Origin of the sequence: Candidatus Pantoea soli, assembly GCF_007833795.1 — a bacterium.
Classification (GTDB): Bacteria; Pseudomonadota; Gammaproteobacteria; order Enterobacterales; family Enterobacteriaceae; genus Pantoea; species Pantoea soli.
In genome coordinates this window covers 1497373-1727033 of record NZ_CP032702.1, presented here as the reverse complement: position 1 = coordinate 1727033, position 229661 = coordinate 1497373, and the positions used below count along the sequence as shown (strand labels likewise).

Genomic DNA, 229661 nt, shown 5'->3' with positions numbered 1-229661 from the left:
TGCCGGGCCGCGCGGATTCCCGTGCGCTGCTGATTGACGACAAGGCGATTCTGACCGATCAGGATCGTAAGTATGTGTATGTGCTTGACGCACAAGGCAAAGCCGAACGCCGCGACATTCAGCCGGGCGAGATGGCTGACGGGCTGCGCATTGTGCAGCAGGGTCTGAAGCCGGACGATAAAGTGATCGTTAACGGTTTGCAGAAAGTGTTTATGCCAGGCATGCCGGTGAAAGCTCAGCCGGTGGCGATGCGCGCCGCGCAATAATAATCGAGACTGCCCGTTATGGATTTTTCCCGCTTTTTTATCGACCGACCGATCTTCGCGGCGGTGCTGTCGATTCTGATTTTTACCACCGGCCTGATCGCCATTCCGCTGCTGCCGATCAGTGAATATCCCAACGTTGTGCCGCCCAGCGTACAGGTACGCGCCGAATATCCGGGTGCCAACCCGAAAGTGATTGCCGACTCCGTGGCGACGCCGCTGGAAGAAGCCATCAACGGCGTGGAAAACATGATGTACATGAAATCCGTGGCCGGTTCAGATGGCGTGCTGGTGACCACCGTGACCTTCCGTCCAGGAACCGATCCGGATCAGGCCCAGGTGCAGGTGCAAAACCGCGTAGCGCAGGCCGAAGCGCGCCTGCCTGAAGAGGTGCGCCAGCTGGGTCTGACCACGCAGAAACAGTCGCCAACGCTGACGCTGGTGGTGCATCTGTTCTCGCCGCACGGCAAATACGATTCGCTCTACCTGCGTAACTACGCCACGCTGAAAGTGAAAGATGAGCTGGCCCGCCTGCCGGGCGTCGGCCAGATTCAGATCTTCGGTGCCGGCGATTACGCCATGCGCGTCTGGCTTTACCCTGACAAAGTTGCCGCGCGCGGAATGACAGCCGCAGATGTGGTCAGCGCCATGCAGGAGCAGAACGTGCAGGTCTCTGCCGGCCAGCTGGGCGCGGAGCCGACGAAGAAAGCGAGTGATTTTCTGCTGTCGATTAACACCCAGGGACGGCTGGAGAGTGAAGAGCAGTTTGGCAATATCATCCTGAAAACCGCCGATGACGGCACGCTGGTGCGCCTGCGTGACGTAGCGCGTATTGAGATGGGGTCCGGCAACTATGCCCTGCGCTCGCAGCTGAACAACAAAGATGCGGTGGGGATCGGTATTTTCCAGTCTCCGGGCGCCAATGCGATCGACCTCTCGAACGCGGTGCGTGACAAGATGGCCGAGCTGGCAACCCGCTTCCCGGATGATGTGCAGTGGGCTGCGCCATACGACCCGACGGTGTTTGTCCGCGATTCGATTCGTGCCGTGGTGCAGACGCTGTTTGAAGCCATTGTGCTGGTTGTCCTGGTGGTAATCCTGTTCCTGCAGACCTGGCGTGCCTCCATTATTCCGCTGCTGGCAGTGCCGGTGTCGGTGGTGGGCACCTTCAGCGTGCTCTATCTGCTGGGCTTTTCGCTGAATACCCTGAGTCTGTTCGGGCTGGTGCTGGCAATCGGTATCGTGGTGGACGACGCCATCGTGGTGGTGGAGAACGTCGAACGCAATATCGAACAGGGGCTGACGCCAGTGGCGGCGGCGCATCAGGCGATGCGCGAGGTTTCCGGGCCGATTATCGCCATTGCGCTGGTGCTGTGCGCCGTGTTCGTACCGATGGCGTTTCTTTCCGGCGTGACCGGCCAGTTCTATAAGCAATTTGCCGTGACCATCGCGATTTCCACGGTGATCTCGGCAATTAACTCGCTGACGCTCTCCCCGGCGCTGGCGGCGAAGCTGCTGAAAGCGCACGGCGCACCGAAAGATATGCCGACGCGGCTGATTGATCGCCTGCTGGGCTGGCTGTTCCGTCCGTTCAACCGCTTTTTCCAGCGCAGTTCAGACGGCTATGAGACGCTGGTTGGAAAAACCCTGCGCCGTCGCGGTGCAGTGTTTGGGGTGTATGTGCTGCTTCTGGTGGGCGCCGGCTTTATGTTCCATACCGTGCCGGGCGGCTTCATTCCGACGCAGGACAAGCTCTACCTGATTGGTGGCGTCAAGATGCCGGAAGGTTCCTCGCTGGCGCGTACCGATGAAGTGATTCGCAAGATGAGCGAAATCGGCATGAACACCGAAGGCGTGGCCTACTCAGTCGCCTTCCCGGGTCTGAATGCGCTGCAGTTTACCAATACGCCCAACACCGGCACGGTATTCTTTGGCCTGAAACCCTTCAGCGAGCGCAGCCGCAGCGCGGCGGAAATTAACGCCGAGCTGAATGCCAAAATTGCCAAAATTCAGCAGGGCTTTGGCTTCTCAATTATGCCACCGCCGATTCTCGGTTTAGGTCAGGGCTCCGGCTATTCGCTGTATGTGCAGGATCGCGCCGGGCTGGGGTATGGCGCATTGCAGACCGCCATCAACGCGCTTTCCGGTGCGGTGATGCAAACGCCAGGCATGATGTTCCCGATCTCCTCCTATCAGGCCAACGTGCCGCAGCTGGATGTGCAGGTGGACCGTGATAAAGCCAAAGCGCAGGGCGTCTCGCTGACGGACCTGTTCAGTACGCTGCAGGTGTATCTGGGATCGTCCTACGTCAATGATTTCAACAAGTTTGGCCGCACCTGGCGCGTGATGGCGCAGGCCGATGGCGATTTCCGCGACAGCGTGCAGGATATCGCTAACCTGCGCACCCGCAATGACCGCGGCGAGATGGTGCCGATTGGCAGTATGGTGAACATCACCACCACCTATGGCCCGGATCCGGTGATTCGCTATAACGGCTATCCGGCCGCAGACCTGATTGGGGAAGCCGATCCGCGCGTGCTTTCGTCAGCACAGGCGATGGAAAAACTGGAGGCGCTCTCTGGTCAGGTGCTGCCAAACGGGATGAACATTCAGTGGACCGACCTGAGCTATCAGCAGGCGACCCAGGGCAATACGGCGTTTATTGTCTTCCCGGTGGCGGTGCTGCTGGCGTTCCTGGTGCTGGCGGCACTCTATGAGAGCTGGACGCTGCCGCTGGCGGTGATTCTGATTGTGCCCGTGACCATGCTGTCGGCTCTGGTGGGCGTCTGGCTCACCGGCGGCGATAACAACGTCTTCGTGCAGGTGGGTCTGGTGGTGCTAATGGGCCTGGCCTGTAAGAACGCCATCCTGATTGTTGAATTCGCCCGCGAGCTGGAGATGCAGGGGAAAGGCATTGTCGAGGCGGCGCTGGAAGCCTGTCGCCTGCGTCTGCGCCCGATCGTCATGACGTCGATCGCCTTTATCGCCGGGACGGTGCCGTTGATTCTGGGTGAAGGTGCCGGTGCGGAAGTGCGCGGCGTCACCGGCATCACGGTGTTCTCCGGTATGCTTGGCGTCACGCTGTTTGGCTTGTTCCTGACGCCGGTGTTTTATGTCACGCTGCGCAAGCTGGTAACGCGCAAGCCGCAGCCGGAAGCCGACGTGCAGACGGTGTCATAACGGCAGAAAAGTGAAAATCCGGGCCTGCGAGCCCGGATTTTTTTTGCCTGAAAAAGCGCAAACAAAAAGGCCGCCACAGTGTGACGGCCTGAAGGTGGAGCGTAAAGCGCCGCGCTTAACGCGCTTTATTACACAGCCCGACCGTTTCGGGATCCGGCAGCGGCTCGCAGTTGCTGGTATCACGCTTTTTCAGTTCGGCCAGCGCATCCGCGACGGTGCGGGTTTCCAGCACTTTAAGCGACGCTTCTTCGGCTTCTTCAGCAATCGATTTGAAGTACCAGCACAGGTTGGCGCTGACCAGACAACGTGGCGCCACATCCGGGCGCGACGCCCAGAGTTTTTTATCTTCGATCACGGAAGTGTAGATATCACGCAGCGTGATTTCCGCAGCCGGGCGACCCAGGTGAATCGAACCGGTGCGACCGAGCGTAGACACAATAATGCCATCGCGCGTCAGCGGAACCATAAGTTTCCGAATGAAACTGGGATTCGCTTCAAGACCGTAGGCCAGAATGGCGCTGGTTGAACGTTTACCCAGTTGCTCCGCCATCGCTACGCTCAAAACCATCTGCAAAGCTGTCGGGAAGCGGTAATCTAGCATTTCAATTTCCTGAGTTGCGGCCTATCTTCTTGTTTTTATACCGCTGCAGTGAGTAATCAATGAGCAATAAATATAACAAACACTGTTGCTTTTTAGAAGCAAGCAGCCGCGATCAAGGCACGGATTCATCATTTGCGCGCTCAGAAGCGCACAGGCTGCTTAGTTTACCCTCGGGTCGCCGGTGTGCGCCCTGCCCTGAGGCAGTTTGAGCTTCAGCGCAACCACCAGCAAGAGATTGATCGCCGCGAGCCCAAACAGCAGCCACAGCGTGGCGGCAGCCCCGGCGTGCTGGTAAACATAGCCGCCGGCCAGCGGAGTGAGCGCCTGTCCGATCAGCGCCGGCCGCGCCATACGCCCGGTGATCACGGCATAATCTTCTGGTTTGACCATCACCAGCGGTAAAGTTCCGCGGACGATGGCGCGCAGCCCGTTCCCGGCACCGTAAAACACCATACTGATCAGTGCCCACTGCGGATAGCAGGCCAGCAGCAGCAGGCCCAGCGCCACCAGCCCGGAGGAAAAAAACGCGGTCCAGACCGGATGACCGCGCCTGAACGCCACATCAACCAGCCGCGACCCGACCTGACAGGGGCCGGGAATGGCACTGATGGCCAGCGCGGCGGTCAGCGAGTAGCCGCTGGCCTGCAGCAGGCTAATCAGCTGAACGGAGACGGCCGTCATGATCACGGACGCCAGGGTGAAAATGCTGCACAGCAGCCAGAACAGTGTGGCGGGCAGCGCGGCAGCCGGCGCCGTTTTTTTCACGGCGGCCGCTGGTGCCGCGCCCTGCGGCGCAGGCAGCGCATAAAAATAGGCCGGCAGCACGGTCAGACACAGCAGTCCGGCGATAGCAAAACAGGCCTCGCGCCAGCCAAGCCAGTGAATCAGCGCGGCAATCCCCGGCCAGACCAGCGAGGTGCAGAAGCCGGAAATCAGGGTGATACCGGTAATGGCCGCGCGCGCCTGACCGCCATACAGCGTCCCCAGCGTGGCAAACAGCGCATCATACAACCCCATCGCCATGCCGACGCCAGTAATCAGCCAGGCAAACAGAAACAGGGGCAGATGATGACTGAGCCCCATAATGACCAGTCCGAGCGCCATCACCGCCCCGCTGCCGGCCAGCATCGCGCGACCGTGTGAAGCCGCAATCAACCGCCCGCTCAGCGGGGCCAGCAGGCCGGAGATTAAAATTCCCAGCGACAGCGCTCCGTAAACCCACTGCTGTGACCAGCCGGTTTCCGCTGCAATCGGCATCGCCATGACGGAAAGTAAATAGAAAGAACCGCCCCAGGCGAGAATCTGGACCAGACCGAGCGTTACGATGGCGGGAAGCGGAGGTTTGGCAACAATGGGCACGCGACACTATCCGATAACAGGTAAAGCGTTGTTATAGCATGGGCATCCCGCGCAAAGCACGCCTTGCGACCTGACTGACAAAAATCGTGCGCGGGAGTGACAAGCCGGCGTATATTTTATAAACTCATTAGTATGTTGTAACTAATAAGGGGATCATGATGCGATACGATCTGGTGGCGGATTTACATGCGTGCGTGAACGCGCTGGAGCACGCGCTGAGCGAACTGCGTCAGCAGGTGGAGCAGCAGCCGCTGCTGGTGGCGCGCGTGTTCAGCCTGCCCGATATTGAAAAAGGCCACGAACATGATGAAATTGCGCGCATTGCCGTTACCCAGCACCTTGGCAAACGGGCGCGTGAAATGGCCCTTGCCCACTACTGCCGTCTGTTTATGCAGCATCAGTCAGAGAAACTGAGCACCAAAGCGGCGGTGCGCCTGCCGGGCGCGCTCTGTATTGAAGCGGACGAAGCGGCCAGCGAAAACATCTCTGCGCGGGTCACCGGCATCAACGCCCTGAAACAGCGGCTGGAGCAGCTGATTACGGTTGAATCCGGTCTGCCGAGCGAGGCGCGATTTGAATTTGTGCACCAGCATCTGCGCGGGTTAATTACGCTTAACGCCTATCGCAGCGTGACGGTGGTGAACGCGCCCGATACCCTGCGCTTTGGCTGGGCAAACAAAAACATCATTAAAAACGTCACGCGTGAGGCGGTCATCGAACAACTTGAGCGCAGCCTGAAAGCCAACCGCGCTCAGGCACCCTGGACGCGCGAGCAGTGGGCAGAGAAAGTCCAGCAGGAGCTGGAATCCATTCACGCCCTGCCCGCCAGCGCCCGGCTGAAAATCAAGCGTCCGGTTAAAGTGCAGCCGATTGCCCGGCTGTGGCGCGCCAGTGAGAAAAAGCAGATCCAGATGGCCTGCCCCTCCCCGCTGCTGGTGCTGTGTCGCGATAAAACGCAGGTGCCCACGCTGGGCGAACTGCTGGATTATGATGCGGAAAATGTCGCGCATCGCTATAAACCGCAGGCACAACCGCTGCACCTGATTATTCCGCGTCTGCATCTGTGGAGCGATCGGCTGGCCTAAGCCGGCCCGCCGATCGCGGCGTGCATGCTTATGACTTCATGCTGCCCACCATCGCTTCCGGACGCACCCATTCGTCAAACTGCGCCTCGGTGAGATAGCCCAGCTTCAGCGCGGACGCTTTCAGCGTCAGCCCCTCTTTATGCGCCTGCTTGGCGATCTCCGCGGCTTTGTCATAGCCGATATGGGTGTTCAGCGCGGTGACCAGCATCAGGGACTCATTCAGCAGCTGACCAATGCGTTCACGGTTGGGCTCAATGCCCACCGCGCAGTGATGGTTAAAGCTGTCCATGCCGTCCGCCAGCAGGCGCACCGACTGCAGGAAGTTATGAATCACCATCGGGCGGAACACGTTGAGCTCAAAGTTACCGGATGCCCCGCCCATGTTGACCGCGACATCGTTGCCCATCACCTGGCAGCACAGCATGGTCAGTGCTTCACACTGGGTCGGGTTCACTTTCCCTGGCATGATCGAGCTGCCCGGTTCGTTTTCCGGAATGCTGATTTCACCGATGCCGCAACGCGGTCCGGACGCCAGCCAGCGCACGTCGTTGGCAATCTTCATCAGTGAGGCCGCCAGCCCCTTCAGCGCACCGTGCGCATGCACCAGCGCATCGCAGGTCGCCAGCGCTTCAAATTTATTCGGGGCCGTGACAAACGGCTGGGATGTCAGCTGCGCCAGCGCGCTGGCCACCCGCTCAGCATATTCCGGATGGGTATTCAGTCCGGTGCCGACGGCCGTTCCGCCCAGCGCCAGCTCCGCCAGGTGCGGAATGCTGTTTTCAATGTGCCGCAGGTTATGCTCCAGCATCGCCACCCAGCCGGAAATTTCCTGGCCGAGCGTCAGCGGCGTGGCGTCCTGCAGATGGGTACGGCCAATTTTAACGATGTCTTTAAAAGCGTCAGATTTTTCGCTCAGGGTCTGTTTCAGCACCTGCAGCTGCGGCAGCAACTGCTCCCGCACGGCAATGACCGCGGCCACGTGCATGGCGGTGGGGAACACATCATTGGAGCTCTGGCTTTTATTCACATCATCATTGGGATGCACCAGCCGCGCCATGCCGCGCTCGCCGCCAAGCAGTTCACTCGCCCGGTTCGCCAGCACTTCATTCATGTTCATGTTGGTTTGCGTGCCGGAGCCCGTCTGCCAGATGGCCAGCGGAAACGCGTCGCTGTGCCGATCGGCCAGCACTTCGTCAGCGGCCGTGATGATCGCGTCAGCGCGTTCGGCCGGCAACAGGCCCAGATCGCGATTCACCTGGGCCGCCGCGCGCTTGGTCAGTGCCAGCGCATGCACCAGTGCCACGGGCATTTTTTCAGTGGAAATGCGAAAATGCTCCAGCGATCGCTGGGTTTGTGCGCCCCACAGCTTATCGGCGGGTACTTCGATCGGTCCCATTGAGTCTTTTTCAATGCGATGGGCTGCCATGACTACGTCTCCTTAGCTCAGATAGTGAGGTTTTCGCCTCAGGCATCTTCCCGCGACGCCTTAAAGCGAGCAAGATTGTCACATACATGAAGATAGCAGTATGCGAGCCCATCGCGTTTCTTGCACATGCCGCTGTCGCTTCTGTGGCACTTTCTGCTTTAATACGCCTGATTACTTACCGTTATTAAGGGTAAACGATGCAAAAACTGAACAATTCGCTGCAAAATTACGCATGGGGCAGCAAAACAGCACTGACGGATCTCTATGGCATCGAAAACCCGCAGGGATTGCCGATGGCGGAACTGTGGATGGGGGCTCACCCGAAAAACCCGTCCACCGTACAGATAAACGGGGAAAGCCGTTCCCTGCGCGAAATGATTGCGGCGCATCCGCGCGCCATGCTGGGCGACGCGGTGGCCGCGCGCTTTGGTGAGCTGCCGTTTCTGTTTAAAGTCCTCTGCGCTGACCAGCCGCTGTCTATCCAGGTACATCCAGGCAAGGCGGCGGCAGAAGCCGGCTTTGCGCGCGAAAATGCCGCCGGCATTCCGCTCAGCGCGGCCGAACGTAACTATAAAGACGCCAACCATAAACCTGAGCTGGTGTATGCCCTGACGCCCTTCCAGGCAATGAACGGTTTCCGCGAACTGCACGACATTGTCTCGCTGCTGCAGCCGGTTTCCGGTGCGCATCCGGCGATTGCCCATTTCCTGGAGAACGCCACCGAAGAGACGCTGTCCACGCTGTTCGCAACCCTGCTTTCGCTGCAGGACGCGGAAAAAACGCGCGCGCTGGGCGTGCTGAAATCGGTGCTGGATACGCGCGATGGCGAACCCTGGGACACGGTGCGCGCGATTGCCCGCGACTATCCCCAGGACAGTGGCCTGTTCTCGCCGCTGCTGCTGAACGTGATTACGCTGCAGCCGGGTGAAGCGATGTTTCTGTTTGCCGAAACGCCGCATGCGTATCTGCACGGCGTGGCGCTGGAAGTGATGGCGAACTCTGATAACGTGCTGCGCGCCGGCCTGACGCCAAAATTCATTGATATCCCGGAGCTGCTGGCAAATCTGAAATTCCAGCCGAAACCGGCAAACACGCTGCTGACTACGCCACAGCAGCAGGGCGATAGCCAGATTTTCCCGATTCCGGTGGACGACTTTGCCTTTGCCATCCACGCGCTCTCCGCCACGCCGCAAGCGCTGGCGCAGCAGAGCGCCGCCCTGCTGTTTTGTATAGAAGGTCAGGCGGTGATTGAAAAAGCGGGCCAGCAACTGCTGCTGCAGCCGGGCGAATCCTGCTTTATCGCCGCCAGCGAATCCCCGGTCAGCGCGGCCGGCACCGGCCGACTGGCGCGCGTCTACAACGCGCTGCAGTGACGCTGCCAGCATTAACTGCTATTATTTCAGACTATTAATTAAAACGCCTGCGGGCGTTTTTCTTCACCCGTTACGCGGCCTGAGGGCGGGCGGACGCAAGGATAAGGACGACACAGCGATGAAAAAGACCAAGGTTGCCGTAGGTGTAATTGTGGCGCTCGGCGTAATCTGGACCGGTGCTGCGTGGTTTACCGGCAAACAGCTGGAAAGCCACAAAGATGAAATGCTGCAAAACGCCAATGCGCAAATCAACGCCTATGCGCCAAACAGCCGTCTGACGCTGAGCTATCAGGATTATCAGCGCGGCGTATTCAGCAGCAAGACCCGGCTGGTGATTCAGGCCAGTTCGCAAACGGTCGATAACCCGCTGCTGAAGCCGGGTCAGAGCATCGTCCTGAACGAAACCATCGACCACGGTCCTTTCCCGTTTGCCCAGCTGAAACGCGGCAATCTGATTCCCTCCATGGCCTCCGTGCACTCCGAGCTGGAAAATACCGATGCGGTGAAGAAGCTGTTTGAACTGACGCAGGGCAAATCGCTGGTGAATGCCGATACGCGCGTTGGCTATAGCGGCGCCACCGATACCGATCTTACGCTGCTGCCGGTGGATTACAGCAATGCACAGACGGGCGATCGCCTGGCGACCAACGGCGGCACGCTCAACCTCAGCGCGGACAGCAAAGGGGATAAAGTCAGCCTGCAGGGGGATTTCTCCAGCATTGCCGTCACCAGCAAAAATCAGCTGGCGCAGCCGGTGCTGTTTACCCTCAACGGCCTGAAGCTGGGCGGCGATACGCACCTCAGCCCGGAAGGCGTGCGCGTGGGCGATCAGACGCTGACGCTGGATAAGCTGGAAGCCAGCATCAATGGTCAGGAAGGCCTGAAGCTGGAAAATATGGATGGCAAATCCAGCTTTGATAACAAAGACGGCAAAATTGGCGGCCATATCGATTATAAAGTCGGCAATATGACCCTGCAGAAACAGCCCTTTGGCGAAGCGAAAGTGGCGATGAAGTTTGCGCAGTTTGACGCGCAGGCGGTGAAGACCTTCTCAGATAACTACAACGCACAGATGCAGGATTTACTCAGTCAGCCTGGCGTCGCGGAAGACCCGATTCGCTATCAGATGAGCGTGCAGACCATCCTGAAAAACAACCTGCCGGTGCTGCTGAAAGGTGCCCCAAGCATCAGCATCGCACCGCTGAGCTGGAAGAATGACAAAGGCGAAAGCACCTTTAACCTCAACGTCGGCTTTAACGATCCCGCCAGCGTAACCGGCGAGCCGCAAAGCCTGGGCGCGGCGGTGGATCGCGTGCTGAAAACCCTCGACGGCAAGCTGAACATCAATATGCCGATGGCCACGGAAGTGATGCGCCATGTTGGCCTGGCTGAAGGGTACCAGGGTGACGATGCGCAGAAACTGGCGGATCAGCAGGTCAAAGGTCTGGCCGCGATGGGACAGATGTTCCGTCTGACGCAGCAGCAGGATGACAACATCACCACCAGCCTGCAGTACAGCAACGGTCAGGTCATTATGAACGGTGACAAAATGACGCTGGAGCAGTTCCTGTCGCGTTATATGTTAGGCGCGCCCACCAGCGAAGGCATGCCTGAGTAAGCCATCCGGCAGCCCGCCCCGGGCTGCCCTTTTCTTTTCTGCCCGGCCAGTGAAAAAAAGTGCTGCGGCGTGCATCCGTTTTGCTTCCTGCTGCGTATATCCCTTTGAGCGCACCTGTTCTGCTCGTTCAATGAGGATATATGATGAAAAAGTTACTGCACTTTACTGTTCTGTCTGCTGCGCTGCTGTGCGCAAATGCCACTTACGCTGCCATGACCGATTCCGTGATGGTGGGCGGTGCGGCAATGTATCCGCAAAAAAACATCATTGAGAACGCCCTGAACTCCAAAGATCACACCACGCTGGTGGCTGCCGTCAAGGCAGCAGGTCTGGTTGACACATTACAGGGTAAAGGCCCCTTCACCGTATTCGCTCCCACCAACGCGGCCTTTGCCAGACTGCCTGCCGGTGCGGTGGATAATCTGCTGAAACCGGAAAACAAAGCCAGACTCACCAGCGTGCTCACCTATCATGTAGTTGCCGGCACCTATGATATGAAAGCGCTGGAGCAGAAGATTAAACAGGGTGGCGGTAAAGCTGAATTAAAAACGGTGAACGGTCAGCCGTTGTGGATTATGCGTAACGGCGCACACAATATTCAGCTGAAGGATGGTCAGGGTAATGTGGCCAATATCAGCACTTATGATGTCTATCAGAAAAACGGCGTCATTAACGTTATCGATACGGTTTTGATGCCGGAATAACTGTCTATACTCGGTACGGTTAACTCACCCGCCAGGACAAATATGGACGCGACGCAGGCTGAACACCATGTCACGTTAATCAGGGCGATCGCACGCGGCGATCGCCTTGCTTTTGAGCAATTGTATCGTCTGACTTCCCCGTATCTGCTGGCCGTGGCGCTGCGCATGGTGCGTCAGCGCGCCTGGGCAGAAGAGATTTTGCACGAATGCTATATCACGGTGTGGCACAACGCAGCGTCGTTTAACAGTGCGCTGAGTTCACCTCTGACATGGCTGACGCACATGGTGCGTAATCGCTGCATTGACGGGCTGCGCAGCGGCTACGCCCGGGCGTGGGATACCGACAGCGGCGACGTTGAGGAATACCTCAGCCTGCTGGCCGAACCCGATACGGATCAGCCCAGCGACAGTCAGGTGGCGCGCTTACACCGCTGCCTCAGGCATTTAAGCAGTGAGCAGCAGCAGAGCATCGCGCTGGCTTACTTTCAGGGCTTATCGCACGCGGATATTGCCGGCTGGCTACAGCAGCCGGTGGGATCGGTGAAGAGCTGGATTCGCCGTGGGCTGGAACATTTACGGGAGTGCGTGGGATGACAAGCGATAACGAGGCGCGTGACGAAGCGCTGGCTGCAGAGTACGCCCTCGGTACGCTGCAGGGCGGCGCCCGATTGCGCTTTCAGCGTCGCCTGCGCAGCGAGCCGGTGCTGCTGCAGCGCGTGGCGCGCTGGCAATCGCTGCTCGGCGGCCTGGATCATCCGCTCACGCCCGTTGCGCCTTCTGACACCCTGTGGAAGAAAATTGCGCTGTCGCTGCCGGCAGAACAACGTCCGCCAGCGTCGCGTCGCGCCCTGCCCTGGCTGGCTGCGGCCTGCGTCGCGCTGGGCCTGCTGGCCGCGGCTTACACGCTGCGCGAACCGGCGCTCACCCCGCTGGCGGTGCTTGCCGATGCGCAACACCACAGCCAGTGGGTGGTGAGCGTCAACCGCCAGCGTGATGTCATCAGCCTCGCTCCGCTGCAGCCGCGTGCGGTGCGGGACGATCAGAGCCTGCAGCTCTGGCTGATACCGCCGGGCCAGGCGCCGGTTTCGCTGGGGCTGGTTGATACGGAGACTTCCCGGCGTTATGCCCTGACCGCCTCCGCCACGCTGACAGAGGCCACGCTGGCCATCAGCCTGGAGCCGCGCGGCGGTTCGCCAACCGGCCAGCCAACCGGGCCGGTGTTATACAGCGCAAGTTTAACGGCGGCGCAGACGCGTGGCTGAATAATGGCATACGGGCGCGCCTGACTGGCGATTTATGGGGTGGCCGCCGGCAACTTAAGGCGCCGGGCAGCCATGCTGCGCGTCATAAAACAAAACGGCAGCAGTAATAACAGCAAGAGGAATAAACAATCGCCGCACCGCGCGGTGGAAAAACCCGGCTGCCGCGCCGCTCGGCGAGCCCGTCGGCAGCCGGATTAATTTAACCTGTCATTCTGAATAAAATATTTTGTCGTCAGGTTATTTCCTTTTTCAGAAAAGCCTGCCACGCTTAACGGGTAAAAAAATAGCGCGCTACATTATTGCGAGCAATCAAAATAACTCTCTGTCAGTTTTGAGCAATATCAACACCGGGGAATCTCATCATGCAATTTCTGAAAAACTTTACTATCCGCAGAGTGGTGCAGTGCATCCTGCTGGCCGCACTGCTGATTGTTGCTCTGGCTGGCAGCTATGGCAGCGCCCTGTTACGTGACATGCATCAGCGCGCGCAGCGCAACGATGAACTCACCCGCCAGCTGGCGTTTCTGAATCGCGCCAGTATTGCGATGCAGTCCGGTAACGCGGCGGCAAAAGCCACGGTGTCTGCCGATATCCCGGCAGATGACAGCTGGGCACCGCTGCGGGCAGCGCTTAACGGGCCACCGGCAGACTTTGCCGCGCCGGCGGAAGAGCGCCTGACCTCGCTGCAGCATCAGATAGCGGCAGACAGCAGCGCGCTGGCCGCCGATCGCCAGCGCCTGGAGCGGGCCTTTGTCACCGCTGCGCTGCTGATGCTCGGGCTGCTGATCTTCTGTGACCGCTTTCTGGTGGTGCATCTTGTCAGGCCGCTGGGCTGGCTGCGTGAACATTTCCGTGCCATTGCCGGTGGCGATCTGACGCGTGAACCGCGGGATTTTGGCCGCAACTGTGTGGGTCAGTTAATCCCGCTGGTGAAGCTGATGCAGGAGAGCCTGCTGACAACGGTGCGTGCCGTGCATGAGAACACCCATGTCCTGCGCAAGGAGTCTGCGGATATCGCCAGCGGCAACGTCGATCTTTCCGATCGCACTACGCGTCAGGCGGCTGCCCTGGAACAGACTTCCGCCAGTATGGAGCAGCTGAGCGCCACCGTAGAGCACAACGCGCACAGCGCCGGCGAAGCACGCGGACTGGCGCAGGAAGCGGCGCGCACCACGCGCGATGGCGAAGCGTTAGTGAAGAGCGTCGCGACAGTGATGGCAGACATTGCCAGCGAAGCCGATAAAATCCGCCAGTTTACCGATACCGTTAACAGCATCGCCTTCCAGACCAATATTCTGGCGCTGAACGCGGCGGTGGAAGCGGCGCGCGCGGGCGAACAGGGGCGCGGATTTGCCGTGGTCGCCGCCGAGGTGCGTACGCTGGCACAGCGCAGCGCCAGCGCTGCAAAAGAGATTGAAGGCCTGATCAACGGCACCGTGGTGCGGGTAGAACAGGGTGCACACACTGCCCGACGCGCCGGGGAGATCATGGGCAGCGCCACACAGAGCGTTTCGGCGGTGACTGATCTGATCAGTCAAATTGCGCTGGCCTCAGATGAACAGAGCAAGGGTATCGCCCAGGTCACGCTGGCAGTGGCCGATCTGGACCGCGTGACGCAGCAGAATGCGTCGCTGGTGAAAGAGATTGCCACCTCAGCCGGCAGTATGAATGGCCGCACGGAAACCCTTGCATCCGCGATCGACCATTTTACCTTTGCTCATCGTCAGGACAGCCGTCCTGGCGTGGCGCAACCCCAGGCCAGGGCGCACGCCCTGCTCAGCCAGTGAACCGGCATGATGCCCGGCGAATGCCGACACGGACAGGGACGGTTTTGATAAAAGAGAAAAAAGAATGAGCCACAAATCTTTTCAGCACATGGTGCCGGTGCGGACCGATGTGCGTGACTTACGCATGGCAACCGGTATGACACAGCTACACGCTGCAGAACGTTTTGATCTGAGTCTGCGCGTCTGGCAAATGAAAGAAGCCGCGGCGAAGCCCTCACCGCTGAGCCAGGGGGAGTATGAATTCCTGCTGTTACTGGCAGGCAAACACCCCTTTCTCAGCCTGACGGCGAAAAACCGTTAACCTGCCATGCAGGGCATGTTTGCCCTGCGTGACTGGCAGGCGCACTCTCCCGCCCGCGCGAGGCCCGGCCCCGCGCTGCGTTTAACTTATGCCGTCCTGAATACCGCGATGCGCTCTCTCAGCGAGGACGCCTGCTGCGCCAGGTCGCCAGCAGAGGCCGCGGATTCCTCAACCAGTGCCGCATTCTGCTGCGTTACCTGATCCATCTGGTTCACCGCAATATTGATCTGCGTGATACCGCCACTCTGCTCCTGCGAAGAAGAGGAAATATCGCGAATCAGCTGGGAGGTTTGCTCAATGGCCTCCACGCTCTGCTTCACTTTATCGCCTGCGTGCCGCGCCTGGATGATACCTTCCTGGGCATGCTCCACCGATTGCGCAATCAGCTCTTTGATCTCTTTGGCCGCCGAAGCTGAGCGCTGCGCCAGCGAACGCACTTCCGATGCCACGACCGCAAACCCTTTGCCCGACTCCCCGGCGCGTGCCGCTTCCACCGCTGCGTTCAGGGCCAGGATGTTGGTCTGGAAGGCGATGCTGTCAATCACGCTGGTGATATCCTCAATACGCGCTGAACTGCCGCGGATTTTGTCCATGGTTGTCAGTACCGCATCCATCGCTTCGCCGCTGAGCATGGAGGCGCTGGTAGCCGCTTCAGCCATGGTCGACGCGTGACGGGTATTATCGGCGTTCTGACTGATAATCGATGCCATCTGCTCCATGCTGGCCGCCGTCTGTGCCAGCGAAGCCGCCTGCTCTTCGGTCCGTGCCGACAGGTTATCGTTACCGCGGGCGATCTCTTCTGATGAGGTGGCGATGGTCAGCGCGTTATCCTTGATCCCGGAGACCAGCTGTAACAGCCGATCCTGCATCAGACCCAGCGATTTCAGCAGCATGGCCATCTCGTTGGAGCCTTCCACGCGGATCGCTGTGGTCAGGTCGCCCGCCGCCACACGTTCCGCCGCATGCACCGCTTCTTCAACCGGACGGGTCACCGAGCGTGAGATCAGCGTGGCAACGAAGATCGCCAGCAGCGCGACCGCCAGCAGTGCACCCAGCAGCAGGTACTGATCGTGACGGCGCGCCTGAATCTGCGCGTCAAGCATCCCGGTGAGCTTATCGGCGCTCTGATTGCCCAGTGCGGAATAGGCATTGATCGCCTGGGTGAAAATCCGCACGTAGTCGGTTGCGGTAATCGTCTCGGTTTTACTGCCGAACAGCCGTTCAGCCAGCGCCAGCGCATTCAGTGCCTGCTGATTGGCGTTTTCATCCGTGGCGGAAAAAATGGCTTTCAGTGAAGGCTCAATGGCAAACACTTTATCCATGTTGCTGCTGAACTGGTCGAGGGCGACTTTGCCATTTTCAATGCGGAACGCCATACGGCTGATGGCCGCTTCCGGCGCGCTCTGTCCTTCCGCAATCAGCGAGGTGCCGTGTGCGCGGATCTGCCCCAGCGTTTCCGTCAGCAGCGGCAGGCGGCTGAACACGCTGACGATCAGCTGATAGGTATTCAGATCGCTGTCCAGCGTCAGCCCATAAAAATCCAGCACATCCTGGTTTGCCATCAGCAGGTTTTGGATCAGCGCGGCGTGCCGGGTCAGGCTGTCATCCAGTGACAGTGAGCGATTATTCAGATCCGCCTGCAGGGATTCCCATTCGTGTGAGACCTTTTCCAGCCGCGCCAGCGGCTGCGCCTGGGGATCGGCCTGTGTCAGGTCATCATGAATCACGCCCTGCAGTTTATTGATGGTCTCAACCAGTTCCAGCCGCGGGGCGTTGTCCGGTTTGTTCAGCGCAATCGCGATCGCGCTTTCTGCACGGTGGCGCTGGATCTGATTCAGCAGCGTCAGCATCTTTTTCTCGACAGGGATGCCGGTCAGCTCCACTTCTTTGGCGTCAATCAGTTGATTACCGCTCTGAATGAAGAGAAAAGTTGGAAAAATAAACAATACCAGGGCAAATAAGCCCAGCAGAATAAACTTTGCAGGCAGGTTGATGGTGTGCAGTATTTTTTTCATGCTTAATTCCGGGTGTGTGAGAAATAAACGATTCGATAAATATTATTAGTATGAAGAGCGCAGTTTTTTGAAAGCAAAAAAAGTCGCCCTGCCACAACGCAAATAACTGCGCGGGCAAAACACGGTAACGAAATAACGTCGCTTCATATCAGCTGAACTGGATTATAGGTTGCTGCAAGTGATTTTGAAGGCAATGAACTGACGATATTTTCTTGTGTCAGAACTAAAGTCAAATAATAAAATAACCATATAATACAGCGACATGAATTTTATACCCCTGATGTTGTGCAGGCATAACAGAACGGTTTTTTTATTAAAATTGATGTGAGCAGGAAAAGATTAAAGTTTCGCATTTCTGCGCCGATAAGCGGCCAGAACCGATATTCTGCCGATAAATTGACCCGCAGTGTAAGCGTTATCACCCGAAAGCGTTACCGGCGGCAGAAGAAAAGCAAGGGTGCGAACGGCGATAAAACGAGCGCGCAGAAAAAACGGCATTCAGGCAACCCTGAATGCCGTTAAACGATTCTGCATCGGACAGACGCCTCACCCGAAAAACAGGCGCCTCAGCGGTTGCTGCGTTTAAGGGCCTCACCCACCGGTGCCGGCGTCGCGCGTGCCGCCAGCTGATAAAAGGCATCCAGACTGGCGCGGAAGCGCGCCGGATCGTGATCAGTTTTAATCCGCTGCAGTGCCATGGCCGAGCGTGAACGCACCGACTCAGGTTGGGCGAGAATGTCGGTAATCGTCTGTTTCAGCTGCGCCACCACCTGACGGCGAATGCGCTGTTTCTCCTCCGCTGAGCGCAGAGATATTTCAAACATCTCATCCAGCGGACAGTGCAGCAGCCAGCCCGCCTGAGACGGATTAATTTCCGGCAGCGCGCGCACATTGGTGGTAATTACCGGACAGCCGCACGCCTGCATTTCAAGTACCGAAAAACCATAGGTGTCCTGCCAGGTCGGTAATAATCCCACGTCGGTCTGGCGCAGCAGATCCATCAGCAGCGTATTCTGCATAAATGCGACGTGGCGGAAGATCGACTGCTGGTTGATTAAGGTTTCAATCTGCTGATAAAACGCGGCGTTATCCTGATACGCGCCGTGAGCAATATTGTAACGGTTGCTCAGATCGCCCACTAAATTCACCTCAACGCTGTCGCGATCGATAACGCCTTCCTGCAGAAGCTCGCTGAAGGCCAGCACCACTTCCGCCCCGCCTTTACGATAGAATTCGTTGCCCACAAAGCTGAAAACACGCTTCCCCGCTGCGGCGCTGCGCGGCCGATCGCTGATCACCGCCTGCGGCGGATGCAGCGTATGCAGCTTAGGCAGAATCGCCGCCGCCTCCCCGGGAAAGGCTTCCAGCAGTTTCATCTGAATGTTTTTCGTCGCTTCTGAAATGGCGATGATGGCTTTGCACTGTGGCGCAGCCACCTGGCGCAGCTGCTTCTTCAGTTCCGGATTACGCCATTTCGATATTCCCGGCACCGGCAACACGCGCGGCAGTTCCGTTTCAAAGGTTGAAATCCACGGCTTTTGCGTAGTCGCCACCTCATTAAACAGGTGAATCACCTGAGCGTCGCCCGGCACGGAGAACGGCAGTGGCGAAAAAACAAACAGCTTATTGGCTTTCATCAGCCGCTGGCGCACCGCATTGCGATAAAGCCAGATATTTTTATATTTCAGGTTAAGATACGAATGGGAATCACTGACGATAATATTTCTCTTTTCCGGATAACCCTTTCCATTGACGATTATTTTCATACGCACTCCGGCTCAGAAAAAATAAGCTACCGGGGAGTATATGGAGAGAACGTGATAAATCCATCGGACAAATATCCCAAATCGCAACTATGAGAATATTGCACCTTTTAACCGGCATTCTTTATCAGCTTTTCTTAATTACCTTTTGACATGCCGGTTAACACAATTAAACATTTCGTTTCGGCTCCCGGGATAAACTTCTGTAACTCACTGATTTAATAACGCTGCCTCGTTATTTTTTCGGCGTGGTCATACACATTTTCTCATCTTAATTCACCTGTTCATCTTTTATTCACATTAATCGATAAGCATTTTGCGCGTTAAATTAATGATGCAATTTTGTAAATAGCTTTAGCGCTGAGCGCAATTATGCCGATGCCCTGTAGCTGCCCGGTCGCTATTTCTGATTTAAACGTTTTCTTTCACGTCACCCGCCGGAATGCCCACGCAGGCGCAGGCGTGCGCCGCACCGGCCAACTGGTCACTGACACGCACACTGTTGCTTAATGCAGCATCTGTCATTCGGTTTGCGCAAATCACTGGCGCGGTTGCGCAAGATATTTTTATAATGGTCTGCACTTTACGTTCATTCAGCGAGTGCGACATGATTGATGCAAAACTGCCCCTCACCGATATCCACCGCCACCTTGATGGCAACATCCGCGCCCAAACCATCCTGGATTTAGGCCGCCAGTTTAACCTTGCTTTGCCAGCGGATTCGCTGGATGCGCTGCGCCCGCACGTTCAGGTTACCGCTAACGAACCCGATCTGGTCAGCTTCCTGCAGAAACTCGACTGGGGGGTGAAAGTGCTGGGCGATCTGGACGCCTGCCGCCGTATCGCGCTGGAGAACGTTGAAGACGCCGCACGTGCCGGTATTCATTATGCCGAGCTGCGTTTTTCTCCCGGCTATATGGCCATGACGCACCGCCTGCCGATTGCCGGCGTGGTTGAGGCGGTGATCGACGGCGTACGCGCTGGCGTGCAGCAGTATGGCGTCCAGGTGAAGCTGATCGGCATCATGAGCCGTACCTTTGGTGAAGAGGCCTGCCTGCGCGAGCTGGAAGGCCTGCTGGCGCACCGTGATGGCATCACCGCCGTGGATCTGGCTGGCGATGAGCTGGGCTTCCCTGGCAGTGAGTTCCTGAGTCACTTTAACCGTGCGCGCGATGCCGGTTTCCGCATTACCGTGCACGCCGGTGAAGCCGCCGGTCCGGAAAGCATCTGGCAGGCGATTCGCGAGCTGGGTGCAGAGCGCATCGGTCATGGGGTTAAAGCGATTGAGGATCGTGCCCTGATGGATTTCCTGGCGGAGCAGCGTATCGGGATTGAGTCCTGCCTGACGTCAAACATTCAGACCAGCACCGTTTCGTCGCTGCAGGCGCATCCGCTGAAGGCCTTCCTGCAGCATGGTATCCTGGCGACGTTGAACACTGACGACCCGGCCGTACAGGGCGTGGAGCTGGCGCATGAGTATACGCACGCGGCTCCGCAGGCCGGTCTGACGGCCGCTGAAATCCGTCAGGCGCAGGATAACGGCGTAACCATTGCGTTTCTCAGCGAGGCGGAGAAAGCCGACCTGCGTAAACGCGTGGCCGGTTAACCCGCGCCGGTGACAACCGGCCGGGCGTGGCAACACGGCAGGCCGGGCGCTTACGCGCCGCGCCAGAGCAAGCGCGGCGTGTGAGCATGCCACACCCGAGCGGCAGTTATTTCAGCGACAGCGTCTGGCGTTTTTCCGCCGACTGCAGGCCCAGCTCAATCAGCTCCATCACCTGAATCGCCTCTTCCGCGCTTACCGGGTTCGCCGCACTGCCGCGAATGGCATCGCGGATCGCGCTGTAATACGCGGGATAATTGCCCGGCAGCGTCAACAGCTCTTTTTCCACCATGACATCTCCCTCTGCCAGCGTCAGCGTGCCGTTGCGCATATCGTACCCCCAGGCTTCCTGCGGCGGACGCTCGCCCGCTTTCAGCCGATCTTCCTGCGGGTCGAGGCCATATTTCACGTAGCTGCCCCGGGTACCGTGCACCACAAAACGCGCAGACTCCGCCGCCACCAGCATGCTGGCGTGCAGCACCACGCGGCGGGTCGGATAGGTCAGCACCGCATGGAAATAGTCGGTGGTTTGCGCACCGGGACGCAGTTCGGCCAAATCCACGTTAATCGCCACCGGCGGGCCAAACAGCTGCAGCGCCTGATCCAGCACGTGCGGACCGAGATCAAACCAGATGCCGCTGCCCGGCCCTTTCATCTCGCGCCAGCGCTGGCGCACTTCGGGACGGAAGCGATCAAAATGCGATTCAAAGTAGCGGATCTCGCCGAGCGTGCCGTCGTTCAGCAGGCTTTTCAGCGTCAGGAAATCACTGTCCCAGCGGCGGTTGTGAAACACCGACAGCAGCAGCCCTTTGGCGGTGGCCAGCTGGTCCAGCTCGCGCGCCTGTGACAACGTCACGGTAAACGGCTTATCGACGACCACATGCTTGCCCGCATTCAGCGCCGCTTTGGCCAGTGGGAAATGGGTATCGTTTGGGGTGGGAATAACAATCAGGTCCAGGGTCGGGTCGTCAAGCAGCGCCTGCGGTTCAGCCACCACCTGCACCGACGGCCAGTCAGCGTGGACCTTGCTGGCATCGCTGCTGGAGATGGCTGCCAGCTCCACGTCCGGCGTGCCGGCGATCAAAGGTGCATGAAAGGTTTTGCTGGCAAAACCGTAGCCCATTAGGCCGACACGTAATTTATCGCTCATTATGACTCCTCTTGTTCGTTACCAGACTGATTTAAGACGAATCAGCCAGTAAGAACAAGGTGGAATCACCTGAAAAATCAGGACATCACGCTGCGCACCGGCTGCCAGCTCTCCTGCGCGACCAGCGCATCGTGCGCGTCCTGACTGCGGCGCCGGAAGTCGCTGGGGCTCACCCCCACGCGCTTGCGAAACACGCGGGAGAAATAGAGTTGATCGTCATAGCCCACTTCGCGTCCTACCGAGGCGATCGGCTCCTGCGTGGTCTGCAGCAGCAGTTTCGCCCGGATGACCCGCTGGTCTTCACGCCAGCGCAGCAGGTTTATGCCCATCTGTTCCCGGAACAGGTGCGCGAGGCGCGACGGTGAGAGGCAGACATGGCGCGCCACATCCTCGATTCTGACTTCGCTGGCCAGATGGTTAGTCACATACTGGCAGGCTTCAATAACGCGCGGATCGCGGATTTGCTGATGGCTGCGCGGATCCTCTTCCACTGCACGCAGCAGCAGGCGCTCCAGCAGATTCATCGCCAGCTCTTCGGCGAAGCGGCGACCGGAGTTATGCGTTTGTTCAATACTGGCAAACAGGCGATCAAACTCGGCGCGCAGCGCTTCCGGCAGGCGCAAACGCCCCACGCCCTGACTCTCATCCTGCCACTGCAGCCAGTCGGTCCAGTAGGCGCGCGGACGGAAATAGACCCAGCGATGGTGCCAGCACGGACTGTCCGGCGCGCGGCCGTAATAGTGCGGTGTCTTTGGCTGAAACAGCAGCAGATCGCCCGGCAGGCAGTCAAACGCCGATTCGCCGTCAAACACCCGGCCCTGACCTTTAATCGTCAGGTTGAGAATGTAGCCTTTCATGCCGTGGGGACGATCGATAAAGAAATCCAGCGGATCGTTCGCATTAATGGGCGTCAGCCCCGCCACCAGCCACGCATTAAACGGATAGCCGGGCAGCAAAGGGTTCTGCTGCTCAGCCGGGGGTTCACGGTGATACATAGTGCCCTCACTTTTCGCAGGATGACCGGGCGCAACCGCTGGCTGCGCCCTTGTTCTCAGGCGGCTTTGTGTTTCTGTTTATAGCGGTCGAAAATCACCGCAGCTAACAGTATCAGACCGCGCACCACATACTGTGAGAATGGCGAGATATTCAATAAATTCATCGCATTCTCAACGGTTCCCAGAATCAGTACCCCGGCAACCACATAGGAGATTTTGCCAATTCCCCCCTTGAGCGATACGCCACCCAGCACGCAGGCAGAGATAACGATCAACTCATAGCCCAGCGATGTCATCGGCTGACCGCTGGTCATGCGTGACGCCAGGATAATGCCCGCCGCCGCGGAGACCAGTCCCGACAGAATAAAGATGATAATGCGCGTGCGAACCACGGGTACACCCGCCAGCCGTGCGGCTTCTTCATTCCCGCCGATGGCCAGCGTGTTACGGCCAAAGGTGGTTTTGTTCAGCAGAAAGCCAAACACAATCATGGTGGCAATGGTCAGCCAGATCGGTGCCGGTACGCCCAGCCAGTTGGCGTAGCCGAGGGTGAAAAAGCGCTCATCTTCAATACCGACCGCTTTCCCATCGGAGAAGATATACGCCAGGCCGCGCACAATCTGCATGGTGGCCAGAGTGGTGATCAGCGCGTTGATCTTCAGGCGGGCAATGACAAAGCCGTTGATGAACCCGGTGGCCATCCCCAGCAGCAGCCCGGCGGCCACCCCGATCCACAGGCTTTCGGTCATATTGATCACCACGGCGGTCACCACCCCGGCACAGGCAATCACCGAAGCCACCGACAGGTCAAAATCGCCCGAAGCGAGGCAGAACAGCATGCCGCAGGCCACCATGCCGGACATCGACATCGCCAGCCCGAGGCCTTTCATGTTAATAAAGGTGCCAAAGTTCGGCACAAAGATGGCGCAGACGATAAACAGCAGCGCAAACACCACCAGCATGCCAAAGTTGTCCCAGATTCGCCCCAGCTGCAGCCCGCTGCGCTGCACCGGTGGCGTGTTGGACGTGGTAGATGAAGCCATTCTTTCTCTCCTTTACATCAGGCCACGGCGGCCGCTTGAGGGGTTTTCGGCATTGCCAGGCTCAGCGTCAGCTGCTCCGTGGCGGCGTCGTGCGGCAATTCACCGGCGATTTCACCTTCGCGCATCACGACGATGCGGTCGGCCAGGCCCATCACCTCAGGCAAATCACTGGAGGCGAACAGTACCGCGATGCCTTTGTTCGCCAGTTGATAAATCAGGTTGTAAATCTCATGCTTGGCGCCGACGTCAATGCCGCGCGTTGGCTCATCCAGCAGGATCACGTTCATCTCTTCGGAGAGCCAGCGTCCGAGGATCGCCTTCTGCTGGTTACCGCCGGAGAGGTTCATGATCAGCTGATGCGCGCCTGGCGTTTTGATATTCAGCGAACGGATGTGATGATCGGCGTTTTTCGCCTCCCAGGCGGGCTTAATCAGACAGCCAGCGCTCAGATTGTGACGACGTGCGCTGATGTTGATGTTTTCACGCACCGAGTGCACCGGGATGATGCCTTCAGCTTTGCGATCTTCCGGGCAGAGCATAATGCCCGCGCGAATGGCGTCGATGGGCTCGCGGATGTTGAGCTGTTTGCCATCCAGCGTGACCGTCCCGCCGCGCAGGCGCGTGGCACCAAATAATCCTTTCATCAGTTCACTGCGCCCGGCGCCGACCAGACCAAACAGCCCGACAATTTCGCCCGCACGCACCGTCAGCGATATCGGCATACGCACGCCTTTCGCTTCCACCTTGTCCAGCTGGAGACGCACGGGGCCCAGCTCGCGCGGCGCGTAACCATAGATATCCCCCAGATTGCGGCCCACCATCGCCTCGACCAGATCGTCATGATGGGTGTTTTTCATATCGGTAAACGTGCGCACATAGCGGCCATCTTTGAACACGGTGATCGCATCGCTGAGCGCAAAAATCTCCTCCATCCGGTGCGACACATACAGCACCGTGCGGCCTTCGGCGCGCAGCTGGCGGATAACGCGAAACAGGTGCTCAATCTCACGTGCAGAGAGCGAGCTGGTCGGTTCATCAAAGGCAATGATACGCGCATTGCGCGCCAGCGCTTTGGCGATCTCCACCATTTGCCACTGACCGAGTGAGAGATACTTCAGCGGCATGTCAGGATCGATCTCCATGCCGAGATTTTTCAGCTGCAGGCCCGCTTCATAGCGCAGCAGCTTGCGGTTAACCAGGCCGCGCTTGTGCGGCAGCTGGCCGAGGTAGATGTTCTCCGCCACGCTCATTTCCGGCACCAGGTGCAGCTCCTGATAAATGATCGCTACCCCGGCATCCAGCGCATCGACCGTCGTCGTGAAGCTTTTCGCCTCGCCTTTGATGCGGATTTCACCGGCGCTGGGCTGATAACTGCCGCTGAGAATCTTCAGCAGCGTCGATTTACCGGCGCCGTTCTCCCCCATCAGTGCATGCACTTCCCCGGCGCGGCACTGGAACGAGATATCCTGCAGCGCTTTCACGCCCGGAAAGGTTTTACTGATGCCATGAAATGACAGAAATGCGTGATCCGTGTTCATAGCGACTCCTTTAAGTCTCTCTGCTGCGCGCCGCAGCGGCGTGGGCTGCGCACCTGTGCCCCGGCCACTGACCGCAGTCGGTGCCGGGGAGGATGCCCTGTCGCCGGGCTGCGGCGCGAATAACGCAGGCTGTTATGGGTGAAAGCCGGCTGACACCGGCTTAACCGGATTACATCAGCCCTTTCTTCGCCAGCTCAGTTTTGAAGTTGTCGCGGGTAATCAGCACCACGTCAGTCACCTCGGTGAACTTCGGCGGCGCATCACCTTTGGTGACCCAGTTGTAGAGCATCTGGCTGCTCTTATAGCCGTGCACGTCCGGGCTCGGCAGCAGCGAACCGTAGAAGCCGGTTGGCGCACCTTTTGACAGTTCACTTACCGCATCCACGCCGTTGATGCCGATACCGATCACGTCCGGCGCTTTAAAGCCCTGACCTTCGGTGGCGCGCACGCCGCCCAGCACGGTGTTGTCATTCATGCCGACAATCAGCCAGTGTTTGACTTCCGGATGCTGCACCAGCAGCGAGTTGCCGGCGTCAAACGCACCGGGGATATCGTTGGATTTGGTCGGAACCTGATAAATCTGCTTCTCCGGGAAACCGGCGGCTTTGAGCGCCTCCATGGAGCCACCGGTGCGGCGACGCGCGGTGTCCAGCTCATTGGCGGTGATCGCCATCACGGCCGTGTCTTTCACGTCCCAGCCGCGTTTTTTCATCTCTTTATAGAGTTCCTGACCCTGACGCTCACCGATTTTGGTGGCCGCCATCATCACCAGCGGCACGGTATCCATCGGTTTGCCCTTCGCCGTTACAAACTGGTCATCAACCGCGATCACTTTAAGATCGTAACTGCGCGCTTTGGCCACAATGGCCGAACCCAGCTTCGGATCGGGGGTACAGATCACAAACCCTTTCGCGCCGCTGGCCGCCAGACTGTCGATGGCGTTCAGGGTTTTTTCGCCGTCAGGCACCGCGATTTTGATCACCTCAAAGCCCAGGTCCTTGCCGGCTTTATCAGCGAATTTCCATTCGGTCTGGAACCAGGGCTCCTCCGGTTGTTTGACAAGGAAACCGAGTTTCATGGTCTCGGCGATAGCGGATTGTGACATAACCGCGGCGAGGCCTACCGCCGCCAGCGCTTTAGTGAATTTATGCATGATGCTCTCCGGCACAATGGTGTTATTTCGCTGTTATTAACCGATTGGTGTAAACGCTACCAATCAGATTTCACGTTCGGGTACAGCGCAAAATCAGCGCGTTAGCTCAAAGGTTGTACAAAGGCTGTGCAAACGCTGGGCTAGTTGTATCGGGAAAAGCGCAGAAAAATGTAGAGCGGTATCACATCCTAAAACGATGACTAAATCGTCCATATATTCAGCCAGATTAACCGGTCATGAACTTTTGCTGTCGATCACACAACCCTGCCGATGACAGAAAAATGCATATTCTCAGCCGCTGATGACTAACCCCCGCAGCGACCGCATTCCAGGATAGAGCCAGCTAACTCACACAGGAGAATCCCAATGGGTGCGGGCACCATAACAATTGGGCTGGATTTTGGCAGTGACTCAGTGCGTGCACTGGCCGTGGACTGCCGCAGCGGTAAAGAGCTGGAAAAGGCCGTCGTGAACTATCCGCGCTGGGCGCGCGGCGAATTCTGCGATGCGCAGGTCAATCGCTTTCGCCATCATCCGCAGGATTATATTGATGCGCTTGAGCAGGCCATCATCAGCGTGGTGCAGGCGCTGACGCCGGAACAGCGCGCCGCCGTGGCCGGCATTGGTGTTGATTCTACCGGTTCCACGCCTGCGCCAGTCGATCGCGCCGGCAATGTGCTGGCCCTGCGGCCGGAATTTGCCACCAATCCCAACGCAATGTTCGTGCTGTGGAAGGACCACACCGCCATTGAAGAAGCGGAAGAGATCAACCGCCTGTGCCGCAGCGGCCAGTTTACCGATTACACCCGCTACATCGGCGGGGTTTATTCGTCAGAATGGTTCTGGGCCAAGATCCTGCACGTTTCGCGTGAAGATGCCGCCGTGCGCGAGGCCGCCGTTTCCTGGGTAGAGCTGTGCGACTGGGTGCCGGCCCTGCTCTGCGGCAATACGGCGCCGGCACAACTGCGGCGTGGACGCTGTGCCGCCGGGCATAAATCGCTGTGGCATCCGGACTGGCAGGGGTTACCACCCGCCAGTTTCTTCCGCGCGCTCGATCCGTTGCTGGTGGAAACGCTGGATTCACCGCTGTTCACCGACACCTTCACGGCCGATGTCCCGGTTGGCACGCTGAGCGCCGAATGGGCGCAGCGCCTCGGCTTATCCACGGACGTGGTGCTTTCCGGCGGTGCCTTTGACTGCCACATGGGCGCAGTCGGCGCCGGCGCGCAGCCTTACACGCTGGTGAAAGTGATCGGCACCTCCACCTGCGACATTCTGATTGCTGACAGCGAAACCGTTGGCGATCGCGCCATTAAAGGTATCTGTGGTCAGGTTGATGGCAGCGTCGTGCCTGGGGCGATCGGCTGTGAAGCCGGACAATCGGCCTTCGGGGATATCTACGCCTGGTTCAGTCGTCTGCTGGGCTGGCCGCTGCAGCAGGCGGCGCAGCGCCATCCGGAACTGCAGCCACAGCTGGCTGCGCTACAGCAGGATTTGATTCGCCAGCTGACCGAAGCCTGGGCGGCTAACCCGCAGCTCGATCACCTGCCGGTGGTGCTGGACTGGTTCAATGGTCGCCGCACGCCGGATGCCAACCAGCGCCTGAAAGGGGTTATTACCGATCTTAATCTCGGCACCGATGCGCCCGCGCTGTTTGGCGGACTCATCGCCGCCACGGCCTTTGGTGCTCGCGCCATTATGGAGTGCTTTGAACAGCAGCAGATTCCGGTGCAAAGCATTCTGACGCTGGGCGGTATCGCACGCAAATCCCCGGCCATCATGCAGGCGTGTTGCGACGTGATGAACCGTCCGCTGGATATCGTCGCGTCGGATGAATGCTGCGCGCTGGGCGCCGCCATCTTTGCCGCCGTTGCGGCCGGGATCTATGCCGATGTGCCCGCCGCGCAGCAGGTGATGGCCAGTCCGATTGCTGTCACCCTGCAGCCGGACAGCCAGCGCGTCGCCCGCTATCAACAACTTTATCAACGTTACCAACACTGGTGCCAGGCCGCTGAACCGCAGTACGCCGCGCGCACCCTTTCCGCTAAGTAAAGGAGTGGTTTTATGGAACAGCACAACACACAACAGGTGTGGTTTGTCATTGGTACGCAACACCTCTACGGGGCGGAAACCTTGCGCCAGGTGGAACAGCATGCCCGCCAGGTGATGGAAGGACTGAATCAGGCCGGCACGCTGCCGGTGCCGCTGGTGCTGAAGCCGCTGGTGAAATCCCCGGATGAAGCGCTGGCCCTGTGTCGTGAAGCGAATCACGACACCCGCTGTGCCGGTATCATTACCTGGCTGCACACCTTTTCTCCGGCCAAAATGTGGATTGGCGGGCTGAGCATTCTGCATAAACCGCTGCTGCAGTTTCATACCCAGTTCAATGCTGAAATCCCGTGGGACAGCATGGACATGGATTTTATGAACCTGAACCAGACTGCGCATGGCGGCCGTGAGTTTGGCTTTATCGGCGCACGCATGGGTCTGCAACACAGCGTGGTAACCGGGCACTGGCAGGATGGTGCCAGCCAGCAGCGCATCAGCCGCTGGATCAACGCAGCGCTGGCCCGCCAGGCCAGCCAGCAGCTGAAAGTGGCGCGCTTTGGCGACAACATGCGCGAAGTCGCGGTAACCGAAGGCGATAAAGTGGCGGCGCAGATCCAGTTTGGCTACGCGGTTAACGGCTGGGGTGTGGGCGATCTGGTGGAGGTGATTAACGGCGTCAGCGACGGCGACGTGAATGCCCTGATTGATGAATATGAAAGCCAGTACCTGTTCAGCGAGGCGGCGTCGGTCAACGGCGACAAGCGTCAGAATGTGCTGGATGCGGCCCGCATCGAACTGGGCCTGAAACGCTTCCTTGATGACGAGGGATGCAAAGCGTTTACCACTAACTTCCAGACGCTGCATGGCATGACGCAGCTGCCGGGACTGGCGGTGCAGCGCCTGATGGGCCAGGGCTATGGTTTTGCCGGTGAAGGTGACTGGAAAACCGCGGCGCTGCTGCACATTCTGAAAGTGCAGGCCGGTAACCGCGCCGGCGGCACGTCGTTTATGGAGGATTACACCTATCACTTCTCGCCGGGTAACGATTTAGTGCTGGGCTCGCATATGCTGGAAGTGTGTCCGTCGATTGCCAAAGAGGAAAAGCCGCTGATTGACGTGCAGTTCCTCGGCATTGGCGGCAAAGCCGATCCGGCGCGCCTGATTTTCTCTACCCCTGCCGGACGGGCCGTCAATGCCAGCGTGATTGACCTGGGCGATCGTTTCCGCCTGCTGGTTAATGTGGTCGACGCGATAGAACAGCCGCAGCCACTGCCGAAACTGCCGGTGGCGCGCGCGTTATGGCGGGCACAGCCGTCGCTGGCAACCGCTTCCGAGGCCTGGATTCTGGCCGGTGGTGCGCACCACACCGTGTTCAGCCAGGCACTGGATCTCGATGACCTCTATCTGTACGGCGAACTGAACGGCATTGAAGTGCTGGTGATTGATGAAGAGACACGCCTGCCGGCCTTCAAAGATGCGCTGCGCTGGAATGACGCCTACTACCGCATGATGCGTTAATTGCCTGAAAATTGAAGTAAGCCGCGAGTGTATCGCGGCTTTTTTTATGGCAAAACTGCGGTCCAGTCAACAAAGGCAGGCGTTACGTAAAGCCGGCGTGAATACCTCCCTGTAGCCTCGGCCGCCGCATCCCTGCGGCGTACGCTTTACTCCACTGCCTGCCTTTATTAACTTCATATCCGTATGTTGCGAGTGGTCAGATTTAAACGCCGCGCAGCGCATTAATGACAGCGATGAACAACTTTACTGTCCCATCAAGGCCCGCCCGAATAGCAAAGCGTCCGCGCCAGGGATGGCGCGGACGATCGGCATGGATGCGGGGTTTCTTTGCGATCGAGCTGGCCTTTGTGGGGCCAGGCACCCAATTAACAGCAACTCCACCGAACTTTCACGACTCTGAGCGCTAAAACGGCAAACCCCACCCAACATCCACGAATCTGAGCATAAAAAAAGGTGCGCCAGTTTGCGCACCTTTTAACACAAACATGCGATCACGACTAAGAGGTTAAACGCTTAACCGGCGCGTTCTGCTGGCGGTCCCACATCACTGTCAGCAGACGCTGCAGCGCAATGAAGGCAAACAGCAGAATACCGATGGCGATTTTGGTCCACCATGAACTCAGCGTACCGTCGAAATTAATCCACGTCTGAATCAGCCCCTGGATCAATACGCCAAACAGCGTGCCGAGCACGGTGCCGACGCCGCCCGACAGCAGCGTTCCGCCAATCACCACCGAAGCAATGGCATCCAGCTCAACGCCCAGTCCGGCCAGCGCATAACCGGCGGAGGTATAAATTGAAAATACAATCCCAGCCAGCGTCGCCAGCAGGGTCGACAGCATATAAATCTTAATGGTGGTGGCCCGCGTGGATACCCCCATCAGCCGCGCGGAGGTCAGGTTGCCGCCAATAGCGTACACCTGATTACCAAAGCGCGTGCGGTGCGCGAGGATAATGCCCCCGGCGACCACCACCAGCATAATCACCGCCAGCAGGCTCAGACGCCCGCCACCCGGCATTTTCCAGGCCAGACCGGACAGCGTGGTATAGAGCGGATGATCGATTGGAATGGAATTTTCCGACACCAGATAACTGCAGCCGCGCAGGAAGAACATGCCGGCGAGGGTAATGATAAACGCCGGAATTTTCAGCGCATCAATCAGCCAGCCCATCATGGCACCGAACAGCGCGCCCAGCGCCAGCGCCAGCGCAAACGCCAGCAGCGGGTCCACATGGTAATCACCGATGATGCGCGCCAGAAACACCCCGGTAAAGGCGATCACGGCCCCCACCGACAGATCGATACCGCCGGACAGAATGACAAAGGTCATGCCAACCGCGATAATGCCGAGAAACGCGTTATCGGTCAGGATATTACAAATTACCCGCGTGGAGGCAAAGCCGGGAAACTGACTCAGACAGAACAGGTAACCGGCGACGAACACCAGCAGCGTAATCATCAATGGCAAATGGCGCTTAATCATTGCAGACGTCTCCCTTTCAGCATGGCGATGAAACGCGGCGACTGCAGCAGCAGCACGCACATCACGACAATCGCTTTCACCACCTGATTCAGCTCCGGCGGAAAGCCGGACAGCAAAATCCCGGTATTCATCGACTGTATAATCAGAGCGCCAATCAGCGACAGCACCAGATTAAACCGGCCACCCATCAGGGAGGCACCGCCAATCACCACCGCCAGGATTGCGTCCAGCTCCAGCCAGAGCCCGGCGTTGTTGGCATCGGCACCGCGAATATCCGCCGCCACAATCAATCCGGCGACCGCGGCACACACGCCGCTGATGGCATAGGTCGACATCACCACCAGCCAGCCGGTTACCCCGGCGTTACGCGCGGCGCGCAGGTTGATGCCGACGGCTTCGATAAACAGCCCCAGCGCCGTCCTGCGCGTCAGCAGCCATACCGCCAGCGCCACCAGCAGCGTAATCCACACCGGCACCGGCAGCAGCCACAGCGAACCGCTGCCGAACCAAGAGAGGCTGTCGCTGTTGAATGTCACAATCTGCCCCTGGGTAATCAGCTGGGCGATACCGCGCCCCGCCACCATCAGAATCAGCGTGGCGACAAAGGGCTGAATCTTCAGCAGCGCAACCAGTACGCCATTCCATAATCCGCACGCCAGTCCGGTGGCCAGCGTGGCGAGGATAATAAAGCTCAGGCTGTGACCGGCTACCGTCAGCGTCGCCGCCGTGGCGCCGGCAATCGCCATCACGGCGCCGACCGACAGATCGATACCGCCGGTGGCGATCACCAGCGTCATGCCGACGGCCAGCAGCGCCACCGGCGCGGCGCGGTTCAGGATATCGATGGGGCTGCCAAACAGCCGGCCATCCTGCAGGTGAATGGCGAAAAAGTTGTTGGCCACCAGGCTATCCACCAGCAGCACCAGAATCAGTGCGGCAATCTGCGGCATGCCGGGCGGCAGCTTCGGCTTACGCCGTTCGGGTTTGTCATGAGTCATAGGCGATTCAAGCATGTTGTGCTCCTCCGTCGGCAATGGCGTTCACAATTGACGCCACCGACAGCTGATCCAGCGGGATTTCGGCGACCTGTTTCAGATCGCGCATGATCAACACGCGATCGGCATAGCCCACCAGTTCTTCCAGTTCAGAGGAGATAACCAGCAGCGCCAGTCCGTCGGCGCACAGGGATTCAATCAGACGAATAATCTCAGCGTGTGCGCCAACATCAATACCGCGCGTGGGCTCATCCAGAATCAGAAACTGCGGTTTGGTCACCAGCCAGCGCGACAGCAGCACCTTCTGCTGATTGCCGCCAGACAGCAGCTCCACCGCCTGTCCGGCATCCGGCGTCCGGATCCCCAGACGCTTAATGAAGCGATCGGCGATCTCCTGCTGTTCGCGACGTTTAATCGGTCGCAGCCAGCCGCGCTGCGCCTGCAGTGCCAGAATAATGTTCTCGCGCACCGAGGCCGCACCAATGATGCCGTCGGTTTTACGATCTTCCGGGCAGAAGCCCATGCCCAGCCGTGACGCCTGCGCCGGCGTGCGAATACGCTGCACTTTGCCTTTGATGGTGGCGGTGCCGCGATCGGCGCGGCGGATACCAAACAGCACCTCGGCGGTTTCGGTACGCCCGGAACCCAGCAGACCGGCCAGCCCCACCACTTCACCCGGACGCACCTGCAGGCTGAAAGGTTCAATGGTGCCTTTGCGGCCGTAATCCTCAAACGCCACCACCGGCTGATCGCTGCGCAACGTGCTGCCCTGACGCTGCAGCGCCGTCTCCAGCAGTTCACGACCGAGCATCAGCTTGATCAGATCAAGCTGTGGCAGCGTAGCGGTATCGCGCGTGGCAATAAACTGACCGTTGCGCAAGACGGTAATGCGATCGGTAATGCGGTACACCTGATCAAGAAAATGGGTGACAAAAATCAGGCTCATGCCCCTGGCTTTCAGCTGCGCCATCAGGGTAAACAGCAGTTCTACCTCGCTGGCATCAAGACTGGCGGTTGGCTCATCGAGGATCAGCACCTGCGCGGAGAGATCCACCGCGCGGCAGATGGCGATGATCTGCTGCATCGCCACGGAAAAATGCCCGAGCGGCCGGGTCACATCCAGCACAAAACCGTATTTACGCATCAGCGCATCGGCGTCACGCACCATGCGCCGGCGATCAATCATGCCAAAGCGGCGCGGTTCGCGGCCGATATACAGGTTATCCGCCACCGACATATTCGGCAGCAGGTTCACTTCCTGATACACCGTCCCGATGCCCATGCGCTGCGCGTCCGCCGTGCTGTGCGGCGAAATCTCCGCGCCATTCAGCGTAATGGTGCCGGCATCGCGGGTGTAGACGCCGGTCAGCACTTTAATCAGGGTCGATTTGCCGGCGCCGTTCTCGCCCAGCAGCGCCATGATTTCGCCTTTGCGGATGCTGAACGACACGTTATCCAGCGCTTTCACGCCGGGAAAGCCTTTGCTGATGCCGCTCAGGGTCAGCAGAGGGGTTTCATCAAAGCTGCTCATCAGGTTCTACCTCGCTACGTCATGAAAAACCGCCCCGGGGGGCGGTTGCGGGGATCAGTAACCCATGCCTTTTTTCTTATCCAGCTCCGCCTGCGCGTCAGCCGGTAAGAACAGTTTTGACTCGGTTTTGATAATTTTTGGCGGCTGCGTCCCGTCTTTCTTAAATTTCTCCAGCGCATCGAACGCCGGGCCGGCCATGTCTGGCGTCAGCTCCACGTTGGCGTTGGCCTCACCGGCCAGCATCGCTTTGTAGATATCCGGTACGCCGTCAATCGAGCCGGTGAGAATATCTTTGCCCGGCTTCAGGCCCGCTTCTTTGATCGCCTGTATCGCACCGATCGCCATGTCATCGTTATGCGCGTAAACCATGCAGATGTTTTTGCCGTTGTTCTCGGCTTTGATAAAGCTCTCCATCACCTCTTTCCCCTTACTGCGGGTAAAGTCACCGGACTGGGAGCGGATCACTTTGATGTTGTTGTGTCCGGCGATGGCTTCAGCGAAGCCCTTTTTACGGTCGATGGCGACGCTTGCGCCGACGGTGCCCTGCAGCTCCACGACGTTACACGGCATGTTGCCGACCGTTTTCACCAGCCAGTCACCAATCAGCTTGCCTTCCAGCACGTTATCCGCCGTGACCACCGACATATACAGCGACTTGTCTTTCACCACGATGGCGCGGTCCAGTAAAAACACCGGGATCTTCGCGTCTTTGGCTTCTTCAAGCACCGGTTCCCAGCCTGTCTGCACCACGGGCGCGATGAAAATTGCATCCACGCCCTGAGCAATAAACGAACGTACCGCTTTGATCTGGTTTTCCTGCTTTTGCTGGCCGTCGGCAATTTTCAGCGTGATGCCGCGCTTCTGCGCTTCACTTTTTGCCACGTTGGTTTCGGCAGAGCGCCAGCCCGATTCAGAGCCCACCTGCGAGAAGCCTACGGTCATATTTGCCGCCAGCGCCGGAACGCTCAGCGCGGAACTCACCATGGCAGTCAAGAGTAAACGTTTCCACATAATATTCATTCCTCTGAAGGGAGTGTGCTGTAGGGGTACAAACGCGGTTTAAGCCTGGCGTAAAAGCGTTAAAACTAGCGCGACATAGTTCACAAAATAGAATGATATAAAGGAGTTACGCGTATCAGCCTGCTATAAGGGCAGAGGAAGTTATGGACAATTCGCCTGACGTTGTTTGCAGCTGCGGTTAAATAACTGTAATAAAGAGAATTGGTTATGTGGCAGCTGACTGAAAACGATTACAGCCGGTGCGTAAAGAATGGTTATTCCCCGCTCAGCCAGGCAAAGATCGATTTTGTGACTGCCAGCACATTCACCGATCTTCTGTTTCATCATTTCTTTAAAAAATTGCGAGCTGTCCTGAAATAATTCACGACATCGTCACCGCTTCGGTCGGGTATGGCGCACAGAAAAGCAGGAAAAATAAGCAGGGTATGACGGCGGGTTGCGTGGCAGGTGCTGAACGGGCAGCAGCGTCACAGCGCGGATAACCGGGCCCTCGTGGTGAAAATAAGCGTACCGCAGAAAAGGGAAAACCGGTGAAAAGATGCATTTCAAGTACCAAACTGCGTACATTGTCTGAATTTTACTTTTTTTACATCTGATATATAGACTCTGGTCGCATGCTCCCTATACTTGGGCACTCCTCCGATTTTTTATATTAATGGCAATCATGACTGCGCTGGATTACCTGCTGAAGTTTCGCAAAGTGAATAATCTCGAGAGTCTCGAAAAACTCTACGATCACCTTAATTATTCGCTGACGGATGACAACGATCTGATCAATATGTACCGCGCGGCCGATCACCGGCGGGCGGAGCTGGCCTCCGGCGGGCGCCTCTATGACCTGGGCTGTGTGCCAAAATCCGTCTGGCATTACGTGGTTTAACGCACGCTTTCACGCTCACTGCTTTTCGCTGCGTCCCGATCGGGCGTGACCCGTCCGGACATGCTACGCTCTGCAGCGCCCTCATTTTGGTAACAGGATCTCCCTCATGTCCGATTCGGTAAACCCGCCGCGCATTGGCGGCTGGCTGCTGCTGCCGCTGGCGTGGCTGATTATGACCATGCTCACCAGCGCACTGGTGCTGGCGCTGTATCTGCGCCCGCTGTTTGATAGCGAGCTACGCACCACGCTGTTTTCCCATGCCGATGTGCTGCTGACGCAGTGGCTCATCTCACTGCTGACCGCAGCGGCCGTCTGGCTTTACAGCCTCTGGGTGTGCTGGATTTTCTGCCAGCGATCGCGCCGTCTGCCGCGGCATTACATTATCTGGCTGCTGATAACGGTGCTGCTGGCGCTGAAAACCTTTGCCTTTACGCCGGTGGCTGACGGCAGGGCGATTCAGACGCTGCTGCTGGCGCTGCTTTCCGCCGCGGTGTTTGTGCCCTACTTCAAGCGCTCGCAGCGGGTAAAACAGACCTTTATCCAGCCGTAATGAGCGGCAATTCGTCAGGAATTTAATTCTGAGTGCGGTTGCCTGCCGCACATTTTGCGCAAAGGTTGAGATGCATCTCTCATTTTCGGATAATAAACGCCTTTCGGCTTCCCAGGTTTAATCATGACCGATTACTTACTTCTCTTTATTGGCACGGTGCTGGTGAACAACTTTGTGTTGGTCAAATTCCTCGGCCTTTGTCCCTTTATGGGCGTGTCAAAAAAACTGGAAACCGCTATCGGCATGGGACTGGCCACCACTTTTGTCATCACGCTGGCGTCCATTTGCGCCTGGCTGGTGAATCACCTGATTCTGGTGCCGCTCGATCTGGTGTACCTGCGCACGATGGCGTATATCCTGGTGATTGCGGTCGTCGTGCAGTTCACCGAAATGGTGGTGCGCAAAACCAGCCCGTCACTCTATCGCCTGCTGGGCATTTTCCTGCCGCTGATTACCACCAACTGTGCCGTGCTGGGTGTGCCGCTGCTGAGTGTGAACCTGAACCACACCTTTCTGCAGGCGGCACTGTACGGATTCAGTGCTTCGCTTGGCTTCTCGCTGGTGATGGTGCTGTTTGCCGGCATGCGTGAACGTCTGGTGCTGGCCAATGTGCCCGCGCCGTTTAAAGGTAACTCGATTGCCCTGATCACCGCCGGCCTGATGGCGCTGGCGTTTATGGGCTTTACCGGTCTGGTGAAATTCTGATATGACCGCGATCTGGATTGCAATAGCCGTACTGACGGCGCTGAGCCTGGTGTTTGGTGCCCTGCTCGGCTACGCCTCGCGCCGCTTCGAGGTGGAAGAAGACCCGATAGTTGAGCAGATTGATGCGATTCTGCCGCAGAGCCAGTGTGGCCAGTGCGGCTATGCGGGCTGCCGCCCGTACGCTGACGCCGTCGGAAACAACGGCGAGGCGATTAACAAATGCGCGCCGGGCGGAGAGCAGACCATGCTGAAGCTGGCAGAGCTGCTTAACGTCGAGCCGCAGCCGCTGGACGGCGGCGCTGAGGTGCTGGCCCCGGTGCGTACCGTGGCCTGGATTGACGAAGCCAACTGCATTGGCTGCACCAAATGTATTCAGGCCTGCCCGGTGGATGCGATTGTGGGTGCCACGCGCGCCATGCACACCGTGCTCAGCGATGTCTGCACCGGCTGCGACCTGTGCGTTGCCCCCTGCCCGACCGACTGCATTGAGATGCGCCCGGTGGCCACAACCACGGCCAACTGGAAGTGGGATCTCGAAACTATTCCTGTGCGGGTGATCCCGGTAGAACGTCATGCTTAATCTGTTAAATCTGTTCCGCAAAGAGAAGCTGTGGGATTTTCAGGGCGGCATTCATCCGCCGGAAATGAAAACCCAGTCGAACGGCACGCCGCTCAGCCAGCTGCCGCTGCCTGAGCGCTTTATTATTCCGCTGAAACAGCACATTGGTCACGAAGGAGAGATTTGCGTCTCTCCTGGCGATCGCGTGCTGCGCGGCCAGCCGCTGACCTTTGGTTCCGGCCGGATGCTGCCGGTGCATGCGCCCACCTCCGGCACCGTTGAAGCCATCGCGCCACACATGACAGCGCACCCTTCCGGGCTCTCGGAGCTGTGTATTTTCCTGCGCGCGGACGGCGACGATCGCTGGGCCGAACTCGACCCGCAGCCTGACTACCGCACGCTGGCGCGCGACGAGGTGGTGAAACGTATTCACGCCGCCGGGATTGCCGGCCTGGGCGGCGCGGGCTTCCCGACCGCCACCAAGCTGCGCGGCGGCCTGCGCGGCGTTAACACGCTGATCATCAACGCCGCCGAATGTGAGCCCTATATCACCGCAGACGATCGCCTGATGCAGGATTGCGCGGCGGAAGTGCTGGAAGGCTGCCGCATTCTGGCCTGGGTTTTACAGGCCGAGCGCGTGCTGATTGGCATTGAGGACAACAAGCCGGAAGCCATTGCCGCCCTGAAACAGGCGCTGGGCGGCGACCGGGAACTGCAGATTCGCGTCATCCCCACCAAATACCCTTCGGGCGGGGCCAAACAGCTGACCAAAATTCTTACCGGCCGGGAAGTGCCGCACGGCGGTCGCTCGACCGATATCGGCGTGCTGATGCAGAACGTGGGCACTGCCTGGGCGGTGAAGCGTGCCATCATTAACGGCGAACCCATTACGGAACGCGTGGTCACGCTGACCGGCGAAGCGGTTACCCGCCCGCGCAACGTCTGGGCGCGTCTGGGTACGCCGATCAGCCATCTGCTGCACCAGGCCGGCTTTACGCCAGGCCCGCGCCAGATGGTGATTATGGGCGGCCCGCTGATGGGCTTTACCCTGCCCGCGCTGGACGTGCCGGTGGTAAAAATCACCAACTGTATTCTTGCGCCATCTGCCACTGAAATGGGCCAGACGCAGCCGGAGCAATCCTGTATTCGCTGCAGCGCCTGCGCCGACGCCTGCCCGGCGAAACTGCTGCCGCAGCAGCTGTTCTGGTACAGCCAGGGCGGCGATCATGAAAAAGCCCGCGCGCACAACATTGATGACTGCATTGAGTGCGGCGCCTGCGCTTATGTTTGTCCGAGCAACATCCCGCTGGTGCAGTACTACCGTCAGGAAAAAGCGGAGCTGCGCGCGATCGATCTGGAAGCGAAACGTACGGCTGAAGCCAAAGCGCGTTTTGAAGCCCGTCAGGCACGCCTTGAACGTGAAAAACTGGCACGTGAAGCGCGTCATGAACAGGCGAAACAGCGCGTGGCGCGCAGCGATCAGGGTGAGCGTGCCGCCGCCGTGGCGCGGGTGAAAGCGCAACAGGCAAAAACCGCTGAGCAGGAAGCGGCCGAGCGCGAGGCGCGCCATGCGCAGGCGCTGGCTCAGCAGGCGGAAACGCAGGCCGAAACCCAGGCGCTGAGCCGTCAGTCCGGCGATCCGCGTAAAGCGGCGGTCGAAGCCGCCATTGCCCGCGCCAAAGCGAAAAAAGCCGCGGCGCAGCAGACGGCAGAGGCCGTCGTGCAACCGGCGGCGGACGCAGACGCCGCGCCAGCAGCCAATGCCGATCCGCGTAAAGCGGCGGTCGAAGCGGCGATTGCGCGTGCCAAAGCGAAAAAAGCCACGGCGCAGCCGGCAACAGAGGCCGCCGTGCAACCGGCGGCGGTCGCAGACGCCGAGCCAGCAGCCAATGCCGATCCGCGCAAAGCGGCAGTCGAAGCCGCCATTGCCCGTGCCAAAGCGAAAAAAGCCGCGGCCCAGACGTCAGAGGCCGCCGTGCAACCGGCGACGGACGCAGACGCCGCGCCCGCAGCCAATGCCGATCTGCGCAAAGCGGCGGTCGAAGCGGCGATTGCGCGCGCTAAAGCGAAAAAAGCCGCGGCGCAGCAGACGGCAGAGACCCCTGCACAACCGGCGGCGGACGCAGACGCCGCGCCAGCAGCCAATGCCGATCCGCGTAAAGCGGCGGTCGAAGCCGCCATCGCCCGCGCCAAAGCGAAAAAAGCCGCGGCGCAGCCGGCGGCAGAGGCTGCCGTGCAACCGGCGGCTGACGCCGCGCCCGCAGCCAATGCCGATCCGCGCAAAGCGGCGGTCGAAGCCGCCATTGCCCGCGCCAAAGCGAAAAAGGCCGCGGCGCAGCAGACGGCAGAGGCCGTCGTGCAACCGGCGGCGGACGCAGACGCCGCGCCAGAAGCCAATGCCGATCCGCGCAAAGCGGCGGTCGAAGCGGCGATTGCCCGTGCTAAAGCGAAAAAGGCCGCGGCGCAGCAGACAGCAGAGGCCGCCGTGCAACCGGCGGCGGACGCCGCGCAGAGTGAGCCTGCATCCCCCGTTTCTGAGACAGAGGCCGCGGCCTCTGCTGACTCCGCCGACCCACGCAAAGCGGCCATCGCCGCTGCGGTCGCCCGTGCCAAAGCGCGCAAAGCGCAGCAGCAGCCTTCGACGACTGAGGAATAAATGGCTTTTCGCATTGCAAGTTCGCCCTATACCCATAACCGCCGCAGCACCGGCAATATCATGCTGCTGGTGGTGCTGGCCGCCCTGCCGGGCATGGCCGCGCAGTGGTATTTCTTTGGCATTGGCTTTCTGATTCAGGTGGCGCTGGCGGTCACGACGGCATGGCTGACAGAAGCGGCTATCCTGCGTCTGCGTCACGTGCCGGTGGTGCCGGTGCTGACCGATAACTCCGCCCTGCTGACGGCGCTGCTGCTTGGCATTAGTTTGCCCCCGCTGGCCCCCTGGTGGCTGGTGGTCATTGGCACCCTGTTTGCCATTGTGATTGCTAAACAGCTGTATGGTGGTCTCGGCCAGAACCCGTTCAACCCGGCAATGGTGGGATATGTGGTGCTGCTGATCTCCTTCCCGGTACAGATGACCAGCTGGCTGCCGCCCGACGCGCTGCAGGCGGTGAAACCGGGTCTGGCTGATTCATTCAGCATGATTTTCAGCGGACACATGCTGAGCGGTGAGACCATGCAGCAGCTGCAGATGGGGGCAGATGGAGTCAGCCAGGCGACGCCGCTGGATACCTTTAAAACCGGCCTGCGTGCCGGACACAGCGCCTCAGAGCTGTTAGCTCAGCCGATTTACAGCGGCGTGCTGGCAGGCCTGGGCTGGCAATGGGTCAACCTTGGCTATCTGCTGGGCGGCCTGCTGCTGCTGGCGAAAGGGGCGATTCGCTGGCACATTCCGGTCAGTTTCCTGGCCTCGCTGGGCTGCTGTGCCACGCTTGGCTGGCTGTTTGCGCCCGACACGCTCAATTCACCGCTGATTCACCTGTTTTCCGGCGCCACCATGCTGGGTGCGTTTTTTATCGCCACCGATCCGGTGACCGCCTCCACTACCAACCGCGGACGCCTGATTTATGGCGCACTGATTGGCCTGCTGGTATGGCTGATCCGCAGCTTCGGGGGCTATCCGGACGGCGTGGCCTTTGCCGTGCTGCTGGCCAACATCTGCGTGCCGCTGGTGGACTACTACACCCAGCCTCGCGTTTACGGCCATCGCCGGGAGTAACTGATGATTGACGCCATTCGTAAAAATGCGGTTACGCTGGGCCTGTTCGCGGTGATCACCACCGGCGTGACGGCGATTGTTAACGCTGTGACCAAACCGACCGTTGCGCATCAGACCGCGCTGCAGCAGAAAAACCTGCTGGATCAGGTCGTTCCGCCTGAACTGTACGATAATCATATCCAGCAGGAGTGCTATCTGGTCACGGATGCTGCCGCCCTGGGCAATGCGAAGCCGCACGCCCTGTATGTGGCGCGTAAAGGCAACCAGCCCGTGGCCGCTGCGCTGGAAACCACCGCACCGGACGGCTATTCCGGCGCCATTCAGATGCTGGTGGGCGCCGATTTTCACGGTAAGGTGCTGGGCGTGCGCGTTGTGGAGCATCACGAAACGCCGGGGCTGGGTGACAAAATTGAGCTGCGCATCTCCGACTGGATCAACAGTTTTAACGGTAAAGTGGTCCACGGTGCCGGGGATACGCATTTTGCGGTGAAGAAAGATGGCGGTGAATTTGACCAGTTCACCGGCGCGACCATTACGCCCCGCGCGGTGGTGAACGCCACCAAACGAACGGCACTCCTGATTGAAACGCTGCCAGCGAAGCTCTCTTCGCTGCCCGACTGTGGAGAGGCACCATGAGTGAAGCGAAAAACTTACTGACAGGCGGATTGTGGAGAAACAACTCCGCGCTGGTTCAGCTGCTGGGCCTGTGCCCGCTGCTGGCGGTGACGTCCACCGCCACCAATGCGCTGGGGCTTGGCCTGGCCACCACCCTGGTACTGACCATTACCAACAGCGCGATTTCCGCTTCGCGCCGCTGGGTGCCGGCGGAGATCCGCATTCCGATTTACGTGATGATCATCGCTTCGGTGGTGAGCTGCGTGCAGATGCTGATCAACGCGTATGCCTACGGCCTGTATCAATCGCTGGGCATTTTCATTCCGCTGATCGTGACCAACTGTATCGTGGTAGGCCGCGCTGAAGCCGTCGCCTCCAAAAGCAGCATTCCGCTCTCGGCGCTGGATGGCTTTGCCATCGGCATGGGCGCCACCTGCGCGATGGTGACGCTGGGATCCCTGCGCGAACTGATTGGCAGCGGCACGCTGTTTAACGGTGCTGACCAGCTGCTGGGCCCCTGGGCGAAAGCGCTGCGCATTGAGGTGGTGCACTTTGATTCACCCATGCTGCTGGCCATGCTACCGCCGGGCGCGTTTATCGGCCTGGGCATGCTGCTGGCGGGCAAATACCTGATTGATCAGAAAATGAAGCAGCGTGCTGCGCAGCGCGCCGCCGCGTCAGAAGTGGCTCCGCAAGGCGAAACCGGGAAGGCGGTGTGAATAAAGAGAAACGTTTGCAGATCCTGACACGGCTGCGGGATAACAACCCTCATCCCACCACTGAACTGCACTTTACCTCGCCGTTTGAGCTGCTGATTGCGGTGCTGCTCTCGGCGCAGGCCACCGATGTCAGCGTCAATAAGGCGACGGCAAAGCTCTATCCGGTGGCGAACACCCCCGCCGCCCTGCTGGCGCTGGGCGTGGAGGGGGTAAAAGAGCACATCAGAACCATTGGTCTGTTCAACAGCAAAGCGGAAAACATCATTAAAACCTGCCGTATCCTGCTGGAAAAACACGGCGGCGAGGTGCCGGAAGATCGCGCAGCGCTGGAAGCGCTGCCCGGCGTCGGGCGCAAAACCGCCAATGTGGTGCTGAATACCGCCTTTGGCTGGCCCACGATTGCCGTGGACACGCATATTTTCCGCGTCAGTAACCGCACGCGCTTTGCGCCCGGGAAAAACGTAGAAGAAGTGGAAGAGAAGCTGCTGAAAGTGGTGCCGCCTGCCTTTAAAGTCGATTGTCATCACTGGCTGATTCTGCACGGCCGCTACACCTGCGTGGCCCGCAAACCGCGCTGTGGCTCCTGCCTGATCGAAGACCTGTGCGAATTTGACGCCAAAACCGATCTCTGACACCACGCCGCCCTGAGGGCGGCTTTTTTATGCCCTTCCGGCTGCAGCCTGCTGCCACGTCACCGTAATCGCCTTCTTTACGCTTCCTGTGCTCACTGTGCGGCGGTTCAGCACGTCGTTCAGAGGATTGAGTGCATTTATGCCCGACAATGCGACGAAAAAAGCGGCAGATTCGCCGTACCGCGGCGCTTTGTTTTTTTGCATGCTGAATTAATCTATGAATTTGTGAGCAGGATCAATCTTTTAGCTTTCCGGAAACTTCTGGCTGCGCTTTGTGCTCAGCAATCAGTCAATTGGGCTCAATATATGACCATTCACGGAGTCATTTACGGCATAATGTATCATCATTAGCGTTATGTTCTGCAAATCACGCAGCAGGTGGTTTATTTCAGGAAAATGATCGCTCAGGTTTCCAGTCAACCGTATTATTCTGATATACTGCTGCCTTGCAGTATTTAACACTGATTTACAACTTCGCTTCATGGTTTTAACCCTGCCAGTAACCTGTATTTCAGCGTGCAGAAAATGCTTGCCCTGTGGGTCTGATTCAGCCAAATTAGGCCGCGTTTTTCCTTTCTAATAACAATGTTGCGCGGGATGACCCGACCCGACGCAGACTTAATTCCTGTCGTAAAACAGGCGATATATAAAACTGAGGTACACGTGTCAACTGCAAACAAACACACTGACGAGGCGGTAAGCCTCAACGCCTTCCGGCAGCCGAAAGCGTTTTATCTGATCTTCTCCATCGAGCTGTGGGAACGTTTCGGTTTCTATGGCCTGCAGGCCATCATGGCGGTCTACCTGGTGAAACAGCTGGGCATGTCCGAAGCTGATTCCATTACGCTGTTCACCTCGTTCAGCGCGCTGGTCTACGGACTGGTCGCCATCGGCGGCTGGCTGGGGGATAAAGTGCTGGGCACCAAGCGCGTCATCGTGCTGGGCGTGATGGTGCTGGCGCTGGGCTATGCGATGATCGCCTTCTCCGGACATAACACCATGATGGTGTATGTCGGCATGGCCACCATCGCAGTCGGCAGCGGGCTGTTCAAAGCCAACCCGTCTTCCCTGCTCTCCACCTGCTATGAGAAAGACGACCCGCGCATCGACGGGGCGTTCACCATGTTCTACATGTCGATCAACATCGGTTCGCTGTTCTCCATGATGCTGACGCCATGGCTGGCGGCCCGCTTTGGCTGGGGCGCCGCCTTCTCGCTGTCGGTGGTGGGCCTGGTGATCACCCTGCTGAACTTCCTGTTCTGCCAGCGCCTGGTGAAAAACTACGGCTCAAAACCCGATTTCGCTCCGCTGCAGCTCGGCAAACTGCTGATGACGCTGGTGGGCGTGGTGGCGCTGGTGGCGCTGGCCGCCTGGCTGCTGCATCATCAGAACATTGCCCGCATGACGCTGGGCGTGGTTGCCGTCGGTATCGTGCTGATCTTTGCCAAAGAAGCGTTCGCGCTGCACGGTGCTGCGCGTCGTAAGATGATTGTGGCTTTCCTGCTGATGCTTGAAGCGATTGTGTTCTTCGTGCTCTACATGCAGATGCCGACTTCACTGAACTTCTTTGCCATTCGTAACGTTGAGCATGCGATTCTGGGGATTAACTTCGAGCCGGAGCAGTTCCAGGCGCTGAATCCGTTCTGGATTATGGTTGCCAGCCCGATTCTGGCGGCGGTCTACAATAAGCTGGGCGATAAGCTGCCGATGCCGCACAAGTTCGCTATCGGCATGATACTCTGCTCAGCGGCGTTCCTTGTTTTGCCGTTTGGCGCAAAATTTGCCAATGAAGCCGGTATCGTCTCGGTGAACTGGCTGATCCTGAGCTATGCGCTGCAGAGTATCGGTGAGCTGATGATCTCCGGTCTGGGTCTGGCGATGGTGGCTCAGCTGGTGCCACAGCGTCTGATGGGCTTTATTATGGGTTCCTGGTTCCTGACCACCGCAGGCGCAGCGATGATTGCCGGTAAAGTGGCTAATCTGATGGCGGTACCGGGAAACGTCACCGATCCGCATGCCTCTCTGGCGGTTTACAGCCAGGTGTTCCAGCAGATTGGCATTGCCACCGGCGCGATCGCCCTGCTGATGCTGGTGACCGCACCGCTGCTGAACCGCATGGCGCAGAATGACGCGCAACCTGAACTGACGCGCGCTAACGCGAATCAGTAAGCATACAGCCGGGCCCCGCCCGGCTTTTTTCTTCCTTCCCATCCCCCGCTTTCCCTTGTACTTTAGGCAGGTCTCAGCGCCGCCCGGTGCACCCTGACACCGCCTGTCGTACAGCGTTACCGCTTTTAGGCGATCCCGCCAGACGGCCTGAGTGACGCCGTTCGCGCGCTGCTGAGCGATTATCCGGACGCGCGCCGTCCTGATGCACGTCGGCCTGCGCACTCACGGTATGACTACGATTGCCGATCGCGGTCACGGGTAAAAAACGCTGGCAGTTCTATGCTGCTGTGATGATTGTATCGTCCCTTAAGGAGAAGCCATGATGAAACTCTATTGCAAGCCCGGTGCCTGTTCGCTGTCGCCCCATATTGTTGCGCGTGAGTGCGGGCTCGACTTCACGCAGGTGAACGTTGATTTGCAGAAAAAAGTCACCGAACAGGGTGAGGATTACTGGCAGATCAACCCAAAAGGCCAGGTGCCTGCGCTGCAGTTTGATGATGGCACGCTGCTGACCGAAGGCGTGGCGATTGTGCAGTATCTGGCCGACCTGAAACCCGACCGCAATCTGCTGGCCCCGACCGGCAGCCTGACGCGCTATCACACGCTGGAGTGGCTGAGTTTTATCAGCAGCGAACTGCATAAAACCTTTTCCCCGCTGTTTCGTCCGGATACGCCGGAAGCGTACAAAACCATCGTGCGGGCGCAGCTGGAGAAGAAGTATCGTCTGGTGGATGCGGCACTGCAGGACAAGCAGTGGCTGATGGGGCTGCGCTTTACGGTGGCCGATGCCTACCTGTTTGTGGTGACGCGCTGGGCGAAGGCGATCCGGCTGGACCTTGACGGACTGGAGGCGCTGGAGAGCTGGTTCAACCGGGTAGCAGAACGGCCCGCAGTACAGGCAGCGCTGCAGGCTGAAGGCCTGGCGTAACGGCGCGGCATTGACGGGCGGCGACATGCCGCCCGTCAGGTATTACAGTTTTTCTGCGGCAAAGTGCTGCACAGGCTGCGCAATCGCATCCTGTGCAGCCACCAGCTGCAGCTCATATTCACCCATCTCGTGGGTTTTCAGCATCACTTCATACACTGCCGCTGTGACGTGCTCCAGCGCTGCCTGCAGGCTTTTACCGTGCAGCAAATCCACCAGCAGCAGGCCGCTGGTCAGGTCGCCCACGCCCACCGGTTGCCGCACGCCAAAATCCACTAACGGACGGCTGATATGCCAGCTTGCGTCGGCGGTGACCAGCAGCATCTCAAAGCGATCGCTGCGCCGCCCGGCGCGCGCAAGGTGTTTCACCAGCACCACTTTCGGCCCCTGCGCGATCAGCGCCTGCGCGGCCACCACGGCCTGTTCGACATTGGCGACCGTCTGACCGCTGAGCATCTCCAGCTCCAGCAGATTGGGGGCGATCAAATCGCTGGCCGGCATCGCCTGCCTGCAGTGAAACTCCGCCACGCCCGGTGCCACGATGCAGCCTTTTTCCGGATGACCCATCACCGGGTCGCAGAAGTACCAGGCGTCGGGATTGGCCGCTTTCACCTGACGCACGATGTCCAGAATCTGTTCACCCTGCTCGGCGGAACCCAGATAACCGCTCAGCACCGCATCACAGGTTTTCAGACGGTCGATTGCCGCAATGCCCCTGACGATATCGGTCAGATGAGTGGCGGGCATCACGGTGCCGGTCCAGTGCCCGTACTGGGTATGGTTAGAGAACTGGACCGTATTGAGTGGCCAAACGTTTGCGCCCATGCGGCGCATCGGAAACTCGGCGGCGCTGTTGCCAGCATGACCGTAAACAACGTGAGACTGTATTGCGAGGATATTTTTCATTGTTGCCCTGCACTGCCTTACCCTGAAAAAAGGGCCGCTAGCCGGCCCTTGCACCTTACTGCCAGTTAATCAGGCAGTAGTGTTTTTTGCCACGACGCAGGAGCGTAAAGCGGCCAAACAGTTTATCGCTGTCGCTGAAGCGGTACTCGGCATCGGATTGTTTTTCACCATTAACAGAGACGGCATTGGAGCCAATCATGGTGCGCGCCTGGCCGCGAGACGGCACCAGCTCCGCGGCAACCAGCGCCTGCTGCAGGTCGTCATCCGCGCTGAGGGTGATGGTTGGCATACCATCCTGCGCCAGCTGCTCAAAGTCCGCTTCGGTCATGTCGCTCAGGGAACCCGAGAACAGGCTTTCGGTGATACGTCTGGCCGCCATCAGGCCGCTTTCGCCATGCACCAGACGGGTAACCTGCTCGGCCAGCACATACTGGGCACGCGGCGCTTTGCCGCTGTTTTTGTCCTCTTCTTCCAGCGCATTGATCTCGTCGATGCTCATGAAGGTGAAGAACTTCAGGAAGCGATAAACGTCCGCGTCCGCGGTGTTGATCCAGAACTGGTAGAATTTGTACGGGCTGGTTTTCTTCGCGTCCAGCCACACTGCGCCACCTTCGGTTTTGCCAAATTTGGTGCCATCGGATTTGGTGATCAGCGGGACAGTCAGCCCCCACACCTGCTGCTGATGCAGACGGCGGGTGAGATCGATACCGGAGGTGATGTTGCCCCACTGGTCAGAGCCGCCAATCTGCAGCACCACGTCATGACGCTTGTTCAGCTCGGCAAAGTCATAGCCCTGTAGCAGGTTATAGGAGAACTCGGTGTAGGAAATGCCCTGATCTTCCCGGTTCAGACGCATTTTCACCGCTTCGCGGTTGATCATCTGATTCACCGAGAAGTGCTTGCCGATATCGCGCAGGAAGGTCAGCACGTTCATACCGCCAAACCAGTCATAGTTATTGGCGGCAATCGCACTGTTGTCACCGCAGTCAAAGCTGAGGAACGGCGCAACCTGGTTGCGGATCTTCTCGACCCACTCACCCACGGTGTCTGCGGTGTTGAGCTTGCGCTCGGCGGCTTTAAAGCTGGGATCGCCAATCAGACCGGTGGCACCGCCCACCAGCGCTACCGGCTTGTGTCCGGCATCCTGAAAGCGCTTCAGGCAGAGCAGCGGCACCAGATGGCCCAAATGCAAGCTGTCTGCGGTCGGATCAAAGCCGCAATAGAGTGCAATTGGCCCTTGCGCCAGTCGCTCTGCTAACGCTTCTTCATCCGTTACCTGGGCGACTAAGCCCCTCTCTTGCAATTGTTGTATCAGGTTACTGCTGGTCATCACTGACTCCAAATTGATCACACTGCACCCGGGCTGGTACACAGCTTTCCGCTGACTTGCGGATACGAAAAAAATGAGGGCTATAGCATAAAGCGCTGACGCCAACTGCGCCAGCGCTGAAAAGGGGAAAACGCAGTTTTACGGGGCTAAACGGTCAATCGTCCAGCCATCGCCATCGCGCTGGTAGAGGAAGCGGTCATGCAGACGGTGCTCGCCCCCCTGCCAGAACTCCATGGTATGGAAACGCACGCGGAAACCGCCCCAGAAGCTGGGCAGTGGCACTTCGCCCTGCTGAAACTTCTGCTTCAGCTCAAGGAATTTGCCTTCCAGCACGCCGCGCGCCGAAATCCGGCTGGACTGCTTCGATACCCAGGCGCCGATCTGGCTGTCACGCGGACGGCTGTGAAAATACTTCAGCACCTCTACCGGCGACAGCTTTTCTACCTCGCCCAGCACCATGACCTGGCGCTCAAGAAAGTGCCACGGGAAGTGCAGCGCAATACGCGGATTGCCCTCCAGCTGGCGGGCCTTGCGGCTGCCGAGATTGGTGTAAAACACCATGCCCTGCTCGTCGTAGTGCTTGAGCAGCACAATACGCTGATAGGGCTGCCCACTGCTGTCCACGGTGGCCACGGTCATGGCGGTGGGATCCGGCAGCTGCGCGGCACACGCCTGCTGCAGCCACTGCTCAAACAGCGCTAAGGGATGGTCAGGCAGATCTTTACGACGCAGCCCGCCGCGGGTGTATTCACGACGCAGGTGGGCAATGTTTTGCAGGCTATCACTGTCGCTCATGGGGGTTCTCTTCGTTACCGGGCGGACGCATCCGCATTGTGCAGTTCACAGTCATTAATGACGATTTTGTCATGACGTTCAACAAAGGCGCTGTTGCCTTTAGACCAGAAGACGTAAGTGCCGTCGCTGTAACGTGCGCCGGACGCCGAAACGGTCTGCGTCAGCGTCAGCGGCTTGCCATCAAGAATAAAGCTTACCTGCTGCCTGGCGTTATCCTGCGTGACCGTCAGCGGCAGAGTGCCGCACTGGTAGTGCAGGGTTTGCGGCGCCTCGGGCGCGGAGTGCAGCATGCCGCAGCCGCTCAGCAGAGCCGCGCCGGTCAGCATCATTAACTTTTTCATACGTGCTCCTTAACGTGTCGTGCGGTTGTTCGCCGGATAGATGGCCCCCAGCACGCTCATCTCGCGCGCGCCGGTGACCGCCGGTAAATTGCCGGGCAGGCCGGAGAGCGTGCGGCATGCCAGCCAGGCAAAGGCCAGTGCCTCCATGTCATCGCCGCTGATGCCGGCCTCATCGGTGGTGCCAACCTCGGTGCCCGGCAGATGCGCTGCCAGCCGTGCCATCAGCAGCGGATTGCGGCTGCCGCCACCGCACACCAGCAGGCGATCGCAGCCGTCATTGAGCTGGACCTGATGGGCGATGGTGATCGCCGTTAGCTCGCTGAGCGTGGCCTGCACATCCTGCGCCGCCAGCGCCGGGAAGCGCTGCAGCTGACGCTCCACCCAGCCAAGGTTGAAATATTCGCGTCCGGTGCTCTTGGGCGGCGGCAGCGCGAACCACGGATCGCGCAGCATATGTTCCAGCAGTGCCGGCACCACCTGGCCGCTGCGCGCCCACGCCGCATCTTTATCATAGGCCTGGCCTTTGTGCCGCCAGATCCACGCATCGATCAGCATATTACCGGGTCCGGTATCGAAGCCGCGTACCGGCTGTCCAGGGATCAACAGCGAGAGATTAGCGATGCCGCCAATATTCAGCACCATCCGCCGCTCCACGCTGTCCATCAGTAATGCCTGATGAAACGCTGGCACCAGCGGCGCACCCTGTCCGCCCAGCGCCATGTCACGGCGGCGGAAATCCCCCACCACGGTGACACCGGTTGCCGCGACAATCTGGTGGTTATCGCCAATCTGCAGCGTATTGGGCGCTGCGCTCTGCGGCTCGTGCCACACTGTCTGACCGTGGCAGCCGATGGCCATAATGTCGGCAGCCTCCAGCGACTGCTGCTGCATCAGCGTTAGCACCGCCTCGGCAAAAAGTTGCCCCAGCTGCGTATCCAGCTGCCCCAGCTGAGACAGCGTCAGCGACTGTCCCTGGCAGATAGCCAGCACCTGCTGCCGGATCGCCGCTGGAATGGGATGGCAGTAGCTGGCCTGCTGCGCCACCATGGTCTCATCAATGGCGGCCAGCACCACATCCACGCCATCAAGGCTGGTGCCGGACATTACACCGATATAGCGTCCTGATTTCATCACGCTTCCTCACCCGCAACGGGCCTGCAGTTCATCTCTGCACAGCCTGGCAAATTAACCGGGCTAATTCTATGATAAATTTCTGCTTTTCAGCGATGCTGCGTCGCGCATCCCGCGACAAAAATATTTTCACTGCGCAATTGAATTATTGTTGATGAGGGGTGGTCTATGCTTCGCCCCAGCCGCATATTGTTCGGACACAGCGTCATTTACCCGCTTTCTGTCTTATACTCTCTGCAGTACAGGATGAGAACATGGCGATTTTTTGCATTAAGGAGCTTTCTGATGATTAAGCGTTTCTTAGCCGTGGCCCTGGCCGGCGTCACGCTGGCAGGTTGCGTGAATAACGACACCCTTTCCGGCGATGTCTACAGCGCCAGCGAAGCCAAACAAGTACAAAATGTCTCTTACGGCACGCTGGTGTCAGTGCGCCCGGTGAAAATTCAGGGCGGCGACGACAGCAATGTGATCGGTGCCATTGGCGGTGCGGTACTCGGTGGTTTCCTCGGTAACACCATTGGCGGCGGCGCAGGTCGCAGTCTGGCTACCGCCGGCGGCGCGGTGCTGGGCGGCGTAGCCGGTCAGGGCGTACAGGGTGCGATGAACAAATCAGACGGGGTAGAGCTGGAGATCCGCAAAGACGACGGCAACACCATCATGGTGGTGCAGAAACAGTCTGCCAGCCGCTACGCTGTGGGACAGCGCGTGGTGCTGGCCTCCAACGGCAGCCAGGTCACCGTCTCGCCGCGCTGAGGCCACAGATAAAAAAAACCGACGCCAGTGCGTCGGTTTTTTTATTTCTCGCGATTCTGCAGTTCAAGAATGTTTTTCTCAAGCCGCGCAATCAGCGTCACCATCTGGTTGATCTCCTCAAGACTGATGCCGGAAAGAATGTCATCGCGCGTGGCGTCAATCACGTTTTCTACCTGCTCAATGATCGGCTCGGCTTCACGGGTAAGGCGGATGCGTTTGGCCCGGCGGTCATTCGCGCAGGTGGCACGGGTGATCAGCCCTTTTTCTTCCAGCTGGTCCAGCGTGCGCACCAGCGAAGGCTGTTCGATACCAATGGCTTTTGCCAGCTGAATCTGTGACTGCTCAGGCGGGAGTTGATGAATATTGTGTAACGTCACCCAGTGGGTTTGTGTCAGCTCAAGCGGCTTCAGACGCTGATCGATCAGGGCGCGCCAGATGCGCACCAGACGGGACAGATCGGTTCCAAGCGGCGTATCCATTTCCTCTCCTTATAATTAGCTTGCTAGCTATCAAGCCGGATTTTACACTATTCTGCGAGTTTACAGGACAAATTACAAATCCCGGGCCAGACGGCGCGTTATCATCTACGCTTCGTGAAGAAACGGCCTGGGTTAATGAAGGATGAGCATTTGTGTCCCTGACCGCGTTTATCGCTACCGCCCCGCTTACCGACCTGGTGTTCGGCGCTTCCCTGTTTTTCCCGCCGCTGTTTAAAGCGGTGCTGCTGGGCTTTTTTGCCTGGCTAATCATCCATCCCCTGCTGCGCGGCTGGATGTACTCCGGCGATATCTGGCATCCGACCCTGCTGGATGTATCGCTGTTTATTCTGTGCGTCAGCGGCGCGCTCTGGTTACTGACTCTCGGATAACGCACCATGAAATTTAACCCGGTAAAATATTTTTCGACGCTGGTGGTATTTGCCGCTGCGCTGCTGGCGGGCTGGTGGATGTGGAATTACTACATGCAGTCGCCCTGGACGCGCGACGGAAAAGTGCGTGCTGAGCTGGTCGATATCACGCCGGATATCTCCGGCCGCATCATCAGCGTGGCCGTACGGGATAACCAGTTTGTGCACAAAGGCGAGGTGCTGTTAAAGCTCGACCCGGTGCCGTGGCAAATCGCGCAGGATAATGCGGAAGCCCAGCTGGCAAAGGCGCAGTCCGATCTTGCCAAAACCCAGCATGAAGCGGCACGCCGTGCCAGCCTGCCGCGCAATGTGATTTCGGCTGAAGATCTCGACGCCGCGCGCCTCAGCGCCAGCGCCGCTGCTGCAACCGCCAAAGCCGCGCAGGCGATGCTGGATCAGGCGCGCTGGAACCTGCAGCAGACCACACTGATCGCCCCCACCGACGGCTGGATCAGTAACCTGACGCTGCGTCCGGGCAATTACGCCACCGCCGGTTCACCGCTGTTTGCGCTGGTCGACAGCCACTCCTATTACGTAATGGGCTACTTTGAAGAGACCAAACTGCGGCACATTCAGCCTGGCGCCGCCGCCGGGGTGGTGCTTTACAGCAACGGCACGCGCTTACAGGGCACGGTGGAAAGCATCGGCCGCGCCATTTACGATCAAAGCGTAGCCAGCGACAGCGCGCTGGTGCCGGATATCAAACCCAACGTGCCCTGGGTGCGGCTGGCGCAGCGCGTGCCGGTGCGCATTCGGCTGAATCACGTGCCGGATGATGTGCCGCTGATCGCCGGCACAACCTGCACGATTTCTGTGGCGCACTGAGGTCAATGATGAATCTGCAGTGGCTGGCCTGGCATAACCTGCCGTGGATCAAAGCAACCGGCGGTGAATGGCGTTACGCCCTGCGCAATGCCGTTGCCATGTGCCTGGCCCTGACCCTGGCCTATGTGCTGCAGCTTGATCAACCCTACTGGGCAATGACATCCGCGGCGGTGGTAAGTTTTCCGACCGTGGGCGGCGCGATCGGCAAAAGCCTGGGGCGTATTGCCGGCAGCCTGCTGGGTGCCAGCGCCGCGCTGCTGATTACCGGACATACGCTGAATGAACCCTGGCTGTTCGCCTTTTTTATGGCGGGCTGGCTGGCGCTCTGTACCTGGGTGGCAAACCACTATCAGAACAATGTGGCGTATGCCTTTTCGCTGGCCGGTTATACCGCCGCCATTATTGCATTCAGCAGCGTGAACATCACCGACGTGACCGCGCTATGGACCATTACTCAGGCGCGGGTGTGTGAAGTGATTGCCGGCATTTTATGCGCCGGGCTGATGATGATGGTGCTGCCGAGCACCTCCGATGGCAGCACGCTGATGCGCTCCCTGCGCCAGATGCACATGCGCCTGCTGGAGCATGCGGCGCTGCTGCTGCAGCCGGAGAACGCCGATAACATCCGCAGTGCCCATGAATCGGTGATCAGCCAGATTCTCACCGCAAATCTGCTGCGAATTCAGGCCTTCTGGAGCCACTACCGCTTCCGGCGGCAAAACAATGTGCTGAACTATGTGCTGCATCAGCAGCTGCGCCTGACCAGTGTGCTCTCCAGCCTGCGCCGGATGCTGCTTAACTGGCCCGATGCGCCGCCTGCGCTGTTTCAGGCTATGCAGCAGCTGCTGGCAGAGCTGAATCAGCCGCAGTGCGACAAATACCGTCTGGCGCAGATCCTGCGCGATATTACCCCTGCCGCCGACGGTGATTTTCGCCAGCGCGCCTTTGTGCAGCGACTGCGCTATTTCTGCTGGGTGTGGCTGAACGTGGCCCGCTGGATCCGCCTGATTGAACGCGCCGACGCCGATACCCGCTTTCAGCCGCCCGCTGTGCCGGCGCTGGCGCGGACCAGCGACAGCGCCGAAGCTGGCTGGAGCGCCCTGCGCACCTTCTGCGTGATTATGCTGGGCTGCGCCTTCTGGATTGGCACCCAGTGGGACGCCGGTGCCGCCGCGCTGACGCTGACGGCGATTGCCTGTGTGCTTTACTCCTCCGCGCCCTCTCCCGGCAGCAGCGTCTCGCTGTTACTGAAAACGCTGCTGTGGCTGTCGCTGTTCAGCTTTGTGCTGCAGTATGGCCTGATGGTGCAGATCAGCGCACTGTGGCAGTTTTTGCTGCTGCTGTTTCCGCTGCTGCTGACGCTGCAGCTGTTTAAGCTGCAGCAGAAACAGCGCGCCGCACTGTGGGGTCAGTTTGTGGTATTCATGGGCTCGTTTATCGCTGTTACTAATCCACCCGACTGGGATTTCGCCAGCTTTCTCAACGATAACCTGGCAAAAGTGTGCGGCGTGCTGCTGGCGTGGCTGGCTTTTCAGGTGCTGAAACCGAGTTCCGATGCGCGCCGCAGCCGCCGGCATATTCGCGCCCTGCGTTATGCGTTTCTGGACCAGCTGCGTTCACAGCCGCGTCTGAGTGAAAGCCGCTTTGAATCGCAGATTTATCACGCTGTCAGTCAGTTAAGTCACAGCCGCGATGAGCAGGCGCGGGTCTGGCTGCTGCGCTGGGGCGTGGTGCTGCTTAACTGTTCGCACATTGTCTGGCAGTTGCGCGACTGGCAGCCGCAGGCGTCCGCGCTGGCGCAAATGCGCGATCGCAGCCTGCAGAGCCTGCAAAAAATCATGAGCCTGCGCGGCGTGCGGCACAGTGAGCTGCAGACGGCGCTGGATGAGCTGGAAACAATGATTGCGCAACTGCAGCCGTCGCCGGCGCCGGAGGTCAACACGCTGGCAGGCATCCTGTGGCGGCTGCGCTGTTCGCTGGCGCAGCTGCAGCAGGCACTACCGGCCTGATCACTGACAATATTGTGCATACTGGTGATTGAACTCATCCTGCAGTTGCTGCAGGCTTTTTTGCCCTTCAAAACGGGTTTTGTCCTGATCGGTCATCGGTTCAATCACCAGCGCTTTTTCATCAGACGAGTAGATAAAGCGGCGCGTCAGCAGGGTGCTGGTAAAGCTTTTTCCCTGAATACCGCCGCACACCACAGTGATGTTGTGGTGGTAGGTTTCGGTATGGGTAAAATTGGTCTCGGTGGCGCTGCGCAGAACATTCTGACAGCCCTGCTGCTGTAACTGATGCAGCGTGCGCTGCGTCAGCCATTCACGACCGCGGGCGATGCTCTCACAGCTGGCGCGCAGCGCGCTGGTATCAATGGTCCGCTGGAGCTGCCGGCTGGCATCAAGCCGTAACTGATTGTCATTGGGCTGGTCGCACCCGGCCAGTAACAGGCATAACAGCAACATTCCTCGTGTCTTCATGACGGCTCCCAGGGTTATCTTCCTCGCCGCACATCATAGGATGGAAAACTGCCCCTGAGTAGTCGGAAAGTGGGTCAGAATTTTTCCGCACTAAAAACGGCAGCCAGGCTGCCGTGTCGCGCTCAGATGACGCCGCAGGCCAGCCTCGCCCCGCCGCCGCCCAGCGGCTGCGGATGGTCGGCATGGTTATCACCGCCGGCATGCACCATCAGCGCTTTGCCTTTTATTTCACTCAGCGATATCAGGCGCGGTGCCACCACCGGATAGTCCGCTTTGCCGTCCTGCGTCACATACAGCGCCGGCAGGTCGCCGGTGTGGCCATCACCCCAGGGGCCCAGATGTTTACCGCTGTTCCGGGGATCGAGGTGTCCACCCGCCGCGCCCGCTGCCACGGTTTTGCCGGCGGACTCGCCAGGTTCGCAGCTGCCTTTGGCGTGCACGTGAAAACCGTGAATACCCGGCTTCAGGCCGGTCAGCGCCGGGGTAAACTGCAGGCCGTAGGGCGTTTCGGTCACGGTAACGCTCCCGACAGCCTCACCGCTCCCCTGTGCTGTGACCTGGTGCAGCGTTACCTTCTCTGAGGCCGCCTGCGCACCGGTGGCGCAGGCGAGTGCCAGAACAGCAATAACGGTCTTTTTCATAACGTCTCCTTACGGTTCAGGTTCCCTCTAAGCCTGGACCGGAATGGTCCGCCCTGCCGCAGGTTGACGAAGCTTTACGCTTCAGGGGACGTCATAGCCCAGCGCCGCTTTGCGGATGCGGAACCACTGCTGGCGATCCAGCGTCAGGTCGCAGGCTTTTACCGCCTCGCTGATGCGCGCCGTTTTTCCGGAGCCGATAATCGGCAGCGGCCGGCTTGGCAGCCTGAGCACCCAGGCGTACACCACCTGCTCAATATTATCGGCACCGATTTCCTCGCTGATCTGCGCCAGCTCATCGCGCAGCGGCTGGTAGTGCGGATCGTTAAACAGCCGGCCACCGCCCAGGCATGACCAGGCCATCGGCCGCATCCGCGTCTGCTGGCACTGGTCGAGCGTGCCATCCAGCAGCGCCGACTGCTCCAGCGGGGAGATCTCCAGCTGATTGGTCACCAGGCTAAACGGCAGGCGCGACTGCAGCAGGGTGAACTGTGAAGCGGTAAAGTTGGAGACGCCGAAATAGCGCACTTTGCCGCTTTGATGCAGCTGTATAAAGGCTTCTGCCACCTCATCGGCATCCATTAATGGATCGGGGCGGTGGATTAACAGCAGATCGAGATAATCCGTGGCCAGATGGCGCAGCGAGTTTTCGGCACTGTGCAGAATATGGCGGGCTTCGGTGATGTAGTGGCCGATGCGGTGTGCCGGCTTAGCACGCGTCGCGATACCGCATTTCGTCACGATCTGCAGCTGCTGCCGCAGATGCGGCGCAAGGCGCAGCGCTTCACCAAAGGCGGCTTCACACTGGTAGTCACCGTAAATATCGGCATGGTCAACGGTGGTGATACCCAGCGACAGATGATGCTCAATAAACTGCAGCCGCTGCTGCGGCGTCATGTTCCACTCCATTAATCGCCAGTAGCCGGCAATCAGTGGTGAAAAGGCCGGGCCCTGTGGCGCAATAGTTTGTGGCTGTAACATGGTTAAACTCCCCTGAACGCGTGAGCGGATAGCGAAAGCGGCAGTATAACCAAAAGCATCGGGCGCGGGCGTTAAAACAGCTCGGGTTGTTGCGGATCGTCAGGTTCTTCCGTTTTCTGCTGGCGCTGCAGACGCAGATAGCGCTGGCGGCACAGACGCAGCACTTCCCGCTTCTGCGCGTCACTGAATTTCATCCAGTTGAAACGCTCGTCGCGGCTGCGCAAACAGCCCCGGCAGTAGCCGCGCGCATCGCTCTGGCAGATACCACGGCACGGGCTGGGAACGGGAAAAAACTCAAGTTGTTCGGCCACATTGACTCCGGATTAATCACCTCAAGCCTGGTTATAGCAGGTTAGCGATATTGTGCAAGGCGTAAGCAGGAGGCAGCAGATACCCTGCGGCAGCGGGCAACAGGTTGCGCCTGTTTACCAAAGAGTGCCGTTTTATGCTGTGGTAATGGTAAAGTTGCGACAGGATTAAGGTTTTCCTCATCTTAAATTCATACGATTGTCACATTCCGTCTGCCCGATGAGTCCCCATGAAATTTTCGTCAAGGTTACAGTGTCACGCCAGCAGCTTCGATTTTGCCGCAGCGCTGTTTTTCGCCCTCGTTCTGAATGCCCTGTTTTTACTGCGCGCCTGGGAAAACATTGCCTTTACCCGACTGCATGATTATTTATTTGCCGCCAGCATGCCGGTGGTGCTGATCGCGGCCTTTTACCTGATTTTTTCCCTGCTCAGCTGGCCCTATGTCCGCAAGCCCCTGCTGGCGGTGCTGGTGCTGGTCAGCGCGGCCGCCAGCTATTTCATGCACAGCTTTGGTACCGTTATCGACACCAACATGATCGAAAACGTGTTTGAATCCAATGCGCAGGAGACCGGCGCGCTCTTCAGCCGTAATTACCTCATCTGGATGCTGCTGATGGGTTTTTTACCGGTTGCCGTCCTGTGCAGCGTGCGCATCAAAACCGGCCAGCGCTGGTGGTGGAGCGTGCTGCAGCGGCTGGCGGGCGCGCTGGGCGCGGTGCTGGTGATTCTGCTGATGGCCGTGCTGTTTTATAAAGATTACGCCTCACTGATCCGTAACCATAAAGGGCTGATTAAAATGATCACCCCGGCAAACATTGTGAGCGGCACCGCCCATTACGTGGATCAGCGCTATCTGCAGGGCAGTCAGGCGCTGGTGCGCATCGGGCAGGATGCGAAAAAAGGCCCGCTGATTAGCGCAGCAGGCAAAAAGACGCTGGTGGTGCTGGTGGTCGGCGAAACCGGCCGCGCGGAAGATTACTCGCTCGGCGGCTATGGCCGTGACACCAACCCGCAGCTGCAAAAACAGCAGGTTATTTATTATCCGAACGCCAGCTCCTGCGGCACCGAAACCGCCATCTCCGTGCCCTGCATGTTCTCCCGCATGCCGCGTGAACACTACGACGCCAATCTGGCACACCATCAGGAAGGGCTGCTTGACGTGCTGGCGCATGCCGGCGTCAGCGTGTTATGGCGGGAAAATGACGGCGGCTGCAAAGGCGCCTGTGACCGCGTGCCGCATACGGATATGACCCGCTGGACGCTGCCGCAGTACTGTCACGACGGCTTCTGTCTGGATGATGTGCTGCTGCATCGCCTGGATAACTACGTGGACAGCCTGCATAATGACGGCATCATTGTGCTGCATCAGATGGGCAGCCATGGGCCCGCCTATTATCAGCGCTACCCGGCCGCGTTCCGCCGTTTCACGCCGACCTGCGACAGCAACCAGATTCAGGATTGCGATCATCAGGCGCTGGTCAACACCTATGACAATACGCTGCTGTATACCGATGATATGGTAAGCCGCACCATCGATAAGCTGAAAGGCCTGAGCGACCGCTTCAATGTGGCGCTGGTGTATCTCTCCGACCACGGCGAATCGCTGGGCGAGCACGGCATGTATCTGCACGGCGCGCCCTACCTGTTCGCGCCCTCACAGCAGACGCATATTCCGCTGCTGATGTGGATGTCGCCGGGTTATGCTGCAGCGTATCACCTGGATGAAGCCTGTTTACGCCAGCATGCCGCCAGTGATGTGGTGTCGCAGGACAATCTGTTCCATACCCTGCTGGGCATGTTTAACGTGCAGACGCAGGAGTATCAGCCGCAGCTGGACATGATCAAATCGTGCCAGAACCGCGCCTGAGCATTGCATTAGACTGACTGGTCTACTACGCTTCCGGCCATGAATAAAAGTGTGCAGCGTAACGAAACCCGTGAACACCTGCTGGCCGTCGGCGAGCAGGTTTGTCTGCAGCGCGGTTTTACCGGCATGGGCCTGAGCGAGATGCTGGCGCGGGCCGACGTGCCGAAAGGCTCGTTTTACCACTATTTCCGCTCCAAAGAGGCTTTTGGCGTGGCGCTTCTTGAGCGCTACTTCGTCAATTACCTGCAGCAGATTGAGCAACAGCTGACGCTACCGCACCTTTCTGCGCGCGAACGCCTGTTACAGCACTTTCGCTATGCGGAAACGCTGTTTGTTGAGCAGGGCCACATTGTGGGTTGCCTTGGCGTTAAGCTCTCGGCGGAAGTCTGCGATCTCTCAGAACCGATGCGTGACGCCCTGCAGCGCGGCGCAACGGCGATTATCGCTGCCTATGCCCGCTGTCTGAGTGAGCTGGCGGACGAACAGCCGCTGCCGTTCGGGCAGACGCCGCAGCAGCTGGCACAGCGCTGCTATCTGTTATGGCTGGGTGCCAGCCTGCAGAGCAAAATTTCCCGTGAAGCCGGGCCCATCAGCCTGGCACTCGGCACGATCGAACAGTGGCTGAACGGCCACTGATTTTAAAAACCGCAGTTTCTAGACGACCGGTCTATTACAGGAGCTAGTATGGCGAGTAAACAGCTGTTCACCCCGCTGAAAGTGGGCGCGATTACCGTACCTAACCGCGTATTCATGGCCCCGCTGACGCGTCTGCGCAGTATTGAACCGGGTGATGTTCCCACGCCCCTGATGGCAGAGTATTATCAGCAGCGCGCCAGCGCCGGGCTGATCATCACTGAAGCGACGCAGATCTCTTTCCAGGCGAAAGGCTATGCCGGTGCGCCGGGGCTGCATACGCAGGAACAAATCGCCGCGTGGAAAGTGATCAATGAAGGCATTCATGCTGCGCAGGGCCACAGCGCGGTTCAGCTGTGGCACACCGGGCGTATTTCGCATCACAGCGTGCAGCCGGAAGGCAAAGCGCCGGTGGCCCCGTCCGCGATCCCGGCAGGCACCCGCACCTCACTGCGCGCGCCGGATGGCAGCGTCTATCGTGAAGATACCTCCACGCCGCGCGAGCTGAGCGTGGCTGAAATTCAGCAAATCGTGAAAGACTTTGGTCAGGCCGCGGCCAACGCGCGCGAAGCGGATTTCGACCTGCTGGAGTTGCACTCCGCGCACGGCTATCTGATGCATCAGTTCCTTGCGCCCGGTTCGAACCAGCGCACCGATGAGTACGGCGGCTCTATCGAAAAACGCGGTCGCTTTGCCCTGGAAGTGGTGGATGCCGCGATTGCCAACTGGTCAGCCGACCGCGTCGGGATCCGTATCTCGCCAATTGGTTCGTTCCAGAACCTCGACAACGGCCCGGATGAAGAAGAAGCAGCGCTGTGGTACATCACGGAGTTGGGCAAGCGCGGGCTCGCGTATCTGCACCTTTCCGAGCCAGACTGGGCGGGCGGTAAGCCGTATACCGATGCTTTCCGTGAAAAAGTGCGTGCCGCCTTCCCGGGCGTGATCATCGGTGCCGGTGCGTATACCGTCGAAAAAGCGGATGATCTGATTGCCCGTGGTCTGATCGATGCCGTGGCGTTTGGCCGCGACTTCATTGCTAACCCGGATCTGGTGGCGCGCCTGCAACAGGACGCCCCGCTTAATCCGCAGCGCCCGGAAAGCTTCTATGGCGGCGGTGCAGAAGGTTACACTGATTACCCGACGCTGTAAGCGTTTTGCCGCCGCACCTGCTGTGCGGCGGTTTTGCTTATAGCGGGCATTTACTCGCTATACTTAGCGTTTTGTCACACCAGACGACTTGTCAAAAAAGAGGATGTTATGCGTTTACTTCACACCATGTTACGCGTTGGCGATCTGCAGCGCTCAATTGATTTTTACACCCGCGTACTGGGCATGCGCGTTCTGCGCCAGAGCGAAAACAGCGAATACAAATACACCCTGGCGTTTGTTGGCTACACCGAAGAGAGCGAAGGCGCGGTGATTGAGCTGACCTACAACTGGGGCGTAGATAAATATGACCTCGGCAATGCGTATGGACATATCGCGCTTGGCGTGGATAACGTGGCGGAAACCTGCGAACGCATCCGCAGCGCCGGCGGCAACGTAACGCGCGAAGCCGGCCCGGTGAAAGGCGGTACCACGGTGATTGCGTTTGTCGAAGATCCGGATGGTTACAAAATCGAGCTGATCGAAAACAAGCACGCCGGTAACGGCCTCGGCAACTGATGCCGCCTCTCAGCCTGCTAATTTGCAGGCTGATCTCCCTCTCCTGCTGCACCCTCCGGCAATTTTTGCCATAATGCGCGCTGCCTTATTGCCTGCTATGAGATCCTGATGTCTGAATCGAACGCCCTGAATGCCCTTCATCAACGCTTCCGTGGTTTCTACCCTGTGGTCATTGACGTGGAAACCGCCGGTTTCAACGCCAAAACCGATGCCCTGCTGGAGATCGCCGCGATCACGCTCAAAATGGATGAAGAGGGCTGGCTGCAGCGTGATGAAACCCTGCATTTTCACGTGGAGCCATTTGAAGGCGCGATTCTGAATCCGGATGCGCTGGCCTTTACCGGTATTGATCCCACCAACCCGCTGCGCGGTGCGGTGAGTGAATACGAAGCGCTGCACGCCATCTTCAAGATGGTGCGCAAAGGCACCAAAGAGAGCGGCTGTAACCGCGCCATCATTGTGGCGCACAATGCCACCTTCGATCACAGCTTTCTGATGGCGGCGGCAGAGCGTGCCGGTCTGAAGCGGAATCCGTTCCATCCGTTCGCCACTTTTGATACCGCGGCGCTTAGCGGTCTGGTGCTGGGGCAAACGGTGCTGGCAAAAGCCTGTATTGCGGCGGGAATGGCGTTTGACAGCACGCAGGCGCACTCTGCCCTGTATGACACCGAGCAGACAGCCATCCTGTTTTGTGAGCTGGTGAATCGCTGGAAACGTCTGGGCGGCTGGCCGCTGGCGATGCAGGAAGCACCGGCCGAAGACGACGCCGCCCTCTGACTGCGCAGAAAAGAAAAAGGCCGACAGAGGTCGGCCTTTATAGCGCTTTCGCTTCGCTTATTCCGCTTCTTTGTGTTTCTCAGCGGTCTCTTTGATCAGTGGCTGCAGTTCGCCACGCTGGAACATTTCGACGATGATGTCGCAGCCGCCGACCAGTTCACCATCCACCCACAGCTGCGGGAATGTTGGCCAGTTAGCGTACTTAGGTAATTCAGCACGGATATCCGGATTCTGCAGGATATCCACATACGCGAAGCGCTCACCACAGGCAGACAGCGCCTGCACCGCCTGCGCAGAGAAGCCGCAGCTTGGCAGCTTTGGCGACCCTTTCATATACAGCAGGATCGGGTTTTCTGCGATCTGGCGCTGAATTTTTTCAACAGTACTCATTTTTGCCTTCCTTAATCCTTCACTTCGTGTTTGTTTATTGTAGCGACTTCGCCCCGCGACTGAAAACGGGATTTTGCCCCGCGACAGTGCGATCGCCATCTTTGTTAAGCGGATGACTGAACGATAACATTTTCATATCATTAACAGGCATTAATCAATTAATAATTAGCAATAATTTCGCTGGCTTAACCGGCTGAAATCGCTCATTTTTGCCACAAATTCAGTGCCGTAACAGATTAATGGAAAAAGCCCTTACCTTTTAGAAAAAAAGTGGATTAGAATTGCCCTGGCTCTGATTTTTGATCAGATTTTTCTAACTTTTCCGCAGCCTGTGCCTGAGCAGCCTGCTTAACCTGTAACCGGACTATGCGTTTACTGATTACGCTTTTCATACTGGCTTTTGCCCAACTGTTCGTTAATGTGGCTTCTGCATCCCCGCACACGCCGGTTAATGCCAGTCTGCAGAAGACTGAGAAAAAAAGTGCGCGTGACGATGAGCGCCGCAAGCGACGTCCGGTGAAGACCACCACAAAAAAATCCCGTCTGACGTCGGTGCAGAAATTTAAACTAAAAAAGCAGCAGAAAACCGCCACCGCACTGCAGAAAACCACCAGCCGTCGCGCCCCCCTGAAACTCAGCGGTAAAAAATATGGTCATCAGCGCCTGGCGAAAGCCGCTGCCGCGGCAGAGGCCGATGACGAGGTTCAGGGCCTGACCGGCATTAAAATGAGCAAGTCTCACCGCCTGCGCTATCAGAAAGCGCGTGAAACGGCGATGAATAAACTGATGGGACAGCTGGGTAAGCCTTATCAGTGGGGCGGCACCTCGCCGCATACCGGTTTCGATTGCAGCGGTTTGGTGTGGTACGCCTATAAAGACCTCGTCAAATTCAAACTGCCGCGCACCGCCAATGAAATGTATCATCTGCGCGATGCGGCCCCGATCAAACGCGAGCTGCTGGAGAAAGGCGATCTGGTCTTCTTCCGCATTAATAACCGCGGTGCTGCCGATCACGTCGGCGTCTATCTGGGCAACGGCAAGTTCATTCAGTCGCCGCGTACCGGTAAAGATATTCAAATCAGTGCGCTAAGCGAAGATTACTGGCAGAAACACTATGTAGGCGCGCGCCGCATGATGACACCTAAAACCATTCGCTAAGCGTTGCGTTGCGCAAGCAAGCAAAGAAAAGCCGGCGGCTGTTGCTCAGCGCCGGCTTTTTTATTAGTGCAGAATTGCCGTAAAACTGAAGGCCACAATCATCATCAGCGCCGCGACCGTGGTCATTAACGCCAGCTTCATCTCCGTACTCATCCTTGCTCCATAGCCACACTGTTATCATGGTTAAAGAATTTTCGCACAGCAACCGGCAAAAATCTCGTGTTATCCGCGCCAGCTTGCTAGAATCGCCGCCTTTCGTTGCGCAACAGGTTTTGCGCATGCTGCATTGACAGCCTGCGAACGCGTTTTCTTTGCCCCTGAAACGCCGGTTTTCCGGCCAAAACGGGGTAAAATACCCTTCGCAGACGCAAACGTTTAACAATATACTTATCAGTAAGTTGCGATAAGCCCAGGAGTACCATTCAGATGGCAACAATTAAAGATGTGGCGAAACGCGCCGGTGTCTCAACCACCACGGTTTCGCATGTCATCAACAAAACGCGCTTCGTTGCTGAAGAGACGCGCAACGCCGTATGGGAAGCGATCAAAGCACTGCACTATTCACCCAGCGCCGTGGCGCGCAGTCTGAAGGTGAACCACACCAAAACGCTGGGGCTGCTGGCCACCTCCAGCGAAGCGCCCTATTTTGCCGAGATTATCGAAGCGGTGGAAAATCACTGTTTTGACCGCGGTTATACCCTGATCCTCGGTAACGCGCATAACGACCTGCAAAAACAGCGCGCCTATCTGTCGATGATGGCGCAAAAACGCGTGGACGGGCTGCTGGTGATGTGCTCAGAGTATCCGGACGATCTGCTGCAGATGCTGGAAGAGAACCGTAACATTCCCATGGTGGTGATGGACTGGGGCGAATCGCGCGGCGATTTTACCGATACCGTGCAGGATAATGCGTTTCACGGCGGCTATCTCGCCGGACGCTATCTGATTGAGCGCGGCCACCGTGATATCGGGGCGATTCCGGGCCAGATGGAACGCAATACCGGGGGCGGACGCCACGCTGGTTTTTTACAGGCGATGCATGAAGCGGGCATTACCGTGCGTCAGGAGTGGATTGTGCAGGGCGACTTTGAGCCGGAATCCGGTTATCAGGCGATGCAGCAGATCCTCAACCAGAAGCAGCGCCCTACTGCCGTGTTCTGCGGCGGTGACATCATGGCGATGGGCGCAATCTGTGCGGCTGATGAGATGGGGCTGCGCGTGCCGCAGGATATTTCCGTCATCGGTTACGATAACGTGCGCAACGCGCGCTACTTCACGCCCGCGCTGACCACGGTCCATCAGCCCAAAGCCCAGCTGGGGGAAAAAGCGCTTGAGATGCTGCTGGATCGCATTACCAGCAAGCGCGAAGAGCCGCAAACCATTGAAGTGCAGCCTACGCTGATTGAACGCCGTTCGGTCGCGGATGGCCCGTTCCGCGACTATCGCCGTTAAGTGCGCGTCTCGCTGAGCCATTCCTGGTTCAGCGTTTCCGCATCCCCCAGATAACTCAGCAGCCAGTCCAGCGCCGGTGAGTCACCCTGTTCTGACCAGCTGACACAGCAGGGGCTGTCCGGAAAAGCCTGCGGCAGCGTCAGTTCCGTCAGGGCGCCGCTGTCCAGCAGCGGCCGCGCTAAATGGCCGGGGATCATGCCCACGCACAAGCCGGCCTGCAGACAGTCCAGCCCGGTTTCCCACTCCGGCACCACCAGCCGGCGCTGGTTATCCAGCGTCCAGGTCATGCGGCGCGGTAAGGCGCGCGAGGTGTCTTCCAGCACCAGCGACGGCCAGGCGCGCAGCGTCTCGTCGTCAAGCTGTGTGCTGCCAGCCAGCGGGTGATCGGGGCTGACCACGCAGCGCCAGTTAAGCGCCCCCATATCCTGAAAGGCAAAACGACCGCCCACCGGAATCGCCTGCGTCGCGCCAATCGCCACGTCAACGCGCCCGTCAGCCAGCGCATCCCACACGCCGTTGAACACTTCGTAACTGATGATCAACTCCATATCGGGAAAATGACGATAAAAATCCTTCACCAGCTGTCGCGTACGCTGCGGTTTGACAATGCAGTCCACGGCGATACTCAGCTGACCGCGCCAGCCGTTGGCCAGCTGCTGACACTGGCGGCGGGTTGCCAGCATTTTTTTGATAACAGATCGTCCTTCGCGCACAAAATGCTCGCCAGCCGGCGTCAGCACCACTTCCCGGTGCTGGCGTTCAAACAGCGGCACCGCCAGCCAGCTTTCCAGCTGGCGCACGGTATAGCTGATGGCAGAAGGCACGCGGTGCAGCTCCTGCGCTGCGGCGCTGAAGCTGCCCGTGCGCGCAACCGCATCGGCCACTTCCAAAGCGTATTCAGACCACATTTTTTTGCCTGCAAAAATTTTGATAGCACAATGCAAATATTAGCGTTTCACAAAGCTGGCTGCACCCTTTTACACTGCCCGCCGTTCACCCTGTCGAATGAGAATCACTATGTTGTCATCAAAAGGATTTCTGCCCTATCTGGCCGTGCTGAGTATGCTTGGCTTTCTCGCCACGGATATGTATCTGCCAGCGTTTGGCGATATGCAGCGCGATTTCGCGACCGCCCCCGGTACCATCAGTGCCAGCCTCAGTGTGTTCCTGGGCGGCTTTGCCTGTGCTCAGGTATTGTGGGGTGCCCTGTCAGACCGCATTGGCCGCAAACCGGTGCTGCTGGCTGGCCTGACGCTGTTTGCCGTCAGTTGCCTCGCGATGTTGTGGGTCAGCGATGTCTGGCTGATGCTGGCGCTGCGCTTTATCCAGGCGGTTGGCGTGTGTGCGGCAGCGGTGAGCTGGCAGGCGCTGGTGGTCGATCGCTATCCGAAAGCGCAGGCCAATAAAGTGTTCGCCACGATTATGCCCCTGGTTGCGCTCTCACCGGCGCTGGCACCGCTGCTGGGTGCCTGGCTGATGAATCATTTTGACTGGCGTACGATTTTTCTGGTGCTGGCGCTGGTGACCGGCGTGCTGCTATGCGGCACGCTGCGCCTGCGCGCGCCTGCGCCGCAGCAGCGCGATCGGGGCGAGCAGCCCGGCTGGCTCACGCTGCTCGCTGCCCGGGTTTACAGCGGTAATGTGCTGATTTACTCCGCCTGTTCAGCCAGCTTTTTTGCCTGGCTGACCGGTTCCCCCTTTATCCTCGCTGCGGCGGGGCTGAGTCCGGCTGACATCGGCCTGAGCTACATTCCGCAGACCATCGCCTTCCTCGTCGGCGGCTTTGGCTGCCGCGCGCTGCTGAATCGTTTTCAGGGTGCACAGCTGCTGCCGTGGCTGCTGCTGGTTTACAGCCTGAGCATCATCAGCCTGTTCGCCGTGGCGCTGCTGCCTGCGCCACCACTGGCTGGCCTGCTGCTACCGTTCTGTGGTATGGCGCTGGCTAACGGCGCGATTTACCCGATTGTGGTTGCCAGCGCGCTGGCCCCGTTCCCACAGGCCACCGGCAAAGCGGCCGGCCTGCAGAACCTGCTGCAGCTTGGTCTCTGTTTTCTGGCCAGCCTGATTGTCTCATCCGGCCTGCAACATGCGCTGTATCACACTACACTGGTAATGGTGATCACTGTCGCACTGGCGTGGGCAGGCTATCTCTGGCAACGTACCGCTGTCGCACAAAGTGACGTTGCTGACCCTGCCCGCCCCTGCGAAGATACGCTTTGATGCAACGCTTATCGTTAGCATGATAACGATAAGCCGTTGAATATTGACCCACGTGAGCATATACTCGGTGGGTCAGCATTTCTGTAACAAATCAATAACATAATTGCCTTATTTATTCGCGACTCTGTCGCTGGGATGGCGTCTGCGCGGGCATCTTTCTGCGATGCTGTGCCGGACATTTCTGTTGAGATCTCTACCTCTGTAAAACGTCGACTATCTGGCGCACGGATCTTCCGTGAGTTCTCTCACAGGCCTGGGGAATTTGACTATTCTCTTTCTCAGGTTTAAATCGGAAAGGTGATGGAGAAGCTATGAGTTCATCGTGTATAGAAGAAGTGAGCCTTGAAGAAAACCAATGGTTTCGTATCGCCCATGAGCTGCTGGAGCGGGCAGATATCCACATCAATGGCACACGCCCCTGGGATATTCAGGTAAAACATCCGGATTTTTTTAAACGGGTCCTGCAGGAGGGATCGCTGGGCCTTGGCGAGAGTTACATGGACGGCTGGTGGGAGTGTGAGCGTCTCGACATGTTCTTCCATCGGGCGCTGAAGCATCATCTGGATAAACAGCTTCCCCACCATTTCAAAGATACCCTGCGCATCGCCGCAGCGCGCCTGACCAACCTGCAGTCGAAAAAGCGCGCCTGGATTGTGGGTAAAGAGCATTACGACCTGGGCAATGACCTGTTCGCCCTGATGCTGGATCCCTTCATGCAATACTCCTGCGGCTACTGGAAAAGCGCTGAGACGCTGGAGCAGGCGCAGCAGGCAAAACTTGATATGATTTGCCGCAAGCTGCAGCTGGCGCCGGGCATGACGCTGCTGGATATCGGCTGCGGCTGGGGCGGTCTGGCGGAGTTTGCCGCGCGCCATTACGGCGTTAAAGTGCATGGCGTCACTATTTCCGCTGAACAGCAGCGCATGGCGCAACAGCGCTGTGCCGGGCTGGACGTCACCATCCTGCTGCAGGATTATCGCGATCTGAATCAGCAGTTCGACCGCATCGTTTCAGTGGGCATGTTTGAGCACGTCGGGCCGAAAAATTACGCCACCTATTTTGACGTGGTCGATCGCAACCTGAAGCCGGACGGCCTGTTCCTGCTGCACACCATTGGTGCTATCCGGACAGATATGAATGTGGACCCGTGGATCGATAAGTATATTTTCCCCAACGGCTGCCTGCCGTCGGTGCGCCAGATTGCCGATGCCAGCGAATCGCATTTTATCATGGAAGACTGGCACAACTTCGGTGCTGACTACGACACCACGCTGATGGCCTGGCACACGCGCTTCCAGGCGGCGTGGCCGCAGCTGGCGGAAAAGTACGGCGAGCGCTTTAAACGCATGTTCACCTACTACCTCAATGCCTGCGCGGGCGCCTTTCGGGCGCGCGATATTCAGCTGTGGCAGGTGGTGTTCAGTCGCGGTACGGAAGGCGGACTGCGCGTTGCGCGCTAGTCGCAGCATTCACATGAATAAAGGCGCGGGGAGCGCCTTTTTTTATGGCGTTTATTCCGCCGCATCCGGCTGAATCTGTGACATCATCGCCGCCGCATCGCGCTGAGCCAGCACGCGCTCAACGGTATCGACAATCGCCTGGGTGTGCGGATCGATTTCGATGTTCACGCGGTGCCCCAGCTTTTTGGCGCCAAGCGTGGTGCGCTCCAGCGTTTCCGGGATCAGATGCACACAGAATTTGCTTTTTGTCACATCGCCCACCGTCAGGCTGATGCCGTCAATGCCGACAAACCCTTTGTGCAGAATATATTTCATCTGCGCGGCGTCCTGTAATTTAAACCAGATTTCACGGTTATTTTCCGACTGGATAATTTTACAGATTTCCGCCGTGGTCATAATATGGCCGGACATCAGATGGCCACCAATTTCATCGCTGAATTTCGCTGCGCGCTCAATATTCACCACATCGCCGGTGGCTAATTCACCAAGATTCGTGATGCGCAGCGTCTCTTTAATCAGATCAAAACTGACGCGATCGCCGTCGATCGCGGTGACCGTCAGGCAGCAGCCGTTATGCGCGACCGAAGCACCCAGTGCCAGACCGGGCAGCAACGCTTCCGGCAGACGCACTACGTGGGTACGAAACAGCTCTTTTTCTTCAATGGCGACAATTTCTGCTGTGCCCTGCACAATTCCCGTAAACATAATTTCAGCCTCTGCAAAGTTTGCCTCAGTTTATCACAGCTTACCTGGCGTGGCTTAATTTGCCGGCGTGCAAACTTTACACATCCGGCCCGACTAAGTGTGAACAGTGTTTGGTGGAATGCGGCGCGGCGGCTACACTATGCCGCGCATTCTTTGGGCATTTCGCCCTGTTCTCTTTATCAATAACGCAGGTGATACGTGCAGAAGTATTTAACAGAAGCGCGTCAATTGCTGGCCCTCGCGATCCCGGTCATCCTTGCTCAGGTGGCGCAGACCGCGATGGGATTTGTGGATACCATAATGGCCGGTGCGGTAAGCGCCACGGATATGGCCGCCGTTGCTGTCGGCACCTCTATCTGGCTTCCCGCCATTCTGTTTGGTCATGGTCTGCTACTGGCTTTGACGCCAACCGTTGCGCAACTCAACGGTTCCGGACGCCGCGATCGCATCGCAGAACAGGTACGCCAGGGTTACTGGCTGGCCCTGGCGGTGGCCGTGCTAATAATGCTGGTGCTGTGGAACGCCGGCTACCTGATTCACGCCATGCATGACATTGATGCGCAGCTGGCAGTCAAGGCAGAGGGATATCTGCACGCCCTGCTGTGGGGTGCCCCTGGGTATCTGTTTTTCCAGGTCGCGCGGAACCAGTGCGATGGCCTGTCCAAAACCAAACCCGCGATGCTGCTGGGATTCCTTGGGCTGCTGGTGAACATTCCGCTTAACTATGTGTTTATCTATGGCCACTTTGGCATGCCGGCGCTGGGCGGCGTCGGCTGCGGCGTTGCCACGGCATCCGTCTACTGGGTGATGTTTGTGGTGATGCGTTTCTGGCTGAAACGCATGCCGGCGATGCGCGATATCCGCATGCAGACCGGCTGGTCTGCTCCGTCCCGGGCGATTCTGACGCGTCTGTTCACGCTCGGGCTGCCGGTGGCGCTGGCGCTGTTCTTTGAAGTGACATTATTTGCCGTGGTGGCGCTGCTGGTTTCCCCGCTGGGCATCGTCAAGGTGGCCGGCCATCAGATCGCCCTGAACTTCAGCTCGCTGATGTTTGTGCTGCCGCTGTCGCTGGGCGTAGCGACCACCATTCGCGTGGGCTACCGTCTTGGTGAGGGGTCGGCTGAGCAGGCGCGCGTTGCCGCCTGGGCTGGTCAGGGCGTGGGCATCAGCATGGCGGCAATCACCGCCCTGTTCACCGTCACCTTTCGCCATGATATTGCGGCGCTGTATACCAGCAATCCGGAGGTCATTACGCTGGCAGCACAGCTGATGCTGCTGGCGGCGATCTACCAGTTCTCCGATTCAATCCAGGTCATTGGCAGCGGCATTCTGCGTGGCTATAAAGATACCCGTTCGATCTTCTTTATTACGCTGATCGCTTACTGGGTGCTGGGTTTGCCGGTGGGCTATATCCTGGCGCTGACCGACTGGGTGGTACCGGCGCTCGGGCCGGCCGGTTTCTGGTGTGGCTTTATTGTTGGCCTGACCTCTGCGGCCGTCATGATGCTGTGGCGCATCCGCCGTTTGCAGCGTTTACCGGCGCAGGTGATCCTGGCGCGCGCTGCGCGCTAAGTGGCTGAGCGGGCGTCAGTTGGTCAATAACGTCTAAAAAAACGACGCATAGCACAGTTGCTGGTCAGTCGAGGGGGAAATTCACTTTTTCCCCTTGCCAGCCACACGGCCTGCCGTTAATATTCGTCCCCGCTGTCGCCCTGACAGCGTGTTGCGCTCTTAGCTCAGTTGGTTAGAGCACCACCTTGACATGGTGGGGGTCGATGGTTCGAGTCCATTAGAGCGCACCAAAGTGCGTCCGTAGCTCAGTTGGTTAGAGCACCACCTTGACATGGTGGGGGTCGGTGGTTCGAGTCCACTCGGACGCACCAGTTTTCTGTAATGCGCTCTTAGCTCAGTTGGTTAGAGCACCACCTTGACATGGTGGGGGTCGATGGTTCGAGTCCATTAGAGCGCACCACTTCTGCTGTACTTCTCGTTGCGCAACCCCGGTTTTCTTGATCTGCATCGATTTCTTCTGCTGCTTTTATATTGGTTTTCGCATACTTAGCGACTATACTATGGCGCGTTGTTCCACCTGAAAGGTTTCAGCGCTAACGTGCCTATGACAGCAACACTCCAGATTTGCGCAACAGGGTCCAGCCGGTGCCACCGCGTACCGTACAACTTCCCTGCACGTCCAGCCTTCGTCACCTATTCTTACTTCTGTACTAGCCTAATCAGCACCAGACACATTTTTACTTCGGTGCAGCCTGCATCGAACACCGACCTTTATCATCCATCACAACTTACAGAAATCTGACATGAAAAAGACCAAGATCGTTTGTACTATCGGTCCGAAAACCGAATCCGAAGAGATGCTGACTCAACTGCTGGAAGCGGGCATGAATGTCATGCGCCTGAACTTCTCTCACGGGGATTATGCCGAACATGGTCAGCGCATCAAAAACATGCGTGCCGTCATGGAAAAAACCGGCCGTCAGGCCGCGATTCTGCTGGACACCAAAGGCCCGGAAATCCGCACCATGAAGCTGGAAGGTGGCAATGACGTTTCGCTGAAAGCCGGCCAGACCTTTACTTTCACCACCGATCAGTCCGTTATCGGTAATAACGAACGCGTTGCCGTGACCTATGCCGGTTTCACTGAAGACCTGAAAATCGGTAACACCGTGCTGGTGGACGATGGCCTGATTGGTATGCAGGTCACCGAAGTGACCGAAAACACTGTGGTGTGCCAGGTGCTTAACAATGGCGATCTGGGCGAGAACAAAGGCGTTAACCTGCCGGGCGTCTCCATTCAGCTGCCTGCACTGGCGGAAAAAGACAAACGCGACCTGATCTTCGGCTGTGAACAGGGCGTGGATTTTGTGGCGGCATCCTTTATCCGTAAGCGTTCTGACGTGCTGGAAATTCGTGAGCACCTGAAAGCGCACGGCGGCGAGCACATCCAGATCATCTCTAAAATCGAAAACCAGGAAGGCCTGAATAACTTCGACGAGATTCTTGAAGCCTCGGATGGCATCATGGTGGCGCGCGGCGATCTCGGCGTAGAGATCCCGGTTGAAGAAGTGATCTTCGCGCAGAAGATGATGATCAAGAAGTGTAATAAAGCCCGCAAAGTGGTGATCACCGCCACGCAGATGCTGGACTCGATGATCAAGAACCCGCGCCCTACCCGCGCAGAAGCCGGCGACGTGGCGAACGCCATCCTCGATGGCACCGATGCGGTGATGCTTTCCGGTGAGAGTGCGAAGGGTAAATATCCGCTGGAATCGGTCACTATCATGGCGACCATCTGTGAGCGTACTGACCGCGTGATGAAATCGCGCATTGACGAACTGAAAGATTCGCGCAAACTGCGCATCACCGAAGCTGTCTGCCGCGGTGCGGTTGAGACCGCTGAGAAACTGGAAGCGCCGCTGATTGTTGTGGCGACCGAAGGCGGGAAATCCGCGAAATCGGTCCGTAAATACTTCCCGGATGCCACCATTCTGGCACTCACCACCAACCAGACCACCGCACGTCAGCTGATCCTGACCAAAGGCGTGGAGACGCGTCTGGTGTCGGAAATTGCCTCGACCGACGACTTCTACCGCATCGGTAAAGAGATGGCGCTGGAGAGCGGTTATGCGCAGAAAGGCGATGTGGTGGTGATGGTTTCCGGTGCGCTGGTACCGAGCGGAACCACCAATACGGCCTCCGTCCACGTACTCTGATTGACGGTTGAATGTTTATTTAAAAAAGCGCCTTTAACGGCGCTTTTTTTATTCCGCGTCTGCGACACAAAGCAGAAAATTCCAATCGATAATAACTATTCAATATCCCGCCGAATTAAGGTTAATCCGATTAAATCTCTCTGTTTTCGCTAAATATTTTCATCATGTTCTGCGAAACGCTGCTTCTTTGAGCGAACGATCAAATTTAAGCATGTTCTCATCAAAAATTTATTCTCAACTTAAAAAGCTTTGTGTAATACTTGTAACGCTACATGGAGATTAACTCAATCTAGAGGGTATAAATAATGAATCGTACTAAACTGGTACTGGGCGCGGTAATCCTGGGTTCAACTCTGCTGGCTGGTTGCTCAAGCAACGCTAAAATCGACCAGCTGTCTTCAGACGTTCAGACTCTGAACGCAAAAGTTGACCAGCTGAGCAACGACGTGAACGCAATGCGTTCTGACGTTCAGGCTGCTAAAGACGACGCAGCTCGCGCTAACCAGCGTCTGGACAACCAGGCTCACTCTTACCGTAAGTAAGAGTTCTGGTTTGAAAAATGGTGCCCATGTGGCACCATTTTTTTTGTCCTGATTCTGCGCCCTCCGCTGGCCCTGAATCAGGGTTGTGCGACGGCCTGCGTCACGCCTGCCCGATCGCCCGCCGTTTCTCCTGACGGCTGCACCGGCTGCTGAAACGGCAGCGCGTTTTCATCGCTGACCGGCTCCCCGCTGCTCACCAGTACCGGCATCCCCGAGCGCCGCTCAATGGCCGCTTTGATCAGTGCCGTATCGCTCTTCGGACTCTTCATAAAGCTTTTCAGCTGTGCGGTCAGCGGGATCGGCATGGTTTGCGGATCGTCTTTCTCGGTGCGCGACAGCGGCTGATGGACTTCGATATAGCGTTTGCCGTCCGGCTCCACCGCATACTTGACAGGCTGATTTACTATCTGCACGCGGGTGCCCTTCGGCACGCTATTAAACAGCGCTTCAATGTCATCCGGACGCAGGCGGATACAGCCCGAGCTGACGCGCATGCCAATCCCGAAATCAGCATTGGTGCCATGAATCAGGTATTGTCCGGTGCCACGTGCCAGACGCAGCGCAAACAGCCCCATCGGATTATCCGGGCCTGCCGGCACCACGCCCGGCAGCGTTATGCCCTCTTTCGCGTAACGCTTGCGGATGTTCACCGTGGGCGTCCACGTCGGATTCGGGATCTTCTGGCTGATGCTGGTCACCATGCTGGGCGTCGCTGCGCCAAGCTGGCCAATCCCAATCGGGTACACCACCACGCGCTGCTCCCCTTTGGGGTAGTAATAGAGGCGGAGTTCTGCCAGATTCACCACGATACCTTCGCGTGGCGCATCCGGTAGCAGCATTTGCAGCGGCACGGTTAACTGCGTGCCGGCTTTGGGCAGCCACGGGTCAACGCCGGGGTTGGCTTCCAGCATACCAAGCAGGCCAATCTTGTAGCGCGCGGCAATGCTCTCCAGCGGGCGTTTATCATCAGGGACAGTCGTCAGCGTGTTTTCACCGATTAAACGGCTGTTATCGGCTGGCAGGGGGTATTCCGTGGCAAAGGCGGGTGCAGACAGTCCGATACAGGACAACAGCACTGCACCGGCTAAACGTAACGCGGGTCTCATGCAATTTTCTCTTTGTCGGAGGGAACAGACCCCGGTCATGCCGGGGTCTGGAGAGTGTAACTTAGCTGAGCGCCTGAGCGTTATGGCGGATTGCGCGAATCATCGCTTCCAGCCCCTGCGAACGCGAGGGGGTGAGGTGCTGGGTCAGGGCCAGCTCACCGAACCAGTGTCCTACATCAAGCGCCAGAATGTCGCTGGCTTTCAGCCCCTGATACAGGCTAAATACCACAGCAATCAAGCCCTTAACAATGGCTGCATCACTGTCGCCTTCAAAGGCGATGGTGCCGTCAGCCTGGGGCGTCATCCGGATCCAGACTTGGCTTTGACAGCCGGAAATCACGTGTTCCGGCTGGTGTAAGCTTTCAGAGGATTCTGGTAATTTTGCCCCGAGTTCAATGATGTAGAGATACTTCTCTTCCCAGTTGGCGCAACGGTTAAAGTTGCGGACCAGTTTCTCTTTATCCGGCAAATTTGCCATCCATTACTCCTGAAATCTGTTCAGCCGCCTAACAGGCGGTGAATACGCGTCAGACCGGTCGCCAGGCGATCGGCTTCCTCTTCGGTGTTATACAGCGCGAATGAGGCGCGGCACATTGCCGGTACGGCGTAATGGCGCATCAGCGGCATCGCGCAGTGATGGCCGGTGCGAATGGCGATACCGTACTGGTCGAGGAAGCTGCCCACGTCAAAGGCGTGGTGTTTGCCGAGGTTGAAGGCAATGACGCCGCTGCGCTCAGCCGGTCCGTAAATGTGGATATCCGGCACCGAGGCCAGCTTATCCAGCGCATAACGCATCAGCTGCGTTTCACGCTGGTGAATAGCGTCGAGTCCCAGCTCACTGATCCACGTCAGCGCGGCCCCCAGGCCGATGATGCCACCGGTATTCGGCGTACCGGCTTCAAAACGCCACGGCGTCGTGTTCCAGGTGGTCCCGGTCGGCAGGCTAACCTGGGCAATCATTGACCCCCCGCCTTCCCAGGGCGGCATGATCTCCTGCAGCGCCTTGCGCGCGTAAAGCACGCCAGTGCCGGTAGGACCGTAAATTTTATGTCCGGAAAAGACATAAAAATCACAGCCAATATCCTGTACATCCACTGCGTGGTGCATCACCGCCTGCGCACCGTCGATCAGCGTCAGCACGCCAGCGGCTTTCGCCTGCGCCACCAGCGCTTTAACCGGGTTCACGGTGCCCAGTACGTTGGAGACATGGGTAACCGCCAGCAGCCGGGTACGGCTGTCGATCAGCCCCGCCAGCTGTTCCGTTGCCAGCTCACCGTTATCATTCAGCGGCAGTACGCGAATTTCCGCACCGGTGCGCTCTGCCACCATCTGCCATGGCACGATGTTGGCGTGATGCTCCATTTCAGTGATGATCAGGTTATCGCCGGGCTGCAGCTGGCTGCCGCCCCAGCTATTAGCCACCAGGTTAATGCCTTCGGTCGTGCCTTTGACAAAGATAATCTCTTCGGCAGACGGCGCATTGAGAAAACGCGCCGCCTGCGCGCGCACGTTTTCCATGTCTGTGGTGGCCTGGGCACTCAGCGAGTGAATACCGCGGTGCACGGCGGCGTAGCCGTGCTGGTAGAAGTGACTTTCCGCATTGATCACGGCGAGCGGACGCTGTGCGCTGGCCGCGCTGTCGAGGTAGGCCAGCGGATGTCCGTTGACCTCACGACTCAGAATCGGAAACTCCGCTCTGACTCGTGCGGGATCAAAACTCATGACGCAACTCCGGGGAAACGGTCAGTGATACGCTGCAAGACCGCGGCGCGCAGGGTTTCATCCTCCAGCGCTTCCGTCAGTTCAGCGGCAAATGCGTGGATGATCATCTGCTGGGCAGCGTCTTCCGCGATGCCGCGTGAGCGCAGATAGAACATCTGTTCGTCATCGATACGGCCAATGGTCGCACCGTGGCTGCACTTCACATCATCCGCATAGATTTCCAGCTGTGGCTTGGTGTCCACTTCCGCCAGACGCCCCAGTAACAGGTTGTTATTGGTCATCTGTCCATCGGTTTTCAGCGCATGCTGCGCCACTTTGATGTGACCGTTGAAGACGGAGCGGCCCTTTTCGCGCGAAATGGTTTTATGCAGCTGACGGCTCAGGCAGTAGCCTTTGTTATGCTCCAGATAGCTACGGGTATCCGCAACTTCAGCCCCCACCGGCAGAACCAGACTGTTCAGCGACAGCTGGGTGTTTTCACCGTTGAGCTGAACGCTGGTGTTGTGACGCGACAGACCGGCACCCAGCAGGAAGCTGTTGCTGCTGACTTGGGCATCACGACCAATCACGATGTCGTTATGCGCAAAGTGGTAGCTGCGGCTGTCTTCAAACGCCAGCTTAATATGCTGCAGCCGGGCGTTATCCGCCACGCTGAAGGTGAAGCGCGCGCCGGTGAAGTGCGCCGTGGCATCCAGGCTGACGTAATGTTCAATCACCTGTGCTTCTGCGCTCTGCTCCAGCTCCAGATGGTGACGGTGATGCACGGTATTCAGCGCATCCGCCTTGCCACTGGTAACGTGCAGCAGATAGAGCGGACGGGCAGCCGCTTTGCCGCGCGGCAGGCGAATGGACGTCACCTCTTCTGCCAGGCTCTCTGTCAGGTGCAGAAACACTTCCGGCTGAACCGGTGCCGGCAGCGGACGACGCTCTGCGGCCCGGCTGTGCTGCACCTCAAACAGTTCGGTGTCGCGTGCGCTCAGCTCCGGCTGGAAGCGACCGTCAACAAACACCAGACGAATGGCATCCAGCGGCAGCGCCAGCTGCGCGATCTGTTCAGCGCTGACGCTGTGCGCGTCCGGCAGTACGAACTGCTGTGCCAGCAGGCTGTCCAGCGAGGTGTATTTCCAGTGCTCGTGCTTGCGCGTAGGCAGGCCGAGACGCATCAGTTGCTGCCAGTGCTGCTGCGCCTGCAGGGAACGCGCATCACCGCGCGATTCAAACAGGTGATGCCACTGCTGCAGCGCGTTATCACTCCTGGTCGGTAAGCCAGCCATAGCCTTGCTCCTCCAGCTGTTTCACCAGCGTAAAGTCGCCAGACTTCACGATTTTGCCCTGATACAGCACGTGCACGTGATCCGGCTTGATGTAATCAAGGATACGCTGATAGTGCGTGACGATGATGAACGAACGTTTGCCATCGCGCAGGCTGTTAACGCCTTCCGAGACAATCTTCAGGGCATCGATATCCAGACCGGAATCGGTTTCATCAAGGATACACAGCTCTGGCTCCAGTGCCGCCATCTGCAGAATGTCGTTACGCTTTTTTTCACCGCCGGAGAAGCCGACGTTCACGGAACGGGTCAGCAAATCTTCCGGCATTTTCAGCAGTTTGATCTTGTCTTCAATGAAGTCCTGGAAATCAAAACGATCCAGCTCTTCCTGCTCACGGTATTTGCGTACCGCGTTGACTGAAGTCTGCAGGAAAAACTGGTTGCTGACGCCCGGAATTTCAACCGGATACTGGAATGCCATGAAGATGCCTTCACCGGCACGCTCTTCCGGCTCCAGCGCCAGCAGATCTTTGCCTTTGAAGGTCACGGAACCGCCGGTGATTTCATAATCTTCACGGCCAGCCAGCGTGGCAGACAGGGTGCTTTTGCCGGAACCGTTAGGTCCCATGATGGCATGCACTTCGCCCGGCTTCACTTCAAGGTTCAGACCGCGCAAAATCTCTTTGTCTTCAACGCTAACCTGTAAATCTTTAATGCTTAACATACTCTTTCCTTCACATTGCTTCCGGCAACGCGTGTGGCATCAGCCGACACTGTGCTCAAGGCTGATGGCTAACAGTTTTTGCGCTTCCACGGCGAATTCCAGTGGCAGCTCGGAGAAAACGTCTTTACAGAAGCCATTCACGATCATGGAGATCGCATCTTCTTCGCTGATGCCGCGCTGCAGGCAGTAGAACATCTGATCTTCACCGATACGCGACGTGGTGGCTTCGTGCTCCAGCTGAGCGCTGTTGTTGCGGGTTTCGACATACGGGAACGTATGCGCACCACAATCCGGGCCAATCAGCATGGAATCGCACTGGGTAAAGTTACGTGCGTTCGTTGCCGTCGGCATAATTTTCACCAGCCCGCGGTAGGTGTTCTGGCTCTTACCGGCCGAGATCCCTTTAGAAATGATGGTCGACCGGGTGTTTTTACCAATGTGGATCATCTTGGTGCCGGTATCCGCCTGCTGACGGCCACTGGTCAGCGCCACAGAGTAAAACTCACCGACAGAATGGTCACCGCGCAGAATACAGCTTGGGTACTTCCAGGTGATGGCTGAACCGGTTTCAGACTGGGTCCACGACATCTTGCTGTGGTCACCTTCGCACAGGGCGCGCTTGGTCACGAAGTTCAGAATACCGCCTTCACCTTCGCCGCCCGGGAACCAGTTCTGAACGGTGGAGTATTTCACTTCAGCGTTCTTGTGAATGATCACTTCCACCACAGCAGCGTGCAGCTGATAGGTGTCACGCACCGGCGCGGAGCAGCCTTCGATGTAGCTGACGTAGCTGTCTTCATCGGCAATCAGGATGGTGCGTTCGAACTGACCGGTTTTGGCCGCGTTGATGCGGAAATAGGTCGACAGCTCCATCGGGCAACGCACGCCTTTCGGGATGTAGACGAAGGTACCGTCAGAGGCCACCGCCGAGTTCAGCGCCGCAAAGAAGTTATCGTTATGCGGCACAACGGTGCCCAGATACTTCTGCACCAGCTCCGGATGATCGTGAATGGCTTCGCCGAAAGAGCAGAAAATAATGCCCTGCTCTGCCAGTTTGTCACGATAGGTAGTGGAGACGGAGACGGAGTCAAAAATCGCGTCAACCGCAACTTCTTTCCCTTCGCGCACCGGTACGCCCAGCTGATTAAAGGCATCTTCGACTTCTTTCGTCAGGTATTCGCTGGACGCGACGCTGCCGGAAGCCTGAGTGGCACCCGGTTCGGAGGCGCAGCTGTCGTCGCAGTTACCGCAGGATGGCGCAGAGTAGTAACTGTAATCCTGATAATCGAGCTTGTCGTAATGCGCTTTCAGCCAGTGTGGCTCTTCCATCTCCAGCCAGGCACGGAAGGCCTTGAGGCGGAATTCCAGCATCCACTCCGGTTCGTTACGTTTGGCCGAAATGGCGCGCACCACATCTTCATTGATGCCGTGTGCCAGTTCGTCGGTTTGCAGCTGGGTGAAGAAGCCTTCTTTGTAGTTCAGGCTGCCTTCCCAGGTTTGTACATCGTCAGATGCTTCGCTGTGTCGTGACATATTTCACTTACTCGACGCCAAAGCTTTCACCGCACCCGCAGGCGTGCTGAGCTTTAGGGTTGTTGAATTTAAAAATCTGGTTCAGGCCTTCACGGACATAGTCCAGTTCGGTACCGTCAACAAACGGCATCGCCTGAAGCGGCACAAACAGTTTTGCGCCGAATTGCTCAAACTGCAGGTCGTCATCGGCTGGCTCTTTTACCAGATCCATGACATAACCAAAGCCGGCACAGCCGGACTGTTTCACGCCCAGTTTCAGGCCCTTTACTTCCGGGTCCTGTTCCACCAGGCTGAGAATCTGTTTTGCCGCTGACTCGGTCAGCGTGAGCCCTTTCCAGACGAAATCATCGGGTGAAAAAGACGCTGCATTTACTGATGACATAGTGTTACCTCGTAAGTCTGGGCCTTTTCAGGCTATCCCCCTATGGTAGTGATATCAGATATCACTTCAACCTCTTGTTTTGCAGGGATAATCATCTCGTGCTGTTTTTGACCGCTGCTTTATTAAGCATAGTCACTCCACACCATCCTGTAAGGGCGAATCTGTTCCCGGCGTCGCCGGCGTAACCTGTTAAAAAACCGTAAAATTCTCAAATACCACTTTACGTTTTTATGCTGATTGATAGGTTACGCCTTTCTATGATGTAAAGAGATTGTTATTGCCGATTTAAGTAACAGGCATAAGAAATCAATTAATTTCACAGCGGGAATTGCATTCCTGACGCGGTTTAATATGATAATGATTATCATTAACCCATTAAGGTGGCGATATGACGCTGTCCGTTCCGGCCTGGCTGCAACAGAAAATCGACGAATATCGCTTTGCATTGCGCGATAGCACCGTCGACTTCTATCTGGCTCAGGCAAAGCTTAACCGCGCCGACTGCTCCATTGAGCAGCTGCGCCGCTTTAATGACACCTGCCTCGATATGGCCGAACTCTGCCAGCTGAACGGCGACGATCACAGCTATCTGCATGCGCTGGGCAAGCTCCATCACCGTCTGGTACAGGAGATGGGCAACGCCGATCGCGACCGTTTGTTCCGGATTCAGGCTTACCAGCTGGCGCGCCTGTCGCTGACCCGTTTGTGTCATCAACTGGCGCTCAGCGGCGACTGGGCACAGGCAACGCGCCTGTAGAGCGATTTTGTCCGTCACGCCGGCTGGATATTCTAATCCAGCTTTGTGACGGCTCCTACAATTTGTTTACATCAATTCCAGCAGCGCCTGCAGCGGGTGGCGCATGCCGTTACCTTCGGCGCGTTTAACCTGACTGCGGCAGGAGAACCCGGTCGCCAGACAGCGCTGACGCGGTAATTTCTGCATCTGCGGATGCCAGGAGAGCGCATAAATGCCCAGCGAATTCTCCAGATTTTGCCGTTCATGACCGTAAGTGCCAGCCATGCCGCAACAGCCGACATTGATATTTTCCAGCTTCGCGCCAAAGCGGGCAAAAATAGTCTGCCACTGGGCCGGGGTGGCCGGCAGTGCCGTCACCTCCGTGCAGTGAGCAAACAGATACCAGGCTTCACCGCTGGCGATTTCCACTGGCCGATCCGCCAGCACCTGCTGCAGCCACTCATGCACCAGCAGCACCTTAAAATCGCCGCGCTGCTCGCCCAGTACCTGCTGATACTCGTCGCGATAGCAGAGCACCGTGGCGGGATCGACGCCAACCAGCGGCATCCCCAGCCGGGCCACGCGGTTGAGCATGTCCGCCGTTTTGCGGGCGGTGCGCGCAAAACGCTGCAGGAAACCTTTAACATGCTGTGCCTTGCCGTTCGGTGAGAACGGCAGCAGCACCGGCCGGTATCCCAGCTTCTCAATCAGCCGGATAAAATCCGTCACCAGCTGCGCTTCGTAGTAGCTGGTAAAGGGATCCTGCACCACCAGCACACAACGCTCGCGCTGCGCGCTGTCCAGCGCTTCCAGCTGCTCCAGCGTCAGGCTCATCGCCGCATGGCCGCTCAGCTGCTGACGCAGACTGGGCGATGAGAGCAACGGCAGATCGACCATGCCGATGTGGTTTTTACTGAATTCCCGCATCCACGGCTGCTTAAGGAAGAAGTTAAATGCCCGCGGCGCTCTGGCCATCAGCGGCGCATAACTCTCCACCGCCGCCACCAGGTGGTCACTTACCGGTCGCAGATAACGGGTGTGGTAGAGCTGCAAAAAGCGGGCGCGAAAATCCGGTACATCAATTTTGATCGGGCACTGCGTTGAACAGGCTTTGCAGGCCAGACAGCCGGACATCGCTTCTTTCACTTCGTGAGAAAAATCGTATTCGCCCTGCCTGGCATGCCAGGAATTACGGGTACGGCTGATCAGCGTCCGCAGGCTGGCGCGCTGTTCCGGCAGCGCGTTTTCCAGCTGTGAGGGATCAACGCCCTGCTCCGCCAGCAGCCGCAGCCACTCGCGCGTCAGGGTTGCCCGCCCTTTGGGTGAGTGGATCCGGTTACGGGTAATCTTCATCGACGGGCACATCGGACTGCGGGCATCAAAGTTAAAGCACAGTCCGTTTCCATTACACTCCATCGCGCCGCGCCAGTCATTACGCACCGTGAGCGGGATCTGACGATCCCAGGTTCCCCGTTTCACCGCATCGACCTGCATCATGGGTTCATTGCTGCCCAGTGGCGTACAGATTTTCCCGGGGTTCATGCGGTTATCCGGATCGAACGCGGCTTTGATGCGTCGCAGCTCGGTGAAGAGCGTTTCGCCAAAAAAGTCCGGGCTGTATTGTGCGCGGAAACCTTTGCCGTGCTCTCCCCACAGCAGACCGCCGTAGCGCGCAGTCAGCGCCACCACTTCGTCGGAGAGCGTCTTCATCAGCATCTCCTGCTGAGGGTCGCACATATCCAGCGCCGGGCGCACGTGCAGCACGCCGGCATCGACATGACCAAACATGCCGTAACTCAGTCCGTGGCTGTCGAGCAGCGCGCGGAACGCGACAATGTAATCCGCCAGCTGCTCCGGCGGCACGGCGGTATCCTCAACGAACGGAATCGGTTTGGCGCGCCCTTTGGCATTGCCCAGCAACCCCACCGCTTTTTTGCGCATGTTATAGATACGCTCGATTCCGGCTAAATCGTTGCACAGCTGGTAGCCAATTACGCCCCCCTGCTGCTGCGCCATCAGTTCATCCAGCCGGCTGCACAGAGCACTGACCTGCTGCTCGATCAGCGCAGCGTTGTCGCCCGCGAACTCAACAATATTCAGCCCCTGCATCTCTTTATCCGGCACATCGGCAATCAGCTCTTTCACGGAGTGCCAGACGATGTCTTCGCGTGCCAGGTTAAGCACTTTGGAATCGACCGTTTCCACTGACAGCGCCTGCGCCTCCACCATAAAGGGCGCGTTGCGCAGTGCGGAATCAAAGGAGTCATATTTAATATTGACCAGCCGCCGCACCTGCGGGATGGGCGTAATATCGAGACGTGCCTCGGTAATAAAGGCCAGTGTGCCTTCAGCGCCGCACAGCAGTCGCGTCAGGTCAAAGATTTGCATATCGTCACTGAAGACGTGGCGCAGATCATAACCGGTGAGGAAGCGGTTCAGCCGGGGAAACTTTTCCAGAATCACATCGCGCTGTGCCCGGCAGCGATCGATCACTTCGCGGTAAATGCGCCCTTCTGGCGTTGGCGTCGCGGCCAGCTGTTCGGCCAGCCCCACCGGCATGGCGCGGGTATCCAGAATGTCGCCGCCCAGCAGGACCGCACGCAGGCCCTCTACGTGATCGGAGGTTTTGCCATACACCAGCGACCCCTGACCCGAGGCATCCGTATTGATCATGCCGCCGAGCGTCGCGCGATTGCTGGTTGAGAGCTCCGGCGAGAAAAAGAAACCGTAGGGCTTGAGCCACGCGTTAAGCTGATCTTTAACCACACCCGCTTCGACCCGCACCCAGCGCTGTTCCGTATTGATTTCCAGGATGCGATTCATGTAGCGCGACATGTCGACCACAATGCCCTGATTAAGCGACTGGCCATTGGTGCCGGTGCCGCCGCCGCGTGGTGTAAAGACCAGCGTTTTAAACCGCGCTTCGCCTGCCAGGCGGGCAATCAGCGCCACATCGGCGGTGGAACGCGGAAACAGCGCAGCGTCAGGCAGCAGCTGGTAAATACTGTTGTCCGTGGACAGCGAAAGGCGATCGGCATAGCTGGTGGCGGTATCGCCGGTAAAACCCTGTTCTTTCAGGGCCTGCAGGAATGTCAGCACCAGCTGAACGAGGCCGGGTGCCTGAGAAATCTGTGGGATCATTATTTCGTGACCGGGATGTTGTAAACGTTTGCGTGGTTAAGTTTTTTCAGTCACTGGTTTTATCATATTTTTTTCACGCCCGCTGTTTTTTCCGGAAAGCGCCGCGGCGGCGCGGCTTTTTTCTGTTTAATTTTCAGGAAATAGATCATCATGAGCCCGGCGTTCTCCGCCGCTTCACGAAGGATTATTTGAGGTTAAACGTCGTTATGAAAAACCTGCAACGCGGTATGGACTTACCGCAGATTCTGTTTTCGCTGATGTTCATTCTGCTGATGATCATCGCCTGTCTCTGGGTGGTTCAGCCGTTTATTCTCGGCTTTGCCTGGGCCAGCATGGTGGTCATCGCCACCTGGCCGTTGATGATTCGCCTGCAGCACCTGCTGTGGGGCCGCCGCTCTCTGGCCGTCGTCGCCATGACCTTTTTGCTGCTGCTGCTGTTTATCATTCCGATTGCGCTGCTGGTCAGCAGCCTGATTGACAACAGCGCACCGGTGATTGCCTGGGCCACGCAGCGGCATCTGGTGCTGCCCGATCTGGCCTGGCTGCATGATATTCCGTACGTGGGCGGTAAGCTTTATCTCAATTATCACAAACTGGTGGATGGCGGCGGCTCAGCCATTATGCGCCAGGTTCAGCCCTATATCGGGCGTACCACCGGCTTCTTTGTTGCTCAGGCCGGCCATTTTGGCCGCTTTATGCTGCATCTCGGCCTGATGCTGCTGTTCAGCGTGTTGCTTTACTGGCGCGGTGAGCAGGTAGGACAAGGCATTCGTCACTTTGCTTACCGGATGGGCGGACCGCGCGGCGACGCGGCCGTGCTGCTGGCCGGGCAGGCAATCCGTGCGGTGGCGCTCGGCGTGGTTGTGACCGCGCTGGTGCAGGGCGTGCTGGGCGGCATTGGCCTGGCGATTTCCGGCATCCCTTACGCCACGCTGTTAACCGTGCTGATGATTCTGACCTGCCTGGTGCAGCTGGGGCCCCTGATCGTGCTGGTGCCGGCTATCATCTGGCTCTACTGGAGCGGAGATACCACCTGGGGAACCGTGCTGCTGATCTGGAGCTGTGTGGTGGGCACGCTGGATAACGTGCTGCGCCCGGTGCTGATTCGCATGGGCGCCGATCTGCCAATGATCCTGATTTTATCCGGCGTTATCGGCGGGCTGATTGCCTTTGGCATGATTGGCTTGTTTATCGGGCCGGTGGTGCTGGCGGTGTCGTACCGGCTGGTATCGGTATGGATGCATGAAGCGCCCGCCCCTGATGACGATCCGGAAACGGCCATTGAAGCCTTAACCGAACACGAAGAAGAACTGCCCTGACGTGCCTGGCGCGCGGCGTGGCCGGCAACGCTGCGCGCTAAGTTAAACGTCAGCAGAGCGTGGAGCTTTCTGTCCCGGAACCGGTGTCTTCCCGGCGAGGCCGCCGGTAGAGGCTGCCAGCGCAGCCGGTGTTACAGTGGCGCATCACTTATCAGTGAGAGCGCGTCGCAAGGCACGTTTATCGCTGGCGTTGCCGCCCCATCCCGTCATAACAGCCTCTGCGCTTCTGCTTTAGCGTGCGCCCATACTTTACGCTGGCTAAACCTCATTAACCCGGCGACGGCGAATTCCGGCCTGCAGCGGTTTTTTTCATTAATGATTTTTAAGAAAAAACGCACTTTTCGCCGCTTTGCGCTGTTTTCACCGTTCGAATGATTATTTTTCGCACTGGATTTTGCGTGCGAAGGGGGTAAAAAGGCCACAAAAGATTATCAACTTTAAACTAATAAGAGGATTCTTAAAGACGCAGGCGGCGGCGATGAATAACATGTTGCGTATGTTTTGAATCAACCTACTGATTTTTAATCACCCTTTTCCCCTGAGTAAAGTGAAGAATTGCTGTGTGTAGTCTTTGCCCATCCCCTGTGATGGGCTTTTTTTTGCCTGCAATTCAGTAAAACAGAAGGCCAGCAGTGCTGGCCTTCATGGTTTTTAGCCGTAACGCGTCCGGATTGTCCCGAACGCGCTATTTCACGGATAAATCAGGCTTTTGCGCCATCCAGCTCCGCCAGGCTCAGCCAGGTTTCCACCACGGTATCCGGATTAAGCGACAGGCTGTCAATGCCCTGCTCCATCAGCCAGGCAGCAAAATCCTGATGATCTGACGGCCCCTGTCCGCAGATGCCGACATATTTGCCCTGCTTCTTCGCCGCCTGAATGGACATCGACAGCAACGCTTTCACCGCGTCGTTGCGCTCGTCAAACAACGCGGAGACCACGCCGGAATCGCGATCCAGCCCCAGCGCCAGCTGCGTCATATCGTTGGAGCCAATCGAGAAGCCGTCGAAATGCTGCAGGAATTGCTCTGCCAGCAAGGCGTTAGAGGGGATTTCGCACATCATAATCACCTTCAGCCCGTTTTCACCGCGCTTCAGGCCTTGTTTCGCCAGCTCGGCCACCACGGCTTCCGCCTGGTCCACGGTACGGACAAACGGCACCATGATCTCGACGTTGGTCAGCCCCATTTCGTTACGCACGCGCTTCACCGCTTCACACTCCAGCGCGAAGCAGTCGCGGAAGCTATCCGCCACGTAACGGCCCGCGCCGCGGAAGCCGAGCATCGGGTTCTCTTCTTCCGGCTCATAACGCTCGCCGCCCACCAGGTTAGCATATTCGTTTGATTTGAAATCAGAGAGACGCACAATCACCCGCTTCGGGGCGAAGGCTGCGCCCAGCGTGGCAATCCCTTCCGTCAGGCGGGCAATGTAGAACTCGACCGGATCGTCAAAGCCTTTCATCATCTGGCGGATCTGCGCCTGCAGCTCTGGCGTCTGCTGCTCAAACTCCAGCAGCGCTTTCGGGTGCACGCCGATCATGCGGTTAATTATGAACTCCAGCCGCGCAAGCCCGACGCCTTCATTGGGCAGGCAGGCAAAATCAAAAGCGCGGTCCGGGTTGCCCACGTTCATCATAATTTTCAGGGGCAAATCCGGCATGGTATCCACCCGGGAGCTGGTCACTTCAAAATCTAGCAGGTCATTATAGACGTAGCCGGTATCGCCTTCGGCACAGGACACCGTCACCTTGTGACCATCCTGCAGGTGCTCGGTTGCATCCCCGCAGCCCACCACTGCCGGAATGCCCAGCTCACGGGCGATGATCGCCGCATGGCAGGTCCGGCCGCCGCGATTGGTGACAATCGCCGAGGCTTTCTTCATGATCGGTTCCCAGTCCGGGTCAGTCATATCGGTGACCAGCACATCGCCTTTCTCAATGCGGTGCATTTCACTGATATCGTGGATGACCTTGACCTCACCCGCGCCGATACGGTGGCCAATCGCCCGGCCCTCCACCAGCACCTGGCCTTTGCCCTGCAGGTTATAGCGTTCCATCACCTGACCATTCGAGCGCACCGTTTCCGGACGCGCCTGGACGATAAATAGCTTGCCGGTGTGACCATCTTTGGCCCACTCAATGTCCATCGGGCGCTGGTAATGCTGCTCAATCAGCACCGCCTGGCGCGCCAGATCCTGCACTTCCTCATCCGTCAGACTAAAGCGATCGCGCGCCGCCTGATCAACATCCTCAATGCGCACCTGTTCGCCATGCGCCTGCGAATCGGCGTATACCATGCGAATTTTTTTCGAGCCCATCGTACGGCGCACAATTGCCGGCCGGCCGGCTGCCAGCGTCGGCTTGTGGACATAAAACTCGTCCGGGTTGACCGCGCCCTGCACCACCATCTCACCCAAGCCGTACGCCGAAGTGATAAAGACCACCTGATCGAAGCCGGATTCCGTATCAATGGTGAACATGACACCCGAGGAGGCGAGATCGGACCGCACCATACGCTGAATACCCGCCGACAGCGCTACGCCACGGTGGTCGTAGCCCTGATGCACACGGTAGGAAATGGCGCGATCGTTAAATAACGAGGCGAAAACGTGCTTCACGGCAATCAATACCGCATCAAAGCCCTGCACGTTCAGGAAAGTCTCCTGCTGACCGGCAAAGGAGGCATCCGGCATATCTTCCGCAGTCGCGGAAGAGCGCACCGCAAAAGAGGCATCGGCGTCATCAGCAGAGAGCTGCTCATACGCTGTGCGAATCGCCTCTTCCAGCGCAGGCTGGAACGGCGTGTCCACGACCCATTGACGAATCTGTTTGCCCGCCTGCGCCAGCGCGGCAACGTCATCAATATCCGTTTCATCCAGCAGGGCATAAATACGCTGGTTCAGTCCGCTTTGATCGAGAAACTGATTGAAGGCGTAAGATGTGGTCGCATAGCCGTTCGGCACGGACACACCCAGCGACGACAAATTGGTAATCATTTCTCCCAGGGACGCATTTTTGCCCCCCACCCGATCAACATCATGCATGCCAAGCTGGTTGTACCAGAGCACTAAGGACTGTTGGTCTAGATTGGACATTGAGATTATCCTTTTAAATGATTAAAGCACATGGAACATGTTGCTATTCGCCAGACCAGCCTGGCACAACCACTAAATAAACTCTAAGTGTTGAATCGTTAAAGCAGAAAAAGAAATCAAAATTCGGACTACTCCCGGTAAATGATCATGTTGCGCAACATGCTAATTTTCGCGCAGCGCCTTGCCTGCCTGATACCATCCTGTTTTCAGTGATTTATCGCCCTTTTTTGTTGCGCAACTGTTCGCAGACTTATTTCGCAGCCATGATTAAAAAGGAGAGGAATTAACACTTTTCCCGTGAGGATTTCATCTAATATGGAATTTGCGGTGCGGCAGAAAATTCCGTACCGCTTCGCTCAATATGGATAATTCATTTTGTTATGAATTAAAATGAAATACTGTTATTAATTATTGCCCTGCGACGAAGAGGAAACAGATACGGATGAGCACCGAACGTAGCGTGTTTTATATCTCTGACGGAACGGCCATTACCGCAGAAGTGCTGGGCCATGCGGTGTTATCTCAGTTTCCGGTCAGTACCCACAGCGTGACGCTGCCCTTTGTGGAGAACGTGCAGCGCGCACAGGCGGTAAAAGCGCAGATTAACGCCCTGTATCAGCAGAGCGGTGTGCGCCCGCTGGTCTTTTTCTCAATTGTGACGCCCGAGGTGCGCGACATCATTCTGGAGAGCGACGGCTTTTGTCAGGATATCGTGCAGGCGCTGGTGGCGCCGTTACAAAGTGAGCTCGGCGTCGCGTCGATGCCGGTCGCCCACCGCACCCACGGCCTGACCGCCAGCAATCTGGGGAAATACGATGCGCGTATTGCCGCCATTGACTATACGCTGGCGCACGATGACGGCATCTCGCTGCGCGGGCTGGAAGATGCGCAGGTGATTCTGCTGGGCGTGTCGCGCTGCGGTAAAACCCCCACCAGCCTCTATCTTGCCATGCAGTTTGGCGTGCGCGCCGCAAACTACCCGTTTATTGCCGACGATATGGACAACCTGAAGCTGCCGCCCGCCCTGCGCGCGCACCAGCATAAGCTGTTTGGCCTGACAATCGATCCGGAGCGTCTCGCCGCTATCCGCCAGGAGCGGGCAGAGAATACCCGCTATGCTTCGCTGCGACAGTGCCGGCTGGAGGTCGGTGAAGTGGAAGCGCTGTTCCGCCAGCATCAGATTCGCTACCTCAACAGCACCAACTATTCGGTGGAAGAGATCGCCACCAAGATCCTCGACATCATGGGGCTGCAGCGCAGCATGTATTAAGGCGAAACTGCCGCAGCCGGCGATCGCGTAAAGCCCGGCTGCCGGCAGATTTTTATACCCGTTTGATTTCGCTGGTTGAATTCGCAGACCAATGGTTTATTGTGACCCTCATCACTTCCCGGTATTTCACCGTTGCGAAGAACAGCTTTGAGAATCCCCCATGAACAAAACCGATGAACTGCGTACGGCACGCATCGGCAGCCTGCTGACCCCGGCTGCCCTTGCGCAACAACATTCTGTTTCGGCGGACGTGGCCGCCAGCGTGACGGCCGCGCGCCAGCGTATTGCGCGCATCCTGACCGGTGAAGATCCCCGCCTGCTGGTGATCATTGGCCCCTGCTCGCTGCACGATCCGAAAGCCGCGCTGGAATACGCCGCCCGCCTGAATGCGCTGCGCACGCAGTATCAGGACCGCCTGGAAATCGTCATGCGCGCCTATTTTGAAAAACCGCGTACCGTGGTGGGCTGGAAAGGATTGATCTCCGATCCGGATCTGGACGGCAGCTTTGACGTAAACCGCGGCATCGCCATTGCCCGCAAGCTGCTGCTGGATATCAACGCGCTGGGTCTGCCCACCGCCACGGAGTTCCTTGATATGGTGATCGGCCAGTTTATTGCTGACCTGATCAGCTGGGGAGCCATTGGCGCACGCACCACCGAAAGTCAGATTCACCGTGAAATGGCCTCGGCGCTCTCCTGTCCGGTCGGCTTCAAAAACGGCACCGACGGTAACGTACAGATTGCGGTCGATGCCATTCGCGCCTCGCGCGCCAGCCATATGTTCCTGTCTCCGGACAAAAACGGCCAGATGACCATTTATCAGACCAGCGGCAACCCGCACGGACATGTGATTTTACGCGGCGGACGTCAGCCCAATTACCATGCTGAAGACGTGGCGGCGGCCGCCGCCAGCCTGCGCGAGTTCAACCTGCCGGAGCAGCTGGTGATCGACTTCAGCCACGGTAACTGCCTGAAGCAGCACCGCCGCCAGCGTGACGTTGCGGACGATGTCGCCGGGCAGATCCGCGCCGGTTCACGGGCGATTGCCGGCGTGATGATTGAGAGCTTCCTGGAGGAAGGTCAGCAGAAGGTCGTCAGCGGCCAGCCGCTGACCTACGGCCAGTCCATCACCGATCCGTGTCTTGGCTGGGAAGACAGCGCCGCAGTGCTGGCGACGCTGGCGGCCGCCGTTGACAGCCGCTTCTGAGTGCTTCAGCTGGAGCAACTGACCTCCAGCGTTTTTCCCCACTCCGGTGGCCGCTGGCGCAGTTCGGCGCTGACGGCCGCATCACTGAAGGGTTGCTGCAGCGCAAGGTGCAGCTTTTCCAGCGCCGCGGTATTACCCTGCTCCACATCGTCAATCACCTGCTGCGCCAGGTAGTTGCGCAACACCAGCGCCGGGTTGGCCGCTTTCATTACCGCCTGACGCGCCTCATCACTGACCTGCTCCTGCAGCAGTCGCTGGCGGTACTGCGCATACCAGCGATCAAACGCGTCGCGATCGATAAACTCATCGCGTAACGGAGAGCGCGCCTCCTGCTGCTGCGTTTCACTCAGCAGGCGGAAGGTCAGCGTATAGTCGCTGCGCTCCTGCGTCATCAGGGTCAGCAGACCGGTAAGAATGGTATTATCACTGGCGTCGGCGGTCAGAAGACCGAGTCTGGCGCGCATTTTCTCGCCCCAGACGCGCATCAGTTCCGGCTCGTACTGCGCCAGCGCCTGTTTCAGTTGCTCCGTGGTGAGCAACCCGGAGAGCGCGTGTGCCAGCCGGTTGAGATTCCATAACCCAATCATCGGTTGGTTTTCAAATGAATAACGTCCCTGATAATCGCTGTGATTGCAGATGAAATCCGGCTGATAGTCATCCAGAAAGCCATACGGGCCGTAATCCAGCGTTAAGCCCAGAATCGACATGTTATCAGTGTTCATGACGCCATGCGCAAACCCCACGCTTTGCCACAGGGCAATCAGACGCGCCGTACGCTGTACCACATCGGTAAACCACAGCAGATAGCGATCCGCTTCCTCCTGCAGCTGCGGCCAGTGATGGCGAATCGCATAGTCCGCCAGCTGCCGCACTTTCTCCTGCTCGCCGCCGTAATAGAAGTGTTCAAAATGGCCAAAGCGCAGATGACTTTCTGCGATGCGCATCAGCATGGCCCCCCGCTCGCGGGTTTCGCGCTGCACCGGCTCATCGCCCACGGCCAGCGCCAGCGCGCGCGTAGTCGGAATGCCGAGGTGATGCAGCGCTTCCGACGCGAGAAATTCACGCACGCTGGAGCGGATCACCGCCCGGCCATCTCCCATGCGCGAATACGGCGTTAAGCCCGCCCCTTTCAGATGCCAGTCAACCCGTCGCCCGTTGGTCAGCTGCTGCTCGCCCAGCAGCAGACCGCGGCCATCGCCCAGCTGACCGGCCCAGACGCCAAACTGATGGCCGCTGTAGACCTGCGCCAGCGGCGCCATGCCCGGCAGCAATGCGCGACCGCTCCAGACGCCATGTCCGTCTCCGGCAAACAGCGCCTCGTCCAGTTCCAGTTCGCTCGCCAGCGGTGCATTGTGATAAAACAGCCGCCCACCCGCCAGCGGCGTCGGTGACAGCGACGTATAGAATCCCGGCAACTCACGCTGCCAGCTATTAATAAATTGCATCGATACTCCAGAAGGTGCGCAGCACAGCGGCACCCGCATTGCATAGTGAGTGTTAAGCGTAGTCTACTGCCGGCGTGGCACAGAAGACAGGTGAAAGGTTTAGTGCTGTGAAGGGGTTTGCAGCGTGACGTCAGGATAGATGAGATCGTTTAACCGTTCCGCCTGGACAACCGAAAACAGGCTACCCTGCATTTGCGCGCCCGTCAGGGTGCTGACTTTCTCCAGCAGGGCATTATTGTCGATACCGCAAATAATGATCTGCTGTGCGTGAGCAGAAAAATTATCGATAACTGCCTGAATGAAAGGTGTAAATGAGGCGCGTTTTGCCAGTTCCTGAATAAAGGCTTTATCCAGTTTTAACACGCTAAACACATTATCATAAACAGCAGTGGCCGGCGCTTTTCCGGCGCCAAACTGAGAAAGTGATAAGCGAAATTCATGTTGCAGCGCGCCAAGCAGCGGATGAGATTTCCCCAGCGATAATTGCGGAAACGTTTCGCTGACATCCAGCACAATAAAAGAAAGCTGTCTGAATTTTCTTAACAGAAATTCACTGGCTAATAGCGTCGCCGCCATCGATTCATCAATTCGGATTAGCGCAATTATTTGCCGGGACTCAAAAAAGTCGCGGTATTTTTCCAGCAGCAAAAGCTGGCTCTGCAGCAGGCGTAATTGCTGTGCATCGTCTAACTGCGGCAACAGCAGGTCCTGCGGCAGCGTAATGGGAGCACTGTCGTGGACAAATTGTGTAACCAGCTCGACCGCTGTGAGCTGGCCTGCCAGTGTGTAGGCTGGGTAGAACCAGGTTTCCGACTGATAGTCGGCAGATAAATGGACTTTCATTTTAACAGCCAGAAGCAGTGGCAATTGGCGCATCGTATATCAATGAAAACAGCCAGGCAATAGGACCAAACGTGGGAAGAGAAGGCGTTTTTTGTCCCATTGCGCCATTTTATGCATCTCAAAATACTTAAGCCAAATGCACAGGTTTAAATCCGTACTGATTAAATTAAGTTAGCGCTAGTTTTAGTATTAATCCGGGCTGGCGTAAAGTACCAATTTTAAGAAGAGTTATATCAGCACAAAAATAATGAATTATTTACGCGCAAAAATCGTTGGCTTTTTGCGCCATTTTTCTGCTTTATGGACAATGCGTTTAGATGCGGCGCGCCTGCCAGAAAACTTTTCGCCAATAGACATTATCCAGCGAGGAGCGAATTACCCCCTGACTGGTCGAGGCGTGAATGAAGCTGTTATCGGTATCATAAATACCCACGTGCAGCCCATTCTCTCCGCTGCCGGTTTTGAAAAAGACCAGGTCACCCGGCAGCAGATCGGCTTTATCGATGCGGGTACCGATGTCGGTCTGCGCCCGCGTGGAGCGTGGCAACTGCAGGTCAAAACGGTCGCGGAACGTGAGGTAGACAAAGCCGGAACAGTCCACGCCGCTGCGGCTTAAGCCGCCGTAACGATACGGCGTACCGCGCCAGCGGCTGAGCTGTTCATTGAGCTGCGCGATGACCGTGATGGAGTCAGACAGACGGCCATTGGGCGGCGGCGCATGATGGCTGCAGCCTGCCAGCAGTAAGGCAAAAAAAAGAAGAAGCGTCACCCGCATCAGCAGTGTCCTTTTGAACCGTCATCCGGCTGACACTGTAGCGGCAAAGCGGCACGGCACGCAAGCTAGGGGATAAACAGCAGCGGGCCGTCAGGCGTGTCGATTTGCCGGAACACAGTCTGATAAAGCGGCGTCAGCCGCGCGGCCGTCAATACCTCGGTCGCAGGCCCCTGACACATCACCTCGCCCTGCTGCATCAGCCACACTATTGACGCACGCCGCAGCGAGTGGTTCAGATCGTGTCCGCTGGCCAGCACGGCAATACCCGCCTCACACAGCTGCGCCAGCAGCGTGTCCACTGCGCGCTGCCGGGCAACGTCAAGCGCCGTCATGGGTTCATCCAGGATCAGCAGCTGCCCGCGTGGATTCAGGGCCGGATGCACCTGCAGTATCACCGCCGCCAGCCGCACGCGTTGCCACTCGCCGCCAGAAAGCTGGCTCAGCGTATGGCGCAGCTTGTCCTGCAGGCCGAGCGGCGCCAGCACCGCCTGCAGAACCGTATCCGCATCGGCAGGCAGCGGCGGTAAATGCAGCCGCAGATAATGCCACACCGGCAGGGAAACCGGCGCCGCCTGCTGCTGCGGCAGCCAGGCGCGGCGCTGTGCCAGCGCGGCTCCGCTGAGCGAGGCCAGCGGCTGCCCCGCCAGCGTAATCTCACCCTGCGCCGGCAGCATCCCGGCAAGCACGCTCAGCAGCGTGCTCTTACCGGCGCCGTTTGGCCCCACCACATGCACCAGTTCGCCCCTGCGCAGCGTCAGGCTGACGGGGGCCAGCCGTCCGGCAACGCAGAGGTTCTGACACTGCAGTAACACTCAGGCCGCCAGCGCCTGCTCAATACGCTGCAGGATAAGCGGATCGTCCGGCGTCATATCCGGCGCAAAGCGGGCAATCACCTTCCCCTGTTTATCAATCAGGAATTTTTCAAAATTCCACAGGATATCGCCTGGCGCTTTCGGTGCCCGCCCTTTGCTCACCATACGCTCCAGAAAGCCGCTGCCCGCCGGGCGCTCGGCTTCAGGCTGGGACTCAACCAGCTGGCGATACAGGGGGTGGCGCTGCTCGCCGTTAACCTCAGTTTTGGCAAACATCGGGAATGTCACGCCATAGGTGGTGCTGCAGAAGGTTTTGATCTCGCTGTTGCTGCCCGGTTCCTGCTCAAGAAACTGATTGCACGGGAAGCCTAGTACGCTGAAACCTTTCGCCTGCCAGGCTTTATGCAACGCCTCCAGCTGCTCATACTGCGGCGTCAGACCGCATTTTGACGCCACGTTGACCACCAGTAATACCTTGCCTTCATACGCTGCCAGGGTAGTTTTTTCGCCGTCCAGCGTTTCCAGTTCTGTCTGATAAATCTGCATTGTCCGTTCCTGTGGTTGATTGCATACCGCCAGCTGCAGCTAGCGCGTTGACTTCACTAATAGCACGATAAACAGCGGTGCGCCCAGCGTGGCGGTCACCACGCCAATCGGCAGCTCCGCTGCGGTCAGGGCGAGGCGGGCAATGATATCCGCCGCCAGCAACACCGCCGCACCGGCCAGCGCGGCTGCCGGCAGCAGATAACGGTGATCGCTTAAGCCGCTCAGGCGCAGCAGATGCGGAATGACCAGTCCGACAAAACCAATCGCGCCGGCCATCGCCACGCTGACGCCCGTAAGCCAGCCCATGGCAAGGACCAGCAGATTGCGCCACAGCAGCAGCGGTAAGCCCAGCTGGCGAGCGGAGGTTTCACCCAGCGCCAGCAGGTTCAGCGTGCGCGCACTGGCCAGCAGCGCCAGCGTGACCGGCAGCAGACCCAGCATCATCCAGCCGTAGCGCCAGTCGATGCCGCTGAAGCCCCCCATCATCCAGTACATCAGCTGGCGCAGGTCGAGGCTGGTGCTGAAGTACACCGCCCACGTCATGATGGCGCTACAGATAATGCCCAGCGCCACGCCGGTCAGCAGCAGGCGCGTCACCGAAAGCTGGCGGTGCGCGAAGTGCAGCAGAATCAGGGTAATCAGCAACGCGCCGGCCATGGCCGCCAGCGCCAGGCTCCACAGCGCGCCATTGCCAAGCAGGACCGCCAGCACCAGCCCGATACCGGCGCCGTTTGAGACGCCCAGCAGGCCCGGCTCCGCCAGTGGATTACTGAACAATGCCTGCATCACCACGCCGCACACCGCCAGCGCTGCGCCCACCAGCAGCACAGCCAGCGTGCGCGGCAGGCGCAGCTGCCAGACAAAGAGTTTGCCTTCGACAGAAAACCAGCGCGCCGGCGCAATCCAGCTGTCGCCGGCGCACAGGCTGAGTACCAGCAGCAATATTACCGCCACGCTGAGCGCCAGCAGCCAGCGCTGGCTGCGCTGATCGGACTGGCGGGCAAGCTGATCCAGCAGAGTCATAGAGGAGATAGGCTGAGAAAACGGTGATTGGATTGTAGAGAGATTGCAGCAAAAAGAAAGCCGTGGCGCTGATGACGCGCGCAGGCAATAAAAAAGGCCGCTGCGCGGCCTTTTTGTGGTACTGAAATCAGTCAGCATCCTTGGGTGACGCGTTTTCCACGCGGCTTTTCAACTTCTGCCCGGGACGGAAAGTCACCACGCGACGGGCGGTAATCGGAATATCTTCCCCCGTCTTTGGGTTACGGCCCGGACGCTGGTTTTTGTCACGCAGATCAAAATTACCAAATCCAGACAGCTTTACCTGTTCTCCGTTTTCCAACGCACGGCGAACCTCTTCAAAAAAAAGTTCCACCAACTCTTTGGCGTCGCGTTTGCTCAACCCGAGTTTTTCAAACAGGTACTCTGACATTTCAGCTTTTGTAAGCGCCATAGGTTCAATCCCTCAAGGTTGCCTGGAATCGCTCTTTTAATGCTGCAACGCATTTGGCAACGGTCGCAGCAATCTCCTCTTCTTCGAGTGTCCGGCTGGTATCCTGCAAAATCAGGCTAATCGCGAGGCTCTTTTCACCCTCGTTTACGCCCTTACCACGGTACACGTCAAACAAGTTTACGCCAACTACCTGATTTACGCCAACTTTCTTACACTCCGCAATGATATCTGCTGCTGGCACGCTTTCGGCCACCACCACGGCAATATCACGACGGTTCGCCGGGAAGCGTGAAATCTCGCGCGCGTCAGGCAGTACGCGGTCTGCGACCTTATTCCAAAGCAGTTCAAACACTAAGGTGCGGCCGTTGAGATCCAGTTTACGCTCCAGTTCCGGATGTACCACACCGATAAATCCGATACGTTCCTCACCCAGATAAATGGCCGCGCTCTGTCCCGGATGCAGCGCCGGATTCGCTTCGGCGCGGAATGAAATGGCGTCCAGCTTACCGGTTAACTCCAGCAGCGACTCTAAATCGCCTTTCAAATCATAGAAGTCAACCGTCTGACGCGCCAGATCCCAGTGCTCTTCGTAGCGGTTGCCGCTCAGTACGCCAGCCAGCATAAGATCCTGGCGGATGCCGAGATCGGCCTGCGTATCAGGCACAAAACGTAAACCGCTTTCAAACAGACGCACGCGGCCCTGCTGACGGTTCTGGTTATACACCACCGCACCCAGCAGACCGGTCCACAGCGACAGACGCATGGCGGACATATCGCTGGAAATCGGGCTGGGCAGAATCAGTGCCTCTTCACCCGGATGCAGCAGCTGCTGAATTTTTGGATCGACGAAGCTGTAGGTAATGGCTTCCTGATACCCTTTATCCACCAGCAGGTTTTTTGCCCGCTTCAGTGACAGGTTCGCTTCGCGATGCTGCGTCATGATCAGGCTGGCTTTAACCGGGACATCCGGGATGTTGTTGTAGCCGTAAACGCGTGCGACCTCTTCCACCAGATCTTCTTCAATCGCCATATCGAAGCGCCAGCTCGGTGCAACCGCCTGCCATTCGCCGTTGCCTGCGGTGACGTCACAGCCGAGGCGCGTCAGAATATCGGTGACCTGTTCATCCGCGATCGCGTGGCCAATCAGGCGGTCCAGCTTTTCGCGGCGCAGCGTGATGGTGGCACGCGGCGGCAGTTTGCAGGCATCGGTCTGGTCGATAATCGGACCCGCTTCACCGCCGCAGATGTCCAGCAGCAAGCGGGTAGCGCGCTCCAGCGCTTTATGCTGCAGCGCCGGATCAACACCACGCTCGTAGCGGTGCGACGCGTCCGTGTGCAGTCCATGACGACGCGCACGACCGGTAATCGCCAGCGGATCGAAGAAGGCGCACTCAAACAGAACGTTCTGCGTCTCTGTGTTGACGCCGGAGTGCTCACCCCCGAAGATGCCGCCCATGGCCAGCGCTTTATGATGGTCAGCAATCACCAGCGTATCGCTGCTGAGTTTCGCTTCGCTGCCATCCAGCAGCGTCAGGGTTTCGCCCTCTTTTGCCATGCGCACCACGATGCCGCCATCAATGCGGTCAAGGTCGAACGCGTGCATCGGCTGGCCAAGCTCCAGCAGGACATAGTTGGTGATGTCTACCACCGGATCGATAGAGCGAATACCGCAGCGACGCAGTTTTTCGCGCATCCACAGCGGGGTTTCCGCTTTAACATTGATGCCTTTTACCACCCGGCCGAGGTAGCGCGGGCAGGCATCCGTGGCGTCGATCCGAATCGGGAAGGTATCAGAGAGGGTGGCCGGGACTGGTTCAATCGCCGGTGCGTTCAGCGGCAGACCGTTCACCACCGCCACGTCGCGGGCAATGCCGATGATGCCGAGGCAGTCAGCGCGGTTAGGCGTTACGCTGATTTCAATGGTGTTGTCATCCAGCTGCAGGTATTGGCGAATATCCATTCCCACTGGCGCATCCGCTGGCAGCTCAATGATGCCGGCGTGATCGTCGGAAATCCCCAGCTCAGAGAAGGAGCACAGCATGCCTTCTGACGGTTCGCCACGCAGTTTAGCGGCTTTGATTTTGAAATCGCCCGGCAGCACGGCACCCACGGTCGCCACCGCTACTTTCAGGCCCTGACGGCAATTTGGCGCGCCGCAGACAATATCCAGCAGGCGATCGCCGCCGGTGTTAATTTTGGTGACGCGCAGTTTATCTGCGTTCGGGTGCTGGCCGCACTCCACCACTTCACCCACGACGACGCCGTGGAAGGCACCGGCAACCGGCTCCACGCCGTCCACTTCCAGACCGGCCATGGTGATTTGCTCAGACAGCGCGTCGCTGTCCAGGGCTGGATTTACCCATTCGCGTAACCAGAGTTCACTGAATTTCATTGGATAACCTGCCCTTATTTAAATTGTTTGAGGAAACGTAAATCATTTTCGAAGAAGGCGCGTAGATCGGTCACGCCGTAGCGCAGCATGGTCAGACGTTCCATGCCCATACCGAAGGCAAAGCCGGAGTAGATTTCCGGATCGATGCCCACGTTACGCAGCACGTTCGGATGCACCATGCCGCAGCCCAGCACTTCCAGCCATTTGCCGTTTTTACCCATCACATCCACTTCCGCTGACGGCTCGGTAAACGGGAAGTAGGACGGACGGAAGCGAATCTGCAGGTTTTCTTCGAAGAAGTTATTCAGGAAATCGTGCAGGGTGCCTTTCAGGTTGGTAAAGCTGATGTCTTTATCGACAATCAGGCCTTCCATCTGGTGGAACATCGGCGTGTGGGTCTGATCGTAGTCATTACGGTAGACGCGACCCGGTGCGATGATGCGAATGGGCGGCTGCTGGTTCTTCATGGTGCGAATCTGCACGCCAGAGGTCTGGGTGCGCAGCAGACGGGTGGCATCAAACCAGAAGGTGTCATGATCGGCGCGCGCCGGGTGATGCCCCGGAATATTCAGCGCATCAAAGTTGTGGTAGTCATCTTCAATTTCCGGTCCGGTGGCGACCGCGAAACCCAATTCGCCGAAAAAGGTTTCGATACGATCGATAGTACGGGTGACCGGATGCAGACCGCCGTTTTCAACGCGACGACCCGGCAGGGAGACATCGATGGTCTCTGCCGCCAGCCGGGCATTCAGCGCCGCGTTTTCCAGCGTGTTTTTACGCGCAGTAAGACGATCCTGAACCTGCTGTTTGGCTTCGTTAATCACCGCACCCGCGGCCGGGCGCTCTTCTGCCGGCAGTTCGCGCAGGGTGGTCATTTGCAGCGTCAGGTGCCCTTTTTTACCCAGATATTCGACGCGCACGGCGTCCAGGGCGGCGATATCCGACGCCTCGTCGATGGCGGCCGTGGCACGGGCCACCAGGTCTGCGAGTTGGGACATGATTTCCTCTTCTTCCAGCCGGGCTGGTCAGTTCTCGTTGGGATCGTGCGATCCGATAAAGTGTCGCCAGAAACAAAAAAGCCTCCACGAGGGAGGCTTTCAGCGCGATTTTTCGTTTCTTTTCTTATGCGCAAAAGCCCCTGATGTTCAGGCGCTAAAGTAAAAAAAGAAACGGAAAATAGCAGCGTGCATGCTTGCATTACCTTGTCTTGATGGAAACCGTACTATTGAAAAGCCCGGCGGCGAAAATGTCAATCTTTTGCGTGAGTTGCGGACAATAAAAAAGGGAGCAAGCTCCCTTTTTTACCTGACTTACGCCAGAGCTGATTTTGCTTTTTCAACCAGTGCAGTGAATGCCACTTTGTCGAATACAGCGATGTCAGCGAGGATTTTACGGTCAATTTCAATGGACGCTTTTTTCAGGCCATTGATGAAACGGCTGTAAGAGATGCCGTTCTGACGCGCCGCAGCGTTGATACGTGCGATCCACAGCTGACGGAACTGACGCTTACGCTGACGACGGTCGCGGTAAGCATACTGACCAGCTTTGATAACAGCCTGGAAGGCAACGCGGTAAACACGTGAACGTGCACCGTAGTAGCCTTTAGCTTGTTTTAAGATTTTTTTGTGACGTGCGCGAGCAATTACACCACGTTTTACGCGAGCCATGTGAGCTCTCCTATATCATATTCTGTGATGCCCGATGCCCTGCCGGCCAGAAGCCGTAGTGCAGAGAGGTCAGGCAGATTTATAAAAAAGTTAACTTATGCGTACGGCAGGCAGGCAACAACCAGACCCAGATCGCCTTTAGACACCATGCCTTTTGGACGCAGGTGACGTTTACGCTTCGTTGATTTTTTAGTCAGAATATGACGCAGGTTTGCGTGCTTACGCTTGAAGCCGCCAGAAGCGGTCTTCTTGAAGCGCTTAGCCGCGCCACGTACAGTTTTAATCTTTGGCATTTTTACAAATATCCACTTCGCATTGTTAATAAAATGAACCAGACAGGCGAATAAAAATCCGCGCGGCGCGAACGCTGCGCGGCATTATTACTTGAAAGCCTACTGTTTCTTCTTCGGAGCAAGCACCATAATCATCTGGCGGCCTTCGATCTTCGTCGGGAAGGATTCGACCACTGCCAGATCAACCAGATCGTCTTTCACGCGGTTAAGCACTTCCATACCGATCTGCTGGTGAGCCATTTCACGACCACGGAAACGCAGCGTGATTTTGGCTTTATCGCCCTCTTCCAGAAAACGAACCAGGCTGCGGAGTTTTACCTGGTAGTCGCCTTCATCGGTCCCAGGACGGAATTTAATTTCCTTAACCTGGATAACTTTTTGCTTCTTCTTCTGTTCCTTAGAAGACTTACTCTTTTCATAAAGGAACTTGCCGTAATCCATAATACGGCAAACCGGCGGTTCGGCGTTCGGGCTAATTTCAACTAAATCAACGCCAGCTTCTTCGGCTTTCTCAATCGCTTCGCGCAGTGAGACAATGCCAAGTTGCTCGCCGTCTACGCCTGTTAAGCGCACTTCGGTAGCACGGATTTCACCGTTGATACGGTTCGGACGCGTCGGTTGTACTCGTTTTCCGCCTTTAATAACCTTATTCCTCTAATTGGTGAAGATGTCGGCTGCGAATCTCTTGTTGCAGCTTCTCAACAAACACATCTACGTCCATGCTCCCGAGGTCTTTACCACGGCGGGTGCGCACGGCAACTTTGCCTGCTTCCACCTCTTTCTCACCGCAGACCAGCATATAAGGGACGCGACGTAATGTGTGCTCGCGGATTTTAAAGCCTATCTTCTCGTTTCTCAAGTCTGCTTTGACACGAATGCCAGCATTCTGCAATTTCTTTGTCAATTCACTGACATATTCAGCCTGACCGTCGGTGATATTCATCACCACGGCCTGCACCGGAGCCAGCCAGCTCGGGAAGAACCCGGCGAACTCTTCTGTCAGGATGCCGATAAAGCGCTCCATTGAACCCAGAATCGCGCGGTGAATCATCACCGGCGTCTGACGGTCGTTGGTTTCGCCCACATAGGTAGCGTCCAGACGTTTTGGCAGGGAGAAGTCTAGCTGAACGGTGCCACACTGCCAGGCGCGGTCGAGGCAATCGTACAGGGTAAACTCAATTTTCGGGCCGTAGAACGCCCCTTCACCCGGCTGATATTCAAACGGAATCGCGTTTTCTTTCAGCGCTTCGGCCAGGTCAACTTCCGCGCGGTCCCACATTTCATCGGTGCCGATACGTTTTTCCGGACGGGTCGACAGCTTCACCACGATTTTTTCAAAACCGAAGGTGCTGTACATGTCGTAAACCATACGGATGCAGCTGTTGACTTCGTCGCGTACCTGATCTTCTGTACAGAAGATGTGCGCATCGTCCTGGGTAAACCCGCGCACGCGCATCAGGCCATGCAGCGCGCCTGACGGTTCGTTGCGGTGACAGCTGCCGAATTCCGCCATACGCAGCGGCAGATCGCGGTAGGACTTCAGGCCCTGGTTGAAGATTTGCACGTGGCCCGGGCAGTTCATCGGCTTGATGCAGTATTCACGGTTCTCAGACGAGGTGGTGAACATCGCTTCTTTATAGTTTTCCCAGTGCCCGGTTTTTTCCCACAGCACGCGGTCCATCATAAACGGACCTTTGACTTCCTGGTAGTCGTACTCTTTCAGCTTGGTACGCACAAACACTTCCAGCTCGCGGAAGATGGTCCAGCCGTCATTGTGCCAGAACACCATGCCCGGTGCTTCTTCCTGCATGTGGTAGAGATCCAGCTGCTTACCGATTTTACGGTGATCGCGCTTTGCGGCCTCTTCCAGGCGCTGCAGGTAAGCCGCCAGCTGTTTTTTATCAGCCCAGGCGGTGCCGTAAATGCGCTGCAGCATTTTGTTATCGCTGTTGCCGCGCCAGTATGCACCGGCAATCTTCTGCAGTTTAAAATGGTGGCAGAAGCGCATATTCGGTACGTGCGGACCGCGGCACATATCGATGTATTCTTCATGATGATACAGACCAGGACGATCGTCATGGCTGATATTTTCGTCAAGAATGGTGGTTTTATAGCTTTCGCCACGCGCGGCAAACACGTCACGGGCTTCCTGCCAGCTCACCTTTTTCTTCACGACGTCGTAATTGGTCTCTGCCAGCTGGTGCATACGCTTTTCCAGCTGCTCAAGATCTTCCTGAGTCAGGGTATGATCAAGGTCCACATCGTAGTAGAAGCCGTTGTCAATGACCGGGCCAATCGCCATTTTGGTATTCGGCCACAGCTGCTTGATTGCATGCCCTAACAGGTGCGCACAGGAGTGACGAATAATTTCCAGACCGGCTTCATCTTTGGCGGTGATGATCGCTACCTGCGCATCTTCAGTGATGGGATCCACCGCATCCACCAGCTCGCCATTAACGCGACCGGCGATACAGGCTTTGGCCAGACCCGGACCGATATCGAGGGCGATATCCATCACGCTGACCGGACGGTCAAACACGCGCTGGCTGCCATCAGGAAGAGTAATTACTGGCATTTCATATCCTTACATTGCAGTGGTAAGCCACACGAAAGCCTACATGCAACATTGAGTTTTGTTTGGTTTACCCGGCGTGATGTCAGACCCACATTGTCGGAATGACGCCAGGCGCGTAAAGCGGCAACGATGATAGCAGCTTTCCGCCGTGAGCAAAACCCATGCGAAAGTGCGCTAACCCAGCGAGAGATCGAAAAAAAACCGCCGTGCGGCCTGGGCCAGACGGCGGTTGATGATCCACGGCTGCCTTACATCGCGTAGGAGAGCTGGATCGTGGTTTTGGTGTCGGTACGGTCCGGCGCAGATTCTGGCGGATTGTTATTCCAGGTCACGTTGTAACCCAGCTTCAGGGCGAAATGATCGTTGATCGCCACCTGCAGCGCGGTTTCAGAGTTCAGCGTGGTGTCTTCACCAAAGCTGCTCAGCACGGAAACACCCTGAATGAATTTGGTGGTGTCGGTCAGCTGCCACTGATAGCTCAGCGCACCGTAGCCCAGCGCTTTGGTCTCATGACCGCCGTCGTGGAAATCGTCATAGCGCACACCCGGACCAAATTCAGCACGCAGTGAGTGCACCGGGCCGTTCAGAATCTGACGACCGTAACCGGCGGTCAGAACATCACGTGAATCGTAGCCGTTGAAACGGTCGCTCAGCCAGCTGGCCTGACCAAACAGGTAGTCGGCGCTGTTGAGGTTATAACGGCTACGGCCACCGATGTTATAAGTCTCGGAAGAGCGTTCATCGTTGGAAGAGGTGTTCGCCGCGTTTCCCCACAGGCTGTACGCGGTATTGGTCTGATACCAGGTCATGCTGGTGGATGCCGTCAGGGATGAACTGGTGGTGTTACCGGTCTGTGCGAGGTAACCGGCTGACGCACTGCCCTCAAACGGCTTTTTCGCCGTGGAAGGATCATCCATAGAGGTAAACACGGCATTGTCAGCAAGGGCCTGGTGGCAAAATGCTCCGGCCGAGAGCAGAAGAACAGCGGACAGCTTGTTAAAGGCTTTCATTGAAAAGTAATCCGTACGACAGTTTAAAAAACAGTGAGTCTGCAGCGTTTTCCAGGGCAATCAATGCAATTTACGGTAAGTTTTGTAAAAAAATATGAAAGCGCCTGAAATGCCAGGTTTCGCGCTGACGCCGCTGACAGAGCAGTAATATTCCCGTAACCGGCGCGCATTATAGGGGGCAATCGGCCAAATAGCAGCCTGAATGCAACAGGAATTTTCTGTTGCCCTGCTGAGCGCTCAGGGCCCGGTTTCCGGCGCTGCGCAAAATTCGCTCTCTGCAGCGTGCTGGTCTACGCTGAATTCTGTTCGATAACAACGAGGTGAGAAAATGAGCGATCATACGCCTGTAAGTTACGTTGTCACATTCAGGTATCAGGAAAAAGGGCTGGGCGATCTGCAGTCGCTGAACAGTGCGATGGTGAACGCAGGCTATGCCACCACGCTTCACGATGCAGACGGCCATGCGCATGAACTGGGAACCAACAGTTTTGGTATCGTCAGCGCCCTGCCGGAACAGGCACTGGCGGACCAGGCTGCAGGCGTGGCGGAAGTGGCGCTGCATCAGCGTCCGCAGGTCGCTGTCACTAAGCTGGAAGCCTATCTGAAAGCGCAAGCCTGACGCACTGCACAAAAGAGGCGTCAGACGGGTTTTCGCTCGACTGTGGAGCGTTACAATCGACCTTAAGCAGCGGATAAAGAGGACAACCCCATGTGGTCAGCCATTCATCGACTGTTAAGCGAGTACGCCGGCGAAGCCGAAATCACCGATCGTCGTGAACTGCCAGGCGGGGACGTTCACCCGGCCTGGCGCATCCGCTATGGCGAGCTGGATGTGTTTGTGAAGTGCAACACGCGCGACATGCTTACCCTGTTCAGCTGGGAAGCTGACCAGCTTGATCTGCTGGCACGGACCCAGACGGTACGGGTGCCCAAAGTCTATGGCGTCGGGAACGACCGCGACACCAGCTTTCTGCTGCTTGAGTATATTCAGCCGGAACCGCTGAATCCGCACAGCGCCTTTCAGCTTGGCCAGCAGCTCGCCCGGCTGCACCAGTGGAGCGAGCAGCCGCAGTTTGGCCTGGACTTCGATAACAACATCACCACCACGCCGCAACCCAACAGCTGGCTGCGCCGCTGGTCGGTTTTTTTTGCCGAGCAGCGTATTGGCTGGCAGCTGCAGCTGGCGGCGGAAAAAGGTATCCAGTACGGCGATATGGATGTGATTATTGCCTGTGTACAGCGCAGCCTGGCAAACCACCATCCGCAACCCTCGTTATTACATGGCGATCTCTGGCCGGCTAACTGTGCCGGCAGCGCCAGCGGCCCCTGGCTGTTTGATCCGGCCTGCTACTGGGGCGATCGCGAATGCGACCTGGCGATGCTGAGTTATTACACCGGATTACCGCGTGAGATTTATGACGGATACCATGCCGTGTGGCCGCTGCCGGAAGGCTTTTCGCAGCGCCAGCCGGTGTACCAGCTTTACTATCTGCTGAACCGCGCAAACGTGTTTGGTGGCAACTGGACCGGCGAAGCGCAGTTCGCCATTGGCCAGTTGCTTAATGAAGATATGCTGGGGCACCGTCAGGCCAGGCCGGCCTGACCGTCAGATCATGCCGAGTAGCTTCAGTACGAAATAGCCCGCCACGGCGATAATCACCGGCAGAACATAGAGCGGGAAAATCTGCAGCAGGATGGTGTGATGCGGTACGCGGATTTTCTCTTCCAGCTGGGTGCGCGAGCGCCCTTCACTGCCTTTCGCCTGTTCAAGGATCATCTGATCTTCAATGCCCTCTTTCACATGGCGTGACTGGCGCCACATGCGCGCGCCGGACGCCTGCAGCGCCATGCCAACAAAAATCAGAATATAGATAAACCAGAAGCCCAGGTTCGCACTGCCGCTGAACTCCGGTACCGGTGAGTTTTGCCAGAAAAAATTCAAAAACGGGGTATTAAATTTCACCATATCGACCATGACGTGCACAAAGTCGAGCATCACCGCATCAATGCCAGGTTGTTTTTCGCTGTGCTTAAACATGAAGCCAAGGATGGAAATCAGTGTGGACAGCAGTGCCGGAATAAAAATAACCCAGCCAGCCACGCGCTTGAGGATGGCGATGCGGCCAGCCTGTTGATACGTCATAGTGTCGTCCCTTCACGAACAGTAGATTTGCCCTAAGTCTACCTGCACTGCGGTAAATTTTCCTGATAAATGCGTTACCTGGCGTGCGTCGGTTTTCCGCCATCGTCATGTTAAGGTAGAGCAAATCATCAACGGAGCTGTGTTATGTCTTATCGTCGTCCCGTACTGGCCGCTATTTTTGATATGGATGGTTTACTAATTGATTCGGAACCGCTGTGGGATCAGGCTGAACTGGAGATTTTCGCCAGCCTGCAGGTGGATATCAGCCGCCGGCATGAACTGCCGGACACGCTGGGTCTGCGTATCGATCAGACCGTGCGGATGTGGTACGAAGCGCTGCCGTGGCAAGGCCCGGACCAGGCGGAAGTCACGCAGCGCATCATTGCGCGGGCGCTGGAACTGGTGGAAGCGCGCCGTCCGCTGCTGCCGGGCGTGGAACAGGCGCTGCAGCTGTGCCAGCAGCAGGGCCTGCAGATTGCGCTGGCATCGGCTTCACCGCTCGCCATGCTGGAGCGCGTGCTGGAGATGTTCAACCTGCGCCACTATTTTACTGCCCTTGCCTCTGCCGAAGCGCTGCCTTATAGCAAGCCGCATCCGCAGGTCTATCTGGATGCGGCAGCAAAACTGGGCGTTGATCCACTCAACTGCGTGGCGCTGGAAGACTCCTTTAACGGCATGATTGCCTGTAAGGCCGCGCGGATGCGCGCCATTGTGGTTCCGGCAGCCGCACACCGCGACGACGCGCGCTGGTCCCTGGCCAATGTGAAGCTGGACGATTTAACCCAGCTGCAGGCCGCACATCTGTTCAACTAGCCTTTCCCATCTCTGCCGCCGCCTGCCGGGCTGGCGGTTATCGCGCGGCGCGGCCCAGCACTGTCCCTGCCTGACCTGCCTCACAAATAATTAAAATAGCGTTTCATTTTTATTGAAGCACGGCTTCACGGTGACTAAGATGCCTTATCCACTGCACTGAAGAGGAAGGCCGCATGCTTAACGCGTTTAATCTGGAAGGTAAAATTGCCCTGATTACCGGCTGCAACACCGGCCTGGGTCAGGGCATGGCGCTCGGCCTGGCGCAGGCAGGCTGCGACATTATTGGCGTTAACCGCGCCGGCCCGGGTGATACCGCGGAACAGGTCGCTGCACAGGGGCGGCGTTTCTGGTCAATTCAGGCCGATCTGACGCAGCCCGCTATCGTCCCGCAGGTGGTGGAACAGGCAATAAGGCTCGCCGGACGCCTTGATATCCTGATCAACAACGCCGGGATTATCCGGCGCGCGGACGCCCTGACCTTCAGTGAACAGGACTGGGATGCGGTAATGAACATCAATAGCAAAAGTGTCTTTTTCCTGTCGCAACAGGTGGCGCGTCAGTTCATTGCGCAGGGCAACGGCGGGAAAATTATCAATATCGCGTCCATGCTCTCTTTTCAGGGGGGGATTCGCGTGCCCTCCTATACGGCCTCAAAAAGCGCCGTGCTCGGCCTGACCCGGCTGATGGCCAACGAATGGGCACCTTATGGCATTAACGTGAATGCCATTGCACCGGGCTACATGGCTACCAATAACACCACGGCGCTGCGCAACGACGCGGCGCGTCAGCAGGAAATTCTGAGCCGCATCCCCGCCGGACGCTGGGGTCAGCCAGAGGATATGATGGGGCCGGTTGTTTTTCTGGCTTCGCGCGCGTCCGACTATGTCAACGGCTATACGCTGGCGGTGGATGGCGGCTGGCTGGCACGGTAGCGGGCGCAGCGCCCGGACAGGCATCCGCGCTGTTCAGGTGCGGCAAAAAAATTCACTCTTCGTTACAGCGTCACCGTTCTCATTTACTGGATAAATCCCTATACTGGATGCATCGACAGTTTTTGCAGCCAGGTTTTATCATGACGGCCGAAGGCCACATCATTTTTGCCATCGCCAGTGCGATTTTTGCTAAACGTGCTGAACTGACACCGGTTATGGCAGCGGCCGACTGGTGGCATCTGGTGCCCGCGACGCTGCTGACCTGTCTGCTGCCGGATATTGATCATCCGAAATCCCTGCTGGGCCAGCGTCTGCGCTGGCTGTCACACCCTATCGCCCGGGCGTTTGGCCATCGCGGATTTACGCATAGCCTGCTGGCGGTGGCGCTCGGGTTATGGCTGTTTCAGATTAACGTGCCCGCCGACGGTTTCCTGCCAGCCGATGTCCTGCAGGGCCTGACGCTGGGCTACCTGAGCCACATCGTCGCCGATATGCTGACCCCGGCCGGTGTGCCGCTGCTGTGGCCGTGCCGCTGGCGCTTCCGCCTGCCGCTGCTGAGCAGTCAGAAGGGTAACCAGCTGGAGCGGGCACTGTGCCTCGCGCTGGTCGGCTACGCCCTGTGGTTCCCGCCTGGCATGCCCTCTTTTGGTGCTAACGGCTGGCCTGAGCAGCTGTTCAATACCCTGCAAAATGGCGTCGGCCGGCTGATTACTCTCCATAACGGTCAATAAAGCCACAAATTCAACGCGATAGTTATAAGCCATTCTTTTTGGGTATAAGCCTGCCCTTTGATCAACTGCTAACATCCCTGACATTCCTTTAAGGAACCTGACTGTATTACGTGCCTCTGCCAATTGGGGCCGCGGCATATCTCTGGAGTTAAGCATGGATTTTCCTCTGATTATTAATATCGTGGCGTTCGTCGCCCTGCTGGTGGTGCTGAATCGCGTGGGCAACCAGAGCTGGAGCCTGTCAAAGCGCGTGCTCACCGGTCTGGTACTAGGCGTGGTGTTTGGCCTGGCGCTGCAGACGATTTATGGCGAAAACAACCCGGTGGTGAAAGACTCCATCAGCTGGTTCAACATTGTGGGTAACGGTTATGTGCAGCTACTGCAGATGATCGTGATGCCGCTGGTGTTTGCGTCCATACTGAGCGCCGTTGCGCGTCTGCATAATGCCTCTTCGCTGGGTAAAATCAGCGTGCTGACCATCGGCGTGCTGCTGTTTACCACCGCAATTTCGGCGCTGGTCGGGGTGCTGGTGACCGGGCTGTTCCACCTGAGTGCGGAAGGCCTGGTACAGGGCGCACAGGAGACAGCACGTCTCAGCGCTATTCAGAGCAACTATGCCGGTAAAGTGGCTGATCTCAGCACGCCGCAGCTGCTGTTGTCGTTTATCCCGAAAAATCCGTTTGCCGATCTGGCCGGTGCCAATCCGACCTCTATCATCAGCGTGGTGATCTTTGCCGCCTTCCTCGGCGTGGCTGCGCTGCAGCTGCTGAAAGATGACAAAGCCAAAGGCGAGCGCGTACTGGTGGCGATTGATACGCTGCAGTCATGGGTCATGAAGCTGGTGCGTCTGATCATGAAGCTGACGCCGTATGGTGTGCTGGCCCTCATGACCAAAGTGGTTGCCGGTTCCAACCTGCAGGACATTATCAAGCTGGGTGGCTTTGTGGTGGCGTCTTACCTCGGCCTCGCCATTATGTTTGGTGTGCATGCTCTGCTGCTGTCGGTGAACGGCATTAACCCGATGCGCTTCTTCCGCAAAGTGTGGCCGGTGATCACCTTTGCGTTCACCAGCCGCTCCAGCGCCGCCAGCATTCCGCTGAACGTGGAGACGCAGACGCGTCGTCTGGGCGTACCGGAATCCATCGCCAGCTTCTCTGCTTCCTTTGGTGCCACCATCGGTCAAAACGGCTGCGCAGGACTTTATCCGACCATGCTGGCAGTAATGGTTGCGCCGACGGTGGGCATCAATCCCTTTGATCCGATGTGGATTGCCACGCTGGTCGGCATTGTGACTCTCAGCTCTGCCGGCGTCGCGGGCGTGGGCGGCGGTGCGACCTTTGCCGCGCTGATTGTGCTGCCTGCCATGGGTCTGCCGGTCACGCTGGTGGCGCTGCTGATCTCCATCGAACCGCTGATTGATATGGGCCGCACGGCGCTTAACGTGAATGGTTCCATGACCGCCGGTTCCCTGACCAGCCGCTGGCTGGGTATGACCGACAAACAGGTGCTGGAGAGTGACGAGCACGCCGAACTGGCGCACCGTTAATCCGCTGTTTGACAGCAATCACGGCAGGCCAGCAGGCCTGCCGTTTTTTTTATCTCCGCTCCCTTCTCTCCGTAATTTCCCGCAATCGTGGTGGCAGCGTAAGGAAAGTGTTAAGCCTGGTAAACAGCGGCAAAAACGCGCGCTTTTCGCTTGTTTTTGCCCGCTAAAAGGCTAATTCTGCTGTCAGACACAGCAGGAGAACAACCATGAAAAACGTTATCGCCCGGGTGCTGGCGTTAACCCTACTTGCACCCACTCTCGTCCTGGCGCATCCCTATGGCTGGGGCCCCGGTCCGGGCCCACACTGGGGCGGTCCGGGTCCGCACTGGGGTGGACCCGGACCGCGCTGGGGTCATCCTGGCCCGCTGCGTTTCCTGCCGGAAGCCGCCACGGCGGTGCTGATTGGCGGACTCACTTACTACCTGCTTAACGGCAGTTATTATCAGCGTCAGGGGGATACCTATGTGGTGGTGCAGCCGCCGGATGCGCCCCCGGCGGGCGGCATGCGCGTGCTGGATTACAACGGAAAGCGCTACTACGTGCAGGAAGGTCACTACTATCAGCGTGAAATTGGCGGCGAGTACATTGAAGTGCCGCGTCCTTACGGCTTATAAGCCTCTGACGAAAAACGGCCCGTCACTGACGGGCCGTTTGTCATCCTGCTGACCGTTACTGGCCGGCCTGCGGATCGGTATCGTAATCCTTACAGCTCTGGAAGCCGTAGTTCATCACGCGACCGGTGTCGTTATAGCTCACAAAATAGGTCTGCTGCTTGCCATCACGCTCGCCGATGACATACGTCTGGCAGGTGCCGCGCGCGTGAACCATGGTGATTTCCGTGGATGCCGGGCCGGCAATCTGACGCACCTGTTCACGGGTCATACCTTTTTTCACGTCCTTCACCACTGGCTTAGTCACGTAGCTTTCCGCACGATCGTAAGTTGTACAACCAGACAGAGCTGCCAGCGTCAGCGCAGCAGCGATACATCCCAGCACTTTTTTCATCTTGTTGTTCCTCATACATTGTCCATGTCGCACTAAGCCTGGAACATAAATCCAGATTTATCAACTTACTGGCTGAATTTTCCCGTCGTGCGAAAACGTCAGGTTTTCGTAAAGATCCTGTTTCAGCGTGCACCGGTCCGTATAATCCCGGCTGAAAATACATCTTAGCCACGTCATCCGCGTGAGGATCAATGACACCTGTACATTCAAACCGCCTGGTTTACGCCATTACGCTCGGCCTGCTGGCCGCGCTCGGGCCACTCTGTATCGACCTCTACCTGCCCGCCCTGCCCACGCTGGCGCGCGATCTGCACACTGAAACCGCCACGGCACAGCTGAGCCTCACCGCCGGTCTGCTTGGACTGGGTGCCGGCCAGTTACTGTTCGGGCCGATGAGTGACAAATACGGCCGCATCCGCCCGCTGCTGCTCTCGCTGGCAATGCTGTTTATCGCCTCACTGGGCTGTGCGCTGGCGAAAGATATGCACACCCTGCTGGCGGCGCGTCTGTTTGAAGGACTGGCCGGCGCAGGCGGTGCGGTGCTGTCCCGCGCCATCGCACGCGACATGTACAGCGGCCACGAACTGACGCGCTTCTTCGCCCTGCTGATGCTGGTTAACGGTCTGGCACCGATTGGTGCGCCGGTGCTGGGAGGCGTACTGATGACCGTTATGAACTGGCGCGGTATTTTTGTGGTGCTGGGCGTGATTGCTCTGCTGCTGATTTTTCTGGCGCGCTGGAAACTGCACGAAACCTTGCCGGCGGAACGGCGCAGCCAGGGTTCGCTGTTCTCTGCCTGGGGCGCGCTGGGCCAGGTCATCACCTATCGCCCGTTTATGGGCTTCTGTCTGACGCAGGGCTTTATGATGTCGGGCATGTTCGCCTATATCGGCGCCTCGCCCTTTGTGCTGCAGCAGATTTACGGCCTGTCGCCACAGGCATTCAGCTTCTGTTTTGCCGCCAATGGCTTTGGCCTGATTCTGGCTTCGCAAACCAGCGCGCGCCTCTGTCCGCTGTGGGGGGAATATCGCGTGCTGAAAGGCGGGCTGACGCTGGCGTTTATCGCCTCCGGCAGTCTGCTGCTGGCGGGCATAACCGGGGCCGCGCTGCCGCTGGTGCTGGTGGCGCTGTTCTTTACCATTGCCAGCAATGGCGTGATTGCTACCACGGCGTCTTCCCTGGCAATGCAGAGCCAGGGACATCGCGCCGGCAGCGCCTCAGCGGTAATTGGCGTGACCATGTTCTCGCTCGGTGCCATTAGCGTGCCGGTCACCGGGCTGGGCGGCACCTCCGTCATCAGCATGACCGCCACCATTTTTGGCTGCTTTATGCTGGCGATCCTGATGTTTCTGCTGCTGGCACAGAAACCCAAAGGTGCCTGATTTACCGGCAGATAAGCGGCAGCCTTTACCGTTCGGCTTGTTGTTTGGCGGCAGAGACGTTAGCTTTAGCAGAGGTTCGCATCATGCCGTCAGGCGACTGATTTGAGGAGAGGTTCATGTCATTGCAGCAGGAAATCATTGAAGCCCTTGGTGTTAAACCGGTTATTGACCCGCAGCAGGAGATCCGCGTCAGCGTCGATTTCCTCAAGTCTTACCTGAAAGCGCATCCGTCTCTGAAAACGCTGGTGCTGGGCATCAGCGGTGGGCAGGACTCCACGCTAACCGGCAAACTGTCGCAGATGGCGATCAGCGAGCTGCGTGAAGAGAGCGGCGACAACGACTATGCGTTTATCGCCGTGCGGCTGCCTTACGGGGTACAGGCGGATGAGCAGGACTGTCAGGATGCCCTGGCCTTTATCCAGCCCGACCGCACGCTGGTGGTGAACATCAAAGAGGCGGTGCTGGCCAGCGAGCGGGCGCTGAAAGAGGCCGGCATTACGCTATCCGATTTTGTGCGCGGCAACGAAAAAGCGCGCGAGCGCATGAAGGCGCAGTACAGCATTGCCGGCATGACGAAAGGTGTGGTGGTGGGAACCGACCATGCCGCTGAGGCCGTCACCGGTTTCTACACCAAATACGGCGACGGCGGCAGCGATATCAACCCGATTTTCCGGCTGAATAAAGGCCAGGGTAAACAGCTGCTGAAGGCGCTGGGCTGCCCGGAGCATCTTTATCTCAAGCACCCTACCGCCGATCTGGAAGACGACCGTCCGGGCCTGCAGGATGAAGTGGCGCTGGGGGTAACCTACCAGCAAATTGATGATTTCCTTGAGGGGAAAACCATTGATGCCGCGGCGGCTAAAACCATTGAGAACTGGTACACCAAAACGGAACACAAACGGCGTCCGCCGATCACCGTGTTTGACGACTTCTGGAAAAAGTAATTCCTGCCGGTTTCCCGCCTCCTGGCGGGAAACCCTGCCCACTGGCGAGAAAATATCCGCGCTGATATACTGTATGCACAACCAGTAAGCGGAGCATTCTTTGGTCAGACGAGCGCACAGCCATCGCCTCGAATTCGATGCGGCGGCCATCTATCAATATCCTGAACATTTACGCCAGTGGCTGGAAGGGTTACCCAATCAGCCCGGTGTGTATACCTTTCACGGCGAAAGTGACAATCTGCCGCTCTACATTGGCAAGAGCATCAACCTGCGCAGCCGGGTGATGGCACATTTCCGCACGCCGGATGAAGCCAGCATGCTGCGCCAGGCGCGGCGCGTCAGCTGGATCCCGACCGCCGGAGATGTCGGCGCGCAGCTGCTGGAAGCGCAGATGATCAAAACCCAGCAGCCGTTATTCAACAAGCGCCTGCGCAAAAACCGCCAGCTCTGTTCGCTGCAGCTGGGCGAAGGCGCACCGCAGGTGGTGTACGCGCGCGATGTGGATTTCTCTTCTTCGCCCGATCTCTACGGCCTGTTTCGCAGCCGCTTTGCGGCGCTGGAAAAGCTGAAGAGCCTGGCCGACGAGCTGCGTCTGTGTCACGGCCTGCTGGGGCTGGAAAGCCTGCGTCCGGGGCGCGGCTGTTTCCGTGCGGCGCTGAAGCGCTGTGCCGGGGCGTGCTGCGGCAATGAACCGGTTGCGGATCATCAGCAGCGGTTGCGGGACGGGCTGGAAAGGCTGCGCGTGGTATGCTGGCCCTGGCAGGGGCCGGTCGGCATGGTGGAAACCGGGGCAGAAATGACGCAGATCCACGTCATCGATCACTGGTTCTGGCTGGGGTCGGTGAGTACGGAAGCGGAAGCGCGTGCGCTGCAGCGCGCGCGTCATGGGTTTGATCACGACGGCTATAAAATTCTCTGCCGTCCGTTACTCTCCGGTGTCTTTCCCCTGATTGAGCTGTAATGCAAAACCGCCGACGCTGCCCATAGCGATCCTGCTGTTATGGACAACGTCGGCGGTTTCTGACCGGTTAACCGGGTGACTTATTCGCCTTCAGCGGGCGGAGGCGGCATTTTACCGTCCTGCGGGCCCTTTTCCGTCAGGCGTTTCTCAAAGTTAGCGTTGTACTGCTTTTTCTGCTCCGGCGTCAGCACGTTGTAGATTTTGTTCTGCGTTTCCATCATCTGCACCGCATTTTCCTTCGCATTTGCCGTCATTTTCTCCGCCTGGGCTTCCGCTTTTGCACGGTCGAAAGTGTCAGCAGCGATAATGCTGTGGTTAGCGCGGCGCTCTTCCAGCGATGGACGCTTCATCTCTTTGTGGCTGTCACGCAGGATGGTCCGGATTTGGGTTTTCTGCGCATCGGTCAGGTTCAGATCTTTGAACATCATTTCCATGCCGTGCGGGTGCATAGGTTTGTGCATCGGCTTCTCTGTGCCCGCCGGGGGTGGCGTCAGGTTATCAGCAGCCGCGTGGACGATATTGGCGGCACCCAGTGCCATGGTGGTAGCCAGAAAAAGGGAAGTCAGTTTACGCATAATATTGTCCTTACTTTTCAGTTTCATGACGACAGCCTGTGTCGCGTCTTCGGAAACAAGCATACGACGCTGAACGTCAACTACTCAGAGGCTGAGTAAAGCCCTGAAAGCATAGAAGACAAAAATCGGGCAATCATGAAGAGATTGCGAAGAAATGCGTGAGGAATTGCAAAAGAGTATGACAATCAAGGGAATAATGCAGGTATTACGGAGGAGTGTAATGATTTTGCTGCCATTGCGGAAGGAAAAAGTGTGCGACTGAGGCCGGGGCAACGGACCAGCGCCGTTGCCCGCCGCGGGGCTCACTCTGCTGGTGACGCAACCCGTGAACCCTGCTGCGCCGTCTCCTCCACCAGCATCAGGCCGGCACGCAAACCAGGCGCTACCTGCGGATTCGGGAAAAGCACGTACTCGCGTGCCTGCTGCACGTAATAGCGGGTTTCCCCCTCTTCCGCCAGCAGCGTGCCCTGCGGGAACGCCGTAAAGTTCAGGGTTTCCGGCCCCATGTGCAGCACAAACTCTTCGCCGTGCCGGGTGATTTGCTGCGTCACGTGATAGTGGCGCGGCCGCGCCTGCACCGCGGACAGCGTTTCACCATAGAGTAATGCGGCCAGCGCCTGCTGCGCGCCGTGAAACTGACTGAGATCGTTGCGGCCAAACGGCAGCGCTTTGCCCAGCTCCAGCGTGCAGCTCGCGGCATCATGGTGTTCACAGCTGTAGTGGGTAAACGTCCCGCCCGGCGCCCGGTGAAACACCAGCGCCTCCAGCTTTGCCGCCGCCAGCCAGTGCAGAAAGGCCGCTGGCCACGGCCGGGTATTCAGCGGCAGAACGCCGAAGCGCGTATGGTACGAACCGCGAATCGCGGTATGTAAATCAAGGTGCCAGCGGATTTCGCGCTCGCGGCACGCGCGCCAGAAGTTCTCCAGCGCCTGTTCCAGCCGCAGCGCCCGCTGCGCTTCCGGCACATCGGCCACCTGCTGCCAGCGTCCGCCAAACAGACGGTTGATATCATACTGCTGATAGCGTTTGCCGCTGCGCAGCGCCGCCGGATTACCCAGGATAACCAGCAGCCGCACCGCCAGCGGCTTTTCTCCGCGCAACAGCGGCGACAGCAACAGGTTAAGCATTTCAACCGGCGCCGTTTCGTTGCCGTGGATACCGGCCGACAACACCAGCGCCTGCTGCGCCGGCTGAACCGGCGTCAGCGACAGAATACCCTCATCATGCCACTGCCAGCTGAGATGGGCGTTACTGCCCTGACGCTGCGCCGGCGGCTGGCCTGACAGCGTCTGCTGTAAAAAATCCTGCATGTCTGCTCCTCTCTGTCCGGGGCGGCCCCGCCGCCCCGACATTAACGCTGAAACGCGTAGACGCTGCCTAAATCCAGCAGCCGGGTCAGCTCATCCAGCGCCTCACGTCCTTCCCGCAGTAAATGCGGATCGGCCAGATCCGCCTGTGTCAGGCGATCGCGATAGTGGCGATCCACCCAGTCATTAAGGGTAGCAAACAGGCGATCGTTCATTAATACCGCCGGATTCAGCGCCTGACGTTCGGCCTCCGTCAGCACCACGCGCAGGCGCAGGCAGGCGGGACCGCCACCGTTGCACATACTTTCGCGCAGGTCGAACACGCGCAGTTCACGCAGCAGCCCGCCGCGCTCCACCTGTTCCGTCAGATAGCGCCAGACGCCGGCATGCTGCCGCGACTCCTCCGGCAGCACCAGCAGCATGCCACCCGCCGGATGCTGCAGCAGCTGGCTGTTAAACAGGTAAGTCTGTACGGCATCTGCCACGGAAACGCGATCGGCAGGCACCACGATGGCTTCAAAGCCCGCCACCCGCTGTGCCAGCTGCTGCAACAGCCGGGGCTGATCCACAAATGCCTGTTCATGGCAGAAAAAGAGCTGCTGGTTGCTGACCGCAATCACATCATTGTGAAACACCCCCTGATCGATAACCGCCGGATTCTGCTGCGCAAACAGCGTACGCGCGCTGTCCAGCTGATGCAGGCGCGCCACCGCTTCACTGGCTTCGCGCGTCTGGCGTGCCGGATAACGCGACGGCGCCACGCCGTGTGGCTGCCCTTCCCGGCCATAGACAAACAGCTGCACGCCCGCATCACCATAGTTTGCTCCGAAGCGGTTGTGATTCGCTGCGCCTTCGTCACCAAACAGCGCCACCGGCGGCAGGGCATCATGCACGCTGAAGTGCTGCGGATCGCGGAAAATGGCGCGCAGCAAATCGGCCGTTTCCGGTGCCTCGATCGCGCGGTGAAATTTGTTATTCAGGTTGGCGACGGTGAAGTGTACCCGCCCGTCGGCGCTGTCGGCGGACGGTGAGACGGTGGCCGCATTCGCCACCCACATCGCCGAGGCAGAGCTGGCCGCCGAGAGCAGCTGCGGCGCCTGCTGCGCTGCCCGCGCCAGCACCTGTTCATCGCTGCCGCTGAAGCCGAGCTGACGCAGCAGCGGCAGATTGGGACGCTCATGCGGCGGGATCACCCCCTGCACATAGCCCATATCCGCCAGCGCTTTCATCTTCAGCAGCCCCTGTTTTGCCGCCAGCCGCGGATTGGAAGGCTGCAGCTGGTTGCGGGTTGAGGCTTCATTCCCGAACGACAGCCCGGCATAGTGGTGCGTCAGGCCCACCAGGCCGTCGAAATTCGCTTCCCGCGCTATCATGATGTGGCTCCGTCAGTTGAGAAATCCAGTCCCGGTGACAGGCTGCCTGGCAGCGTCAGGCTCGGGCTCTCCAGCGAGGCCATAGGCCAGGCGCAGTAATCTGCGGCATACCAGGCGCTGGCGCGGTGGTTGCCGGAGGCACCGATGCCGCCAAAAGGCGCGGTGCTGGCGGCACCGGTCAGCGGTTTGTTCCAGTTAACGATGCCGGCACGCGCCTCCAGCAGCAGCTGATCAAACTGCTCCCGCTGCGGTGAAATGAGCCCGCACGACAAGCCATAGCGGGTGTGGTTGGCCAGATGGATGGCCTGCTGATAGCTGTCGTAGCGGATCACCTGCAGCAGCGGACCAAAAACCTCTTCATCCGGCAGGGCGGCCACCGCCGTCATGTCGATAATGCCGGGCGTCAGAATGGCGCTTTCGCGATCCGGCCACTGCATCTCCAGCAGTACTCTGCCCCCCAGCGCGATACGCTGCTGCCAGGCGCTGTAGATCTGCCCGGCCGCCGCCGGAGAAATCACGCTGCCCATAAACGGCTGCGGTTCGGCATCCCAGGCGGCGGGTTGCAGACGCGCGCTGACCGCCACCAGCCGCTGCAGAAAGGCATCGCCCGCCGCGCCGCGTTTAACCAGCAGGCGACGTGCACAGGTGCAGCGCTGTCCGGCGGTAATAAAGGCTGACTGAATGGCAATGTGTACCGCGCCATCTATGTCTGCCGGGTCCTCGACGATCAGCGCGTTGTTGCCGCCCATCTCCAGCGCCAGCATCTTCTCTGGCTGCCCGGCAAACTGACGATGCAGGTGATAGCCGGTGGCGGCGCTGCCGGTAAACAGCAGGCCATCAATCTGGTTTTCCTGCGCCAGCGCCTGTCCGGTTTCGCGCCCGCCCTGCACCAGCGACAGCACGCCTGCCGGCAGTCCGGCCTGCTGCCACAGCTGGACGATTTTTTCTGCGGTCAGCGGCGTCAGTTCACTGGGTTTAAACACCACGCAGTTGCCTGCCAGCAGCGCCGGAACAATGTGGCCATTCGGTAAATGCCCCGGGAAGTTATACGGGCCAAAGACCGCCAGCACGCCATGCGGGCGATGGCGCAGCGAACTCTCCCCTTCCGCCTGCTCGCCGGTGCGCGCGTGATACGCCTTCACCGAAATCGCCACCTTATTTATCATCGCCTGGATTTCCGTCAGCGTTTCCCAGCGCGGCTTACCGGTCTCCCGTGCGATGATATCGGCCAGCGCCGTTTTATTGCTCTCCAGCAGGCGGGCGAATGCCTCTACCTGTGCCTGACGCGCGGCGAAAGGCTGGCGTGCCCAGCCCGGAAAGGCCGCACGCGCCGCTTCACAGGCGGCGGCCACCTGAGCGGGCGCCGCGGCGTTGCCCTGCCACAGCATCTCGCCGCTGACCGGATTATGTTTGCTGAAGGCGTCTGCGCCACCGGGCTGCCACTGCCCGTTAATAAAATGCGTCATGCTTGTTTCTCCTCGCGGCACAGCGTTACCACACGCAGTGCGTCGCCATATTCACAGCACAGCGCGGCGCGCTGGCTCTCGTTCATCCGGACGTCACCCGACGCCATGTCCACCGGCAGCAGCGTGACGCGGAAGCGGTGGTAGTCGCAGTTTGCCACCAGACACAGGGGCCAGTGCGCATCTGCCTCCCCGGCCACCGCCTGCAGCACCCGGCTTTTGCGGATGGCGCGGATGCGGTCAATCTCGCACTCCAGCGTCGGTCCGCCGTCGAAAATATCGACGTAATTCTGATAGCGGAACCCTTCGGCCTCCAGCACCGCCCGCGCCGGCACGGTTTTCGGGTGCACCTCGCCAATCACCTTCTGTGCGGCTTCCGACAGATAATGGATATACAGCGGATGCTTGGGCATCAGTTCAGCGATAAAGGCTTTCTGGCCGGTGCCGCTGAGAAAATCGGCCTGGCGAAACGCCATGGAAAAGAAGTGGCTGCCCACGCTATCCCAGAACGGCGAATGGCCGTTTTCATCACTGACGCCGCGCATTTCCGCCACCACGTGCTGCGTAAAGCGCTCGCGGAAATTGGCCATAAACAGAAAGCGCGATTTGGACAGCAGATGTCCGTTTTTACCGTCGCGGTAATCGGGGTCGAGGAATAAGGTACAGAGCTCGCTGCTGCCGGTGTGATCGTTACTGAGCGACAGCGTAGGCAGGCTGGCATAGACGTTCAGCTCTTTTGAGGCATGAACCTGGGTGCCAACGCGAAAGTTGTACCACGGGTCCTGCAGCCCGACCGCCACTTCAATGGCGCAGATGCCCACTGCACGATTGTCGGCGCTGTCTGCCAGCACAAACACATACCCCTGCTCTGCACGCGGCAGCGCGTCCTGCCAGGTCGCGATAGCGCGCTCAATGCGCGCTTTCAGCGTCTCGCTGTCGGCGGGCAGCGACGTCAGGCCGCCGCCGGTTTTACCCGCCAGCGCCATCAGCTGTGCCAGATCGTCACGTTCGACGGGGCGAATCACCATCATGATGTGGCTCCTTTGAGCACGCGTTCGCAGGCCCGCTCAAACCGCGCCAGGCCCTCTTTGACTTCCTGCTCGCTGATATTGAGCGCGGGCGCAAAGCGCACGACGTTAGCGCCGGCAATCAGCACCATCACGCCTTCTTCGGCTGCGGTGAGGTTGAACTGTTTGGCTTTGCCAGCGAAATCTTCATTCAGCACCGCGCCAATCAGCAGCCCGAGGCCGCGAATTTCTTTAAATACCGGCAGCCGCTGATTAATCTGCTGCAGCGCCTCAACGAACCACTGATGGCGTTCGCTCACGCCCTGCAGGAACGCCGGCTGATTGATCAGCTCCATGACTTTACCGGCCACTGCGCCCGCCAGCGGGTTACCGCCATAGGTGGTGCCGTGCGTGCCCGGGCCCATCACCTGCGCCAGATCTTCGCGCGTCAGCATGGCACCAATCGGGAAGCCGCCACCCAGGGCTTTGGCGGTGCTCAGCACATCCGGCGTGACGCCATAATGCATATAGGCATACAGCGAACCGGTACGGCCCACACCGCTTTGCACTTCATCAAAAATCAGCAGCGCCTGGTGTTTGTCACACAGCTCACGCAGGCCGCGCAGGAAGGCGGGATCGGCCGGCAGTACGCCGCCCTCGCCCTGAATCGGCTCGACGATCACCGCACAGGTCGTGTCATTGATCAGCGCGGCGGCGGAGGCAAGATCGTTAAAGGCGGCGTGCTGAATCGCGGGCGGCAGCGGCGCAAAATCACGCGAGTAGGCAGGCTGACCGCCGGCTGACACGGTGAACAGCGTACGGCCGTGGAAGGCGTTGGTAAACGCCACGATGCCCTCTTTACCGGCACCAAAACGATCGTGCGCCACTTTGCGCGCCAGCTTCAGCGCGGCTTCATTCGCTTCCGCCCCGGAGTTACAGAAAAACACCCGGTCAGCAAAGGTGGCGTCAATCAGTTGCCTGGCAAGGCGCAGAATCGGCTCATTGGTGTAGCCGTTGCCGGTATGCCACAGCTTTGCGGCCTGGTCTGTCAGCGCCTGTTGCAAGGCAGGATGCGCATGGCCCAGCGCGTTAACGGCAATGCCACCGGCGAAGTCAATGTACATTTTTCCCTGTTGATCCCATAACGTGGACCCTTCAGCACGCACCGGCACAAAAGCCGCAGGGGCATAAACCGGCATCATCCATTGATCAAAATCGTGACGTGTAACCTGCAGTGACATAGCCCTTTCTCCTGCCTCACCGCGGTGAAGCTTTTGTTTTAAAATTGTTAAATTGAGGTAAGTTGCAGCCCGACTATAAAGTGCAGTAACCGTGCCAGCCAGAGGAGAAAGTGCATAAAAGCCGGGCAACAACGTAATATCAATGGGTTACAACTTGTTATTATTCACTTTAAATGCATAAAAAGTGAATAAATGTCTGATGCAGGCCGATGGCAGAGATTAATTACGCAGAATTATGCAGTGGCGAAACGAAATGTTGCTTTTGTGATCGCACAACACATATTTTGCCAAAATGACGCGCAGAGTACGCTGTGACAGGGCGCTGTGCACTGTGCCAGTGCACAGCCCGGCCTCTTCGCGCGGTACTGAAGATTGTATTGTGCCGTTATGCGTTAACACTGAATTAACACCCGACTTTTTTAACCCTGCCATGATTTACCTTCATCATGCTGAAAATGACGAAGGTTATTATCGCCACGGAAATAATCTGACAGAGCGGGCGGATTAGTTTGTTAACCTGCTAATTATTAGCGCACTTAAAATATAATCACATGGAACTTTATTGCATAGCCTTATGCAATAACGCGACAAAAAGGAAACTGAATAAACATCAGGAGCAAAATAAACAAAAATTCAATAAAAACAATAAATTATATATTTTAATCTGTTTATAAAATAACCATTTGATAATAATAAATACTGATTACGCTGCGGTAAATTTGAATTACCAGCTTAAAAAAAGCACAAAATATCAACAGGAAATATCTGGTTACAACTATTGCACTATAGATTATTACCCTTTTGTGTCATTTTCTTTTCACCCCGCCTGCCGGGGAAATAAATTAAAAAAATGACAGGGTAAAATAATCAATGATGAAGCGCTCGTTACTGGCAGCAGTGATGCCTTTACTGCTGGGACTTTCAACGGCTCAGGCCGCCGAAATCTACAATAAAGATGGCAATAAGCTGGATCTGGTTGGCAAAATCAACGTGTCACACCTGTTTTCCAACGACAGCAGCAACGACGGTGATACCTCGTCTTATACGCGTCTGGGTTTCAAAGGCGAAACCAAAATTAACGACCAGCTGACCGGTTATGGTTTCTGGCAATCTCAGTTCAGCCTGCGTAACTCGGAAGGCGCAGACGCTCAGGCCGGAAATAAAACCCGCCTCGGCTATGCCGGCCTGAAATTCGGTCAGTTTGGATCGGTGGATTATGGCCGTAACTACGGGCTGATCTATGACGTGCTGGGCTACACCGATATGCTGCCGTTCTTCGGCGGTGATTCCGGTTATGTGGATGCGTTCCTGTCGGGTCGCTCGACCGGCGTGCTGACCTGGCGTAATAAAGATTTCTTTGGTCTGGTGAAAGGCTGGAGCGTCGCTGCACAGTATGAAGGCAAAAACGAGCGTTCTGACAGCGCGACTGCCTCTAACCTTGCCGTGCGTCGTTCAAACGGTGACGGTTTTGCCCTCTCCACCGCCTATGACACCGATTTTGGCCTGAGCCTGAGCGCAGCCTATGCCAGCCTGGATCGCGTAACCGCGCAGAATCGCGCCGCCTTTGGCCGCGGTGAAAAAGCGGAACACTGGGAAACCGGTGTGAAATATGACGCCAACCAGCTGTATCTCGCCACTATTTATGGCGAATCACACAACGCAACGCCGGTTGGCAATACCGGGTTTGCCAATAAAGCGGTGAACTTTGAAGCGGTTGCGCAGTATCAGTTCCTGAACGGGTTCCGTCCGTCGCTGGGCTATGTCTCGTCCAAAGGCAAGGATCTGGAAAACGTAGGCGATGCCTGGCTGTTTAAATATGCCTCGGTGGGCGCGACTTACTACTTCAACAAAAATATGTCGGTGTACAGCGAATACCGCATTAACCTGCTCAAAGAGGATAATGCCCTTGGCCTGAAAACCGACGACATCACCGCTGTTGGCCTGGTGTATCAGTTCTGATCCCACACTACCCTCATTGCCGTCCGGCAGTGTCGGCTGAGACGGCTAATCATAGGGCAGCGCAGGCTGCCCTTTTCTTTTGCCGCTGCGCAGATCGGGCGGAGGCTCAGGGTGCCATCACGTCAAACCGGTCTGTACTGCCCTGATCGAGCGCCACCGGCGCCTGCAGCTGCAGGGTAATCCAGTTCGACGTCACGCGGTTCTGCTTGCTGTCTTCCAGCGTCACCGACAGGCGGTAACGGTTGCTGGCGCCGGGTGAGCTGTCCCAGGCCGGCATAATGATGCTCCAGCCCTGCGGATCGTCCGGGTTTGCCCCTGGCGTCAGGCTCAGCGCCTGGGTGTCGCCCTGCCAGCTGACTTTACTGATAGGGTTGGCGCTGCGGATTTGCAGCTTCAGTGGCAGGCTCTCACCCGGGTTCAGCTGCCAGGGCGGCGTGGCGAGAAAAACCGACAAGGTTTTGCGCTGGCGGAACTCCAGCACCGGCGTACTGCTGCGCGTCACGGTATCGTAGCGACTGCCGCGCAGTGAGCGGGTGGCGGCAACATTATCCGGGCTCAGCTGCTGGCTCAGCGCAACGCCAAAACGGTAATTCAGCCGTAAGCCGAGCTGATCCTGACTCTCCCCTTCGCTGCTGGTTTTATGACTGGCGGAAACGGTGACCAGCGGCACCGGCGTATAGGAAAGCCCCAGCGTCAGCGCCGAGGGGTTGTGATAACGGTTGCCGGAATTAAACAGGTCGACATTGTTGCCGAGATATTGCTGCCAGCTGACCGAGACGCCCAGCTGACGATAAAACGGCAAATACCCCTGCGTGGTGAAATCATAGCCGCGGGCAAGGCGCTGCTGCTGGAAAGGGTTGCGGTTATGCCAGCCGGAGAGCGGCGTGTAGTAATTGGCAGAAAAGCGCAGATAGTCGGTCCAGGCTTCGGTGCCGAGCGACGCGCGCTGCAGGCCGCTGCTGAACATGCGATCGACAAAGCCGTTATAGCCCAGCAGCCAGTTGCCGGCGACCCAGCGCTGGCCAAGCCCGGCGTTGCCAATCAGCCCGTCTTCCGTCTGATGCAGGCCCACCTGGCTGAAAGTCAGATACTGATAGCGATCGACCCACGGCGTCAGCAGCGATGCACCGCTGCCGGTGAAGTTGCCGTCCATGTCCACGTTGAAGTCAATCTGCGCCTGGCCATAAGGCGACAGCAGCGACTGCCCCTCATCGACGACCCGGTTGGCTACCTCATCGCGAAAGTGGTTAAACGCCCAGATACCCGCCTGCTGCCCCAGCGAGGTCTCATCACTGCTGTTCTGGCTGGCCTCGCCGATGCTTTTGGCGATGGTCGCCAGCTTTTTACTGAAGGCGGCGCTGTCATCCTGGTACCCCAGCGCGGGCAGATTGTCCGCCATTTTGCGAAAACGGGCAGCGTCAGCAAAGGGCGTCTCGGAAATGTGCGGCGTGTCGGTATAAGCCCGCACCGGCATGGCGCTAAACACAACAGGCACGGCAAACAGCAGCGGTAAGGTGGATCGAATCAGTAACAGTGGCGACATAACAGCATTCAGGTTGGTTAGTTCAGAATTAGAGGTAGCTCACAAAACTGCACTAAATTACCTTAACACATCCGCGCGGCTCTGTAGGACATGTCTTGCTCTGACGGCCATTTTTGCGCACGCAGGCGCGCGGCACACCGCCTGACGCGATGATCAAAAAAAGGCTGCCCGATGGGCAGCCTTGTGTATGTGCGGTCAAACCGGCCGGCAGACCGGCCAGACAGGCGACGCGCGCCTGCCCGGTTAAAAGCCGAGGCTGTCCAGCAGGTCGTCCACCTGGTCCTGGCTGGAGACCACGCCCGGTGCGTTAGCATGGATCTGCGGTCCGTTCAGCAGGCTGTTGCCATCTTTCCGCGCGGCCGCATTCGCTTCCGGCATGTTTTCCAGCAGTACCATCAGCAGCTGACGCTCGATCTCCTGGATCACATCCATCATGCGTTTGATCACCTGACCGGTGAGGTCCTGGAAATCCTGCGCCATCATGATTTCAAGCAGCTGCTTGTTGGTGTACGCCGTATGCGACGGCACATCGGACAGGAACTCGCGCGTATCCGAAACCAACTCGCGCGCATCCGCCAGCTCAATCGGATTTTCAAACCATGCGTCCCAGCGGCCTTTCAGCTGGTTCGCGCTGGCTTCCATTTTGTCCTGGTGTGGCTGGGCAGCTTCGACGCAGTTCAGCGCACGTTCCGCTGCCTGGGCCGTCATCTGTACCACGTAATCCAGACGATCGCGGGCATCCGGAATGGCCTCCGCCGCTTCGGCAATGGCCTGATCCAGTCCCAGTTCGCGCAGGCTGTCACGCAGCATACGCGTCAGAGAACCAATGCGGGAAATAATTTCGTGTGCCGAGATTTCTTCAGTTGATTTCGGAAGGTCGCTCATCACATCTCCTTACATACCCAGTTTTTCGAAGATTTTACCTAACTTCTCTTCCAGGGTAGCGGCGGTAAAAGGTTTTACCACGTAACCGCTGGCGCCGGCCTGCGCAGCCGCAATGATGTTCTCTTTCTTGGCTTCTGCCGTCACCATCAGCACCGGCAATTTGCCCAGCGTGGCGTCAGCACGAATGGTCTGCAGCAGTTCCAGACCATCCATGTTTGGCATGTTCCAGTCGGAGATCACAAAGTCAAAGCCGCCGGCACGCAGTTTGGTCAGTGCGTCTACGCCATCTTCCGCTTCTTCAACGTTGTTGAAGCCCAGTTCTTTGAGCAGGTTGCGGACGATACGACGCATCGTGTTGAAGTCGTCCACTACCAAAAAGCGCATGTTTTTATCAGCCATATCTACTCCTGTGTTGTCTTGTCCGGCAGGACCGGCTCGTTAAATTCGCAATGCCTGTCCGGCGCTAATTTTTGCCAGCATGTGCTGGCTGATGTGGCTTAAATCCACCACCTCACTGGCTCCGCCCATCGCTATCGCTTCGCGCGGCATGCCAAATACCACGCAGCTGGCTTCATCCTGGGCAATGGTCCAGGCGCCGGCGCGATGCATTTCCAGCATCCCCGCAGCCCCGTCGTTACCCATACCGGTCAGGATGACCCCCACTGCATTTCGTCCTGCATTAACGGCAACCGAGCGGAACAGCACATCCACAGAGGGTTTGTGCCGGTTCACCGGCGGGCCATCATTCAGTTTTACGACATAGTTCGCCCCGCTGCGCCCCAGCTCCATGTGCATGGCACCGGGTGCGATATAGGCGTGCCCGGGCAGAATACGCTCGCCGTCTTCCGCTTCTTTTACGGTGATCTGACACAGCTTGTTCAGACGCTCCGCAAAAGAGCGGGTGAAGCCGGGCGGCATATGTTGCGTAATCAGCAGCGCCGGGCTGGTGGCCGGCAGCGGCTGCAGCACGTGGCGAATCGCTTCGGTGCCGCCGGTGGAGGAGCCGATGGCAATCAGCTTCTCACTACTCAGCAGCGGGCCGGCTTTCAGCATGGCGGGCGCAGGCATTGCGGCGCGCACGTGCAGCCTGGCGCGTGCCGCCGCGCGGATTTTGTCCGCAATCATCTGGCTGTAGGCCAGCATGCCTTCACGAATGCCCAGCTGCGGTTTGGTGACAAAATCCACCGCCCCCAGCTCCAGCGCACGCAGCGTCACTTCAGAACCTTTTCCGGTCAGCGACGACACCATCACCACCGGCATCGGACGCAGACGCATCAGCCTTTCCAGAAAGTCGAGACCGTCCATACGTGGCATCTCAACGTCCAGCGTCAGCACCTGCGGGTCATACTGTTTGATCAAATCCCGCGCCACCAGCGGGTCCGGCGCCGTCGCGACCATCTCCATATCGGGATGGCTGTTGATGATCTCCGTCATCAACTGACGCATCAGCGCGGAGTCATCCACGCACATCACGGTGATTTTGCTCATCGTCTTTCCTTGGTCAGTCCATAGACTGTCTGTCCACGTAACCAGAACTCTTTACTGATCTGACTAAAGTTCTCTGAATGTCCGGCAAACAGCAGACCGCCGGGCTTCAGCAGGGGGACAAAACGGCGCAGAATTTTTTCCTGCGTCTCTTTATCGAAATAGATCATCACGTTGCGACAAAAAATTGCGTCGAACGGGCCCGGCAACGCCCAGTCGTTTGCCAGTAAGTTCAGCTGCGCATAACTCACCATGCTGGCCAGTTCCGACCGCACCCGCACCATGCCGGCGTGCGGTCCGGTGCCGCGCAGGAAGAAGCGCTGCAGCTGCGATTGCGACAGCGTGCGCAGCTCCTCCTGGCGATAAACGCCCGCCACGGCCTTTTCCAGCACCTGCGTATCGATATCGCTGGCGTGGACCGTAAACTTACCCGGCCCGGTTCCCAGCGTTTCGGCCAGCGTCATGGCGATGGAGTAAGGCTCTTCTCCGGTGGAGGCTGCCGTGCTCCAGACGCTGAAGTTGCCACTGCGCTTGCGCGCATGCTCAGCCAGAATCGGAAAATGGTGCGCCTCACGGAAAAAGGCGGTCAGGTTGGTGGTCAGGGCGTTAACAAACGCCTGCCACTCAGCGCTGTTGGGATCCTGTTCCAGCAGCGCCAGATAGCGACCAAAATCATCAATATTCAGCGTGCGCAGCCGGCGTACTAAGCGGTTGTACACCATCTCACGCTTGTGATCGGCCAGCACAATTCCTGCGCGCTGATAGATCAGCTGGCTGATACGACGAAAATGTGCATCCGAGAGCGGCAGACGCTGCACCATTTGTGAGAGCAGCGTTGTCGCTTCGTTTTGATCCAATAACGTCGATTTCTTCATTTCGGGTTACCCGGCAACAGACTGATTAAATTGTGATACTGCGGTTGCTACTGTGCTGCCAGTGCACACCATTCACACGGGCCGCCTTGCAGCGGCCACAAGGGTTAAAAGGTTTCCCAGTTATCGTCAGCGCCGCGTGCGCCTGTGGCGGATGCCAGTGCAGGTGCCGCACTCTGACGCGCAATTTTTGGCGCTGTAGTTACGTTAACGGCCTGGGCGACAAATTCTTTACCAATATTGAACACTGCGACTGACTGTTTCAGTCGGCTGGCCTGATCTTCCAGCGCAGCAGCAGCGGTAGCAGACTCTTCCACCAGCGCGGCGTTCTGCTGCGTCACGCGATCCATCTCGTTAACCGCCAGTCCAACCTGGTCAATCCCGCGGCTCTGCTCGTCTGACGCAGACGCGATTTCGCCCATGATGTCGGTTACGCGGGTGACCGCACTGACAATTTCGCTCATGGTTTCGCCGGCGCTCTCCACCAGCACGGAACCGGTGTTCACGCGGTTAACCGAGTCTTCAATCAACCCCTTAATCTCTTTTGCCGCCTGCGCGCTGCGCTGCGCCAGGCTGCGCACTTCACCGGCTACCACGGCAAAGCCGCGCCCCTGCTCGCCGGCACGCGCCGCTTCCACCGCGGCGTTCAGCGCCAGGATGTTGGTCTGGAAGGCGATACCGTCAATCACGCTGGTGATGTCTGCGATCTTTTTCGAACTGCCGGCAATGTCTTTCATGGTGGTGACCACGCCATCCACCACTTTGCCGCCCTGCTGCGCGGTCTCGGAGGCGGTAAGCGCCAGTTTGGACGCCTGACGCGCGTTCTCGGCGTTCTGTTTCACCGTGGCGGTGAGCTGCTCCATGCTGGCCGCGGTTTGCTCCAGCGAGGCCGCCTGCTGCTCCGTACGGGAAGAAAGATCGTTGTTGCCCATCGCGATTTCGCTGGCACCGGTGTAGATCGCTTCAGAGCCATCGCGGACGGTGCGGACGGTGCGCGCCAGCTCCTGCTGCATGTGCTGCAGTGAACTCAGCAGATCGCCCATTTCATTGCGCACGCTGACGTCCACCGGCTGGGTGAGATCGCCGCGGGCGATATGACGGATATGTTCAATGCTCTGCTTCAGCGGACGGATCAGCGCCGTGCGCATTCCACTCCACACCAGCGCAATCACCAGCAGCGTCACCAGCAGCGTGCCCAGTACCAGCAGGATAGAGCGCTGATAGGCGCTTTCGTTGGCATCGACGCCCTGCTTAGCCAGCACCAGGTTATAGGCCAGCCAGGCGTTGTAATCTTTTTCAAATTTGTCCTGGAAACCCTGCGTTGGCTGGTCAACAAAGCCTTTGAAATTCCCGCTGCCGAGAAACTCAATCAGCTCTGCCAGCGCACCGCGATAGGCTTTATAGTTGGCCTGCAGCGCCAGTACGTTATCCGCACTTTTGCCCGCTTCAGACAGGCTGGCATTGAATTCGTCAAAACCCTGATCGGCAACTTTTAACTCTTCGTTGGCCAGTGCCACCAGGTCTTTTACCGAGGCGCCGGAGCCGGACTGCTGACTGTCCAGCAGGTAGCGGATACCGGCACGGTTCAGCGTGTTACGCGCCTGCACCAGTGAAACCCAGGACGTGCCCATCGCGCGCTGCAGCGTGCTCAGGCGCTGGTTATAAGCGAAATTATCTTTATCGGCTTTCACCGTTGTAAAAAACATTCCTCCGGAAAACAGCTGCAGCAAAGCAAACAGCGCCAGTACACACAGCAAACCGGATACCACTCGAATACGACTGAACATACACACCTCGTTGGTTGGCGAATCGCTGGAGTTATCGGCGCTGGCGCACGAATCTTTATGGATGGGATGGCAGACAGCACACGGGCGACCCGCTGGGTCGCCCGTGTCTACCGGCTGAAGCCGGCAAAGGCTCAGGTGCGGCTGTACAGCACAGCGCGCGGCTCAGGCTTAGAACGTTTCCCAGTTCGCATCGCTGACCGGCGCGGCAACCGCTTTACGCGGCGCGCCGGCGGCTGCGGTGGCCACCTGACGTGGCGCAGCCGCTGCCTGCAGAGCCCGCGGGATACGGAACACCGCCACTGACTGGCTCAGGCGGCTGGCCTGCTCCTCCAGCGAGGCGGCGGCCGCCGCGGACTCTTCCACCAGCGAGGCGTTCTGCTGCGTCACGCGATCCATCTCGTTTACCGCTTCACCGACCTGATCGATGCCGCGGCTCTGCTCGTCAGAGGCGGATGCAATCTCACCCATGATATCGGTCACGCGCGTCACGGCGCCGACGATGTCATTCATCGTCTCGCCAGCGGTTCCCACCAGCTGCGAACCGGCATTCACGCGATTAACGGAATCCTCGATCAGCCCCTTGATCTCTTTCGCCGCCTGGGCACTGCGCTGTGCCAGGTTGCGCACCTCACCGGCGACCACGGCAAAGCCACGGCCCTGCTCGCCCGCGCGCGCCGCTTCCACCGCGGCGTTCAGCGCCAGAATATTGGTCTGGAAGGCGATGCCATCGATCACGCTGGTAATATCGGCAATCTTCTTCGAACTGCCGGCGATATCGCTCATGGTGCGCACCACGCCCTCAACCACATCACCCCCTTTACGGGCGGTTTCTGAGGCGTTCAGCGCCAGCTGTGACGCCTGACGCGCGTTCTCGGCATTCTGCTTCACGGTAGCGGTCAGCTGCTCCATGCTGGCAGCGGTCTGCTCCAGCGAAGCGGCCTGCTCTTCAGTGCGTGCGGAGAGATCGTTGTTGCCGGCAGAGATTTCGCTGGCTCCGGTGAAAATCGCGTCCGACCCGTCACGCACGTTGCTGACGGTGCGCACCAGCGACTGCTGCATCTCGTGCAGGCTGCCCGCCAGCTGGCTCATCTCGTTGCGCCCTTCGACCGTGATGGTCTGGGTGAGATCGCCGGAGGCGATATGGCGGATATGGCCCAGCAGCTGGTGCAGCGGCTGAATCAGTACGCTGCGCAAGCCAAACCAGCAGCCAGCGATCACCGCAATCACCACCACCGCCACCGAGAGCAGCAGCCACATCATGGCATTAAAGGCACGCTGGTTCTGCGCCACACCTTCTGCCGACAGCGCGCTCTGCGCCGCACGCCACTCTTCATAGGTGGCTTTCATTTTGACCTGCTTAGCTTCGATGTTCTGGTCAAACATGCCCTGCAGATCGTTGGCTTTCAGGCGCGCCAGCATGGCTTTCAGGCCCTCATTGAAGGTGCCGTAATCCGCTTCCAGTCGCTCAGTCAGCGCTTCCGGCAAGCCCGGCGTCGAAGGCATATCGTAGTAACGCTTATAGTGACCGGCGGCCACATCCAGCTGTTTCTCGGTCTGGGCGATCAGCGCCGCCAGCTGGCCGCCGTTGGTCTGCGACGCCATGCTGCCCTGCATGCGCAGCATGGCGCGGTTCAGCACGGTTCGGGTCTGGTTCAGCTCAATCCAGGCGTCGGACATGGCCGCCACGTTTTCGGTTGACGTCTGGGCAACGGCAAATGCCTCTTTATCTTTTTGTAATGCCGACCAGAACAGGCCGCCGGAAATAAGCTGCAGTGCACCAAAGATCAGCAGAACGATGATCAGGCTGGTGACGACATTGATTCGTTTTAACATGGTGTCTCCAAAAGGGGTTTTAACTTCCCTGTTATCGACCACCATGCTGAATTTTTGAGGGGTTTTTCGCGGCTTTATAAAGGATCATTCTGTAATTAAGCTTTTCTTCAGTCTTTTATAACTAAAGAAAGCAGCAGAACGCTGCGCCCTCCGGTCCGGGGAGAGGCGCAGCAGCCGATCAGAAGGTTTCCCAGTGACTGTCGCTGACCGGGGCCGTCACCGCTTTGCGCGCGCTGCTGGTTACCGGCGGGGCGATTTGCGGATGGCGTGTCGCCGTGCCGCTGGCCGCCGTCTGCGGGATGCGGAATACCGCCACCGACTGGCTCAGGCGGCTGGCCTGCTCCTCCAGCGAGGCCGCCGCCGCCGCGGACTCTTCCACCAGCGAGGCGTTCTGCTGGGTGACACGATCCATCTCGGTTACGGCTTCGCCCACCTGATCGATCCCGCGGCTCTGCTCATCGGAAGCCGAGGCGATTTCCCCCATAATGTCAGTCACGCGCGTGACCGCACTGACGATTTCACTCATGGTCTCCCCGGCGGTGCCCACCAGCTGTGAACCGCTGTCCACGCGGCGCACTGAATCTTCGATCAGCCCTTTGATCTCTTTCGCCGCCTGCGCGCTGCGCTGCGCCAGGCTGCGCACTTCACCTGCCACCACGGCGAAGCCGCGGCCCTGTTCGCCCGCGCGCGCCGCTTCCACCGCAGCGTTCAGCGCAAGGATGTTGGTCTGGAAAGCGATGCCGTCGATCACGCTGGTAATGTCAGCGATTTTCTTTGAACTGCCGGCGATGTCGCGCATGGTGCGCACCACCCCTTCCACCACATTGCCACCCTTCTGCGCGGTTTCTGACGCGCTCAGCGCCAGCTGCGAGGCCTGACGCGCGTTTTCGGCGTTCTGCTTCACGGTGGCGGTCAGCTGCTCCATGCTGGCAGCGGTCTGCTCCAGTGAAGCGGCCTGCTCTTCGGTGCGCGCGGAGAGATCGTTATTGCCGGCAGAGATTTCGCTGGCGCCGGTGAAAATCGCGTCCGATCCGTCGCGCACGTTGCTGACGGTGCGCACCAGCGACTGCTGCATTTCGTGCAGGTTACTGGCCAGCTGGGTCATCTCGTTACGGCCGGTCACGGCAATCGGCCGGGTCAGATCGCCCTGCGCAATGTGCCGGATGTGGGCGATATTTTCATTCAGCGGCGCAATCAGTATGCGACGCAGCCCTGCCCAGCACAGCGCGATTGCCAGCAGCACCAGCAGCATAATCACGCCCAGTATCCACAGCATATGCGTATAGGCACTGGCGTTTTTCACAATGCCCTGTTCGGCCAGGTGCGCCTGATCGGCACGCCACTCGGTGTAGACCTGCAGGAAAGCACTCTGGCTGGGTGCCACCGGCACCTTGCCGGCGGCATCCAGGTTGCCGGCAACCAGCGCGGTCTGCATCTGCGCCAGCGCTGACGCATAGGCGGTGTAGGTGCTTTCCAGCCGGCTGTTCAGTTCAGCGTTCTGTCCCGGCGTGTCCGGCGTGGCTTTAAACAGTTCGAAATTTTTCGCCGCCGTCTGCTGGAAAGTCTGGCTGTCGGTAAACAGCGAGGCGATATCCGGCGCTTTGCCATCCAGCTTGCTGTTGGCAATGCGCAGCTGAATACGCGTCAGCACCACGCGGCTTTGATTGAGGCTCATATAAGCATCGGTGAGCGCTTCAAGATTTTTGCTTGCCAGCTGTGAGGTGTTAAAGCTGGTTTTATCATCGCTTAAGGCCGAGAAAAACACGCCGCCGGCGAACGCCTGCAGCAGGCCAAACATCAGCAATACCAGCAGCAGGCTGGTGACGACACGGATTTTGGTTAACATAGAGAGCCCTGAAAAAGAGAGAAGTTTGCAGGAGAGTTATCGGCGCGGGCGGCTAAAGATTGAGCGAATACAGACGAGATTTTCTTTTTTTATTGTTTATTAACAATCAGTTACAACATGACGTGACTATCACGGGCCGCCGGGGCAGCCCGTGATGGGTGGATTACGCGCTGCGCAGCGTGTCCACCAGCGCCATCTCTTCGCTGCTCAGCAGCTTTTCAATATCGACCAGGATCAGCATACGCTCACCCAGCGCACCCAGACCGGTCAGGTACTCGGTGGACATGGTGACGGCAAATTCCGGTGAAGGACGAATCTGATCCTGCGTCAGCGACAGCACATCTGAAACGCCATCGACCACGATGCCCACCACGCGGTGCTCCAGATTCAGCACGATAACCACGGTGTTTTCGTTGTAATCCACGTCCGGCTGCGAGAATTTCACGCGCAGATCGATGATGGGCACGATCACGCCGCGCAGGTTGGTTACGCCTTTAATAAATTCCGGCGTGTTTGCAATACGCGTTACCTGGTCGTAGCCGCGAATCTCCTGCACCTTCAGGATATCGATGCCGTACTCTTCATCACCGAGGGTGAAAACCAGGAACTCCTGGCCGACGGTTTCGCCAGCGATTTTGGTCACGGTTGCCATGTCAGTCATTTTTTTTACCCTTTCGTTATCAGTTACGCTGCGGCACCGGCCACACGCTTTTCACGGTTCAACGATTGCAGAGCCGAAACATCCACAATCAGCGCCACGCTGCCATCACCAAGGATGGTGGCGGCTGAAATGCCCGGCACTTTGCGATAGTTACTTTCCAGGTTCTTCACCACCACCTGATGCTGACCAATCAGCTGATCGACCAGCAGTGCATAGCGACGTCCGGCACTTTGCAGAATCACGACAATGCCCTGCGTGGCGTCGGTTTTGGCATTCTGGACATCAAACACATTCCACAGCTCAACCAGCGGCAGGTACTCGCCGCGCACTTCCAGCACGCGCTCGCCACCGGCCAGCGGTTTCAGCTCTGCGGCGGTCGGCTGCAGGGACTCCATCACGGCGTTAAGCGGCAGAATGAACACCTCGTCCGCCACGCGCACTGACATCCCATCGAGGATTGCCAGCGTCAGCGGCAGCAGGATGCGGATGGTGGTGCCTTTGCCCTGCTTCGAGGCAATTTCGACGTGACCGCCCATCTCCTGAATATTTCGTTTCACCACGTCCATGCCTACGCCGCGTCCGGAGACGTCGGTGACCTGTTCTGCCGTGGAGAAGCCCGGGGCGAAAATCAGCATACCGACTTCTTCGTCACTCATGCTGTCGCTTACCGGCAGGCCGGAAGAGAGCGCTTTCGCCAGAATGCGTTCACGGTTCAGACCGGCACCGTCATCAATCACTTCGATGCAGATGTTACCGCCCTGATGTTCTGCTGACAGCGTCAGGTTGCCCACTGCCGTTTTGTTGGCGGCCAGGCGTTTTTCCGGCGTTTCAATCCCGTGGTCAAGGCTGTTACGCACCAGGTGCGTTAACGGATCGATAATGCGTTCAATCAGGCTCTTATCCAGTTCGGTCGAGCTGCCGAGCAGCGTCAGCTCGACTTCTTTACCCAGCTTGCTGGCCAGATCGCGCACCAGACGCGGGAAGCGGCTGAAGACATACTCCATCGGCATCATACGGATCGACATCACCGATTCCTGCAGATCGCGCGCGTTACGCTCCAGCTGCCCCATGCTGTTCAGCAGGTCGCCGTGCGCCACCGGGTCGAGTGCACCGGAGCGCTGTGCCAGCATAGACTGGGTAATAACCAGCTCGCCGACCAGGTTAATCAGCTGATCCACTTTCTCAACCGCCACGCGGATGCTGCTGGATTCGCTGGATTTGGCCGGCGCGGCGGCGCGTTTGGCTTCGCGCTTCACGGCAGGCGTAATGTCGGTGACGGTCGCGGTCTGCACCGGCTCAGCCACAGCGGCGACTTCCGGCTGCGCGGCTTGCGCAGCGGCTTCGGCGGCAGGCGCCTCGCCCGACGGGAAGCGAATCTGTTTTTCATCAATGACAAAGCACAGCACGGCCACGATGTCATCTTTGCCGACGCCATCAATGGTGGCTTCCAGCGAACTGGCGCCTTTTACCACGTCTGTCAGCGTGCCGAGGTTGCCCAGCTCTTCCAGCAGCAGATCCGGCTCTTTCTCTTTCAGATCCACCAGCTGCAGGCGCAGGCCACTGCTGGCCACCGGGGCTGGGGCGGCGGCGGCCACCGCGACGACTTTCGGCGCGTCTGGCGCTATGCCTTTTGCTTCCAGCGCCAGCTGACGCAGGGCTTCGCAGATGTAATTAAAGCTTTCTGCATTAGGCTCCTGCGCGGTTTTATAGGCATCGAGCTGTTCCTGCATAATATCTTTGGTTTCCAAAAACAGGTTGATGATGTCGGTGCTGAGCTGCATTTCGCCGCGGCGCGCACCATCCAGAATGTTTTCCAGGATGTGAGTGGTTTCCTGTAAAACCGTAAAGCCAAATGTACCGGCTCCGCCCTTGATGGAGTGGGCGGCGCGGAAGATGGCGTTCAACTGCTCGGAATCGGGCTCCTGGGGATCAAGTCCCAGCAGGTGTTGCTCCATATCCGCTAACAGCTCATCGGCTTCGTCAAAAAACGTCTGGTAAAAATCGCTGATGTCCATACTCACGGGATCACCTCGGCTGTGAGGGTTGGTCTGGTGTCACCGCGCCAGTAGCAGGCGCTGCCGCTGCTGCCGGCGCCGTCGCAGGTGCCGGCGTAGCCGGTGCTGCGGTTGGGGCTGCCGGAGCAGAAGCCGCCGCCGGCACTGCCGGTGCGGTAATGTTGGGTATAATCTGCGCCGGATCGCTCACCTGCACGGCGTCGCTCTCGGCATTCTCTTTTTCAATCGCTGCTTCGGTGTCATGATTCAGCACCAGCAGGCTGATACGGCGGTTAACCGCATCATTTGCGCCCCGGTTTTTCAGCTTCATGGTGTCGGCCATGCCGACCACGCGCAGCATCTTGCCGGCATCCAGACCGCCTGCCACCAGCTCACGACGTGAGGCGTTAGCGCGATCCGCGGACAGTTCCCAGTTGCTGTAGCCACGTTCACCGTTGGCATACTGGAAATCATCGGTATGGCCGGACATACTGATTTTGTTCGGAATATCATTCAGCACCGGGGCAATCGCACGCAGAATATCGCGCATGTACGGCTCCACTTCGGCACTGCCGGTTTTAAACATCGGGCGGTTCTGGCTGTCGATAATCTGAATCCGCAGCCCCTCATCGACCATGTTAATAATCAGATGCGGACGCAGCGCTTTCAGGCGTGGATCGGCTTCAATCAGCTGATCGAGCTTTTCACGCAGGCGATTGAGGCGCAGCTCTTCCAGCTTTTTCTTCTGCGCGTCCATATCCACCACCTTATGCACCTCACCCTCTTTGCGCGTCGGATCGTCACCGCCGCCGGGAATCGGGCTTTCGCTGTCGCTGCTGCGCGCGCCGCCGGTCAGCGCCACTTTCAGCGGCGTGCGAAAATACTCGGCAATCTGCACCAGCTGTTTCGGGCTGGAGATTGACAGCAGCCACATCACCATAAAGAACGCCATCATCGCCGTCATAAAGTCGGCATAGGCAATCTTCCACGAACCGTGGGCACCATGATGACCTTTATGTTTGCGCTTTCTGACCAGCACAATAGGGTGATTGCCTGCCTTCATGAGTTCTCATCCGCGGTTTGTTTCGCCGGATTCTTGGCATTACGGACATGCTCTTCCAGCTCGGTAAACGAAGGACGCTCGGTGGAGTAAAGCGTTTTACGGCCAAACTCTACGGCGATCTGCGGCGCATAACCGTTAAGACTGGAGAGCAGCGTCACCTTCACGCACTGCATCATCTTGGTGGTTTCTGCACACTTCTGACGCAGCACGGAAGCCAGCGGTGAAATAAAGCCGTACGCCAGCAGAATACCGAGGAAGGTTCCCACCATCGCGTGCGCCACCAGCGCCCCCAGCTCGGCGGCCGGACGGTCAGCGGATGCCAGGGCGTGTACCACTCCCATTACCGCCGCGACAATACCAAACGCCGGCAGGCCGTCACCCATCGAGGATAAACTTTGTGCTGGTACTTCACACTCGTGCTCGTAGGTTTCGATCTCTTCATCCATCAGTGCTTCAATTTCGAAGGCGTTCATATTGCCGCTCACCATCAGTCGCAGATAGTCCGTAATAAAGTCCACTAATGGTTTATCGGACAAAAGACGCGGATAGTTAGCAAAAATTTCGCTCTGGCTGGGATCTTCAATGTCGCGCTCCAGCGACAGCATGCCCTGCTGACGGGATTTCGCCATCAGGCGATACAGCAGCGCCATTAAATCCATGTACACGGCTTTGTTATATTTTGAACCGCGCATCAGCAGCGGCAGCGCTTTTAAGGTTTTCTTAATTGCCTTGCCATTGTTGCCGACCAGAAAAGCCCCGATCGCCGCCCCACCGATAATCAGCAGTTCAGAAGGCTGGTAGAGCGCGCCTAAATGGCCACCGACCATCATATAGCCGCCCAACACGGAGGCAACAACCACGATATAACCCAGAATAATCAGCACAAAAACATCCTTACGTCCGTAACGTGTTGGTGGAAGTTAAGCCAGAGAGCCGCAGGTGTTATTCGCAGGGAAGGGGCAAAAAAAAAGCAGCGGTATTAACCGCTGCTGGATGCTTTCCACGATGCGAACAAACTTAAACGGCGCGTTTAACCTGTTCATCCAGCAGTTGTGGAAAGGTATCGGCAGAATCTGCAGAAAGTTTACGTCTTTTTACGGCACGTGATGGCGGCTGGCACAGGCTGCAAACAAAGCTACCAACAGGCTGGTGGGCGTGGTTAATGAAGCTCCCGCCACAGCATTTGCAGTCAGATAATTCCAGCATGCCGCTTTCGACAAATCGCACCAGGGTCCAGGCGCGCGTCAGCGCCAACAGCGGGCCCTCGTCCGATTGCGGACACTGCTCAAGATACAGGCGGTAAGCTTTAATTACCGCATCTACGCCACTGCTCAGCCCGGTTTTCAGCAGAAACTTCCAGGCATTACAGAACATGGACGCATGAATATTTTGTTCCCAGGTCATGAACCAGTCGGTAGAAAACGGCAGCATGCCTTTCGGGGGTGGCGCACCGCGCAGCTCTTTATAGAGTTTAATCAGGCGACCGCGACTCAGCTGGGTTTCGCTTTCCAGCATCTGCAACCGGGCGCCTAACGTAATCAGCTCCATAGCCAGCTGAATATCGCGCGCTTCCTGAACAATACTTTTCTCAGTCATTATACAGCCCTCTTTTTCGCGCCCGCTTCGTCTTTCGATGCGCCACGTAATAAACGGCTGGATAATAATATTCCGGTATGAATCTGCTGCAAATCATCCACACGGGATTCCTGGGTCAGGCGATTAATTAAATTGTGATCGGTAAAGCGGAACTGGCAAACCAGTTGATTGGTTTCCGCTAATTTTACCATCTCAGGTAAAGTTAATTGCGACAATGCATCAGCCATCGATTCATCGATACCTAAACGAAACATTGCAGAGGCTTTTTCCTGGTTAATTAAACGCTGTGCGAGCAGTAAATATGACAGGTTGATGTCATAGATATGTTTTAGTAATTCTGATGTACCCATTTTTTTCCATCCTGATAGACGCGATATATACGGCCACAGAACAATTAGTTTCTATGGTTCGGGCTGCTGGTTGGTAAATCTAAAGATGGCAAAAAATAATCAGGCATAAGCCAACGCATACTGAACTGTTTCACTTCCCGCCGGGACACTGATCAGTAGTAGTCAAAACTCCAGGCCAATCTTTTCTTGAGTTGTAACCATCTTCCCTGACGTCTGCTTACAGTTTTTTAAGACTAATCCGAAAACAACGCAAATCTATATCGTCTGATTTCGACATACAACGTGAGTGGTGCGAAATTTTAGATAAAGTGTGATACAGATCACATTTTTAAGGCAAATTTTTTTGCTGAACCTTCAGCAACGCTTTTATTTTGTCTATTTTTTGAGCAATTCTGGATTGTTTCGCTAATATTTCACAGGAAAAGTCTGAAATCAGACCCCTGTCACATAAGATCGCATCTAAGCGATCTTTTATCTGCTACGTTGGCTTTAGGCCATCACAACTCACCGCATCCTGGCAATACATCAGCATAAAACACTAAAAATGAGCACAATTATTTGCTTTCGGATTAATCACTTACAGGGAATATTGCCCGCAGGCATCAGGTCGGGGTGATAGCGAAGCGTGAAGAATGGGCGCTGTATGCCCGTGCAGTGTAAAGAGATTGCAGGGAACGTTATGGGTACGACAGGGGATGTAACAGGGGGTTACATTAGCAAAATGAATGAATTGACGAATTTACGCACGGGTATGTGAGAACTATCGGCCTGGCCAGGCAAATCTTTAGGGTAAGAATGAAAAAAAGCGCCCTTTTGTGTCTGGATGCACATTTATTAAGCGTGGCAGGGATTTTTTGATGAGATTTCAGCAAGTCAGCGCTGAAGGGGATGAAATCGATTTCACGCTAAATGCATGGGCGCATGCGGCGAACCCGCCTTTTCTCTCACACCGCAGAGGGTGAGCGGCAGTCAACATGCCGATGCCATCCGCCGCTGAGCGTGCTGGCCGTCAGGGAGCGGCTCAGGACTTTTTAGCATGCGCGCGCTGCAATGGCAGGCGCGCACGTTCAGTCCTTCCTCTGCCTGCCCTGCCCGACCTTCTCCCGTCGCGGGAAAAGGTCAGGATGCAGAACGGCGTTACGCTAGCCTGGGAAAGGTCGCCACTTTGCTGGCGGTGCCGTGATCGTCACTGCGCTTTGGCAGCGAGTTCAGGTCCTTCAGGAAGCTTTCACGCCACGCGGTAATGTCCTGCTTGCGCAGCACAGCCATCATGTCGTTATAACGCGAAATACGCTCGGTGCGCGGCATGGTCAGCGCGCGGTCCAGCGCGGCAGCGACGTCGTCACGATCGTACGGGTTCACAATCAGCGCTGAGGTCAGCTCGTTGGCCGCGCCGGCAAAGCGGGACAGCACCAGCACACCAGGATCGTCCGGGTCCTGTGCCGCCACGTACTCTTTGGCCACCAGGTTCATCCCGTCACGCAGCGGCGTCACCAGTCCGACATCGGTGAGACGGAAGATTTTCATCAGCAGACGGCGGTCGAAATGCTGGTTGAGGTAGAAAAGTGGCGTCCAGCCCAGCGTGCCATATTTACCGTTAATCCGGCCGGCTTCGGTCTCCAGCTGATGACGGATATCCTGATAGGCCTGCACGTCACCGCGCGACGTCGGCGCAATCTGCGAATAGCGGATTTTGCCACGATGCTGCGGGAAGTTTTCCAGCAGCGCTTCGTAAGCCAGAAAACGCTCCGGTAAGCCCTTGGAGTAATCCAGACGTTCGCAGGCAATAATATTCTGCAGATCGCCCAGCTCACGTTTCATGGCGGCCATCTTCGGCGGCAGCGGCCCTTCTGCCATCTCTTTGATTTTGTCCGGCTCAATACCAATCGGATACACCTCGGTCATAAAGGTATTGCCGAAGGCACGGTGCTTTTTGTCGCCTTTATTCTGCAGCTGCGTGAGCTGGCTCAGGCTGTCGAGGAATGCCACGCGGTCGGATTCTGTCTGGAAACCCAGCAAATCATATTCACACAGCATCTCCAGCAGTTCCTGATGCGGCGGCAGCGCGTTGAAAATTTCCGGCGTCGGGAACGGGATATGCAGAAAGAATCCGATGCGGTTATTCACCCCCTGTTTGCGCAGTTCAGCGGCAAAAGGCAGCAGGTGATAATCGTGAATCCACAGAATATCGTCCGGCTTCAGCAGCGGCGTCAGGCGCTGAGCCAGCAACGTGTTGACGCGGCTATACCCTTCCCACGCTTCGCGCTGATACTCCACCAGGTCGAGGCGATAATGGAAGGCAGGCCAGATCACCGTATTGGAGAACTGGCAGTAATATTGATCGTAATCGTTTTGATTCAGCGGGAATGACGCATAGGTAATGCCGTCCTGCTCGATCTGCGAAAGTTCTTCATCCTCTTCACCGGAGAATTCGCTGATCTCTCCGTTCCAGCCAAACCACAATCCTCCGGTGGTCTGCAGTGCATCCAGAATCCCGACGGCGAGGCCGCCTGCACTGGTTTTACTCCCATCAGGAATAGCGATACGGTTAGATACGACGACTAAACGACTCATAACCTAAACTCCTTACCGACGTTGTCATGTTCTAGTTGTAATAATAGTTGTTCAAGCCAGTGCCAGACGGCTGCAACATCGGGCAGCCGGTAACGCGCATGGCTTGATCCTTCCCCGACCTTAACCGAAATACCGTTCATCGCATTTACCGCGAGAAAGCCTTTCTCATCGGTCAGATCGTCACCCACAAATACCGGGATACGCCCGGTAAATGGCGCTTCCTGCATAAAATCGTTGACCGCCGCACCTTTATCGATGCCCTGCGGTTTCAGTTCAACCACGCATTTGCCGGGCTGAAGTGCCAGCGCCGGAAAGCGCGAAACGACCTCTTCGGCCAGCTGCAGAATGGCGTGTTCACAGGCTGGCGCATTGCGGTAATGCAGCGCAAACGCCATGCCTTTAACTTCCAGCAGGGTGCCCGGCCACTGGTCCAGTTTCTCCTGCAGCTCGGTCTGGAGCGTACTGGCGATGTCAGCCGGCAGCACGTGACGATGCACCTCGCCGGTAGCAGCGCGGCGTTCGGCACCGTGGACGCCAGCCGCCGGTAACACCAGTGGCGCCACCAGCGCATCAAGCTGTGAGACGGGACGACCGGAAACCAGCGCCAGCGCGCCATGGGTCAGGGTGGAGAGTTGGTGCAGATGCTGGCGCACCGTTGCGGGGATGGAAACCGACTCGGGCTGCGACTCGATCGCTGCCAGCGTGCCGTCAACATCAAAAAAGAAGGCATAAAGTCCGCCACTTAATGATGGCAGGGTGCTGTTCTCGTTAACCGCGGGGGTCACATCTCCTCCTTGCTTTGAACTGAAATAAGCGGGATGTGCGCAGGCAGGCTGGGTGTAGAAGGCTTTGTCGTCAGGACAACAGGTTGAAGGGTAACGCTCCATAACTGCACAAAATTTCTGTCAACACAGCAACCGCACTACGAACATCGGCACCAGTAAGTGTAGACAGCAAATAGCGTTTTGCCAGTCGATTGCTGATGTTGCCGGATGAAGAGTGATGGTTTCAGCGCTTTGCGCGAAAAACAAGGGGATAGCTCTGCTTTCTGCACGCTTCGCTTTCATTCTCAGAGTAATCCCTGGCGCGCTGTGTGCCCGGCCGCCCTGGCTGCGAAAAAATTGTGCTGTATTTCAACGGGATTGCTGCCAGCCCTGCCGATTCGCTTGATTTGTCCTGCCGCGCGATAATACTGTATATAAAAACAGTATTCAGGGATAATCATAATGACGCGCTTTTTTTTGCCACAGCTTTCACCGCAGCTTTGCTACCGGCCGCTGTTTCTTGAGGCAGTACGCGGAGGGTTTCCTTCTCCGGCGCAGGACTATGTCGAGCGCAAAATCGACCTCAATGAACTGATGGTCGCCCGCCCCAGTGCAACCTATTTTGTCCGGGTGGAGGGCGACTCTATGTCTGATGCCAATATGCACGAAGGGGATTTGCTGGTGGTCGACAGCTCGCTACGCGCCAGGCACGGCGATATTGTTATCGCGGCCATCAACGGTGAATTTACCGTTAAGCGACTGCACACCACGCCCTGCGTGCAGCTGATGCCGATGAACCCGCGCTATCAACCCATCAGGCTGAGCGAAGAACAGGAGCTGGAAATCTTTGGGGTGGTCACCTTTATTATTTACGATGCGCGTACTGCGCGTTAACGCCGCGACGTTCTGCGCGCCGGGCTTTTCTGCCGGCGCGGCAGGTCTCAGACAGGCACAACACAAATACCCCCCCTCTGTTAACCGGTGGCAAAATATTATCCCGCCCATCAGACAGCTCTGAATATGCTTTATTTCCCTGTGCCTTCGGCCACCGGGGTTATTGCTTCCGATATAACGAAAAGAAAATATAACCGCTGCCGGTGAAGCGACCTTTTTCGCGTCCGGCTAAAGAAAATCTTAAAATACCGTCAGCCCTCACCTTTCTGCCCGCGGCCGCTGGATTATATTTGACCTGCTTTTCGCATCCATGCACACTGGCGGGCGTAAAACAGGCAGATGAAGAGCCATGAGATGTTGCAGAATTACAGTCAGCGCGTTCATTTCTATTACTGCATTCTGGTTGCGCTGAAACTCCATGCGCAAAGTAAAAAATCCGCGGGCGTGCGTGGGAAAAATAACTTTCTGCTGAAATGGCTGCGCAATGCGCAGAACAACACCATTTTCCATCCCGATATCACCAGTGAAATTGAGTGGCTGCGCGGCAAAATTATCAGCGGCGGGCCGGATGCCGATCTGGAACCGATGCTGCATTATGTTTACGAAACGGCTAAACGTGCCGAAACGCTGCGTCTGGGTGGCTGAAGCGCCCCTGCAGCCGGTGTCCCGCCGCTCTTTTTGCTCCCCCTTCTCGTGCTTTACCTTTTCAGGCGTTACGCGCTATGGTGTGCCCCCTGCGCGCCGCCTTGCGTCGCCGCGGCCCCGATAACAAAAAGTACACAGGAAAACTGGCATGGAACTCACCATACGCAACGCGCACGCCGGCGATGCAGAACTGCTGCATCAGCTGGGACGTATGACCTACAGCGCTCACTTCAAACATATGTGGGTATCCGAAGCCGAGATGGATGAATTTATCGATAAAGAGTATGGGCTGACAGAGCTGCGTAATAGTCTGGCCGCGCCAGACGAAAGCTGGCTGATTGCTGAAACGGCGATGCCGGTGGGCTTTGCGAAAGTCACCTGGAACACGCCGGTGCCGGATTCCGGCATGAGCGGCGCACAGCTGAACAAGCTGTACCTGAATCCGCAGGAAACCGGCAAAAATTACGGTCGCCGCCTGTTTGAAAGCATCATTCATGCTGCGCGGGAGAAGCGCGAAGGTTACCTGTGGCTGGAAGTGATGGGCGCGAACGTACGGGCGCGCAAATTCTATGAAGCCTTTGGCATGCAGCACATAAAAGATATTCCCTTTATTACCGCTTCGCAGCAGAGCATTGTACAAATTCTCGGCATGGTCATCTAACCTGTCCGGCTATATCCAGGCCGGACAGGTGCGCCGGCGGAAATATCTCCCGCCGCCCGCCCGCCGGGCACACATTTTTATGCCGCACCGGGAAAATATATTCGCCGCCAGATCAGACAATTAAATCTGCCCAAAGAGAAAACTCCCGGAAAATGCATTCCGCTACGCTTGCAGCCGGTATCAGCCCGATTATGATTAGAGACGTACCACGCACATGACGGCACGTCGCGTCATGTTATTTATTACTCATGAAGAGGATATATTATGACTCAACATCGAGGCGGTTCAGGTAATTTCGCAGAAGATAAACAACGCGCTTCTGAGGCCGGTAAAAAAGGCGGACAAAACAGCGGCGGTAATTTTAAAAATGACCGTGAAAAAGCGTCCGAAGCCGGTAAAAAAGGCGGTCAGAGCAGCCATCGCGGCTCCTGACTGACCCGGCAGCACAGGGAGGTGCTGCCCTTACATCCCCTTCGCGCTTTTCAGCGCCATTGCCCATAAATCAGCCAGCGTCCGCCTCTCTCCCTTCGCTTATTTTGCCGCTCACCGGCAGACAACTCTGAAAGGCGATCAAAACAGCCAGATTCGTTATATGCTCAATTATCGCTTAGGCTATGCCACAGGAAAATCAGACCCCCATGTTTCGTTTTATTACGTCGTTATTCAGCAGTCCGGAATCCCTGCTTCAGGTGATGAGCCGGCAGGATATTCGTGAATCCATTCAGGAGGGTGACCGGATTATTATTGATGAAGATGGTAACGCTTCGGTTAATCCGCTCAGCCCGCAGGTGCAGCAGGATTTCAGGGATCACGTGAACGCATTAAAGGATATCTGAATGGGTACGGCGATTTTTATGGTGTTAATGGTGTGCGGCTACTGGTATACCAGCCGCGATATGTCCAGCCGGCTCAAAATTAAACGCTCGTTTGGCTGGGATGTATACTTTCTGATTGCGCTTTACGGCTGTATTTTCGTGGTACAGGGTGTGCTGGCCACTGCCCTGCTGTGGCTGCTGCTGCTGGGTGCCTCAGCGGCCAATAATACCTTTGCCCTCACCGCTGACCTGCATGCGCGCTGGCACGTCGATTTTATGACGTGGAGCTTTCTTGGCATTCAGGCGCCGGTGGTAATCATGCTGACCTTTGCCGTGCTGTTCTGCGTTTACCGCTCCAACTGGGCGGGCAGCGCGCGCCTGACGGCAGGAAGCCGCAAAGAGCTGTATCAGCGCCTGTCACGTTCAAACGGTATTGAGCAGATGCTGCTGCACTGCATGGAAGAAGGTGAGCTGGCCTGGATCACCCTGAAGTCGCGCCGCATCTACATTGGTATGGTCCATGCCGCCACCTTTGAATATGCCAACACCGCCAACGTGGTGCTGATCCCGATGCTGAGCGGCTATCGCGATTCGCAAACGCTGAATCTGGCCATTGAGCACAACTACAGCCGCTGGTACCACCAGCATGACATCAGCTTTTCCTCTTCACCGAAAAGCGCGCTGGCGTTCCGTAAAGTGCTGATGGTGTCGCAAATCGAAAGCCTGTCGCTGTTTGACCCGGCCAGCGCAAGCGCGCTGGCGATGGGCAAAAAGCACGCGAAGCGCCGCCGTTTCTGTCGCCATCAGGCGCGCGACGGCCACTTCCAGTCGCGCACCTCCGGGACGTCTTCACCGTATTCCCGTACGTAGCGATGGTGTTCCGCAATGCGCTGCTGCAAATCCTCCAGCAGCGCCGGATGGCGTTCGGCCAGCCCGGGAGTGTGCCGGATCGCTGACTGCGCCAGGTGGTAGCGATCCAGCTCGTTCAGCACCGTCATATCAAACGGCGTGGTGGTGGTGCCTTCCTCATTAAAGCCGTGCACGTGGAAACTGGCGTGATTGCGGCGCGCGTAAGTCAGGCGGTGGATCAGGCTGGGATAGCCGTGAAAGGCGAAAATGACCGGTTTATCGTGCGTGAACAGCGCATCAAACTCTGCGTCCGATTTACCGTGTGGATGCTGCGCCTGGGGCTGCAGCGCCAGCAGGTCCACCACGTTGACCACGCGAATGCGCAGTGCGGGCAGCCAGGTGCGCAGGATGTCCACGGCGGCCAGGGTTTCCATGGTCGGCACATCGCCGGCGCACGCCATGACCACGTCCGGCTCCCCTTCACTGCTTGCCCAGTGCCATATGCCCATGCCCGCTTCACAGTGGGCGCGGGCGCTCGCCATATCCAGCCACTGCGGCGACGGCTGTTTCCCGGCGACGATCACATTGATCCGATCCCAAGTGCGCAGACAGTGATCGCCGGTCCATAACAGCGTATTAGCATCCGGCGGCAGATAGATACGCACGATATCGGCTTTTTTATTCGCCACGTGATCGATGAAACCCGGGTCCTGGTGGCTGTAGCCATTGTGATCCTGACGCCAGACGTGGGAAGAGAGCAGATAGTTCAGCGATGAGATCGGCTGCCGCCACGGCAGCTTGCGCGACACTTTGAGCCATTTGGCATGCTGGTTGAACATCGAATCGACAATGTGGATAAACGCCTCATAGCAGTTAAACAGCCCGTGCCGCCCGGTGAGCAGATAGCCCTCCAGCCAGCCCTGACACTGGTGTTCACTCAGAATCTCCATAACCCGTCCGTCCCGCGCCAGCTGTTCATCGTCGTCGCGGGTTTCCGCCATCCATGTCCGGCTGGTGACATCAAACACCGGGGAGAGGCGGTTTGACGCCGTTTCATCCGGGCCGAATAACCGGAAGTTGTCACGGTTACGGGTAAACAGCGCGCTGAGGTAATAGCCAAACTGCTTTGTCGCTTCCCCCTGCTGGCTGCCGGGTGCGGTTACCGCCAGTGCAAACTCGCTGATATCCGGAGTGTTCAGCGCCCGGCGCAGGCGACCGCCGTTGGCATAGGGCGAGGCGCTCATGCGTTTATCGCCCTGCGGTGCCAGCGCACGCAGTTCAGCGCGCAGCCGGCCTGTGTCATCAAACAGCGTCTCCGGCTGGTAGCTGCGCAGCCACGTCTCAAGGATGTGCCGGTGCGCCTCATCCTCCCGGCAGGCTGCCACCGGCACCTGATGCGCCCGCCAGAAGTCTTCCACCTTTTTGCCATCCACCGTTTTCGGCCCGGTCCAGCCTTTCGGGCTGCGCAATATGATCATCGGCCAGCGTGGGATCGCCGCATCGGCGGCACCGCTGCGCGCCTGCTGCTGATAGTGCGCGATCTTATCCAGCGCCGTATCCAGCGCCTGCGCCATACGCGGATGCATCTCCTCCGGCCGGTCGCCGCAGACAAACAGCGGCTCATAGCCGTAGCCGCTGAACAGCTGACGCAGATCGTCATCGCTGCTGCGGCCCAGCAGTGTGGGATTGGCAATTTTATACCCGTTCAGGTGCAGGATTGGCAGGACGACCCCGTCGCGCTGCGGATTGAGGAATTTAATACCGTGCCAGCTGGCAGCCAGCGGACCGGTTTCGGCTTCGCCGTCACCGATGACGCAGGCGGCGATCAGCTGCGGGTGGTCGAAAACGGCACCGAAGGCATGCGAGAGCGAATAGCCCAGCTCGCCGCCTTCGTTAATGGAGCCTGGCGTCTCCGGTGCGGCATGGCTGGGAATGCCACCGGGAAAAGAGAACTGTTTAAACAGTCGCTGCATGCCGGTGGCGTCGTCGCTGACGTCTGGATAGATTTCGCTGTAGGTGCCCTCCAGCCAGCTGTTGGCCACCATGCCCGGCCCGCCGTGGCCGGGTCCGCAGACGTAGAGCATATCCACATCGCGCTGCCGGATAACGCGGTTGAGATGCGCATAGATAAAGTTCAGTCCCGGCGTGGTGCCCCAGTGGCCCAGCAGACGCGGTTTAATGTGCCGGGGGGCCAGCGGCTGGCGCAGCAGCGGGTTGTCCATCAGGTAGATCTGCCCGACTGAGAGATAGTTGGCGGCGCGCCAGTAGCGATCCAGCAAAGTCAGTTCTTCGTGCATATCGGGGATAGGCATACCCGCTCCTTGATGAATGAGAATGAAAAGTAACCTTAATAGAGGATAGGCGATGGCGCGAATGGATGAATAAGCGAAACCGGAAATAAAGCGCAGCGCTAAAAAAATAAAAATGTAAAAAAAGACGAAGCGTAAATAATTCCTCTATTTAGCCGTACAGAAAATTCTTATTCGGTATTATTTAAGCCGTCCCGCTTGCAGGAATGTCAGTGGCTATTATTATTAAATACGCAACTCGCACATGACAGCAGAACCCGTCATGTTAATTAAGCTCATGAAGAGGAAATATATATGACTCAGCATCGAGGCGGTTCAGGTAATTTCGCAGAAGATAAGCAGAAAGCATCTGAAGCGGGTAAAAAAGGCGGTCAGAGCAGCAACAGCGGCGGCGGTAATTTCAAAAACGACCGCGAAAAAGCCTCTGAAGCCGGCAAAAAAGGCGGTCAGAGCAGCCATCGCGGCTCCTGATACGCCAGTGACTCAGGGATGAGATGCGGGGAGCAGGGAGTGCTCCGTTATTTCCTGCCCTGTTTACACTCTGTGGCGCTGAAATGGATATTTAATATCTTTTAGCCACCCTTCTGTTATTACCGTTTCGTTATTTTTAACGGGCACATTCCGCACCGTTTATTAACCTGTGGAGAATAAACCATGAAAGTTGAATCCCTGCTCGATCTCTTTATTCATGATCTTTCCGATGTTTACAGCGCGGAAAAGCAGATTACGCGTGCATTACCCAAAATGACGCGTGCCGCTTCGGATGAAAGTCTGAAACAGGCCTTTAAACAACATCTGGAAGAAACTCAGGGACAAATTGAGCGTCTCGATCAGGTCGTGGAAGCGCACAATGAACTGCGCATTAAGCGTATGAAATGCCATGCGCTGGAAGGTCTGGTGGAAGAGGCGCAGGAGTTGATTGAGTCAACCGAAGCCGGCCCGGTGCGTGATGCGGGTTTGATCGGCGCGGCGCAGAAAGTCGAACACTATGAGATCGCGACTTACGGCACGCTGGTTGCCATGGCGAAAAAGCTGGGTCTGGATCAGGCCGCCAGCCTGCTGGCAGAGACGCTGGCTGAAGAAAAATCCACCGATGAAAAACTGACAACGATTGCTGAAAAACAGTGAATCCATGCCCCCGCCACATCAGCAGCCCGCTGATATGACGGTTTGCCACGAGGTGAGCTATGTTTCGACACGTTAAGAAATTGCAGTACACCGTCCGGGTCAGTGAACCGAACCCCGGACTGGCCAACCTGCTGCTGGAGCAGTTTGGCGGCCCGCAGGGCGAACTGGCCGCAGCGATGCGCTACTTTACCCAGGGATTAGGCGATGATGATTTAGGACGTCGCGACATGCTGATGGATATCGCTACCGAAGAGCTAAGCCATCTGGAAATTATCGGTTCGCTGGTAGGGATGCTGAATAAAGGTGCCAAGGGCAAGCTGGCCGAAGGCACAGAAGAGGAAGGCGAACTGTATCGCTCCATTACCGGAGCCGGTAACGATAGCCATCTGACCTCTATCCTGTACGGCGGCGGTCCGCCGCTGACCAACTCCGGTGGCGTGCCATGGACAGCAGCCTATGTGGATACCATCGGTGAAGTCACGGCCGATCTGCGCTCCAACGTCGCAGCGGAAGCCCGGGCAAAAATCATCTATGAGCGTTTGATTAACGTGACGGATGATGTTGGCGTCAAAGATGCGCTGGGCTTCCTGATGACGCGTGAAGCTGCGCACCAGCTGTCGTTTGAAAAGGCACTCTACTCTATCCGTAACAACTTCCCGCCGGGCAAACTGCCGCCTATTGAGCAGTATGCACACACCTACTTCAGTATGTCTGAGGGTGAGGACGTACGCGGCAGCTGGAACTCGGATGAGAACTTTGATTATGTCGCTAATCCGCAGCCCGCCGTGGATGGCGGTGATGGTCTGGCCAGCGTGACGCTGCCCCCGGACCAGCAGGCCGATCTGGACAGTATGGCGGCCCGTACGGCCTCCGATCCTGACGTGAATCCACTGACCGGTGCGGAAGCAGGCAGTAAAAAACCGCAGCCGAAAGCCTGACCGGGGAGGCGCTTATGTCTGAACGACCAGCCGGTAGCGAACATCCTGATTATCAGCCTGACGGCAACCCGCCGGCACAACGGCCTGAGGATGACGAAACCAGCGCACCGGAATCCGGTGACAAACAGCCTGACTAACAATAACCGCCTGCGGGCGGTTTTTTTTCGCCCTCTTTTCTGCCGCTCTGTTTGCCTGCAACGCGCCTTTCCCGCCCCGGACACGCCTTTCCAGACACTTATTCCCGGCTGACCGTTAAAAACCGCGCTAAACCCTACCGGGCACGGTTTACGCTTGACGAAAAATTTACACTTTTACTTGCGCTGCGCGCTGGCGTTTTCCGGTTTCTCTACTAAGGTGCATATACCCCTGTCAGGGCCAAAACTTACTATAAGAAATGAAGGAAACAATGATGGACTTTAAAACGTTCGAAGCCAGACTACACCAGTGGGAGCATCTGCATTTCACCGCCATCGCCCTGCAGCAGCGTGATGGAAAACTGGAAATTTATGCCACAGCCGCTGAACATCAGACGCTGAGTCAGCTTTATCTGTGCCGGGCGCAGGATGAAAACGGTGCCGGTGAGCAGGTAAAACAGTTCCGCAGCTGGCTGCATAAACTGAATCTGGGCAGAACCCGGCGTAAAATGAACCGTTCTGCGCGTCACGTGGCGGTTAATGCTTCGGCACAGGCCGCGCCGCGCTAACATCGTTGTTCCGCCCTCTGCACCTTTTTCTCCGGGTTGAGAAAAGGTGCTCCCCGGATAAGATTTGCTCATCGATAAGTGTTGTCATCGCCTGTGACCACCCAATCGTTCATATCCTGATACAGCCTTCCGGATAATAATCGGCCGTCTCTTATGCATCCGCTTCGCTGGTAAGCTATAACGGTGGTGATGCAGATTTTCTGACGCGCCCGCCTCCGCGGAGAAAAAGGTTTCGTGATGAAGTGGGCTGTGTCAGACTGTATATACATACACGTATCGGAGGTGATGTGAAAGACGAGCGTCGTCTGACACCGGATCTGTATGCATTGATAGGTATAGCTGTTGCGGACTTTATCAGGGAAGATCGCGCCTTTAAGGCCAATGATGTGACGCTGGCGCTCCATGAGATGAAATCGGAGGCAGGCGATGAGGAGTTCCGGCATCTGTGTGATGCCGCTATACGACTACTGGCAGATCTTATGCACTGAAAGGTCCCCCACGTCAGCGGGGGACACCCATCCACTCAGGGTCACGCGTCGTCCGGCGTATAACCCACCACAATTTCCAGCGTGCGGCGCAAAATATCCGCTTCCGCTTCGTCGCGGGTGGATTCCAGCGCCATCACCAGGCACAGAATGATCGATTTGTTACTGACGCGCCCTTCTCTTGCCAGCACCGTACGGATCACGTTGTCCAGCACGGCGGCTTCGTCAGTTAATGTTTTGCCCGCGTCGCGAAAATGCGCAGCCAGCTCTGAATCCGGCAGCGCAGTATAAAGGTTATTATTATCCGGCATCATGCTCATCCCGTACTGTTAGCTACACAGTCAGATTATATGTCATCTTCTGGTTAATGCTTGCGACTGCTGCCTGGCGTGTCAGCGTTGCTGAACAGCTGATGCACATTGTCCCTTTCTGGCTTTTTGTCACGGCGTTTTTGTCCCGCCGTTACGCTGTTGCGTACTTCCATGATTGCTGCGCTGATTGCTGTCCGCTGTTCATTATCGCTGGCCTGGGCGTGCATATTGCGCAGCTCATCTATCAGCGCCTGGGTATTCACCGGCCCTGAACGCTGAAGCAGCGTCAGTGCAGCTTCCCCGATAAGCTCATCGATAATTTTCTGGTGTTCTTTGTTGTTCATAACGAATCTCTGCATGCTGCCTGCCCCGACCGGGAACGCGGCAGAAAAAAAGCGCCGTGATGATACGGCGCGATACAGCCCGTCGCAGGTCGTACATGGGGTGATGCATTATCAGAGAAAAGTTTTCATGTGTACAACCTGAACGTTTATTACATACGCTCTCAGCTTTCGCGCTCGAACAGCAGTCCGATCAGCTGGTGATAATGGTGCTCTTCTTCCGTGGTCGAGGCCAGTTCCAGACGACGCAGCAACTTGGTGCACAGTGATTTGCGATTCAGGTTACGGCCTTCGCGCAGAATCTCTACGACCACCTGCCCCAGCGTCTCCTGCTGAGATGGCAGCGATGCTTTGCTGAAATAGTTGGCAATCGCCTCAACTGAGTTCGGAGTGTATCCGTTCTGGCGCATAAGTGACTCCCGTTAAAGTTAACAATCAGGTATCAGACAAAATATCTGACTAAGTTGTACAGGTATTGTAAAAGCTGTACAAAGGATAATAAAGGTTTCGGGGCGATTTTGTTGCAAAAAATGCTACCGGAAGGAAATCAGAACGCGATTAGGAGTGATGGAAGGCAAAACAGTGCGGAAACGGCTGAGCGGCGTCAGCGCTGACTGACGCCGGCTGCGCCGGGTCTAGCGGTTTTTGCTGCCTTCGGTGGCAGGGATTCTGACACTATCTGTCTGACGGCTCATGCCGCGTAACGCTGAGCGGCTGCGATTGTCGTGCACTTCAGCGGAGCGATAATTCATCAGCCACTGGCGCGCATCACCGATTTGTCTGATGCGCGTTGTATCGGTTTCGGCTTCGGCCATCCGCGTCAATTCAGCCGCCAGCGCGGATACCGTGACTTCCCTGCGTTGTACCAGCAGCGCACAGGCTGCCTCACCAACGATTTTATGCTCTGCATTCGTCATCTTTACCTCCTGAGAATGTGGGCTACTCCTGGTGCTCACAGGGTATGACAGAGCCTCGCCCTTTTACAGCCGTCAGGCTTACTTTTCCGGAATAATGGAGATATGGCCATTCACTTCCAGTACGGCATAGCGAATCTGCTCCAGCCGCTCCAGCCCCTGTGACCGCGCCGCTTCCAGCACATCCTCTTCGCTGACGCCCGTCATTTTCATGCGCTGCTGTAGCGCACGTCCATGTTCAACCAGAATCACCGGGCCGCCCTCTGCCAGCTGAGCAAGCGACGGAAAACGGTTTTTGAGTTTACCCAACACGATATCAATCGTAACCAGGGTAATGATGGTTAACCCGGCACCGGTCACGGAAAAATCATCACCCAGCAGCGCCTGCTGGGTGGCTTCACTGATGATTAACAACAGGATCAAATCAAACGAGGTCATCTGCAGCAGGGCGCGCCTGCCGGCTATTTTGAATACCACCATCAGGATCAGGTAGATCCCTGCCGCGCGTAATACCGTTTCCATTGCCTTCGCCTCTCAGGGATAGATCCAGTGGGAAAAGTGTACCGGCTGCTGGCCGTCAACGCTGACGCTGACCGGCACCCGCCCGACGGCCTGCGCCTGCAGGCCCAGCCAGACAGAGTGGCGGGCGCGTAGATCGTGAGTGGCAAAGGTAAGCTGCAGATCGTCACCGCGCGTTACCGCCTGCAGAGGCTGCGGCTGCAGCGTCTGAATCTGCAGGCTGTTGATGGCGCCCCCGCCGAGGGTCAGGGTAAAGCGATCGCCGGCGGGCGACGCGACGCGGATATGCATGTTCATGTTGCTCTGCACCCGGCCAAAACGCTCATACTCCACCGTCACCGATCCATCCGCGGCGGTGGCTTTTCCGTCACTCAGGAAGCCTTTGGAAAACAGGCCGCAGGCCCCGAGAATCACGATTACCATCAGCAGATATTCGCCCGCGCGCTGGATGCGGCTTTCCCGTTGCTGCCAGCGCATGTTTTCTTTCACCGGATAGTGCCGGCTGCTCAGTTCATCGTTGTTCATCCTTTCTCCCTTGCGTGCATAAGCCAGACGCGGGCAACCCCGGCTACGCCAGCCTGACGGGCAGGCACGGCGGTGTCTCCCTGCGCGCTACCGTTCATTAAAGCTTAGTGACAGAAAGCATTCGTGCCACGTTGCGGCTCGGTTTATTTCGCGCTGTGTTTAAAATCTTCGCTGGAATTAATCAGGCAACGGCTTAATTAATTCTATAATTCCTTTATCGGATTTTATTAATGATATTAACGAAGCAGGAAAACGCACATGGATAAACATTTGATCGATCTGGCGTCTGAATTAGGCGAGCTGTTAATGGAAAAATCATGGACCCTGACAACGGCCGAATCATGCACCTCAGGCTGGGTCGGCTCGGCGCTGGCAGCTGCCTCTGACAGCAGCCGTTTTTACAGCAGCGGATTTATTACCTATACCAATCAGGCCAAACAGCGCGTGCTGGGGGTAAAGGCCGATACGCTGGCGCGCTATACCGCCGTCAGTGAGGAAACCGTCCGTGAAATGGCCTGCGGAGCAAAGAAACTGGCGGGTGATAGCATTGGCCTCGCTACCAGTGGCTATGCCGGGCCGGATGGCGGAGAAGACGGCACACCGGCAGGCACGGTGTGGTTTGCCTGGTGCCTGCCGGATGACAGCGTGCATACCCGGCGCGAGTGGTTTTCTGGCGAAAGCGAGGAGGTTGTCTATAAAGCAACCTGCTTCAGCCTGAGTGAACTAAAGCGTTTACTGTCGCAATAAATTGCCCGAAAAATAGCGCCTGGCGAAGCGGTTAAATAGCCAGACGGCAAGCCGGGCGCAACAGAAAATAATTAACCACCTATCCTGCTGATAATAACAAAAATAAAATTATCGCAACGCAAATAACTATCGCGTCACGCTTGCAGGCTGTTATTCAGCGATTACCCTTAAACAGGTAACAGGCACATGACACGCTTTTTGTCATGTTATTTATAACTGAGAAAGAGGCAAGTGTATGACTGAACATCGTGGCGGTTCCGGCAATTTCGCCGAAGACAAACAGAAAGCATCTGAAGCCGGTAAAAAAGGCGGTCAGGCAAGCGGCGGTAACTTTAAAAACGATCCGGAAAAGGCCTCTGAAGCCGGTAAAAAAGGCGGACAGAACAGCCATCGCGGCTCCTGAGTCATTGCCGGCGGCGCGCCGTGCATAACGGCAGGGCTTTGCGAGGGTCCTGACTGCGCCGCTGACACCTTACCTGCCCGCCGCCAGGGCTATCTGCCTGAAGGGCTGTCCACGTGACAGCCCTTTTTTACGTGCCTGCATGGGCTCTGTGCGGTGACTTACCACTTATTCCGATTAAATATAACTATATAAACCGTTTTTATAAATGTCGTCTTCCGGGCAGGATTGCCACAACACAGGAGGACGTTATGGCTGACATTTCTTTTATCCGATACCCGCAGGGGATCGTGCAGCGCGCACCGGGTCTGCTGCTCACGGCAGCAATTGCGCTGGCTACCGCCTGGCTCAGCAATCAGCCCGCGGTGGCGCAGCTGGGGTTAGGTGCACTGACGCTGGCGATTATCGGCGGCGTGATCGCCGGAAATACTTTTTATCCTGCCCTGCAGCCGCGCTGCGCTGACGGCGTACAGCTGGCGAAACAGAGCCTGCTGCGCCTTGGCATTATTCTGTACGGTTTCCGCATCACGTTTCAGCAGGTACTGGACGTCGGCCTTAGCGGCGTTGTGGTTGACGGGCTGATGCTGACCAGCACCTTTTTGCTGGCCTGCTGGCTCGGGCAAAGGTTACTGAAGCTGGATCGCGAAACCGCCTGGCTGATTGGTGCCGGCAGCAGCATCTGCGGGGCGGCGGCCGTGCTGGCAACCGGTCCGGTGATCAAAGCACGCGCTGCCAGCGTGGCGGTTGCCGTTGCCACCGTGGTGATCTTTGGCACCAGCGCAATATTTCTCTACCCGCTGATCTGGCACAGCGTTGCTACGCTGCTGCCGGGCGTCAGCCTGACGGCATTTGGTATCTATACCGGCTCAACCATGCATGAAGTGGCACAGGTGGTGGCCGCCGGTCACGCGATTGGCAGTGACGCCGAAAATGCCGCCGTGATTGCCAAAATGCTGCGCGTCATGATGCTGGCGCCCTTTCTTATGATGCTGGGCATGTGGGTTCGCCGTCGTGCTGCAACGACCGACGGCAGCCGGCAGCGCATCGCCTTTCCGTGGTTTGCACTGCTGTTTATCCTGGTGGCGCTGTTTAACTCGGCTCATCTGCTACCGCCTGCGGCGATTGCGCAGATCAACCAGCTGGATAATGTGCTGCTGGCCATGGCCATGGCTGCGCTGGGGCTGACCACTCAGATCAACCAGCTGAAGCAGGCCGGGCTGCGCCCGCTGCTGCTGGGCCTGCTGCTGTTCATCTGGCTGATTACAGGCGGCGGCGCCATCAATCTCACTGTTCACGCGTTGCTGGGCTGATCCCCGGCCGTGCCCGCCGGGCGGGCGCGGCTTTATTTCCCTTTTTATCAGTGAGATAGCCGCTGCACTTTCATTCCCGCTTCGCTATCGCCAGCCAGCTGGCTATACTGTTTTTATATACAGTATTCATGAGCTGAACATTATGTATGCGCTGGTGGATGTCAACGCTTTTTACGCAAGCTGCGAAACCGTGTTTCGCCCGGACCTGCGCGGCAGGCCGATTGTGGTGCTGTCGAACAACGACGGCTGCATTATTTCACTGAGCAGGGAAGCCAAACAGCTCGGCCTGAAAATGGGCGCGCCCTACTTTAAGCATCGCGCAGAACTGATGCGCCATCAGGTGGTGGTGTTCTCTTCCAACTATGCGCTGTACGCGGATATGTCGGCGCGGGTGATGGAGACGCTGGAAACCCTGGCGCCGCGCGTTGACGTCTACTCCATCGATGAAGCCTTTGTTGATGCCAGCGGCATCGATAGCTGCATGACGCTGGAGCAGTTTGGCCAGTCGATTCGCGATCGCCTCTATAAAGAGACGCACCTGCGGGTTGGTGTCGGCATCGCACCGACAAAAACCCTCGCCAAGCTTGCCAACTGGGCCGCCAAGCGCTGGACCAAAGCGCACAATGTGCTGGATCTCTCTGCGCCTGCGCGCCAGCGCGGCCTGATGCAGCGCATGAAAGTGGACGATGTCTGGGGCGTGGGCCGGCGACTGTCCGCGCGGCTCAACCTGATGGGCATTGAAACGGCGCTGGATCTGGCGGATACCCCCACCGCGCTGATCCGCAAAAATTTCGGTGTGGTCCTGGAACGCACGGTACGCGAGCTGCGCGGCGAGCCGTGCCTGGCGTTTGAAGAGGTGATTCCGCACCGGCAAAATATCCTGTGCTCACGCTCTTTTGGCGATCGCATCAGCCACTATGAGGATATGCGCGAAGCCATTGCCAGCTATGCCGCGCGCGCGGCGGAGAAACTGCGCAGCGAGCGGCAATACTGCCGCCACATCAGCACCTTTATCCGCACCAGCCCGCACGATCCGCATCAGCCCTACTACGCCAACGCCGCCAGCCAGACGCTGGTGACACCCACCGCCGACAGTCGCGATATCATTCAGGCCACGCTGAAGTGTCTGGATCGTATCTGGGTGCCGGGCAAACGCTATCTGAAAGGCGGCGTGATGCTGGGCGATTTCTTCAGCGACGGGATAGCGCAGCCTGACCTGTTTGACGATTACCCGCTGCGGCGCAACAGTGAACAGCTGATGGCGCTGATGGATCAGATGAACGCCCGTCAGCGCGGCGCCTTGTGGTTTGCCGGCCAGGGCATTCAGAAACCCTGGGCCATGAAGCGCGACATGCTCTCGCCCGCTTACACCACGCGCATCAGCGATGTGGTGCGCGTCAGGATAGGCTGATGCCCTCCGTGCGGCAGCGGAGGCCACTGCCGCCGGCCGGTTTGCCGCGCCGCCAGCGCCGGTTAAGAGGGTACGCCGCCAGATAGCCAGAAATGTTCATTGCCTGACGGTTGATTTCGTCCGGCTGCGCCCTCACAGTTAAGCTTTCGCCCTGACAGGAGTAAATACAATGGCAACCGAATATGCGGTGATCGCCGGTGGCTGTTTCTGGTGCACCGAAGCAGTGTTTAAAGATGTAATTGGCGTGGAGTCCGTTGAAAGTGGTTATACCGGCGGTGAACGCCCGAACCCGACCTACGAACAGGTCTGCAGCGGTGCCACCGGCCATGCTGAAGCGATCCGCATCGGCTTTGATCCGGAAAAAGTCAGCTACGGTGACCTGCTGGATATCAGCTTCGCCACTCACGATCCCACACAGCTGAACCGCCAGGGAAATGATGTCGGTACGCAGTACCGCTCCGCCATCTTCCCGGCTAACGCTGAGCAGGAAGCCGAAGCCATTGCCGCGATTGCCCGCGCGCAGGAAGATCATCAGGACCCGATCGTCACCACCATTGAGCCACTGAAAGCCTGGTATCCGGCGGAAGCTTACCATCAGGATTACTGGGACGGTGCCGGTCAGCGCAATGGCTACTGCCTGGCGGTGATCCCACCGAAGCTGCAGAAACTGCGTAAAAGCTTCGCCAGCCGCGTCAAACAGAGCGGATAAGCGGGCTTTCCCGCAGCTGCTTCACGGCAGCAACGCCAGGGCCGTCCATTGACGGCCCTTTTGTTTTTACCGCGACCCGCTTTCGATTATCCGTCATAATAGCCCCTCTCGTGTTTACAGAGCACCATCATGAACTCTCCACTGCCAGGGACGCCGGTGCGCAGGCGGCCAATGAAGCTCAATACGCTGGTGACGCTGATGCTGAGCGCCGTCATCGTGCTGGTGCTGCTCAGCGTGCACATGTTCTACTTTTTCCAGATCGGGGCGTCAACGCGCGGTCAGCTGGAAGATAAAGCGATAGCCGTGGCGCGCACGCTGGCGAAATCGCCGGAAATCCAGCAGGCGCTGGCCCTGCCCCCGCAGCAGGCGCAGCTGCAGCCGATTGCCAAGGCCGTTGAAGAGAGCAACAACCTGCTGTTTATCAGCATCACCAACATGGATGGCATCCGCTACTCGCACCGCAATCCGGAACTGGTGGGCAAACATTTTATCGGTGCCGATATTGAACCAGCGCTGCGCGGCAACGAAGTGGTGTCCGTGAATCAGGGCTCGCTGGCCAAAGCGCTGCGCGTCTTCACGCCGGTTTACGATGCGCAGCACCGCCAGCTTGGCGTGGTGGCGATCGGCATTTCGCTGGATGCCGTGACCGATCAAATCAATCAAAGCCGCTGGAGCATTCTCTGGACCATTCTGATTGGCACGCTGGCGGGCGCGGTCGGCACTTTTGTGCTGGTGCGCGTGCTGAAACGCATTCTGTTTGGCCTTGAGCCGTACGAAATTTCCACGCTGTTTGAGCAGCGTCAGGCGATTCTCAACTCCGTTAAAGAGGGCGTGGTCGCCATGGACGATCGGGGCGACGTCACGCTGGTGAACCAGGCAGCGCGTCAGCTGCTGAGCGACAACGTTGCCAGCGGCATCGTCAGCGCAGAGCGTATTTATGACGCCTCGGTGATTAATCATCATCTGCAGGAGGTACTGGCCAGCGGCCGGGCCCGGCGCGATGAAGAGCTCAACGTCAATGGCCGCCTGCTGCTGAGCAACACGGTGCCGGTGCGCAGCCAGGGACGCATCATCGGTGCGGTCTGCACGTTCAGGGACAAAACCGAAATCAGCCAGCTGATGCAGCGTCTGAGCGGCATGGTAAACTATGTCGATGCACTGCGTGAGCGCTCGCACGAGTTCATGAACAAGCTGCACGTCATTCTCGGCCTGCTGCATATGAAGAACTATGCTCAGGTGGAGACCTATATTCTCAAGACCGCCAATAACTACCAGACTGAAATCGGCTTTCTGCTGGAAAAAATTAAGTCGCCGGTGATTGCCGGCTTTCTGCTCAGCAAGATCAATCGCGCTTCGGATTGCGGTCACCGCCTGACCATCAGCGACGCCAGCTATCTGCCGGACAGCGGGAATGAGCAGCAGATGGCCGCCCTGATTACCGTGCTCGGCAACCTGATTGAGAACGCGCTGGATGCCATGCATGAGCAGACCGAAGGCGAAATTCACGTGATGCTGCACTACCAGAATGGCTGGCTGAGCTGTGAAGTGAGCGACGATGGCCCCGGTATTCTGCCGGAGCATCTCGCCACCGTTTTTGATAAAGGCTTCTCCACCAAAGGGGAGAATCGCGGCGTGGGCCTGTTCCTGCTGAAGCAGCAGACAGAGCACCTGGGCGGCAGCGTTAGCGTGGAGTCCGAGCCGGGTGTGTTTACGCAATTTTTAGTTCAACTTCCGTGGGATGGAGGAAACCAAACCGCATGATTAACGTGTTAGTGGTCGATGATGACGCGATGGTCGCCGAGCTGAACCGCAGCTTTATCGGCCAGGTGCCGGGCTTTCACTGCGTCGGCACAGCGTCAACGCTGCAGCAGGCGCGAGAGTTCCTGTTCAACAGCGACACGCCGATCGACCTGATGCTGCTGGACATTTATATGCAGCAGGAAAACGGCCTCGATCTGCTGCCGGAGCTGCGCCAGGCGCAAAGCGCGGTAGAGGTGATCATTATTTCATCCGCGGCGGACGCCGAAAATATCAAAACCTCGCTGCACTATGGCGTGGTGGATTACCTGATCAAGCCTTTCCAGTTTCCGCGTTTTGAAGAAGCGCTGACCGGCTGGCGGCAGAAAAAGTCGCTGATGGACAACCAGCACCACTATCAGCAGGCGGATCTGGATCTGCTGCTGCATGGCAGCCCGGCGACGCAGCATGACAACAAACGCCTGCCAAAAGGGTTGACGCCGCAGACGCTGCGCACGCTGTGTCAGTGGATTGATGCCCATCCAGGACAGGAGTTCTCTACCGATGAGCTGGCCGCCGAGGTGAATATTTCGCGCGTTTCCTGCCGCAAGTATCTGATCTGGCTGGCGCAGATCAATATTCTGTTCACCAGCATTCACTACGGTGCCACTGGCCGGCCGGTCTATCGCTACCGCCTGCAGCCGGAGTATCACTCGCTGCTGCAGCAGTACTGTCAGTGATGCAGCGTCCAGCTGGCGTCGTGCAGCTGAAAGCGGTAGTGGTGCGACGGTGGGCAGACGATCTGCCGATCGCGGGTGACAAAAATGGCGTCGAGTGCGGGCTGGTCTGCCAGAAACGCCAGCCCCTGCTCCACGCCCATCCCGTACAGCAGCGTGGTATAGATATCGCCGTCCAGCGAGCGATCGGCGATCACCGTGACGCTCAGCAGTTCGTTATCCAGCGGATAGCCGCTGCGCGGATCGAAAATGTGGTGCCAGCAGCGCCCGTCCTGTTCAAAATAGCGTTCATAAATCCCTGATGTGACCACGGATTTTTCCGCAACCTGCAGCACGCCCAGCAGCGCCTCATCGCCACCAAACGGCGTTTTCAGGCCAATGCTCCAGCCGCCGGGTTCATGCGGTGGCGTGCCCAACGTCTGCACATTGCCGCCAAGGTTAATCAGCGCCCGGCTCACCCCCTGCTGGCGCAGAAATGCCTGCACCACATCGGCGATGTAGCCTTTGGCAATCGCGCCCAGATCAATCTCCATGCCGGGCTGCGCCAGAAACACCGAGCGCTGCGCCGCATCAAGGATCACCTGATGCGGATCGGTCAGGCGCAACAGCGCGTTAATCTCCGCGGCGGGCGGTACAGAGCGCCCCTGAAAGCCAATTTTCCAGCGCTTTACCACCGGCCCGATAGCAAAATTAAACGCGCTGTCCGGCAGCGTACTCACGGTATGTGCGACGCTAATCAGCTGAAATACCGCCTCGCTGACCACCACCGGGTGCCGGCCCGCAGCATGGTTAATGGCCATCACTTCGGATTCCGCCCGGTTAACGGTAAAGCGGTTCTCCTGCTGTTTGATCAGGCTGAAAACCTGGCGCGCCAGTACCGGATTATCGTCAAAGAGTTTGAGCAGGATGGGCGATCCCATCAGCACAGCCGAGTAGCTGTAAACCCCTGCGTCGGACATGCAGCCTCCTCCTGAAAAGGCTGCCCGCGCGTGGCGGGCAGCCTGACCGTTTAGCGCCCCAGCGCCAGTTTCGCGGCGTTGTGACCGGCTTTGATACCGAAGATGATGATATCTGCCACGGCGTTACCGCCAATACGGTTGGCGCCGTGGATACCGCCCACCACTTCACCGGCTGCCCAGGCACCGGTAATCACCTGTTTCTGCGTATCCAGCACCGCCGTGTCAGTGTTGATGGTCACCCCGCCCATGGTGTGGTGTACGCCGGGCGCCACGCGAATGGCGTAGAAAGGCCCCTGATTCAGCGGATGGCGCAGCGCGGTTTTGCGGCCGAAATCCTCATCGTTCTGATTCACCACGAACTCATTGTATCGGCTGAGGGTGGTGTGCAGCGTTTCCTGGTCCATGTTGAGTTTCACTGCCAGCTCATGCGGGGTGGGCGCGCTGATCACAAAGCCTTTGGCAATGTACTCATCGGCCGCTTTGTTACTGCTACGCACCTGCTCGTCGAAGATGATCCACGCGCTTTTTTCCGGCAGCGCAATAATCTCAGCGGAGACTTTATCGCGGGTTTCCATTTCGTTATAGAAGCGGCGACCCGCCTGACTGACCAGAATGGCACCGCCACCGCGCATCGCTTCAGAAATCAGGTACGAGGTGGTTTGTTCAACCGTCGGGTGGATCTGGATTTCGCCCATGTCCACGGTATCGGCACCAATTTTCTGCAGCATAGCGATACCGCTGCCGGTTGCGCCTTTGTGGTTGGTGGTGACAAAGCCATCCAGTTCCGGCCGGTATTTCACCACCATCTCCCGGTTGGCGCTGAAGCCACCGGTAGCCACAATCACGCTTTTGGCGTTGAGAATGCGGCTCTCATTGTACTCATCCACCACGCGCACGCCGGTCACCGCACCGTTCTCCATCAGGATTTCCGATACTGAGGTTTCCAGCAGCACCTCAATGCCGCGCTGGTTGATGTTTTTCACCAGCCCGCTAATCAGGAAGCCGCCTACTGCTGACCGGTCTTCCGGCCGGTGCGTGCGGTCAATGCTCATGCCGCCGGTAATGGTAATGTCGCTCAGTTCAATGTGCTTATCGGCCAGCCATTCAATGGCTTCCGGTGCCTGCTCCACAAATTCATGCAGCAGCGCCGGGTTGTTTTTAAATTTGCCGCCTTTCAGCGTCTCTTCGTAGAACAGCGCTTTGCTGTCGCTGATGCCTTTGAGTTTCTGATAGCGCGTTTCGGCTGCGTTCATGCCCACCGAGGCTTTAATGGTATTACCGCCGATGGTGGGCATCTTCTCAATGATCACCACGCGCGCACCGTCATCATGCGCCTGAATGGCTGCCGCCAGTCCGGCACCGCCGGTACCGATCACTACCACATCGTAGCTGACCGGTGCATTCGGGTTGCCGCCCTCTTCAATAACGTACTCTTTGCTGGAGGTTGCCAGCGCACGGGAAACCGCTTTTTTCAGCGCTTCGCTCTGCGTGGTTGCGCCGGTGATGGCGTCCACGTGCGGGCTGTTGGCAACCAGAATGCGTTCGCGCAGGCTTTCAAAGGTACTGGTGAAATCGACGTCAAGGTTAGGATCCGGCACCAGCGCAATATCGGTGATGCGGTCGGTGTCGAGCGTCACGTTGATTTTCAGCTTCAGCGCTTCGGCCTCGACTTTGGCCTGATAAACGCCGGCTTTATATTTGCGGTGGCTTTCGCTGACGTCGCGGATCATCGCATCCACCAGCGAGAAGCGCCACAGCGGTTCCGGGATGGTCAGGGCTTCGCGTTTGGTGCTGTCGATATAGAGTTCCAGGCGTTCATTGTTGATGATGCGATCCGCCCAGTCCGGATAGGCAATACAGGCTTTACCCACGGCGACCAGGTCAAAGCCGGACGCCAGCGCCAGCTCGGCATCCTCTTTATTGACCACACCACCCACGCCAATCACCGGCACTTTCGCCAGCTGCGCCGAGCGCTGCGCCAGGTATTTAGCGATCAGCGGCGTGGGATCCTGCGTGTCCACAATCGACGGACGCAGCAGCTGCCCGACGGAAAAGTGCACGTAATCCAGCCCGCGCGCCGCCAGTTTTTCCAGCAGATAGAGCGTGTCGTCCCAGCGGATACCGGGCACTTCCAGCTCTTCCGGTGAGAAGCGATAACCAATGATGAAGTCCGCTGCCGCGAAGCGGTCCGCCATTTTGTGGGTGATCTCCAGCACCTCCAGCGGAAAACGCGCGCGGTTATCGCGGCTGCCGCCCCATTTGTCGTCGCGCTGGTTAGAGTTGGGCGAATAGAACTGCTGAATCAGGTAAGTATTGGCGCCGTGAATTTCCACGCCGTCAAAGCCGGCTTTAATCGCCCGGTTAACGGCATCGCCAAAGCGGGTGATCATCACCTCCACCTCTTCGCCGGTCAGCGCGCGCGGCGTGGTGGCACCTTCACGCGGTGCGGCAATGGCGCTGGGTGCCACCGGCGTTTTGCCGCCAATCAGCGCCGGTTCGACCATGCGACCACCGTGGTAGATCTGCAGAATGGCTTTCGAGCCCTGGGATTTAATGGCGTGCGCAATTCTTGCCAGACCGGGGATTTTGTTGTCGCTGTCGATGGCAATGGCCCCCGGAAACGCCGGGCCGAGGTTATCAATAAAGGCGCATTCGACAATCACGGTGCCGATACTGCCTGCACGCACCCGGTAGTATTCGACGAGATCGCTGGTGACACCACCATCAAAATAGCCGGTACAGGTGGTCATAGGTGCCATGACCAGACGATTTTTAAGGACCGCGCCTTTGGGAAGGGTTAACGGGTTAAGAATCGGGGTGAGCGTATTCATAATGGGCAACTCCGGAATTAAGAAATTTAATATTCAATTCTCTGGCGATTCGGAGACAAAATAAATTATCTGAGTGGTCCGACTTCATGCGTTAAATATACCATTTTCTTTAGTTACATAATCTAAGTAGTTAGTTATATAACTCCTCACAGATAAAAATGGTATTTAGCCGCGGCGGATGACAAAAGCGTTCCGCTAAGTTTCGACCATGCTTTGACAAAAATCAAACTTTTGCCACGTAGCAAGTTATTACATTGATTTATAAGGAAATAAAAAGAGAGAGCCGGTGCTTCCAGCCCCTGTGTGAGCCGCTTAACCTGCCGCAGACCTGCCCGCGCGGGCGGTTATACCGACATTATTTTCGCTAAAACAGCGGCGGTAAAAAAAGTGCACTATTTTTTATTGATCCAGATCAAAATAGATATTTTAATTAATCGCATCATAACGTCATTCATTCGATAATTCGCGCAACAAAATTTTATAAAGCAATGTTTCATTGCAAAGACATCTTTAAATGTTGCGGCGCATGCCAGTTTCCCGCTAACGGGATAACACTGTTGCAGAGCCGGACCTGAAACGCATTCTCCTTAACTTGCAGATCAAAACTATGAATACACAAACCACTCAGAGTGCCCCCGCGAAGGTGCCACCTGCCGCACCGGGGAAAAAGAATCGCCTGCTGATGCTGTGCCTGCCGGTGATTGTCGCTGTCCTGCTGCTGCTGGTGCCGACGCCGGCCGGACTGGAGCCCTATGCATGGCACTTCTTTGCCATCTTTGTCGGGGTTATCGTCGGCTTGATCTTTGAACCGCTGCCCGGCGCGGTCATCGGCCTGACCGGGGTGGTGGTCATCGCCCTGTTCAGTCAGTGGCTGCTGTTCAGCCCGAGCGAGCTGGCCACTCCCGGCTTTAAAACCGCCGGCCAGGCGTTTAAGTGGGCGGTCAGTGGCTTCGGCAACTCTACCGTCTGGCTGATCTTCGGGGCCTTTATGTTTGCGGCCGGTTACGATAAAACGCAGTTCGGCCGCCGGCTGGCGCTGATTCTGGTGAAATATCTTGGCCGCCGCAGCCTGACGCTGGGTTACGCCATCACCTTTGCCGACCTGCTGCTGGCCCCTTTTACGCCATCGAACACTGCCCGCAGCGGCGGCACCATCTATCCGATTATCGCTAACCTGCCGCCGCTGTATGGCTCTAAACCCAATGACCCCAGCGCGCGCAAGATTGGCTCTTACCTGATGTGGGTCGCGATTACCGCGGCCTGTATCACCAGCTCCATGTTCCTGTCGGCGCTGGCCCCGAACCTGCTGGCGCTGGCGCTGGTGAAAAGCGTGGTGGGTTTTGATATCTCATGGGGCATGTGGTTTCTCGCCTTCCTGCCGCTGGGTATCCTGCTGATTCTGACCATGCCGCTGCTGGCTTACTGGCTCTATCCGCCGGAAGTGAAGGTGAACGATGAAGTGCCGCGCTGGGCGAAAGCCGAGCTGGCAAAACTCGGACCGCTGTCACGCAACGAGATCCTGCTGCTGGTGTTCGTGGTTGCCGCGCTGATGATGTGGATCTTCGCCACGGCCTGGATTGAGCCGGCAATGGCTGCCCTGCTGGTCATCGTGCTGATGCTGTGGACCGGCGTGCTGAACTGGAGCGACATCACCAGTAATAAAGCCGCCTGGAACACCTTTGCCTGGTTTGCCACGCTGGTGGCGCTGGCCGACGGACTGGCGCGCGTCGGCTTTATCGCCTGGCTGGGCAAAGAGGGCGCGTTGCTGCTGCACGGCTATGATCCGCAAATCTCTGCTGTGGTGCTGCTGGTGGCGTTCTACCTGCTGCATTACCTGTTTGCCAGCACCACCGCCCACACCACGGCGCTGCTGCCGGCCATGCTGACCATTGCCGCCTCTATTCCGGGCATCAATATGCCGGTGTTCTGCCTGATGATGTGTACCTCGCTGGGCGTGATGGGCATCATTACCCCGTACGGTACCGGCCCAAGTCCGATTTATTACGGCAGCGGCTACCTGCCCACCAAAGACTACTGGCGTCTCGGCACGATTTTCGGCGCGCTGTTCCTGGTGGCGCTGATGGCTATCGCCTACCCGTGGATGGTGATGATGTTCTGATGATGTTGCTTCGATGTTAAAAAACGCCGCCGCGCCGGCACGTTAAAGTGGTATGATGCTCGCCAGTCAGCTCTTGCCGAGGGCTGGCGAGAGAAAAATGAATCACCGATCGCCTAATTTGTCGCCCGCCGTGCTGGCGGGCAACAGGACACTAAGTGAGCCAACATGTCGAACAAACCCTTCTACTACCAGAACCCCTTTCCTCTCGCCAAAGATGATACCGAGTATTACCTGCTCAGCCGTGAGCACGTTTCCGTGGCGGAATTTGATGGCGAAGAAGTGCTGAAGGTTGATCCACAAGCGCTGACCCTGCTGGCCCAGCAGGCGTTTCACGACGCCTCTTTTATGCTGCGCACCGCACACCAGCAGCAGGTCGCCGCCATCCTCGCGGATGACGAAGCCAGCGAGAATGATAAATACGTTGCGCTGCAATTCCTGCGTAACTCGGAAATTGCCGCCAAAGGCGTGCTGCCGACCTGCCAGGATACCGGCACCGCGATCATCATGGGCAAAAAAGGCCAGCGCGTGTGGACCGGCGGCGGCGATGAAGCCGCGCTGTCGCAGGGGGTGTACAACACCTATATCGAAGATAACCTGCGCTACTCGCAAAATGCGCCGCTGGATATGTACAAAGAGGTGAATACCGGCACCAACCTGCCTGCCCAGATTGATCTCTACAGCGTGGACGGTGACGAATACAAATTCCTGTGCATCGCGAAAGGCGGTGGCTCTGCCAACAAAACCTATCTGTACCAGGAAACCAAAGCGCTGATCACCCCGGCGAAGCTGAAAAACTACCTGATCGACAAAATGATGTCGCTGGGCACCGCGGCCTGCCCGCCGTACCACATCGCCTTTGTGATTGGCGGCACCTCCGCTGAAAGCACGCTGAAGACGGTCAAACTGGCTTCCACCCACTATTACGATACGCTGCCCACCGAAGGCAACGAGCACGGCCAGGCCTTCCGTGACCTGCAGCTGGAGCAGGAGCTGCTGGAGGCATCACAGAAGCTGGGGCTGGGCGCACAGTTTGGCGGCAAATACTTTGCCCATGATATTCGCGTTATCCGCCTGCCGCGTCACGGTGCCTCCTGTCCGGTGGGCATGGGCGTCTCCTGCTCGGCGGATCGCAATATCAAAGCCAAAATCAACCGCGAAGGCATCTGGATCGAGAAGCTGGAAGACAATCCGGGCCGCTTTATTCCGGAAGCGCTGCGTCAGCAGGGTGAAGGTGAAGTGGTTAATGTCGATCTTAACCAGCCTATGCCGGCGATCCTGGCACAGCTGTCGGCCTACCCGGTCGCCACCCGCCTGTCGCTGAATGGCACCATCATCGTGGCGCGCGACATCGCCCACGCCAAACTGAAAGAGCGCATTGATAACGGCGAAGGCCTGCCGCAGTACATGAAAGATCATCCGGTCTATTACGCCGGCCCGGCCAAAACGCCGGAAGGTTACGCCTCCGGCTCGCTCGGTCCGACCACCGCCGGCCGTATGGACTCGTATGTTGATCTGCTGCAGGCGAACGGCGGCAGCATGGTGATGCTGGCGAAAGGCAATCGCAGCAAGCAAGTGACGGATGCCTGCCACAAGCACGGTGGTTTCTACCTTGGCAGTATCGGCGGCCCGGCGGCGGTGCTGGCGCAGCAGAGCATCAAGAGCCTGGAGTGCGTGGAGTACGCGGAACTGGGGATGGAAGCGATCTGGAAAATTGAAGTGGAAAATTTCCCGGCGTTTATCCTGGTGGATGACAAAGGCAATGACTTCTTCCAGCAGATTCATAACCAGTGTGCCGCCTGCGTGAAGTAAGCGCGGCAGCAAAGCCATAAAAAATCCGCGGCGGCAACGCTGCGGATTTTTTTATGGGTGAGGCAGAACGCGCGGCTCAGACACCGTGCAGCAGCACATCGACCAGCAGGTCAGCCTCGTCATCATTCTGACCAATCACATAGATGGCCTGGCGGCCTGGCAGGTTCACGGTAATGAGGTTCTCTTCCACCGCATCCAGCACATCGTCATGCTGTTCCTGAAAGTTATACAACGTATTCATTTTCTCTCCTTAAAAACGGTGCGTTACTGTATAAACCTGTACACATTACTATCGACAGGACGCGTCTTAATCACAGGGGAAAATTCCGCTTTTTTGCTGCTCCACTGTGGCACGGAAAAATGACGCTGCTATGACTATGGCAGCGAATGGCTTCGCTGCCGGTAAAATCAGAAGAACCCGAGGGGCTGCGTGCTGTAACTGACCAGCAGATTCTTGGTTTGCTGATAGTGGTCGAGCATCATTTTGTGCGTCTCACGCCCGATGCCGGATTTTTTATATCCGCCAAAGGCAGCATGGGCCGGATAGAGGTGATAGCAGTTGGTCCAGACGCGGCCGGCCTTGATGGCCCGTCCCATGCGATACGCCCGGTTGATATCGCGCGTCCACACCCCGGCGCCAAGGCCGTAAATCGAGTCATTGGCGATCGCCAGCGCTTCCGCTTCATCTTTAAACGTCAGCACCCCGACCACCGGCCCGAAAATCTCCTCCTGGAAGACGCGCATACTGTTGTCGCCTTTCAGCAGCGTGGGCTGGATGTAGTAACCGCTGGCAAAGGCATCGCCCAGCTTTTCCACCCCGCCGCCGTGCAGCACCTGCGCGCCTTCCTGCTGCGCAATCTCCAGATAAGAGAGAATCTTATCGAACTGCTGCTGCGAAGCCTGCGCGCCGATCATGGTATCGGTATCCAGCGGATCGCCACGTTTGATGGTCTGGATGCGCTTCATCACCGCCGCCATGAACGGCTCAAAGATGGATTCCTGCACCAGCGCACGCGACGGACAGGTACAGACCTCGCCCTGATTAAGGAAGCCCAGCACCACCCCTTCCGCCGCTTTTTCAATGAAGCTCTCTTCTGCCTGCATGATGTCTTCGAAGAAGATGTTCGGCGATTTGCCGCCCAGCTCCACGGTAGACGGAATCAGGCTTTTCGCCGCCAGCTCCAGGATATGGCCGCCGGTGGCGGTAGAGCCGGTAAAGGCGATTTTGGCAATGCCCGGATGCGAGGCCAGCGCTTCGCCCGCCTCCTTCCCATAGCCGTGCACGACGTTAATGACGCCGGGCGGCACCAGGTCGGCAATCAGTTCCATAAACAGCGTGATCGACAGCGGCGTCTGCTCGGCCGGTTTCAGCACCACGCAGTTGCCGGCCCCCAGCGCGGGGGCCAGTTTCCATGCCGCCATCAGCAGCGGGAAGTTCCACGGGATAATCTGCCCCACCACGCCCAGCGGCTCGTGAAAATGGTAAGCGGCGGTAAATTCATCGATTTCCGCTGCCGTGCCTTCCTGCGCACGCACGCAGCCGGCAAAATAGCGGAAGTGATCCACCGCCAGCGGCAGATCCGCCGCCAGCGTTTCGCGCACCGGTTTGCCGTTATCCCAGGTCTCATTCACCGCCATATATTCCAGTTTTTCTTCCAGCCGATCGGCGATTTTCAGTAACAGCAGCGATCGCGCCTGCGGTGACGTTTTGCCCCAGGCATCAGCCGCCGCGTGCGCCGCGGCCACGGCATTGTCGATGTCCTGACGCTCCGAACGCGGGAACTCGCCAATGGTCGAGCCGTTTATCGGCGAGGTGTTAACGAAGTAACGGCCGTTCACCGGCGCAACAAATTCGCCGTTGATAAAGTTGCCATAGCGCGATTGCAGTGTGATCAGAGAACCGTGTTCTCCCGGAGCAGCGTAACGCATGGTGATTCTCCTTGCGGGGCAGAGTGAAGATTAACAGTCATGAAACCTGTCATTAACACTGTACGAACAACATCAGCCTGTCAGATTGCACAGCGGGAAACTGTGACCGCACCGAAGGAAATCTGCGCGTTACGCGGCAGCAGAGGGATGAGAGCACCGGCGTTGCACGGTGCCGGTAGTGAAAACCTTGCAGCGGACGCACCGTCCGCCGCACAGAAAATTCCGAGTTTTTACCGCAGCGCGGCGCAAAGCGAAACCTGCGCGTTTTACGTGGTCAATACAAGCAGACTACTGAACACAGGAGAGAAAAATGCTGGCTTCAGCCCGGACGTTAATGCGCGAGAAGGCCCACTTTGTTCAGCAATTTATGCGCAATCCGCGCAGCATCGGCAGCATTACGCCCTCTTCGGCGGCGCTGTGCCGCACCATGTGCGCCGCTGCCCGCTGGGACCGCAGTTTACGTATCGCCGAACTGGGCGCCGGTGATGGCGTGCTGACCCGGCACATTCTGCAGCACATGTCGCCGCAGGCGCAGCTTGAGGTGTTTGAGATCAGCCCGCAGCTGGTGGCGGCGCTCAGTCAGTGGCGTGACCATCGCATGCAGGTGCGCGCCTGCTCGGCAGAGCACCTGAGCGGCGAATATGACGTGATTTTTTCCGGACTGCCGCTGCTGTCGCTGCCGGTCAGCACGCGCGACGCAATTCTGCGCGCGGCGCATGATGCGCTGGGGCCGCGCGGTGTCTTTATCCAGTTTCAGTACACCTCGCTGACCCAGCCGCTGCTGTCGCGCTATTTCACCTGGCAGCGCCAGCGGGTATTAAAAAATTTCCCGCCCGCGTGGGTCTATCGCTGCACCCGTCACTACGCCCCCTGAGCCTGCGCGTGCGGCTGCATGCGCGTTTGCTGCCAGAAACGCAGCAGCAGTTCGCGCGCCCAGTCGGTCGCCGGCATCGCCCACCCTTCGTCGGCCACGTCTGGCGGCAGACAGGCCGTCATGATGTGCCGGGTAAATTCCGGGTGGAACTGCACCGAAAGCGCCTGCGCCGAGTAGCGCAGGATCTGGCAGCCATCCTGCGCTGAATGCGCCAGCACCCGGGCATGCGGTGGCGGTACCAGCACCGACTGCCGGTGTGACAGCCAGGCCGGAAACGTCTCCGGCAGCTGCGCCAGCCAGGCGTCACGCCGGTCATCGCGCGTCAGGGTTTTCAGTCCGCGTTCCCAGCCCTGCGGGTTATCGCCCACTTTGCCGCCCAGCGCATACGCCATCAGCTGATGGCCGTAGCAGACGCCCAGCAGCGGCAGTGCCGCCTCCAGCGCGGCGCGGATCCACGCCGCGGTGCGTTCGCTCCAGTCGGCGTGATCGGTCACCATCGCCCATGAACCGCTGAGGATCGCGCCGCTGAGGGTGTCAAACGCCGGCAGCGCTTCCCCCAGATGCGGGCGCACGATGACATAGTCGCCGGGCTGCAGACCGAGCGCGTCAATAAACCAGACGGGTTGTTCACCAACTTTTGCCACTACCTGCGGCGGCGGGACGTCGAGTTGAATCAGGGCAAGCGGAAGTGTGCGGGTCTGTGTCATACCGAATACGGTCCTCTGCGTGGTCGTTTTTCGGTTATCCACTCTGACAGTAAAGCGCGGCGCTGTCTTATACTTTTTCTGCCCTGACCTTATGCCACCGCGAAAAAACGTGCAGCCGCGTGGCAGGCTTCGTGCCATGATTAGACGGTCATCACATTTTCAGGTAAGGATAACAGCGTGGCGGTGCGGCATTTTTTTCTGGTGCTGATGGTGGTTTCCATCTGGGCCTTCAATAACGTAGCGGTAAAGTGGGGCTTGCTGGAGCTTCCGCCGCTGTTTCTGACCTGGATGCGCTTTGTGGTGGTGGCGATTGTGCTGGTGCCGTTCTGCCGTATCACCCGTCAGCAGCTGCCGTGGCTGCTGACGCTGGCGTTTACCTTTGGCTTTATGCACTTCTCGCTGCTGTTTGTTGGCATGCGCTATACCGATGCCGGCACCGGTGCGATTGTGGTGCAGCTGGGTACGCCAATCGCCATGCTGCTGGCGATGGTGGTGCTGAAGGAGAAACTGCGGCTGATACAGCTGTTCGGTATCGCCATTTCGCTGAGCGGCGTGGCGGTGCTGTCTGGCAGCCCTACCATTCCGGCGTGGTGGGTGCTGTGCATTCTGCTGTGCAGCGCCACCGGCTGGGCAGTCAGCAACCTGATTGTGAAGAAGTCACCGCCGATCAAACCGCTGACGCTGACCGGCTGGATCGCCTTTCTGGCGGTGCCGATTGTCGGTGCGGCCTCCTGGCTGACCGAGTCTCAGCAGTTTTATGCGCTGAGCCACGCCGGCTGGCGCGGCTGGTTCGGCATTCTCTACAGCGCCATCGCCTCTTCAGTTGTCGCTTACACCCTGTGGTATGCGCTGCTGAAAAAGTACAACGTTAACCTGATCATGCCCTATTCGCTGCTGACGCCGGTGCTGGCGGTGTTGATGGGCGTGCTGGTGCTCGGCGACAGCATGAACAGTTTTAAACTCCTCGGCGCATCGCTGGTGGTGCTGGGCACGGCGATTGCCGTGATTAACCTGCGCAACCTGCGAATGCACGCGCGCTTTCCGCGTCTGCGCCGCCGTTAAGCCTGCTCTGCTATGCTTGAATCTCGCGTTCTGACGGAGATTCAGCATGGATACTCAACGTGCTGCCGCACTGTGGCAGCAAATGTGGCAGGGATTACGCGGCGCGGAGGCCCTTCCGGCGCTTAACTTTCTCCAGACCAGCACGTTTGCCTCCGCGTATGCCGTAAGCGAACTGGCCGCCACCAGCATCGGCTTAGCCAGTCAGGCGCTGAGCGACCTGCTGGGTCGCCCGGCGCCGGTCAGTGTCAATGTGCGCCTCGCCTCACGCTGGTTCCAGCATAGCCTTCAGCCGCTCAATCGTCCGCTGCCCGCACAGTGGGACAGCTTTGCCGGCGATTACGCCACGCGCGACGGCTGGATCCGCCTGCATACCAATGCGCCGCATCATCGCGCAGCGATGGAGCAGGTGCTGGGCCGGCATCGCGACCGCGATGCCCTGGCCGCGACGGTGGCGCAGTGGCAGGCCAGCGCGCTGGAACAGGCGGTCACCGCGGCCAGCGGCTGCGCCAGCGCCCTGCGCAGCGAACAGCAGTGGCAGCAGCATCCGCAGGGGATGGCGGTACGCCATGAGCCGCTGATTGCCCAACGCGCCACGCGTGAAGCGCCCACGCCCGGCTGGCAGCTGCCGCTGGCGCGACCGCTGCTGGGGGTGCGCGTGCTGGATCTCACCCGCGTGATCGCCGGGCCGGTCGCTACCCGCTTTCTCGCCAGTCTGGGCGCACAGGTGTTGCGTATCGACCCGCCGGACTGGCAGGAGCCGACGCTGGAAGAGGAGATCAACTGCGGTAAACGCTGCGCCCGGCTGGATATCCGCCGCGCTGACGGACGCGCACAGCTGATTGCCCTGATGCAGCATGCGGATGTGCTGGTGCACGGATATCGTGCGGACGCGCTGGAGCGTATCGGGCTGGATGCGGAGACGCGCCAGGCGCTTGCGCCAGGGCTGGTGGATGTCAGCCTCAACGCCTGGGGCTGGCACGGGCCATGGCGTAACCGCCGGGGTTTTGACAGTCTGGTGCAGATGGCGTGCGGCATTGCCGAACAGGGCATGCGCTGGAGTGGCGCAGAGCGCCCGGTGCCGCTGCCGGTACAGGCGCTCGATCACGCCACCGGCTATATGATGGCGGCAGCGGTGCTGGAAGGGATGCGACAGCGGCGTGAAAACGGCGTGGGCTGGCAGGCGCACTTATCGCTGGCGCGCACCGCCTGCCTGCTGCAGCAGCACGGCGCGGCACCGCAAAGCGCTCAGGACGGTATTGCAGCCTGCCCGCATGACGTGCACAGCGCCGTCGAGATCACGCCCTGGGGCATTGCACAGCGGCTGCGCGCCGCGGCCAGGCTGCCCGGCACGCCGATGTTCTGCGCCGCGCCCGCTGCCCGCGCCGGCAGCAGCAACGCCTGCTGGTAAATCAGGCGTCGTCGTCTGCGCCTTCGCGCAGTTCGTCATACATCGCCTGAATGGCTTCACGGCTGAGTGCGGCCAGCGTACGGTAAAACGCGGTGGTGGCGTGCGCCTCCACCTTACCGAGAAACGCCCCGCACCACGGCAGCAGGAAGGTGTCAAACAGCGCCAGCTGGGCGGCGGACTCATCTTCCGCCGACTGATCTTCCAGCCAGGAGGCGGCCAGCAGCAGAATGCCGAAGTGATCGGCCGGGGCGTCGCTCAGCGGCATGCCCCGCGCGGTAAGAAAGGCACGCACCTCTGCTTCCTGCGGGCCGTCCGGCCAATGCGACGCATACGGCGGCACGCTGCAGTCGCTGCCGACGAACAGCGCATTGTAATCCGCCGCCAGCGCCTGCGGATCGCTATTCTGCTGCAGCCGGGTCAGCAGTTCGTCCTGCTCAAGCGGCCACTGCGCGTTGAGTTTGCCTTCACGCAACAGCGTAAAGAGCGGCACCAGCAGCGGGTCCTGCGGCTGGCGGTTAAACAGCGAGCCGATGACGCGGCAGAGAATGGAAAACTCATTCATGCAACAGAATTCCTTGAGGCAAAAAAGTTAAAAGTCCGCAAATTCGGCGATGTGCCGGCCGGTGCGCTGTTCGAGAAAGTCGAGCAGGCGGCGCGGCGTGACATTTAACACGCGATCCTGCGGAAAATCCACTTCGCGCGTGATGCGCAGGCAATGTTCGAAGTGCCCGAGGGTAAAGGCGGTGTGCGAATCCGAGCCAAAAGCCAGCAGGCCACCGGCCTCGCGCACGGCTTCCGCAATTGCGCGACAGTTGGGCTCACTGCCCGGCCGCGAATGGGTAAAGGAGGAGTTGTTGATCTCCAGCGCCACGTTATAGCGCGCCGCCGCCTCCGCAATGGCGCGGATATCCACCGGGAATTTTGGGTTGCCGGGGTGACTGATGATATGCACCAGGCCGCTGGCCATGGTCGCGATCATCGCTTCCGTGTGATGCGCTTTGTCGCGTGGCGCATAGACCGGCTCATGGAAGCCCGCGACGATCAGGTCAAGCGCATCAAGCATCGGCCCGCTGCAGTCAATCTCGCCCTGCTGGTTTTTGATGTTGGCTTCAATGCCGCGCAGCACGCCGACGCCATCAATGACGCGCGGCCAGATGCGCATGTTAACAAAGTGCCAGTAGTGCGGCGCATCCGCCATATCCGGACCGTGATCGGTAATGGCAAACAGCTTCAGGCCATTCTGCTTCGCCTGAGCGACATAATCGTGCAGCGTACTGTAGGCGTGGGTGCTGGCCACAGTGTGCATATGCAAATCAACGGGATACATCCTCTTCTCCTGACTCAACGTGAATTAATAACCGCGCTGGCGATCAACCCGCCCGGACGGCATCTGCCCCTGCTCCAGGGAAAGTATGGCACTGGCAATGTAATCCATCGCCTCCTGCGGCAGAGTGACAGCGGCATTGTGCGGGGTAATCGTGACCTGCGGATGAAGCCACAGCGGGCTGGTAGCGGGCAGCGGCTCGACCTGAAACACGTCCAGCGCGGCGGCGGCCAGCTGCCCGCTGTCCAGCGCCGCCAGCAAATCGGTCTCCACCACGTGCGCGCCCCGGGCCAGATTGAGGAAGTGCGCGCCGCGCGGCAGCGTATGTAAGAAGTGATGATTAATCAGATTGCGGGTATCCGGCGTATCAGGCAGCAGATCGATCACCACCTGACAGCCGGAAAGAAACGCCTCCAGCTGTTCGCGACCGTGGAACGTCTCTACCCCCGCGATCGCTTTCGGCGTGCGGCTCCAGCCGCGCAGCGGGAACCCCCACTGGCGCAGGCTCTCCAGCACGCTGCGGCCGAGCACGCCGGTGCCCATCACGCCAACCGTAAACGTCTGACGGTCGCGATCCGGCAGCGGTTGCCACTGCGCCTGCTGCTGCTGCTGGCGGTATTCGGCAAAACGGCGGAACCAGCCGAGCACGCACCAGGTCGCGTACTCCTGCATCTGCCGCGCCATACCGGTGTCTTCCAGGCGGAACAGCGGCACCTCGTCCGCCAGCAGCTGCGGCTGGTCGCGCAGCTGTCGGAGAATTTCATCCACGCCGGCCCCCATGGCGAAAACGCCCCGCAGCGCGCGACCGGCCAGCATCGCTGGCGGCGGGGAACGCACAATCGCGTAATCGGCGGCTGCCGCGTCGCCCGGCTGCCAATGGCGGATATGCGCAGCGGGCAGCCGCTGGCGCAGGCCCGCCAGCCAGACCTGCGGATCCTGCGAAGGGTGATACCAGATAATCTCCATACGGCTCTCCTTTTTTTCCGTTCAGCCTCAGGCAAATAGCGCGACAGGGCAAGTAAAAAACTTAGCCTGAATGCAATTTCTCAGGTGATTATGTGTGGAAGCTTCACATTTCTGCCGCTGCGCAAGGCTAAGCCGCCGGATAGCGTCTAAAGTTGTTCGGGTGGTCAATGCGTTAGCGCACCACCTTTTCGGACAAGGAGAAAAACCGATGATAAAAAATGTCGTATCCACGCCCGCGCGCCTGAGCCTGTTACTGAGCGCCGCCCTGCTGAGCGCGACGGCCGCGCACGCCGAAGACACCAGCCGCATGCTCAGCAGCCAGCCACAGCCGCCGGATGTGCGCCTCGGCCCCCTGTTCAATGCGGTGCAGCAGGCGAAATTTTATCCGGATCAGAAAACCTTTGCCGATGCGGTCCCGAAATATAATCCCTCGTCAATTCTCGCCGACTGGCAGATGCAGAAAGGCCAGCGCAACTTTGACCTGAAACGTTTTGTCGATACCAACTTCATCCTGCCTAAAGCGCAGGACAAGTATGTGCCGCCTGCCGGACAGAGCCTGCGCGAGCACATTGACGGTCTGTGGCCGGTGCTGACGCGCAGTACGCCGCAGGCCAGCCAGTATGATTCGCTGCTGCCGCTGCCAAAACCTTATGTGGTGCCGGGCGGACGCTTCCGTGAGGTGTACTACTGGGACAGCTATTTCACCATGCTCGGCCTGGCAGAGAGCGGTCACTGGGATCGCGTGCAGGATATGGTGGATAACTTTGCCACCGAGCTGGACCGCTATGGCCATATCCCGAATGGTAACCGCAGCTACTATCTCAGCCGCTCACAGCCGCCGTTCTTCAGCCTGATGGTGGACCTGCTGGCGACGCACAAAGGCGATGACGTTTACCGTCAGTATCTGCCGCAGCTGGAAAAAGAGTACGCCTACTGGATGGCGGACAGCGACAGCGTGGCCGCCGGGCAGGCCAGCAAGCGCGTGATTAAACTGAGCGACGGCACGCTGCTGAACCGCTACTGGGACGAGCGCGACGCGCCGCGTACCGAATCCTGGCTGGACGATGTCGAAACCGCGAAGAAAGCGCCGGATCGCAACAAACAGCAGGTATACCGCGACCTGCGTGCCGGTGCGGCTTCAGGCTGGGATTTCAGCTCACGCTGGTTTACCGACGCGCATAATCTGGCATCCATTCGTACCACCCAGCTGGCGCCGGTTGATCTCAACAGCCTGCTGTTCCACCTTGAACAGACGCTGGCGAAAGCAGCGAAGCTGGCGAAGCAGGACGCGCAGGCGAAAAACTGGGCGGACGCGGCAGAGAAGCGTCAGGCCGCTATCAACCGCTATCTGTGGGATGACAAACAGGGCTGGTATGCCGATTATGATTTTGGCCGGAAGCAGGTGCATCACCAGCTGACCGCCGCCACGCTGTTCCCGCTTTACCTGCAGCTGGCCAGCGACCGGCAGGCTGAGCGTACCTCCGCCGCAGTGGAAAAGCAGCTGCTGAAACCGGGCGGGCTGGTGACCACCACGGTGAACAACGGTCAGCAGTGGGATGCACCTAACGGCTGGGCACCGCTGCAGTGGGTAGCGGTGGAAGGCCTGGAGCACTATAAGCAGCCGAAACTGGCGCAGCAGATTGGTCAGCGCTTCCTGCAGAACGTACAGCAGACCTACGATCGCGAGCATAAGCTGGTGGAGAAGTACGTGGTTGAAGGCGACAAACTGGGCGGCGGTGGTGGCGGTGAATATCCGCTGCAGGACGGTTTTGGCTGGACCAATGGCGTCACGCTGATGCTGCTGGACAAATATTGCCCGAAAGACAAGACCTGTAACAGCGCCCGCGACATTCCGGCTATGCCGGCGCTGAACGGCGCACAATAACCCTGTCACTGAGGAGAGGCGACCCCGTCGGGTCGCCGCCTTTCACTGCACGCTTCCCGCCCCGCATCAGCATCACCATTGACAGCCTGACACATCCCGTTATAAAAGATAATAATTCTCACTGTTAATTGATTCTTATTTTCATCATTGCGGTCTGGTACCGCTGTTGCTGCTTTGTCAAAGGAACTGTCATGACCTCGCCGTTTCCGCTTTATCGCGCCCGCGTGCTGTGCGCGCTGGCCCTTACCTTCCCTGCCGCCGCATTCGCTGAAGATGAACTGGTGGTGACCGCGCAGCCGGAGGAAACCGCCACTTCACCGGTGCGGGGGTATCTGGCTACCCGCAGCAATGGTGCCAGCAAAAGCGACCGCGCGCTGGTGACGACACCGCAGTCCGTCTCGGTTGTTACGCGACAGCAGATGGCCGATCAGGGCGCGCAGGATCTGAATCAGGCGCTGGACTACACGCCCGGCGTCTTCACCGGTTTTGGCGGTGCGGCCACGCGCTACGACACGGTGTCACTGCGCGGTTTTCACGGCGGTGACGTTGATAACACCTTTCTGGATGGTCTGCGCGTCATGAGCGATGGCGGCAGCTTTAACGTGCTGCAGGTGGATAACTGGTTTCTCGATCGCGTGGACGTGATCAAAGGCCCCGCTTCCGCGCTCTACGGGCAGACGGTGCCGGGCGGGCTGGTTAACATGGTCATGAAGCGGCCACAGTTTGCCCGCGAGGGCCATCTGCAGTTTTCCGGCGGCAGCCATGCCACCCACAGCGCCGCCTTTGATTACACTGATGCCATCAACACCCAGTGGGCGTGGCGGCTGAGCGGCATCACGCGCAACAGCCATACTCAGTATCAACACACGCGTGAAGAGAAGTATGCCCTTACGCCGCAGCTGCTGTGGCAACCGGATGAGGACACCAGCCTGCTGCTGCGCGCCTATCTGCAGAAAGATCCGTCGGGCGGCTATCACGGTTCGGTGCCGGCAGACGGCACCCTGTTCCGCCACCGTGGCCGACAGCTGCCCGCCGGGTTTTATGAGGGTGACAGCGCACGGGATCAGTTCAAACGTCATGAACAGATTTACGGCTATGATTTTTCGCATCGCCTGAACGATATCTGGTCGCTGCATGCCACCGGCAGCTATAGCCAGTCTCAGGTAGCACTGGATCAGGTGTATCAAATCGGCTGGCGTGCGACCGATACGGATTGGCTGGATCGCTACTACTCCGGCGAGCGCTCGTCGCTGCGTGCCTGGGCCAGCGACAATCAGCTGCAGGCAGCGTTTACCACCGGTGCGATTGCGCATCGCGTGACAATTGGCGCAGAGTACCACCGTTACAAAAATCAGCTGCTGACGGCGCGCGGATCGGCCAGTGCCCTCAATCCCTGGACCGGCGAGACAGCAGGAGAGATGCCGGACACCAGCTGGAGCGCGCAGACGCGACGCTACTACCAGAGCGGTTTGTATCTGCAGGATGAGCTGCAGTGGGATCGCTGGCATCTGGATCTCTCCGGGCGCTATGACCGTATCGTGTCGGAGAACACCACTCATCGCCGTCAGGATGACCACGTCAGCGGCCGTGCGGCCCTGCTTTACGCCTTTGATAACGGCGTGTCGCCGTACGTCAGCTGGAGTCAGGCGATTACGCCCGCTTCCCTCACCGATGAGAACGGCAATCAGCTGAAACCCACCACGGCGCAGCAGTATGAAGCCGGGGTGAAATATCAGCCAGCCGGCACGCGCAATCTGTACAGCCTGGCGGTGTACGATCTGACGCAGCAGGACGTCGCTAACCGCAATGTGCAGGCGGGCACCTATTCGCCGTCCGGCAAAGTGCAGGCACAGGGCATTGAACTGGAAGCACGCACACAGCTGACCGACCGTTTCAGCACGCTGGCCGGTTACAGCCTGACGCATCTGCGCTTCAGGGAGACCGTCGATGGCAACAGCGGCCATACGCCTTACGTTACGCCAGACAGTATGGCCTCGCTGTGGGGACACTATCAGTTTGACGGTGGTGTGAGCGCCGGGGCGGGCGTGCGCTATATCGGCAGACAGTGGGCAGATAACGAAAACACCACCCGTCTGCCTTCGGTTACCCTGTTTGACGCCACCCTGCGCGCTGATTTGGGCGCATGGCAGCCGCAGCTGAAAGGCGCCTGGCTGCAGCTGAATGCCCGCAACCTGACGGATAAACACTATCTGGCGGCCTGCTACGGCACCGGTTATTGCTATCGTGGCGCCGAACGCACGCTGACAGCGACAGTGGGCTACGATTTCTGAGCGGGCAAAAAAAATCCGCAGCCCGGAGGGGCTGCGGATCGTCTCACGTGCTGCTACGCCGTCAGCTGCGGACTTTACGGTAGATCCACAGCACCACAATGGCGCCGACCACCGCAACCACAAAGCTGCCGAAGTTAAATCCGTCTACTTTACCGAAGCCAAACAGGGTACTGATCCAGCCGCCCACGACCGCACCGACAATCCCTAACACCACGGTAATAATAAAGCCGCCGCCATCTTTACCTGGCATAATCCATTTGGCGATAATACCGGCGATCAGACCAAAGATAATCCATGAAATAATACCCATTTGCTGCTCCTTACGTTATGAATCAAGGTGTTCTTCGCGCTAAGTATAGACGGGAATTTTTGCCCTGCAGCATCTGCTGCGGGAAATCAGCGCTAACCGGCTAAAGCTTAATGTGGCGACGTCGATAATAAACGGACAGCTTTAATATTCGCGATACGCACAATCGGACAGGTGGAGCAGGACGTGAAAGACGCCGATAAAGAACAATACCTCAAGCGCGGTACGCTCGCGGTTTTAAATGTCATGAGGGACCTGTTGAGTTTACAGACGCCGCTGATGGTGAGCTTTGCCCGTGGTCAGTTCATCAGCCGTCTGCTGGCCGCGGATGAAGACCGGGTGGTTTTCGATCTCGGCAGTAACGCGCTGGATAATGAATTAGCGCTGGAAAATGGCGAGCTGACGATTGCCGCAGAAACCTATGGTGCGAAAGTGGAATTCGCCCTGCAGGATCTCACCCGCACAGAGTTTGACGGCCTGCCGGCGTTCGCCGCTCCCCTGCCTGAGTTGGTGTGGCAGATCCAGCGCCGTGAATTTTTCCGCGTCAGCGCGCCAATGGAGCCGGTGTTTTACTGCCATACCGAATGGCCGGATGGTCGTCAGGCACGTTTCCGCCTGCAGGATCTTTCGCTGGGCGGCGTCGGCGTACTGCTGGATGAAGCGCTGCCGGAAGGGCTGAGCCAGGGCGATAATTTTAAAAAACTGCGTGTGGAGCTGGGCGAATATGGCCAGTTTGAGGTAACCGCGCAGCTGCTGCATATTGGTGAGCGCAGTATCGTCACCAGCAAGAACGAAACCCGCATCACGCCGCGGCTCAGCTTCCGTTTCACCGCCATTGAGCCGGTGCAGGAACGCCAGCTGCAACAGGTGATTTTTGCCCTCGAACGCCTGGCGCGCGACAAGGCAAGACGCTTCCAGTAATCACGGGCTGACGTCACAGATGGCGTCAGCCAGGCTATCCTTCTCCTTGCTTATACTTTTCACCAGCATCCGGCAAGGAGAGGCTCCCCAATGGAAAACTGGCTTTCGGCCCATCGTTTACACCTTATTTTTCTTAATCAAACCTTCTGGATTAACAGCGCCATCGTGGTGTTTGGCACCCTGCTGGTCTACTGGCTGTTACGCACCATCATCCGCTTTACCTCTAACCGCATCGCGCACTACAGCGAGCAGCGCCACGTCCGTTTCACCGGCATCGTGGTGGAAATTCTGCGCAGCACCAGTCAGCTGCTGCTGCTGGTGTTTTCACTGCTGATTGCACTGAAATTTGTTGATCTGCCGCTCAGCTGGAGCGCGGCGATTGCGCACGGCTGGTTCCTGGCGCTGATTCTGCAGTTTACGCTGTGGCTGGACTGCGGCATTCGCCTGTGGCTGCACAGCCTGCTGCGCGATCCGCAGCATGTCCGCAACCCGGTTACCACCGTCATTCTGGGGATTCTGCTGCGCGTGGTGGTGTGGGTGATGATGCTGCTGGCGATTCTGTCCAATATGGGCATCAACATCACTGCGCTGGTTGCCAGCCTGGGGGTGGGCGGCATTGCCATCGCGCTGGCGATCCAGACCGTGCTGAGTGACGTCTTCGCCTCCCTGGCGATTGGCTTTGATAAGCCATTTGAACACGGCGATTTCATCGTATTTGGCGACATTGCCGGCTCGATTGAGCATATCGGCCTGAAAACCACCCGGCTGCGCAGCCTCAGCGGTGAGCAGATCGTCTGCTCCAACACCATTCTGTTGCAGCAGACGATTCACAACTACAAGCGCATGGCGCAGCGCCGCATTGTGTTTAAGTTCGGCATCAATTACGGCACGCCGGCGGAAAAAGTACGGCAGATTGGCGCGATGGTGAAGACGATTATTGAGGGCGTACCCGATACCCGCTTCGACCGCGCGCACTTTCTGGCCTTTGATGAGTCACAGCTGACGTTCGAAGTGGTCTATTACGTGCTGAGCGCCGATTACAACACCTACATGGATATTCAGCAGGAGATCAACCTGCAGCTGATGGCGCAGCTGGAACAGAAGCAAATTCGCTTTGCCTTCCCGATGCGACGCGTGGAGTTTACCGGCGGCGTGCTGCCGCGCATTAATCTCAGCGATGCGTCTAACGAAACTGAACCCCAGGCGGCCAAACGCCAGCCGCCCGAAGCAAGCTTTAGCTGATGGTGCGGTAGGCGGTGGTGACCTTCCACAGGTAGCGTGGCGCCTGCGCCGCCGGATGTTTGTTCTGCACGTGCTGCCAGAACTCATCCGGCGTCATGGCATTGATCATGGCAATCGCGCGATCGCGATCGCGTGAGAAGGTGCGCAGCAGCGCCCCGGCACCGTTGGCATAGGAGACAATCGTGGCATAGCGCAGCGTGAGCGGATCGCGGATACCCGCCAGGGCTGAGTCCTGCAGAATTTTCAGATACGCGGCGCCGATATCGATGTTTTTGGCCGGGTCGCGCAGTTCAGAATTGCTGGGCTGCCCGTGACGGCCCTGCGCGCGATAAACTTCACGACCGGCGGTTGAGGCTTTAATCTGCATCAGTCCCACCGCGTTAGAGCGGCTGATAACGGTAGGGTTTCCTCCGGATTCGACACTAATAATGGCGCTGATTAACTTCTCATCAACGCCATAATGACAGGCGGCATCTTCGGTAAACAGTGACCATGCGTCATTCACTTTCGACGGCGGCGCCTGGGTTAAGGGCGTATTCCTGACCGGCGTCAGCGGTTTTTCCGGCTCGCTGGCGCAGCCAGCCAGCAGTAAAGCAGAGAGCATAAGTAGTCGAATTTTCACTGTTTTCAGGTTCCGCAAGAGGATTAGCGCAAGCTATCATAGCCACAGCGGTAAAAGGTGAAATTACCGTTTATCCTAAATACGTTCTGAATCCGCCCGCCGTGTGACCCGGCTAACGCTGCGTTGCCGCGGCGGGCCACGCTAAAACAGGTAGAATTATGCCCGCGCCCCGCTCTGTCCGTCTTATTGCTCCTTCCGGTTACTGTCACAATCAGGCAGCGGCGCAGCGCGCCGTGCAGCGTTTACAGGCGGCCGGTCACGTGGTGGAGAATCTCTCCGCGATTACCCGCCGCTATCAGCGTTTTGCCGGGGATGACGCACAACGCCTTGCGGACATCAACCAGCTGGTGACCCTGCCCACCCTGCCGGATATCGTGCTGGCCGTGCGCGGCGGCTACGGCATTTCGCGCCTGCTGGAACAGGTGGATTATGCCGGACTGCGCCAGCGCCTGCTGCACCAGCCGCTGGCGCTGTGCGGTCACAGCGATTTCACCGCGCTGCAGCTGGCGCTGCTGGCGCAATCCGGATTGACTACCTTCAGCAGTCCGATGCTCGCCGGCAACTTCGGCGCAGAGGCTTTGTCTGAATTTACCGTTTCACACTTCTGGCAGGCGCTGACTTCACCTACAGTCAATCTGAGCTGGCGCAGTCAGAGCCCGGATCGCGGCCGCTGGCAGGGTACGCTGTGGGGCGGCAATCTGGCGATGATTGCTTCGCTGGTTGGCACGCCGTGGCTGCCGTCAATCACGGATGGCATTCTGGTGATCGAGGATGTCAATGAACACCCGTTCCGCATTGAGCGGATGCTGATTCAGCTGCAGCAGAGCGGCATCCTGGCGCGACAGCGGGCCCTTATCACCGGCAGCTTCACCAGCACCGCGCTGAGTGAGTATGATAACGGCTTCGATTTTGCCAGCGTCTGGCAGCGCGTGCGGGATACCTGCCAGATTCCGGTCATCAGCGACCTCGCGTTTGGTCACGATGCCGATACCGTGACGCTGGCCTCCGGCGCCCGTGCTACGCTACAGATTGAAAACGGAGAAGCCCAGCTGGCTTATACCGGCCACCCGACATTGCGCTAACGTTGTGCCGCAGGAGACCGCCCTTGAAGCCGCTGTACGAAGATTTGTGGATCTCCACGCCAGAGTTTCCCGCCGAAGAGACGGCGAATGACCTGATGATGCATGGATTTATGCTGCGCCATCCGCGCGGCAACCTGCTGATTGGGCGCGTCGAACATCCGCTCGACCACGAATTCCTTGCCGATGCCGGCGGGGTTATCCGCCACTATCTGACCCACTGGCATGAAGCCGCCGCTGGTACACGCATCATCCAGCAGCGTTTCAGCAGCGCCCTTTACTGCCACAGTCGCTCGCTCGGGCCGGTGAGTCTGGTCACCGAGCCGGATGAAACGTTCTCGCAGCAGGAGGTGCACTTTGGCGACTTCCACCTGTTACCCACGCCCGGCCATACCGCGGGCAGCAGCAGCTATCTCTATACGTCGCCTTTTGGCCGCACTTATCTTTTCGTCGGTGACACACTGACGCGCGATTACCACCGCTGGATCAGCGTGCTGGGCCCGGAGAGCAATCCGGCGGAACTGCAGCAGTCGCTGGAGCTTTACCGCACCCTGCGACCGGACGTGGTGCTGATGAGCACCACGCGTGGCCATTTATCCTGGGAGCAGGTTGACCTGCAGACGTGGCTGGCCGCTCTGGATGAGGCCGAACAGTCGCCGCTGGATTTACGCCCGCCGGCCCTGCCGTGACTACAGCGCTTTGCTCAGGTAGTGGCGCTGATGGTGGCGCGGATAGTGCGCCAGACTGAAGCGCAGCGTATAGCCGAGCTTCTCATAGAAGGGCCGCGCCTGAAAACTGGCGGTGTCTACCTGCGCATAGCAGCAGCCGCGCGCCCGCGCCTCCTGCTCCGCCGCCAGCATCAGCTGACGTCCCGCGCCCTGCCCGCGCAGCGCGTCGCTGACCCACAGCATCTCAATGCGCAGCCAGTTACCGTAGGTTGAGCCGGTCAGGCCGGCCTGCTTTTTGCCGGCGGCATCGGTAATAAAAACGCCAAGCGCTTTTAACTCGGTGGTGTCAATGAAGCGGCTGTTGTAGGCATTCAGCCCGAGACGTATTTCGTTCAGATCCTGCTGAGTGACGCTTTCCGTAACCTTTAACTGCATGATCAGCTCCTGATAACCGCCTTAAGAAGAGGGATGCTGCCGGTCGTCGTAACGCTCCAGCGAAAGCAAATCCGCATCGCGTTTCGCTGTCCGGCTGCAGGGCAACAGCTTATCGCTCTGCGCATAAACGAAAAAGGTTTCCGCGTTGTCCTGGTTCACAATCAGCTGATCGCCATTGCGAAAGCGGGTAATTGACACACTATCGCCCGCCTGCAGGCGGGTACGCTGCTGTCCGGCGGCAATCTGGAAATGGTGCCGCGGCCACATCAGGGTGCTGAGCCCGTAGGCGGCGCGTGAGACGGTCATGGTGGGCCGGCCGGGACAGGTGATCTGAAATTCGCTTTCGCTCCATGCCGGGGCGGCCAGGCAGGAGAGCAGCGCAACGCAAAAGGTCATCGCCTTCATGGTGTGCTCCTCGGGATGAGTGAATGATTTTACTGAGAATTTGTCAGAGTAACACAGCAACCCGCAAAGTTAACCCGCAGCGGACAGAATGCGTTATCATGCGCGGCGGAGGAGACCATGAGAGATGAAAATGCGCTGTTTGCGCGCCTGGCGCAGTCACCGTTCCGCCGTCGCTTTCATCTGGGCGCGAAAGAGCGGCAGTACTGCATTGATAAAGGCCCGGCGGTGATTGGCCAGCATGCTGCAGATTTTATTCAGCAGCGCCTGGCGGCAGCGGAACCCCGCAATGACGGGAAGCAGACGCCGATGCGCGGTCACCCGGTGTTTATTGCGCAGCACGCCACGGCGACCTGCTGCCGCGGCTGCCTGGCAAAGTGGCATGGTATTGCTGCGCATCAGCCGCTGACGGCTGAGCAACAGCACTACATCGGACAGGTGATTCATCGCTGGCTGGTCGAAGAGATGAATCGCTGAGCGGTAAAATCCCTATTCTGCCGCAACCTGCGCGGCCACCAGCATCAGTGCCAGACCGGCATGCTCTGGATCGAATTGGTGCATTACATCGTGGATCGCCTCAACGCAGTTCATGACCTGCTTTTTTTTATCGGCGTCCAGTTTATCTATCGCGTGCTGAAGAATCATTAAACTGGCTTCTTCTTCTTTCATGTATTTACCCTTGTTTTGCTTACCTGGTGCGCAACGCTGGCAAGAATACCGTTTATCTGCTACCAAAGTCACCCCCTTCACATTCTTCCCGCTTAACGATTAAGCAAATGGCAAATGGGAAGCGGCAGCAGACATGCTATGATCCAACTATCCGTGCGTGCCATCGGACCACGGCAAACAAGGAAACTCATCAGGATCAGGACCATGTTGAAATTCAGCGTCATACTCTCTGTTTTGCTGCTGGCGGGCTGCAGCTCCACGCCCAAAGGCGTCGATTGCCCGGGCGAGGTGGCGACGATTTATGGTCAGTCCCTGGGCAGTACGCAGGCGCGCATCTTTGATCTGGTCAACGCCTTTTCTGTCACGCGCGATGGCGTGACGGTGAAAAGTGGCCCGCTGCACTCCAGCGATCGCTTCCGCTACGTGCCTTCGGCGGTTACCGCAGAAGGGTTCTATGCGCAGCGCCTGTCAGATAAACAGTTCCGCCTGATCAACCCTGCGCAGAACACCCTGATCACCTGGACATGCCCATAAGCCGTGCGCGCAGCGACAGGATGGTTTATTGTCAGGCTTCGTCATGCAGTGGACTGTCATAATGGAAAAGAGTCTCGACAACAACGGCTACATCGATTTCCCCTTCCCGGCGACCCGCAATGCCGATGGCTCGGTCAACCCGTGTGGCTTTGATCTGACGCTGGAAACCGGGCGCATTGATGAAATTTCCGCCGGGCATCACTCCGAAAATATGCGACGCCTGCTGGAAGAGGTGAATCTGCAGGAGGGACTGTTTATGACGCTGGCCTGCGACTGGCAGCAGCGCGCAGACGGCGTGTGCGGATTTATCGACGTGGCGTTGCGGCCGGCGCTGTGCCACGGCAGTCATGAAGCGATGCTGCAGCTGGATCAGGACTTTGAACATTATCTCCGCTGTCAGGAGCAGCAGCATGCGATGCCGGCCGGCAGCCTGATTAACTATGCGCGCGCGGTGCTGGACTGGAGCTGGTCTCCGCTGCAGCAACGCCAGCAGCGTTATGAAAAGGTCACCATTCGCTATTACTGCCAGCAGGCAGAGGACGCCGAATGGTGTTTCGACCACCTGCGCCATTTTCTGGTGAGCTGGTATCCTGCGCACCGCGCAGCGCCCTGAGCCTCTGCGACGCCGCCGCTGACTTCAGGCCGCCGCTGAAGAGCCGCAGCGCCGTCCGCTCCCTGCCCGTCCGTTGTGCCCCGTTAATGCCCGCATGCGCAGCCCGCACCGCATGGCGTTCCCCATGGCGCGCGTTAAGTACAGTCGCATTGACGTTATCCAGCCGTTCAGACAGCATTTTCCCTTGCTGAAACCCATTGTTACAAGCTTAAGCTCTGCCGGTTTGCCGGTCTGGCTATCTCTGACTACGCTGAAAGAGACATTCACCACTCTCAGGGAGTCAACTATGAGCGATAAAGCGGAAGCAAAACTGAATGAAGCGGCTGGCGCAATCCAGGAAAAATTTGGTGAGTTTACCGGCTCACAGCGCCATCAGGCCAAAGGTGCCGCACGCCGTTATCCGGCGCAGGCCAGTTACGCGGTGCAGGATGCCGCAGACAGCGTGGTGAAATCGGTGCGTGATAACCCGGTAACCGGGCTGGCGGTAGCGGCCAGCGTCGGTGTGATTCTCGGCTTCTTACTGGGCCGTAAATAATCCAGACATGGGGCCTGTACGGCCCCTGTTTGCTGATGCCAGCACGTTCAGGCTTATGTCTGCGCCCGCCGCGCTTTGTAACGCGCCACCATGGTCATCAGTGCCTGATAGATCAGCCCGGCGTACAGGCTCATCACTATCACCATAGCGAAGGGCTTATCCTGCGCTTTCCACGAGACGAACCACATAAAAACGCCCCACAGCAGCGAAAAGACCAGCCAGCCTTTTACAAACTTCATGACACCCTGCATATCACCTCCGGAATCGTGAACGCTGAAGATAGCCGCTTCCGCCGCGGAAAACACGCACCATTGACGCGGGATGTTAACTGTTTCAAAGTTTTGCCAGACGCGCGAACCCGCCGGCTGCCGGTGCGAAGCGCGCGGAAAAAGTCGCGCGCGCGGACCCCGCCGCATGGCATAGTTTACGCACGCGTCGCTTATCGTCTGCAGCGACTTTATGTTTGAATCCCCGGCAACCCTGGCTGGCCTGTGACTGAAATGAACTATCTACACACGATCCAATCTTTTATTGAAGGCAATACGGTGCTGTCTGCCACCTTCAGCGTGCTCTTACTTATCGTTGCCGGCATGGTTGCCCATCTGATCTGTAAATTCTTTGTGGTGAAAGCGGTGCGCCGGGTGTTTTTCAGCGCGCATAAAAATCAGGTGCCGCTGGATAAAGATGTGCGGATTTCGGAAAAGCTGTCAAATTTTATTCCGGTCATCACCGTCTATTATCTGCTGCAGTTCATGCCGGAGCTGCCGGAACACCTGCTGATCGCCATCAAAACCATTTGTGGCATTCTGTTCTTTGTTTATCTGTCGCTGTTTTTTACCGAAGTGCTGGAGATCGTCAACAACTCCTATTCGCGCAAATCAAAGCGGAAAAATCATTCGATCAAAGGCTATATCCAGATCGGTAAAATACTGGTGCATATTCTGTCGGCGATCATGATCCTTGCCATCATGTCCAATAAATCGCCGGTGATTATTATCTCCAGTCTTGGTGCGGTTGCTGCGGTGCTGATGCTGGTGTTTCAGCATACCCTGCTGTCGCTGGTGGCCAACATTCAGGTCTCTTCCAACGATGTGCTGCAGCTGGGCGACTGGATTGAGATGCCGGATAACGGCATCAGCGGTGAGGTGATTGATATTGCTCTGCATACCATCACAATCCGCAACTGGGATAACACGCTGTCGCGTATCCCGACCAAAAACTTTCTGACCGAAACCTATACCAACTGGCAGGCGATGTTCTCGTCTGGTGCGCGCCGCATCATGCGCAGCTTTTATCTGGACCAGACATCCATTCGGTTTGTGGATCAGGCCATGGTGCAGCAGATGAGCCAGCTGCGCGGCGTCAGCGAACAGCTCTCGGCACTGATGGACGGGCGCGATCCGGGCGTGGTCGGCGACCGCTGGTTTGCCGAAAACGGCCTCACCAATCTGACCGTGTTTCGCCACTATCTGACGTGGTGGCTGGCGCAGCGCGATGATATCCGCAAAGACATGTATCTGGTGGTGCGGGCCATGAAGCCTTCACCTGAAGGTCTGGGCGTGGAAGTGTATTGTTTCACCTCGTCGGTGGTGTGGGCAGAGTATGAGAATTCGCAGTCGGCGATTTTCGAATATATCTATGCGGTGCTGGAGACCTTCTCGCTGCGTATTTATCAGCATCCGGCCGGCAATGATTTCTGGCGGCTGTCGCAGGCGCGGGCGCAGGCCGCCGGGCCTGGCGACACCGCGGCAGAATAGTTAAAAAAAACGGGAGCCACTGGCTCCCGTTATTCGCACGTTGCGCTGTGCCTTACATGTTGGCGATGATTGCGTCGCCAAACTCAGAGCATTTCAGCAGCTTCGCGCCGTCCATCAGACGTTCGAAGTCATAGGTCACGGTTTTAGCGGCGATCGCGCCTTCCATGCCTTTAACGATCAGATCGGCCGCTTCGAACCACTCCATGTGGCGCAGCATCATTTCTGCAGACAGGATCACCGAGCCCGGGTTCACTTTATCCTGACCTGCATACTTCGGTGCAGTACCGTGGGTGGCTTCAAACAGCGCGCATTCGTCGCCGATGTTAGCGCCCGGGGCAATACCGATACCGCCAACCTGCGCCGCCAGGGCGTCAGAAATGTAGTCACCGTTCAGGTTCATACAGGCGATTACGTCATACTCGGCCGGACGCAGCAGGATCTGCTGCAGGAAGGCGTCGGCAATGACGTCTTTCACGATGATCTCTTTACCGGTGTTAGGATTCTTAAACTTCATCCACGGTCCACCGTCGATCAGCTCACCGCCGAACTCTTCTTTCACCAGCTGGTAGCCCCAGTCTTTGAAAGAGCCTTCGGTGAACTTCATGATGTTGCCTTTGTGCACCAGGGTCAGCGAGTCACGATCGTTAGTGATGGTGTACTCCACTGCGGCACGCACCAGACGTTTGGTGCCCTCTTCGGAGCACGGCTTCACGCCGATACCACACTGCTGCGGGAAGCGAATTTTCTTCACGCCCATCTCTTCACGCAGGAACTTGATCACTTTATCGGCTTCCGGCGTGCCCGCTTTCCACTCGATACCGGCATAGATATCTTCGGAGTTCTCACGGAAGATCACCATGTCGGTGTCTTCAGGGCGTTTCACCGGGCTTGGCGTGCCTTTGTAATAGCGTACCGGACGCAGACACACGTACAGGTCCAGCTCCTGACGCAGCGCAACGTTCAGTGAACGGATACCGCCGCCGACTGGCGTGGTCAGTGGGCCTTTGATCGCTACGCGATATTCTTTGATTAAATCGAGGGTTTCCTGCGGCAGCCAGACATCCTGACCGTAGAGTTCAACGGATTTTTCACCCGTATAAATTTCCATCCAGGAGATTTTACGCTCACCGTTGTAGGCTTTCTTCACAGCGGCATCAACCACTTTCAACATGACCGGGGAAACGTCAACGCCAATACCGTCACCCTCGATGTAAGGAATGATCGGGTTATGAGGAACGTTCAGTTTGCCCTGATCCAGGGTGATTTTTTGACCTTCCGCCGGAACAACTACTTTGCTTTCCATCAACCTCTCCTTCGAGCGATTTTTTGTTAATGATTTGTAAGATGCGCGTCAATACTACTTGAATATTTCCGCCACGCCAATCACCGCAGTTTCGCGCTATAATGCGCCGATTGTTACTCAGTGCAAAGCCCATGCGAAAAACGTCTCAGCAAATTCACCCGTCTAAGCGCCCTGCTGCTCCGGCGCGGCGCCCAGCCCGACGCGATACGCGGCCGAAAGGTCCGCGCCGTGTCATACTCTTTAACAAACCCTTTGATGTGCTGCCGCAGTTCAGCGATGAGGCCGGACGCCGCACGCTAAAGGATTTTATCCCGGTCAGCGATGTGTATGCCGCGGGCCGTCTCGATCGCGACAGCGAAGGCCTGATGGTGCTGACCAACGACGGCGCGCTGCAGGCGCAGCTGACGCAGCCGGGCAAACGCACCGGTAAGATCTATTTTGTGCAGGTTGAGGGCGTGCCGCAGGAATCAGATTTATCCCGTCTGCGGCAGGGCGTGACGCTGAACGATGGCGTCACGCTGCCGGCCGGGGCAGAAGCGGTTGCCGCGCCCGACTGGCTGTGGCCACGTCATCCGCCCATTCGCGAGCGAAAAGCGATTCCCACCAGCTGGCTGAAAATTACCCTGTATGAAGGGCGTAACCGCCAGGTGCGGCGCATGACGGCGCATATTGGCTTTCCGACGCTGCGGCTGATTCGCTTTGCCCTGGGGCCGCATCAGCTGGACGATCTGGCGCCCGGTGAGTGGCGCGATATCAGCGCGCTGCCAGGCTCCGCATTTTAATAACTTCAGGTTAACAATTCGGGCGGAACGATGTTTAAACCTCATGTCACCGTCGCCTGCATCGTGCAGGCACAAGGTAAACTGCTGGTCGTGGAAGAGCGCGTACGCGGGCGCATTACCTGGAATCAGCCCGCCGGCCATCTGGAAGCGGATGAAACGCTGCTGGAGGCGGCGCAGCGCGAGCTGTTCGAAGAGACCGGCATTGACGCCACGCCAGACTATTTCCTCGGCGTGCAGCAGTGGATCGCCCCGGACAATACACCTTTTGTGCGTTTTCTGTTTGGCCTTGATCTGGCTGAAACCCTGCGCACCACGCCGCACGATCGTGATATCGACTGCTGCTGGTGGCTGCCGCCAGAGCAGATTCTCACGGCTGACCGCCTGCGTTCGCCGCTGGTGGCAGAGAGCGTCCGGCTGTGGCAACAGGGCGCGCGTTATCCGCTGCAGCTGATCGCGCCGTTCCAGTGGCCGTTTCATGAGGGTGCGCACAACGCTTCTGCATGATAGAATGCGCCGCCTGTTTTTATCGTAATTAAGAGTGCGTCATGTCTGACAACAGCCAGAAAAAAGTGATCGTCGGGATGTCCGGCGGCGTTGATTCTTCCGTTTCCGCCTGGTTACTGCAGCAGCAGGGCTATCAGGTAGAAGGCCTGTTCATGAAGAACTGGGAGGAAGACGACGGCGAGGAGTACTGCACCGCCGCTGACGATCTGGCTGACGCACAGGCCGTGTGTGACAAGCTCGGCATCAAACTGCACAAAATCAACTTTGCCGCCGAGTACTGGGATAACGTGTTTGAACACTTCCTCGAAGAGTACAAAGCGGGCCGCACGCCGAATCCGGATATTCTGTGCAACAAAGAGATCAAATTTAAAGCCTTCCTGGAGTTCGCCGCAGACGATCTGGGCGCCGATTACATCGCCACCGGCCACTACGTGCGCCGGGCCGATGTCGCGGGCAAAAGCCAGCTGCTGCGCGGTCTGGACGGTAACAAAGATCAGAGTTACTTCCTGTACACCCTCAGCCACCAGCAGATTGCGCAAAGCCTGTTCCCGGTGGGTGAGCTGGAGAAACCGGAAGTGCGCCGCATCGCTGAGCAGCTCGATCTGATCACGGCAAAGAAAAAAGACTCCACCGGCATCTGCTTTATCGGCGAGCGCAAATTCCGTGACTTCCTCGGCCGCTATCTGCCCGCGCAGCCCGGCATCATTGAAACCGTGGACGGTGAAGTGGTGGGCGAGCATCAGGGGCTGATGTACCACACGCTGGGCCAGCGCAAAGGGCTGGGCATCGGCGGACGCAAAGAGAGCAATGACGATCCGTGGTACGTGGTGGACAAAGACGTCGCGCGTAACCGGCTGATTGTGGCGCAGGGCGGCGATCATCCGCGCCTGATGTCCGTGGGCCTGATTGCGCAGCAGCTGCACTGGGTGGATCGTCAGCCCATCACTGCCCCGCTGCGCTGCACGGTAAAAACCCGCTATCGTCAGAGCGATATCCCCTGTGAAATCATTCCGCACGGCGACGAACGCATTGAGGTGCGTTTTGACGCGCCGGTGGCGGCCGTCACGCCCGGACAATCTGCCGTGTTCTATCTTGGTGAAGTGTGTCTCGGCGGCGGCATTATCGAACAGCGCCTGCCACTGGCAGAAGGCTGAGTCAGCCTGGCTGACGCGTTAACAGGAGTGAAGCGTGGCTAAAAATTATTACGACATCACGCTGGCACTGGCCGGCGTATGCCAGGCAGCCCATCTGGTGCAGCAGCTGGCGCATCAGGGACACTGCGATAACGCGGCGCTGCAGGTATCGCTGCGCAGCGTGCTGGATCTCAATCCCGGCTCTACGCTGGCGGTCTATGGCAACGACGAAGCCAACCTGCGACTGGGGCTGGAAACGCTGATGGCGGTGCTGAACAGCGGCAGCCGCCAGGGCGCGGGTGCCGAGCTGACGCGCTATACCCTCAGCCTGATGGTGCTGGAGCGTAAGCTGCACGGCAACACCAGCGCACTTAACACGCTCGCCCAGCGCATCAGCCAGCTGGACCGCCAGCTGGCGCACTACGCGCTGGAATCTGACACCATCGCCGGTGCGATGGCCGGTATCTACGTCGATGTGATCAGCCCGCTCGGCCCACGCATTCAGGTGACCGGTTCGCCACAGGTGTTACAGAATTCCCCGGTGCAGAACCGGGTGCGGGCTGCCCTGCTGGCCGGTATCCGCTCTGCGGTGTTATGGCAGCAGTCAGGCGGTGGCCGCCTGCAGCTGATGTTTTCGCGCCAGCGCCTGCTGCGCGAAGCCAAAACGATTTTATCCCGGCTGGGTCCGGCGTATTAAGCGCCGCCCTGCCTACATTGTTAACGATTCAGGAGTTGCACTGATGGAATTATCCTCTCTGACCGCCGTCTCACCTGTCGATGGTCGTTACGGCGATAAAGTCAGCCCGCTGCGTGCGATTTTCAGCGAATACGGTTTGCTGAAATTCCGCGTAGAGGTTGAAGTTCGCTGGTTACAGAAACTGGCCGCGACCGCAGAGATCAAGGAAGTTCCTGCATTTGATGCTGACGCAAACGCTTTCCTTGATGAAATTGTCGCCCGTTTCAGTGAAGATGATGCGGCGCGCATCAAAACCATCGAGCGCACCACCAACCACGATGTGAAAGCAGTGGAATACTTTCTCAAAGAGAAAGTTGCGGATGTGCCGGCACTGCATGCGGTTTCCGAATTTATTCACTTCGCCTGCACCTCCGAAGACATCAACAACCTGTCTCATGCCCTGATGCTGGAAACGGCGCGCCGCGAGGTGATTGTGCCGTTCTGGACGAAAATTATTGCGGCCGTGAAAGGACTGGCGCAGGAATACCGCGACATTCCTCTGCTGTCGCGCACCCACGGCCAGCCTGCCACCCCGTCCACCATGGGCAAAGAGATGGCGAACGTGGCATACCGTATGGAGCGCCAGCTGCGTCAGCTGAGCAACATCGAGGTGCTGGGCAAAATCAACGGCGCCGTCGGTAACTACAACGCCCACATCGCCGCTTATCCCGAAGTGGACTGGCATCAGCTGAGCGAGCAGTTTGTTACCTCGCTGGGGATTCGCTGGAACCCGTACACCACGCAGATTGAGCCGCACGATTACATCGCCGAACTGTTTGACTGCATGGCGCGCTTTAACACCATTCTGATCGACTTTGACCGCGATATCTGGGGTTACATTGCGCTGAATCACTTCAAACAGAAAACCATTGCCGGCGAAATTGGCTCTTCCACCATGCCGCACAAAGTGAACCCGATTGACTTTGAAAACTCCGAAGGCAACCTCGGTCTGGCCAACGCTGTGATGCAGCATCTGGCCAGCAAACTGCCGGTGTCACGCTGGCAGCGCGATCTGACTGACTCCACCGTTCTGCGCAACCTCGGCGTCGGCATGGGTTATGCGCTGATCGCCTACCAGGCCACGCTGAAAGGTATCTCCAAGCTGGAAGTGAACCGTGAGCGTCTGCTCGACGAACTGGACCACAACTGGGAAGTGCTGGCAGAACCGATTCAGACCGTAATGCGTCGCTACGGCATTGAGAAGCCATACGAGAAACTGAAAGAGCTGACGCGCGGCAAACGCGTGGACGCTGCCGGCATGCAGGCCTTTATCGACAGCCTGGCGCTGCCGGAAGAGGAAAAGGTGCGCCTGAAGCAAATGACGCCCGCCAACTATCTCGGCCGCGCAATTCAGATGGTTGACGATCTGAAATAAGCGCTTCGCTGCACGCGTCAGCCAGCCTGACGGCAGGCGCGTGCAGCGCCCTCAGCCCCTAACCGGCAGGATGACTGACAGCGTTATGCTGCGGTTTAATTGCTGTCGCGTATACTTCTGGCATTATCACTGAGTGAGCAAGTAAGGAACGATTATGCGTGTTCTGGTTGTGGAAGATAATGCCCTGCTGCGCCATCATCTCGCGGTTCAGCTGCGCGAAATGGGCCATCAGGTAGATGCCGCCGAAGATGCCAAAGAAGCGGACTATTTCCTGCAGGAACACATTCCGGATATCGCTCTGGTCGATCTCGGTCTGCCGGACGAAGATGGCATGTCGCTGATTCGTCGCTGGCGCGGCGAAGCGATTCGCCAGCCGATTCTGGTGCTGACGGCGCGCGAAGGCTGGCAGGCCAAAGTCGAAGCCCTGGAAGCCGGTGCCGACGACTACGTTACCAAACCCTTTCATATTGAAGAAGTGGCGGCACGCCTGCAGGCGCTGATGCGTCGCAACAGCGGTCACGCTTCGCAGATTATCTCGCTGCCGCCGTTTCAGGTTGACCTGTCGCGCCGCGAGCTGACGGTCAATGACGCGCCGGTGAAGCTCACCGCGTTTGAATACACCATTGTCGAAACGCTGATCCGCAACGCCGGCAAAGTGGTGAGCAAAGATTCGCTGATGCTGCAGCTCTATCCGGATGCGGAACTGCGCGAGAGTCACACCATTGATGTCCTGATGGGCCGCCTGCGGAAAAAAATCCTCGCGCTGCATCCTGTGGAAGTGATCAATACCGTGCGTGGCCAGGGCTACCGCTTTGATCTGTAATTCATGAACTGGTTTCGCCGTCAGCGCCCCTTCTCCCTGCGCGCCCGTTTTCTGCTGGCAACGGCAGCCATCGTGCTCTTTCTGTCGCTCTCATACGGCATGGTGGCGGTGATTGGCTATGTTGTCAGCTTCGATAAAAACACCTATCGCGTGCTGCGCGGTGAGAGCAACCTGTTCTTCACCCTTGCCCAGTGGAAAGATAACAAGCTCAGCATCGCCCAGCCGGAGCGCATGACGCTGAATTTCCCGACGCTGGTGTTTATCTACGACGAGCGCGGCAAGCTGCTGTGGCAGCAGCGTGACGTGCCGGAAATCCGGAAAAATATCCGCCGCGAATGGCTGCTGAAGCCGGATTTCTATGAGATTGATACCAGTAATCGCACCAGTATGGCGGCTATGGGCAACAACCCGCAGGCGCAGCAGCGGCTGCACGCGCTGGACAGCGACAGCAACGATACCTTTACCCACTCGGTGGCGGTAAACCGCTACGACGCCACCACCAACCTGCCCGCGCTGACCATTGTGGTGGTGGACTCGATTCCGCAGGAGCTGCAGCACTCTGACGTGGTCTGGTCGTGGTTCAGCTATGTGCTGGCCGCCAACCTGCTGCTGGTGATCCCGCTGCTGTGGCTGGCCGCGCACTGGAGCCTGCGGCCGATTGGGACGCTGACCGCGCAGGTGCGCGAGCTGGAGGTGGGCCACCGCGAAAGCCTGGACGATAATCCGCCGCAGGAGCTGCGCAGCCTGGTGCGCAACCTGAACCTGCTGCTGACCAACGAGCGCCAGCGCTATACCCGTTACCGCACCACCCTTTCTGACCTGACGCACAGCCTGAAAACGCCGCTGGCCGTGCTGCAAAGCACGCTGCGTTCGCTGCGCAGCGGTAAAGAGCTGACGGTGGAACAGGCGGAGCCGGTGATGCTGGAACAGATTAGCCGCATCTCGCAGCAGATTGGTTACTACCTGCACCGTGCCAGCATGCAGGCCGATCACAACCCGCTGCAGCGCGATCTGCATTCGGTGTCGGCGCTGCTGGATAGCCTCTGCTCGGCGCTCAACAAGGTGTATCAGCGTAAGGGCGTAGAGATCACGCTGGATATTTCGCCTGAGCTGACCTTTATCGGCGATCAAAACGATTTTATGGAAGTGCTGGGCAACGTGCTGGATAACGCCTGTAAATACTGCCTTGAGTTCATTGAGGTCAGCGCACGCCAGACCGACAAGGCGCTGCATCTGTTTATTGATGATGACGGCCCCGGCATCCCGGAAAGCAAACGCGATCTGATTTTCGTGCGCGGCCAGCGCGCCGATACGCTGCGTCCCGGTCAGGGGCTGGGGCTGGCGGTGGTGCGCGATATTCTTGAGCAGTATGCAGGCCAGGTCATCGCCTCAACCAGCCCGCTGGGCGGCGCGCGCATGGAGGTGATCTTTCAGCGCCAGGAAGTTGAACATCACCGCGAGTAGAACGCCGTGCGGGCTGTTATACTTGCCAGCAATTATGCCCCAACCGGAACCCTCGTATGGATTATCAGCTCGATATCAACTGGCCCGACTTTATTCAGCGCTACTGGCAAAAACGCCCGGTGGTGCTCAAGCGCGGTTTTAAAAACTTCATTGATCCTATCTCGCCTGACGAGCTGGCCGGCCTGGCAATGGAAAACGAGGTGGACAGCCGCCTGGTCAGCCATCAGAACGGCAAATGGCAGGTCAGTCATGGCCCGTTTGAAAGCTACGATCACCTGGGTGAAAGCAACTGGTCGCTGCTGGTGCAGGCGGTGAACCACTGGCATGAAGCCTCTGCAGCGCTGATGCGCCCGTTCCGCTTTCTGCCGGACTGGCGCATTGACGATCTGATGATCTCTTTCGCCGTACCCGGCGGCGGCGTCGGCCCGCATTTTGACCAGTATGACGTGTTTATTATTCAGGGCACCGGCCGCCGGCGCTGGCGTGTGGGGGAAAAAGTGGCCCTGAAACAGCACTGCCCGCACCCGGACCTGCTGCAGGTTGAACCGTTTGACGCCATCATTGATGAAGAGATGGAGCCGGGCGACATTCTCTATATTCCACCGGGTTTCCCGCACGAAGGCTACTCGCTGGAAAACGCGCTCAACTACTCGGTGGGCTTCCGCGCCCCCAATGGTCGCGAACTGATCAGCGGCTTCGCCGATTATATGCTGGCGCACGAACTGGGCAGCCATCGCTACAGCGATCCGGATGTGCCGGCGCGCGAATGCCCGTCGCAGATTCTGCCGTCTGAAGTGGAAGGGATTCGTCAGGTGATGCTGGATGTCATCAACCAGCCAGAGCAGTTTACCCAGTGGTTTGGCGAGTTTATTTCCCAGTCGCGCCACGAGCTGGATATTGCCCCGCCGGAACCGCCTTATCAGCCGGATGAAATTTATGATGCCCTGCAGCAGGGCGATGCCCTGACGCGCCTCGGCGGCCTGCGCGTGCTGACGCTGGGTGAGGCGGTGTTTGTCAACGGCGAGCGCGTGGCCTGCAGCCAGCCGGATGTCCTGGCGGCGCTGGCGCACAAACATGTCCTGACGCTGGCCGATTTCGGTGACGCGCTGGACGATCCGTCGCTGCTGGCCCAGTTGGCTGCGCTGGTCAACAGCGGCTACTGGTTCTTCGCCGATTAAGCCTTTACAACGCAGGGGCTTGCCCCTGCGTCATCGCCGGATCGCGTTACCCAATCATTTTTATCCCGTCACTGACACAGCGCGCAGGCCAGGCGCCGCTTCGCGCCGCCCGTCCGCCATAGCGCAATGCGGCACCGCTGTTTGCACCCAGCCGTTATCACCGCCTGCCGCAGCAGGCAGTGGCGTTACGCTTTCTTTTCTGCCGCCAGCGCAGACAACCGCACAATCACCTCGACCGCCTGCGTCATCACGTTCAGTGAGGCGAACTCATGCTTACCGTGGTAGTTATAGCCGCCTGTAAACAGATTCGGGCACGGCAGGCCTTTCCATGACAGCGCAGAGCCGTCCGTGCCGCCACGAATCGGTTTCACTTTTGGTTCGATACCGCAATCGCGCATCGCCTGCAGCGCCAGCTCAATAATGTGCGGATGCGGCTCCACTTTCTCACGCATGTTGCGGTAGCTGTCGCTGATTTCGACGCTTACCGAACACTCAGCGTGCAGCCCTTTGCTGACGCGCTGCCCAATCTCCTGCAGCTGCTGTTTACGGCGCGCGTAGTTATCGGCGTCAAAGTCGCGGATCAGGTACATCAGCTCCGCATGCTCAACGCTGCCCTTGATGGTGTGCAGATGAAAGAAGCCTTCATAGCCATCGGTAAACTGCGGCTTCTCCTGCGCCGGGATTTCGCTGTGGAAACGCATCGCCAGATCCAGCGCGTTCACCATCACGTTTTTTGCACTGCCGGGATGCACGTTATTGCCCACGATCTTCACGATGGCGGTGGCGGCATTGAAGTTTTCAAACTCAAACTCCCCCAGATCGCTGCCGTCCAGCGTGTAGGCCCAGTCGGCGGCAAAGCCTTCTACATCAAAATGCGCGGTTCCGCGTCCGATCTCTTCATCCGGCGTAAAGGCCACGCGGATGGCACCGTGCGGGATATCGCCCTGCGCCAGCCGCGCCATCGCCGTCATGATCTCCGCAATACCGGCTTTATCATCGGCACCCAGCAGGGTTTTGCCATCGGTGGTGATCAGCGTGTGCCCGATCATCTGATGCAGAATCGGGAACATCACCGGCGACAGCACCTCGTCACCGTTACCAAGCGCAATGTCGCCGCCGCGATAGTTTTCAATAATCTGCGGATTCACATTTCTGGCGGTGAAATCCGGTGAGGTATCCATATGGGATATAAAACCGATCACCGGCGTCGGCCAGTCCACATTGGCGGGCAGCGTGCCCATCACGCAGCAGTGGTCGCTCAGCGAGACATCCACGAAGCCCAGCGCGATTAACTCTTCCTGCAGCTGACGCGCCAGCGTCCACTGCCCTTCACTGCTCGGCACCTGTCGCGCCTGAGGTTTTGACTGGGTTTCCACTGCCACGTAACTGAGAAAACGCTCAAGTAATTGATCCATTTGTCATCCCTCTGAAGTACCTGCGTCATTATCATGGCGGGCGATGACCGCCATGTTGCGTCAAATCATTATCTTTCAGGTTAGTCCGCGCAGCGTGATTGCGCGCCGGAAATCGGTCACGTCGCCTTCTGTCCGGCTTGCCCGCTGAGCATACTCCAGCTATTTGCAGACTTTTCAAGGTTATTCCGCCGCTGAACATGGCATTGACGCATTTTTGCGGTATTATCGCGCCCTTCATCACAGCACCCGCTCGCAGGCGGCTATGCTGTAACCAGATTTTCCTCAGACTGAGTGACTAAAATGACGCAAACATGCGCGCAACAGGCGCTGGTTACGCTTTCTGGCATCAGTAAAGCTTTTGATGGCAAAACCATCATCTCGGCCTTTGACCTGACCATTGGTCACGGTGAATTCATTACGCTGCTTGGCCCCTCCGGCTGTGGTAAAACCACCATTCTGCGCCTGATCGCCGGGCTGGAGCAGGCCGACAGCGGCCGTATCCTGCTGGATGACAGCGATATTACCGACACCCCGGCGGAGCACCGCCACATCAACACCGTGTTCCAGAGCTATGCGCTGTTTCCGCACATGTCGGTATTCGATAATGTCGCCTTCGGGCTGCGTATGCAGAAAACCCCGGCTGCTGATATCACCCGGCGCGTCAACGAGGCGCTGGCCATGGTGCAGCTGGAGCGTTTTGCCGACCGCCGTCCGCACCAGCTGTCCGGCGGACAGCAGCAGCGCGTGGCGATTGCGCGCGCCGTGGTTAACCGGCCGAAAGTGCTGCTGCTGGATGAGTCTCTCTCCGCGCTGGATTACAAGCTGCGCCGGCAGATGCAGAACGAGCTGAAAGCCCTGCAGCGCCGTCTGGGCATCACCTTTGTGTTCGTCACGCACGATCAGGAAGAGGCCCTGACCATGTCCGATCGCATCGTGGTCATGCGCGACGGCCGCATTGAGCAGGACGGCACGCCGCGTGAGATTTACGAAGAACCGGCTAACCTGTTTGTGGCGCGCTTTATTGGCGAAATCAACGTATTTGACGCTGAAGTGCTCGACAGCCGCCATGCGCCAGCGGTACGCGCCCGGGTGGAAGGCCGTGAATGCGACATTCACTGCACCTTCCCGGTTCAGCCGGGCGACAGGCTGCACGTGCTGCTGCGCCCGGAAGATCTGCGGGTGAAGGAGCTGGCGCATGACAGCCGCAGCGACAGCTTTATCGGCTACGTGCGCGAGCGCAACTACAAAGGCATGACGCTGGAATCCACCGTCGAGCTGGAAAACGGCAAGCTGCTGACGGTCAGCGAGTTCTTTAATGAGGACGATCCGGATGTGGATCACTCGCTCAACCAGAAAATGGCGGTGAGCTGGGTGCCGGAATGGGAGGTGGTGCTGCCGTATGAAACGGATGCGTAATCGTCTGCAGCATGCCATTGTGGCGCTGATTGTCGGCTGGCTGGCGCTGTTTGTGCTGCTGCCGAACCTGATGATCATCGTCACCAGTTTCCTGACGCGCGACGACGCGCACTTCGTCAGTCTGGTCTTTACCCTCAGCAACTACAGCCGCCTGCTCGATCCGCTGTATGCGGACGTGCTGCTGCACTCGCTGAACATGGCGTTCATCGCCACGCTGTGCTGTCTGCTGCTGGGCTACCCGTTTGCCTGGTGCCTGACGCGACTGCCGGCACGGATCCGTCCGCTGATGCTGTTTCTGCTGATTGTGCCGTTCTGGACCAACTCGCTGATTCGCATTTACGGCCTGAAAATCTTCCTCAGCACCCGCGGCTGGCTCAACGAAAGCCTGCTGTGGCTGGGGGTGATCGATAAACCGTTCCGTATTATGTTCACGCCGGAAGCGGTGATCCTGGGGCTGATCTACATTCTGCTGCCGTTTATGGTGCTGCCGCTCTACTCCAGCCTGGAAAAGCTGGATAAATCCTGTCTGGAAGCGGCGCGCGATCTGGGCGCCAGTCCGCTGCAGCGGCTGGTGCGCATCATCCTGCCGCTGACCATGCCGGGGATCGTCGCCGGCTGCCTGCTGGTATTCATTCCGGCGATGGGGCTGTTTTACGTGGCGGATCTGATGGGCGGTGCAAAAAATCTGCTGATTGGTAACGTCATCAAAAGCCAGTTCCTGAACATCCGCGACTGGCCGTTCGGCGCCGCCACCAGCATCGTAATGACGTTGCTGATGGGGCTGATGCTGCTGGTCTACTGGCGCGCGGCGCGGCTGCTGAACCGTAAAATGGAGCTGCAATGATGCGTCTGGTACGCGGCGGCTTTATGGCCGTGATTTACGCCTGGTTCTATATTCCGATCCTGATTCTGATCGTGAATTCCTTTAACGCCTCGCGCTTTGGCATTAACTGGCAGGGCTTCAGCACGCAGTGGTATCGCCTGCTGGTGAACAACGATAGCCTGATTCAGGCCGCGCAGCACTCGCTGATCATGGGCGTACTCTCCGCCAGCTGCGCCACGCTGATTGGATCGCTGACGGCGGTAGCCCTCTACCGCTATCGCTTCCGCGGCAAACCTTTTGTCAGCGGCATGCTGTTTGTGGTGATGATGTCGCCGGATATCGTGATGGCCATTTCGCTGCTGGTGCTGTTTATGCTGCTGGGCATCTCGCTCGGCTTCTGGTCGCTGCTGCTGTCGCACATTACGTTCTGCCTGCCGTTTGTGGTGATCACCGTTTACTCGCGCCTGAAAGGTTTTGATGTGCGCATGCTGGAAGCCGCGAAAGATCTGGGGGCCAGCGAAGTGACCATTCTGCGCAAAATCCTGCTGCCGCTGGCGCTGCCGGCGGTCGCGGCGGGCTGGCTGCTGAGCTTCACCCTGTCGATGGATGACGTGGTGGTGTCGTCGTTTGTCACCGGCCCCACCTTTGAGATTCTGCCACTGAAAATTTACTCCATGGTCAAAGTGGGCGTATCACCGGAGGTGAACGCGCTGGCGACCATTTTGCTGCTGCTGTCGCTGCTGCTGGTAGCGGCCAGTCAGCTGTTGCTCCGTGATAAAACCAAATAGAGGATAACCGATGAAAACGTGGTCTCACTGGCTGGCGGCTGGGGCGCTGGCACTGAGCATGCAGAGCGTTCAGGCCGATGACAGCAACACGCTCTATTTCTATAACTGGACAGAGTATGTCCCGCCGGGCCTGCTGGAGCAGTTCACCAAAGAGACCGGTATTAAGGTGATCTACTCCACCTATGAATCCAACGAGAGCATGTACGCCAAACTGAAAACCTGGAAAGATGGCGCGTACGATCTGGTGGTGCCCTCCACCTACTTCGTGGCAAAAATGCGTCACGAAGGCATGCTGCAGAAGATCGATAAAACCCAGCTCAGTAACTTCAGCAATCTCGATCCGGAACTGCTGAACAAACCCTTCGATCCCAACAACGACTATTCCATTCCCTATATCTGGGGCGCAACCGCCATTGGCGTCAATACGGATGAAGTGGACGCCAGCAGCATCACCCGCTGGGCCGACCTGTGGAAACCGCAGTACAAGCAGAGCCTGCTGCTGACCGACGATGCGCGTGAGGTGTTTCAGATGGCGCTGCGCAAGCTGGGCTACTCCGGCAACACGCAGGACCCGCAACAGATTGAGGCTGCGTATCAGGAGCTGAAGAAACTGATGCCAAACGTGCTGGCGTTTAACTCTGATAACCCCGGTAATCCGTTTATGGAAGGCGAAGTGAACCTGGGCATGATCTGGAACGGCTCAGCTTACGTGGCGCGTCAGGCTGGCACGCCGCTGCAGGTTATCTGGCCGGCAGAAGGCGGGATTTTCTGGATGGATAACCTGGCGATTCCGGCGAATGCGAAAAACAAGGCCGGTGCGCTGAAGCTGATTAACTTCCTGCTGCGGCCGGACGTGGCGGCAAAAGTGGCTGAAACCATCGGTTATCCAACGCCAAACCTCGCGGCGAAGAAGCTGCTGCCGCCCGAGGTGGCAAACGATCCTTCGCTCTATCCGCCGCCTGAGGTGATGAAAAAGGGAGAGTGGCAGAATGACGTGGGGCCCGCCAGTACGCAGTACGAGACGCTGTTCCAGAAGCTGAAAGCCGGTCGCTAACGCGCAGGCTGCGCCGCAGGCACGGTCTGCGGCGCAGGGCGCGGTAAATTGCGCCCTATTTATACAGGCCGCGCAGGAGGCTGTGCACAAACACCGGCACCACCGCGCTGGCTAAACCATACTGCCCTTCGGCAAATTCATTCCCCACCTGGCTCGGCTCCAGATTCAGCTCGACGGTGTGCGCGCCGTGCAGCTTTGCCTCATGAACAAAGCCCGCCGCCGGATAGACGTGCCCGGAGGTGCCGATGGCAATAAACAGATCGGCCTGTTCGATCGCGCGGTAAATCTCTTCCATGCCCAGCGGCATTTCGCCAAACCACACCACGTGCGGCCGCAGACGCGACGGGAACTGACAGCAGGTACAGCGATCGTCGGCACTGACATCTTCTGTCCAGGTCACCACCTGCCCGCTGGTTTCGCAGCGCACTTTCAGCAGTTCACCGTGCATATGCAGCACGCGCGCGCTGCCGGCCCGTTCGTGCAGATTATCAATGTTCTGCGTCACCAGCAGGAAGTTATCGCCCAATACCTGCTCCAGCTCGGCCAGCGCTTTATGTGCGGCATTAGGCTGGATTTCCGGCTGCTGCAGCTGACGACGTCGCGCATTGTAGAATGCCTGCACCAGCGCCGGATCGCGGCGAAAGCCTTCCGGCGTCGCCACATCTTCCACCCGGTGCTCTTCCCACAGGCCGTCAGCGGCGCGGAAGGTCCGGATACCGGACTCTGCAGAGATGCCGGCGCCGGTCAGCACCACCACGCGCGGCAGCGGATGCGCAGCGAGTTCCGCGTTGCGGTCGCGCTCGAAGATGCGCTGGCGAAAGCGCTGATGCACTTTGCGGCGGTTTTTCTTATCGCGGGCGAGTCGTAAGCGGCGGCGCTGTATGCGCATAAAGGCTCCTTAATCGGCGGCGTTAAACGCCGTGTTTCGGGTGTCAGGTCGGGCAATCGCGTGTCCCGATAATAGCGGCTGCGTATGTCAGCTGCATGCGGCAGACGCTGAAAATGTGCGCAGCCGCGAAAGCGGCTGCGACATTATCATTACTGGCCGCTGAGCACGCGGGCCGGGTCAATGCGGCTGGCGCGCCGCGCCGGATACCAGCTGGCGAGCAGGCTGAGCACAATCGCGGTGGCCAGCACGATCGCCACATCCAGCCAGTGCAGCTCCGACGGCAGAAAATCGATAAAGTAGATATCACCCGCCAGCAGCGAATGCCCGGTCAGGTGTTCAATGCCGCGCATCAGCGGCGTGAGGTTAAGCGCCACCAGCACGCCTGTCACCACCCCGCTGACGCTGCCCAGTAGGCCAGCCAGCAAACCATACCAGATGAAAATAGCGCGTATCAGGCCATCTTTGGCGCCCAGCGTGCGCAGCACCGCTATGTCGCTGCTCTTATCTTTTACCGCCATCACCAGCGTAGAAACAATGTTGAAGCAGGCCACGCCAATCACCAGCACCATCGCCAGATACATAATGGCGCGAATCATCTGGATATCGCGGTACATGTAGCCGAAGGTGCCAATCCAGCTTTTAATATAGACATACGCATGCGTCACCTCACCGGCATCACGCACCAGTTTCTGGGCTTTGAAGGGATCGGTCATCTTCAGGGCGATGCCGCTGACGCTCTCGCCCAACTCCAGATAACGCTGCGCATCTGCCAGCGGCACCAGCGCCAGGCTATGATCCAGCATTCCGCTCAGCTGCAGAATGCCGCTGACCTGCAGGCGAATCCGCTTCGGCTGCAGCAGTTTGTTCGCGCCGTCGTTGTTGGGGATCATGATGGTGATCCAGTCGCCCTGCTTCACGTTCAGGGATTTGGCAATGCCGCCCCCCAGAATGATCTGCTGCTTACCGGCGGCAAACTGCGACCACGCATCGCCCGCAACAAAGTGCGGCAGCGCGCTGAGGCGCGGCTCCTGCTGCGGATCGACGCCTTTTACCTGCAGCGCCTGCAGCCGCGCACCACTTTCAATCAGACCGGTGAAGTTAACATAGGGTGCCGCAGCGGCAATGCCCGGCACCTGCTCAATCGGCGCAATCAGCGGCTGCCAGTTGCGGAAAGGCTGATTCACCGGCTCGATTTCGCCATGCGGCACCACCGCCAGAATGCGGTTGTTGAGTTCACGCTCAAAGCCGTTCATCGCGCTCAGCCCGATGATCAGCACCGCCACGCCCAGCGCGATACCGATGGTTGAGATAATCGAAATCAGCGAGACCATACCGCCACGCCGCCGTCCGCGGCTGAAGCGCAGCCCCAGCAGCAGAGAGAGTGAAGAAGCCATCAGATCGCTCCCAGCGTCAGGCGATCGCTCAGCTGGCCGTCGCGCATCTCCATCTGACGGCTCAGACGCTTCGCCAGCTGCAAATCGTGCGTGACCACGAGGAATGCGGTGCCCTGCTGCACGTTGAGCTCGCCCAGCAGTTCAAAGATGGCATCGGCGTTGCGTGCATCCAGGTTGCCGGTGGGCTCATCGGCCATCACCAGCCGCGGACGGTTGACCAGCGCGCGGGCAATCGCCACGCGCTGCCGCTCGCCGCCGGAGAGCTCTGAAGGACGGTGCGCGGCACGTTTCTCCAGACCGACCGCCGCCAGCATCTGGCGTGCGCGGTCAGCCGCTTCCGCTTTGCCGGTTTTGCCAATCAGCAGCGGCATCGCCACGTTTTCCAGCGCGCTGAAATCGGGCAGCAGATGATGGAACTGATAAATAAAGCCCAGCTCACGGTTGCGCAGTTCGGCTTTGGCGGCAGACGACATGGCATTCAGCGATTTGCCATCAAACACGACGTCGCCGGAGGTCGGTGCATCCAGACCACCCAGCAGATGCAGTAAGGTACTTTTGCCGGAGCCGGAGCTGCCGACAATCGCCGTCAGCTCGCCCGGCTGCAGGCTAAAAGCCACATTGCGCAGCACATCGGTCTGCACGCTGCCTTCCTGATAGCGTTTGCACAGGTCACGACACTGCAACAAAGGGGTATTACTCATAACGTAAAGCCTCAGCGGGTTGAACGGCGGCAGCGCGCCATGACGGATAAAGGGTTGAGAGCAGCGCGACGGCCATCGAGACCAGCGCGATTGTCACCACCTGCCACGGATTGATCGCTACCGGCAGCGCTGCGCCATCAAGGAACAGGCCAATCACCGGCATCAGCGTATTCAGCTGGCTGGCAAGCAGCACGCCGAGCAGCGTACCGAGCAGTGCGCCGATCACGCCGGCGCTGGCCCCCTGCACCATAAACACCGCAACAATTTGCCGGCGCGTCAGGCCCTGGGTCTGCAGAATCGCCACTTCCGCCTGCTTCTCCATAATCAGCAGGCCAAGTGAGGTTATGATATTAAACGCCGCCACAGCGATGATCAGGCTGAGCAGCAGCCCCATCATATTTTTTTCCATGCGTACCGCCTGGAACAGATCGCCTTTGCGTTCGCGCCAGTCTTTCCATGTCAGGCCGGCCGGCAGCGTCTGCTGGCTGAGCGTGTCCACGCTGAGCGGCTTATCGAGCCACAGTCGCCAGCCGGTGATATTGCCCGCCGGATAGCGCATCACGCGTGAGGCATCCTGCTGGTTAACCAGAATCTGATAGCCGTCCACTTCGCTGTTGGCGGCATAGGTGCCGGCGACGGTGAAAATACGCTGGCTGGGTACGCGCCCGACCGGCGTAAACTGGCTGACCGAAGGCACCATCAGACGCAGCTGATCGCCGCGTTTTACCCCCAGCTGTGACGCCAGCTGTTCGCCGAGAATCACGTTGTACTGGCCAGGCTGCAGCACGTTTTGCGCGGTGTTGACCAGATAGGGCGTCAGCGGATCCGCTTCATCCGGGTTGATGCCCAGCATCACGCCCACGGAAACGTTGCGTGCGCTTTGCAGCACCACATCTGCGGTGGTGAGCGGCGCAACGCGGGTGACGCCCTGCAGATGCAGGCTCTCTGCCGGCAGCTGCTGCGGATTGATGCTGCCTTTATCGCTGGTGAGCAGCGCTTGCGGCATCAGGCCAAGAATGTTGCCTTCCAGTTCGCGCTCAAAGCCGTTCATCACGGACAGCACCGTGACCAGCGCCAGCACGCCGAGCGTAATGCCGATAGTGGAAAGCCAGGAGACAAAGCGACCGAAGCGGTCTGAAGCACGTCCACGCATGTAGCGCAAACCGATGAATAACGCGACTGGTTGATACATGAGATCCGTCTGGGCCGTTGCCTGCAAATTAAGTAGTGGGATGATAAAGGAGCCGTCTGCTTTATGAAACCTCTAACCCTCTGAGTGTAGGGCAAAGTTGCGTCAAAATGCGTCCGCGCCGGCGGCAATGCATAAAATTACGACAATATCGTGACGCTATTAGTACGATTATTCGTCAGCAGCTGCGATAGACTTTGATCATGCAGTACCGGTTCAGTAAGCGCAGTACGGAGGTTCTTACCATGAGCAGCAGATTTCCCAGAGGCAGTATCGTTAAACATAAATCAGGTGACATCAAAGGCGAGATTGTTAATGTCTTTGAGCAGGGAGACGCGCCAACCGGTTATTACGTGAAGTGGGACGATGGCAATCACAGCTACCATCTTGAACGGGAGCTGGCCTGGGCCAATGTCGATCGTCCTCGCATGCACTACACACAGCAATCTTCAAAATAACACGCCCGCGCGGGTGGCCATCACGGCGTCCGGCACGCGGGATAACCCATCGCTTTTCATCCGGGCAGGTTCCGCCCTGTCCGCGCCGGGCGGCCCCTCTCGCCGGTCCGCCGCGTGCGCTTTTTTATCCGCGCAGCCGTCGCTGCGGGTTTACGTACGGCGAAACCTTTTCCCGTTTTTTTCTCCGCGCAGCCTATCGTCTATCCTTAAGGCTATCGCACTTACGGCACCATCCATTACCGCCTGCCGTGCGCCCATGCACGGCGCTTGCTCAAGGCTGTCATTCCTTACGCCGCGGCGCCCGGCCCTGCTGCCAGACCGGCAGCGCACCGCGACAGGCAGGCCGGTGCGCCGGCGTGGCTTATCGGGCTAAATCGCGCCACGACAGATGATCCTCACGGCGGTTTATGGAATGATGGCGCCCTGGAATTTAAGGAGAGAATGTCGGACCTTATGTCGGAACAGCATCGCTATACCCTGCCTGCCAAAGCGGGTGACCATCGTCAGCTCGGCCAGCTGGTCGGCGCCGCACACGCAGTTGAGTGCGCCAGCATCACCGAACGCCATCCCGGCCCGGTGTTGATGATTACACCGGATATGCAATCTGCCCTGCGGCTTCAGGAGGAGATGCGCCAGTTTACCGACCTGCCGGTCATGCATCTTGCCGACTGGGAAACCCTGCCGTACGACAGCTTCTCCCCGCATCAGGACATCATCTCTGCCCGCCTCTCTACCCTGTACCAGCTGCCGACCCTGACGCGCGGCATGCTGATCATGCCGGTGAATACCCTGATGCAGCGTGTCTGCCCGCACAGTTTTCTGCACGGTCACGCGCTGGTCATGCAGCAGGGGCAGAAGTTGTCCCGTGATGCGCTGCGTGACCAGCTGGAGCAGGCCGGTTACCGGCATGTTGATCAGGTCATGGAGCACGGGGAATACGCGACGCGCGGCGCCCTGCTTGACCTGTTTCCGATGGGCAGCGATCAGCCCTACCGCATTGACTTTTTTGACGATGAAATTGATACGCTGCGCCTGTTTGATGTGGACAGCCAGCGCACGCTGGAAGAAGTCAGCGCCATCAACCTGCTGCCGGCGCATGAATTCCCGACCGATAAAGCCGCGATTGAACTGTTTCGCAGCCGCTGGCGTGAAACCTTCGACGTGCGCCGCGAGCCGGAACACGTTTATCAGCAGGTCAGTAAAGGCACCCTGCCTGCCGGGATTGAATACTGGCAGCCGCTGTTCTTCGAACAGGAACTGCCCACGCTGTTCAGCTATCTGCCGGCGTCAACGCTGGTGCTGAACAGCGGCGACCTCGCCGCCAGCGCCGAACGCTTCTGGCAGGATGCCCATGCGCGTTATGAAAACCGCCGCATCGACCCGATGCGTCCGCTGCTGGAACCGGCCACCCTCTGGCTGCGTCCCGATGCGCTGCTGAGCGAACTGAAAGCCTGGCCGCGGATGCAGCTCAGCCGCGACACGCTGCCGGAAAAAGCCGCCAATACCAATCTGGGCTATCAGCCACTGCCGGAACTGACCGTGCAGGCGCAGGCCAAAGCGCCGCTCGATCTGCTGCGGCAGTTTCTGGAAACCTTCGACGGCGAGGTGATTTTTTCCGTTGAGAGTGAAGGCCGGCGTGAGAGTCTGCAGGAGCTGCTGGCGCGGATTAAACTGCGTCCGCAGCCCATTGAGCGGTTTGATGAGGCCAGCGGGGCGCGCTGCAGCCTGATGATCGGTGCCAGCGAGCGCGGCTTTATCGATACGCAACGCCAGCGGGCATTGATTTGCGAAGGCGATCTGCTGGGCGAGCGCGTCAGTCGCCGCCGTCAGGACAATCGTCGCACCATCAATCCGGACGTGCTGATTCGCAACCTGGCTGAGCTGCATCCGGGCCAGCCGGTGGTGCATCTGGAGCATGGCGTCGGCCGCTATATCGGCCTGACCACGCTGGAAGCTGGCGGCATTGTGGCGGAATACCTGATGCTCTCCTATGCCGGCGATGCCAAACTGTACGTGCCGGTCTCCTCGCTGCATCTGATCAGCCGTTACGCCGGGGGAGCAGATGAAAATGCGCCCCTGCACAAGCTGGGCAGCGACGCCTGGTCGCGCGCGCGGCAAAAAGCCGCCGAAAAAGTGCGCGATGTGGCCGCTGAACTGCTGGATATCTATGCGCAGCGCGCGGCGAAAACCGGTTTTGCCTTTAAGCATGACCGCGAACAGTATCAGCTGTTCTGTGAAGGTTTTCCGTTTGAAACCACACCGGATCAGGGCCAGGCGATTAACGCCGTGCTGAGTGATATGTGCCGCCCGCTGGCGATGGATCGTCTGGTGTGCGGCGACGTGGGCTTTGGCAAAACGGAAGTCGCGATGCGCGCCGCATTCCTGGCGGTCGAAAACGGCAAGCAGGTGGCGGTGCTGGTGCCAACCACCTTGCTGGCGCAGCAGCATTTCGATAATTTCCGCGACCGCTTCGCCAACTGGCCGGTGCGCATTGAGATGCTGTCGCGCTTCCGCAGCGCCAAAGAGCAGGCGCAGGTGCTGCAGCAGGCCAGCGAAGGTAAAATTGATATCCTGATTGGTACCCATAAGCTGCTGATGAGCGATCTGAAGTGGCGCGATCTCGGCCTGCTGATTGTCGATGAAGAACACCGCTTCGGCGTGCGTCATAAAGAGCGCATCAAAGCGATGCGGGCTGACGTCGATATCCTGACGCTCACCGCCACCCCCATCCCGCGCACCCTGAATATGGCCATGAGCGGCATGCGCGATCTGTCGATTATCGCTACGCCGCCGGCGCGACGTCTCGCGGTGAAAACCTTTGTGCGGGAATATGACAGCCTGGTGGTGCGCGAGGCGATACTGCGTGAGGTGCTGCGCGGCGGTCAGGTTTATTACCTCTATAACGACGTGGAGAACATTGAGAAGGCGGCTCAGCGGCTGGCGGATCTGGTGCCGGAGGCGCGTATCGCCATTGGTCACGGCCAGATGCGCGAACGCGATCTGGAGCGGGTGATGAATGATTTCCACCATCAGCGCTTTAATGTGCTGGTGTGCACCACCATCATCGAAACCGGTATCGATGTGCCCAGCGCCAACACCATCATTATTGAGCGTGCCGACCACTTTGGCCTGGCCCAGCTGCACCAGCTGCGCGGCCGCGTCGGGCGTTCGCATCATCAGGCTTACGCCTGGCTGCTGACGCCGCATCCGAAGGCCATGACCACCGATGCGCAGAAACGGCTGGAAGCTATCGCCTCACTGGAAGATCTGGGAGCGGGCTTTGCGCTGGCCACGCACGATCTGGAGATTCGCGGTGCCGGTGAGCTGCTGGGTGAAGAGCAGAGTGGCCAGATGGAAACCATTGGTTTTACCCTGTATATGGAACTGCTGGAAAACGCGGTGGATGCGCTGAAAGCCGGACGCGAACCCTCGCTGGAGGATCTCACCAGCAATCAGACCGAAATTGAGCTGCGCATGCCTGCCCTGCTGCCGGATGATTTTATTCCGGATGTCAGCACCCGCCTGTCGCTCTACAAGCGCGTGGCGAGTGCCGCCGATGAGCAGGAGCTGGCGGAGCTGAAAGTCGAGATGATCGATCGCTTCGGTAAACTGCCGGACGCCGCCCGCAATCTGCTGGATATTGCCGGCCTGCGCCTGGTGGCGCGCCAGCTGGGGCTGCGCAAAATCGAGGCCAGTGAGAAAGGCGGATTCTTTGAGTTTGCGCCACAAAACCAGGTGGATCCCGGCTGGCTGATCACCCTGCTGCAGCAGGACCCGCAACAGTGGAAACTGGATGGCCCGACGCGACTGAAATTTACCCGCGATCTGACCGAGCGCAAAACGCGCATGGAGTGGGTACAGAACTTCGTTGCCGAACTGGCGAAGCATCAGGTTTAGCGATCGCTCCCGCAAATGGGGGGATAAAATCAAACGCCTGCCTCGTCCTGTGATATGACAATGATGTCACCGCAGGACATCACCACGGAAGAGGCTATGGATGAGCAGGCGTGCAGATATTATTGACGGCAGCAAGGCAGAAAGAAACGCTTACGGTCTGGTCTACACAGAGGTATTGGGCTGGATAGATCTCGGGCATGCGCAAGGTACTGATATCAGACAGTTATGGGCGCAAATGCTGCAAGGTGAAGCGCAGAGCGGGCTTTACTATGATGTGACCTATAAACAATCCATGACTGGCCTTAAAAGGCATATGACGGTGGGTAAATCCATCACGTGGCGGCTCAAAAAAGGGCTGTCATATCACCAAAAGCAAAGTGTTGCATTAGCTATGATGATGACGCTGGCGCACCGGTTTGAAGGCCTGCAGGCTTCTTTCCCTTTTAGCTGGGCCACCGATAGCGGATTCAGCGGTGAAGATCTGGTATCAGATCTGCTGGGCTTTTATCGGGTTGTGGCGTGCATGAGCAATATTTTCAGCCATCTGAAACCCGTAAGCGAAGCTGCAGCGTTGAGACGCTGGGACCATTATGGAAGTATTGGCTCCTGGAAAAACCAAACATTTAAACCGCTGCTTTTTCCTGATCCTCTTGCATTTCCCCATAGCAGACCCTGCTTTGGTCAACTCCCCCTCTTTATGCGCAGCGTAACACCCTATCATCGCTGGTCATCGGAAGACGTCAGCATCATCGATCCCGATCGCGGGTTTATCCATCTCGGCAAACGTGTGATAAACAAATGAAAACATCATTGAGGATTACGCTAAGCATTCTGATCACCTGTGCGTTGGGTCTGGCTTGGGGATTGCATTTTCTCCGCATGGAGTTAGCGGACGGTGCTGATTACACCGAGCAGGATACGCAGCAGTACGAATTTTACACGCCTGATTTACTGAAAAAGATGCCCCGTATTACGGAGAGTTACCGCTTTCATTACAGCAATGTATCAGGCCCCAATCCCGCAAGGATTTTCCAGCTAAGGTTTACTGGCGTAACCGACAATGCCCCGATAAAGACTTATATAGAGCGAAATGGGTATAAAAAAAGTGAAGCATGCAGTTTTGCAGGTGACTGCTGGGCAGGTCAGGATCCTGATATCAGGGTTACCGTGGAAGTCAGGGAAAAACCGCGTAGCCTGCTCATTACGCTGGTAGATAAAAGAGCCTGACCTGCTCCTCTGTAAATAGTCAGTTGAGTCAAGACAGCCTGTGCCATAAACATCTATTGCTTTAATAAAGCACGTAAGCAGGAAAAGGCAACCGAATTGCGCTTTTCCTGTCCGCGATACCAGCACCATAAAAAAAAGCGCCCTGCGGCGCTTTTTTTATTAGGTTACTGCTGCTGTGGTGAGCTTTGCCCAATCAGGCCTGATTTGAATTCAGGATCAGCTGGCCGTTACGGTCCAGCGGGATGCGGGTGCCAGGGTCATTTTCCATACGGATTTTGCCCTGCTGGTCGCCTATTTTATAGGTCACGTCATAACCCAGCATCTTTTCCTGTTTGTCGTACACGGTTTTACAGCGCTGTTCGCTGGTGGTGTAGGTGTCACGATCCTGCAGTGCACCCTGCACCTGGTTGCCGCCATAACCGCCCGCCAGGGCACCGGCAACGGTAGCCACATCGCGACCGCGACCGCCACCAAACTGGTGACCCAGTACGCCACCGGCAACGGCACCCAGTACGGAACCGGCGATGCGGTTTTCGTCCTGCACCGGACGGCGATGCGTAATGGTGACATTACGGCACTCCTGCCGGGGTTGTTTAATGCTCTCTTTAATGGGTGTTGCCGAGAGAACCTGTGCGTACTGCGGGCCACGATCAAACACATCCATGCTGGCGACGGCGGCGACGCCCAGCGCTGCTGCTACACCAATTCCGATACCCGCTAACATTGATTTATTCACAGGAACGTCCTCCTGAATGTTGTTACCGCGCATTCCTGCCGCTATCCGTTGCCGGATAACCGAGGCATAACCGGCGTGCGCGCCGCGCCGTGTTCGTTGGAATAAGTTTTACAGATGGTCCGGAAATGCAACATCAGATTAATGGAGGAAACGCAGCGGAACGGCCACAGGGCCAGCTTTTAGGAGAGTTCTGAGACCGGCTGCCATCGGGATGTCATTCGGGTGTGAGTTAACCCAAATCAACAGGTTAGCGCAGGCAGAATCAGCGCGGGCGGCCGGTGCCGCCCGCCTGATAATCAGTGCAGCTTAAGCCGCGGACGCAGAACGCGGTTCAGGCTGCCGACCAGCATCATCAGGCCAGTCTTGAAATATCCGTGGAGCGCAATCTGATGCATACGATACAGAGAGATGTAGACAAAACGCGCGATGCGTCCCTCTACCATCATCGAGCCGCGCATCAGGTTCCCCATCAGGCTGCCAACGGTACTGAAGCGCGACAGCGACACCAGCGAGCCATGATCTTTATAGACATAGGCTTTTAGCGGTTTGCCTTTGCGCTGCGCCAGCAGGTTTTCCAGCACGCGTGAAGCCATCTGGTGCGCGGACTGTGCCCGCGGTGGCACAAAGCCGCCGCCCGGCAGTGCGCAGGAGGCGCAGTCGCCGATGGCATAGATATCGTCATCCAGCGTGGTTTGCAGCGTCTCTTTCACCACCAGCTGGTTAATGCGGTTGGTTTCCAGCCCGCCGATCGCTTTCATGAAGTCCGGCGCTTTGATGCCTGCGGCCCATACCATCAGATCGGCTTCGATAAATTCGCCATTTTTGGTATTGAGGCCATTTTCCGCCGCGCTGGTGACCATGGTCTGCGTCAGCACGCGTACGCCCAGCTTGCTCAGCTCCTGATGCGCGGCAGCAGAGATACGCGGCGGCAGCGCAGGCAGAATGCGCTCGCCCGCTTCCACCAGCGTAACGTTCAGGGCATTGCTGTCGAGGCCTTTATAGCCATAACTGTGCAGCTGCTTCACGGCATTATACAGCTCAGCCGAAAGCTCAACGCCGGTTGCCCCGCCGCCGACAATGGCAATATTCACCTTCTGCAGCTGCCCTTCGCTGGCCGAGAAGCGCAGGAACAGGTTCAGCATCTCATTATGGAAGCGGCGCGCCTGATGCGGATTATCCAGGAAAATGCAGTGCTCTTTCACGCCCGGCGTACCAAAGTCATTGGAGGTACTGCCCAACGCAATGACCAGACGGTCATAGGCCAGTTCGCGCTCCGGAACCAGCAGTTCGCCCTGCGCATCGCGGATCTCCGCCAGCGCAATGGTTTTTCTGTCGCGATGGATCTGCGTCAGCGACCCCAGCTGAAACTGAAAGCCGTGGTTACGCGCATGCGCCAGATAGCTGAGCGCGTCAATGCCCTCATCCATGGAGCCGGTTGCCACTTCATGCAGCAGCGGTTTCCACAGATGGCTGTGGTTGCGGTCCACCAGAACGATCTCCGCCTTTTTGCCGCGACCCAGCTTATGGCCGAGCTGGGTTGCCAGCTCTAAGCCACCGGCTCCGCCACCGACAATGACGATTTTTTCCATAGTTGTAGTCAATGAAGACCCCCTCAAAGTTGTAAACCAGAAGTTAATCAAAGGTTAAGTAAAAACCTTAATTAACATAGGGTTGGCGACGTTAAATCGCGAGCTGAGGGCAGAGTATCACGCCGTGATAATCAGTTCATAAGAAAATTGATGTACATCAATCTTTCAGCAGCATTATCAGAATGTTACACATTTTGTGCACTGCATCACGCTACAACGGCGTGAAGACTGCGGTTTTGACATTTCCTTCGCGCCGCTGGCGGGAAAATGTAAAAGGTTTTCATTAGGAAACGGACGAAACCGCAACGCCATGCCGCCAGCGCCTGCGGGCGCGGTCATGCCTGACAACTGCATCGGCAGGCAAAGCAGCTGGCAGCGGGTCTGAAGGGGAGCCCGGATGGCTGACACCGCACACAGCGCATCGGCGCTGTGGCGTGGTGGCGCCTCCGGGCCGCGGGTCGTCAGCCGGCGAACGCTTTATGCGCCAGCCAGCGGGTTTGCAGATCGCCCAGCTGACGGTGATTCTGCCGCCAGCGATCGCTGGCCAGCAGGCGCTGACGATCAATCTGTCCCTGATGATATAACCGGGTAACACGCGGCGCCGGCACCGGCGACAGATTATCCAGCACGCTGATCGCACCGGCACGCTGATTGCACACCAGCACCATATCGCAGCCGGCGTTAAGCGACTGCTGCGCGCGTTCAGCATAGCTGCCCATCACCGCCGCGCCCTCCATGGAGAGATCGTCAGAGAAGATCACGCCCTCAAAGCCCAGCGTCTGGCGTAACACGGTTTGCAGCCAGTATGGCGAGCCGCTGGCAGGATGCGGATCCACCGCGGTATAGATGACATGCGCAGGCATAACGGCATCAAGCAGCTGTTCATCAATCAGCTGCTTAAACACCGACATATCGTGCTGACGCAGCGTCGCCATGTCACGCGGATCGCGCGGCGTCTCTTTATGCGAATCGGCGCTGACCGCACCGTGTCCCGGAAAGTGCTTGCCGGTGGTTTTCATGCCCGCTTCGTGCATACCCTTGATGAAGCGGCGCGCCATTTGCAGCGCGATAGCCGGATCGGCGTGGAAAGCACGGTCGCCGATGGCGGCGCTGATATGGCCAACGTCCAGCACCGGCGCAAAGCTAATATCGATATCCAGCGCCAGCATCTCCGCAGCCATCTGCCAGCCCGCCTGCTGCGCCAGTTCGCCTGCCGTGTGCAGATCGTTTAACGCTGCAAAAGACTGCATAGCGGGCAGCTGCGTGAAGCCTTCGCGGAAGCGCTGCACGCGGCCGCCCTCCTGATCGACCGCCACCACCAGCCGATGACGCGATGCGGCGCGGATCTGGCGCACCAGTTCCGCCAGCTGTTCGACATCATGGAAGTTACGGGCAAACAGGATCAGACCGCCGGTCAGCGGATGTTGCAGAATTTCACGCTCTTCAGCGTCCAGCGTGTAGCCTTCCACGTCCAGCATGAGCGGTCCGGGGGTGTTCATCGTCATCGTTCGGTTCCTGAATTAAAGGTCCTGCCAGCTGGCCTGCGCCAGCCGTTGCAAAGTGTCATCCTGGCTCTGTTCGGCGCGCAGCTGATACCAGCTGGCCATCAGCAGCTGCAGCCACGGCTGCCAGCGCCCGATCTGCTGCGCCAGCTGTGCTTCCTGCAGCCGTGCACGTGTGGCGTAGCCGGCGATCCACGCGTGCCGATCGCCGCCGTCAGCGGTACAGACAGCGGCCAGCTCCAGCGCGACATCGCCGTCCGCGGCATACTCCCAGTCAATCAGACGCAGGCCCGCCGGCGTGGCAATCACATTGCCGGCATGCACATCCATATGCAGCGGCGCCAGGCGCAGCGGCTGCGGCTCACCACGCTGCAGCAGGCGCGTTAAGCGCTGCTGCCAGCGCAGATGCCGCTGCCGGCAGAGTTGCCAGTAGCGCTGCAGCAGCGGGGCCAGCTGCAGCCGGTAGCCGGTCAGCGGCTGCTGATGCAGCCGCGCCAGCAGCGCAATGACCTCGGTGCGCTGCGCGCTGAAGCGGGCTGGCGTCAGCGCATCACCCGGCAGCCAGCTCTGCAGCAGCCAGGGCGCCTGCCAGCTCAGCGGCTGCGGACCCAGATCCGCCTGGCACAGCTTGCGCAGCAGGCGGAACTCGCGCTGGCGATCAACAAAAGGAATCGGCTGTTCTGGCGCGCGCCGCGCCAGCAGCTGCCGGGCACCGCACTGCACCCGCACGCTCTGGCCGCTTAGCCCCGGCAGCGCGAAAAAATGACCGGCAGCTTGCGCCGTCGGCCATTGTTGCTGAATCCGTTGCAGCAGCAGGGGATCAGGGTTGTGCAACACCATTACCCGACCAGATAATCTCGCCGGTCTGTACCAGCATCAGCTGCATCTGCAGGGTCGGCGCTTTGACATCGCCCTGCGCCGTGCTGTAGAGCACGTACTGCGCGTTGACAATGCGCGCCAGGCCGATGGCTTTGCTGCGGGAGTTAAGGCTGTCCTCCGGCGACAGGCCCAGCGTCTGCTTCGCCTGGTTCAGCTGATCGGCAGAGACCAGGCTGAATTTGCCGTTATTCGCCAGCGCGCTTTCGATAGCGCTGGTCGCCTTTTCAATCTGCAGCGCGCCATTGGTGCTGTTTTTGATACGGTCTACCAGCAGTACGCTGCCCGGGTTTACGCCGGCGGACTGCACCATATTGGCCACCAGCGGCTGTACGCTGGCACTCCAGTTGATGGTTTTCAGTTTCGGCGGCTGCGGCACGGTCTGCGGCGGCGGCGCTGGCTGCGCGGGCGGCTGCTCGGGTTGCGTGGGCGTGGTGGGCTGCGTCGGTTCAACCGGCGCCGGGGTTTGCTGTTTAATCACACAACCGGTGAGCATCAGCGCAAATAACAGCGCGCCGGAACGTTGTACACTGCGAATCACAGGTTACTCCTTACAGATAAAGATAGAGACGCACCTTGCTGGCGGTCAGATTGCCGATTTGCGACGCCACTTCTACGCTGGTATGCGCCGGCACGGTTTGCGTCTGCGCCGGTTCTTCCGGCTCCAGTTCCAGTCCCTTTTCATCGTACCAGTAAAAACGGTAGTGCACGGTAACCGGCGTTTCACGTTGATTATAGAGCACGCTCGACGCCCGCATCTGCGCATCGCGGCTGGCCAGCGTCGGCTCGTCGGTAATGATCCCGGCCGACAGGACGGATGATTCCATCACCAGCGACTGCGAGGTATTGATCATCGGTTTATCACTGCTGCAGCCCGCAAGGCCCAGCAACAGTACAGCACAGCACCATTGACGCATCGCGCGCTCCGCCTGAAGTTAAATTGCCAGCATCGGGCCCAGTGGCTGTCCGCCGACCAGGTGCATATGGATGTGATAAACTTCCTGCCCGCCGTGACGGTTGCAGTTCATGATCAGGCGATAGCCATCTTCAGCAATGCCTTCATCCCGGGCAATTTTCGCCGCTACGGTGATCATCCGGCCCAGCGCCTGCTCGTGCGCGGCCTGAACGTCATTGGCGGTCGGAATTAACACATTGGGAACAATCAGAATATGGGTGGGCGCTTTAGGCGCGATATCGCGGAAGGCGGTAACCAGTTCGTCCTGATAAACCACGTCGGCGGGAATTTCGCGACGGATGATTTTACTGAAAATGGTTTCTTCAGCCATGGTGCATTTCCTTAAGCCTGGAGTTCAGTCAGGCAGTATGCGTGAGGAATTCCATTTCTTTCAACCTCAGCACCACTTTTCTTGCATTGACTGGCTGCCTTTGCGCCGTTTTTCCTGCCGCCGGCGGGCGCAGACGCGCGCCAGCCGCCGCCGTGTAACCCCATAAAAATGAAACGCTGTTTTATAAATTAGAGATATCGCGCCATTTTCTTTGCGTTTTTGCCATGAATGACAAAAACGTTGCGCTATTGCGAAGGTTTCCCGCCAGGCCGCGCCCTACTTTCGGATGTATCCGGGCATGGCGTCCGGTGTGATGAGGGAAGGATCGTCCACGTTTCAGGAGAATTTGCCATGAAAACGCGCAATATCGGGCTGGGCCATTATCTGGCATACGGTGCCGGCGATTTTCTCGGTGCCGGCACCACCGCGCTCACCGCGGCCTGGCTGCTCTACTTCTACACCACCTTTTGCGGGTTGTCGCCCCTCCAGGCGACCTTTATCTTTGCCGCCGCCCGCGTGCTGGATGCGGTGGTCAGTCCGCTGATGGGCTTTCTGACCGACAACTTTGGCGCAACCTGGCTGGGCAAGCGCTTCGGCCGGCGCAGGTTCTTTATCCTGCTGGGCATTCCGGCGGTGTTCAGCTACAGCCTGATGTGGTTCAGCGACATGGGCTTCTGGTGGTATCTGCTGACGTACCTGTTTTTCGATGTGGTTTACACCATGATTCTGGTGCCTTATGAAACGCTGGTGCCGGAAATGACCGATGACTTCAAACATAAAACACGCTTTTCCGGCGCGCGTATTGCACTGGCCCAGCTTTCCAGCATTCTGGCGGCGTTTCTGCCCGGCCTGCTGCTGGGAGCGTTCGGCAAAGACAATCCGGTCTCCTTTTTCTATGCCAGCCTGGTGTTTTCCGCGATCTGCGCGCTGGTGCTGTGGCTGGTGTGGCGCGTTACCTGGGAACGCGATGCCAGCACCCTGACGGCGCAATCCCGCCATACCGACCCCGCGCATGCGTCGCTGACGCTGCGCCGGCACCTGCAGCGGCTGTATGTCGAGCTGGCTTCCACGCTGCGGGTGCGTATATTTCGTCAGCACCTCGGTATGTATCTGGGCGGCTATATCGCGCAGGATATTTTTAATGCGGTGTTCACCTGGTATGTGGTGTTTGTGCTGATGCAGAGTGCGCAGATAGCCTCCACCCTGCTGGGTACCATGGCGGTGCTGCAGTTTCTGGCCGTGATGGTGATGATCCCGCTTTGTATCCGCTTCGGGCCGGCGCCGGCTTATCGCGTGGTGGTGGTGCTGTTCGCGCTCAGCGTGCTGGCGTATACCGGGCTGGGCATGAGCGGCCGCGGCGCAGACATTGCGCTGCTGCTGGTGATTTCCGCCTGTGCGGGCGTGGGACGCGGCGGCATCAATTATGTGCCGTGGAATATTTACACCTACATTGCCGACGTGGATGAGGTGATCACCGGCCAGCGTCGCGAAGGCATCTTTGCCGGGGTGATGACGCTGACACGCAAAGCCTCACAGGCGGGTGCGGTGATGCTGGTGGGGATTGTGCTGCAGCTGGCCGGCTTTACCCCAGGCCAGAGCAGCCAGTTGCCGGCGGTCAGCCACACGATTCTGCTGATCCTGAGCGCGGGCACGCTCGGCGTGCTGGCCTGCGGTTTTCTGATTTCCCTGCGTTTTACCCTGAATCTGCATACGCATACGGTGCTGCATGCAGAGGCGCTGAAGATGCGCGCCGCCGGCCGGCCGCTGCCTGAGCAGATTACGCCACAGGCGCGCGCCATTGTCGAATCGCTGGCCGGCCTGCGCTATGAAAACCTGTGGGGCAATAACAATATCGGTTTTCTCAACCGCCATAAGCCTGCTGCGCCCCCGCTGCCGGCTTCGCCGCCTCCGGCCACGCCTTTCCCTGCCCTGATCAACGATAGGAACAAATCATGATCCTCCACCCTGTAAAACACAGCGCGCTGCTGCGCCAGCCTGCGTATCTGCTGCCGCGCAGCGAACTGCTGCAGCTGATTCACCGCGTGCGCGATAACCTGGTGAATATCACCGATCCCGGCGGTGAATTTCTGCTGCATCTTGATGATGGCCGCGTCATAGATACCAAAGGCTGGGCCGGCTGGGAATGGACGCACGGCATCGGGTTGTACGGCATGCTGCATTATTATCAGCAGACCGGCGACGCCGTGACGCGGCAGATCATTGATGACTGGTTCAGCGCGCGCCTGGCAGAAGGCGTGCCGACCAAGAATGTGAACACCGTCTGCCCGTTTCTGACGCTGGCGTGGCGCTATGAAGAGACGGGTAATCCCGCCTGGCGTCCGGTGCTGGAGCGCTGGGCGGAATGGGTGATGTATGACATGCCGCGCACCGAACAGGGTGGCCTGCAGCACATTGTCTACAACAATGAAAATCACCAGCAGCTGTGGGATGACACGCTGATGATGAGCGTTCTGGCGCTGGCAAAAATTGGCCAGCTGCTGGCGCGGCCGGAGTTTGTTGAAGAAGCCAGCTTCCAGTTCTTACTGCACACGCAGTATCTGATGGATCGAGAGACCGGCCTGTGGTTTCACGGCTGGACCTTTGACGGCCGTCATCACTTTGCCGGGGCGCGCTGGGCGCGCGGCAATAGCTGGCTGACGATCGCTATCCCCGATTTTCTCGACATGATGAACTGGCCGCCGCAGCACGCGACGCGCCGTTTTTTGCAGCAGGTGCTGGAGAGTCAGGTTAACGCGCTGGCAGGCTGCCAGCATGAGAGCGGATTGTGGCATACGCTGCTTGACGACCCGCACAGTTATCCTGAAGCCTCGGCGACCGCCGGTTTCGCCTATGGCATCCTGAAAGCCGTGCGCAGACGCTATCTGCCAGCCACCTGCCTGCCGATGGCCGAAAACGCCCTGCGTGGGGTCATCGCACACATTGATGCGCAAGGCGAACTGAAACAGGTGTCCTTTGGCACCGCGATGGGCAGCGATCTCGACTACTACCGCAACGTGCCGCTGACGTCGATGCCTTATGGCCAGGCGATGGCCCTGCTGTGCCTGACGGAGTATCTGCGAGTCTATCTGTAATAAAAAAAGGCCCCATACGGGGCCTTTTCAGTGGCGTCCACGCGGAAGTGCGCGGAAGCGGCCAGGCTGCCTTTATCCATTACATACTGCGGATATAGTCATCCATTTCGGTTTTCAGGTTATCCGACTTGGTGCCAAAAATGGCCTGCACGCCGGAGCCCGCTACCACCACGCCACGGGCGCCGAGGTTTTTCAGCTCTGCCTGATCCACCTTCGCCACATCCGCGACGCTGACGCGCAGACGGGTGATACAGGCATCAAGGTTGGTGATGTTTTCTTTACCGCCAAACGCCGTCACCAGCTTGCCGGCCATTTCGCTGCCGGTTGCACTGCTCTGCTCAATCGCCGTGTCTTCACGGCCAGGGGTTTTCAGGTTCAGCTTAGCAATCAGCACGCGGAACACAGTGTAGTAAATCAGACCGTAAATGATCCCGACCACCGGGAACAGCCAGATTTTGCTGCTGTTACCGCTCAGCACGATGAAGTCAATCAGACCGTGCGAGAAGCTGGTGCCGTCACGCATTCCCAGCAGAATACAGATAGGGAAAGCCAGGCCCGCCAGAATCGCGTGAATCACGTACAGGATTGGCGCCACGAACATGAAAGAGAACTCGATCGGCTCGGTGATACCGGTCAGGAACGAGGTCAGCGCCGCGGAGATCATGATCCCGCCGACTTTGGCACGGTTTTCCGGTTTAGCCGAGTGCCAGATGGCAATGGCGGCAGCAGGCAGGCCGTACATTTTGAACAGGAAGCCGCCGGAGAGTTTACCTGCTGTTGGGTCACCCGCCATGTAACGGGGAATATCACCGTGGAACACCTGACCCGCGGCGTTGGTAAATTCACCAATCTGCATCTGGAAGGGAACGTTCCAGATATGATGCAGGCCGAACGGTACCAGCGCACGCTCTACCACGCCGTAGATACCAAAGGCGACCACCGGGTTCTGGTAGGCGGCCCACTGTGAGAAGTCCTGAATCGCGGTACCGATAGGTGGCCAGATGAAGGCCAGAATGACACCGGTGAAGATCGCGGTCAGGCCGGAGATAATCGGCACAAAACGCTTGCCGGCAAAAAAGCCCAGATACTCCGGCAATTTGATACGGTAGAAGCGGTTAAACATGTACGCGGCAATGGCACCGGCGATAATGCCGCCCAGCACCCCGGTATCGGCCAGATGCTTGGCCTCGATCTCCGCAGCCGGTAAATGCAGCACCAGTGGCGCAACCACTGCCAGCGTTTTCACCATGATCCCGTAAGCCACGACGGCGGCAAGTGCAGATACGCCGTCGTTGTTGGTAAAGCCCAGCGCCACGCCGATGGCGAAAATCAGCGGCATGTTGGCAAACACCGACCCGCCCGCTTCTGCCATGACGTGCGACACGACTTCCGGCAACCAGCTAAAGTTAGCGGAACCAACACCTAACAAAATACCGGCAATCGGCAGAACCGATACCGGCAACATCAGCGATTTACCTACTTTCTGCAGGTTCGCAAATGCGTTCTTGAACATAGAAGCTCCTGAGTATGAGTGCATTTTTGCGCAGTGCGCATGGCAAAGGGGGAGGATCCTTTACCGGGGTGACGTTAAACGTCTATTGATTTATTACGAAGGGTAAAATAAATGGCGGTGCGTTACTTTGACGGCTATCACGTTTCGCCAATCATTCCGCTTTGCTTTCAGTTATTTCTGACTGACTTGCTGGTATAAACAGCAAAAAAAACTGCCTGCGCCCGGTCAGGCGCAGTACAGGAAGGGTGTTGCAGATTAATTACAGAGTTTGAAATAAAACCCGTCAGCCACCCAGCCGGCTCATCGGGATATGGAACAGACGGGAGAAGTTTTCCGTGGTTGCCGCAGCCAGCGTCTCAATGTCCACACCTTTCAGCACCGCCAGATAATCCGCCACGTCACGGGTAAACGCAGGCTGGTTCTCTTTGCCGCGGTGCGGCACCGGTGCCAGATAAGGCGAATCGGTCTCTACCAGCATGCGATCCAGCGGCACATAGCGCGCGGCATCGCGAATCTGCTCTGCATTGCGGAAGGTAACGATGCCGGAAAACGAAATGTAAAAGCCCAGATCCAGCAGTTTCGCCGCCGTCTCTTTATCTTCGGTAAAGCAGTGCAGCACGCCACCGCACTTCTCAACCTGCTCTTCGCGCAGAATCGCCAGCGTATCGTCGCGCGCATCACGCGTGTGGACGATGATCGGTTTGTTAAGCGCAATGCCGGTGCGGATGTGCTCACGGAACGACGCCTGCTGCTGCGCTTTGGTCTCCTGCTGATAGAAATAATCCAGCCCGGTTTCGCCCAGCGCGACCACACGTTCTTCTGCCGCCAGGCGACGGAACTCCTCAATATCGTAAGGCGTTTCCTGATTCAGCGGATGAACGCCGCAGGCCAGCGCAATATTTTCGCGGTCGCCGGTCAGCGCTTTGATCCGGTGGTAATCCGGCAGCGTGGTGGCGATTGCCAGCATAAATTTTACGTCGCGCGCCGCGGCTTTGGCGATGACATCATCCAGATCGCGGTGCTGTTTTTCATAATCGAGGCCATCAAGATGGCAGTGGGAATCGACAATAAACATACTTTTCTCTTTTACGCTTCGCCGCCCGCCGCCGGTGAGAGCAGACGCCCCCAGGCCAGCAGACGGTCGGTCAGAATAAGTTCACGGTTCAGGGAAGCGACGTGCAGCAGCTGTTCACGACACAGAATCCACTGCTGCGTACTTTCCGCCAGCGCGCTGCTGTTAAACTGCTGAGCCAGCTGCGCC

220 protein-coding genes, 3 tRNA genes, 1 other RNA gene, 1 pseudogene and 1 other annotated feature (2 of these 226 only partly in view) are annotated in these 229661 nt (G+C 58.1%); of the genes and pseudogenes, 112 read left to right on the top strand and 113 right to left on the bottom strand.

Annotated elements, in window-relative coordinates:
• Both D8B20_RS08055 and oqxB read left to right on the top strand, forming a co-directional pair.
• Positions 1-266 carry the final stretch of an efflux RND transporter periplasmic adaptor subunit gene (locus D8B20_RS08055; RefSeq protein WP_145888382.1) on the top strand. Its footprint begins 889 nt before the window's first position, so 266 of the gene's 1155 nt are visible here — the last part of the coding sequence; its start codon lies off the left edge, out of view; its stop codon occupies positions 264-266.
• 18 nt (positions 267-284) lie between these two features.
• Positions 285-3443: a multidrug efflux RND transporter permease subunit OqxB gene (oqxB, locus tag D8B20_RS08050; RefSeq protein WP_145888381.1), complete on the top strand. Its 3159-nt coding sequence runs from the start codon at positions 285-287 to the stop codon at positions 3441-3443.
• A gap of 115 nt (positions 3444-3558) precedes the next feature.
• Here the strand turns inward: oqxB and D8B20_RS08045 are convergent, their stop codons facing one another.
• Both D8B20_RS08045 and D8B20_RS08040 read right to left on the bottom strand, forming a co-directional pair.
• Complete coding sequence (locus tag D8B20_RS08045; protein WP_145888380.1) at positions 3559-4044, bottom strand: RrF2 family transcriptional regulator; 486 nt, start codon at positions 4042-4044, stop codon at positions 3559-3561.
• 159 nt (positions 4045-4203) lie between these two features.
• Positions 4204-5403 carry an MFS transporter gene (locus D8B20_RS08040; protein ID WP_145888379.1) on the bottom strand — a complete coding sequence of 400 codons (1200 nt, stop codon included), beginning with the start codon at positions 5401-5403 and terminating at the stop codon, positions 4204-4206.
• Positions 5404-5558: 155 nt separating this feature from the next.
• Here D8B20_RS08040 and tus point away from each other — a divergent pair, with 155 nt between their 5' ends.
• The gene (tus, locus tag D8B20_RS08035) at positions 5559-6488 is read left to right on the top strand and encodes a DNA replication terminus site-binding protein (RefSeq protein ID WP_145888378.1); all 930 of its coding nucleotides are present in this window, start codon (positions 5559-5561) and stop codon (positions 6486-6488) included.
• Between the two features lie 28 nt (positions 6489-6516).
• On the opposite strand, the gene fumC is transcribed toward tus, so the two are convergent.
• Positions 6517-7914, bottom strand: coding sequence for a class II fumarate hydratase (gene fumC / locus D8B20_RS08030; RefSeq protein ID WP_145888377.1), 1398 nt, complete (start codon positions 7912-7914; stop codon positions 6517-6519).
• Between the two features lie 197 nt (positions 7915-8111).
• Between fumC and manA the strand changes: the two genes are divergently transcribed.
• The 7 genes from manA to D8B20_RS07995 all read left to right on the top strand — a co-directional run bounded on the left by manA (position 8112) and on the right by D8B20_RS07995 (position 14959).
• Positions 8112-9287 carry a mannose-6-phosphate isomerase gene (gene manA / locus D8B20_RS08025; RefSeq protein ID WP_145888376.1) on the top strand — a complete coding sequence of 392 codons (1176 nt, stop codon included), beginning with the start codon at positions 8112-8114 and terminating at the stop codon, positions 9285-9287.
• 118 nt (positions 9288-9405) lie between these two features.
• Positions 9406-10905, top strand: a complete 1500-nt coding sequence (locus tag D8B20_RS08020) for a YdgA family protein (RefSeq protein ID WP_145888375.1) — start codon at positions 9406-9408, stop codon at positions 10903-10905.
• A gap of 143 nt (positions 10906-11048) precedes the next feature.
• Positions 11049-11609: a fasciclin domain-containing protein gene (locus D8B20_RS08015; RefSeq protein ID WP_145890477.1), complete on the top strand. Its 561-nt coding sequence runs from the start codon at positions 11049-11051 to the stop codon at positions 11607-11609.
• A gap of 42 nt (positions 11610-11651) precedes the next feature.
• Positions 11652-12203 carry a sigma-70 family RNA polymerase sigma factor gene (locus D8B20_RS08010; protein WP_145888374.1) on the top strand — a complete coding sequence of 184 codons (552 nt, stop codon included), beginning with the start codon at positions 11652-11654 and terminating at the stop codon, positions 12201-12203.
• Positions 12200-12871: an anti-sigma factor gene (locus D8B20_RS08005; RefSeq protein WP_145888373.1), complete on the top strand. Its 672-nt coding sequence runs from the start codon at positions 12200-12202 to the stop codon at positions 12869-12871. Before D8B20_RS08010 ends, D8B20_RS08005 begins: the two co-directional genes overlap by 4 nt.
• Before the next feature lie 362 nt (positions 12872-13233).
• A complete protein-coding gene (locus tag D8B20_RS08000) occupies positions 13234-14658 on the top strand; it encodes a methyl-accepting chemotaxis protein (protein ID WP_145888372.1) in 1425 nt (474 codons plus the stop codon).
• A 64-nt stretch (positions 14659-14722) separates the two neighbouring features.
• The gene (locus tag D8B20_RS07995; RefSeq protein WP_145888371.1) at positions 14723-14959 is read left to right on the top strand and encodes a transcriptional regulator; all 237 of its coding nucleotides are present in this window, start codon (positions 14723-14725) and stop codon (positions 14957-14959) included.
• A gap of 86 nt (positions 14960-15045) precedes the next feature.
• Here D8B20_RS07995 and D8B20_RS07990 read toward each other — a convergent pair whose 3' ends face one another.
• Positions 15046-16974 (bottom strand): methyl-accepting chemotaxis protein, encoded by a 1929-nt coding sequence (locus D8B20_RS07990; RefSeq protein WP_145888370.1) that lies wholly within the window; start codon positions 16972-16974, stop codon positions 15046-15048.
• A gap of 566 nt (positions 16975-17540) precedes the next feature.
• The gene (locus D8B20_RS07985) at positions 17541-18740 is read right to left on the bottom strand and encodes a glycosyltransferase family 4 protein (RefSeq protein WP_145888369.1); all 1200 of its coding nucleotides are present in this window, start codon (positions 18738-18740) and stop codon (positions 17541-17543) included.
• Positions 18741-19344: 604 nt separating this feature from the next.
• On the opposite strand from D8B20_RS07985, the gene add reads away from it, so the two are divergent.
• On the top strand, positions 19345-20343 hold the full coding sequence (gene add / locus D8B20_RS07980; RefSeq protein WP_145888368.1) for an adenosine deaminase: 999 nt from the start codon (positions 19345-19347) through the stop codon (positions 20341-20343).
• A 106-nt stretch (positions 20344-20449) separates the two neighbouring features.
• Here the strand turns inward: add and D8B20_RS07975 are convergent, their stop codons facing one another.
• The 5 genes from D8B20_RS07975 to D8B20_RS07955 form a co-directional block, all read right to left on the bottom strand.
• Entirely contained in the window at positions 20450-21490 is a 1041-nt protein-coding gene (locus D8B20_RS07975) for an oxidoreductase (RefSeq protein WP_145888367.1), read from the bottom strand.
• A 77-nt stretch (positions 21491-21567) separates the two neighbouring features.
• Complete coding sequence (araC, locus tag D8B20_RS07970; protein ID WP_145888366.1) at positions 21568-22485, bottom strand: arabinose operon transcriptional regulator AraC; 918 nt, start codon at positions 22483-22485, stop codon at positions 21568-21570.
• A gap of 56 nt (positions 22486-22541) precedes the next feature.
• On the bottom strand, positions 22542-23528 hold the full coding sequence (gene araH / locus D8B20_RS07965) for an L-arabinose ABC transporter permease AraH (RefSeq protein ID WP_145888365.1): 987 nt from the start codon (positions 23526-23528) through the stop codon (positions 22542-22544).
• Positions 23529-23545: 17 nt separating this feature from the next.
• Positions 23546-25066 carry an L-arabinose ABC transporter ATP-binding protein AraG gene (araG, locus tag D8B20_RS07960; protein WP_145888364.1) on the bottom strand — a complete coding sequence of 507 codons (1521 nt, stop codon included), beginning with the start codon at positions 25064-25066 and terminating at the stop codon, positions 23546-23548.
• Positions 25067-25235: 169 nt separating this feature from the next.
• Entirely contained in the window at positions 25236-26219 is a 984-nt protein-coding gene (locus D8B20_RS07955; protein WP_145888363.1) for an arabinose ABC transporter substrate-binding protein, read from the bottom strand.
• Between the two features lie 366 nt (positions 26220-26585).
• Here D8B20_RS07955 and D8B20_RS07950 point away from each other — a divergent pair, with 366 nt between their 5' ends.
• Together D8B20_RS07950 and araA are read left to right on the top strand one after the other, a co-directional pair.
• Positions 26586-28271, top strand: coding sequence for a ribulokinase (locus D8B20_RS07950; protein WP_145888362.1), 1686 nt, complete (start codon positions 26586-26588; stop codon positions 28269-28271).
• Positions 28272-28283: 12 nt separating this feature from the next.
• Entirely contained in the window at positions 28284-29786 is a 1503-nt protein-coding gene (araA, locus tag D8B20_RS07945; protein WP_145888361.1) for an L-arabinose isomerase, read from the top strand.
• Positions 29787-30283: 497 nt separating this feature from the next.
• On the opposite strand, the gene yjfF is transcribed toward araA, so the two are convergent.
• Genes yjfF through ytfQ form a run of 4 tightly spaced genes read right to left on the bottom strand, consistent with a single transcriptional unit; the run spans position 30284 to position 34807 of the window.
• Entirely contained in the window at positions 30284-31270 is a 987-nt protein-coding gene (gene yjfF / locus D8B20_RS07940; RefSeq protein WP_145888360.1) for a galactofuranose ABC transporter, permease protein YjfF, read from the bottom strand.
• Complete coding sequence (gene ytfT / locus D8B20_RS07935; protein WP_370664130.1) at positions 31267-32268, bottom strand: galactofuranose ABC transporter, ATP-binding protein YtfT; 1002 nt, start codon at positions 32266-32268, stop codon at positions 31267-31269. Before ytfT ends, yjfF begins: the two co-directional genes overlap by 4 nt.
• 7 nt (positions 32269-32275) lie before the next feature.
• Entirely contained in the window at positions 32276-33796 is a 1521-nt protein-coding gene (locus D8B20_RS07930) for a sugar ABC transporter ATP-binding protein (RefSeq protein WP_145888358.1), read from the bottom strand.
• A gap of 54 nt (positions 33797-33850) precedes the next feature.
• Positions 33851-34807 (bottom strand): galactofuranose ABC transporter, galactofuranose-binding protein YtfQ, encoded by a 957-nt coding sequence (gene ytfQ / locus D8B20_RS07925; protein WP_145888357.1) that lies wholly within the window; start codon positions 34805-34807, stop codon positions 33851-33853.
• Between the two features lie 673 nt (positions 34808-35480).
• Between ytfQ and ydgT the strand changes: the two genes are divergently transcribed.
• From ydgT to gstA, 11 genes are all read left to right on the top strand, one after another.
• Positions 35481-35696: a transcription modulator YdgT gene (ydgT, locus tag D8B20_RS07920; RefSeq protein WP_145890475.1), complete on the top strand. Its 216-nt coding sequence runs from the start codon at positions 35481-35483 to the stop codon at positions 35694-35696.
• 106 nt (positions 35697-35802) lie between these two features.
• Positions 35803-36246, top strand: a complete 444-nt coding sequence (locus D8B20_RS07915; protein ID WP_145888356.1) for a DUF2569 domain-containing protein — start codon at positions 35803-35805, stop codon at positions 36244-36246.
• A 123-nt stretch (positions 36247-36369) separates the two neighbouring features.
• Entirely contained in the window at positions 36370-36951 is a 582-nt protein-coding gene (gene rsxA, locus D8B20_RS07910; protein ID WP_145888355.1) for an electron transport complex subunit RsxA, read from the top strand.
• Position 36952: 1 nt separating this feature from the next.
• Complete coding sequence (gene rsxB, locus D8B20_RS07905) at positions 36953-37531, top strand: electron transport complex subunit RsxB (RefSeq protein WP_145888354.1); 579 nt, start codon at positions 36953-36955, stop codon at positions 37529-37531.
• Positions 37524-40166, top strand: coding sequence for an electron transport complex subunit RsxC (gene rsxC / locus D8B20_RS07900; protein WP_145888353.1), 2643 nt, complete (start codon positions 37524-37526; stop codon positions 40164-40166). Before rsxB ends, rsxC begins: the two co-directional genes overlap by 8 nt.
• A complete protein-coding gene (gene rsxD, locus D8B20_RS07895; protein ID WP_145888352.1) occupies positions 40167-41225 on the top strand; it encodes an electron transport complex subunit RsxD in 1059 nt (352 codons plus the stop codon).
• Positions 41226-41228: 3 nt separating this feature from the next.
• A complete protein-coding gene (gene rsxG / locus D8B20_RS07890) occupies positions 41229-41861 on the top strand; it encodes an electron transport complex subunit RsxG (protein WP_145888351.1) in 633 nt (210 codons plus the stop codon).
• On the top strand, positions 41858-42559 hold the full coding sequence (locus tag D8B20_RS07885; RefSeq protein ID WP_145888350.1) for an electron transport complex subunit E: 702 nt from the start codon (positions 41858-41860) through the stop codon (positions 42557-42559). Before rsxG ends, D8B20_RS07885 begins: the two co-directional genes overlap by 4 nt.
• Entirely contained in the window at positions 42556-43191 is a 636-nt protein-coding gene (nth, locus tag D8B20_RS07880) for an endonuclease III (RefSeq protein WP_145888349.1), read from the top strand. Before D8B20_RS07885 ends, nth begins: the two co-directional genes overlap by 4 nt.
• A 663-nt stretch (positions 43192-43854) precedes the next feature.
• Positions 43855-45360, top strand: coding sequence for a dipeptide/tripeptide permease DtpA (gene dtpA / locus D8B20_RS07875; RefSeq protein WP_145888348.1), 1506 nt, complete (start codon positions 43855-43857; stop codon positions 45358-45360).
• A 322-nt stretch (positions 45361-45682) separates the two neighbouring features.
• Positions 45683-46288 carry a glutathione transferase GstA gene (gene gstA, locus D8B20_RS07870; protein ID WP_186454433.1) on the top strand — a complete coding sequence of 202 codons (606 nt, stop codon included), beginning with the start codon at positions 45683-45685 and terminating at the stop codon, positions 46286-46288.
• A 42-nt stretch (positions 46289-46330) separates the two neighbouring features.
• Here gstA and pdxY read toward each other — a convergent pair whose 3' ends face one another.
• The 5 genes from pdxY to anmK all read right to left on the bottom strand — a co-directional run bounded on the left by pdxY (position 46331) and on the right by anmK (position 50788).
• Positions 46331-47191 carry a pyridoxal kinase PdxY gene (gene pdxY / locus D8B20_RS07865; RefSeq protein ID WP_145888346.1) on the bottom strand — a complete coding sequence of 287 codons (861 nt, stop codon included), beginning with the start codon at positions 47189-47191 and terminating at the stop codon, positions 46331-46333.
• Between the two features lie 55 nt (positions 47192-47246).
• A complete protein-coding gene (gene tyrS, locus D8B20_RS07860; RefSeq protein WP_145888345.1) occupies positions 47247-48521 on the bottom strand; it encodes a tyrosine--tRNA ligase in 1275 nt (424 codons plus the stop codon).
• A gap of 138 nt (positions 48522-48659) precedes the next feature.
• Entirely contained in the window at positions 48660-49316 is a 657-nt protein-coding gene (gene pdxH / locus D8B20_RS07855; protein ID WP_145888344.1) for a pyridoxamine 5'-phosphate oxidase, read from the bottom strand.
• A gap of 14 nt (positions 49317-49330) precedes the next feature.
• Positions 49331-49657, bottom strand: coding sequence for an MliC family protein (locus D8B20_RS07850; protein ID WP_145888343.1), 327 nt, complete (start codon positions 49655-49657; stop codon positions 49331-49333).
• Positions 49658-49666: 9 nt separating this feature from the next.
• Positions 49667-50788, bottom strand: a complete 1122-nt coding sequence (gene anmK / locus D8B20_RS07845; RefSeq protein ID WP_145888342.1) for an anhydro-N-acetylmuramic acid kinase — start codon at positions 50786-50788, stop codon at positions 49667-49669.
• Between the two features lie 285 nt (positions 50789-51073).
• Between anmK and slyB the strand changes: the two genes are divergently transcribed.
• Positions 51074-51541, top strand: a complete 468-nt coding sequence (slyB, locus tag D8B20_RS07840; RefSeq protein ID WP_145888341.1) for an outer membrane lipoprotein SlyB — start codon at positions 51074-51076, stop codon at positions 51539-51541.
• 41 nt (positions 51542-51582) lie between these two features.
• Here the strand turns inward: slyB and slyA are convergent, their stop codons facing one another.
• The gene (gene slyA / locus D8B20_RS07835; protein WP_145888340.1) at positions 51583-52020 is read right to left on the bottom strand and encodes a transcriptional regulator SlyA; all 438 of its coding nucleotides are present in this window, start codon (positions 52018-52020) and stop codon (positions 51583-51585) included.
• Between the two features lie 152 nt (positions 52021-52172).
• On the opposite strand from slyA, the gene D8B20_RS07830 reads away from it, so the two are divergent.
• From D8B20_RS07830 to D8B20_RS07820, 3 genes are read left to right on the top strand one after another with little or no spacing between them, the layout of a single operon-like run.
• Positions 52173-52409 carry a DUF1656 domain-containing protein gene (locus D8B20_RS07830; protein ID WP_145888339.1) on the top strand — a complete coding sequence of 79 codons (237 nt, stop codon included), beginning with the start codon at positions 52173-52175 and terminating at the stop codon, positions 52407-52409.
• Positions 52410-52415: 6 nt separating this feature from the next.
• Positions 52416-53273, top strand: coding sequence for an efflux RND transporter periplasmic adaptor subunit (locus D8B20_RS07825; RefSeq protein WP_145888338.1), 858 nt, complete (start codon positions 52416-52418; stop codon positions 53271-53273).
• Positions 53274-53281: 8 nt separating this feature from the next.
• Positions 53282-55282 carry an FUSC family protein gene (locus D8B20_RS07820; RefSeq protein ID WP_145890473.1) on the top strand — a complete coding sequence of 667 codons (2001 nt, stop codon included), beginning with the start codon at positions 53282-53284 and terminating at the stop codon, positions 55280-55282.
• Here D8B20_RS07820 and D8B20_RS07815 read toward each other — a convergent pair whose 3' ends face one another.
• The 4 genes from D8B20_RS07815 to D8B20_RS07800 all read right to left on the bottom strand — a co-directional run bounded on the left by D8B20_RS07815 (position 55283) and on the right by D8B20_RS07800 (position 57680).
• A complete protein-coding gene (locus tag D8B20_RS07815; protein WP_145888337.1) occupies positions 55283-55750 on the bottom strand; it encodes a hypothetical protein in 468 nt (155 codons plus the stop codon). It abuts the gene before it with no gap.
• 122 nt (positions 55751-55872) lie between these two features.
• Positions 55873-56391 carry a superoxide dismutase family protein gene (gene sodC / locus D8B20_RS07810; protein ID WP_145888336.1) on the bottom strand — a complete coding sequence of 173 codons (519 nt, stop codon included), beginning with the start codon at positions 56389-56391 and terminating at the stop codon, positions 55873-55875.
• An 81-nt stretch (positions 56392-56472) separates the two neighbouring features.
• The gene (locus D8B20_RS07805; RefSeq protein ID WP_145888335.1) at positions 56473-57369 is read right to left on the bottom strand and encodes an aldo/keto reductase; all 897 of its coding nucleotides are present in this window, start codon (positions 57367-57369) and stop codon (positions 56473-56475) included.
• A 71-nt stretch (positions 57370-57440) separates the two neighbouring features.
• A complete protein-coding gene (locus D8B20_RS07800) occupies positions 57441-57680 on the bottom strand; it encodes a DUF1289 domain-containing protein (RefSeq protein ID WP_145888334.1) in 240 nt (79 codons plus the stop codon).
• A 227-nt stretch (positions 57681-57907) separates the two neighbouring features.
• Here D8B20_RS07800 and eptA point away from each other — a divergent pair, with 227 nt between their 5' ends.
• From eptA to rnt, 5 genes are all read left to right on the top strand, one after another.
• Positions 57908-59545: a phosphoethanolamine transferase EptA gene (gene eptA, locus D8B20_RS07795; protein WP_145888333.1), complete on the top strand. Its 1638-nt coding sequence runs from the start codon at positions 57908-57910 to the stop codon at positions 59543-59545.
• 39 nt (positions 59546-59584) lie between these two features.
• On the top strand, positions 59585-60181 hold the full coding sequence (locus tag D8B20_RS07790; protein ID WP_145888332.1) for a TetR/AcrR family transcriptional regulator: 597 nt from the start codon (positions 59585-59587) through the stop codon (positions 60179-60181).
• A 48-nt stretch (positions 60182-60229) separates the two neighbouring features.
• Positions 60230-61327, top strand: a complete 1098-nt coding sequence (locus tag D8B20_RS07785) for an alkene reductase (RefSeq protein ID WP_145888331.1) — start codon at positions 60230-60232, stop codon at positions 61325-61327.
• 108 nt (positions 61328-61435) lie between these two features.
• Positions 61436-61843, top strand: a complete 408-nt coding sequence (gene gloA / locus D8B20_RS07780; protein ID WP_145888330.1) for a lactoylglutathione lyase — start codon at positions 61436-61438, stop codon at positions 61841-61843.
• Between the two features lie 108 nt (positions 61844-61951).
• Complete coding sequence (gene rnt / locus D8B20_RS07775; protein ID WP_145888329.1) at positions 61952-62620, top strand: ribonuclease T; 669 nt, start codon at positions 61952-61954, stop codon at positions 62618-62620.
• 57 nt (positions 62621-62677) lie between these two features.
• Here the strand turns inward: rnt and D8B20_RS07770 are convergent, their stop codons facing one another.
• Positions 62678-63010 carry a Grx4 family monothiol glutaredoxin gene (locus D8B20_RS07770; protein ID WP_021506217.1) on the bottom strand — a complete coding sequence of 111 codons (333 nt, stop codon included), beginning with the start codon at positions 63008-63010 and terminating at the stop codon, positions 62678-62680.
• Between the two features lie 366 nt (positions 63011-63376).
• Here D8B20_RS07770 and D8B20_RS07765 point away from each other — a divergent pair, with 366 nt between their 5' ends.
• On the top strand, positions 63377-64168 hold the full coding sequence (locus D8B20_RS07765; protein ID WP_145888328.1) for a C40 family peptidase: 792 nt from the start codon (positions 63377-63379) through the stop codon (positions 64166-64168).
• A 63-nt stretch (positions 64169-64231) separates the two neighbouring features.
• Here the strand turns inward: D8B20_RS07765 and cydH are convergent, their stop codons facing one another.
• Positions 64232-64321 (bottom strand): cytochrome bd-I oxidase subunit CydH, encoded by a 90-nt coding sequence (gene cydH, locus D8B20_RS07760; protein WP_145888327.1) that lies wholly within the window; start codon positions 64319-64321, stop codon positions 64232-64234.
• A gap of 273 nt (positions 64322-64594) precedes the next feature.
• Here cydH and purR point away from each other — a divergent pair, with 273 nt between their 5' ends.
• Positions 64595-65620: an HTH-type transcriptional repressor PurR gene (gene purR / locus D8B20_RS07755; protein WP_145888326.1), complete on the top strand. Its 1026-nt coding sequence runs from the start codon at positions 64595-64597 to the stop codon at positions 65618-65620.
• Here purR and punR read toward each other — a convergent pair.
• Positions 65617-66528: a DNA-binding transcriptional activator PunR gene (punR, locus tag D8B20_RS07750; RefSeq protein WP_145888325.1), complete on the bottom strand. Its 912-nt coding sequence runs from the start codon at positions 66526-66528 to the stop codon at positions 65617-65619. The two genes, purR and punR, sit on opposite strands and share 4 nt — an antisense overlap.
• Before the next feature lie 109 nt (positions 66529-66637).
• On the opposite strand from punR, the gene punC reads away from it, so the two are divergent.
• Both punC and cfa read left to right on the top strand, forming a co-directional pair.
• Positions 66638-67840: a purine nucleoside transporter PunC gene (gene punC / locus D8B20_RS07745; protein ID WP_145888324.1), complete on the top strand. Its 1203-nt coding sequence runs from the start codon at positions 66638-66640 to the stop codon at positions 67838-67840.
• 311 nt (positions 67841-68151) lie between these two features.
• The gene (gene cfa / locus D8B20_RS07740; RefSeq protein WP_145888323.1) at positions 68152-69300 is read left to right on the top strand and encodes a cyclopropane fatty acyl phospholipid synthase; all 1149 of its coding nucleotides are present in this window, start codon (positions 68152-68154) and stop codon (positions 69298-69300) included.
• A 51-nt stretch (positions 69301-69351) separates the two neighbouring features.
• On the opposite strand, the gene D8B20_RS07735 is transcribed toward cfa, so the two are convergent.
• Positions 69352-70005 carry a riboflavin synthase subunit alpha gene (locus tag D8B20_RS07735; RefSeq protein ID WP_145888322.1) on the bottom strand — a complete coding sequence of 218 codons (654 nt, stop codon included), beginning with the start codon at positions 70003-70005 and terminating at the stop codon, positions 69352-69354.
• Positions 70006-70203: 198 nt separating this feature from the next.
• Here D8B20_RS07735 and D8B20_RS07730 point away from each other — a divergent pair, with 198 nt between their 5' ends.
• The 6 genes from D8B20_RS07730 to D8B20_RS07705 all read left to right on the top strand — a co-directional run bounded on the left by D8B20_RS07730 (position 70204) and on the right by D8B20_RS07705 (position 74275).
• Complete coding sequence (locus D8B20_RS07730) at positions 70204-71577, top strand: MATE family efflux transporter (protein WP_145888321.1); 1374 nt, start codon at positions 70204-70206, stop codon at positions 71575-71577.
• Positions 71578-71730: 153 nt separating this feature from the next.
• Positions 71731-71807: transfer RNA gene (locus tag D8B20_RS07725), tRNA-Val, on the top strand.
• A 4-nt stretch (positions 71808-71811) separates the two neighbouring features.
• A tRNA-Val gene (locus D8B20_RS07720) sits at positions 71812-71888 on the top strand.
• A gap of 12 nt (positions 71889-71900) precedes the next feature.
• Positions 71901-71977 (top strand) — tRNA-Val (locus D8B20_RS07715).
• A 343-nt stretch (positions 71978-72320) separates the two neighbouring features.
• The gene (gene pykF, locus D8B20_RS07710; RefSeq protein WP_145888320.1) at positions 72321-73733 is read left to right on the top strand and encodes a pyruvate kinase PykF; all 1413 of its coding nucleotides are present in this window, start codon (positions 72321-72323) and stop codon (positions 73731-73733) included.
• Positions 73734-74038: 305 nt separating this feature from the next.
• A complete protein-coding gene (locus D8B20_RS07705; RefSeq protein WP_002908860.1) occupies positions 74039-74275 on the top strand; it encodes a major outer membrane lipoprotein in 237 nt (78 codons plus the stop codon).
• A 77-nt stretch (positions 74276-74352) separates the two neighbouring features.
• Here the strand turns inward: D8B20_RS07705 and D8B20_RS07700 are convergent, their stop codons facing one another.
• The 7 genes from D8B20_RS07700 to sufA all read right to left on the bottom strand — a co-directional run bounded on the left by D8B20_RS07700 (position 74353) and on the right by sufA (position 81013).
• Positions 74353-75381, bottom strand: coding sequence for a L,D-transpeptidase family protein (locus tag D8B20_RS07700; protein WP_145888319.1), 1029 nt, complete (start codon positions 75379-75381; stop codon positions 74353-74355).
• Positions 75382-75442: 61 nt separating this feature from the next.
• Complete coding sequence (gene sufE, locus D8B20_RS07695; RefSeq protein ID WP_145888318.1) at positions 75443-75859, bottom strand: cysteine desulfuration protein SufE; 417 nt, start codon at positions 75857-75859, stop codon at positions 75443-75445.
• 20 nt (positions 75860-75879) lie between these two features.
• Positions 75880-77103: a cysteine desulfurase SufS gene (gene sufS / locus D8B20_RS07690; protein ID WP_145888317.1), complete on the bottom strand. Its 1224-nt coding sequence runs from the start codon at positions 77101-77103 to the stop codon at positions 75880-75882.
• The gene (gene sufD / locus D8B20_RS07685; protein WP_145888316.1) at positions 77100-78377 is read right to left on the bottom strand and encodes a Fe-S cluster assembly protein SufD; all 1278 of its coding nucleotides are present in this window, start codon (positions 78375-78377) and stop codon (positions 77100-77102) included. Before sufD ends, sufS begins: the two co-directional genes overlap by 4 nt.
• On the bottom strand, positions 78352-79098 hold the full coding sequence (gene sufC / locus D8B20_RS07680; RefSeq protein ID WP_145888315.1) for a Fe-S cluster assembly ATPase SufC: 747 nt from the start codon (positions 79096-79098) through the stop codon (positions 78352-78354). The genes sufD and sufC overlap by 26 nt, the downstream gene beginning before the upstream one ends.
• 39 nt (positions 79099-79137) lie before the next feature.
• On the bottom strand, positions 79138-80631 hold the full coding sequence (gene sufB, locus D8B20_RS07675) for a Fe-S cluster assembly protein SufB (protein WP_145888314.1): 1494 nt from the start codon (positions 80629-80631) through the stop codon (positions 79138-79140).
• A 7-nt stretch (positions 80632-80638) separates the two neighbouring features.
• A complete protein-coding gene (gene sufA, locus D8B20_RS07670; RefSeq protein ID WP_128600291.1) occupies positions 80639-81013 on the bottom strand; it encodes a Fe-S cluster assembly scaffold SufA in 375 nt (124 codons plus the stop codon).
• Between the two features lie 388 nt (positions 81014-81401).
• On the opposite strand from sufA, the gene D8B20_RS07665 reads away from it, so the two are divergent.
• Positions 81402-81770 carry a hypothetical protein gene (locus tag D8B20_RS07665; RefSeq protein WP_145888313.1) on the top strand — a complete coding sequence of 123 codons (369 nt, stop codon included), beginning with the start codon at positions 81402-81404 and terminating at the stop codon, positions 81768-81770.
• Positions 81771-81836: 66 nt separating this feature from the next.
• On the opposite strand, the gene ydiJ is transcribed toward D8B20_RS07665, so the two are convergent.
• A complete protein-coding gene (gene ydiJ / locus D8B20_RS07660; protein WP_145888312.1) occupies positions 81837-84890 on the bottom strand; it encodes a D-2-hydroxyglutarate dehydrogenase YdiJ in 3054 nt (1017 codons plus the stop codon).
• A 206-nt stretch (positions 84891-85096) separates the two neighbouring features.
• Between ydiJ and ydiK the strand changes: the two genes are divergently transcribed.
• Both ydiK and rprA read left to right on the top strand, forming a co-directional pair.
• Positions 85097-86209, top strand: coding sequence for an AI-2E family transporter YdiK (ydiK, locus tag D8B20_RS07655; RefSeq protein ID WP_145888311.1), 1113 nt, complete (start codon positions 85097-85099; stop codon positions 86207-86209).
• A gap of 496 nt (positions 86210-86705) precedes the next feature.
• Positions 86706-86812, top strand: an RNA gene (rprA, locus tag D8B20_RS07650) — antisense sRNA RprA.
• A gap of 98 nt (positions 86813-86910) precedes the next feature.
• Here the strand turns inward: rprA and ppsA are convergent.
• Entirely contained in the window at positions 86911-89298 is a 2388-nt protein-coding gene (gene ppsA / locus D8B20_RS07645) for a phosphoenolpyruvate synthase (protein WP_145888310.1), read from the bottom strand.
• Between the two features lie 436 nt (positions 89299-89734).
• Between ppsA and ppsR the strand changes: the two genes are divergently transcribed.
• Together ppsR and D8B20_RS07635 are read left to right on the top strand one after the other, a co-directional pair.
• On the top strand, positions 89735-90568 hold the full coding sequence (ppsR, locus tag D8B20_RS07640; protein WP_145888309.1) for a posphoenolpyruvate synthetase regulatory kinase/phosphorylase PpsR: 834 nt from the start codon (positions 89735-89737) through the stop codon (positions 90566-90568).
• Between the two features lie 160 nt (positions 90569-90728).
• On the top strand, positions 90729-91775 hold the full coding sequence (locus D8B20_RS07635; protein WP_145888308.1) for a 3-deoxy-7-phosphoheptulonate synthase: 1047 nt from the start codon (positions 90729-90731) through the stop codon (positions 91773-91775).
• 5 nt (positions 91776-91780) lie between these two features.
• On the opposite strand, the gene D8B20_RS07630 is transcribed toward D8B20_RS07635, so the two are convergent.
• The 15 genes and pseudogenes from D8B20_RS07630 to D8B20_RS07555 all read right to left on the bottom strand — a co-directional run bounded on the left by D8B20_RS07630 (position 91781) and on the right by D8B20_RS07555 (position 105586).
• The gene (locus tag D8B20_RS07630) at positions 91781-93220 is read right to left on the bottom strand and encodes a protein adenylyltransferase SelO (protein ID WP_145888307.1); all 1440 of its coding nucleotides are present in this window, start codon (positions 93218-93220) and stop codon (positions 91781-91783) included.
• Positions 93221-93319: 99 nt separating this feature from the next.
• Positions 93320-94063, bottom strand: a complete 744-nt coding sequence (locus D8B20_RS07625; RefSeq protein WP_145888306.1) for an EAL domain-containing protein — start codon at positions 94061-94063, stop codon at positions 93320-93322.
• 313 nt (positions 94064-94376) lie between these two features.
• A complete protein-coding gene (locus D8B20_RS07620) occupies positions 94377-94838 on the bottom strand; it encodes a C40 family peptidase (RefSeq protein WP_145888305.1) in 462 nt (153 codons plus the stop codon).
• Between the two features lie 65 nt (positions 94839-94903).
• Positions 94904-95623: pseudogene (btuD, locus tag D8B20_RS07615) on the bottom strand (vitamin B12 ABC transporter ATP-binding protein BtuD); the annotation flags it as partial.
• Between the two features lie 27 nt (positions 95624-95650).
• On the bottom strand, positions 95651-96196 hold the full coding sequence (locus D8B20_RS07610; protein ID WP_145888303.1) for a glutathione peroxidase: 546 nt from the start codon (positions 96194-96196) through the stop codon (positions 95651-95653).
• 39 nt (positions 96197-96235) lie between these two features.
• Complete coding sequence (gene btuC / locus D8B20_RS07605; RefSeq protein WP_145888302.1) at positions 96236-97219, bottom strand: vitamin B12 ABC transporter permease BtuC; 984 nt, start codon at positions 97217-97219, stop codon at positions 96236-96238.
• A gap of 127 nt (positions 97220-97346) precedes the next feature.
• Positions 97347-97649, bottom strand: coding sequence for an integration host factor subunit alpha (gene ihfA, locus D8B20_RS07600; RefSeq protein ID WP_021506246.1), 303 nt, complete (start codon positions 97647-97649; stop codon positions 97347-97349).
• A 4-nt stretch (positions 97650-97653) separates the two neighbouring features.
• Positions 97654-100041 (bottom strand): phenylalanine--tRNA ligase subunit beta, encoded by a 2388-nt coding sequence (pheT, locus tag D8B20_RS07595; protein WP_145888301.1) that lies wholly within the window; start codon positions 100039-100041, stop codon positions 97654-97656.
• 14 nt (positions 100042-100055) lie between these two features.
• Positions 100056-101039, bottom strand: a complete 984-nt coding sequence (gene pheS, locus D8B20_RS07590; protein ID WP_145888300.1) for a phenylalanine--tRNA ligase subunit alpha — start codon at positions 101037-101039, stop codon at positions 100056-100058.
• Between the two features lie 71 nt (positions 101040-101110).
• Positions 101111-101236 (bottom strand) — a sequence feature (Phe leader region).
• On the bottom strand, positions 101187-101231 hold the full coding sequence (pheM, locus tag D8B20_RS21720) for a pheST operon leader peptide PheM (RefSeq protein WP_121626058.1): 45 nt from the start codon (positions 101229-101231) through the stop codon (positions 101187-101189). (Overlaps the previous feature by 45 nt.)
• A 115-nt stretch (positions 101237-101351) precedes the next feature.
• On the bottom strand, positions 101352-101708 hold the full coding sequence (gene rplT, locus D8B20_RS07575; RefSeq protein ID WP_010616241.1) for a 50S ribosomal protein L20: 357 nt from the start codon (positions 101706-101708) through the stop codon (positions 101352-101354).
• Between the two features lie 95 nt (positions 101709-101803).
• A complete protein-coding gene (gene rpmI / locus D8B20_RS07570) occupies positions 101804-102001 on the bottom strand; it encodes a 50S ribosomal protein L35 (RefSeq protein ID WP_006118955.1) in 198 nt (65 codons plus the stop codon).
• 99 nt (positions 102002-102100) lie between these two features.
• Positions 102101-102643 carry a translation initiation factor IF-3 gene (gene infC, locus D8B20_RS07565; RefSeq protein WP_145888298.1) on the bottom strand — a complete coding sequence of 181 codons (543 nt, stop codon included), beginning with the start codon at positions 102641-102643 and terminating at the stop codon, positions 102101-102103.
• Positions 102644-102647: 4 nt separating this feature from the next.
• Positions 102648-104576: a threonine--tRNA ligase gene (gene thrS / locus D8B20_RS07560; protein ID WP_145888297.1), complete on the bottom strand. Its 1929-nt coding sequence runs from the start codon at positions 104574-104576 to the stop codon at positions 102648-102650.
• A gap of 248 nt (positions 104577-104824) precedes the next feature.
• On the bottom strand, positions 104825-105586 hold the full coding sequence (locus tag D8B20_RS07555; RefSeq protein ID WP_145888296.1) for a DUF481 domain-containing protein: 762 nt from the start codon (positions 105584-105586) through the stop codon (positions 104825-104827).
• Positions 105587-105914: 328 nt separating this feature from the next.
• On the opposite strand from D8B20_RS07555, the gene ghoS reads away from it, so the two are divergent.
• Together ghoS and D8B20_RS07545 are read left to right on the top strand one after the other, a co-directional pair.
• Positions 105915-106205: a type V toxin-antitoxin system endoribonuclease antitoxin GhoS gene (gene ghoS, locus D8B20_RS07550; RefSeq protein WP_145888295.1), complete on the top strand. Its 291-nt coding sequence runs from the start codon at positions 105915-105917 to the stop codon at positions 106203-106205.
• Between the two features lie 90 nt (positions 106206-106295).
• The gene (locus tag D8B20_RS07545; protein ID WP_145888294.1) at positions 106296-107189 is read left to right on the top strand and encodes a fructosamine kinase family protein; all 894 of its coding nucleotides are present in this window, start codon (positions 106296-106298) and stop codon (positions 107187-107189) included.
• A 3-nt stretch (positions 107190-107192) separates the two neighbouring features.
• On the opposite strand, the gene D8B20_RS07540 is transcribed toward D8B20_RS07545, so the two are convergent.
• A complete protein-coding gene (locus D8B20_RS07540; RefSeq protein WP_145888293.1) occupies positions 107193-107729 on the bottom strand; it encodes a YniB family protein in 537 nt (178 codons plus the stop codon).
• 144 nt (positions 107730-107873) lie between these two features.
• Here D8B20_RS07540 and hxpB point away from each other — a divergent pair, with 144 nt between their 5' ends.
• The 5 genes from hxpB to D8B20_RS07515 all read left to right on the top strand — a co-directional run bounded on the left by hxpB (position 107874) and on the right by D8B20_RS07515 (position 112365).
• Positions 107874-108542, top strand: a complete 669-nt coding sequence (gene hxpB, locus D8B20_RS07535) for a hexitol phosphatase HxpB (protein WP_145888292.1) — start codon at positions 107874-107876, stop codon at positions 108540-108542.
• 173 nt (positions 108543-108715) lie between these two features.
• Positions 108716-109474: a 2-dehydro-3-deoxy-D-gluconate 5-dehydrogenase KduD gene (gene kduD, locus D8B20_RS07530; RefSeq protein WP_145888291.1), complete on the top strand. Its 759-nt coding sequence runs from the start codon at positions 108716-108718 to the stop codon at positions 109472-109474.
• Positions 109475-109614: 140 nt separating this feature from the next.
• Entirely contained in the window at positions 109615-110205 is a 591-nt protein-coding gene (locus D8B20_RS07525) for a metal-dependent hydrolase (protein WP_145888290.1), read from the top strand.
• Between the two features lie 154 nt (positions 110206-110359).
• On the top strand, positions 110360-111751 hold the full coding sequence (locus D8B20_RS07520; protein ID WP_145888289.1) for an L-cystine transporter: 1392 nt from the start codon (positions 110360-110362) through the stop codon (positions 111749-111751).
• Between the two features lie 206 nt (positions 111752-111957).
• Positions 111958-112365: a DUF6515 family protein gene (locus tag D8B20_RS07515; protein ID WP_145888288.1), complete on the top strand. Its 408-nt coding sequence runs from the start codon at positions 111958-111960 to the stop codon at positions 112363-112365.
• A gap of 55 nt (positions 112366-112420) precedes the next feature.
• On the opposite strand, the gene osmE is transcribed toward D8B20_RS07515, so the two are convergent.
• Positions 112421-112756, bottom strand: coding sequence for an osmotically-inducible lipoprotein OsmE (gene osmE, locus D8B20_RS07510; RefSeq protein ID WP_145888287.1), 336 nt, complete (start codon positions 112754-112756; stop codon positions 112421-112423).
• Positions 112757-112947: 191 nt separating this feature from the next.
• On the opposite strand from osmE, the gene D8B20_RS07505 reads away from it, so the two are divergent.
• The 3 genes from D8B20_RS07505 (at position 112948) to cho (ending at position 116043) form a co-directional block, all read left to right on the top strand.
• Positions 112948-114138, top strand: coding sequence for a multidrug effflux MFS transporter (locus tag D8B20_RS07505; protein WP_145888286.1), 1191 nt, complete (start codon positions 112948-112950; stop codon positions 114136-114138).
• A gap of 116 nt (positions 114139-114254) precedes the next feature.
• On the top strand, positions 114255-115082 hold the full coding sequence (gene nadE / locus D8B20_RS07500; RefSeq protein WP_145888285.1) for an NAD(+) synthase: 828 nt from the start codon (positions 114255-114257) through the stop codon (positions 115080-115082).
• 100 nt (positions 115083-115182) lie between these two features.
• Complete coding sequence (gene cho / locus D8B20_RS07495; RefSeq protein ID WP_145888284.1) at positions 115183-116043, top strand: excinuclease Cho; 861 nt, start codon at positions 115183-115185, stop codon at positions 116041-116043.
• A gap of 80 nt (positions 116044-116123) precedes the next feature.
• Here the strand turns inward: cho and spy are convergent, their stop codons facing one another.
• The 6 genes from spy to D8B20_RS07465 form a co-directional block, all read right to left on the bottom strand.
• Positions 116124-116618, bottom strand: coding sequence for an ATP-independent periplasmic protein-refolding chaperone Spy (gene spy / locus D8B20_RS07490; RefSeq protein ID WP_145888283.1), 495 nt, complete (start codon positions 116616-116618; stop codon positions 116124-116126).
• A 302-nt stretch (positions 116619-116920) separates the two neighbouring features.
• Entirely contained in the window at positions 116921-117928 is a 1008-nt protein-coding gene (gene astE / locus D8B20_RS07485; protein ID WP_145888282.1) for a succinylglutamate desuccinylase, read from the bottom strand.
• 41 nt (positions 117929-117969) lie between these two features.
• A complete protein-coding gene (gene astB, locus D8B20_RS07480; RefSeq protein ID WP_145888281.1) occupies positions 117970-119298 on the bottom strand; it encodes an N-succinylarginine dihydrolase in 1329 nt (442 codons plus the stop codon).
• Positions 119295-120764, bottom strand: coding sequence for a succinylglutamate-semialdehyde dehydrogenase (gene astD, locus D8B20_RS07475; protein ID WP_145888280.1), 1470 nt, complete (start codon positions 120762-120764; stop codon positions 119295-119297). Before astD ends, astB begins: the two co-directional genes overlap by 4 nt.
• Complete coding sequence (gene astA, locus D8B20_RS07470) at positions 120761-121792, bottom strand: arginine N-succinyltransferase (protein ID WP_145888279.1); 1032 nt, start codon at positions 121790-121792, stop codon at positions 120761-120763. Before astA ends, astD begins: the two co-directional genes overlap by 4 nt.
• The gene (locus D8B20_RS07465; RefSeq protein WP_145888278.1) at positions 121789-123009 is read right to left on the bottom strand and encodes an aspartate aminotransferase family protein; all 1221 of its coding nucleotides are present in this window, start codon (positions 123007-123009) and stop codon (positions 121789-121791) included. The genes astA and D8B20_RS07465 overlap by 4 nt, the downstream gene beginning before the upstream one ends.
• A gap of 870 nt (positions 123010-123879) precedes the next feature.
• On the opposite strand from D8B20_RS07465, the gene D8B20_RS07460 reads away from it, so the two are divergent.
• Positions 123880-124968: a porin gene (locus D8B20_RS07460; protein ID WP_145888277.1), complete on the top strand. Its 1089-nt coding sequence runs from the start codon at positions 123880-123882 to the stop codon at positions 124966-124968.
• 106 nt (positions 124969-125074) lie between these two features.
• Here the strand turns inward: D8B20_RS07460 and D8B20_RS07455 are convergent, their stop codons facing one another.
• The 16 genes from D8B20_RS07455 to otsB all read right to left on the bottom strand — a co-directional run bounded on the left by D8B20_RS07455 (position 125075) and on the right by otsB (position 144242).
• Positions 125075-126442, bottom strand: a complete 1368-nt coding sequence (locus tag D8B20_RS07455) for a YchO/YchP family invasin (protein WP_261388089.1) — start codon at positions 126440-126442, stop codon at positions 125075-125077.
• 312 nt (positions 126443-126754) lie between these two features.
• Positions 126755-127396, bottom strand: a complete 642-nt coding sequence (gene cheZ / locus D8B20_RS07450; RefSeq protein ID WP_145888275.1) for a protein phosphatase CheZ — start codon at positions 127394-127396, stop codon at positions 126755-126757.
• Positions 127397-127405: 9 nt separating this feature from the next.
• Positions 127406-127795 (bottom strand): chemotaxis response regulator CheY, encoded by a 390-nt coding sequence (cheY, locus tag D8B20_RS07445; RefSeq protein ID WP_021506272.1) that lies wholly within the window; start codon positions 127793-127795, stop codon positions 127406-127408.
• Positions 127796-127834: 39 nt separating this feature from the next.
• Positions 127835-128884 (bottom strand): protein-glutamate methylesterase/protein-glutamine glutaminase, encoded by a 1050-nt coding sequence (locus D8B20_RS07440; protein ID WP_145888274.1) that lies wholly within the window; start codon positions 128882-128884, stop codon positions 127835-127837.
• The gene (gene cheR, locus D8B20_RS07435) at positions 128881-129756 is read right to left on the bottom strand and encodes a protein-glutamate O-methyltransferase CheR (protein ID WP_145888273.1); all 876 of its coding nucleotides are present in this window, start codon (positions 129754-129756) and stop codon (positions 128881-128883) included. Before cheR ends, D8B20_RS07440 begins: the two co-directional genes overlap by 4 nt.
• Before the next feature lie 104 nt (positions 129757-129860).
• Positions 129861-131540, bottom strand: coding sequence for a methyl-accepting chemotaxis protein (locus D8B20_RS07430; RefSeq protein WP_145888272.1), 1680 nt, complete (start codon positions 131538-131540; stop codon positions 129861-129863).
• Between the two features lie 168 nt (positions 131541-131708).
• Positions 131709-133373, bottom strand: coding sequence for a methyl-accepting chemotaxis protein (locus D8B20_RS07425; RefSeq protein WP_145888271.1), 1665 nt, complete (start codon positions 133371-133373; stop codon positions 131709-131711).
• A gap of 178 nt (positions 133374-133551) precedes the next feature.
• Positions 133552-135219: a methyl-accepting chemotaxis protein gene (locus tag D8B20_RS07420; RefSeq protein WP_145888270.1), complete on the bottom strand. Its 1668-nt coding sequence runs from the start codon at positions 135217-135219 to the stop codon at positions 133552-133554.
• A 163-nt stretch (positions 135220-135382) separates the two neighbouring features.
• The gene (cheW, locus tag D8B20_RS07415; RefSeq protein ID WP_128602205.1) at positions 135383-135880 is read right to left on the bottom strand and encodes a chemotaxis protein CheW; all 498 of its coding nucleotides are present in this window, start codon (positions 135878-135880) and stop codon (positions 135383-135385) included.
• A 23-nt stretch (positions 135881-135903) separates the two neighbouring features.
• Positions 135904-137895 (bottom strand): chemotaxis protein CheA, encoded by a 1992-nt coding sequence (cheA, locus tag D8B20_RS07410; RefSeq protein ID WP_186454431.1) that lies wholly within the window; start codon positions 137893-137895, stop codon positions 135904-135906.
• A 10-nt stretch (positions 137896-137905) separates the two neighbouring features.
• Positions 137906-138937: a flagellar motor protein MotB gene (gene motB, locus D8B20_RS07405; protein ID WP_145888268.1), complete on the bottom strand. Its 1032-nt coding sequence runs from the start codon at positions 138935-138937 to the stop codon at positions 137906-137908.
• Positions 138934-139821: a flagellar motor stator protein MotA gene (gene motA / locus D8B20_RS07400; RefSeq protein ID WP_145888267.1), complete on the bottom strand. Its 888-nt coding sequence runs from the start codon at positions 139819-139821 to the stop codon at positions 138934-138936. Before motA ends, motB begins: the two co-directional genes overlap by 4 nt.
• 133 nt (positions 139822-139954) lie before the next feature.
• Complete coding sequence (flhC, locus tag D8B20_RS07395) at positions 139955-140533, bottom strand: flagellar transcriptional regulator FlhC (protein ID WP_145888266.1); 579 nt, start codon at positions 140531-140533, stop codon at positions 139955-139957.
• Positions 140533-140883 (bottom strand): flagellar transcriptional regulator FlhD, encoded by a 351-nt coding sequence (gene flhD / locus D8B20_RS07390; protein ID WP_145888265.1) that lies wholly within the window; start codon positions 140881-140883, stop codon positions 140533-140535. Before flhD ends, flhC begins: the two co-directional genes overlap by 1 nt.
• Before the next feature lie 1137 nt (positions 140884-142020).
• Entirely contained in the window at positions 142021-143457 is a 1437-nt protein-coding gene (gene otsA, locus D8B20_RS07385) for an alpha,alpha-trehalose-phosphate synthase (RefSeq protein WP_145888264.1), read from the bottom strand.
• Positions 143454-144242: a trehalose-phosphatase gene (gene otsB, locus D8B20_RS07380; protein WP_145888263.1), complete on the bottom strand. Its 789-nt coding sequence runs from the start codon at positions 144240-144242 to the stop codon at positions 143454-143456. The genes otsA and otsB overlap by 4 nt, the downstream gene beginning before the upstream one ends.
• Positions 144243-144683: 441 nt before the next feature.
• Between otsB and umuD the strand changes: the two genes are divergently transcribed.
• From umuD to D8B20_RS07350, 6 genes are all read left to right on the top strand, one after another.
• Positions 144684-145115, top strand: a complete 432-nt coding sequence (umuD, locus tag D8B20_RS07375) for a translesion error-prone DNA polymerase V autoproteolytic subunit (RefSeq protein ID WP_145888262.1) — start codon at positions 144684-144686, stop codon at positions 145113-145115.
• Between the two features lie 354 nt (positions 145116-145469).
• A complete protein-coding gene (locus D8B20_RS07370) occupies positions 145470-145760 on the top strand; it encodes a DUF2913 family protein (protein ID WP_145888261.1) in 291 nt (96 codons plus the stop codon).
• Positions 145761-145908: 148 nt separating this feature from the next.
• On the top strand, positions 145909-146421 hold the full coding sequence (locus D8B20_RS07365; RefSeq protein WP_145888260.1) for a GNAT family N-acetyltransferase: 513 nt from the start codon (positions 145909-145911) through the stop codon (positions 146419-146421).
• A gap of 264 nt (positions 146422-146685) precedes the next feature.
• Positions 146686-146853 carry a con-10 family general stress protein gene (locus tag D8B20_RS07360; RefSeq protein WP_145888259.1) on the top strand — a complete coding sequence of 56 codons (168 nt, stop codon included), beginning with the start codon at positions 146686-146688 and terminating at the stop codon, positions 146851-146853.
• Between the two features lie 206 nt (positions 146854-147059).
• Positions 147060-147257, top strand: coding sequence for a hypothetical protein (locus tag D8B20_RS07355; protein ID WP_145888258.1), 198 nt, complete (start codon positions 147060-147062; stop codon positions 147255-147257).
• Positions 147258-148106 carry a hypothetical protein gene (locus D8B20_RS07350; RefSeq protein WP_261388071.1) on the top strand — a complete coding sequence of 283 codons (849 nt, stop codon included), beginning with the start codon at positions 147258-147260 and terminating at the stop codon, positions 148104-148106.
• On the opposite strand, the gene D8B20_RS07345 is transcribed toward D8B20_RS07350, so the two are convergent.
• On the bottom strand, positions 148040-150397 hold the full coding sequence (locus tag D8B20_RS07345; RefSeq protein ID WP_145888257.1) for a phosphoketolase family protein: 2358 nt from the start codon (positions 150395-150397) through the stop codon (positions 148040-148042). The genes D8B20_RS07350 and D8B20_RS07345 overlap by 67 nt on opposite strands.
• Positions 150398-150688: 291 nt before the next feature.
• On the opposite strand from D8B20_RS07345, the gene D8B20_RS07340 reads away from it, so the two are divergent.
• From D8B20_RS07340 to D8B20_RS07320, 6 genes are all read left to right on the top strand, one after another.
• Positions 150689-150865: a con-10 family general stress protein gene (locus D8B20_RS07340; RefSeq protein WP_145888256.1), complete on the top strand. Its 177-nt coding sequence runs from the start codon at positions 150689-150691 to the stop codon at positions 150863-150865.
• Positions 150866-151048: 183 nt separating this feature from the next.
• Complete coding sequence (locus tag D8B20_RS07335; protein ID WP_145888255.1) at positions 151049-151522, top strand: YciE/YciF ferroxidase family protein; 474 nt, start codon at positions 151049-151051, stop codon at positions 151520-151522.
• A 59-nt stretch (positions 151523-151581) separates the two neighbouring features.
• A complete protein-coding gene (locus D8B20_RS07330) occupies positions 151582-152460 on the top strand; it encodes a manganese catalase family protein (RefSeq protein ID WP_145888254.1) in 879 nt (292 codons plus the stop codon).
• Between the two features lie 14 nt (positions 152461-152474).
• Entirely contained in the window at positions 152475-152597 is a 123-nt protein-coding gene (locus tag D8B20_RS21780) for a hypothetical protein (RefSeq protein ID WP_261388070.1), read from the top strand.
• Positions 152598-152866: 269 nt separating this feature from the next.
• A complete protein-coding gene (locus D8B20_RS07325; RefSeq protein ID WP_261388069.1) occupies positions 152867-153163 on the top strand; it encodes a hypothetical protein in 297 nt (98 codons plus the stop codon).
• Between the two features lie 287 nt (positions 153164-153450).
• Entirely contained in the window at positions 153451-153651 is a 201-nt protein-coding gene (locus tag D8B20_RS07320; RefSeq protein ID WP_145888253.1) for a hypothetical protein, read from the top strand.
• Between the two features lie 41 nt (positions 153652-153692).
• Here the strand turns inward: D8B20_RS07320 and D8B20_RS07315 are convergent, their stop codons facing one another.
• The 6 genes from D8B20_RS07315 to D8B20_RS07290 form a co-directional block, all read right to left on the bottom strand.
• Positions 153693-153959 carry a biofilm development regulator YmgB/AriR family protein gene (locus tag D8B20_RS07315; protein WP_145890466.1) on the bottom strand — a complete coding sequence of 89 codons (267 nt, stop codon included), beginning with the start codon at positions 153957-153959 and terminating at the stop codon, positions 153693-153695.
• A 53-nt stretch (positions 153960-154012) separates the two neighbouring features.
• Positions 154013-154303: a hypothetical protein gene (locus tag D8B20_RS07310; RefSeq protein ID WP_145888252.1), complete on the bottom strand. Its 291-nt coding sequence runs from the start codon at positions 154301-154303 to the stop codon at positions 154013-154015.
• 161 nt (positions 154304-154464) lie between these two features.
• Positions 154465-154710: a regulatory protein YcgZ gene (gene ycgZ / locus D8B20_RS07305; protein WP_128602226.1), complete on the bottom strand. Its 246-nt coding sequence runs from the start codon at positions 154708-154710 to the stop codon at positions 154465-154467.
• Positions 154711-154935: 225 nt separating this feature from the next.
• On the bottom strand, positions 154936-155217 hold the full coding sequence (locus D8B20_RS07300; protein ID WP_145888251.1) for a hypothetical protein: 282 nt from the start codon (positions 155215-155217) through the stop codon (positions 154936-154938).
• 78 nt (positions 155218-155295) lie between these two features.
• On the bottom strand, positions 155296-155736 hold the full coding sequence (locus tag D8B20_RS07295; RefSeq protein ID WP_145888250.1) for a DUF421 domain-containing protein: 441 nt from the start codon (positions 155734-155736) through the stop codon (positions 155296-155298).
• A 12-nt stretch (positions 155737-155748) separates the two neighbouring features.
• Positions 155749-156258, bottom strand: a complete 510-nt coding sequence (locus D8B20_RS07290) for a hypothetical protein (RefSeq protein WP_145888249.1) — start codon at positions 156256-156258, stop codon at positions 155749-155751.
• A 258-nt stretch (positions 156259-156516) separates the two neighbouring features.
• Between D8B20_RS07290 and D8B20_RS07285 the strand changes: the two genes are divergently transcribed.
• The 7 genes from D8B20_RS07285 (at position 156517) to dcuR (ending at position 163312) form a co-directional block, all read left to right on the top strand.
• A complete protein-coding gene (locus D8B20_RS07285) occupies positions 156517-157005 on the top strand; it encodes a CinA family protein (RefSeq protein ID WP_145888248.1) in 489 nt (162 codons plus the stop codon).
• A 235-nt stretch (positions 157006-157240) separates the two neighbouring features.
• On the top strand, positions 157241-157408 hold the full coding sequence (locus tag D8B20_RS07280; RefSeq protein ID WP_145888247.1) for a con-10 family general stress protein: 168 nt from the start codon (positions 157241-157243) through the stop codon (positions 157406-157408).
• A gap of 248 nt (positions 157409-157656) precedes the next feature.
• Entirely contained in the window at positions 157657-158715 is a 1059-nt protein-coding gene (locus D8B20_RS07275; protein WP_145888246.1) for a YeiH family putative sulfate export transporter, read from the top strand.
• A gap of 142 nt (positions 158716-158857) precedes the next feature.
• Entirely contained in the window at positions 158858-160126 is a 1269-nt protein-coding gene (umuC, locus tag D8B20_RS07270) for a translesion error-prone DNA polymerase V subunit UmuC (RefSeq protein WP_145888245.1), read from the top strand.
• 169 nt (positions 160127-160295) lie between these two features.
• Positions 160296-160835: a peptide-methionine (S)-S-oxide reductase MsrA gene (gene msrA, locus D8B20_RS07265; protein WP_145888244.1), complete on the top strand. Its 540-nt coding sequence runs from the start codon at positions 160296-160298 to the stop codon at positions 160833-160835.
• Positions 160836-160964: 129 nt separating this feature from the next.
• Positions 160965-162596 (top strand): sensor histidine kinase, encoded by a 1632-nt coding sequence (locus D8B20_RS07260; RefSeq protein ID WP_145888243.1) that lies wholly within the window; start codon positions 160965-160967, stop codon positions 162594-162596.
• Complete coding sequence (dcuR, locus tag D8B20_RS07255; protein WP_145888242.1) at positions 162593-163312, top strand: two-component system response regulator DcuR; 720 nt, start codon at positions 162593-162595, stop codon at positions 163310-163312. The genes D8B20_RS07260 and dcuR overlap by 4 nt, the downstream gene beginning before the upstream one ends.
• Here the strand turns inward: dcuR and D8B20_RS07250 are convergent.
• Both D8B20_RS07250 and D8B20_RS07245 read right to left on the bottom strand, forming a co-directional pair.
• Positions 163306-164268, bottom strand: coding sequence for an FAD:protein FMN transferase (locus D8B20_RS07250; protein ID WP_145888241.1), 963 nt, complete (start codon positions 164266-164268; stop codon positions 163306-163308). The genes dcuR and D8B20_RS07250 overlap by 7 nt on opposite strands.
• 50 nt (positions 164269-164318) lie before the next feature.
• Positions 164319-167099, bottom strand: a complete 2781-nt coding sequence (locus D8B20_RS07245; protein ID WP_145888240.1) for a flavocytochrome c — start codon at positions 167097-167099, stop codon at positions 164319-164321.
• A gap of 607 nt (positions 167100-167706) precedes the next feature.
• Between D8B20_RS07245 and D8B20_RS07240 the strand changes: the two genes are divergently transcribed.
• Both D8B20_RS07240 and fumA read left to right on the top strand, forming a co-directional pair.
• Positions 167707-169218 carry an anion permease gene (locus D8B20_RS07240; RefSeq protein WP_145888239.1) on the top strand — a complete coding sequence of 504 codons (1512 nt, stop codon included), beginning with the start codon at positions 167707-167709 and terminating at the stop codon, positions 169216-169218.
• Positions 169219-169383: 165 nt separating this feature from the next.
• Entirely contained in the window at positions 169384-171027 is a 1644-nt protein-coding gene (gene fumA / locus D8B20_RS07235) for a class I fumarate hydratase FumA (RefSeq protein ID WP_145888238.1), read from the top strand.
• A 76-nt stretch (positions 171028-171103) separates the two neighbouring features.
• Here the strand turns inward: fumA and D8B20_RS21575 are convergent, their stop codons facing one another.
• On the bottom strand, positions 171104-171268 hold the full coding sequence (locus D8B20_RS21575; RefSeq protein WP_186454411.1) for a hypothetical protein: 165 nt from the start codon (positions 171266-171268) through the stop codon (positions 171104-171106).
• 167 nt (positions 171269-171435) lie between these two features.
• Entirely contained in the window at positions 171436-172956 is a 1521-nt protein-coding gene (gene exaC, locus D8B20_RS07230; protein WP_145888237.1) for an acetaldehyde dehydrogenase ExaC, read from the bottom strand.
• Positions 172957-173266: 310 nt separating this feature from the next.
• On the opposite strand from exaC, the gene D8B20_RS07225 reads away from it, so the two are divergent.
• Entirely contained in the window at positions 173267-173830 is a 564-nt protein-coding gene (locus tag D8B20_RS07225) for a class I SAM-dependent methyltransferase (protein ID WP_145888236.1), read from the top strand.
• Here the strand turns inward: D8B20_RS07225 and D8B20_RS07220 are convergent.
• Positions 173818-174537 carry a glutamine amidotransferase gene (locus tag D8B20_RS07220; protein ID WP_145888235.1) on the bottom strand — a complete coding sequence of 240 codons (720 nt, stop codon included), beginning with the start codon at positions 174535-174537 and terminating at the stop codon, positions 173818-173820. The two genes, D8B20_RS07225 and D8B20_RS07220, sit on opposite strands and share 13 nt — an antisense overlap.
• A 177-nt stretch (positions 174538-174714) precedes the next feature.
• On the opposite strand from D8B20_RS07220, the gene D8B20_RS07215 reads away from it, so the two are divergent.
• Complete coding sequence (locus D8B20_RS07215) at positions 174715-175599, top strand: DMT family transporter (protein ID WP_145888234.1); 885 nt, start codon at positions 174715-174717, stop codon at positions 175597-175599.
• Positions 175600-175645: 46 nt separating this feature from the next.
• On the top strand, positions 175646-177007 hold the full coding sequence (locus tag D8B20_RS07210; protein WP_145888233.1) for a CoA transferase: 1362 nt from the start codon (positions 175646-175648) through the stop codon (positions 177005-177007).
• A 1-nt stretch (position 177008) separates the two neighbouring features.
• Here the strand turns inward: D8B20_RS07210 and D8B20_RS07205 are convergent, their stop codons facing one another.
• From D8B20_RS07205 to ghrA, 3 genes are read right to left on the bottom strand one after another with little or no spacing between them, the layout of a single operon-like run.
• Positions 177009-177569, bottom strand: a complete 561-nt coding sequence (locus D8B20_RS07205) for a TorD/DmsD family molecular chaperone (RefSeq protein WP_145888232.1) — start codon at positions 177567-177569, stop codon at positions 177009-177011.
• A 27-nt stretch (positions 177570-177596) separates the two neighbouring features.
• Positions 177597-178334 carry a phosphatase gene (locus tag D8B20_RS07200; protein WP_145888231.1) on the bottom strand — a complete coding sequence of 246 codons (738 nt, stop codon included), beginning with the start codon at positions 178332-178334 and terminating at the stop codon, positions 177597-177599.
• Between the two features lie 24 nt (positions 178335-178358).
• Positions 178359-179297 carry a glyoxylate/hydroxypyruvate reductase GhrA gene (ghrA, locus tag D8B20_RS07195; protein WP_145888230.1) on the bottom strand — a complete coding sequence of 313 codons (939 nt, stop codon included), beginning with the start codon at positions 179295-179297 and terminating at the stop codon, positions 178359-178361.
• Positions 179298-179505: 208 nt separating this feature from the next.
• Between ghrA and treA the strand changes: the two genes are divergently transcribed.
• Together treA and D8B20_RS07185 are read left to right on the top strand one after the other, a co-directional pair.
• Positions 179506-181182: an alpha,alpha-trehalase TreA gene (gene treA, locus D8B20_RS07190; RefSeq protein WP_145888229.1), complete on the top strand. Its 1677-nt coding sequence runs from the start codon at positions 179506-179508 to the stop codon at positions 181180-181182.
• A gap of 191 nt (positions 181183-181373) precedes the next feature.
• Entirely contained in the window at positions 181374-183473 is a 2100-nt protein-coding gene (locus tag D8B20_RS07185) for a TonB-dependent siderophore receptor (RefSeq protein ID WP_145888228.1), read from the top strand.
• A 61-nt stretch (positions 183474-183534) separates the two neighbouring features.
• Here D8B20_RS07185 and D8B20_RS07180 read toward each other — a convergent pair whose 3' ends face one another.
• The gene (locus D8B20_RS07180; RefSeq protein ID WP_145888227.1) at positions 183535-183783 is read right to left on the bottom strand and encodes a GlsB/YeaQ/YmgE family stress response membrane protein; all 249 of its coding nucleotides are present in this window, start codon (positions 183781-183783) and stop codon (positions 183535-183537) included.
• Positions 183784-183966: 183 nt separating this feature from the next.
• Between D8B20_RS07180 and D8B20_RS07175 the strand changes: the two genes are divergently transcribed.
• The gene (locus D8B20_RS07175) at positions 183967-184701 is read left to right on the top strand and encodes a flagellar brake protein (RefSeq protein WP_145888226.1); all 735 of its coding nucleotides are present in this window, start codon (positions 183967-183969) and stop codon (positions 184699-184701) included.
• A 90-nt stretch (positions 184702-184791) separates the two neighbouring features.
• Positions 184792-185943, top strand: a complete 1152-nt coding sequence (locus D8B20_RS07170) for a mechanosensitive ion channel family protein (protein ID WP_145888225.1) — start codon at positions 184792-184794, stop codon at positions 185941-185943.
• On the opposite strand, the gene emtA is transcribed toward D8B20_RS07170, so the two are convergent.
• Positions 185936-186547: a membrane-bound lytic murein transglycosylase EmtA gene (gene emtA / locus D8B20_RS07165; RefSeq protein ID WP_261388068.1), complete on the bottom strand. Its 612-nt coding sequence runs from the start codon at positions 186545-186547 to the stop codon at positions 185936-185938. The two genes, D8B20_RS07170 and emtA, sit on opposite strands and share 8 nt — an antisense overlap.
• 176 nt (positions 186548-186723) lie before the next feature.
• On the opposite strand from emtA, the gene ldcA reads away from it, so the two are divergent.
• Together ldcA and D8B20_RS07155 are read left to right on the top strand one after the other, a co-directional pair.
• Positions 186724-187647 (top strand): muramoyltetrapeptide carboxypeptidase, encoded by a 924-nt coding sequence (gene ldcA / locus D8B20_RS07160; protein ID WP_145888223.1) that lies wholly within the window; start codon positions 186724-186726, stop codon positions 187645-187647.
• 23 nt (positions 187648-187670) lie between these two features.
• A complete protein-coding gene (locus D8B20_RS07155; RefSeq protein WP_145888222.1) occupies positions 187671-188333 on the top strand; it encodes an MBL fold metallo-hydrolase in 663 nt (220 codons plus the stop codon).
• Here D8B20_RS07155 and D8B20_RS07150 read toward each other — a convergent pair whose 3' ends face one another.
• Together D8B20_RS07150 and D8B20_RS07145 are read right to left on the bottom strand one after the other, a co-directional pair.
• Entirely contained in the window at positions 188334-188747 is a 414-nt protein-coding gene (locus D8B20_RS07150) for a GNAT family N-acetyltransferase (protein WP_145888221.1), read from the bottom strand.
• Between the two features lie 21 nt (positions 188748-188768).
• On the bottom strand, positions 188769-189152 hold the full coding sequence (locus D8B20_RS07145; protein ID WP_145888220.1) for a hypothetical protein: 384 nt from the start codon (positions 189150-189152) through the stop codon (positions 188769-188771).
• 117 nt (positions 189153-189269) lie between these two features.
• Between D8B20_RS07145 and D8B20_RS07140 the strand changes: the two genes are divergently transcribed.
• Positions 189270-189626 (top strand): DUF4186 domain-containing protein, encoded by a 357-nt coding sequence (locus tag D8B20_RS07140; RefSeq protein ID WP_145888219.1) that lies wholly within the window; start codon positions 189270-189272, stop codon positions 189624-189626.
• 12 nt (positions 189627-189638) lie between these two features.
• On the opposite strand, the gene D8B20_RS07135 is transcribed toward D8B20_RS07140, so the two are convergent.
• Complete coding sequence (locus tag D8B20_RS07135) at positions 189639-189818, bottom strand: hypothetical protein (RefSeq protein ID WP_145888218.1); 180 nt, start codon at positions 189816-189818, stop codon at positions 189639-189641.
• Positions 189819-190022: 204 nt separating this feature from the next.
• On the opposite strand from D8B20_RS07135, the gene D8B20_RS07130 reads away from it, so the two are divergent.
• From D8B20_RS07130 to D8B20_RS07120, 3 genes are all read left to right on the top strand, one after another.
• Positions 190023-190352 carry a hypothetical protein gene (locus tag D8B20_RS07130; RefSeq protein WP_145888217.1) on the top strand — a complete coding sequence of 110 codons (330 nt, stop codon included), beginning with the start codon at positions 190023-190025 and terminating at the stop codon, positions 190350-190352.
• Positions 190353-190413: 61 nt separating this feature from the next.
• A complete protein-coding gene (locus D8B20_RS07125) occupies positions 190414-190965 on the top strand; it encodes a hypothetical protein (protein WP_145888216.1) in 552 nt (183 codons plus the stop codon).
• Between the two features lie 286 nt (positions 190966-191251).
• A complete protein-coding gene (locus D8B20_RS07120; protein WP_145888215.1) occupies positions 191252-191500 on the top strand; it encodes a DUF883 family protein in 249 nt (82 codons plus the stop codon).
• Positions 191501-191553: 53 nt separating this feature from the next.
• On the opposite strand, the gene D8B20_RS07115 is transcribed toward D8B20_RS07120, so the two are convergent.
• The gene (locus D8B20_RS07115; RefSeq protein WP_145888214.1) at positions 191554-191751 is read right to left on the bottom strand and encodes a DUF6404 family protein; all 198 of its coding nucleotides are present in this window, start codon (positions 191749-191751) and stop codon (positions 191554-191556) included.
• A gap of 249 nt (positions 191752-192000) precedes the next feature.
• On the opposite strand from D8B20_RS07115, the gene D8B20_RS07110 reads away from it, so the two are divergent.
• Positions 192001-193257, top strand: a complete 1257-nt coding sequence (locus tag D8B20_RS07110) for a mechanosensitive ion channel family protein (protein ID WP_145888213.1) — start codon at positions 192001-192003, stop codon at positions 193255-193257.
• 52 nt (positions 193258-193309) lie between these two features.
• On the opposite strand, the gene icd is transcribed toward D8B20_RS07110, so the two are convergent.
• Entirely contained in the window at positions 193310-194560 is a 1251-nt protein-coding gene (gene icd, locus D8B20_RS07105) for an NADP-dependent isocitrate dehydrogenase (protein WP_145888212.1), read from the bottom strand.
• 101 nt (positions 194561-194661) lie between these two features.
• On the opposite strand from icd, the gene rluE reads away from it, so the two are divergent.
• From rluE to D8B20_RS07065, 8 genes are all read left to right on the top strand, one after another.
• Positions 194662-195342: a 23S rRNA pseudouridine(2457) synthase RluE gene (gene rluE / locus D8B20_RS07100; protein WP_370664123.1), complete on the top strand. Its 681-nt coding sequence runs from the start codon at positions 194662-194664 to the stop codon at positions 195340-195342.
• 30 nt (positions 195343-195372) lie between these two features.
• A complete protein-coding gene (locus D8B20_RS07095) occupies positions 195373-195846 on the top strand; it encodes an NUDIX domain-containing protein (RefSeq protein WP_145888211.1) in 474 nt (157 codons plus the stop codon).
• Between the two features lie 41 nt (positions 195847-195887).
• Positions 195888-197000: a tRNA 2-thiouridine(34) synthase MnmA gene (mnmA, locus tag D8B20_RS07090; protein ID WP_145888210.1), complete on the top strand. Its 1113-nt coding sequence runs from the start codon at positions 195888-195890 to the stop codon at positions 196998-197000.
• Between the two features lie 34 nt (positions 197001-197034).
• Positions 197035-197676, top strand: coding sequence for a high frequency lysogenization protein HflD (gene hflD / locus D8B20_RS07085; RefSeq protein WP_145888209.1), 642 nt, complete (start codon positions 197035-197037; stop codon positions 197674-197676).
• Positions 197677-197719: 43 nt separating this feature from the next.
• The gene (gene purB, locus D8B20_RS07080; RefSeq protein ID WP_145888208.1) at positions 197720-199090 is read left to right on the top strand and encodes an adenylosuccinate lyase; all 1371 of its coding nucleotides are present in this window, start codon (positions 197720-197722) and stop codon (positions 199088-199090) included.
• A gap of 154 nt (positions 199091-199244) precedes the next feature.
• On the top strand, positions 199245-199913 hold the full coding sequence (gene phoP / locus D8B20_RS07075; RefSeq protein ID WP_145888207.1) for a two-component system response regulator PhoP: 669 nt from the start codon (positions 199245-199247) through the stop codon (positions 199911-199913).
• A gap of 3 nt (positions 199914-199916) precedes the next feature.
• Entirely contained in the window at positions 199917-201377 is a 1461-nt protein-coding gene (gene phoQ / locus D8B20_RS07070; RefSeq protein WP_145888206.1) for a two-component system sensor histidine kinase PhoQ, read from the top strand.
• 56 nt (positions 201378-201433) lie between these two features.
• Positions 201434-202555, top strand: coding sequence for a ribosomal protein uL16 3-hydroxylase (locus tag D8B20_RS07065; RefSeq protein ID WP_145888205.1), 1122 nt, complete (start codon positions 201434-201436; stop codon positions 202553-202555).
• Positions 202556-202740: 185 nt separating this feature from the next.
• Here the strand turns inward: D8B20_RS07065 and pepT are convergent, their stop codons facing one another.
• Positions 202741-203970 (bottom strand): peptidase T, encoded by a 1230-nt coding sequence (pepT, locus tag D8B20_RS07060; protein ID WP_145888204.1) that lies wholly within the window; start codon positions 203968-203970, stop codon positions 202741-202743.
• Between the two features lie 300 nt (positions 203971-204270).
• On the opposite strand from pepT, the gene potA reads away from it, so the two are divergent.
• From potA to potD, 4 genes are read left to right on the top strand one after another with little or no spacing between them, the layout of a single operon-like run.
• Positions 204271-205386, top strand: coding sequence for a spermidine/putrescine ABC transporter ATP-binding protein PotA (gene potA, locus D8B20_RS07055; protein ID WP_145888203.1), 1116 nt, complete (start codon positions 204271-204273; stop codon positions 205384-205386).
• Positions 205379-206230 carry a spermidine/putrescine ABC transporter permease PotB gene (gene potB / locus D8B20_RS07050; protein WP_186454429.1) on the top strand — a complete coding sequence of 284 codons (852 nt, stop codon included), beginning with the start codon at positions 205379-205381 and terminating at the stop codon, positions 206228-206230. Before potA ends, potB begins: the two co-directional genes overlap by 8 nt.
• Complete coding sequence (potC, locus tag D8B20_RS07045) at positions 206227-206997, top strand: spermidine/putrescine ABC transporter permease PotC (protein WP_145888201.1); 771 nt, start codon at positions 206227-206229, stop codon at positions 206995-206997. Before potB ends, potC begins: the two co-directional genes overlap by 4 nt.
• 10 nt (positions 206998-207007) lie before the next feature.
• Positions 207008-208051 (top strand): spermidine/putrescine ABC transporter substrate-binding protein PotD, encoded by a 1044-nt coding sequence (potD, locus tag D8B20_RS07040; protein ID WP_145888200.1) that lies wholly within the window; start codon positions 207008-207010, stop codon positions 208049-208051.
• A 55-nt stretch (positions 208052-208106) separates the two neighbouring features.
• Here the strand turns inward: potD and cobB are convergent, their stop codons facing one another.
• The 4 genes from cobB to lolC all read right to left on the bottom strand — a co-directional run bounded on the left by cobB (position 208107) and on the right by lolC (position 212227).
• On the bottom strand, positions 208107-208940 hold the full coding sequence (gene cobB / locus D8B20_RS07035) for a Sir2 family NAD+-dependent deacetylase (protein WP_145888199.1): 834 nt from the start codon (positions 208938-208940) through the stop codon (positions 208107-208109).
• A gap of 149 nt (positions 208941-209089) precedes the next feature.
• Positions 209090-210334 (bottom strand): lipoprotein-releasing ABC transporter permease subunit LolE, encoded by a 1245-nt coding sequence (gene lolE, locus D8B20_RS07030; RefSeq protein WP_145888198.1) that lies wholly within the window; start codon positions 210332-210334, stop codon positions 209090-209092.
• Positions 210334-211035, bottom strand: coding sequence for a lipoprotein-releasing ABC transporter ATP-binding protein LolD (gene lolD / locus D8B20_RS07025; RefSeq protein ID WP_145888197.1), 702 nt, complete (start codon positions 211033-211035; stop codon positions 210334-210336). Before lolD ends, lolE begins: the two co-directional genes overlap by 1 nt.
• Complete coding sequence (gene lolC / locus D8B20_RS07020; protein ID WP_145888196.1) at positions 211028-212227, bottom strand: lipoprotein-releasing ABC transporter permease subunit LolC; 1200 nt, start codon at positions 212225-212227, stop codon at positions 211028-211030. The genes lolD and lolC overlap by 8 nt, the downstream gene beginning before the upstream one ends.
• Positions 212228-212469: 242 nt before the next feature.
• Between lolC and D8B20_RS07015 the strand changes: the two genes are divergently transcribed.
• From D8B20_RS07015 to D8B20_RS07000, 4 genes are all read left to right on the top strand, one after another.
• A complete protein-coding gene (locus tag D8B20_RS07015; RefSeq protein WP_145888195.1) occupies positions 212470-212682 on the top strand; it encodes a hypothetical protein in 213 nt (70 codons plus the stop codon).
• A gap of 453 nt (positions 212683-213135) precedes the next feature.
• On the top strand, positions 213136-216579 hold the full coding sequence (gene mfd, locus D8B20_RS07010; RefSeq protein ID WP_145890462.1) for a transcription-repair coupling factor: 3444 nt from the start codon (positions 213136-213138) through the stop codon (positions 216577-216579).
• A gap of 100 nt (positions 216580-216679) precedes the next feature.
• A complete protein-coding gene (locus D8B20_RS07005; protein WP_145888194.1) occupies positions 216680-217381 on the top strand; it encodes a hypothetical protein in 702 nt (233 codons plus the stop codon).
• Positions 217378-217806 (top strand): hypothetical protein, encoded by a 429-nt coding sequence (locus D8B20_RS07000; protein WP_145888193.1) that lies wholly within the window; start codon positions 217378-217380, stop codon positions 217804-217806. The genes D8B20_RS07005 and D8B20_RS07000 overlap by 4 nt, the downstream gene beginning before the upstream one ends.
• A 193-nt stretch (positions 217807-217999) precedes the next feature.
• Here D8B20_RS07000 and D8B20_RS06995 read toward each other — a convergent pair whose 3' ends face one another.
• The 7 genes from D8B20_RS06995 to hinT all read right to left on the bottom strand — a co-directional run bounded on the left by D8B20_RS06995 (position 218000) and on the right by hinT (position 223795).
• On the bottom strand, positions 218000-218542 hold the full coding sequence (locus D8B20_RS06995) for a glycine zipper 2TM domain-containing protein (protein ID WP_145888192.1): 543 nt from the start codon (positions 218540-218542) through the stop codon (positions 218000-218002).
• Between the two features lie 296 nt (positions 218543-218838).
• Positions 218839-220143: an NAD(P)/FAD-dependent oxidoreductase gene (locus D8B20_RS06990; protein ID WP_145888191.1), complete on the bottom strand. Its 1305-nt coding sequence runs from the start codon at positions 220141-220143 to the stop codon at positions 218839-218841.
• Between the two features lie 449 nt (positions 220144-220592).
• The gene (gene nagZ / locus D8B20_RS06985) at positions 220593-221636 is read right to left on the bottom strand and encodes a beta-N-acetylhexosaminidase (protein WP_145888190.1); all 1044 of its coding nucleotides are present in this window, start codon (positions 221634-221636) and stop codon (positions 220593-220595) included.
• A gap of 15 nt (positions 221637-221651) precedes the next feature.
• Complete coding sequence (gene thiK, locus D8B20_RS06980; protein ID WP_186454410.1) at positions 221652-222473, bottom strand: thiamine kinase; 822 nt, start codon at positions 222471-222473, stop codon at positions 221652-221654.
• On the bottom strand, positions 222454-223050 hold the full coding sequence (lpoB, locus tag D8B20_RS06975; RefSeq protein WP_145888189.1) for a penicillin-binding protein activator LpoB: 597 nt from the start codon (positions 223048-223050) through the stop codon (positions 222454-222456). Before lpoB ends, thiK begins: the two co-directional genes overlap by 20 nt.
• A 10-nt stretch (positions 223051-223060) precedes the next feature.
• The gene (locus tag D8B20_RS06970) at positions 223061-223426 is read right to left on the bottom strand and encodes a YcfL family putative periplasmic lipoprotein (RefSeq protein ID WP_145888188.1); all 366 of its coding nucleotides are present in this window, start codon (positions 223424-223426) and stop codon (positions 223061-223063) included.
• A gap of 18 nt (positions 223427-223444) precedes the next feature.
• Positions 223445-223795, bottom strand: coding sequence for a purine nucleoside phosphoramidase (gene hinT, locus D8B20_RS06965; RefSeq protein ID WP_145888187.1), 351 nt, complete (start codon positions 223793-223795; stop codon positions 223445-223447).
• A 351-nt stretch (positions 223796-224146) separates the two neighbouring features.
• On the opposite strand from hinT, the gene D8B20_RS06960 reads away from it, so the two are divergent.
• Positions 224147-225751: an MFS transporter gene (locus tag D8B20_RS06960; RefSeq protein WP_145888186.1), complete on the top strand. Its 1605-nt coding sequence runs from the start codon at positions 224147-224149 to the stop codon at positions 225749-225751.
• Positions 225748-226887: a beta-galactosidase BglB gene (bglB, locus tag D8B20_RS06955; RefSeq protein WP_145888185.1), complete on the top strand. Its 1140-nt coding sequence runs from the start codon at positions 225748-225750 to the stop codon at positions 226885-226887. The genes D8B20_RS06960 and bglB overlap by 4 nt, the downstream gene beginning before the upstream one ends.
• A gap of 79 nt (positions 226888-226966) precedes the next feature.
• On the opposite strand, the gene ptsG is transcribed toward bglB, so the two are convergent.
• The 3 genes from ptsG to holB all read right to left on the bottom strand — a co-directional run.
• Positions 226967-228400, bottom strand: a complete 1434-nt coding sequence (ptsG, locus tag D8B20_RS06950) for a PTS glucose transporter subunit IIBC (protein ID WP_145888184.1) — start codon at positions 228398-228400, stop codon at positions 226967-226969.
• 283 nt (positions 228401-228683) lie between these two features.
• Positions 228684-229475 carry a metal-dependent hydrolase gene (locus D8B20_RS06945; RefSeq protein ID WP_145888183.1) on the bottom strand — a complete coding sequence of 264 codons (792 nt, stop codon included), beginning with the start codon at positions 229473-229475 and terminating at the stop codon, positions 228684-228686.
• Positions 229476-229486: 11 nt separating this feature from the next.
• Positions 229487-229661: the final stretch of a DNA polymerase III subunit delta' gene (gene holB, locus D8B20_RS06940; protein WP_145888182.1), read on the bottom strand. Its footprint extends 821 nt past the window's final position; only the last 175 of its 996 coding nucleotides appear in the window; its start codon lies beyond the right edge, outside the window; it ends in the stop codon at positions 229487-229489.

Coding starts and splice junctions, on each gene's coding strand:
- ycgZ (WP_128602226.1), bottom strand. CDS start 154,710: ATGCGCCAGAACGGATACACTCCGAACTCAGTTGAGGCGATTGCCAAC.
- gloA (WP_145888330.1), top strand. CDS start 61,436: ATGCGTTTACTTCACACCATGTTACGCGTTGGCGATCTGCAGCGCTCA.
- punC (WP_145888324.1), top strand. CDS start 66,638: ATGTTGTCATCAAAAGGATTTCTGCCCTATCTGGCCGTGCTGAGTATG.
- D8B20_RS07130 (WP_145888217.1), top strand. CDS start 190,023: ATGTTGAAATTCAGCGTCATACTCTCTGTTTTGCTGCTGGCGGGCTGC.
- sufA (WP_128600291.1), bottom strand. CDS start 81,013: ATGTCATCAGTAAATGCAGCGTCTTTTTCACCCGATGATTTCGTCTGG.
- D8B20_RS07540 (WP_145888293.1), bottom strand. CDS start 107,729: ATGACGTATCAACAGGCTGGCCGCATCGCCATCCTCAAGCGCGTGGCT.
- D8B20_RS07425 (WP_145888271.1), bottom strand. CDS start 133,373: ATGTTAAAACGAATCAATGTCGTCACCAGCCTGATCATCGTTCTGCTG.
- D8B20_RS07015 (WP_145888195.1), top strand. CDS start 212,470: ATGAGCAGCAGATTTCCCAGAGGCAGTATCGTTAAACATAAATCAGGT.
- ytfT (WP_370664130.1), bottom strand. CDS start 32,268: ATGACTCATGACAAACCCGAACGGCGTAAGCCGAAGCTGCCGCCCGGC.
- D8B20_RS07620 (WP_145888305.1), bottom strand. CDS start 94,838: ATGCGGGTGACGCTTCTTCTTTTTTTTGCCTTACTGCTGGCAGGCTGC.
- D8B20_RS07245 (WP_145888240.1), bottom strand. CDS start 167,099: ATGAATACGCTCACCCCGATTCTTAACCCGTTAACCCTTCCCAAAGGC.
- pykF (WP_145888320.1), top strand. CDS start 72,321: ATGAAAAAGACCAAGATCGTTTGTACTATCGGTCCGAAAACCGAATCC.
- D8B20_RS07360 (WP_145888259.1), top strand. CDS start 146,686: ATGACTCAACATCGAGGCGGTTCAGGTAATTTCGCAGAAGATAAACAA.
- D8B20_RS07515 (WP_145888288.1), top strand. CDS start 111,958: ATGAAAAACGTTATCGCCCGGGTGCTGGCGTTAACCCTACTTGCACCC.
- cobB (WP_145888199.1), bottom strand. CDS start 208,940: ATGCGCATACAGCGCCGCCGCTTACGACTCGCCCGCGATAAGAAAAAC.
- rsxC (WP_145888353.1), top strand. CDS start 37,524: ATGCTTAATCTGTTAAATCTGTTCCGCAAAGAGAAGCTGTGGGATTTT.
- D8B20_RS07805 (WP_145888335.1), bottom strand. CDS start 57,369: ATGTTACAGCCACAAACTATTGCGCCACAGGGCCCGGCCTTTTCACCA.
- D8B20_RS07315 (WP_145890466.1), bottom strand. CDS start 153,959: ATGCCGGATAATAATAACCTTTATACTGCGCTGCCGGATTCAGAGCTG.
- D8B20_RS07635 (WP_145888308.1), top strand. CDS start 90,729: ATGAACAAAACCGATGAACTGCGTACGGCACGCATCGGCAGCCTGCTG.
- D8B20_RS07170 (WP_145888225.1), top strand. CDS start 184,792: ATGGAAAACTGGCTTTCGGCCCATCGTTTACACCTTATTTTTCTTAAT.
- D8B20_RS07630 (WP_145888307.1), bottom strand. CDS start 93,220: ATGCAATTTATTAATAGCTGGCAGCGTGAGTTGCCGGGATTCTATACG.
- sufB (WP_145888314.1), bottom strand. CDS start 80,631: ATGTCACGACACAGCGAAGCATCTGACGATGTACAAACCTGGGAAGGC.
- lolD (WP_145888197.1), bottom strand. CDS start 211,035: ATGAGTAATACCCCTTTGTTGCAGTGTCGTGACCTGTGCAAACGCTAT.
- D8B20_RS07140 (WP_145888219.1), top strand. CDS start 189,270: ATGAGAGATGAAAATGCGCTGTTTGCGCGCCTGGCGCAGTCACCGTTC.
- ghoS (WP_145888295.1), top strand. CDS start 105,915: ATGAGCGATCATACGCCTGTAAGTTACGTTGTCACATTCAGGTATCAG.
- ptsG (WP_145888184.1), bottom strand. CDS start 228,400: ATGTTCAAGAACGCATTTGCGAACCTGCAGAAAGTAGGTAAATCGCTG.
- D8B20_RS07145 (WP_145888220.1), bottom strand. CDS start 189,152: ATGAAGGCGATGACCTTTTGCGTTGCGCTGCTCTCCTGCCTGGCCGCC.
- D8B20_RS07770 (WP_021506217.1), bottom strand. CDS start 63,010: ATGAGTACTGTTGAAAAAATTCAGCGCCAGATCGCAGAAAACCCGATC.
- D8B20_RS07340 (WP_145888256.1), top strand. CDS start 150,689: ATGACTCAGCATCGAGGCGGTTCAGGTAATTTCGCAGAAGATAAGCAG.
- ydgT (WP_145890475.1), top strand. CDS start 35,481: ATGACTGCGCTGGATTACCTGCTGAAGTTTCGCAAAGTGAATAATCTC.
- add (WP_145888368.1), top strand. CDS start 19,345: ATGATTGATGCAAAACTGCCCCTCACCGATATCCACCGCCACCTTGAT.
- umuC (WP_145888245.1), top strand. CDS start 158,858: ATGTATGCGCTGGTGGATGTCAACGCTTTTTACGCAAGCTGCGAAACC.
- flhC (WP_145888266.1), bottom strand. CDS start 140,533: ATGACTGAGAAAAGTATTGTTCAGGAAGCGCGCGATATTCAGCTGGCT.
- D8B20_RS07350 (WP_261388071.1), top strand. CDS start 147,258: ATGGGTACGGCGATTTTTATGGTGTTAATGGTGTGCGGCTACTGGTAT.
- D8B20_RS07370 (WP_145888261.1), top strand. CDS start 145,470: ATGTTGCAGAATTACAGTCAGCGCGTTCATTTCTATTACTGCATTCTG.
- D8B20_RS07625 (WP_145888306.1), bottom strand. CDS start 94,063: ATGAAAGTCCATTTATCTGCCGACTATCAGTCGGAAACCTGGTTCTAC.
- D8B20_RS07815 (WP_145888337.1), bottom strand. CDS start 55,750: ATGAAGACACGAGGAATGTTGCTGTTATGCCTGTTACTGGCCGGGTGC.
- D8B20_RS08000 (WP_145888372.1), top strand. CDS start 13,234: ATGCAATTTCTGAAAAACTTTACTATCCGCAGAGTGGTGCAGTGCATC.
- emtA (WP_261388068.1), bottom strand. CDS start 186,547: ATGCTCTCTGCTTTACTGCTGGCTGGCTGCGCCAGCGAGCCGGAAAAA.
- rplT (WP_010616241.1), bottom strand. CDS start 101,708: ATGGCTCGCGTAAAACGTGGTGTAATTGCTCGCGCACGTCACAAAAAA.
- D8B20_RS07120 (WP_145888215.1), top strand. CDS start 191,252: ATGAGCGATAAAGCGGAAGCAAAACTGAATGAAGCGGCTGGCGCAATC.
- D8B20_RS07110 (WP_145888213.1), top strand. CDS start 192,001: ATGAACTATCTACACACGATCCAATCTTTTATTGAAGGCAATACGGTG.
- D8B20_RS07335 (WP_145888255.1), top strand. CDS start 151,049: ATGAAAGTTGAATCCCTGCTCGATCTCTTTATTCATGATCTTTCCGAT.
- D8B20_RS08005 (WP_145888373.1), top strand. CDS start 12,200: ATGACAAGCGATAACGAGGCGCGTGACGAAGCGCTGGCTGCAGAGTAC.
- D8B20_RS07735 (WP_145888322.1), bottom strand. CDS start 70,005: ATGTTTACGGGAATTGTGCAGGGCACAGCAGAAATTGTCGCCATTGAA.
- phoP (WP_145888207.1), top strand. CDS start 199,245: ATGCGTGTTCTGGTTGTGGAAGATAATGCCCTGCTGCGCCATCATCTC.
- D8B20_RS07355 (WP_145888258.1), top strand. CDS start 147,060: ATGTTTCGTTTTATTACGTCGTTATTCAGCAGTCCGGAATCCCTGCTT.
- slyA (WP_145888340.1), bottom strand. CDS start 52,020: ATGGATACGCCGCTTGGAACCGATCTGTCCCGTCTGGTGCGCATCTGG.
- D8B20_RS07700 (WP_145888319.1), bottom strand. CDS start 75,381: ATGAGACCCGCGTTACGTTTAGCCGGTGCAGTGCTGTTGTCCTGTATC.
- tyrS (WP_145888345.1), bottom strand. CDS start 48,521: ATGACCAGCAGTAACCTGATACAACAATTGCAAGAGAGGGGCTTAGTC.
- thrS (WP_145888297.1), bottom strand. CDS start 104,576: ATGCCAGTAATTACTCTTCCTGATGGCAGCCAGCGCGTGTTTGACCGT.
- astD (WP_145888280.1), bottom strand. CDS start 120,764: ATGACGCATTTTATTAACGGGCAGTGGCAGCCCGGTGGCGCAGACGCC.
- D8B20_RS07505 (WP_145888286.1), top strand. CDS start 112,948: ATGACACCTGTACATTCAAACCGCCTGGTTTACGCCATTACGCTCGGC.
- slyB (WP_145888341.1), top strand. CDS start 51,074: ATGATTAAGCGTTTCTTAGCCGTGGCCCTGGCCGGCGTCACGCTGGCA.
- D8B20_RS07325 (WP_261388069.1), top strand. CDS start 152,867: ATGATGGACTTTAAAACGTTCGAAGCCAGACTACACCAGTGGGAGCAT.
- D8B20_RS07250 (WP_145888241.1), bottom strand. CDS start 164,268: ATGTCCGACGCAGGGGTTTACAGCTACTCGGCTGTGCTGATGGGATCG.
- D8B20_RS07765 (WP_145888328.1), top strand. CDS start 63,377: ATGCGTTTACTGATTACGCTTTTCATACTGGCTTTTGCCCAACTGTTC.
- D8B20_RS06970 (WP_145888188.1), bottom strand. CDS start 223,426: ATGCGTCAATGGTGCTGTGCTGTACTGTTGCTGGGCCTTGCGGGCTGC.
- araA (WP_145888361.1), top strand. CDS start 28,284: ATGGAACAGCACAACACACAACAGGTGTGGTTTGTCATTGGTACGCAA.
- D8B20_RS07440 (WP_145888274.1), bottom strand. CDS start 128,884: ATGAGCAAAATCACCGTGATGTGCGTGGATGACTCCGCGCTGATGCGT.
- tus (WP_145888378.1), top strand. CDS start 5,559: ATGATGCGATACGATCTGGTGGCGGATTTACATGCGTGCGTGAACGCG.
- astE (WP_145888282.1), bottom strand. CDS start 117,928: ATGCAGGATTTTTTACAGCAGACGCTGTCAGGCCAGCCGCCGGCGCAG.
- D8B20_RS07465 (WP_145888278.1), bottom strand. CDS start 123,009: ATGTCACTGCAGGTTACACGTCACGATTTTGATCAATGGATGATGCCG.
- D8B20_RS07275 (WP_145888246.1), top strand. CDS start 157,657: ATGGCTGACATTTCTTTTATCCGATACCCGCAGGGGATCGTGCAGCGC.
- sodC (WP_145888336.1), bottom strand. CDS start 56,391: ATGAAAAAGACCGTTATTGCTGTTCTGGCACTCGCCTGCGCCACCGGT.
- araH (WP_145888365.1), bottom strand. CDS start 23,528: ATGGCTTCATCTACCACGTCCAACACGCCACCGGTGCAGCGCAGCGGG.
- fumA (WP_145888238.1), top strand. CDS start 169,384: ATGTCGAACAAACCCTTCTACTACCAGAACCCCTTTCCTCTCGCCAAA.
- pepT (WP_145888204.1), bottom strand. CDS start 203,970: ATGGATCAATTACTTGAGCGTTTTCTCAGTTACGTGGCAGTGGAAACC.
- potA (WP_145888203.1), top strand. CDS start 204,271: ATGACGCAAACATGCGCGCAACAGGCGCTGGTTACGCTTTCTGGCATC.
- D8B20_RS07185 (WP_145888228.1), top strand. CDS start 181,374: ATGACCTCGCCGTTTCCGCTTTATCGCGCCCGCGTGCTGTGCGCGCTG.
- mfd (WP_145890462.1), top strand. CDS start 213,136: ATGTCGGAACAGCATCGCTATACCCTGCCTGCCAAAGCGGGTGACCAT.
- D8B20_RS07610 (WP_145888303.1), bottom strand. CDS start 96,196: ATGCAGATTTATCAGACAGAACTGGAAACGCTGGACGGCGAAAAAACT.
- D8B20_RS08010 (WP_145888374.1), top strand. CDS start 11,652: ATGGACGCGACGCAGGCTGAACACCATGTCACGTTAATCAGGGCGATC.
- D8B20_RS07260 (WP_145888243.1), top strand. CDS start 160,965: ATGAACTCTCCACTGCCAGGGACGCCGGTGCGCAGGCGGCCAATGAAG.
- D8B20_RS07205 (WP_145888232.1), bottom strand. CDS start 177,569: ATGAATGAGTTTTCCATTCTCTGCCGCGTCATCGGCTCGCTGTTTAAC.
- D8B20_RS07125 (WP_145888216.1), top strand. CDS start 190,414: ATGGAAAAGAGTCTCGACAACAACGGCTACATCGATTTCCCCTTCCCG.
- D8B20_RS07850 (WP_145888343.1), bottom strand. CDS start 49,657: ATGAAAAAGTTAATGATGCTGACCGGCGCGGCTCTGCTGAGCGGCTGC.
- D8B20_RS07365 (WP_145888260.1), top strand. CDS start 145,909: ATGGAACTCACCATACGCAACGCGCACGCCGGCGATGCAGAACTGCTG.
- eptA (WP_145888333.1), top strand. CDS start 57,908: ATGAAATTTTCGTCAAGGTTACAGTGTCACGCCAGCAGCTTCGATTTT.
- motB (WP_145888268.1), bottom strand. CDS start 138,937: ATGAAGGCAGGCAATCACCCTATTGTGCTGGTCAGAAAGCGCAAACAT.
- bglB (WP_145888185.1), top strand. CDS start 225,748: ATGATCCTCCACCCTGTAAAACACAGCGCGCTGCTGCGCCAGCCTGCG.
- rluE (WP_370664123.1), top strand. CDS start 194,662: ATGCGCCGATTGTTACTCAGTGCAAAGCCCATGCGAAAAACGTCTCAG.
- D8B20_RS07995 (WP_145888371.1), top strand. CDS start 14,723: ATGAGCCACAAATCTTTTCAGCACATGGTGCCGGTGCGGACCGATGTG.
- purR (WP_145888326.1), top strand. CDS start 64,595: ATGGCAACAATTAAAGATGTGGCGAAACGCGCCGGTGTCTCAACCACC.
- D8B20_RS07825 (WP_145888338.1), top strand. CDS start 52,416: ATGAAATTTAACCCGGTAAAATATTTTTCGACGCTGGTGGTATTTGCC.
- D8B20_RS07665 (WP_145888313.1), top strand. CDS start 81,402: ATGACGCTGTCCGTTCCGGCCTGGCTGCAACAGAAAATCGACGAATAT.
- D8B20_RS07300 (WP_145888251.1), bottom strand. CDS start 155,217: ATGACGAATGCAGAGCATAAAATCGTTGGTGAGGCAGCCTGTGCGCTG.
- ihfA (WP_021506246.1), bottom strand. CDS start 97,649: ATGGCGCTTACAAAAGCTGAAATGTCAGAGTACCTGTTTGAAAAACTC.
- btuC (WP_145888302.1), bottom strand. CDS start 97,219: ATGACTCTGCTGGATCAGCTTGCCCGCCAGTCCGATCAGCGCAGCCAG.
- phoQ (WP_145888206.1), top strand. CDS start 199,917: ATGAACTGGTTTCGCCGTCAGCGCCCCTTCTCCCTGCGCGCCCGTTTT.
- D8B20_RS07330 (WP_145888254.1), top strand. CDS start 151,582: ATGTTTCGACACGTTAAGAAATTGCAGTACACCGTCCGGGTCAGTGAA.
- D8B20_RS07180 (WP_145888227.1), bottom strand. CDS start 183,783: ATGGGTATTATTTCATGGATTATCTTTGGTCTGATCGCCGGTATTATC.
- nagZ (WP_145888190.1), bottom strand. CDS start 221,636: ATGACGATGAACACCCCCGGACCGCTCATGCTGGACGTGGAAGGCTAC.
- astA (WP_145888279.1), bottom strand. CDS start 121,792: ATGATGGTGATTCGCCCCGTCGAACGTGACGATCTGGCACAGCTGATG.
- D8B20_RS07240 (WP_145888239.1), top strand. CDS start 167,707: ATGAATACACAAACCACTCAGAGTGCCCCCGCGAAGGTGCCACCTGCC.
- pdxH (WP_145888344.1), bottom strand. CDS start 49,316: ATGAGCGACAGTGATAGCCTGCAAAACATTGCCCACCTGCGTCGTGAA.
- otsA (WP_145888264.1), bottom strand. CDS start 143,457: ATGAGTCGTTTAGTCGTCGTATCTAACCGTATCGCTATTCCTGATGGG.
- D8B20_RS07520 (WP_145888289.1), top strand. CDS start 110,360: ATGGATTTTCCTCTGATTATTAATATCGTGGCGTTCGTCGCCCTGCTG.
- sufS (WP_145888317.1), bottom strand. CDS start 77,103: ATGAGTTTTGATCCCGCACGAGTCAGAGCGGAGTTTCCGATTCTGAGT.
- thiK (WP_186454410.1), bottom strand. CDS start 222,473: ATGGTGTTGCACAACCCTGATCCCCTGCTGCTGCAACGGATTCAGCAA.
- D8B20_RS07225 (WP_145888236.1), top strand. CDS start 173,267: ATGCTGGCTTCAGCCCGGACGTTAATGCGCGAGAAGGCCCACTTTGTT.
- D8B20_RS07430 (WP_145888272.1), bottom strand. CDS start 131,540: ATGTTCAGTCGTATTCGAGTGGTATCCGGTTTGCTGTGTGTACTGGCG.
- D8B20_RS07545 (WP_145888294.1), top strand. CDS start 106,296: ATGTGGTCAGCCATTCATCGACTGTTAAGCGAGTACGCCGGCGAAGCC.
- sufD (WP_145888316.1), bottom strand. CDS start 78,377: ATGGCTGGCTTACCGACCAGGAGTGATAACGCGCTGCAGCAGTGGCAT.
- D8B20_RS06945 (WP_145888183.1), bottom strand. CDS start 229,475: ATGTTTATTGTCGATTCCCACTGCCATCTTGATGGCCTCGATTATGAA.
- fumC (WP_145888377.1), bottom strand. CDS start 7,914: ATGGCAGCCCATCGCATTGAAAAAGACTCAATGGGACCGATCGAAGTA.
- D8B20_RS07295 (WP_145888250.1), bottom strand. CDS start 155,736: ATGGAAACGGTATTACGCGCGGCAGGGATCTACCTGATCCTGATGGTG.
- cheZ (WP_145888275.1), bottom strand. CDS start 127,396: ATGAGCGACCTTCCGAAATCAACTGAAGAAATCTCGGCACACGAAATT.
- osmE (WP_145888287.1), bottom strand. CDS start 112,756: ATGAAAAAAGTGCTGGGATGTATCGCTGCTGCGCTGACGCTGGCAGCT.
- pdxY (WP_145888346.1), bottom strand. CDS start 47,191: ATGAAAAATATCCTCGCAATACAGTCTCACGTTGTTTACGGTCATGCT.
- hxpB (WP_145888292.1), top strand. CDS start 107,874: ATGTCTTATCGTCGTCCCGTACTGGCCGCTATTTTTGATATGGATGGT.
- D8B20_RS07885 (WP_145888350.1), top strand. CDS start 41,858: ATGAGTGAAGCGAAAAACTTACTGACAGGCGGATTGTGGAGAAACAAC.
- D8B20_RS07290 (WP_145888249.1), bottom strand. CDS start 156,258: ATGAACAACGATGAACTGAGCAGCCGGCACTATCCGGTGAAAGAAAAC.
- D8B20_RS07135 (WP_145888218.1), bottom strand. CDS start 189,818: ATGAAAGAAGAAGAAGCCAGTTTAATGATTCTTCAGCACGCGATAGAT.
- dcuR (WP_145888242.1), top strand. CDS start 162,593: ATGATTAACGTGTTAGTGGTCGATGATGACGCGATGGTCGCCGAGCTG.
- hinT (WP_145888187.1), bottom strand. CDS start 223,795: ATGGCTGAAGAAACCATTTTCAGTAAAATCATCCGTCGCGAAATTCCC.
- D8B20_RS08045 (WP_145888380.1), bottom strand. CDS start 4,044: ATGCTAGATTACCGCTTCCCGACAGCTTTGCAGATGGTTTTGAGCGTA.
- cydH (WP_145888327.1), bottom strand. CDS start 64,321: ATGAGTACGGAGATGAAGCTGGCGTTAATGACCACGGTCGCGGCGCTG.
- D8B20_RS07220 (WP_145888235.1), bottom strand. CDS start 174,537: ATGACACAGACCCGCACACTTCCGCTTGCCCTGATTCAACTCGACGTC.
- D8B20_RS07985 (WP_145888369.1), bottom strand. CDS start 18,740: ATGAAAATAATCGTCAATGGAAAGGGTTATCCGGAAAAGAGAAATATT.
- D8B20_RS07210 (WP_145888233.1), top strand. CDS start 175,646: ATGGATACTCAACGTGCTGCCGCACTGTGGCAGCAAATGTGGCAGGGA.
- umuD (WP_145888262.1), top strand. CDS start 144,684: ATGACGCGCTTTTTTTTGCCACAGCTTTCACCGCAGCTTTGCTACCGG.
- D8B20_RS07065 (WP_145888205.1), top strand. CDS start 201,434: ATGGATTATCAGCTCGATATCAACTGGCCCGACTTTATTCAGCGCTAC.
- D8B20_RS07525 (WP_145888290.1), top strand. CDS start 109,615: ATGACGGCCGAAGGCCACATCATTTTTGCCATCGCCAGTGCGATTTTT.
- D8B20_RS07555 (WP_145888296.1), bottom strand. CDS start 105,586: ATGAAAGCCTTTAACAAGCTGTCCGCTGTTCTTCTGCTCTCGGCCGGA.
- gstA (WP_186454433.1), top strand. CDS start 45,683: ATGAAACTCTATTGCAAGCCCGGTGCCTGTTCGCTGTCGCCCCATATT.
- araC (WP_145888366.1), bottom strand. CDS start 22,485: ATGTATCACCGTGAACCCCCGGCTGAGCAGCAGAACCCTTTGCTGCCC.
- anmK (WP_145888342.1), bottom strand. CDS start 50,788: ATGAAATCAGGACGCTATATCGGTGTAATGTCCGGCACCAGCCTTGAT.
- ppsA (WP_145888310.1), bottom strand. CDS start 89,298: ATGTCCAATCTAGACCAACAGTCCTTAGTGCTCTGGTACAACCAGCTT.
- D8B20_RS07790 (WP_145888332.1), top strand. CDS start 59,585: ATGAATAAAAGTGTGCAGCGTAACGAAACCCGTGAACACCTGCTGGCC.
- rsxB (WP_145888354.1), top strand. CDS start 36,953: ATGACCGCGATCTGGATTGCAATAGCCGTACTGACGGCGCTGAGCCTG.
- D8B20_RS21780 (WP_261388070.1), top strand. CDS start 152,475: ATGTCTGAACGACCAGCCGGTAGCGAACATCCTGATTATCAGCCTGAC.
- D8B20_RS07820 (WP_145890473.1), top strand. CDS start 53,282: ATGAATCTGCAGTGGCTGGCCTGGCATAACCTGCCGTGGATCAAAGCA.
- D8B20_RS07785 (WP_145888331.1), top strand. CDS start 60,230: ATGGCGAGTAAACAGCTGTTCACCCCGCTGAAAGTGGGCGCGATTACC.
- rsxA (WP_145888355.1), top strand. CDS start 36,370: ATGACCGATTACTTACTTCTCTTTATTGGCACGGTGCTGGTGAACAAC.
- D8B20_RS07420 (WP_145888270.1), bottom strand. CDS start 135,219: ATGTTAACCAAAATCCGTGTCGTCACCAGCCTGCTGCTGGTATTGCTG.
- D8B20_RS07950 (WP_145888362.1), top strand. CDS start 26,586: ATGGGTGCGGGCACCATAACAATTGGGCTGGATTTTGGCAGTGACTCA.
- pheS (WP_145888300.1), bottom strand. CDS start 101,039: ATGTCCCAACTCGCAGACCTGGTGGCCCGTGCCACGGCCGCCATCGAC.
- kduD (WP_145888291.1), top strand. CDS start 108,716: ATGCTTAACGCGTTTAATCTGGAAGGTAAAATTGCCCTGATTACCGGC.
- D8B20_RS07930 (WP_145888358.1), bottom strand. CDS start 33,796: ATGAGCAGCTTTGATGAAACCCCTCTGCTGACCCTGAGCGGCATCAGC.
- nadE (WP_145888285.1), top strand. CDS start 114,255: ATGTCATTGCAGCAGGAAATCATTGAAGCCCTTGGTGTTAAACCGGTT.
- D8B20_RS07005 (WP_145888194.1), top strand. CDS start 216,680: ATGAGCAGGCGTGCAGATATTATTGACGGCAGCAAGGCAGAAAGAAAC.
- lolE (WP_145888198.1), bottom strand. CDS start 210,334: ATGGCTTCTTCACTCTCTCTGCTGCTGGGGCTGCGCTTCAGCCGCGGA.
- astB (WP_145888281.1), bottom strand. CDS start 119,298: ATGATAGCGCGGGAAGCGAATTTCGACGGCCTGGTGGGCCTGACGCAC.
- D8B20_RS07455 (WP_261388089.1), bottom strand. CDS start 126,442: ATGCCGGTGCGGGCTTATACCGACACGCCGCACATTTCCGAGACGCCC.
- rsxG (WP_145888351.1), top strand. CDS start 41,229: ATGATTGACGCCATTCGTAAAAATGCGGTTACGCTGGGCCTGTTCGCG.
- msrA (WP_145888244.1), top strand. CDS start 160,296: ATGGCAACCGAATATGCGGTGATCGCCGGTGGCTGTTTCTGGTGCACC.
- rpmI (WP_006118955.1), bottom strand. CDS start 102,001: ATGCCAAAGATTAAAACTGTACGTGGCGCGGCTAAGCGCTTCAAGAAG.
- spy (WP_145888283.1), bottom strand. CDS start 116,618: ATGCGTAAACTGACTTCCCTTTTTCTGGCTACCACCATGGCACTGGGT.
- sufC (WP_145888315.1), bottom strand. CDS start 79,098: ATGTTAAGCATTAAAGATTTACAGGTTAGCGTTGAAGACAAAGAGATT.
- cheA (WP_186454431.1), bottom strand. CDS start 137,895: ATGGACATCAGCGATTTTTACCAGACGTTTTTTGACGAAGCCGATGAG.
- oqxB (WP_145888381.1), top strand. CDS start 285: ATGGATTTTTCCCGCTTTTTTATCGACCGACCGATCTTCGCGGCGGTG.
- D8B20_RS07115 (WP_145888214.1), bottom strand. CDS start 191,751: ATGCAGGGTGTCATGAAGTTTGTAAAAGGCTGGCTGGTCTTTTCGCTG.
- mnmA (WP_145888210.1), top strand. CDS start 195,888: ATGTCTGACAACAGCCAGAAAAAAGTGATCGTCGGGATGTCCGGCGGC.
- D8B20_RS07200 (WP_145888231.1), bottom strand. CDS start 178,334: ATGTATCCCGTTGATTTGCATATGCACACTGTGGCCAGCACCCACGCC.
- D8B20_RS07990 (WP_145888370.1), bottom strand. CDS start 16,974: ATGAAAAAAATACTGCACACCATCAACCTGCCTGCAAAGTTTATTCTG.
- D8B20_RS07975 (WP_145888367.1), bottom strand. CDS start 21,490: ATGAGCGATAAATTACGTGTCGGCCTAATGGGCTACGGTTTTGCCAGC.
- D8B20_RS07150 (WP_145888221.1), bottom strand. CDS start 188,747: ATGCAGTTAAAGGTTACGGAAAGCGTCACTCAGCAGGATCTGAACGAA.
- sufE (WP_145888318.1), bottom strand. CDS start 75,859: ATGGCAAATTTGCCGGATAAAGAGAAACTGGTCCGCAACTTTAACCGT.
- cheY (WP_021506272.1), bottom strand. CDS start 127,795: ATGGCTGATAAAAACATGCGCTTTTTGGTAGTGGACGACTTCAACACG.
- D8B20_RS06960 (WP_145888186.1), top strand. CDS start 224,147: ATGAAAACGCGCAATATCGGGCTGGGCCATTATCTGGCATACGGTGCC.
- flhD (WP_145888265.1), bottom strand. CDS start 140,883: ATGGGTACATCAGAATTACTAAAACATATCTATGACATCAACCTGTCA.
- ydiJ (WP_145888312.1), bottom strand. CDS start 84,890: ATGATCCCACAGATTTCTCAGGCACCCGGCCTCGTTCAGCTGGTGCTG.
- D8B20_RS07285 (WP_145888248.1), top strand. CDS start 156,517: ATGGATAAACATTTGATCGATCTGGCGTCTGAATTAGGCGAGCTGTTA.
- D8B20_RS07345 (WP_145888257.1), bottom strand. CDS start 150,397: ATGCCTATCCCCGATATGCACGAAGAACTGACTTTGCTGGATCGCTAC.
- rnt (WP_145888329.1), top strand. CDS start 61,952: ATGTCTGAATCGAACGCCCTGAATGCCCTTCATCAACGCTTCCGTGGT.
- D8B20_RS08020 (WP_145888375.1), top strand. CDS start 9,406: ATGAAAAAGACCAAGGTTGCCGTAGGTGTAATTGTGGCGCTCGGCGTA.
- punR (WP_145888325.1), bottom strand. CDS start 66,528: ATGTGGTCTGAATACGCTTTGGAAGTGGCCGATGCGGTTGCGCGCACG.
- D8B20_RS07915 (WP_145888356.1), top strand. CDS start 35,803: ATGTCCGATTCGGTAAACCCGCCGCGCATTGGCGGCTGGCTGCTGCTG.
- D8B20_RS07095 (WP_145888211.1), top strand. CDS start 195,373: ATGTTTAAACCTCATGTCACCGTCGCCTGCATCGTGCAGGCACAAGGT.
- D8B20_RS07705 (WP_002908860.1), top strand. CDS start 74,039: ATGAATCGTACTAAACTGGTACTGGGCGCGGTAATCCTGGGTTCAACT.
- potB (WP_186454429.1), top strand. CDS start 205,379: ATGCGTAATCGTCTGCAGCATGCCATTGTGGCGCTGATTGTCGGCTGG.
- ghrA (WP_145888230.1), bottom strand. CDS start 179,297: ATGGAGATTATCTGGTATCACCCTTCGCAGGATCCGCAGGTCTGGCTG.
- D8B20_RS07460 (WP_145888277.1), top strand. CDS start 123,880: ATGATGAAGCGCTCGTTACTGGCAGCAGTGATGCCTTTACTGCTGGGA.
- ytfQ (WP_145888357.1), bottom strand. CDS start 34,807: ATGTGGAAACGTTTACTCTTGACTGCCATGGTGAGTTCCGCGCTGAGC.
- icd (WP_145888212.1), bottom strand. CDS start 194,560: ATGGAAAGCAAAGTAGTTGTTCCGGCGGAAGGTCAAAAAATCACCCTG.
- D8B20_RS07000 (WP_145888193.1), top strand. CDS start 217,378: ATGAAAACATCATTGAGGATTACGCTAAGCATTCTGATCACCTGTGCG.
- araG (WP_145888364.1), bottom strand. CDS start 25,066: ATGAACACGGATCACGCATTTCTGTCATTTCATGGCATCAGTAAAACC.
- potD (WP_145888200.1), top strand. CDS start 207,008: ATGAAAACGTGGTCTCACTGGCTGGCGGCTGGGGCGCTGGCACTGAGC.
- cheW (WP_128602205.1), bottom strand. CDS start 135,880: ATGACTGACATGGCAACCGTGACCAAAATCGCTGGCGAAACCGTCGGC.
- treA (WP_145888229.1), top strand. CDS start 179,506: ATGATAAAAAATGTCGTATCCACGCCCGCGCGCCTGAGCCTGTTACTG.
- D8B20_RS07310 (WP_145888252.1), bottom strand. CDS start 154,303: ATGAACAACAAAGAACACCAGAAAATTATCGATGAGCTTATCGGGGAA.
- cfa (WP_145888323.1), top strand. CDS start 68,152: ATGAGTTCATCGTGTATAGAAGAAGTGAGCCTTGAAGAAAACCAATGG.
- purB (WP_145888208.1), top strand. CDS start 197,720: ATGGAATTATCCTCTCTGACCGCCGTCTCACCTGTCGATGGTCGTTAC.
- potC (WP_145888201.1), top strand. CDS start 206,227: ATGATGCGTCTGGTACGCGGCGGCTTTATGGCCGTGATTTACGCCTGG.
- D8B20_RS21575 (WP_186454411.1), bottom strand. CDS start 171,268: ATGAATACGTTGTATAACTTTCAGGAACAGCATGACGATGTGCTGGAT.
- D8B20_RS07280 (WP_145888247.1), top strand. CDS start 157,241: ATGACTGAACATCGTGGCGGTTCCGGCAATTTCGCCGAAGACAAACAG.
- manA (WP_145888376.1), top strand. CDS start 8,112: ATGCAAAAACTGAACAATTCGCTGCAAAATTACGCATGGGGCAGCAAA.
- ydiK (WP_145888311.1), top strand. CDS start 85,097: ATGAAAAACCTGCAACGCGGTATGGACTTACCGCAGATTCTGTTTTCG.
- rsxD (WP_145888352.1), top strand. CDS start 40,167: ATGGCTTTTCGCATTGCAAGTTCGCCCTATACCCATAACCGCCGCAGC.
- lolC (WP_145888196.1), bottom strand. CDS start 212,227: ATGTATCAACCAGTCGCGTTATTCATCGGTTTGCGCTACATGCGTGGA.
- cheR (WP_145888273.1), bottom strand. CDS start 129,756: ATGAAGAAATCGACGTTATTGGATCAAAACGAAGCGACAACGCTGCTC.
- D8B20_RS07955 (WP_145888363.1), bottom strand. CDS start 26,219: ATGCATAAATTCACTAAAGCGCTGGCGGCGGTAGGCCTCGCCGCGGTT.
- pheT (WP_145888301.1), bottom strand. CDS start 100,041: ATGAAATTCAGTGAACTCTGGTTACGCGAATGGGTAAATCCAGCCCTG.
- ldcA (WP_145888223.1), top strand. CDS start 186,724: ATGCCCGCGCCCCGCTCTGTCCGTCTTATTGCTCCTTCCGGTTACTGT.
- yjfF (WP_145888360.1), bottom strand. CDS start 31,270: ATGATTAAGCGCCATTTGCCATTGATGATTACGCTGCTGGTGTTCGTC.
- D8B20_RS08015 (WP_145890477.1), top strand. CDS start 11,049: ATGAAAAAGTTACTGCACTTTACTGTTCTGTCTGCTGCGCTGCTGTGC.
- exaC (WP_145888237.1), bottom strand. CDS start 172,956: ATGCGTTACGCTGCTCCGGGAGAACACGGTTCTCTGATCACACTGCAA.